Origin of the sequence: Gemmata sp. SH-PL17 (assembly GCF_001610855.1) — a bacterium.
Classification (GTDB): domain Bacteria; phylum Planctomycetota; class Planctomycetia; order Gemmatales; family Gemmataceae; genus Gemmata; species Gemmata massiliana.
Genome location: NZ_CP011271.1, coordinates 3855486 through 4086171, shown reverse-complemented (window position 1 = coordinate 4086171; position 230686 = coordinate 3855486). Strand labels below are relative to the sequence as shown.

Genomic DNA, 230686 nt, shown 5'->3' with positions numbered 1-230686 from the left:
CGCAGAAGTTGGTGCGAAATCTGTTCACTTCGGTGTAGTTTGGAATGAGGCGGTGAATTTACCCCGCCAGGAGGTTCCCATGTCCGAACCATTGTCCGCCGAACAGGAAACAAAAGCTCAAGAGTTGGCCGCACGCATCAAGGCCCGATCCGCCGACGCGATCCTGGAGATGGCACGTCGACTTGTTGCCACCACGGACGGCACACTGTTCGGCGACACCGAGTTCGCACTGCGCGATCGGGCACAGGGCATCGTCGCGGATGCCTACGCGGAACACCTCCCCCCAAAAGTGGCTACACCACCAGCGCCATCGACTGCCCCCACTGCGGCAGACGCGCCTCGTTCCACAGCTACCGCGAAAAGACGGTCGAGACCCTCGGCGGGCCGGTCACCTGCAACCGCGCCTACTACTACTGCGGGCTCTGCGCCACCGGTTCCTGCCCCTGGGACGAGCGCGTCGGATTGACCGCCCACCGGCTTTCACCGGCGGTTGAACGACTCGCAACCCTGTGCGGGGCGGTGGCCGACAGTTTCGAGAAGGGAACCGAGTTGTTGAGGGAGACGGCCGGCGTTGTGTTGGGCGAATCGACCGTGCAACGGACCACCGAGGCGACCGGCAACCGGATCGCGACGCACATGCAGAAGGGCCGCACCTTCGGCGGCAAAGTGGCGTGGGACTGGTTCCGGGACGCGTGCGGGCGCACCGTGGGCTACATCGGGATCGACGCCACCGGCGTGCGCCAACAAGGGCCACGCGGCGAAGCGGCGGATGGTCGGATGGCCTACGTGGGGATGGTGTTCAACCCGCTCCCGGATCGCGAGCGCGTGTTCGAGTGCCTGCCCAAGCCGGGCGTGGCGATGAGGGCTCGGTACATCAGCGGTTTGTACCCGCTGGCGGGAATGGGTCCGCTGATACGCCGCCAGGGTGCTCAAGTGGACTTGGACCGTGCGGAGGTGTGGGTGGCGCTGACCGACGGCGGCGCGGGCTTGGAGGACTTCGTGCGGCTCAACTTCCCGCGTGTGGAAGCAGTGATCTTGGACTTCTATCACGCGGCGGAATACCTGGCGCAGTTGGCGCGTGCGTTACACCCGACCGACGAAGGCGCGGCACTTGCGCAGACGAAGTCGTGGTCGCGCCTGTTACGAGACGAATGGGGCCATGTGATGATCGGGGTGCTGGAGGGTTGGGAATGGCCGAGCCGAAAAGGGTTGGCGACGGTGCGGAGTGAGGTGCCGGGTTACTTCCGCAATCAGGTGGATCGGATGGACTACCCGAGTTACGAAGCCGCCGGCTGGTACATCGGTTCGGGTGCCGTCGAGAGCGCGTGCAAGACGGTGGTGGGACAGCGAATGAAGGGATCGGGAATGCGGTGGAGCGAACCGGGCTCCCATGCGGTCTGCCATGTCCGCGCGTTGTATCGCAGCGAACGCGGCCAGCGGACCGACTTCTGGCGACGGTCCACGACCACATGAAACAAACATCCACCAACTAATGCGACGCTTACCCCGGTCTGGATTTTGACGCCCCAGGTCGGCTACTCATGGCCGCCATGAGTAGGAAACCGTATCCGACCGACCTGACCGACGAGCAGTGGGAGCGTCTGGCCCCCCTTCTGCCGCAACCGAAGTCCGGTACACCCGGGGGCGGTCGCCCGGCGACCGTCGATCGCCGCGAGATCGTCAACGCCATCTTCTACCACCTCCGGGCCGGCGGCGCGTGGCGGATGATCCCACACGATTTCCCGGCGTGGCAAACGGTCTACGGCCTGTTCCGGGACTGGCGCCGGGCCGGGGTTTGGGAGAAGGTCCACTCCACACTCCGCGAGGAGGTCCGCATCGAGGCCGGTGCTCCGCCGACTCCCGAAACGCTGCGAGTGGACAGCCAGACCGTCAAGACGACTCACCGGCGCCCCTTCGGGGTACGACGGGGGAAAAAGGTGAACGGGCGCAAGCGGTTCATCGGGTCGATTCGCTCGGGCTGGTCAGGGCCCCGTCGGTACTCACGGCCGACGTCCAGGATTGGGACGGCGGGCGGTGGCTGCTGGGCGCGGTGCGTCGCCTGTTACCACGGGTGCGTGAGGTCATCGCCGACAGTAGATTCTCCACGCGGTTCCGGGAAGTGGTCCGGAACGTGTGCTGCCCGCGAGAGAGCCTCGAGGGGCGAACGGACGCCGAACTCGGATCACCTCACGCAGACCGGTACGCGCGGGACGAGAACGGGCACATCGTGGGGGTGGTCGGGTTCGCGGTCGATGTGACCGAGCGGAGACAGGCCGAGGCGTCATTGGCCACCGTAATGCAGAGCGTCGCGGACGCGATCATCACCCTCGACGAACACGCACACATCAAATCGGCGAACCCGGCGGCGCGCATCTTCGGGCACCCCGGGACTGAACTGCTCGGCCGAACGATCGATGCACTACTCGTTGATCTTCCCACACTCGCCGACCGTTCTCCGGACGTGCCCGCTCTCCTCGGGGTCGGCCGGGAAGTGCTTGGGCGCCGGAAGAGCGGGACCGCGTTCCCCGCGGACCTGTCCGTGTCCGAGTTCCGCCTCGACGGCACGCGCTACTTCATGGTCGTCGTCCGGGACATTACCGCCCGCAAACAGTTAGAAGAGCAGTTCCGCCAGGCGCAAAAGATGGAAGCGTTCGGGCAACTCGCGGGCGGGATCGCACACGACTTCAACAACTTGCTCACCGTCATCAACGGGTACTCCGCCCTCTTACTCACTCAGGCGCCCGGGTCCGAAGACTGGCAGGAGGCACTCACTGAGATCCGTGAAGCCGGGACGCGCGCGGCCAGGTTGACCGCACAGCTCCTGGCGTTCAGCCGCAAGTCAATCATCGAGCCCAAGGTGCTGGACCTGAATCGCGTGATCGATGCCGTTGCGAAACTGCTGCGGCGGCTGCTCGGCGAGGACGTGACCCTGGTCATCAACCGCGCTCCCAACTTGGGGCACGTGAAGGCGGACCCGGGGCAAATCGAGCAGGTCATCATGAACCTCGCGGTCAACGCGCGACGCGATGCCGAGAGGGGGGCGGTTAACCATCGAGACGGCGAACGCGAACCGGGGACCGGAAGACGCCCGAGAGTATCCCGATTGTACCCCCGGTGACTACGTCCGACTGGCCGTGACCGACACAGGAACCGGCATGCCGGAGCAAGTTCGCGCCAAGATCTTCGAGCCCTTCTTCACCACAAAAGAACCCGGAAAGGGAACGGGACTGGGTCTGGCGACCGTATACGGCATCGTGACTCAGGCCGGGGGGCACATCGGCGTCCGGAGCACCCCGGGTCGGGGAACCACGTTCACGATACTCCTACCGGTCGTCCCGGACGCGATCACGGACGATGAATCGGCGCTCGCCGCGCCCACTGCGGGTGCGGAAACGGTCATGGTTGTGGAAGACGAGGAGGGGGTCCGCACGTTCACGCGGATCGTTCTGGAGGCCCAGGGGTACGAGGTGCTGGAAGCGGATTCCGGTCCCGCCGCGCTCCGAACCGCCGGCGCGCACCCGGGACCGATTCACCTTCTGATCGCCGACGTCGTTTTACCCGAGATGAGTGCTCCTGACGGTGCATCAGAAGTGGCCGGGTCTGAAGCAGGGGTTCTGGGTGCGTCGGTGGGGGATTCGCAAGGGCAAGGCGTATGAGGAGGTGGTCCACGGGATCACGAGCCTGCCGCCGGAGAAGGCCGACGCGAAACGATTGCTGGGGTTGGTCCGCGAGCACTGGCGGATCGAGAACCGTCTGCACTACGTGCGGGATGTGACGTTGGGTGAGGATGCGTGCCCGGTTCGTCGCGGTTCCGCACCGCAGGTGCTCGCCGCATTACGCAACGTGGGCGTTCATCTGCTCGCACAGGTCGATGCTGACAACCACGCGCGAGCCATACGGAGGCGGGCTGCCCGATTCCACGAAGCGATCGACCTCCTAACTTCACCAGTGTGAAACTTTCAAGAACCCTGGCGGGGAGAACGGCTCCCGGTCCGTAAAAAAGAACGGGAGAAAACGGTTCTCATACATGAACCCGCCGAGTGTGTCTCATCCTCCAACGTGAGGTAATCCCTTCCGTTTGAGGCCACCGCTGTGATCCGCATCCAGTTGCCCGCGACCGAGGCGGACCGCCTCGACACCTTGTTCCGCTCGACTGACGACCTCAAGTTTCGGGTGCGCCTCCAGATCGTGCTAATGGCCCACCGGGGCCGGGCGCGTCAGGACATCGCAACCGACCTCGGGGTCCACCGTAAGAGTGTGTTTTGAAACCTACGGGTTCGGGTGGAGCCTTCGGAGCATGCGGTGGATCATAGCGGCTTGGATCACCGCTTCGGTGGTTTCGGTGTGGTATTCGTAATCGACCATGAGGCGCCGATACCTCACGAACCACCCGAATGTTCGCTCCACGACCCACCGTCGGGTGTGGATCTTGAAACCGTCCTTGGCGTTCGCGGTGATCGTTACCGCCCACCGGCACACGTTCCGGACCACTTCCCGGAACCGCGTGGAGAATCTACTGTCGGCGATGACCTCACGCACCCGTGGTAACAGGCGACGCACCGCGCCCAGCAGCCACCGCCCGCCGTCCCAATCCTGGACGTCGGCCGTGAGTACCGACGGGGCCCTGACCAGCCCGAGCGAATCGACCCGATGAACCGCTTGCGCCCGTTCACCTTTTTCCCCCGTCGTACCCCGAAGGGGCGCCGGTGAGTCGTCTTGACGGTCTGGCTGTCCACTCGCAGCGTTTCGGGAGTCGGCGGAGCACCGGCCTCGATGCGGACCTCCTCGCGGAGTGTGGAGTGGACCTTCTCCCAAACCCCGGCCCGGCGCCAGTCCCGGAACAGGCCGTAGACCGTTTGCCACGCCGGGAAATCGTGTGGGATCATCCGCCACGCGCCGCCGGCCCGGAGGTGGTAGAAGATGGCGTTGACGATCTCGCGGCGATCGACGGTCGCCGGGCGACCGCCCCCGGGTGTACCGGACTTCGGTTGCGGCAGAAGGGGGGCCAGACGCTCCCACTGCTCGTCGGTCAGGTCGGTCGGATACGGTTTCCTACTCATGGCGGCCATGAGTAGCCGACCTGGGGCGTCAAAATCCAGACCGGTTTCAAAACGCACTCTCGGGGCCGACTTTGATCCCGTTTTCTTCCTGGATTTGCAACCACTCTCACTCTGTTCCCGTCCGAACGTGACCAATTGACAAACCGACGGCGGGTGAAATTCGTCCGCGTGAACCCCATGAGGAGCGTCGGTGTCGTACCGTCATGAGCACCGCACAATGGCGAACCGAACAGCAAACCGGTGCTCAAGATCCACGTTCGTCGGGATAATTGAGATCGTAATGAAGTAGCGGTTCCCGCTCCGACGCAACCCGATAAAATGCCGCAACGGGTCTGAAGCTCAACGGTCGAGCAGGGTGCTCATAACACCTTGGAAGTGGGTTCGACTCCCACCGGACCCACTGGTTCTTAAGTCCTTTGCTGAACGCCATTTACAGCGTACCTGTCCGACGTCGGACAGTGCGGCCCGCAACCCAGGTTCCTCCGTACCATACGGAGCTTCCCGGAAAGGTCGCACCGAATGCCACGTCAGCCCTCCGTTCCGAAACTCTGTCACCACAAAGCATCCGGCCGGGCCGTCGTTCGGCTCAACAGCGCGGACCACTACTTGGGGGTGTTCGGAACCCCCGAGGCGAAAGACGCCTACGATCGGCTCATTGCCGAGTGGCTCGCGAACGGGCGCAAACTCGCGCGCCCCGCGGCACCGCCGGCCCTGCCCACCGTCGATGAGGTGCTCCTCGCGTTCTGGCATCACGCCGAGCGCTACTACCGGCTCCCGAGCGGGGAACCGACCTCCGAGATCGTCGCCGTCCGCAAGTCGCTCAGACCGGTTCACGAACTGTTCGGTCGGGTTCCGGCCACCGAATTCGGTCCCAAGGCGCTGGCCGCCGTGCGCCAACAGATGATCCACGCGGACCTGTGCCGCAACGTCATCAACAAGCGCATCGACCGAGTGAAGCGCGCCTTCAAGTGGGCTACGGCCGAAGAGTTGGTCCCGGTGTCCGTGTACGAAGCGCTCCGCACGCTCGCGGGGCTGAAGCGCGACCGCACCGAGGCTCGCGAGAGCAAGCGCGTGCTGCCCGTTAATCCCGAGCACCTGAGCGCCACGCTCCCCCATTTGGACCGGCACGTGAGCGCGATGGCCACGCTCCAGCGCTTCACCGGCATGCGCCCGGGAGAGGTGTGCGCGCTGAAGTTGGCCGAGGTGGACCGGTCCGGGGCGGTGTGGGTCTGGAGACCGGACCAACATAAGACCGCGTGGCGCGACAAAGACAAGGTGATCCTGTTCGGGCCGAATGCCCAAGCGGTCGTTACCGCGTTCTTGCAGGGTGGAAATACGCTCGATCACGGGGAGTATCTCTTCAGCCCGCGCGCGGCACGGGAGGAGCGCTACGCGGCACTGCGAGCCGCGCGCAAGAGCAAAGTTCCGCCCTCTCAAGTCAACCGCCGGACCGCCCGACAGAAGCGCGCGCCCGGCCCGCGGTACTGGCAGACGGGATACGCCCACGCGATCCAGCGCGCCGCGGAACGGGCCGGGGTTCCGCACTGGCACCCGAACCAGATCCGCCACCTCTTCGGCACCGAGGTCCGGAAGGCTCACGGCCTCGAAGCCGCACAGGTGCTCCTGGGCCACGAGCGCGCCGACGTCACCCAGGTCTATGCCGAACGCGATTTGGCCCTCGCGATGCGGATAGCGGCTGAAATCGGGTAGTGCAGAGTTACACCGGAAACGAACCGTACCGGGCCGCACCCACCGGTGGGTGCGCTTATGGGCGGGGGCGCGATATAGCGCGAAACTGGCCCGTGTGCCTCTGATCGACCGACCCAGATAGCTCTCATGGGTGGGGTGGAGAATGGGGGCGAAATGCGTGGACCATCAGTCCCTAATGGCACCTTTGGACCCGCACTTTTGGCCCACGAACCGACACCACCACCTGACATTAATGCCCATAATTCACCTCGGTGCGGGCCATTTGGGACCGGTGGCACCTTTGCACCCGATGTCAGATGGGGAGCAGCGGGCACACTCCGCGCCGACACGTGCCATAACCGTCTCTGGCGCTCCCCCTGGATGTCATGCCACAGCGCCGCGAAGGGTTTCCAGAGGAACCCGGCCGACGCACGGAAAAGCCGCTGCCGGGCAAACGTTGCGGGTGGCAGCTCCGCCTTCCGGGACGCGCGCTTGGTGTGTTTGAAGATGTACCGAGCGGCACCGATCTGGTTCCGCACCGACTTCACGCTGACGAGCAGACCGACCCGCCGTTTCACATCCCGCACCACGCGCCGAGAGAGCCGACCGCGCGCCCGGACCAGCGCGTGGGCGTGTCGCCGACCGCTCTTCCACTCGTTCACCACCAGATATTCGAGCGCGGACGAGCGCTTGCGGAGCAGTGCGAAGAATCGCGTGATGGCTCTGGTGAAAGCCGCGTCGCCGACCAGTGCGAGACCGATCCGGAGCGCCAGGCAATCAGCGCCGGGCTCCGTAGCCGCGAGGCGTTCACGCTCCGACGCGCCCAGATCCTCTTGGCCAGTGCTGAGGGCCACCGACCGGCCCGGATCGCGGCGCACGTGGGCTGCGCCATCGGGACCGTCCACAACACCCTCCACGCCTTCGAGAAGGAGGGCGCGGGTTGCCTGAAGGAGAAGAAGCGCGGACCAAAGGATGCCCAACCCGTACTCGATGAGGCGAAGGCGGACCCGCTCAAGGGCATCCTGCACCAGTCCCCGCGACGCTTCGGCAAGGCTCAAAGCACCTGGACCCTGGATCTGTTGGCCGATGTCGCTTTCGAGCAAGAATTGACCCCGCGACGGCTGTCCCACGAAGCCGTTCGGCAGGCTGTCAAGCGCCTGGGCAGCGGGTGGAAACGCGCCAAAAAGTGGATCACCAGCCCCGACCCGGCGCACGCGCGAAAAAAAAAGCGCGGGACCGCCTGATCCGGTTGGCGGCGGCGCACCGGGAGTGGGTGCTGGGGTATCAGGACGAGTGCTGGTGGAGTCGGCTGGCGTTGCCGGCGATGCGCGCCTGGTCGGACGACGGCCGTTGCGGTTGGTCGAGCGCGAGGTGCCGAAGGGTGATACGGACCCCAAGGCGCGGTCGTGCTACGGGCGGTTGCGTGCGGACACGGGCCGGATGATGCTGCGGTTCGTGACCGGTCGCCCGGTTTCGCAAGTAACCGAGGACTACTTGGCGTGGGTGTGCAAGCGGTTGGGCGAGGAGGGGAAGAAGGCGCTGCTCTTGGTGTGGGACAACGCGGCGTGGCACGTCAGTAAGCGGGTGCGCGTCTGGATCAAGTCCCACAACAAGAAGGCGCGTGCGGAGGGCGGGGTTCGGATCGTGACGTGCTTCCTGCCGGTGAAGAGCCCGTGGCTCAACCCGATCGAGCCCAAGTGGGCGCACGGCAAGAAGGCTGTCGTCGAGCCGGGACCCCTACTCGCGGCCAACGAGGTCCGAACTCGTGTGTGCGACTACTACGGCTGCGAACACCTGGAACCCCTCGCACAACTATCCGCCTGAAACTGCACTAGTAGTTCAACTGTTTTGTGTTGCGGGGTGATCTCGGTACGATTTTGATGTGTGGACCCGAAGGAGTCCGCCATGAAGAAATACCGCGTCACCCTGACCGCCGAGGAACGTGAATCCCTGGGCACGTTGGTCGCCACGGGTAAGGCGGCTGCCAAGAAACTGATCCACGCCCGCATCCTCTTGAAGGCCGACCAGGCCGACAGCGGTCCAGCCTGGACCGACCAACAGATCGCCGAGGCGCTGGACGTCAGCGTTGCCACCATCGAGCGGGTTCGGCAGCGGTTCGTCGAGCAAGGGTTGGAACCGGCCCTGGTCCGCAAGAAGCCGGACAAGCCCAGCCGGGAGCGTAAACTCGACGGGGCCGGCGAGGCGCGCCTGATCGCCCTGGCGTGCTCGAAGGTTCCAACGGGGCGTGTGGCGTGGACCTTGGAGATGCTGGCCGACAAGCTGGTCGAATTGAAGGTCGTGGATTCGATCTGCCCGGAGACGGTGCGCCAAGCGTTGCAAAAAACGAGATCAAGCCGTGGCTGAAGGAGCAGTGGTGCATCCGCCGGAAGCCAGCGCGGGGTTCGTGTGCGCGATGGAGGACGTGTTGGAGGTGTACCACCGCCCCTTCGATCCGAAGCGCCCGCAGGTGTGCCCCGATGAGGCGAGCAAGCAGTTGGTGGGCGAGGTGGTGCAACCGATCCCGGCGGGACCTGGACAGCCCGAGCGGTTCGACTACGAGTACGTGCGTAACGGGACCGCGAACCTGTTCATGATCTCCGAGCCATTAGCGGGATGGCGGCACGTAATGGTGACGGAGCGTCGGACGGCGAAGGACTTCGCCGAGGTGCTGCGGTGGCTGGCCGAGGACGTGTACCCGGAGGCGGACGCGATCGTGCTGGTGATGGACAACCTGAGCACGCACAAGTTGGCGAGCCTGTACGAGGCGCTCCCTCCCGAACAAGCTCGTCGGATCGCGGAACGGTTCGAGGTCCACTACACCCCCAAGCACGGGAGCTGGTTGAACGTGGCCGAAATCGAGCTGAGTGTACTGGCCCGCCAGTGCTTGGACCGGCGGATCGAATCCATTGACGAGCTGCTGAAGGAACTGGAGCCGTGGTCAGTTGAGCGGAACGATCGGGCCATCGGAGTGAATTGGCGATTCACCACAGCCGACGCCCGTATCAAACTTCGGCGGCTCTACCCCGCAGTTCAAAATAGTTGAACTACTAGTGGGCAACCACTTGCAAAATGGCTGGTACTTGTTTAGCGCGTCATACTTTGTCGCAGCTCGATCACCGGACCATCAATCCGCTCGTCGCCAGTCCAGTGCCTCGCCCGGTTCAGCTTCTGGTGTGGCAGGGCGCGCCGGTTCAAGTGTGCCGTAGACCGGCTTACCGACGAGAAGCGAGTAGGCAGAGACGGCCGAGAAGTTTAGACACGCGACCCCTAACCCGAAGATCACAGCGGAAGGGAGCATGAGCAAGACGCACCCGACGCCGATGGCAGCCGCCAGATTTCCTTCTCCGCTCATCGTCCCCAACAGGCCGAGTAAGAACACGCCCGCCAATCCGACAGTAAACAGGCCGAACCCAATGATTCCCGTGGTCGTAGCTGCTCACACGACTTCCCTATTCGTGAGCCGCTTGCGAGTTTCCAACGCGTCGTTGTTGAGTGGATCATGCATTGGGTGAACGGTCCGCCGCGAGTAGCTCGATGTGGTAACGCCGCCGAACTCGGGATTCACCCGCGACGGCTGAACGCGGGCCGCAGGTTAACGCGCCCCGCGTTTCCCCGCAAGACATCGGTCCGCTGGCCGGCGGCGTTCATCCCCCGAACAGCAGCGGGCGTGGCAGGTGCCGGTTGCCGAACCATCGCAACGCCCGGCTGACGTGATCCACGACCGAGAGCGCCTGGCGGCCACACGTCTCGAGCACGGACATCAACACACCCTGGGCCCTCGCGCCCACGGCGGTTCGGTTCCCGCCCCACACCTTGCGGTTCACCACCGCCAGGCGGATCGCCTGCTCGGCCTTCCAGTTCGTCGGCTCGATGCGCGGGTCGAACACGAACGCGAACCACTGCTCGAAGTGATTCCGCAGGTGCTTCGCCAGGGTCGCATACTCCGGCACGGCCCGCGGTTGGCTCACGAGCGCCAGCAGGCGGTCATCGAACGACACGCGGTGGGCGTCGAGTTGGTTGTCGTTCCACGCCCCCGGCACGTACCCGTTGCGCCAGTGGATCGCCTCGGTGAGCAGCGCGATCACCTGCCGCGGGAACCGCACGGCTCCGCGCGTGGCACGCTCCAGCAACTCCCGTGCGCGGCGCAGTGCGTGGGCCACGCACTGCTGATGCGTCGCTTCCGTGAACCGCTCGTAGGAGGAGAACTCGTCGTGGCTCAGAACGCCCGACCCGTCCGCCCCGATCACCCGCTCCAGGATCACGGCACTGCGTTGTGAGTCAATGGCGTAGGCGGTGCCCCGATCACCGACCCACGCGTGGAGCCAGGCCGGGTGTCCTCCCACGTGCCACCCGGTCTCGTCGGCCGCGATCTGCTCGGATCGGCGTACCTCATCAAGCACCAGCCGGTAGTCCGGTTCGAGCCGCGTGGCGGCCCGCAGACCGATCTGAACGCTGGACCCGCGTGTCAACTCGATGCCGAACAGGGCATGGAAGATCGACGCGACCTTGCCGTGCGACAATCCCATCCGGCTGTGGAGGAGTGTGGCGGCGGCTTGTGCATCGGGGCCGATCTGGCTGGCGGCCGCGCCCAGAGCGTCGGAGGTCTGGAGCGGGTGCCGGCCCTGGGTCCGCTTGCCGCACGCTTGGCAGTGGCCGATGTGAACCCGGAACTTGCGGATGAGGGGCGCGCGGGGGATCTCGGTCTGGAACTGGTCGGCCGTGCCGGTCTCGACGAGATGGCCCCGGCAGTGCGGGCACGCGTCGGGCAGGTGCGCCTCGTGGCACTCGGCGATCTGTTCGGGTGGTGGCGGCGGGCGGTGTCCGTGCTTGCCGTGGGCGTCCCCCGACTTGCGTCCGGGCGTCTTCGGATCGGGTTTTGGTGGGCCTTTGCGGAACGGGGCGGCCTGGCGCTTGCCGGCGCGGACGGCGTCGTCGAGCTTACGGGTCAGTTCGGTGACCCGGGCTTCGAGTTCGGCGACACGTTGGAGGAGGTCCCGACATCCGGGACACGCCGGTTCGTCCATGACGCCATCGTAGCAACTTGGGCGGCCCGGGGAATCGCTGTGCCGGATGACACGCTATTCAATGACAATGGCTGATGGTTACTAATCAACTGGATTCCAGTAGTTTCAAGTTGCGGTGATTTATGAGTAGCGGGGCGCATGAGTTTTCCGGTCAATGGTGGTTACCACGCCTCCGTTGTCGGAGCCCCCATGCGCCCCAAGGCCCAGTTTATTCGACCCACACCGGGAACTGCCACCCGATCTCGGCGTCCGGTTCTGACCGATTGGCTCGGTCGTGCGGTCCAACTCCCCAAGCGGCGACGGACCTGCACACCCGAAGTGGTCTGGCGGGTGATCCTGTTTGCGGCCGCCTTCGCGCGCTCCTTGGGCGCCGCCTGTGCCGCGATTGTCGAGGCCCCGTCCGGGCAAGCGATCTGGAATTGCCTGTACCTTGCACGCCCTCGCGCGCCGGTTACTCCCCGCGCTCCATGCCCCGCTCGGGAACCGCGACCCGGTCGCGCGGGTGGCCATCGATTATCACCAGATCGCATACTTCGGGGAACCGAACCGGGACACCACCCGGTCCACGCCGACCGCCGGCACCCACACGTTTCACACCTACGCCACCGCCTGTATCGTCGACGGATCGAACCGGTACACACTCGGGCTAACCGCGGTCGGTCACAAGGAGCCGATGACCGCGGTTCTCGCCCGGTTGCTGGATCAGGTGACTGCGGCGGGAGTTACGATCCGCGTCGCACTGTTGGACGAGGCGTTCTTCTCGATCGCGGTGATGCAGTTGCTCCAGTCCCGGAACCTGCCGTTCGTGATCCCGGCCGTCATCCGGGGGCGCAAGCCCCGACCCGGGATGACGGCGGTCGGGTTGCGGGCGCTGCGTAAACGGGGTGCGGGTCGATACCCGTACACCCACGAGGACCGGGGGAAAGCCGTGCGGGTGACGGTGGTGATCGCGCACAAGAGTTACCACCACCGGAGGGCCGGACGGCGCCGCAGCAAGAAGATCCTGTACGCGACCTGGCGCGTGGGTGGCGGCCCGGTTGCGATCCGGGATCGGTACCGGAAGCGGTTCGGGATCGAGAGCAGTTACCGGCAGTTGGGCCAGGTGCGCCCGCGCACCTCGACGACCGATGGGGTGATCCGGTTGTTGTGGGTGGCCGTGGGACGGATCCTGCGCAACGCCTGGGTCCGGTTCGGAACGGACCCGACGCACATGTGGACGCTGGGGGCGGCGTGCCTGTTGTTGCTGCTCGAGATCTTGGAAACGCGAGCCATGAGCCCAAACGAGCTACCGACGGACCGAGGCGCGACGACACAAGCCCGAGCGCCAACTTGAAACTACTGGAGTCGGTATGAGATCGAAACACACCAGGCGAATCACTGTCGCGCGGTCGGCTTTGGGGTTCAGACCGAGTTGCTTCGCGTCGAGGGCGGCGAGAATGAACCGGTCTATGTTGGTATGCGCGACACCACGAACTTCGGGCACCTTCGACCGCGCGACGGATTTGAACGGGCGATACGCTTCGGGCTTGGGAACACCGTCGGCCACGCCGCACGCACAGACCAGTGCGGTCACAAAACTGAAGCCTACAATGGTTCTGAGCGCGAGGGGCATGCGAGTGAGCCTCGGCGCGATTCGGCGGGAGAGCCACACTGTAACCCGACGCATCCCCGCCGTAAAGCAGGCACTACAGAACCGCATTATTTCATGTGGGCGCACTTTCAGAGATGATGTAGAGAAGATTTCTTGGGCCGTGGACGTCCCTTTTGTTTTTGTTACTGAGGAGCCGCGCCGCTTCTGCGGACGTGCCGTCCGCGGCCCCAGGATTCGGTTCCGAACCTTTTCCCCGATTCGCACGTCTGTGGGGAATTATGAACACACCACTTCCCGCCGATCACGCTGACCGCATGGCCCGGGCGCGGCTCGCTCTCACGGGGTTGTCCTTGGGTGATGCCCTCGGCGAAACGTGCTTCCAGGGCCACAACTACGAAGCGATTCTCGAAGACCCGCGTGCGACCGCACGTGCCCCGTGGCCGTTCACCGACGATACCGCGATGGCAATCAGCATCTACGAAGTGTTGAACGAGCACGGGCGCATCGATCAGGACGCGCTCGCACAGCGCTTCGCGGCCCGGTATAAGGCGCAGCCGTGGCGCGGGTATGGCGGTGGAGCGCACCGGCTTTTGTCACAGGTCGGAAACGGTTTCCCGTGGCGCGCGGCGGCCGAGAACGTGTTCCCGGGCGGCTCCTTCGGGAACGGTAGCGCGATGCGAATTGCCCCGCTCGCCGCGTACTTCGCAGAAGACGACTATTCCGTGGTTGCGGAGCAGGCGCGGTTCTCGGCGGAAATCACGCACGCGCACCCCGAGGGCATTGCGGGGGCCGTGGCCACGGCCGTTGCGGGCGCGTGTGCGTGGAAGAACCGCTCTCAGCGTACCGAAGAAGCCACGCGACGCGAACTGTTCGAGGCGGCACTGGCGCACACGCCGGTGGGACAGGTCCGTGAAGGGATCGAACGCGCCCGGACGTTTTCCTTCGATCTCATGACCGAACCTGTTGTCCGATTGCTCGGGCGCGGGGCCGCTGTGGTTCCGTTTGATGTGTCCACCGAGCTGATTGTGCGGTTGCTCGGGAACGGCTCGCACATTTCGTGTCAGGACACGGTGCCGTTTTGCTTGTGGGTCGCGGCGACGCACTTGCACGACTACCAGACCGCCATCGTGCAGACTATCCGCGTGCGCGGGGACATCGACACCAACTGTGCGATCGTCGGCGGCATCGTGGCGCTTGCCGTGGGCGAGCGAGGCATCCCGGACGACTGGCTCGCTCAGCGCGAGGAACTGGTCGTGTGAGGCCAGCGTTCGCAACTTGAGAGTATATTTGAGCGGGTGTCACTTTCGCAGCTGTTCCGGTCGTAACGTCGTCATTAATATCCTATCCTGCCCAGTTTGTGTTGTTTGCCTTTGACGTGTTTTTGCTTCAACTCTACCATCGTGAACACGGAGCGCGTCTCCGCCGTCGCCGCTTATTCCGAATGTAGAGGTTGCAACTCATGTACAGCATCGTGATGTTCACCGCGATGTCGGCCGGGGCCGACGTCACGCCACCCGCAAAGCCTGCCGCTACCCCTATTGCCACTGGGTGCTGTGGCGCCGTGTCGGTTGGTTGCTACGGATCGTGTTACGGCTCTTCCTGTCACGGTTCGTGCCACGGTGGTTCGTTCGTGGGTGGACGTTCCAATGGGTTCCTCGGGCACCGCACTTCGTGCAACGGGTATTCGTGTTTCGGTTCGTGCTGCGGGTACTCGCAGTACACGTCGTGCTTCGGTTCGTGCCGCGGGTGCTCCGGTGCCTTCCTGTACGGGTCGACCTGGGGACCGCCGATCGGGATGCCGCCGTACACGCTCCACGGGTACAACTCCGGCGCCTCGCCGGTGTGGGGGCCGGGTTACCCGACCAACTTGACCGACCCGCACGCGGTCTACGGCACCATCACCAACCCCTCCCACCCAACCAACCCGAACCGTCCGCCAGTGATGACGATTCCGGTCGCCCCGGCGCCCAAGTCGACCTCGGACGGCCAGCCGATGGGCGCGAACCTGAAGTTCACCCTCCCCGCCGATGCTAAGCTCTTCGTGGACGGCAAGCCGGCGACCGGGGCCGGAACCGAGCGCCACTTCTACACCCCGCCGCTCGCGGTCGGGCAGAAGTTCTTCTACGAGGTGAAGGCCGAGCTCATGGTGGACGGTAAGATCGTGGTCGAAGAGAAGAAGATCATCGTTGAGGCCGGTGCGAACCTGACCGAAAGGTTCCCGAAGCTCGTCGCCGCGGTCGGCACTAACGGCACCGTCGCCGGTAAGTAGTCGGAGGTCAGAGGACAGAAAACGGAGCCGCGGATGTAATGCGGCTCAAAAGCAAAGTGGTTTAAGCCCCGGACGGGGCGGTAGAGATTAGCCAGGGGTGAAGCGGAGCGGAACCCCTGGCGGACTGCATCAGTCGTTCGCGATCACTTCACCGCCCGCGCGGGTGCTGAGTCCGGCCAGCGTGCGAATGGACATGCTGTCGCGCAGGAACCGGACGCTGCCGTCGGCCATTGCCGCGTTCGCGCCGCCCGTGTGGAAAGCGTAGACCTCGAACGAGTTGTTGCAGTTGATCGCGCACTCGCCGACCAGCGTGTTCCCGTCTGCTGACGTGCCCTCGACGCCGAACCCCTTCTGGTGGTCCGCCCACACGCCCCCGGTCACGCTCCCGGTGCTCGTGCCGTCGCCGCCGAACGGCGGTTCGCGGCCCGTCACGCGCTTGCCCTTCACCCAGTATTCGGGGCGGTTTGCATCTTCCGCGATGAGGATCGTGTTCGACAGCCCGTCGGTAATTTGCGAGACGGTCGAGCCCTGCGAACTCATCACGCCGCGCCAGACGGTGCTGTAGCTGGCCGGGTCCGGGTAGTTGAGGTACGTGAGCAGCGTTTGCGCCACGACCGCCACGTTCGTGTAGTCCCACGCGGCGCCCGAGAACGGCGACCCCGGTGTACCGGGCACTGCCGCCTGACCGATCCGCTGACCGTTCGCACTCGGGCACAGGAACGTCTTCACGCGACTGTTGCGGGCCACCTCGTTCGCGGGGTCGTACCAGTTCGCGGTCATCACATAGATGTTGCGGACGTTCTCTTGTTCGATGTCCGGGAGCACGAGCGCGGGCCACCCGTGGAACGGCGCGGCGAGCGTGTTGGACGGCGGGTACTTTCCGACGCGGACCTCGTAATTCGCACACGCGAGCGCGATCTGTTTCAAGTTGTTCTGGCAGCTCATGCGCGCGGCGGCCTCGCGCACTTTCTGCACTGCGGGAAGTAAGAGCCCGATGAGGATCGCAATAATTGCGATCACCACCAACAGCTCAATCAGGGTGAACCCGGCGCGCGGGGACCGGGCGCCGGGGGGGAGAGAATGCGGGTCGGGCATTGTGAGTCGAACCCTCACGTTAAAGTGTAACCGGGCGAGACCGGCGTTTTAGGGAGGTGCGGTGCAGCCGAACACCGGCGCACCCGAATTGTCCCGATTCACGTTCTGACGTATAACACGCTCAACCCTTTTGCGCAGGACGTGCGCGCAGATTACGCTCCGGTCCCAGAGAGGATAGCCGTGTCCACGAACCGCTACTTGTTTACCAGTGAATCCGTATCGATGGGGCACCCGGATAAGGTGGCCGATCAGATCAGCGACGCCGTTCTCGACTTCTGCCTCAAGGCGGATCCCGCGAGCCGCGTCGCGTGCGAGACGCTGGTAACGACCGACCTCGCGGTGGTGGCCGGCGAGATCACTACGAAGGCTCCGCTCACCCGCCAGGCGGTGGACGCGCTCGTGCGCGACGTCATCACCGAGATCGGCTACGTGGCGAAGGATCAGGCCGAGCGCGAGGAAATCGGGTTCACCGCGGACGCCTGCCAGATCGACTGCCGCATCCACGCGCAAAGCCCGCACATCAGCCAGGGTGTGGACGTGGGCGGCGCCGGGGACCAGGGCCTGATGTTCGGGTTCGCGTGCGACGAAACCCCGACGCTCATGCCGCTCCCGATCGACCTCGCGCACCGGCTCGTCGAGAAGCACGCGAACATGCGCCGGACCGGGCAACTCAAGTGGCTGCGCCCGGACGCCAAGAGCCAGGTCACGGTCGAGTACAACACCGACGGTACCCCGCACCGCATCCACACGGTCGTGCTCAGCACGCAGCACACCCGCGAGGTGATGGTGACCCAGGACGGGGCCGACTACTTCACCGACGACGCCCGGCAGATGATTATCGATCAACTCATTCGGCCCACGCTCGAAGCGGACCGGAAGGATCTCATCAAGGGCAAGCTGGTGATGATCCAGCCCAACAAGAAGGCGCCGAAGCTCGACGAGAACGACATCGCGTGCCACATCAACCCGACCGGGTGCTTCCTCCAGGGCGGGCCGCACGGGGACTGCGGGCTGACCGGGCGCAAAATCATCGTGGACACCTACGGCGGTCGGGGCCGGCACGGGGGCGGCGCGTTCAGCGGTAAGGATCCGACCAAGGTGGACCGGAGCGCGGCCTATGTGTGCCGGTACATCGCGAAGAACATCGTCAAGGCAGGGCTGGCCCGCGAGTGCGAGGTCCAACTCTCCTACGCGATCGGCTACCCGGACCCGCTGAACATCTGGGTGAACACCAACGGTACCGCGAAAGTTCCCGAAACGAAGCTGATCGAGCTGATCCGCACGCACTTCGAGCTGACGCCGAAGGGCATCATCGGGTCGCTGGACCTGCGCCGCCCGATCTACCGCGAATCGGCCCGCCACGGGCACTTCGGCCGCGAACTACCGCAGTTCTCGTGGGAGAAGACCGACAAGGCCGACGCGCTCCGGAAGGCCGCCGGAGTGTAACCTTTAGCATATTGCTTTGTGACCGCCTCACATTTACCCGGCGTTGTGGCTCAGACATGCGTGTCTGGGCCTTCTTTTTAACCCGAATGACCGGCACAGTTGCCCCGTAACGGCCAATAACAGGTTGCTCATATCGCGCGATACACTTCTTCCCCAGCGGGATCAAGCAGCCCATTTGTTGTCCCAGAAAGTCGCAAATCACAACCTCACGGCCGGTGCGGATTCAGCTACTTTCTCGGAAGGGTGACGCAGCGCCGTCGCGTTCAGCTTTTGATGAGTGACAGTCGTGGTACTCAAATTCCAACGAGTTGCGGTAACGAAGGGAAAAGGAACTCGCTGAAGAAGTTGTAACCACTTGTGAGGCGCGAGCGCCAAAAAGGACCGGCCACTGCGGTCACACTGTCGCCCATTCAGTGTGGCTGCTGCGGCCGGTCTGAAAGAACTATACGCCACGACCGGAGCCCCAAGCAAACGATCGGAGCCAAAAATGTCGACGTCGTCAGAGCTCATGTCGGGTATTCGGACTTATAACGACGTCGAGCGAATTGTCGTCGCACGTTTAGTAAATGCTGGCTCAGCAGCGAGTTGTGACCGTGTGCCGGAAAAATTGCGGTCGCGGCGCGCGTCCTGCTATAGCTCTTCGTGTCGCACGGACCGTTCGCCCAACCCGCCCTGATCGCCCAGCGGTCTCGACTGCGATTTACCCGGTACGCCCAACCGGGTTTCGTGAACGCTACTGCTTCTGTTCCGGACTCGCCCACCGGAACTGCACCCGGACCAGGGACGCGGCCCCTGGAGCCCACTTCCTGGTCCGGGTGGATTTTCAACCTCTCCTGAATCGACTGATTGTCGTTGGCCTCTAACTGGTGATTCCTGACCCTGTCACGAACCAACAACCTCGTCGGTCCCACTGGAACGACGAGCTAACATCTACCGAGATTGAGGCTCTGATGTCCACCGCTGCTAACGTCGAACTCGTGTCGGAAGTCGAAACCGCGCAATCGTCCCGCCCCAACTTGCGCGTGGACAAGATCCGCATCGCCGTGCTGCGGGTACTGGGCCGCCCGCCCGAGCTGATTCGCGTGTCAGTGCTGCCACTGTGGGGCGACAAGTTCCGGGTGAACGTGTGGGCCACCGGCAGCAACGGGGCCGGGATTCCCAATAGCTACTTTGTGACAGCCGGCGACGACGGGGGGATTCTGCACTCCGAGCCGCCCATTCAGAAGCAGTATTAAGCTCACGCGGACGAAAGATCGCGCACCAATGGTGTGAAGCCAACGGTCGCTCACTCCGCGTGTGGGTTTTCGGCCGAGAGCCCGGTGTCTCGCAGCTTGTAACGCAGCGTCGAGCGGTTTAGCCCGAGCCGCTCGGCCGCTTTGCCCAAATGCCCGTTGGTCGCGTGCAGCACCAGGTCAAATAAGATCCGCTCCACAGCCGTCACGACCCGAGCGTGCAAATCGTTCTCGCCTCGCGCAACGCGATCCTCGATCAGCTTCGACACGTCCACTTCACCGGAAGTCGTTGTGTCCGCGGGGCGCGCGGTCGATTGTCCGCGAAGGGTTGGAGGCAAGAATTCCGGTAAGAGAATCGCGCCAGTCGCTCGCAGCATCGTCTCCTTCAAAACGGCCTGAAGCTCGCGGATGTTCCCCGGCCAGCGGTGGGCACGCAAACAGTCTAAAGCGGCCGGGTCGAAACCCTGCACATTTAGTCCCAGTTCCTGGTTGAACAGAAACAGGAAGTGGTGCGCGAGTTCGGCAATGTCCTCGGGCCGGTCGCGCAGCGCGGGCAGCGCGATCGTAACTCCCTGGAGCCGGTAAAACAGGTCCGCCCGGAACAGCCCCGCGGCGATCCGCTTTTCCAGATTCTGGTTCGTGGCCGCGATCACGCGGACGTGCGTCCGGATACTCTCGCGCCCGCCGACCCGCTCGAACGTCTGGTCCTGCAACAACCGTAGCACTTTGGCCTGGGCCGCTAACGGCATGTCCCCGATCTCGTCGAGGAAAATGGTCCCGTCCTGGCACTGCTCGAACTTCCCGATGCGCGCGCGGTCCGCACCCGTAAACGCGCCGCGCTCGTGACCGAACAGTTCGCTCTCGATCAGCGACTCCGGCAGCGCGGCGCAGTTGATCGCCAGGAACGGCTTGTCCGCACGTTTGCTGTGGTGGTAGACCGCACGCGCAACCAACTCCTTGCCGGTTCCACTCTCGCCGAGGATCAGCACGTTCACGTCTTGCGGTGCGACGCGGCCGATCTGCTTACACACCTCCTGAATGATCGGGGCGCGGCCGACGAGTTGCTCGCGCGGTTCCAGCGCGGGCACCACCGGGGACACTTGCATCAGGTGCGCGGCCTCGAACGCGCGCCGCAGAATGTTCGCCACCCGGGTGAAATCGAGGGCTTAATCAGGTAGTCGAACGCCCCCTGCTTCATGGCCTCGATCGCCGTGGTCGTCGTGCCGTGAGCCGTGATGAAGACGACCGGCTGCTTCGGGGATATCGCGCGAATGGCCTCGAACGCCTGCAACCCGGTGCCGTCGGGCAGGAGCAGATCGAGCACCACCACCTCCGGGCGCTCGGACCGAAACGCGCGGACGCCCTCGGCCACCTTGCCCGCGGTGACGACCCGCGTCGTCTCGTCGCCGAAGAGCAGTGCGATCGAGTAACACACGCTCGGTTCGTCGTCCACTACGAGGAGCGTTGGCATCGTGGTCGTTCGGGGTGAGAAGTATTCGTTAGTGACACAAATTGTTCGCCAGAATCGACTTAATCCATTTTGCTAACTTTAGCTAACATTTCCGGCCTCATGGGGCACCGCGAGCCGTCGACAACTCATGTCCCACAAAAGAGTTACGCACTCCTTCCGCGTGATGAACCGCTCCCAAACAGCTAACATTCCGGCGTTTTGCAGGGCCTGAACCGATCGTTTCAGAACGCGCGAATAACGAACAGGCAAGCGGAAACCGAATCATAAACACCGACCTAATTCACACCGCGCTTTTCGTCCTTCCGCCGGGGAGGGTGATCGTGAAACAGGCCCCTCCGGCCGTGCGGTTCGCCGCGGTCAGCGTTCCGCCGTGGGCTTGAACGATCCGGCGCGAGACGCTCAATCCCAGTCCGGTTCCGGTCGGCTTGGTGCTGAAGAACGGGGTGAACAGCCGATCGGCAACGCGGTCGTCGATCCCCGGTCCCGTGTCCGCGACCGTCAGGCGCACGGCGCCGCCCGTTTCCCGCGCGAGTTGCACGTCAAGTCCACCGCCGCCGGGCATCGTGTCGAGTGCGTTGAAGATCAAGTTCACCAGCACGCCCTTGAACTGATCGGCGTCGAGTTCGGCCGCGACCGGACCGGGCGGGAGATCAAGTGTTAAGCACACGGTCTGTCGCGTGAGACGCTCGCGAACAAGATCGATGACCTGATGAACCACCCCGGCGATGTCCTGCGGTTCCGGCCCAATTTCCAGCGGCCGCGCGAAATCGAGGAGCGACTGAACCTTCCGTTCGAGCCGCCCGACTTCGTCGTGAATGACCTGGAGATCAGTCTCGGACAGTCCACGCGGGCACCGACCGCTGAGCGCGGCACCGACCAGGAGTTTGATGCTGGTGAGCGGGTTGCGGACCTCGTGTGCGACACTCGCGGCTAGTTGCCCCACCGCGGCCAGTTGCTCGACCCGAAGCGCTTCACACTCCTGGCGCTGGAGCTGGCTCACCACGTCGCGCACGCGCTCCAGAATCGTCCCCACCTGCTTTTCCATTCGCTGAAGATCACCGCCCTCGGCCGTTAACCGGAGCGATCCGACTTCTTGGTCCAAGTGCGCGTGAACGTCGCGGAGCCGAACGCTCAGTCGCGTAATGGACCGGCTCAACCCCCACGCCATACCGAACCCACCGACCAATCCCCCGACGGCCCCGAGCACACCAAGCAGGATCATCCACGTGCGGGCGCGCCGGCCCTGTTGAGCACTTTGATCGACCGTTTCCTGCATCGCCTTGTGGTTCAAATTGAGCAACTGTTCGCACGGAACGACAATGTAACGGATCGGGTGCGCATCGGACCAAACCAAGGCGTCTTCCTTGGTCGGACCAACCGGCGAGCGGGTCGTGGCTTCGAGTTCTTGGCGGTATCGCGTGTAGCCGGTTTCGATCTCGCCCAGAACCTCGCGTTCCTCGTCCGAACTCGCGCGATCTCGAATCTCTCCGAGGATGCGCTCGAACGCGGTCTGGTCTCGGGCGACCTTGGCCCAGCGCGTCGGCGTCATGTCCATGACGTACAGGAAGCTGTGGAACCGGATGTGGCGCAGCTCGGTCTCCAAGTCCTGGGCCGCCTCCAGGCTCCGGACGTGCTCGGAAACGATCTTGTCCTGGTCCGCTTGGAGGTGGTTGATCGAGCGAATGCCCAGCAAACTCGTGCCGAGCATCGCCAGCGCGACGAGCAGCGCGGGCGCGGTTACCTGAAAGAGAACCTGTCGGTTCAGCGTCACGGCCACGAACCTCCCCCGAACGCGACGTGTTATTCCCGGTGATCGCCCGGCGCATGCGCCCCAACTTTCACCGTACCCTGTTCACCGGAACTGTCCAAGTGGCCGACGGGCTCCAAATGCACCCCCGCTTCTGGCGGGCGACCGTTGACCGGCGCGGGAGACGGCGTGGTCCCGAACCACTGCAGGACCGAATAGAAGACCGGCGTGAGGAAGATCCCGAACAGTGTGACCCCGAGCATCCCCGCGAACACCGCGATCCCCAGCGAACTCCGCATCTCGGCCCCAGCGCCCTGTGCGTACACTAATGGCAGCACGCCGAAAATGAACGCGAAGCTGATCATCACGATCGGCCGCAAGCGCTGCTTACACGCTTCCAGCGTTGCGGCGCTCCGAGATTCCCCGGCGTCCTGGCGCTGCCGCGCGAACTCGACGATGAGGATCGCGTTCTTGCACGCCAGCCCCACCAGTACCACGAACCCGATCTGTGTAAAGACAGTTACTTCGATCCCGGCCATCTGAACCCCGATGATCGAACACAGCAGACACATCGGAACGACCAGAATCACCGCGAGCGGCAACTTCCAGCTCTCGTACTGCGCCGCGAGTACCAGGAACACGAACACGACAGCCAGCGCGAAGAACCACATCGCCGAGTTCCCGGCCTGGCTCTGAAGGTACGCCAACTCGGTCCACTCGGTCTTCATTCCCCGGGCGAGCTCCTCGGTCGCGATCCCGTGGATCAGCTCCATCACCTGACTGGACCCGGTCCCGTCCGCCGGGTTCCCGGTCACCGCGGCAGCCGAGTACATGTTGTACCGCACCACCACCGGCCCGCTCGCGTCTCGCACGGTCGTGACGGTCCAGAGCCGGACCGTCTGGTTCTGCGCGTTCCGCACCTGGTACTGCAAGATGTCCGAAGCGTCGCCGCGGAAGTTCGGGTCGGCCTGGATGTTCACCTCCCAGGTCCGGCCGAACTCGTTGAAGTTGTTCACGTAGTACGAACCCAAGTACACCTGGAGCGCGTTGAAGATGTCGCTCACCTGAACACCCAGTGAGCGGCACTTGTCGCGGTCGATCTCCAGGTACAGCCAGGGCGTGTCCGCGCCCGCGCTCGTGAACATCCCCGTTAATCCCGGCGTTTCGTTGCCCCGTTGGACCACGCTCCCCGCCACCCGGTCGAGTTGAGTGAGATCCGTGCTCCCGCGAACCTGGACCATGAGCGTGAACCCGCCCGTCGTCCCCAAACCATCGACCGGCGGCGCGCCGACCGCGGCCACGATCGCGTCGTCGACATCGCGCTTACACCGCTGCTGGATCGCCGAGGCGATCGCGTCCGCGGTCCGGTCGGTCCCCTTCCGCTGATCGAATCCGTCAAGCATCACGTACATCGAGCCGAGGTTCGGGGCGTTCGCGTTCAGGATCACCGATCGGCCCGAAATGCCGAGCGTGTGCTTCACGCCGGGCGTCTCGCGTGCAATCGCCTCGATCTCCGCCATCGCCGTTTCGGTCCGCTCCACGGACGCGGAATCCGGTAGCTGCACGTTGAGAATGAGATAGCCCTTGTCCTGTTGCGGGATGAACCCGGTGGGCGTGCTCACGAACTCGGTGTACGTCAGCACCAACAGCACGCCGTAAGCGAGCAGGATAATCACGCTAACACGCAGCACCCGGCTCACCACCGCGCCGTGGACATCGGTTACGCGGTCGAACACCCGATTGAACCAGCGAAAGAACGCCCCGAGCACCGCGTTCACCGGGCGGATGAATACCCAACCCAGGATCGCGCCGACGAGGATACCGGGCGGCGCGAAGCACGCGACCTTTAGCCCCAGCGCCGCCCACGACTCGCCGCCGTGTTCCGGTGCGGGGGGAAGTTGAACGAATCGACCGAAAAGGTCCGGCCCCAACTCGTGTGTCAGCACCCCGCCCAGAACCGCGAAGATCCACCACGGCAGCGCCTCGCGGTGGTGGCCGTGGCCGTGCTTCTTCGCATCCGCCTTGAAGATCAGCACGGCGCGCGACGAAGTCATGGTGAGCGCGTTCACCGCCGAGATGAGCGTGGACACGCGATCGTGACGGCGAACTGGCGGAAGAACGAGCCGGTGATTCCGCCCAGGAAACAGCACGGGATGAACACGGCGCTGAGCACCAGCGTGATCGCCAGCACCGGCCCCGTAATCTCTTCCATTGCTTTGATCGTCGCAGTACGGGCATCTAATCCCGTCGCCATCTGGCGCTCGATGTTCTCCAGAACAACGATGGCGTCGTCCACCACGATCCCGATCGCCAGCACCAACCCGAACAGTGTCATGATGTACAGTATTAATCCCATTTGTGACATGACCGCGAGCGTACCGATCAGCGAGACGGGTACGTCGATCATGGGCAGGATCATCGCCCGCCAGTCCTGCAAGAACACCAGCACGACGATCGCCACCAGCCCGATCGCCTCCAGCAGCGTGTGAATCACGTCGCGGACCGAGTCGCGGATGTACGGCGTGGTGTCGTAAGCGATCTGGTAATCCACGCCGTCCGGGAACCCGGCCTTCAGCTCCTGCATCCTCTCGCGCACGCGGTCGCCTACATCAAGCGCGTTGGTCCCCGGGAGCTGGTACAGCCCCAGGCCGACCGACGGGCGCCCGTCGAACGAGCAGATCGTGTTGTAGTTCTGTGCCCCCAGTTCGATCCGCGCGACATCTTGGAGGCGCACGAGGCCAGTTGCAGGTGACGGCCCGCCCGACTCCAGCGCGCCCCCACCGAGTGCGCCGCTCCCGACGGTCCCGCCGGCCGTTGGGCCGGTCGACGTGAGTGCCGCCGATGCGCCTGAACTGCTAGGAGTGGGCATCGACGCCGTGGTCGGGTTCCCGCTGCTCGCGGGATCACTGGTCGGGTCCGTGCCCGCATCGGCCGACGAATCGGACGGGGCGACTCCCGTAGCCGGCGCAACCGCAACGATGTCGTCGACGGTCGGCGGAGTAGTCGGGTCACTGGTGGCGTCGGCGGAGAGTAGCTTCACGACCCGGGGTTTCGGCTTCGCGGCGCGAGCCTGTTCGATGAGGCGCCCGCCGGCGGAGAGGATTTGGGGCGAACCGCTCGCCTTGACGATGATTCCGTCGAATTGTTCGGGGCCGGCGAGGCGCCCGAGCGTATCAAGCGGGAACTGGAAGGCCTGTCCCGTCGGAGCCGGAGGTTGGCCGATGCGCCCGGCCGGGGCGTCCACATTCTGGGTGCGGATCGCGGCGGCTTGGGGGGGGCTTTCGCTGGCACCCCACAAGAGCGCCGGCGAGAGCGCCGAGAACGAGCAAACCAAAGAGACGGAAGCGATGGCGTGTTCCGGGAGATCGCGCGGACATGGGGGTGTCCTTCGTCGGGAGCGTTCAACGACACGAGTGGCAGTCGCGTACCGTTGACCCGTTAAAGGCAACCACTGTGCCCGAATCGCGTCGGGCCGAGCACTATAACGCAAACATCAACTGCAAAAGGAATTGCGGTCGAATCAAAGAGGTGAGTACAGATGATGTGGTGCGCCGATTTCGCAATCGTAATCGGCGTATTTTCGTCTCTTGGGGTAAAATACGCCAGCGATTAATCCCTCGCTGGCGAGACTTCGCGAGCAGCGGTTATTCACTTTTCCGGGGCTTGCGCCCCGTCACCAGACCGTCCATCAACAACTGCCACACGTCGACGAACGCGGCGGCGAGTGCCGGGTCGGACCAATCGCCGGCGTGGGCCGGGTGATGGAACCGGGACGTGGCGAACAGCAGCGCGCGCCCCGCGGTAACGGGATCAACGGTGCGGAACGTGCCGTCACGCACGCCGGTGCGGATGATCGTTGCGGTCAGTTCAATCAACTCGTCGACATGGGCCGCGGCCACGGATTGGGCATCGGCTGCAAGTGCTCGGTACGCGGTGAACAGCTCCGGGTCTTCCGAGGATCGTCGGCGCTTCACTGCGATCAGCGCGCCGAACAGTTCCCGCAATCGCTCGGTGGCCGGCCCCGACTTCGTCGCGATCGCTCGGAGCGGAGGCATGATCGTCTCCATCCATCGGCCGACCACCAAGTCTCTCAGTTCCGCCTTGCTTGCCACGTGTCGGTAGACCGCCGCGTGGCTTACGCCCAGAGCCCGGGCCACGTCCACCACGGTCGCCTTCGCCGGTCCGTATTTGCGGATCGCGTCCTCAGCGGTGGCCCAAATCCGTTCGCGGGTGAGCGGGCCATCGGGCATGGGAACCTTTCGATCGAGGCACTCCGCCCGAATCGACGGGGCCAAGACCGTTTGGCTCATGAGGCGGTAGAGGTGGAGGCTGGTCGCAACTCGTTGCCCGACAGCATCCTCTGCTAAATCTCCACCTCTACCGCCTCATGAGCCACGAAGTTTATTGGAACCATCGAGTCGCTCAAACGGGCCGAGTTCGCCCGCGACCGGTCAGTGGGTACTCGATTACAACCAAAGCTCTTGCACAAGACGATGAAACGCGCGAAGCCGGTATGAAAATCGCGCGGAAACCTTCGTTTCGCGGGGGAGGATCTCCAGACACTGGCAGGTGTTTCACATCTGCACCCAGTCTTCACTGCCAATTCACTGTCATCGCGGTCTCCGGTCGAGAAAATCGCCGTGGCACCTTTTATTCGCGGTCCCGGAGCCAACTAGCATGTCAGGTCTCTCTCGTCGTGCGCTCCTCGGAGCGTCGCTGGCCGGCGCGTTCGCGCCGTCGATTCGCGCCGCCCAGCCGCAGTGGTCGGCGCTCGACGCGCCCCTCGTCGGCGGGCCGGACGATTTCGCGTTCCAGCCGACCACGCTGTTCCTAACGTGGCACCGCGACCCGACGACGACCATGACCGTGCAGTGGGTCGGCACGGTGGGCGAAACGGCCGACACCGCGGTCTACTACCGCCCCGCGAACCTGGGCGCGACCCCGTATCTCGCGATCGCGGCGGGCGCTGCTCGGATGAATTTGTGGAAGTCGCAAGCGACCGTCACGAAGCCGTACCCGAAGACCGACTTCAAGGTGTTCCGCACCGAACTGACCGGGCTGGTTCCGGGGACCGATTACGAGTTCCGCATCGGAAAATCGTCGCCGGTGTACCGGTTCCGGACGATGCCGGCGAAGGCGAGCGACGCGATCCACTTCGTTTCGGGCGGCGATTGCGGGGTGAACGCCCACGCGGTCGCGAACAACATCCAGGCCGCACGCCAGGATCCGATGTTCGCAGTGGTGGGCGGGGATCTGGGGTACGACAACGGCCGCTCGGTTGAGATCAGCCTCGCGTTCCTGCGGAACTACTCGAAGCACATGGTCGGGAAGAACGGGCGCATGATCCCAATGATCACGTGCATCGGGAACCACGAAGTGGACGGCGGGTTCGGGAAGACGCGCGAGAAGGCGCCGTTCTACTACGCCCTCTTTGATGGCTTGTTCCCGGATACGGGTTACAACACGCTCGACTTTGGTGACTACCTGAGTTTGGTGCTGCTCGATACCGGGCACACGTCGGCCATCGGCGGCGATCAGGCCGACTGGCTCGAAAAGACCCTCAAGGCCCGCAAGGACCACCCGAACACGATCGTGGTGAACCACGTCCCCGCGTACCCGTCGTTCCGCAAGGCCGAAGTCCCCGCGGACGGCAAAGAGGGGACCGGCACCGGCGTGGGCAACCGCAAGCACTGGGTTCCGCTGTTCGAGAAGTACCGCGTGCCGGTGGTTCTGGAGCACCACGACCACACGTTCAAACGCACCAAGCCACTGATCGGCGGTCTGGCGGACGACAACGGTGTGCTGTTCCTCGGCGACGGGTCGTGGGGCCGGCTCCGCGCCCCGCAAGCGCCGGACAAGCTCGCGTATCTGGCGGCGAGCAGCGGCGACTATCACCTCACGCTCCACCGCATCCAGGGCAAGGAGCGGTTCCACCTCGCGCTGGACGAGAACGGCCGCGTCATGGACGCGAGCCACACCGGTCAGCGGAAGACCGGCGCGGTAGCGGTGAGTGGGTAACGGGACCGCCCCGGTTATGTGGGACGCGCGAAGCTCTGATGAATGCCGAAACGCTGCGAGAAAAGCGGGCTGCTTGAAGCGGCATTGTGTGTGTTGACGCGCACTCATCGCGGGCGGATTCATGGCGGAAAAGTCCCGATCGACCGTGATTCGGCAACTGCGGTTCGTCGTGGCCTCCTGGAAAGAGGACACGCGGACCGACGTTGACCTGCTCCGCCGGTTTATTCAAGAGCGCGACGAGCAGGCGTTCACTACGCTCGTCGGGCGCCACAGCGAACTGGTGTGGGGCGTCTGTCTGCGGGTGCTCCGGAACCCGGCCGACGCGGAAGACGCACTTCAGGCAACGTTCCTCCGGCTCGCACGCGACGCCAAACGCATTATTAACAAAGAAGCTCTCGGCGGGTGGCTGTTTCGGGTCGCGCGCGATTGCTCGATCGATCTCCAGCGCGCGATCGCCCGCCAGCGGCGCATCGAAGAGCGCGTTGCTGAAGTCGCGCCGCACAACGACGGATCGGCCGCGAACGATCTCCGAGTGCTCCTCGATGACGAGCTTGCGCAACTGTCACAATCGGAACGTGCGGTACTCGTTCTCTGTTGCCTCGAAGGGCGCACCTACGCGGACGCAGCCCTCGAACTCGGGTGCTCGACAGCCGCGGTTCACCGGCGCTTCGTCCGCGCCCAAACGCGCCTGCGCCGGCGGTTCGCTCAGCACGGCAAAACCGCGACGAAAATCCTCGCGGCCGTTCTCACCGGGGCGGCACTCCCCGCGGCTTCCGCCGCACCGCCAGCTCTCCTCGCACGAACGGTAGAAACCGGACTCGCTGTCGCTCGCACGGGAGCGCTACCCGCAACTCGCGCGGGAGCGTTCGCGAACGCTGCACCTTCGGTTGTTGCAAACGGGACCAATCGCACGGGCTTCGCCGTCGCGTTGCTCGCGATCTCAGTTGTGCTCGTCGGGTGTGCCGTCGCGCTCATGATTCCGCCAGAACTGCCCCAGGCTCCAACACTCGAAACTGAGCCTCCTCCAATTGCAAGCTCCACCCGAGCGCAAACGACCGTAACGGGTGTGGTGCGCGGGCCAAAAGGCGAACTGGTGGCGGGAGCTTCGGTCGTGGCGCTGGCGCGTCGGCCGTTCGGCCCGGGCGAGCGCGGACTGCGCGACGAAGTCATTGCCACCACACAGACCGGTGCGGACGGGCGGTTCGCGCTGAACGTATTCGACGATTTCGATACGTGGTTCACCGGGCGTGTGGTGACCGTACAGGCATCGGGTCCGAATTTCGCCCCTGCAACGCTCCCGGTTCGGCTGCGTCCTTCGCCGGGCGAGGTCGAACTGACGTTAGCCGCGGCTTCCGATTTGAGGGGGAAGTTACTCGACGAAGCCGGGCGCGCGGCGGTCGGTGTGCGTGTCGAAGTAGTTCGTATCGGCGATGCGGTCGCGGAGCCCGTCGTGGGACGTGCAGAATCCGCATCCCCACCCGCGTGGCCAAAGGCTGTGGTAAGCGGCGCGGACGGCACGTTTGCGTTTCCTGCACTCGGGGGCGCGGAGAACGTGTGGGTGCGCGTTCTCGACCCGCGGTTCGCGCTCGACGTTTTCCGGATCGACGGCGTGAAACCGGGATCGCTCGGTGAGTTTCGACTCGATCGGGCGTGCTCGTTAACCGTTGAAGTCCGAGCGGGGGATACCGACGCCGTTCTTCCCGGCGCGCGCGTGACCGTCATCACGGACCCCGTTTCGGCCCACCCGCACTTCTGCGCCACCGATCACGGCATCCTCAGCCCGCGCTCCATTCCCGCCGACATCGACGCGGTAACAGATAATCGAGGGCGAGTGCGAGTGAACCTCACGCCGCGCGATCAGGTCGAAGTGCTCGTGCATCCGCTTGCCGAGAGCGGGCCTTACGTCGGTGTGCGCACGCGGGTCGAAATCGCGACCGCTTCCACGGATCAGCGCCTTGTTGTGCGTGTGCCACGCGGGCGCTGGGTGACCGGCACGGTCACGGACGAGAACGGGAAGCTGCTCGCGGGGGCCGCCGTTCACTGGGGGCACGAAGCTTCGACACTTCCCGAGTGGAAGGACGACGTGCTCGTGGGGCGCGACGCGATCACTCGCACGGGGCCGGATGGGGCGTTCGCACTCCCGGTACTTCCCGGCGCGTGCTCGGTTCGTGTTTACGGCCCGACGCCGGATTTCGAGACGGTTTCAGCGAAGCTCCCCGGCACGACTCACACCACGATCTTCGCGCACCACATTGCACGGATCGAAATGCCCGAGCCCGGTGCGGTGCAGCCCGTCAAAGCCACTCTCCGCTCGGCTCGATCCATCAACGGCACAGTGCTTCATCCCGTCGCGGATAGTGGAACCACCATTCTGCTCGCGTCGGGGCGCGTCTCACCCGTTCGCGGGTACGCAGCGCTGCCGGTATCCGTGCGCGGCGGCGCGTTCAGTGTGCCCGGCTGTCGTGAGGGCTACACGACGCGCGCTTACCTGCTCGATCCGGTCGCACGAACCGGTGCAGTTGCGGACGTAAGTCCCGGCACATCGGCATCGAACGTTCCTCTACGCGCGTGCGGCACGATTCGCCTGCGGGTTCTGGATTCCAAAGGCAAGCCCAAAGCGGGGCAGGACGTCGGGCTGTCGCTGCTCGTCGAGCGCGATCGCACGACCGACTCAAATGCGCGCGAGCGAGCCGCGGACGCGCAACCGGTCGAGTGGTTCGACGCGACAAATTACCCAACCCGCCCGAAGACGAACGCCGATGGTGTCGCCGAACTGTCCGCACTGATCCCCGGTTCGCGGTATGCCGTTACGGTCGGCTCCGGGGCGAACCGGGTTGCTCTCGGCAAGTTCGCGATCGAGCCCGGCAAGACGATCACGATTCCGGATGTGGTTCTGCCCGGCCCCTCGGAAGGAGGCACGCAATGAAAGTAACTTTCGCAGCGCTCGCGGGCGCCCTGCTCGTAGCGGTGGGGCTCACTGCCGATGTGCCTCCGGGCACCGGCGCGAAACGGACCGTGACGTTCCAGGACGGGGCGAACGGCTACGCCGGTACCGTGGACATCGAGATCTGGGCAGTGTCGCCGAACACGTGCCTCGAAGGGAACCCGAACGCGAGCAGCGACGCCGACAACGACGGCGGCGAGAGCCAAATTCTGATGCGATTCGAGAACATCATCGGCGACAAACCCGGACAGATCCCGCCAAAGTCCGCGATCCATTCGGCCAAGATGGTCGTGAGCGCGTTCGATCCGGGCGACACGGTTCACCTGCACCGGATGCTCGTGCCGTGGAAGCGCACTGCCACCTGGACGAGCTTGGTCGCGGGCGTGACCGCCGACGGGCTCGAAGCCTCGAAGCAGAAAGACAGTTTCACGTTCGGGAAGATCTCGGCCAGTTCGTCGGACATCCCCTTTGAAGTGACGGACACCGTGCAGGCGTGGGCCAACGGCACGCCCAACTACGGCTGGGTGTTCATCAACACCGGCGGCAACGGGTGGGACTTCTACACGTCCGAGTTCGAGGACGTGAAGCAGCGACCGAAGCTGGTCGTCGAGTTCACCCCGCCCAAGAAGTGACACACAACCCGCCCACGGCCCAACCCACCACGAGGACCATTATGAGCGCTCCACAACCCGGCACCTGGAACGCGGACCCGGCCCACTTCACCCGCCCCACGCGCCGCGACCTGATTCGCGTCGGCTGGCTCGGGGGCCTTGGGCTGTCGCTCGGCGGCTTCCTCAAAATGGAAGCCGCGGCCCGCGCCGCGGAGCCGGCGAACAAGACCGAGGCGAAGGCGAAGTCCGTCATTCACATCTACCTCCAGGGCGGTTTCGCCCACATGGACAGCTTCGACCCGAAGCCGGACGCGCCCGCGGAGTACCGCGGCATCCTCGACACGGTCGCGACGAGGCTCCCCGGCGTGCGGTTCAGCGAGCACATGGCGAAGACCGCGGCCGTCGCGGACAAACTCACGGTCGTGCGCAGCATGACCCACACGGAAGTGGACCACAGCCGCGGCGAGCACAGCATGTTCACCGGGTACCGGCCCAGCCCGGCGCTCACGTACCCGAGCATGGGCAGCGTGACCGCGCAGCAGCTCGGCGTGCGGAACGATATGCCGCCGTACATCGTGGTGCCCACCGCCGGCAGCCAGTACCTCAACAGCGGATACCTGAGCAACCAGTACGGCCCGTTCGCGCTGGGGACCGACCCCGGCCGGCCCGGGTTCGCGGTGCGCGACCTGGCGCTGCCGCGGGGCGTCGATGATGCACGATTCGCGGCGCGCAAGGAGTGGAAGGAACTCGTCGACGACCACTTTGCGAAGACCGAAAAGGACGACCAACTCGCCGCGATGGACAGCTTCTACCAGCGCGCCTACGGGATGCTCGGCTCGCCCACCGTGCGCGACGCCTTCAGCCTGAAGAACGAGACCGAAGAGACCAAGAAGCTCTACGGCATGGCCGGGCTGTCCGGGCCGCTCGCGTTCCGCAACGGCGGCGCGGCGCGGTTCCTGATCGCGCGCCGGTTAGTCGAGGCGGGGGCGCGGTTCGTTACCGTCACCTTCGGGTCGTGGGACACGCACGCATTCCACTACAACGGCATCCAAACGCAGATGCCGGTCCTCGACGTCGCGCTCGCGGGGCTGGTCACCGACCTGGACCAGCGCGGGTTGCTCGACAGCACGCTGATCGTGGTGAACAGCGAGTTCGGGCGCACTCCGAAGGTGAACGCGGGCGGCGGGCGCGATCACTGGCCGCGCGTGTTCAGCGTGGTGCTCGCGGGCGGCGGGATCAAGCGCGGCCAGGTCTACGGGTCCAGCGACGCGCTCGCGGCCGAACCGACCAAGAACGCGCTGGGGGTCGAGGACTACGCCCACACGCTGTACCACCTCCTCGGTATCGACGCGAAGAAGGATCTCATGTCCCCGGGCAACCGCCCGCAGCAGATCGTCATGAACGGCAAAGTGGTGAAGGGGCTACTGGCCTGAGAGCGGAAGACGTAACGGCCACAAAAAAGCACAAAGGGCACAAACGAGAACCACAAATGAATCGCACCTCGGTCCGCGTCCTCTTGTCTGTGTTTGCGCTGGTTGTGCCTTTTTATGGCTATTCCTTCTCTGCTCCCCCGACCCTCGAAGGGGTCGCACCCGGTGTCGGTCAGCGCGGGACCGAGTTCACGCTGACCATCGCCGGCGCGCGTCTGACCGATCCGCAAGAACTGATGATGTACGCCCCCGGTGTGGTCTGCACGAAGCTGACCGCGAAGGGCGAGAACGAAGTGACTGCGACACTGACGTCGGCGCCTGACTGCAAGCTCGGGGAATACCCATTTCGGTTGCGCACCAAGGGCGGCGCGTCCGAACTTCGCACGTTCCGTATTTCGCCGTTCCCCGTCGTGCTCGAAAAAGAGCCCAACGGCACGCGCGAACAGGCCCAATCGGTTCCGCTGAACGTGAGTGTCGCGGGCGTGGTCGAATCGGGCGGGTCCGATTACTTCGCGGTCGCGCTGAAGAAGGGGCAGCGGCTCGCGGCCGAGATCGAAGGCGTCCGGATGGGTGGCGAACTCAACGACACCGCCATCGCGGTATTCGGGCCGGACGGGAAGCAACTGGCCGCGGTCGACGACACCCCACTGTTCCGCCAAGACCCGTTCGTGACGATCCTCGCGCCGAGCGACGGCACCTATATGGTTCAGGTCCACGACACGAATTTCGGTGGCGGCGACGGACACCGGTACGTGTTGCACGTCGGCACATTTACGCGACCTGGTGCGGTCTTCCCCGCGGGCGGGCAGGCCGGAACCGAAGTCGCGGTAAAACTGTTCGGTGACGCCACGGGCGAGCGAACCGAGCGCGTCACGCTCCCGAAGACTGGGGCGCCGTTCGAGTTCTACCCGTCCGATCTCGGAGGCACGGCCCCGACCCCCAACCCGTTCCGCGTGTCGGCGTTCCCGAACGTGAACGAGGTCGAACCGAACAACGAACCGAAACAGGCGAACGTCGCGGCAGGATGGCCGGTCGCGTTCAACGGGATCATCGAAAAGCCCGGCGACGCGGACCACTTCCGGTTCCGCGCCAAGAAGGGCGACGTGATCGACGTGCAGGCGTTCGCGTTCCGCGTCGGTTCGCCGCTCGATACGGTCGTCGCGGTACTCGATGCTGGGGGAGAACTCCTCGGCTCCAACGACGACGACGAAACGCACGACAGCCGGCTCCAGGTCGCGATCCCCGCGGACGGCGAATATTTCGTCCGCGTCACCGACAAGCGGAACCAGGGCGGTTCGGCGTTCATCTACCGCATCGAACTCGACCGCCCTCAAACGGGCCTCGCGGTGTTTCTGCCCGAGCGCAATCGGAAGACTCAGAACCGGAACGTCATCACCGTGCCGCGTGGGAACCGCGTTACCGCGTATCTCGCGGTTCGGCGCGACGGATTTACCGGACCGGTCACGCTCGCCACAAGCGAACTGCCCGCGGGAGTGAAGGTCGAGCTGAGTCCAATTCTCGCGGAAGAGTATCTCCTGCCGGTTGTGTTCGAGGCCGCCACGGATGCTCCTCTTGGCGGGAATCTGATCGATCTGACCGGAACCGGTGGGGAGCCGAAATCGCCGATCATCGGCGGGTTCACACAGCAAGTCACGCTCGTTCGCGGGCCGGGCGATTCCGCGCTCCACTCGGTCGCGCTTGCGAAACTCGCGATCGTGGTTGTGGAGGAATCCCCGCTGTCCGTCAGCATCGTTCCGCCGGCCGCGCCGATCGCCGCCGACGGGACGCTCGATGTGACCGTGCGCATCACGCGCGCAAAAGACTTTACTGATCCGGTCGAAGTGATTTTCCCCTGCTTGCCTCCCGGCGTCGAGGTTCCGACCGCGGTTCTCATCCCTGCCAACAAAACGGAAGCCATTGTCACACTGGTCGCGAGCAAGGACGCCGAGCGGGGCGAGTGGAAGCTCATCGCCGAGGCGAACGTCGCCCGCCCGGGGCGCGCTGCACGTGATCCACTCGCGGCCACGATGGGAATGGGAGGCGCGGGTGCGGGGGGCGGTGGTCGCCGGTCGCGTCGGTCCCCTGAAGGGATGCCTCCAGTCGCGTCCGAGATCCACGCGGTGAAACTCGCCGAAGCCCCGCTAAAGGGCAAGTTCGACCTCGCCGCGGGGGAACAGGGCAAGTCGGTCAAGGTGGTCTGCAAGTTCGACGGCCCGCCGCTGAAGGGTAATTTCACGGCGAAACTCGACGGGCTTCCCCCGCGCGCAACTTCAAAGGAAATTCAGGTTCAGGCGAACGCGAAACAGGTCGAGTTCACCGTGGCCATCGACGCAACCACGCCCCCCGGCGCGCACGCATCACTCGTGTGCGAACTGACCGGCACTCTGGGTGGCCAGAAGATCGTCTACCGGCTCGGGCGCGACGGGACGCTGAAGGTGGACGTACCCGGCGCGGTGAAAACCGACGCGACCGGTAAACCGCTCAGTCCACTCGATGCTCTGCGGCTGGAGCAAAAGAAGAAGTAGCGCTCGCGGGGTTGCGGCACCAATCCGCGGTTCGACGTGACAAAAAACGGGCGAAGAAGTACACCCGAGGATCTTCCCAATGCGTTTTGCGCTGATCGCTGCTGTGTTGGTGGCCGTTGCCGCTCCCGCCCGCGCAGCGGAGCCGGTGCGGATCACCGTTGCGCCGGATCGGGTCGACCTGACTTCGGCACGCGACCGCCAGGGGGTGGTCGTGCAGGCGGAGTTCGCCGACGGCAGCACGAAGGACGTGACCGCCAGCGCCACCTTCGCGCTCGACAAGCCCGTCGCCACGATCACGAATGCCTTTCTCGCGCCAGCCACAGATGGGGCTGCAACGCTCAGCGTCGCCTTCGGCACATTCTCCGCGAAGGTGCCCGTAACCGTGACGAAGGCAAAAGAAGCAGAAGCCCTCCGCTTCCGCACGGACGTGATGCCGGTGCTCACGAAAGTGGGCTGCAACACGGGCAAGTGCCACGGCTCCGCGTCCGGGAAGGACGGGTTCCGGTTGGGGCTGTTCGGGTACGACCCCGAGGGCGACCACTTCCGCATCACCCGCGAGATGGGCGGGCGCCGGGTCAATCTGGCAACGCCGGACGACTGCCTGCTCATCAATAAGGCCATCGGCAAGGTTCCGCACACGGGCGGAAAGCGCATCGAGCCGGGGAGCGAAAACTACCTATTGCTGCTGCGCTGGCTCGAAGGCGGTGCCCCCAAAGACCCGAAGAGCACAGCCAAACCGGTGAGCATCGAGGTGTTCCCGAAGCAGGCGGTGTTCGCGACGAAGGGCGAGGCCCAGCGCCTCGTGGTTCGCGCCAAGTACGACGACGGCACCGACCGCGACGTGACTCGGTTCACCGTGTTCGTCGGTAATAACGACGCGGCCGCGACCGTTTCCGATGACGGGGTGATTACAGGGACCGGGCCGGGCGAAGCGTTCGTCCTCGCCCGGTTCGACCAGTTCACGGAAGGTAGCGCCGTCATCGTTCGGCCCGGTACAGAATTCACCGATCCGAAGACGCCGGTCTTCAACTACATCGACACGCACGTTTACGCGAAGCTCAACAAGTTGCACGTCGTCCCCTCGGAGGTGTGCAGCGACGAAGTGTTCCTGCGCCGCGTGTACATCGACTTGCTGGGCCTCCTCCCCACCCCCGCGGAGCGCGAGAAGTTCCTCGCCGATACCGACACCAAGAAGCGCGAGAAACTCGTCGACGCGCTCCTCAAACGCGACGAGTTCCGGGACATCTGGGTGATGAAGTGGGCCGAGATGCTGCAGATCCGCACGGTCAACGGCATCAGCCAAAAGGGGCTGCAACTTTACGACAAATGGCTCCGCGACAAGATCCGCGGCGGCGCGACCATCGACCGGGTCGTGCGCGAACTGCTCCCGGCCGTCGGCGGGACGTTCGAGAACCCGGCCGTCAACTACTTCCAAACGGAAACCACGCCGCAACTCTTGGCCGAGAACGTCTCACAGGTGTTCCTCGGCACGCGCATCCAGTGCGCCCAGTGCCACAATCACCCGTTCGACCGCTGGACGATGGACGATTACTACGGGTTCGCCGCGTTCTTCAGCCAGGTCGGATACAAGAACGCACAAGACCCGCGCGAACTCACGGTGTTCAACGCTGGCTCCGGCGAGATGCGGCACCCGCTCGGGGATCGGCTCGTGAAGCCGAAGTTCCTGGGCGGCGACGCACCCGAGCTGAAGCCGGGTCGGGACTACCGGGCGGCCCTCGCGGACTGGCTGACCAGCACCGACAACGCGGCGTTCGCCCGGAACATCAGTAACACCGTTTGGGCGCACTTCTTCGGAAAGGGCATCGTAGACGCGGTAGACGATGTCCGCGTGTCGAACCCCGCGAGCAACCCGGAACTCCTCGACGCGCTGGGGAAGAAAGCGGCCGAGTACAAGTTCGATGTCAAGAAGCTCGCACGCGACATCTGCCTCAGCCGCGCGTACCAGCTCTCCACCAAACGCAACCCGACGAACGAGTGGGACGAGCGGAACTTCGCCCGCCAGACCGTGCGCCGGATGCGCGCCGAAGTGCTCCTTGATTGCATCACGCAGGTAACCGAGACGGCGAACCGGTTCCCCAACCTGCCACTCGGTGGGCGGGCGGTTCACCTCCCAGACGGGCGCACCCCGAACTACTTCCTCACCACGTTCGGCCGGTCCACCCGTACCACCGCCTGCACGTGTGAAGTGAAGACCACGCCGACGCTCTCGCAAGCGCTCCACCTGCTCAACGGCGAAACCACCACGGGCAAGATCGGTGAGGGGAAGGTGGTGGAGGGGCTGCTCGCCAAGAAAGAACCGGCGGCGGTGGCCGAGGAACTGTACCTGCGGTGCCTGGGCCGCAAGCCCACCGCGAACGAAGTCGCCAAACTCGCGACCCGGCTCGAACAAGCGACCGACAAGAAAGAGGCGCTCGAAGACCTGTTCTGGGCGCTGCTGAACACCAACGAGTTCATTTTCAACCGCTGATGCAGTGGGACGAGCGATAAGGCCGGCCGGGTTTATTTCGCCAACCTTGAGGATCACCGCTGTGACGCTGCGACCGTGTGTGTTCTTGTTACTCGCGCTCGTGATTCACTTCTTGTCCCTCGCGGCGCTACCGGCTCGGGCGGACGAGAAGGTCGAGGACGCGAAAGTCACGTTCGACGGTCAGGTGCGCCCGATCCTCGCGAAGCGGTGCGGCAAGTGCCACAACGCGGAGCGCCCTCGGGGGGAACTCGACCTGTCCAGCTACGCGGCGGTGATGCTCGGCGGGGTATCGGGGCGGGCGGTTGTTGAGGGGAAGCCGGATTCCAGCCCGCTCTACACGATGACGGCGCACCTCGAAGACCCGAAGATGCCGCCGAACAGCCCCAAGATCCCTCAAACCGAAATCGACACGCTCCGCAAGTGGATCGAGGGCGGACTGGTCGAAAAGGTGGGCGGAGCGGCTTCTACGAAGGTCACGCCTACCCCCGCGCCCAAAAACCTGGATGGCCTCGGCAAAGTCGCGACGCTGGCACGGCTCACGCCGGTTACCGCGCTTGCGGTGAGCCCTAATGCCCTGATCGTTGCGGTTCCCGGGAAGAAGCAAGTCCTGCTTTACGAACTACCTAGTGGCAAATCGCTCGGCGCACTCGCGTTTCCGGAAGGCGAAGTTCACGTCCTTCGGTTCTCGCGCGACGGAAAGGTGCTGCTCGCCGCTGGCGGCGTCGGCGGGCAATCGGGTGCCGTTGTCGGGTACGACGTCGCTTCGTGGAAGCGTCAGTTCGCGGTTGCGGACGAGAACGAAGCGGTCCTCGCGGCCGACATCTCGGCGGACAAGTCCCGCGTTGTCTTCGGCGGACCGAGCCGACTCGTGAAGGTGGTTTCCGTACCCGACGGCAAGATCGTTCACACCTTCCGCAAGCCGACCGATTGGGTGCTGTCGGTCGGGTTCAGCCCGGAGGGGTTGCTCGTCGCGGCCGGCGACCGGTTCGGCGGACTGTACGTATGGGAAACGAAGTCCGGCAAGGAGTTCTACACGCTCCGCGGGCACACGAAGGGTGTGACGGGAATCGCCTGGCGCGCGGACTCGGACGCGCTCGCGACGAGTAGCGACGACCAGACCGTGCGCGTTTGGAACATGCACACCGGGACCGAGATCGCGAAGTGGGAGGCACACGAGGGCGGGGCATCAGACGTCGCGTTCCACACTTCCGGCGTGATCGTCACCGCAGGGCGCGACGGGCGCGTGAAGCTGTGGGACGAGAAGGGGAAGCGCGCGGCCGAGTTCGGTCCCGCGGACGACGCGGTACTGAAAGTCGCGTTCACCGCGGACGCGAAGACGGTCCTGTCCGGGGACTGGGCCGGCGCGGTTCGGACGTGGGCGGTCGCGGGCGGAACGAGCGTGAAACTCGCCCTGCCGGTCGAAACGAAACCCGCGGCGCTGGCAGCGATCCCGGTGCCGACACCGAACTTGCCCGTCGCGGCCGTTCGACCGACAACTCCGGGCGTCCCCTCGACGGTACCCGCGAATCTTCAGGCGGAACTGGCTCGCAAACGGACCGCGCTCAAGGCCGTGGAGGACGCGGCGGAGAAACTCAAGGACGAAGCCGCTCGTAGCCCGAAGAACCCGGCACTCGCAAAAGCCTACCTGCAACTCTGCGAGGCCGCACTCGCGATGAAGGCCGAAGTGGTCGAAGTGGAAACGGCAATTACGAAGGCGGAGGAGAAGAAGTGATGCTCCGCACTCCGATCTGCTGCTTCTTGCTCGGACTCATATTCGCGCCCTCACTCCGCGCCGCCGACTGGCCGGTGTGGCGCGGGCCGAAGGGCGACGGCATCGCGACCGATGCCGCGATCCCCACCAAGTGGAGCGCGACCGAGAACATCGTTTGGAAGGTGGACGTTCCCGGCACCGGGCACTCGTCGCCCGTTGTTTCCAACGGGCGCGTGTTCCTCACGTCGTTCGAGTCATCAACGACCGACCGCTTACTCCTGTGCTTCGACCGTAAAGACGGCAAGTTGCTCTGGAAGCAGAGCGTGCTGAGTGCCACGGCCGAGAAGATGCACAAGAACAACACGCCCGCCAGTTCCACGCCCGCGAGTGACGGCACCCACGTGTGGGTCACGTTTTTGGACGCTGGAAAGGTCGCGGTCGCGTGCTATTCGTTTGCCGGAAAACAGGTCTGGTTGAAGTCGTTCGACGGGTTCGATTCCGTTCACGGGTTTTGCGGAACGCCGGTGCTGTTCGGCGACCTCGTGATCGTTAATGGTGACTCGGACGGCGATGCGTTCGTAGCTGCGCTCGACAAAACGACCGGCGCAACGAAGTGGAAGATCAACCGCCCCAACCGCGTGCGGTCATTCAGCGTGCCGCTGTTCGTGGAAGTTCGCGGAAAGTTGCAACTGGTGTTGGCCGGGAGCAAGTCGGTCGCCGCGTTCGAGCCGACCACCGGTAAACAGCTCTGGATCGCGGACAGCACGACGGACAAGTTCGTCGCGACGGTCGCGTTCACCGAAGGGCTGGTCTTTGCGACCGGCACCAGCCCCAACAACACGCTCGTCGCTCTCGACCCGACAGGAACGGGCAACGTCACCAAATCACACACCAAGTGGTCCGACACGAAGGTCGCGTCCTACGTTCCGTCGCCGCTCGCGTTCGGGAAGCACCTGTTCGTGCTGTCGGATTCCGGGATCGCAACGCTGCTCGAAGCGAAAACGGGCAAGAAGTTCTGGTCCGAGCGCCTCGGCTCGCGCCTGCACCACGCCTCGCCGCTCCTCATCAACGACCTGATCTACTGCCTCGCGGACGACGGCACCACGTACATCCTGAAGCCCGACGAGGAGTACGAACTGGCCACGAAGAACGCGCTGGGCGAGGAGTGCCACGCGACGCCGGCCGTTTCGGACGGGCACCTGTTCGTCCGCTCGGCGACGAGCCTATGGTGCATCGGCTCGAAGGCCCGCGCCGGGCGCCCGTGACCCTCACGAAAGATTCTAATGAATGGATGATTTTTCTTCTCGTTGTCAACATCAGAGCTTCACGAATTGCGGGTAGCGTACCGTCGGCTACTTGTTCCCGCTGCTGGGTCATCATCCCTTGCTCGGAGCCTCATTCATGAACCGCCCGGACCGTTGGCGTGGGTTCACGCTGATCGAGTTGCTCGTCGTCATTGCGATTATTGCGATCCTGATCGGTCTCCTCCTACCCGCGGTGCAAAAGGTGCGCGAGGCCGCAGCCCGCATGAAGTGCAGCAACAACTTGAAACAGCTCGGCCTGGCGATGCACAACCTGGAAAGCACGACGGGCAGCTTCCCGCCGGGCTACGTGACGTTCTCCGAATCGTACACCTCGGCGCCGAACAACCAGAGCTCCGATGGTTCGGTGCGCGGGTCGTACCCGAACTTCCCGGCCTTCGTGGTCACCGGCTCGCAGGGCGGTGGGATCGTAACGAAGGCCGAAGTGTTCGGCCCGGCGTGGGTCATGCACGTCAATTCCTACATGGAACAGAACACCCTCGATCAGCGCGTTCAGCAGGGCGTGGCCGCCGACGACCTGAACGAATCGTGCCCGTGGGACAACTTGGACGGGCTCCCGCAACGGCGCCCCGACATCGACACACAGAGCTTCATCCGCAAATTCATGCAGTGCCCCAGCGCGGAACAGTCCGAAACACATTACAACGATTTGAGCCTTGAGAATCTGTACAAGGGCAATTACGTCGCGTGCTTCGGTGGCGGGTTCATGCGGGACGCCACACCGCGGGGGAATTCGCAGCTCGCGGGCGTGTTCAAAGCCGTGACGGACGTCAAGAAGTTCCCTTACGGAGATCGGTTCGCGGTCGGTAAGGGAACCCGGATCACCGGCATCGGTGACGGCACCTCGAACACCGTAATGCTGAGCGAACTGTTGGCCAATCACGTCCCGGACGGGCGGACGTCATCGAGCTCGAGCGCCATGAACCGGGACGTGCGCGGTGCGATGCTCTGCCCGATGATGGGTGGCAACTCGTTTAGTGGCGCGTTCCCGCCGAATTCGCGCGGCACGGACATCACCCAGGGCTGCCCACCATCGGGTGATCCGGCTGCTAAGCCGGCGGGCGATCCGATGTTTTGCACACTGGATCGCACCCTCGATCCTGCCACGGGTGGGCAGTGGACCGTGGCCGCGCGCAGCAAGCACACGGGAGGGGTCAACGCGGTATTGGCCGACGGGTCCGTTCGTTTCATCCGCGAGAGCATTAGCGCCCAACAGTGGTCGGCACTGTGTACCGCGAACGGCGGCGAGGTCGTGAACATCGATTAACCCATCCTGTGCGCGCCGGCGCTGGGCCGGCGCGCAGTTTTCGACACACTGGCGAGGGTTCCGATGCTCGGCGTGCGTGCCTCGTGTTGTGCTACCGCCCTTGCGCTCTTCGTGGTCGGGTGCGGCTCTTCTGGGGGCGGTACCGGGGCCGATATGGGCAGCGAAGAGGGGCGCCGAGTCGCGCTCCTCATCGAAGACATGAACGATGCAAAAGGGAACCAGAAACGAACGGTCGAAATGTTTGTAAAGGGTACGAAACCGCCCGACCCGAAGAAACTTGTTCCCTACGATTACGCGGTTCTTGGCAAACCGACTGTCGCGGGTGAAACCGCGACCTGCAAAGTTCGGATCGACAAGCCAACGGGAGAAAAGGTGGGCGAGGTCGAGTGGACGTTCGAGAAGGAAGGGGACAAGTGGAAGATCAAGACCGCACCGCTTCCGTGACTGCGGCGAACCGGGGGTGGATCGTCTCCCCGGTCTTCGATCTACTCTTCCTCGCGAACCTCGGCTGGCTGCTCCTCTTGCTCCCCGGGTTCGCGACCCGGACCGATACGGCCATCGATTTCTGGCAGGTTTATTTCCTCACGCTCCCCCACCGATGGATCACGCTCGTCCTCGTCCTCGCCGACGCGGACCGGCGCCGCGCCCAAACGCACAAACTCGTAGTCGTTGCAGCGCTGGCGGCCGTACTCGTAACGGGGGCGTTCTTCGGTACCGGGGCGTTCCTCTGCCTCGCGCTCGTCGATTACATCTGGAACTCCTGGCACTTCGCGAGCCAGCACGCGGGCGTGCTCCGCATGTACGCGCGCAAGGTCGGCGGTGGGTCCGCGTGGCTCGAGCGCTGGGGGCTGCGCGCCTTCGTGACTTACGGCGCGCTCCAGGCCGCGGGGTGGGCTACGGGCTGGATCGAGGCCGATACTTCGTACCTGCCGTGGTTAAAGGGAATCGACTGGGCCGTGCTCGTAGTGCCGGTCGCCCTCCTTCTCACCAATTCCATCGGAGCCACACGTGACCGGATCGGGAAGCTCGCGTACCTCGCGAGCGTGTGCGCTCTCTACACCGGGTTCGTACTCAGTCTGCACTTCAGTTGGTCCGGGTTCGTGGTGATCTTCGCCGCCGCCGGTTCCATGTTCCACGCGGTAGAGTACCTCGCGATCGTCACCCACTACGTGCGCCGGCGCGAGGCGGTCGGGAGCCCGGGCCGGTTCCGCACACTCGCCCGGTACTGGACGCTCTTTCTGGGCGTGTACGTTCTCGCGCTCGGCTCGGTCGGGGTATTAGCGTCGCGCCCGGATAGCGGACTGATCGTACTCTGGCAGGGTCTGAACCTGTGGGCCGCGTTCGTTCACTATGCGTTCGACGGGATGATCTGGAAACTGCGCCGGCCGGAAACGGCCGCGGCCCTGGGGGTCACGCAATCATGATGCCCTCGGGCTTGCGCTTCGCCGTTGGGTGCGTTCTCGCGGTAGTGGTCCCCACCTGCGTGCTGCACTTTGGGGCCGCAGACGAACGCCTCGCTGCCGGACTGACCGCCCCTCCGTTCGGGTGGGTGCGCGTGCTCGTGGCGCACCTCGTGACCGCGCTGCCGCCGGGGTTACTCGTTGCCGGGTGGCTGCGCTCGGTTCCTGCAGTGAACGGTGCTGCCCCGGTGCTGTGGGTGGGAACTGGTGTGGGAGTTGCTGCCCTCGGAACGCAGGTGTGCGCCGCGTTCGGTGAGGCCGTCATTGGCGGGGAGTTCGGGGCAGTCCCGCTCCTGGTGTTTCGCACTACGATCGCTTTCACGATGGTGTTGCCGTGGTGCGTTTGGGCTACGGACGCGCCCGATTCAAATGCCCGTCCGCTTGTGAATCCCGGCGTGCTGTTCGGGTTGGCCGCGGGTGGCGCGGTTCTTCCGTGTGGCCTGTTCGCCGAAGCGGTTATTGCAGCGCGGACTGAACAGGCCGGCGACTTGATCCAGCGCGAACGGGTCGCGCGCGCCGATGCCGTGTTGACGGGGCTGATCGAACTCGGGAGCGATCGGCCCATTGGCAAAAAGCTACCCGCCGCGATCCACAAGGATCTCGCCACCGTAATTCCGCGGCTCAAACGGTCCGGGGATCAACCGCGCTCGGCGAACGCAAAACCGAGCGACCAGTTCAACCGCGCTCTCCTGATGATTCAACTCGATCGACTCGACGAAGCCGCCGCACTGCTCGAAGCGCTCACCGCGAACGATACCGCGACATTACTCCTCGCAACCGTGTACCGCGATCAAGAGCGGTGGGCGGAGAGTGACGAACTGTATTCGCGCGTGCTGGAAAAAATGGCGCCGCGCACGGAAACGAACCCACCGGCGCACGAGGTGTGCTTTACAGCCCTCGAAGGGCTCACGTTTAACGCCCGGGCCGATCGGCGCCCCGCAGACGCGGAGCGCGTGCTGAAGCGCGGGTTGGACTTGCTACCGGACCGCGCCGCACACTTCCATTTCCAACTCGGGCGGCACTACCACGACGGCGGGCGCCCCGGTTTGGCGCTCGAACACCTCCGTGAAGCCACCCGGCTCGCCCCCACGCACTTCGGAGAGCCGACTACCAAACTGATTCGACAGATCGAGACATATACTCCCGCGTGCACGTTGTGGCGTGCGAAATGAGGCGCGCAGAGGGCGCCAGTGTCGCGAATCTCTTCAGTTGCTCCGTGATTCGCGCGGTTACCCCGCTCGGCGACACGGCTCCGGTACATCGCCGCGCCGAGAACCGGAGGAATTCCCGATCGTGCGTTCAAAGCACCGCGAATTCCCAACAAACTTCGACGTAACCTCTTTGTAAAAGTTGCGCAACTGTCCTTGTGTCTCTCGATCCGCTCGATTACCTTTCTCACAATTATCGCCCTAAACCCTTCCCCGGGGTTCGTTGTGGATCGTACTACCTCTCTTATCCACAGTGTTATGAGCGTTTTTGATCGCCCCAATTCGTCTATAAACCGGCCCGCGACTCTTAGTCGCAATTTCGACCGCCGTATCAATCAAAGCAATCCAAGCACTTAATACCACCCCCGAACAGACGGTACCCCCGTGTCTCCGCACCGGGGCACGAGTGGCACCGTCCGACCGTGCTGCGGTCTGAACCCGCTGCCAGGGCAGTGGGTCCGGGGTCGTCCGTTCATAACGGCGCCCCGGTCCCGTTGTCCACTTGTCAGGTTCGTTGGCGTCGGATCTCGTCACCCACATTGGAGCTCCCGCATGTTTTCGCTCAAGTCGTGGTTGCGCCGTTGGAAGCCGGTCAATCGCAAACCGTCTTCGCGCCGGAGCCCCCGTCGGGCGCCGCTCGGCGTCGCGCGCCTCGAAGACCGCCTCGTGCCGTCCGTCCTATTTTCCGAGGATTTTTCCGACAATAGTGCCGGTTGGACCCTGGGAACCGAATGGCAAATCGGTTCAGCCACGCTCTCCGCAGGTCAGTCGACGGGGAACCCCGACCCGGCTCTCGATCACACCCCGACGAGCGACAACGGCGTCGCGGGGGTAAAGATCGGTGGGAACGCGGCGACCACCATCCACGATTACTACTATCTGACCAGCCCGACGATCAACACGGCCAGCGCGACCGCTCCCGTCACGCTGGAGTTCTACCGCTGGCTCAACAGCGACTACGCGCCGTTCATGGCGAACCGGGTCGAAGTGTTCGACGGCGCGAACTGGCAGACGGTCTGGCAAACGGCCGGCTCGCCCGGCACCCAGGACAGTTCGTGGCAGCGCCAGCAGTTCGACGTCTCGGCCTACAAGAACGCGAACATGCAGGTGCGGTTCGGGTTCAGCGTCGGCAGCTCCGGCGCGTTCACAATGAGTTCGTGGAACATCGACGATGTGACGGTCACAGCCAGTGACCCGCCGCCGGTCGAAAACGGGCTGTCCGCTCAGATCTTCGGGGCTCCTGCAAATAGTGCCGAGGGCAGCGCGGTCACTGTGAGCGCCGCCGTGACCGACACGGTCGGTACCGGCCCTTACACCTATGCGTGGAGCGTGACGAAAAACGGAGCGTCCCACGCAACGGGAACCTCGACCGACCCCACTTTTACTTTCACCCCCGACGACAACGGAACCTACGTCATTGGGCTCACGGTGACCGCCCCCGACGGCCGAACGTCGGGAGCCACAACGGGTACCGGGCCGACCGACGTGCTGATTATCTACGACGTGCTCAATGCCCAAACCCAGTCACTGAAGAACTCCCTGGAAGCGGCCGGCTTCAACGTTGCGCTCAGCTCGACCGACGAAACCCTGTTCAACGGAACGAACCCGTCCCTGGCCCCGTTCGAGGCGGTCATCCACCTGAACGGCACCACGTGGTCGAGCCCCATGCCGGTGGCCGGGCAGAACGCCTTGGTCGGCTACGTTCAGAGCGGCGGAGCGTATCTGGGGAGCGAGTGGAGTTCGTACGAGACACAGTTCGGCTCGATGGGGCCGATGCGGGATTTGGTCCTGTTCGATTACCAGGGCGAGCGGTTCCTCACCACGCTGACGCTGACCGAGGTCGCCGCCCAATCCGCGCACCCGATTCTGGCGAACGTGCCGGCTTCGGTGTCGTTTAACGCGAGCGCGCTGATCGGCCCCGTTCACACGTTCGCAACCAACCCGACGACCGTGCTGATGACCGACCAGTTCGGCAACGCGGCGCTCGCGGTGCGCGAGTTCGGCACCGGTCGGGTAGTCGGGTTCCACAACGCCGGCAACTACTCGGGCGGGACCGCGCTATCGGACACGGAATTGCAGCAGCTTTACATCGACGGCGTAAAGTGGGCGAGCCGGCGCGGGGCCGGTGGACCGGGCGCATCAGCAACGATTCTTGTAACGAACGTTGCCCCCACTGCCACACTCTCGGGTGCCACTCCCGTACCCGAGGCGGTGCCGGTTACCGTCACGTTCACCGGCGCGACCGATGTGTCGACCGCGGACCAAGCCGCCGGGTTCCGCTACAGTTTCGCCACCAGCGCGGCGGGACTGGCGACCAGTTACGCCGGCGCCAGCCCGGTCGCGAGCGGGCAAGTCACGTTCCCGGACAACGGCCTTTACACTGTATTCGCCCGAATCTTCGACAAGGACGGCGGGTTCCGCGACTACACCACGAACGCGACGGTGACCAACTCCGCCCCGACCGCGACCATTTCGACCAGCGGATCGATTGGCGAAGGAAGTGCCGCGACAGTCAGCCTCACCAACTCGGTGGACTCGGCTACGGACCTGAGCGCGGGTCTGCGGTACAGTTTCTCGACGAGTGCGGCGAACCTCGCCACCAGCTACGCGACCGCGGGCGCGGCAAGTGCGCAGCAGTTCTCGTTCCCGGAGAACGGAACGTACACCGTGTTCGCCCGAGTGTTCGACAAAGACGGCGGGTTCAGCGACTACCAGACCACGGTCGCAGTGACCAACGTCGCCCCGACGGTTAGCATCACCGGGGCGCCGGCGAACAGCCCCGAAGGTACAGCAATTACACTCGGGAGCACGGTGAGCGATCCCGGCAGCGGGGACACGTTCACTTACGCCTGGAGCGTGACGAAAAACGGGGTACCCTACGCGACCGGAACCCCGACCAACGGCTCCACGTTCACCTTCACCCCCAACGACAACGGAACCTACGTCGTTTCCCTGACGGTGACCGACGACGACGGCGGGGTCGGGGTCGGAGGCACGGGTTCGTTCGGCGGGCCTGCGGCCGGAACGACCGACGTGCTCATCATCTACGACGCGGCCACGGCCCCCGGTACGATCGCGCTCCGGGACGCGCTCCAGGCCGCGGGGATGAACGTCTCGTTGAGCACGACGGACGAGACGCTGTTCAACGGGTCGAACCCGTTCCTCACGCCCTACGAGGCGGTCATTCACCTCAACGGGACCACGTGGCCGACCGATATGCCGGTCAGCGGGCAGACGGCGCTCGTGAACTACGTTCAGAACGGCGGCGGGTACATCGGCAACGAGTGGAACGCTTACGAGTTCTCGGTCGGGCGCATGCAGCAGATGCGCGACCTGATCCTCCTCAACGCGGTCAGTAACAGTTCCGGCAACCTCACCCTGACGGACGTACCGGGGCAGTCCGGGCACCCGATCCTGGCGAACGTCCCCTCGCCCGCGTTCTTCAGCGCGTCGTACAACGTCGGGCAGGTGCGCAGTTACGCGACCCAGCCGGCGGTCGCGCTCATGCGGGACCAGTTCGGTAACGACGCGGTCGCGGTGCGCGAGTTCGGCACCGGGCACGTGGTCGCATTCCACCACGCCGGCAACTATTTCTCGGGCACCCTGAACGACGCGGACGTGCTGCAACTCTACGTCGACGGCGTGAAGTGGGCGGCCCGCGCGAGCGGCGGGCAGGGCGCGACGATCACGGTCACGAACGTCGCACCGACGGCCACCGACGTGAGCGTCACACCGGTCGTGAACGAGGGCGGTACGGCCACCGTTACCGGGCGGATCACCGACCCGGGCGCGGCCGACACTCACACCGTCACGGTTTCTTGGGGCGACGGAACCTCTTCCACGGCAGTGGTGAACGCGCACCGGACCTTCATCGCGACCCACGTCTACACCGACGAAAACCCGACCGGCACGCCCGCGGACGTCTACCAGGTCGGGGTCTCGGTCCGAGACGACGACGGCGGGCTCAGTGGGGGCGGCGCTCAGGAACTCGTCACCAACGGCGGGTTCGAGTCGGGCTTCACGGGCTGGACCACGAACGTGCAGAGCGGAACCTGGTCGCTCAACTCCGGGAACACCGATCCGGACGGCCCGGGACTGCCCACCGCGCCGATTTCCGGGCAGTTCGACGCCCTCGCGTCGCAGTCCGGGCCGTCCCGGTTGATCCTGTCGGCCCCGATCGTGGTGCCCACCGGGATCACGTCCGCGGTCCTCAGTTGGTCGGACCGGATTCGGAACCACTACTCCCAGTACAGCGACCCGAACCAGGAGTGGCGGGTGCGCGTCCTCGACGCTGCGGGGAACGAACTGGCGACCGTGTTCTCGACCAACCCCGGCGACCCGGTCGAACAGCTCGGGCCGAACCGCCGCTCCTTCGACCTCACCGCACTCCTGGTCGGGCGCGCGGGGCAGACGATCCGGCTCAGCTTCGAGTTGGACGACAACCTATTCTACTTCAACGTCAACCTGGACGACGTGAGCCTGCTCACGACCACGGGGCCGGGCATCCCGATCACCGTGACCAACGTCGCCCCGACTTCCCCCGTACTCCAGGTCGGCCCCGCGGTCGGCGAGGACGGGACGGTCACGCTCACCGGCACGTTCACCGACGCCGGGTTGAACGACACCCACACGGTGACGGTGGATTGGGGCGACGGGTCGCAGACGGTCCTCGGCGGCGGGGCGACGGTTCCGGTGTCGCAGGCGGTCGAGTACAACGGCCACCGCTACTACGTCATCCGCCAGGCCGGGCTGTCCTGGTTCGAGGCCCAGGACCAGGCCCAGCGGCTCGGCGGGAACTTGGTCACCATCAACGACGCGGCCGAGAACACGTTCGTGTCGGAATTGCTCCGGTCGAATTTCGGTTACTACGCCCTGGCATGGATCGGCTTGAACGACGAAGCGAACGAGGGGCAGTTCGGGTGGGTTTCGGGCGACCCGATCACGTACACGAACTGGTTCGTGCAGGACGGCGAGCCGAACGACTACCCGCCGCAGGTGACGGAAGACTTCGCCGTCACCAACTACGCCTACGGGTACGGCCCGGGGTGGTGGAACGATCTCGCCGGCACGCGCGACAGCGCCGTTTACTGGGGCGCCTACGCGGTCGTCGAGGTGAACCCCACTCGGACCTTCACGCTGTCGCACCGCTACGCGGACGACACAGCGACCGACGCGTATACGATCGGGGTCACCGTTACCGACGATGACACGGGTGCTTCGAGTGCCACTACAACGGCCACGGTGACCAACGCGGTCCCGACCGACCTGACCGTTTCCGCCGATGCGGTGACGATTAACGAAGACGGCTCGGTCACTCTCACCGGGAGTTTCACCGACCGCGGTGCGCTCGACGCGCACACGGTCACGATCGACTGGAAAGACGGTACGACCTCACAGGTCGCGGTCCCGGGGTTCCCCGGTACGCCGTCCCCGGGTGTTAACCTCGCGGCCAGTGCGGAATTCGGGGGTCACACCTACCACTTCATCTCGACGCCGCTTTCATGGGCGGACGCTGAAGCAGAAGCCCGGCGCATGGGCGGCCACCTCGTCACCATCAACTCGGACGCAGAAAACCTGTTCCTCTTCCATTACGTCCGCCGTGCCGCGCTCCAGGGGGACGTGCAGACCTGGAGCGGGCTGTCCGACGGCGGCACCGATGGACCGCTTCAATGGGCCTCTGGTGAGTCCCCGAGCTACACGAACTGGGCCACCGGCCAACCGAGTGATCTCGTCGGCCCGACCGGGTACGCCTTCAACTACAACAACGTGGAGATCGGTGCCCGTTGGGGGGCGTTCTCGGCCGAAACGCCCCTCTTCGCCGTTATCGAGGTAGACGGGAAGCGCACCTTCACCGCCACGCACCGCTACCTGGATGACGCTCCGTCCGGAACCGCGAGCGACACTTACGCCATCGGCGTAACAGTCACGGACGACGACGCGGGAGCGACTTCCGCAACGGTCCCGGTCACGGTGAACAACATTGCCCCGATCATCGGTTCGCTCACGGGACCGGTAGCCGGTACGCAAACGACCGCGACACCGGGTGGAGCGCCGGTCGCGTTCAGCGGCGTGCGCGGACAACCGCTCGCGTTCTCGGTCGGGTTTAGTGATACTGGATCGATCGACACGCACGAAGTCCAGTGGAACTTCGGCGACGGTACGGTCAGCGGGTGGCTCCCTGCGTCTGGCAACACTGCGGGCGCCCCGGCACACGCATTCGCCGCGACCGGCACCTACACGGTCACCGTTACGGTCCGCGACGACGACGGGGGAACGGTTTCGTTCGCCCAACAGATCGTCATCAAGACGATCGAACTGCAAGCCGACCCGACCGACCCGTCCAAGACCGCTCTGGTCGTCGGTGGGACAACGGGCAACGACCAGATCCAGCTCAGCGGCAGCAGTTCCGTGACGGTGAACCTGAACGGCACCTATCTCGGCTCGTTCGCCCGCACCGGTCGGCTCGCCGCTTACGGCCAGGGCGGAAACGACCAGGTCCAGATCAGCGGGAATTTCGAGGACGTTCTGGTCGATGCAGGAGCGGGGACTGATCAGATCCAGTTGTCGGGCACGTTCCGCGACCTTTTCACGGACGGCGGGGCGGGCAACGACCAGACCCAGGTGTCGGGGAACTTCCGCGACGCGGTTCTGAGCGCGGGGAGCGGGAACGATACCGTTCAAGTGTCCGGGAACTTCAACACGGCCACGGTGCTGGCGGGCGACGGGGACGATAACGTGCAAATCTCCGGGACGTTCGCCCGGGTGCTGGTGACCGGGGGCGCGGGTAACGACGTGCTCCGGGTCTACGGGTCGGGGCCGTCGATCCTCGTCGGCGGCGACGGGAACGACGAACTGGTCGGGAGCACCGGGCGAAGCCTGCTGATCGGCGGACACGGGACGGACCGGATCACCGGCAGCAGCGGAGAAGACATCTTGATCGCGGGCTTCACCGCTTACGACGATGACTTCGGCGCCCTGACGGCCCTCCACGGCGTGTGGGTCGACCCGACCAAGACCTACGCCCAGCGGGTCGCCGCACTCCAGTCGGCGAGCACAATCTCCGGGGGCATCCGATTGGCCCCCGACACTGTGTTCGACGACGACTCCGCGGACCGGTTGACCGGTGCCGCAGGTCGGGACTGGTTCCTGTTCGATCCCACCCGCGACGACGCGACCGACGACGCGGCCAACGAGACGCTCGGGTTCCCCGACCCGTGATCGCGTCTGGCCACTGATACCGGATCTCATTGAAGGCTATCCCTCTCCAATTCTAGGGGAGGACAAGCGATGAAACGATTACCCGCGCTTGAGCACGTTCCGCCGGCCGAGATCGCACGGCGGTACCGCACCTGCCCGGACGGTGCCGAGAAGACGCGGTGGCGGATCATTCGGCGGGTCACCCACTCGGACCAGCCGATGTCCACCGGTCGGGCCGCGTCATCCGTCGGACTCACCGCGTCGTGGGGACGAACCCTGCTCAAGCGGTGGAACGCGCGCGGCCCCGAGGGGCTGACGGACGGGCGCAAGGACAATGGATCCGAACCGCTGCGGACCTCGGCCCAACAGGAGCACCTTTACACCGCGCTCCAGGCGGACCCGCCGGACGGGGTCTGTGGACCGGTCCCAAGGTGGCCCGTTACGTGCGCGACCGGTGGGGCGCCGAGGTGGTTACCTGGACCGGTTGGCAATGGCTCGTCGGGCTCGGGTTCGCGCGCGGGTGCCGCGCCCGCGTCACCCCTGCTGATATCGTGGGATCTCCCCCACGCGCCGCCCTTAGCACCGCACTGGACGAAAGGGATCACATTCTTAACGTGCCTTCCCGGTCAATTGAAATCAGAGACCGAGAATCGACCAGAAAGCAAAGCGCGCGGACCGGCTTCGGGTGGGCCAGCCAAGCGAGAACCCGGTCACCGGTCGCGGTCCAAACGGTCACTTGCCCGGCACGAGTACCGGTCGCAACAGTGCGCCCATCGGAAGCAAACGCGACCCCGACGACGTGCTCGTCCACCGGAACATTTAGGCTCCCGAGCACCACTTCGGCCGACGGATCGAAATCGCTCGCCCCAGTGGGCGCTCGGAACGGACCGAGGCTCGGTGGGCGACAGCGATCAGTACCGCGACGGCCAGAACCACGTAACCGGTTCGCGTAAGATAGTTTAACACGGTTGTCCTCGCTGGTCGAGCGGCGGGCGAGGCGCCAGAGTCGCTCTACCCTCTTACCGTCCGGACGGAACCGGGTCGTAGACAAACGGGGGCCAACTGGTGCTCAACGTGGGCGAACCGGATGGCAACCTCAGCTCAACTGAAAAGATCAGAAAATTGCAATAGTAACCAGGAATCAACACCAACTCACAACTGTTTGCTGGACATCACTTGGGACGATAATTCCCCCGCGGTACGCACATTCATTCGCCACAAATTCTTTTAAAATCGCTAGTTAAATTGTGGAAATCGATAACCCCGTGTTTCGGAATTATTGTCCCCGCGCATTGCAGTAGCGGCGTCCGTGTCCCAATACCACAGCTACCGACAAGTCGTCGAATTCGGTCCCATTTCGCTCCCGGATCAAGCGATCGCACCGATTTCCCCCGACCACGTCCGTTGATCCGGCAGTCCGGAAGAAAGTCGCGCGAGAATTTCCTATGCGCCGGGTTTCGGCGGGGCAATTACTCTGTGTCCGAGCGATCCCGGATGAGACCCATGCTATGTCAACACCCGAAACCGGCCGACTCATGCGCGAGGTCCGGAACCTGATCGGCGACGCCCGCGAGGACGTTCCCGATGGCGAACTCGTCGCGCGGTTCGTGGACCGGCGCGACGAGTCCGCGTTCGAGTGCCTCGTGCGCCGGTACAGTCGGCTCGTCTTCGGCGTCTGCCGGCGCGTTCTGGTCGATCCCAACGCAGCCGACGACGCATTCCAGGCCACGTTCCTGGTGCTCGTTCACCGGGCCGCGGCAATCAACCGGAACCGCCCCGTGTCGGACTGGCTCTACACGGTCGCGTTTCGGCTCGCGTGCCGCGCACGGGCGAACGCCGCCCGGCGCCAGCGGCTCGAAGCGGCCGGGGCACAGTGCCGGTCCGTGATCGCTCCCCCCAGCGTGCCCGAGGACGGGCACATTGTACTGCACGAGGAGCTGAACCGGCTCCCGGAACAGCACCGCGTGCCGCTCGTGCTGTCGTACCTGGAGGGCCGCACCTACGAGCAGGTGGCCCTGGCAATCGGGTGCCCGGTCGGGTCGGTCGGGTGGCGCCTCACGCGCGCCCGGGACGCGCTCCGCGTGCGCCTCACGAGCCGGGGCATTGTTTGCCCGGTCGCCGGGGTCGCCACTCTGATCGTGTCCGCTGGGACCGGCACAACAGCGCCGGCGCCCCTCTTCGATACCACGGTGCGCGCCGGGCTGTGGTTCGCGGGGCGCTCCGCCGATGGAACCACACACGCCGCGCCTTCGGCGCAGGTGCTCGAACTCGCGCGAGGAACAATCGGAACCATGACAACAAGTAAATGGGTCGCGGCCGCCGTCGTGCTGGCGGTCGGGTTGTGCGGCGGGACCGCGTGGCTGGCGCGTTCGGCCGCAATGAGTGCCCCACCGCCACCAGTTGCAGATCAGCCCGCGCCGACCGCCAAGCCCGCCAAGCCCAACGAAGTGCCCGACGGCGCGAGCGCCCGCATGGGCACGGCCCAGTTCCGGCACGGCGACGTGGTGTTCTTCATCGCGTACACGGCCGACGGCAAAGGGATCGTGACCGCGGGGCGCGACAACACCATTCGGTTGTGGGACCGCGCTACGGGGCAGGTCGTGCGCCAGTTCGAGCGCGCGGAGGGGAAAAAGGAACCGCTCGCGCAGAAACCTGCAATGCCCGCGATGTCGGGCAAAATGATGTCAACTACGCCCCCGGACGATTTCCCGGTCGCACTGGCGCCCGACGGGAAGATGCTCGTTGCAGCCAAAGACCGAACCATTACGGTCTGGGACACGGCGACCGGAAAGAAACTCCACGCCCTAACAGCGGCCGCCGAGGTGACGGAGTTGGAATTCGCGCCGGACGGCACGGCGCTCGTCTCCGCCGACGCGAACAACACGGTCGTACTCTGGAACCCGATCGAAGGCACAGCGCGGAAGACGTTCGAGCCGAAGGCTGATACGAAGGGGGCGACGAAGACCGGGGCCGCCGTCTCGCCCGCGGGAACGCACGTCGTTCAACAACTGATCGAACCCGAAACCGCGAACGGCTCGCTCCGTATTACCGAACTCGCGACCGGGACCGCGTTCCCGGACATCAAGCTCTCGGTGGGCGGCGCCCAGAACATCGCGTTCTCGCCGGACGGTAAGTACCTCGCTTGGGCCTCGTTTACCGACGGCATCACGGTCTGGGACGTCGGGGCGCACAAAGAGGTGAACCGCTTCAGCAGCGGAACGGCCATGAAACCGCGGTTCTTCGGGAAGTCGCTGCGCATCGCGGCCGACAGCAAAACGGTCGCGGTCACGCTCTCGAACGACGCGATCGAACTGTGGGACATCACCGAGGGCAAACTGAAGCAGACCATCGGCGGCTACACGGCCGAGCCGTCGGGCCGCGTCGCGGTGCGCATCGTGCGCGGCGGGGGGAGCCGAATGACCCACACGGACCTCGCGCTCGCCCCGGACGGAAAAACGATCGCGGTCAGCCTCGGTAGCGCGGCCGTGCGACAGTTCGACGTCGGAACGGGGAAAGAAATCGCGGCGACGCCCGGGCACCTCTCGGGAATCATGGCGGTCGGTTCGGACGGGAAAACGGTCGTCACCGTGAGCCGCGAATCGGTCCGCGTGTGGGATCGGGCCGGCGGCGCGGTCCGGCACTGGGCGCTGACGCCCCCCGCGACCTCGGTCGCCGTCTCACCCGACGCGAGAATCGTGGCCACCTCGTCCGGAAAAGGCGCTATTCGGATGTGGGACGCGGCGCGGGGCGAGCAGGTCCGCGAGATCGACACGAAGCGCGGGGACGTCGCGGGGATCGCGTTCTCGCCCGACGGCAAGTTACTCGCGACAAAGGCCGAACTGAATTCCGCGGTGAACCTCTGGGACGCGAACACCGGCGCCCACGTCCGCACGATCGGTCAGGACGGCGAGCCGGTGTTCAGCGGCGGGCGCGTCACCCTCGACATTTCCGGTATGCAGACCCCTGTAATACGCTTCTCACCGGACGGCCGCCTGATCGCGGCCGCGAGCGACAAGAAACAGCTCCGCGTGTGGGACGCGGCCACTGGAACGGCGGTGTGCGACATCGCGGCCCCTAAGTCGCTGGGCGTCGCGTTCGAGTTCTCCGCGAACGGGCACGTGCTCGCGCTCCTGACCCAAGACGGAACGGTGACGGGATACGAAATCGCCACCGGGGAGAAGCGGTTCGAGACGCGGGGCGCGGGCGACGGCTCCGCGGCGAACCACCCGCGCGACATCGCCGGGGGCACGGCCGCGATTAGCGCGCTGGGGCGCGGGTTCGCGAACGCCGGCGCGATCGGGTTCACCGCGGACGGGCGGTTCCTGTTCTCCGCCGCGGGCACCTCCGCGCTCCGCGCCTGGGACACGCTCACCGGCCAAGAAATCGGGCACCTGAAGGGCCACAGTGGGAGCGTGTCGCACCTGTGCGTTACGGGCGGGAACGTGCTCGTTACCGGGAGCGTGGACACGACCGCGCTGACGTGGGATCTGTCGAAACTCACCCGGGTCGAACTTACACGCGACACGCCCCTCCCCGCGGCCGACCTGGACCAACTTTGGGCCGATCTCGCGAAACCCGACCCGGCGGTCGCGCTCACGGCAGCGCGCAAGCTCCTGACCGACCGCAAACAGGCGGTGACCTACTTGAGCGAGCGGCTCCGCCCGGTGCCGGTGGTCGAGGACGCCCGGATCGCGGAACTGGTGACCGACCTCGGTGGCAACTTCAACGCCCGACGCAAGGCGACCGCCGAACTGGAGCGACTCGGCGCGGTCGCGGTCCCGCACTTGCGCAAGGCACTCGAAGGAGCCCCACCCCTGGATCTGAAACAGCGGGTAGAGGCCCTTCTGCAAAAGGCCACTGTGAGCAAACTTACCGAGGACCAGCTCCGGGAGCTGCGCACCGTCGAGTTACTCGATCAAGCCGCGACGCCCGAAGCGAAGCGCGTCCTGGAGGCGCTCGCGAAAGGTGCCAAAGGCGCCCGACTCACGCTCGAAGCGTCCGCGGCCCTCGCGCGACTGACCGCCACGAAGTAACGCCACATTGCTGTGTTGACCTGGTGCATTTGGTCTTTTGTTTGGTGGCACGAGCCTCTGGCCTGTGGAGGCACTCACACAGGCCAGAGGCCTGTGCCACGAACACAAGGCACAAGCTTTCAACGCAGCAACCCACATCCAATCGGTTCACCGTCGCGCCCCAAGTTGGGGCGCGACGCGACGAGAGCATTCCCATGCGATACGCACTGACCCTACTACTGCTCCCGTTCGGCTACTGCGCTCTCGGGGCCGACGCCGCGGCGCGGATCTCGGAGCGCATCGACGCCCGGATCGATGAGAAGCTAGCGAAGGCAAAGGTTGAACCCGCACCGACCGCGGGCGACGCGGAGTTCTTCCGCCGGCTCTGTCTCGACCTCAACGGGCGCGTCCCCCCGTTGTCGCTCGTGCGCGACTTCCTTGATGACGACCGCCCCAACAAGCGCCGGCTCTGGGCGCGGGAACTGATTGAGGGCGATTTCGGCGACCGCTACGCGGCGCACTTCGCGAACTACTGGCGCGCCGTGCTGCTCGCGCAATCGAACGCCCAGGTCGCGCGCCCCGGGCGGCTCGAAGATTACCTCCGCAAGCAGTTCCGGGCGAACGTCCCTTACGACAAGTTCGTCCGCGACCTGCTCACGAGTGCGGACGCGGCCGACTACTTCTCGGCCTACGAGAACAAGCCCGAGAACATCGCCGGGAGCACCTCGCGCGTGTTCCTGGGGGTGCGACTGGAGTGCGCCCAGTGCCACGCCGACCGCAGCGGCGGAACCTGGAGCCGCGAGCAGTTCTGGCAGTTCGCCGCGTTCTTCTCGCGCCCGCCGAGGGCGCGGGCGGATCAACCCGCACCCAAAGGCCCGCCGCAAATCAAACTGCCCGAGAAAGAAGAGTACATCGCCGCCGAGTTCCTCGACGGCCGGGTGCTGAACTGGACGGACGGCGCGGACCCGCGTGCGGTACTCGCGGAGTGGACCACGCGGGCGGACAACAAGTGGTTCGCACGGGCCGCGGTCAACCGCATGTGGGGCTACTTCTTCGGGACCGGGCTCATTGACCCGGTTGATGGTCTGGGCGTGGCCGACAATCTCCCGAGCCACCCCGAACTGCTGGACGAACTGAGCCGCGCGTTCGCCGAACACAAGTTCGATCTGAAATTCCTCGCCCGCGCCATCACCGGAACGAAGGCGTACCAGCGCACGAGCCGGCAGACGCACGCGGCTCAAGCCGACCCGCGGTTGTTCGCCCGGGTGCCGGTGCGCGGGCTGAGCGGGGAGCAGCTCTACGACAGTTTGACCGAAGCCACCGGGTACGCCCCGCCGACCGAGAACGCGAGCGACGCCCTGCTCGTCGCGACCACGCCGCGGGCCAAGTTCCTCGCGAAGTTCCAAACGCAGCCCGACCAGCCAATCGACGCGGCCACGTCCATTCAACAGGCGCTCTACCTGATGAACGGCGCGTACACCACCACGGCCACGAGCCTGGAGAAAAGCCCGACCCTCCGCGCGATCGCCACCGGTCCCGGGTCGGTCGCGGATCAGGTCGAACAGTTGTTCCTGGTGGCGCTGGCGCGCAAGCCCACTGCGACCGAACTGAAACGCATGGCCGAGTTCGTCGGCCCCGACCGACCGGCGAAGGACCGACAAACCGCGCTCGCGGACGTGTTCTGGGCGCTGCTCAACAGCACCGAGTTCGCGGTGAACCATTAGTCCGGTTTCGGGTCGCGAATTGAGGCCCGCAACTACCCAAGCAGCGCGCGACTACACGGGCTGCGCCTCCCGCTCCCTCGCGGTCGCGGCTCGTAAAGCCGTTACATGGAATCTGAATCGCTATCAACCCGGAGTTCCCATGCGATCCATCGACCGCCGCTACTTCCTTCGCGCCGGTGCGCTGAGCGCCGGGACCAGCATGTCCGGCTGGTTGGCGCCGCTCGCTACCGCCGCCGCGAAGGAACCGGCCCGCAAGCGCGCGTGCATTTTGCTGTGGATGAACGGCGGGCCGAGCACGATCGACCTCTGGGACTTGAAGCCGGGCCACGACAACGGCGGGCCGTTCAAGGAGATCGGCACCGCGGCGCCCGGTGTGAAGATCAGCGAGCACCTGCCGAAGATCGCGGCCCGCATGAAGCACGTCGCGCTCGTGCGCTCGATGACCAGTAAAGAAGGCGACCACGGGCTGGCCACGTACTTCGCGCACACCGGGTACTCGTCGCGCGGGCCGATCCGCTACCCGTCGCTCGGCTCGGTGGTGGCCAAGGAACTCGGGGCGGACGATGCGGCGCTACCGAACTTCGTGAGCGTCGCGCCGTTCCGGGCGTTCAGCCCGGCCGCCCACGAGCCGGGGTTCCTCGGCCCGCGGTACGCGCCGCTCGCGGTGGGCGAATCGCGCCCGCTCGCCCCGCAACCGGGCAGCGCGAACCAAGCAATGGGGGTCGAAGACCTCGCGCTGCCCGGCGGGATCGCCACAGACCGGTTCGACGCGCGCTGGAAATTAGCGGCCGAACTCCAGCACGAGTTCGCCGCGGAGCGCCCCGACCCCGCGGCCAAGAGCCACCACACGGCCTACGACCGCGCCGCGAAGCTCATGCGCTCGGCCGCGGCGAAAGCGCTCAAACTCGACGACGAACCGGCCAAGCTCCGCGACACTTACGGGCGCGACGTCTTCGGCCAGGGGTGCCTGCTTGCCCGGCGGCTCGTCGAGAGCGGCGTGCCGTTCGTGGAAGTGGCGCTCGGCGGCGCGGGCTGGGACACGCACACCGACAACTTCGAGCGCGTCAAACAACTGAGCCAAACGCTCGACGCCGGGTGGTCCGCACTACTGGACGACTTGAAGGACCGGGGGCTGCTCGGCACCACCACGATCGTCTGGATGGGCGAGTTCGGGCGCACGCCGAAGATCAACGGCAGTAAGGGGCGCGACCACTACCCCTATGCGTGGGCCGCGGCGCTGGCGGGTGGCGGGATTAGTGGTGGGCAGGCGCTCGGCAAAACGAGCACGGACGGCACCGCGGTCGAAGAGCGCCCGGTGACCGTTCCGAATTTCCTCGCGACCGTGTGCAAGGCTCTCGGCATCGATCCGCAAACGCAGAACGTATCGAACACCGGGCGCCCCATCCCGGTCGTCGACTCTGCCGCCAAACCGGTCGCAGAATTACTCGGTTCGTAGTTTCTGCGATCCCTGGAAGCGAGCGATTGGTGCGCGGACTGTGGGCCGCGACCCGTCTGTCGTGGTGCGGTTTCGAGGTCGCCCCCGGTCCCGTCTGCTGGCGCCCACGAACAAGTGCGGTTTCACACTCGGGATCCGCAAACAGTTCAGCACGCTCCCCTCGGCCGCGCCGAGCGCCCGAGCGAAAGTGCCTCGACCGCCGCCCGAGACCAATCGATCTCCCGCCCGATAAATTTGCCCAACGACAATTGGTGAAGTGCGTACCCGCCCCGGCTTTCTGCCAAGCTCGACACCGACAAGTCGTCCCGCAACCGCGACCCATCTCGGCGGAAAACTCTCACGGGCTTCCAATTCTGAGTACGAATAGGATGCCGTTCGCACCTCGCGGCCGCCGATCGGGTTGCGCCCGGGGTATCGGAAGCGCCGCTTGAGTGCCCGTAGCGTGGATCAAATCAGTTCCCGCGACTCGCTCGACGTCAGCGGCTCGGCTAACACATCACTTCGTGGTCAGTTCACTCATGTGGCTACCACCCCGGCCAATTACATCCGGTTCCGGATCAGCCCGGACGTCGCGATCGCGCTCTCCACAATGGTGAAGGCTCCGGGCGAAGCGTTCACCGGCACGCCCGCGGAATTGATCGCGGTCCACCACCCCGACAGCGCGGAGATGGACGCCTACGAGCGGTTGCTCGGCGATGCGATGCGAGGTAACGCGACCGAGTTCGCCCGCGAGGACTACGTAGAAGAGGCGTGGCGCATCGTCGACCCGGTACTCGGGTCCGTAGTCCCGGTCGTCGAGTACGAACCGCATTCGTGGGGACCGGTAGAGGCGAACCGGCTGATCGGGAGCGATGACCCGTGGCACGATTCCGCGGTTCACAAAGCAAATTCGTGACGCAAATTGAGGGCCACGGGCGCTTTTATGCTATTCTCGCTCGGGCGTGAAATGCTTAAGCCGATGATCGGGTATGCTGGTGCGGAGTTGGGAGTTGATGACTTCGTTGGAGCACTCCATTGCCACCGATCTCTGCACAACCGGCTCCCACCGGCACTCCGGCCACACCGGAACACAACGGGCACGGAAAGATTCTGTTTTCCGGCGATCCGAACGCTTCTTACGAACGACGACTCGTATTCGATCACGTCGTCGAGCCTAAAACTGCGACGATCCGCGAACAGTTTGAAGCGGTCGCACGAGCGGTCCGCGATCTCCTCACCCGGCAGTGGCTCAAGACCACCCAGGCCCACGATCGAGCGAACCCGAAGCGCGTGTATTACCTGTCGATGGAGTTCCTCATTGGTCGCTCGCTGACCAATAACATCACCAACCTGATGGCCGAACCGATCGTTCAGGAGGCGATGCAACGGGAAGGACTCGATCCAATCATGCTGGCCGAACAGGAACCAGACGCGGGGCTGGGCAACGGCGGGCTCGGTCGGCTGGCGGCGTGCTTCCTCGATTCGATGGCCACCATGCAACTCCCGGCCATCGGCTACGGGTTGCGCTACGAGTACGGCATCTTCCGCCAGGAGATCGAAAACGGTGCGCAGGTGGAGCGCCCGGACAACTGGCTCCGTCGGCCGGACCCGTGGGAAATTCCCCGCCCGTGCGAGACCGTTGAAGTGCGACTCAACTGTTCGGTCCGCATTCACAACGGCGCGCCGCACCTGGAGCCGAACACTCCCCGGGTGCTCGTCGGCGTCCCCTACGACCGCCCGATCGTCGGGTTCGGCGGGAAAACTGTCAACACGCTGCGATTGTGGGGCGCATCGGCCCCCGATTTCTTCAACCTCGGCGAGTTCAACCACGGTGACTTCTTCGGCGCGGTTCTCGACCGCGTGACGGCCGAGAGCCTGACCCGCGTGCTGTACCCGGACGATTCGACGGCCGCAGGGCGCCGACTGCGGTTCGTGCAGGAATACTTTTTGGTCGCCTGCTCCCTCGCGGACATCTTGCGTCGGTTCAAGTCCAGCAACAGCGACTGGCGCGCCCTGCCCGACAAGGTCGCGATCCAGTTGAACGACACGCACCCGGCCCTCGCGGTCACCGAACTGATGCGCGTGCTGCTCGACGACGCGCGCCTCGGGTGGGACGAGGCCTGGGATCTGACCGTCCGCACGCTCGCGTACACGAACCACACGCTGCTGCCCGAAGCACTGGAACGGTGGCCGGTGGAACTGTTCGAGCTGGTGCTCCCGCGCCACCTGGAGCTGATCTTCGAGATCAACCGACGATTCCTTGGTGCGGTACGGTCCAAGTTCCCCAATGACGAAGCACGCGCGGAGCGAGCGAGCCTCATCGAAGAGGGCACAGGCCGCAACGTGCGGATGGCGCACCTCGCGATCATCGGCACGCACAGCACCAACGGCGTCGCGGCCATTCACTCGGAACTGCTCCGCACCCGCACCGTGAAAGACCTCGCCGAAATGTTCCCCGAACGGTTCGGGAACAAGACCAACGGCATCACCCCGCGGCGCTGGCTGCACCTGTGCAACCCGGCGCTCGCCGCACTCGTCTCCGACGCGATCGGCGACGGCTGGATCACCGATCTGTCGAAGCTCCGTGCGCTCGCACCACTCGCCGAAGACCCGACCCTTCGCGCGAAGTTCCGCCGGGCCAAAGAAACCGCCAAGGAGCGGTTCACCTCCTGGCTGCAAACTACGACTGGGCAGGTCGTCAACCCGGTCTCGATCTTCGACTGCCAAATCAAGCGCATCCACGAGTACAAGCGCCAGTTACTTATGGTGCTGCACATCGTGGTGCTCTACAACCGGTTGCGAGCGGACCCGAGTCTCCCCATTCCACCGCGCACGTTTTTCTTCGCGGGCAAGGCGGCTCCGGCATACACGCTCGCGAAACTCATCATCCGCCTCATCAACAGTGTGGCCGCGGTGATCGATTCCGACCCGGCGGTGCGCGGAAAACTCGCGGTGGTGTTTCTACCCGAATACAATGTGTCCCTCGCCGAGCGGCTGATCCCGGCCGCGGACGTGTCCGAGCAGATCTCCACCGCGGGGTTCGAGGCGAGCGGCACGAGCAACATGAAGTTCATGATGAACGGGGCGCTCACGGTGGGCACACGCGACGGCGCCACGATCGAAATGGCCCAGGAAGCCGGCGAGGAGAACTTCTTCCTGTTCGGCCTCACCGCCGATCAAGTGGCAAGTAGTCGCGGGTGGTACGATCCGCACTGGCACTACGCCCACGAACTGGAAACCCGGACCGCTCTCGACTTGATCGCGCTGGGTCACTTCAGTAACGGTGCCCCGGGGGTGTTCGCCCCGATCCGTGACACGCTGCTCACGAAGGGCGACTACTACATGCACCTGGCGGACCTGGCCGATTACACGCGCACGCAGGAGCGCGTGAGCGCGCTGTTCACGGACCCGGACGCCTGGGCGAAGAAGGCGCTCCTGAACATTGCGCACTCGGGCCGGTTTTCCAGCGACCGAACGATCCACGAGTACGCGACCGAGATTTGGGGCGCTGGGCCGTGCCCGGTCGATTGAGTCAACCGAATTCGCGCGTCCGCGGCGCGACTACCAGAGAGTACCCGATGCCGATCTCTCCGCTCGCCGGGAAACCGGTCCCGAAAGAACTGCTCATCGACGTCGCCGCCCTGGAGCGGGCCTACTACTCCCACAAGCCCGACCCGGGTGACCCCAACCAGCGGGTCGCGTTCGGCACGAGCGGGCACCGCGGCACCCCGGGCAACAACACGTTCACCGAGGCCCACATTCTCGCGATCTCGCAAGCCATCTGCGACTACCGCACGGCTCACGGGATCACCGGCCCGCTGTTCATGGGCAAGGACACGCACGCGCTCTCCGCCGCGGCCCAGCGCACGGCCCTCGAAGTGCTCGCGGCCAACGGCGCCGAGACCGTGATCCAGAGGGACAACGGGGTGACGCCGACGCCGGTGATCTCGCGCGCGATCCTCGTACACAACCGCGGGCGCACAACGGGCCTCGCCGACGGGATCGTGATTACGCCGTCGCACAATCCGCCCGAGGACGGCGGGTTCAAATACAACCCGACCAACGGCGGCCCGGCCGACACGGACATCACGAAGTGGGTCCAGGACCGCGCGAACGAACTTTTGCGCGGGAACAACGCGGGCGTGAAGCGCGTCCCGCCGCTCTCGGCGCTCACCGCGGCGACCACGCGCCACGAGGACTTCGTCCGCCCGTATGTGGACGACCTCCGGAACGTGATCGACACGGACGCGATCCGCGGCGCGAAGCTGAAGCTCGGCGTGGACCCGCTCGGCGGCGCGGCCGGCGGGTACTGGGCCGTCATCAACGAGACCTACGGGCTGAACATCGAGGTCACGAACGCGGCGGTCGATCCGACGTTCTCGTTCATGACCGCGGACCACGACGGGAAGATCCGGATGGACTGCTCCAGTCCCTACGCGATGGCCCGGCTCGTCGCGCTCAAGGACCGGTTCCGCGTCGCGTTCGCAAACGACCCGGACTCTGACCGACACGGGATCGTCACCCCGTCCGCAGGGTTGATGAACCCGAACCATTACCTCGCGGTCGCGATCCGCTACCTGCTCACGCACCGCCCGGGCTGGCGCGCGGGCGCGGCCGTCGGGAAAACGCTCGTCAGTAGCGCGCTAATTGACCGCGTGGTCTATTCTCTCGGGCGAACGCTGCTGGAAGTACCGGTCGGGTTCAAGTGGTTCGCGCCGGGGCTGTTCGACGGGTCCGTCGGCTTCGGGGGTGAAGAGAGCGCCGGCGCCAGCTTCCTGCGGAAAGACGGCACCGTGTGGTCCACCGACAAGGACGGGCCAATTCTGTGCCTACTCGCGGCCGAGATTACGGCCGTGACCGGAAAAGACCCGGGCGAGCACTTCGCCGAGATTGCGTCCGAGTTCGGGATGCCGAGCTACACTCGCATCGACGCCCCCGCCACCCCGGAGCAGAAGGCAAAACTCTCAAAACTCGCGCCGGAAAACGTGACTGCATCGGAACTGGCCGGGGACTCGATCACCGCGAAACTGACCCGCGCCCCGGGGAACGATGCCCCGATTGGTGGACTGAAAGTAGTCTCCGCGGGCGGCTGGTTCGCCGCGCGGCCGTCGGGCACCGAGAACGTGTACAAGGTGTACGCCGAGAGCTTCCGCGGTGCTGAGCACCTCGATCGCATTGTCAGCGAAGCTCAACAGATCGTCACCGCAGCGCTCAAATAAGCGAACCCCGCCCGCAAGGGCGGCGGGTGCAGGTCATCGCCCCACCCGCCGCCCTTGCAGGCGGGGTAATCATTGCTTGATTCACCCCTGCCCTTGCGGACAGGGTTCACCAAATCCTCGCCCTTGTGGGCGGTGCTCGCCGAACTACGGTTACGGCTTGGGGCGCGCCTTCAGGTGGTCTTCCATCTTCAGGTGCGGGACACCCTCGGCCCACCAATCCGGAGCGGCTTTGCCCATCAGGTGATGGTCGAAGAACTCGCGCATGCGGATCGCGTAGTCCGTGCGGTTCTCCGGCTTCACCAGGCCGTGGTTTTCGCCCTTGTACTGCAGCATCACCACGGGCTTCTGCAACCGGCGCAGCGTGTTGTAGTATTCCACCCCCTGCGTGAAATCGACCGCGCCGTCCTTGTCGTTGTGCAACAGGAGGAGAGGGGTCTTCACGTTCTTCGCGTGGTACACGGGCGAGTTGCGAATGTACGCCTCTTGCAGATCCCAGTACCCGGCCGTGAACCGCCCCTGGCTGCTCTCGAAGATCGGCTGGTTCGCCATGCCGACGTTCCAGTACACGCTGCTGTACATGCTCACGAGGTCGGTGAGCGCGGCCCCCGCAATCGCGCACTTGAAGCGGTTCGTCTGCGTCACCATGAACGCGGTCTGGTACCCGCCCCACGAGTGCCCGTGCAGCGCGATCTTGTCCCCGTCCACAACACCCGACGCGACGGCCGCGTCCAGCGCGGGCAGAATGCACTCGGCCGCGGACATCCCCGGATCGTTCAGCCGGTAGGTGATGTCCGGCATCAGCACCGCGTAGCCAGCCGAGGTGTAGATCGAACCGATCGCTCCGGCGCTCGGCGGCTGGTAGCGGTGGATGTTCTGTGACAGTTTCTCGTAGATGTACACGATGGTCGGGTACTTCTTGCCCGGTTCGTAATCGGCCGGCAGTAACAGCGCGCCCTGGAGCTTCTTCCCGCCCACGCCCTTGTACTCGATCAGTTTCGCCCCCGCGGACCACTTGTAGTCCTTCTGTTGCGGGTTGGCGTCCGTGACCTTCTTCGCGTTCTTGAACGTCGCGTCCGCGATGTAGAAATCGGGGTAGTCCACGCTCGTCTGCCGGGAGAACACGAACGTGTCCGCCTTGCGCGCCTTGGCCTGCACCCCGTAAGCACAGTCGCCCCACAGCAGCACGTTCGCGCCGGGCTTCGACGGATCGATGCGGGCGAACCCGTCCTTCTTCGTCCACTCGCCGTACATCGCCGTGTACACGGGGCGCGTGAGGTCGACCCCGGGCTTGGGTTCGGCCTCGAACTGGTTCAGCCCGCGGTAGCGGATGCCGTCCTTCTTGCCGTTCTCGGTCAGGCTCGTGCCGCCTGAGCCGTCAACGCTCACGCGCCAGATGTCCCACCCGTCGGAGAGCAGCACGAACTTCCCGTCGCGGCTCCAGCCGAACGCGGGCGTGGCCGGCTTGTCGAAGTTGTGGTCGTCGTCCGCGTCGACGAACGACGAACCGACCTTCTCTGTCACGTTCGTGCTCTTCCCCGCGGTCATGTCGTAGACGTGGTAGTGCCCGTCCTTGTAGTAGAGGAAGTGCGTGCCGGTCGGGGCCGTGTTGACGTTCGCCCCGCCGAAGAACAAGCTCGCGAGCTTCTCCACCACCTTCGTCTTCGTCCCGGTCTTCGGGTCGATCACGTACACATCGGTGTAGAGTTTGCCGTTCAGGTAGCTCATGTACTCGTAGGGCTTCGAGTCGCGCCCGATGCCGTACTTCTGCTTCGCGACCAACCCCGCTTGCTTCAGTTCGTCGGTGGCGAGGCGAACGAACTTCTTGTCCTTCGTCCAGTAGACCGCGCTGTAGTTTACCACGCGGTCGGTACCGGCCTGTTTCTCCTGCATCGGCTGGAGCCGGTCGTCCTTCCAGTGCCACACCACGAGGTCCGGCTTCGCGCCGTCGCCCGCACCGCCCGTGGTCGGGCCGGCCTTTTTGCCCTTCTTGCCGTCGTCCTTCGGATCGACCTTCACCTCGGTCTTCATCTCTTTCGGCGCCGGGGCGACTTCGCCCTTCTTTTTGCGCGCGGTGATGTTGAAGCTGAACCCGTCGAGCGCATCGGTCCACGAGGCCGATCCGGTGATCCCCATGTCTTTCGGGAAGTCCTTGTCGTCCTTCGGATCGTAAGTCGTCTTCGTGGGCTTCGCGCCGAGTTCGGTAAAGCCGAGGATGCTGATCCACTTCGCCTCGTACCCCGGGTCGTCGACGGCCTTCGTAACGGTGAACGCGGTGGTGTCCTCGTTCCACGACAGCCCGCGGTACACCGCCTTACCCGATTCGATCAGATGCACCGCGCCGGTCTTCATGTCGCGCAGGTGAACGCCGTTCCCGAGTTGCCCCGTCGCGTCGATCACGGTGATTAACCACGCGCCCGCCTTATCGAACTCAAAATCAGAGACGTTGCCCAATACGAGATCGATTCCCGTCGCCAGTTCTCGCAGAACGAGGTCCGAACCCGAGTGTGCGGGCGCAGCTCCCGGACCGGGCGGAGCGGCGGGCGGGTCCGTGACCTTGCGGAACACGATGTGCGTCGCGGCCTCGCCGTTGAAGCGAACCGACGCGGCCCCTTCGATCTCGGTCTTCTCGCCGTTGGCCAAGTTGACCAGGACGACTTTCGCCTTCGGGCGCGTGGCGCCGGGCGCGGCACCCTTCGGGGTGACCGGAGTGTAGGTGAACGCGAACCACTTGCTATCGAGGGAGAACAGCAGCGCGCCGAACCCCTGACCGCCGGGGAATTTCGTCTCCTTGCCGTCCGCGGTGTTGCGCAGGATCAGGTCGGCTTCGCCCTCGTTCGCGCCAACGCGGTGGGCGAACCACTTGCCGTCCGGCGACAGCGCGACCCCGCGAACGGAGCGCCAGGTTTCCGCTTCGGCCAGCGTGAGGGGCTTTTTCCCGGCGCCCGTGGGCGCGGATTTCGCCTTGAGGTCGTCGAGCCTCTTCTTGAGTTCGGCGATCTGCTTTTCGATTTCCGCGGCTTGTTGCTCGCGGGTTTTCGGTGGGTCTTCGGCGCGGATGACGGCAACGAATCCGCCGACGAGCACGAGCGCCGCGAGCCCGCGGCGGAGCAGGAACATAGAGCGGAACAAGGCCGGTCTCCGAGCGGGTGGGTGCCGGCCCGACCCGCGAGCGGGAAGGTCTGCGCCGGTTCGTGGCGCGAGTTGGGAATCGTCCGTTCCATCGAAATGCGACCGGCGCGGCACCGGTGGCCGAGGGTTATTTTGCCCAGCTTACCAATTCGCCCCCGGCGTGTCGATAAGACTGGCGTGATTGTGCGCTTTGAACGAGGTGTCGCTTGTGGATTGTGCCCAACGGCTGCCGATACGTGTTGTCTTGTTCGATGGGCGAGCGGGAAGTGCTGCTGACATTTCTGGACGGTTCACGAAATATTAGGGTGGCGATGGCAAGCGGGGGTCCGTTACAACCGGGATCGACATCCAACGCGGGAGCAGTCGTGGCCGAAAAAGACGAGTTCGCACCGCTCCGATTCCTGGACGGTGACGGGAGCTACAGCTTGATGCTCACGGAATTCAGCCCGTGGGCCGCTACGTTTGAGGAACTGGAATGGGACGGCGGCGGGTACAGTTGGCACGGCGTGGCCGATGCACTCGTCCGGCTCAAGGCCCCGAAACTGAAGAAGAAGATCAAATACGACCCGGAAGGCAGCATGTTCGTCGCGTTCGGGCCGGACCGCGACGCGCTGGTGCAACTCGCCCGGTTAATGCTCGAAGCAATGGCCGATCCCGCCGTATTGAGAGAGGCGATCGAGAAAGCAAACCCGAGACTGATGGATTAGCAAGCCGGGGCCGCTCCCGCCACTTCCCACAACGCCCGCAATTCCGCTCCGGTTAAGAGAAGGAACTGCGGGCGCAACGAATCGGCCGCATTACGTGCTGCGGAAAATCAGCTCGTCACAGCGCCTTCGCTCGCGGACTTCACGAGCCGGGCGTACTTCGCGAGTACCCCGCGCTCGACGCGGAGGGCCGGAGCTTTCCACTTGCCTTTCCGCGCCTCGAGTTCCGCGTCCGGGACGTTCAGCGTGAGGAGCTTCGCGTCCCCGTCGATGGTGATCGAGTCGCCGTTCTGCACGAGCGCGATCGGTCCGCCCACCCACGCTTCTGGCGCCACGTGCCCCACAACGAGGCCGTGCGTACCACCACTGAACCGGCCGTCGGTGATAAGGCCCACGCTCTCACCCAGGCCCTGCCCCATCAGCGCACCGGTAATGCTCAGCATTTCGCGCATCCCGGGACCGCCCACCGGCCCCTCGCCGCGAATCACGACCACGTCACCGGCCACGATCTTCCGCGCCTGGATCGCCTCGAAGCACGCCTCTTCGCCGTCGAAAACCTTCGCGGGGCCGGTGATCGAGCGCTGCTTCAGCCCGGCGACCTTCGCGACCGCGCCCTCGGGGGCGAGGTTCCCCTTCAGGATGACGTGGATGCCGTGGCTGAAGAGCGGATCCTCGAACGGGCGCACCACCTTTTGCGGTTTCGCGTACACGCTCGGCACGTCCGCGAGGTTCTCCGCGAGCGTCTTGCCCGTCACCGTGATGCAGTCGCCGTGCAGGTAGCCCTTTTCGAGCAGCGCCTTGAGCACCGGCGGGGTTCCGCCGACCCGGTAGAGGTCGAACATCACGTACTTCCCGCCCGGTTTCAGGTCCGCCAGGTGCGGAACCTTCGCCGCGAGCCGGTCGAAGTCTTCGAGGGTCCAGGGCACGCCGGCCTCGCGCGCGATCGCCATCAGGTGCAGCACCGCGTTCGTGCTGCCGCCGAGCGCGAGTGCGAACGTGTAGGCGTTCTCCAGGCTCTTGCGCGTGATGATGTCACGGGGGCGAATGTTCTTCTCGATGCACTTCATCACGGCCTTGCCCGCGAGGAACGCCTCGCGCTCCTTCGCCGCGCCCACGGCCGGGTTGCTCGCGCCGTAGGGGAGCGACAGGCCCAGTGCCTCAATCGCGCTGGACATCGTGTTGGCGGTGTACATGCCGCCGCAGGAGCCGTGCCCGGGGCAGCTCGAGCACTCCACCTTGTGGAGCGTCTTCTCGTCGATCGTGCCGGCCTGGTACTTCCCGACCGCCTCGAAGATGGACACGATGTCCACGTCCTCGCCGGTCGGCCCGACACCGGGCATGATGCTCCCGCCGTAGACGAACACGCTCGGGATGTTGAGCCGAGCCATCGCCATCACGCACCCGGGCATGTTCTTGTCGCACCCGCCGAACGCGATCAGCCCGTCGTGGTTCATCGCGCCCGCGACGGTTTCGATCGAGTCGGCGATCACCTCGCGCGACACGAGCGAGTACCGCATCCCCTTGTGCCCCATGCTGATCCCGTCGGAGACGGTGGGGGCACCAAACGTCTGCGGCACGCCGCCGGCGGCGCGCACGCCCTCGCGCCCCTTCTCCGCGAGCCGGTCCAGGTGCGCGTTGCAGGGCGTGATGTCGCTGAACAGCGACGCGACCCCCACGACCGGCTTGTCGAAGTCCTCGTCGGTGAACCCGACCGCGCGGAGCATGGCCCGGTTCGGCGCGCGGCCGGAGCCGCCGGTGGTGGTGAGACTGGTGCGTGTCGATCCGTCGGACATGGAGAGCCCCTCTCGTACCCGTTCGCGTCAAACGAACGGAAATCCACAGTGCAACCCGATTCTCTCTGTTATCCGGATTGGGCTCGCGCCGGCCATGAGAGCGCGGGCGACTTTTCCGGGAAGCGCGAACGGGTCGAATTGTATCGGGAAAAGCGGCCCGAACGTTTGCAGCGGTTCTGCGCGTGAACTAGGTATTTGGTGTTCTCGCTCACCTAAATCACGAACGAACGGCGAACGGCAGGGCGAGGTGCCCGACCCTTCAATCCAGGAGTGTTTGATGCGCAGTCTGACCAAGAGTTTGGTGTCGTTCCTGAAGGCGGAAGACGGACCGACGGCTGTTGAGTACGCGGTAATGTTGGCCCTGATCGTCGTGGTGTGCATCGCCGCCATCACCACCCTCGGCTCCAACGCCAACAGCACCTTCTCATTCGTCGGCTCGTCCATCAAGCCGCCGTCCGGTGGCGGCACCGCCAGCTGAGTTCGCGCTACTGCAATTAAAACGACCCTGCCATTTTTGGCGGGGTTGTTTCTTTTGGTACCAACAGTTCGCCCCGCCGCGTGCCCGCGCCGCGGTGTCGACCTTCCGGACGCGATCACCCGGCGCGACCGGAGAAATCGACAGAAAACTCCCACACGTCAGATTCGCGGTTCTAAGTCTGTGTGTCGACGCGAACGGCACGCCCCCGACCACCGGGGGGGGCCGGCGTGACTCGCCCGGTTCACTTTCCTTCACGTAGTTCGGGGCCAGCGCACGGCTGCCGAACCCCACACGGAGTCCCTGCTATGCGTACTGTCGCCAAGAAGCTCGTCGCGTTCGTGAAGGCCGAAGACGGCCCGACGGCCGTCGAGTACGCGGTGATGTTGGCCCTGATCGTCGTGGTGTGCATCGCCGCCATCACCACCCTCGGCTCCAATGCCAACAGCACCTTCTCATTCGTCGGCTCGTCCGTCGCGCCGACGGCCTCGAGCTGAGTCGCGGAACCCGCGCTACAAATACGGCCGGCCCCTCTTGTCGTAAGGGGATCGGCCGTATTTTTTTGTTCTGTGTTACTTCGCCAGTTCGATCTCGATGAGCTTGTCGAGTTCCTCGTCGGTCAGTTCCTTCTCCTCGCTCGTCCACACGCGCTTCCCGTCCCTCCCGAACAGTGCCTTAAACGGGATGCCGCCGTCCAGCCCGAAGCGCTTCGTGACCTTGTCCTCGTCGTCCCGGAACCCGAGCAGCACGAAATTCGGGAACGCGGCCTCCTTGTCTTTCAGGAACTTGAGTACCGCGTCCTTGTCGTACTTGTCTTCCTTTCCCTTCGGGTCCAGGCTCACACTCACACACACCAGCCCCTTGCCGGAGTACTTCTTGTGCGTCGCCACGAAGTGCGGGAAACCCTTCACGCACGGCCCGCACCACGTCGCCCAAAAATCCACCAGAACGACCTTTTTCTTCTGGTCGGCGATGGCCTTGTCGAGTGCGTCGAACTTCACCTCGGCCATTGCGACGGCCTTCGGTTCGTCGGCCGCGCGTCCGAAGGCCGCGACGAGTCCGCCGGTCGCCAGTACCCCCGCGAGAATCAAAAAGCGCTGCACGAGTAACTCCTGTTGAATAAGGGATCGATCAGTGGCACCCGTTACTTGGCCAGTTCGGTCCGGATCAGTTTGTCGAGTTCCGCCTCGGTCAAGTGTTTTTCCCCTTTGGTCCACACCCGGGTTCCGTCCTTCCCGAATAGTGCCTGGAACGGAATACTGTCGCCCAGGCCGAACAGCCGTTGATACATTTCGTCGTCTTGTTTAGCGGCAATGAAGTTCGGAAACGTCGCGCTCTTCTCTTCAAGGAACTTCAGCACTTGGGTTTTGTCATAGCCCCCCTTGGGCCTCCACGCGACGTCCATACTTACGCTCACACAAACCAAACCCTGATCCGCGTACTTCCGGTGAAGGGTGACGAACTCGGGGAACGTTTTCACGCACGGGGGGCACCACGTCGCCCAAAAGTCCATCAGGACGACTTTCCCTTTCTGTTGTTTCAAAACTCCGTAAAGCCCGTCGTGGTCCGTTTCGGTCACGGCCACGGGGATCGCCGCGGTGGGTTCGGGCAGCGGGGCGGTGGGCCGGCACCCCGCGGCAATTACCAGTGCCAACAGAACCACGACACCGAGCGTTCGCATGGTCGGGTACTCCGGAAAGAACGATAAGGAATAATAGCGCGACCGGCGCCGCGGGCGCGGACTATTCAGCGCCGGTCGGTAGTGCTAGGATATGAGGGACCGACCGGGCGGCCGAACGACCCCGGCGCCCCGCCTTCCCCGTGAGCACTGCAGAATGCCGACGCCGACCGCGATCATCCGCAACTTCTGCATCATCGCACACATCGACCACGGCAAGAGCACGCTGGCCGACCAGTTCCTGCTTAAAACCGGTACGATCTCCGAGCGCGACATCAAGGCCCAGACGCTCGACAGTATGGACCTTGAGCGCGAGCGCGGGATCACGATCCGGATGCACCCGGTCACGGTCTACTACACGCTGAACGGCACGCGCTACGAACTGAACCTGATCGACACCCCCGGCCACGTCGACTTCAATTATGAAGTGAGCCGCAGCCTCGCCGCGTGCGAGGGCGCCATCCTGCTCGTCGATGCGTTCCAGGGCGTCCAGGCACAAACGGTCGCGAACGCCTTCCTCGCGATGGACGGCGGGCTGAAGATCCTCCCCACGCTGAACAAAATCGACCTGCCGCACGCGCGCCCGGACTTCGTTATCGGCGAAATGGAACAGGCGCTGATGGTGGACCCGGACGAGGTGCTCCGTGTGAGCGGAAAGGCCGGGATCGGCATTGAGGACATGCTCGCGGCGATCGTCGAGCGCGTCCCGCCACCCCCAGGCGACCCAACCGCCCCCACCAAGGCGCTCATTTACAACAGCCACTTCGATACCTACAAGGGCGTCGTCGTCTACATTCGGATGATCGACGGCGTCATCAAGCCCGGTCAGCGCATCAAACTGATGCGCACGGGCCGCGAGTACGTCATCACCGAAATGGGACAGTTCCGGCCCGAGATGCAGAAGTGCGACGAACTCTCGGCGGGCCAGGTCGGGTTCTTCACAGCCAACATTAAGAACATCGAGAACGTGAACATCGGCGACACGGTGACGGACGCCGCGACCCCGACGGCCGAGCCGCTCCCGGGGTACAAAGAGCCGAAGCCGATGGTCTACTCCGGGCTGTTCCCGGTCAACAACAACGAGTTCGAGGACTTGCGCGAGGCGCTCGGCAAGCTGAAGCTCAACGACAGCTCGTTCACGTTCCAGCCAGAAGTGTCCGACGGGTTGGGGTTCGGGTTCCGCTGCGGGTTCCTCGGGATGCTCCACCGCGAAATCATCCAGCAGCGGCTCGAACAGGACAGCAACCTGAACCTGGTACAGACCGCCCCGAACGTGAGCTTCGAGATCAAGAAGCGCGACGGTGAGGTCGTCACGGTCCACGGACCGCAGGAAGTGCCCGACGCGGGATTGATCGACGAGTTCCGCGAACCCATCGTCCGCATCAGCTTCCTGATCCCGGCGGGCAACATCGGCGCACTGATGGGCATGTGTACCGAGCGCCGCGGGACGTTCGTGCGGACCGAGTACCTGAGCCAGCAGCGCGTCATTCTCGTGTACGAAATGCCGCTCGCGGAAGTCATTTACGACCTGTACGACAAGCTGAAATCCGTGACCCACGGGTACGGCACAATGGACTACGAGATCCTGGGGTTCAAGCCCGCGGACCTCGTGAAAATGGACATCCTCGTTCACGGGCAGAAGGTGGACGCGCTCTCGGTCATCGTCCACCGGACGAGCGCCGAGCGCCGCGGGCGCCTGATCCTGAAGAAACTGCGCGAGGAAATCGACCGGCACCTGTTTGAGGTCGCGCTCCAAGCCGCGATCGGCGCGCGGGTGGTCGCGCGGGAAAACATCGCTGCAATGCGCAAGAACGTGACCGCGAAGTGCTACGGCGGCGACATCACGCGGAAGCGCAAGCTCTGGGCGAAACAAGCCGAGGGCAAGAAGCGTATGAAGCAGATCGGGCAAGTGGAGGTGCCGCAGGAAGCGTTCCTCGCGGTTCTCGAATCGGACGAATAACCTCTCTCGGTATCCGAAGAACCCCAGAAGCCCGCGCCGCGGGCGCGTTCTGGGGTTTCCAAACACGACCCTCGGATCACGTAACAAACAACAAGTTCCTTCGGTGTGCGGCTACTGCCGAAACGTGACATGGACCACACCGATCCCCCACCCCCTGTCGCAATGGATCTGCCGCCGGAAGAGCCGGCATTTTCAGAAGATGCGACGGTCCCGGTGCGCCCTCTCGTTCCCACCCCAAATACCCCCAAAACACCGGTTCCCGTCCCCGCCAGACGTCCTCACGCACGAAACACAAGCCCGTTCCGCGCTCTGATCGTGGTGGCGTCGGGGTTCATTGGCCTGTTTCTCGTCCTTCGGACGATCGCGGTCGAACCGTTCGGCGTGCCAACGGGCAGCATGGCCCCGGCACTCAGCGGGCACCACCGCGACGGGCCGTGCCCGCGGTGCGGGTACACGGTCCGCGTCGGGCGCCCCGGTTCGGGCAGCGCCAGCGAGCACTTCCGGAAGGTCACGTGCCCGAACTGCGACCGCGACATGTCACTTGTGGACGCGCGAGACCTCAGCGGCGACCGGCTCCTCGTGGACAAGAACATCTACGATCTGCGGTCCCCGCGGCGCTGGGAAATGGTCGTGTTCCGGTGCCCGAACCCGAACCCCACGGAGTTCGGGAAGCCGTATGTCAAGCGGCTCATCGGGCTGCCCGGCGAAACGATCCTCATTCGGGACGGCGACGTGTACGTGAAGCGCCCGGGCGACACGTCCGCCATCGGCGAAATCGCACGCAAGGGATTGGCCGAAGTGCGCGAAACGCTCACGCCGGTCTTCGACATGAATTTCGCGCCGAACCCCGGCGGTTGGAGCAACCGCTGGCTCGTCAGCCCCGGCGACCCGCGGTTGCCGTTGACTGCGGCCCCGAACTCCACCGGCCCACCCGTTATCGAGAACGGTGCTCTGGTACTGGATGCGTCCGACGCGCCACAATCGACGCTCACCGCGTGGTACCGGCACTGGCACCTGGACGACCACCGGGAGAACCCGGTCCGCGTGTGGAGCGCCTATGACGGTTCCCCGCGGCGCCCGAACGACCTCCCGGCGGCACACGATTTTTACCTGACGTGTGAAGTGGAGATCACCGCGACGTCCGGCACCGCGGGCGAGGCCAGCTTCGAGTGCCGATTAGTCGATGGCGCCGACGCGATCACGGCCGACATCGCAGTGGGATCAAAAGCGACGGGGCGCGCGCAACTCATCCACGAGTACCACGGCGGGTTGGGGATCAAGAGCGGCGTCGCCCTCGAACCGAAGCGCAAGTACCGTCTGGAGTTCGCTTTCGTGGACCGTCGGGCCAGTCTCGCCCTCGACGGGCACGAGATCGTACCGCACGCGGACCTGGAGCCGGCGCAAAAGCGCGGGGACGTGTCCCGCCCGGTGCGGTTCAGCGCCCGCGGCTGCCGCGCAGTGATCCGCGACATCCGCCTGTACCGCGACATCTACTACATGTCGGACTACGGCGAGCACGGCACTCGGCACCCCGCGGTGCTCGGGTCGCACGAATACTACGTGCTCGGCGACAACAGCGGGAACTCCGAGGACAGCCGGAAATGGCCGACACCGGGCGTGCCGGAAAGCGCGTTCATCGGTAAACCATTCCTCATTCACCAACCGCTCCGGCTCGGCCGGGTGTCGGTCGGCGGGCGCGAGCGCGTGTTCCAAACGCTCGACTGGTCCCGCTTGCGGTGGCTGCACTAACGCGGTCCGAGCGCCGGTCAGTGCGAACCGGCCGATAAGTTGGACCTCGCCATTGAACTCGAACCGGTGAGATCGCGGCTGGTCCCGCCGGCCGGTCGCCACAGAATTTCGACTCGGCACGGGCGAACACTCTGTATCGCCGTTACGCCCGGACGCTGTCCGAAATGAGGCCCGAATGTCCACCGCTTCCGCCCAGACGACCGACGACAAGAAGAAGCACCAGCCCCGCGACCCGGCCCGTGAGGTCATCGAGACGGTCGTGTTCGTCGTGGTTCTGGTTCTCTTGCTGAAACTGTTCGTCACGGAAGCGTTCGTCATCCCCACCGGGTCGATGGCGGAAACGCTCTACGGTTACCAGAAGATCATTGCCTGTCCGAAGTGCGGTCACTCGTTCCCGATCAACTCGCACGACGAGGTGGAAGGGGTCGCTCCGCCGAACAACCCCAATGGCAGAAAAGAGATCGTTCCGCTCACCAAGTACATTTGCCCGAACTGCCGGCACTACGGACTGATTAGCGACCTCAACCCGCGCCCGGCGAACAACAGTGGCGACCGCGTGCTCGTACTCAAGCCGCTGTACCACATTCGCGACCCCCGGCGCGGCGATGTGGTCGTGTTCAAGTACCCGCAGGCCCCGCAAACCCAACAAACCGCCCAGAACTACATCAAGCGGGCGATGGGTTTCGGCGGTGAGACACTCGCCGTTCACCGCGGCGACCTGTTCGTGACGTCCTCACTGACGTACCCGGCCGATGATCCCGCCTTCGCCCGACCGGAAGACCCGCTCGAGTTGTGGAAACCCGAATACCGTTACCGGAACAGCACGAAGGCGGTTACTCTGTTCGCTGCGTCGCGCGCGGCCGGGTTCACGGGCACCGTTCCCGGCGGGTTTCAGATCGTGCGGAAGGGCGAAGAGCAAATGCTTGCCGACCTCCGAATCGTTTGGGACAACGACAAGCAACCGACCGATTTGGCCGGACAGTTGAAATCCCGATGGCAAGCCGCCCCGAGGGCGCCGCCCAGTGGCGCGCGGACGACCCGCGCTCGCCTCGCGCGTTCGGTCACACGGGGGACTCGTTCGACTGGATTCGGTACCAGCACCTTTCGATGCAGTGGAAAATAGCACCCGCCAACAAGGTCGACGACACTCCTGCAACCGACTTCGAGGCACTGAAAGCCCAGAAGCCGAGCTACATCGATAACTTCCTCGGCTACAACGTCGGGCGCTCGACCGGCGCGCACGAGCAATCATGGGTCGGCGATCTGTGTCTGGAATGCGAGGCCGAAATCACGGCCGGTGCAGAAGTTGCAATCGATCTCTCGAAAGGCGCGGACCGGTTCCGGGCGACGTTCGGTAACGGCAAAGTGACTCTCACGCGGTCGGGGCCAAAAGCGGGCGAGATGGGGAGCAAGCCGTGTAAAGTGACGGCCGGCACCTACAAACTCCGGTTCGCGAACGTGGACGCACGGTTGTGGGTGTGGGTGGACGGGAAGCGGATCGACTTCGGTGCCGAAGCCGACTACGAACCGACCCAACTGAAAGAATCGGAGTACGAGCACGACGACCAACAAAAGCAGGGTTGGGTCCGGGCCAACGACATTGAGGCGCCGGCCAAAATTGGCGCGAAGGGCCAAGTGACCGCGATCCGTCACCTCAAGCTCCAGCGCGACATCTACTACACGTGGTCCCCGCCCGGCACCCAATCGCTCCCCAGCGACTTCAACGAAGCGGACATCTTCTACGTGCAGCCCGGGCACTATTTCTGCATGGGCGACAACAGCGCTCATAGCTCCGACAGCCGTGAGTGGGGCGTGGTGCCGGACCGCTTGATGCTCGGTAAAGCCGTTTTCGTGTTCTTCCCGGTGGCCCTAGACTGGAAACTCGGGTGGCCCCCGGTCCGCTTCAACCCGGAGAAGAACCGCGTCGGGTTCATCAAGTGACCCCGTGGGCGCGGCTTAAAGCAACATAAGGGCTCGGATCGCTCCGGACGGTTGCCCCGGAGCGGCTGGAGGGAGCACGATGCTAACCGGTGAGATCCAGATCCGCGTGCGGTACGCCGAGACGGACCGAATGGGCCTGCTCCACCACGCGAACTACCTGGTGTACTTCGAGCAGGCCCGAACGGAGTTGCTCCGCGGGCGCCACGCATCGTATAAGGAACTGGAAGACCAGGGGTACTTCCTGGTCGTCGCGAAGGCCGAGGTGAAATTCAAGAACCCCGCGCACTACGACGACGTGCTGACGATCCGCACCACCGTGACCCGGACCTCCGCCGTCCGGTTGGAGCACAAGTACGAAGTGTTTCGTGACGGGGTGCTCATTACCGAGGGCGCGACGACGCTCGCGTGCGTGGGGCGCGACGGAAAGCTGCGCGAGATGCCGCAGTGGTTGTCGGAAACGAAATAGGCGGGCGCCGTCGGTGGAACCGACGCGCGAAGTAACGACTCGCTCACGGACCGGCCCACACCGGCCGGTCGCCAACGCAGGGAGGTTCCGTGCGCCGGTTCTGGATTCATCAGGTGCTCCCGGCGGTGTTCGCCGCCATCCCGGTGCTGGCCGCGGCGCTCGTCTTCGTCGCGGTCCCAGCAGACGCGCGCCGCGACTACCTCGCCCGCGTCGAAACGTCTCCGATCGATTGGATCATCCTCGGCATCGGCTTCACGCTGTTCACGGCGCAGACCGTCCTCGCGTGGCGCGCGATGCGCTGGCAGTCCGCGGACTTCGACCTCAAGGCCGACCGCTGGCTCAGCCACTTGTGCCAGGCCGCGGAATGGTTCCCGCTCCTGGGCCTCATCGGGACGGTCGCGGCGATCCTGCAAACGTTCAGCTCGATCACCCCGGGCGCCAACCCGACCCCGCAAGACATCATCCGCAAGTACGCCCCCGCGATCACCGCGACCGGCGGCGGGCTGTATATGGCGTTCATCAACATTCTGCCGGTGTGGGTGGTCGCCATCGGGCGCGACCTGATCCGCTCGCTGGCGGGCATCGCGCCGCCCCCCGAGCCGCCCAGCGCGCCGGGGGCCAAGCTGTGATTACCCCGCCGCGCCGGGCCGTGACCCGGTTCTTCATTCCCCTCATCGACGTCCTCATTCTGCTGTTCTGCATCTTCCTGCTGATGCCCTTCGTCAGCGGCGGGTCCGCGCCCGAGCAGACGGACACGAAGCCGGCTCCGCCGAAAGACCCGCTGCCCGACAACGTGCAGGAACTACAGCGCCAACTCGCCGAGGCCCGGGATCGCCTCTCGCGCACGGAAAAGCTCGCACAGGCGCGCGTAACCGACCGACTCGTGGTACGGGTGCTCCACACCGATCGCAAAGACGGCACGCTTTACTACTTCGATCCGGACCGGCAAGAAATTCGCACCGAGGCCGATGCCCAGCGGTTCGTGATCCACCAGAAGACACTCGCGAGCAAGGCCGGCGGGGTGAAGGATCTCTACTTCCTGATCCTCTACCCGGAAAACTCGCTGGGGTTCCCGACGAAGACACAGGAAGACCAGATCCACCACTGGTTCCGCGACATCCCGCACGAGTTCCAGTAGCCCGCACGACGAGGCGCAGCCGCCATGTGTGAAACCCTCATTGCCGACGGACTCACGTCCGGGCTGAGCGAGAAACTCGCCGGGTACGTTATCAAGTGTCTGGCCGTGGGGGGCGGGTTCCTCGTCGGGTACTTCGCCGGCAGCGTGCTCGCGTGGGCGCTCGACCGCTGGGTCTTCGCGCACAAGGCCCCCGTCCAACTCAAGAAATTGTGCTCGATGCTCTGCGGCCTCGTGCTGGCTATCGTCGTCGCGCTGATCGTGTTCGGTGAGGGCGGCGGGGGGCTGTTCGGCGGGGGCGGAGCACCGGGCGACGGAAAAGGGACACCCGCCACAGAGAACAAGGACAAGCAACAGCCGGCCCCGTCCGTGCCCCCGCAGGAAGACCCGAAACTCGTACTACCGAAGATCGAACCCAAGCCACCGGACCCGAAGCCGACCCCGGGCGACGTTCGTGTCGCGATCCTCAGCGGGTCGGACGTCCGCGACGGCAAGTTCTACGTGCTCGACAACGAAACGACCGCAAAGACCTTCGACGAACTGAAAAAGGCGATCACCGACCGCCGCACGAGCACCAAGACCGAACTGACGCTGGTGTTCCGCTTCGCGAAAGACCCACTGTCCGACAGCCACCCAGAAATGAAGCGACTCAGTGCGTGGGTGAAAGAGGCCAAGCTACTCAGTCGCTTCGAGTAACGAGACCGAACCCGCCCGAATTACGACGATCTGCGTTTATGGAGACGCCCGACCCACCACCGTTCGATGTCCCCCGCGTGTTGCTGTTCGGGCACCGCGGATCGGGTAAGTCCGCGCTCATTGGCGCGCTGTTGCAGGCGGGCGAAACGCAGGGCGAGACGCTTCGGGGCGAGGTGGTCAGTTCGTCGGTGGATCTCCCGCGCATTCGCGAGGCGGCGTACAGCGGGAAGCTCGAATCCGCGAACACCGAGCTTTCGAGTTTCACGATCCGCTTGCGCCCCTGGCGCGTCGGCAAGCAACCGCTGATGGACCCGCTCACGGTCGTGCTCGACGACTGCGACGGGAAAGCGGCCGAAGCACTAATGGAGCACCCCGCCCCGATCACGCAGCGTGCTCCCGGTAGCGCGCTCGCGCGGGCCGTGGTCGAAACCGACGCCATCGTACTGCTCGTCGATGCTTCCAGCACGCGCGAAGAACTGACCGAAGCGTTCGACGAATTCGATGCGTTCCTCTCAACCGTCGAGAGCGCGAAGACCGATAGCCGCTCCGTCGGCGGGTTCCCGATCTTCCTCGTTCTGACGCAGTGCGACCGGCTCGCGCAGCCCCGTGACACGCAGAAAATCTGGGAAGCGCGCGTTAAAGACCGCGTCGATTACGCCTGGAAAGCGTTCGAGGAGTACCTGAAGGACGCGGACCCGGAAGAGGGGCGCGAGTCGCCGTTTTTGGCGTTCGGTAGCGTGGATCTCGAAGTGTCTGCGGTCGCCATTCGTCGACCGCCGCTCGCCGAGCACCCCGCCCCGGGCGACCAACCGTATCAGGTCGCCGAACTGTTCCGCGATTGCTTTTCTGGGGCGAAAGCGCACCACGATCGCGTGCGGCGCTCGGAAAAGCAGTTGCGCTGGACGGTGCGCGGCGCGCTGACCGGGTTGACGTTCTTGCTCCTCACGCTCGGTACGATCGCGCTGTTCCCGCCGGAAACGACCGGTCCCGATCTCGCGGCCAAAATCGACGACTACGAGCGCCAGGAGCGCCCCGCCGCGGAGCGCCTCGCGGACGAACACATCGAGCGCAACAAAACGGCCCTAAATCGGTTCGCAGGGGACAGTGCGTTCGCGCGCCTCTCCGAAGACCGCCGAACGTTCGTCACGAGCCGACTGAAAGAGATCGACGACTACCGTGCGTATCGCGCGAAGCTCGCGGGCGCGATCGCTCCGGCCGGAGCGCGCAGCCTACCGGAACTCAAGAAGATCAAGGAATCACTGCGCACCGAACTCGCCCTTCCTGCGGAATATTCTTGGGGCGAAACCGCCGCCGCGCAACTCCGGGACAAGTGGCTCGCGGACTGCACCGCACTTGAGGTCGCGCAGGCCGCGTTCGTGGATCGGTACCGCGCCCTCGATCGTGACGGTACCGCACTCATGCTGAAGCGGACGTTCGACGAAAACTGGTTGAAGGACATCGACGTGCTGTTCGCGACCGCAGAGAAGCCACCCTTCCCTCTGAATGATCCGATCCCGAACTCGCCCACCGTGCGCCAACCGCGCGGCGAAGCGATCACGTACAGCGTGCCCTACGAATTCGACGAGGCGTACAAGGCGCGCCGGTACTGGGAGCAAACGCACGACCAGATCATCCACTTACGCGACCTCGCCGACGCACTCGGATTGATCTCCGCCCCGAACCGGCCAGAAGCCGTGCTCGTGCTCCCGGAACCGAATGGTACCGACTCCGCCGCACTCGCAACCACGCGCTGGCAAGCGCTCGCGCGGATTTACACACGGCAATCTAAAGAATTCTCCGAGTGGGAAGCTCAACGCTTCCCGGACCCGGTGCGAGGGGAACTGCTCACGCGCCTCCGGAAATCGTTTGATGCGGGTGTCAAACACGTTCAAAAACTGTTCACGGTGAGGGACACCATCGAAGACTGGAAGGCGCTCGGTGCCTCCCTTGCGGAACCGAAATTCGGTGATTGGGGCAAACTCTTACACCTACTGGCGCGCCTCCAAGACCCGGCCACCCCCGACCCGGTTGTGGAACTGACCGACTTCCTCCGTGGGCTCGATAAGAAGGTATTCGATCTCGATTTACAAGGATTCCAGCTCACGATCCCGCTCGACTTGACGATCGACCGCGTGGAACCGAGCGGGCCGTTCACGGTGACCGTCACACACGCGAATCAGACGTCCGACATCGCGAAATTCACGGTCGGTAAAGGTGTGATGCGCGGAACCACGACCGTGTATCAGTTATTACCGGACGGTCCCACGAAGCTCGCGTACCGAGCCGGCGACGGTCTGCGTGCGGAACTGCCGATTCGGGCCGGCACCCGCGATCTAAAGCTGCTCTGGGAAGCCGGCGCGACAAACACGTTCCAGTTCGACCGCCTCATACGCGAACCGCGTCTGACGAAAGCCACTTCGGGCACAGAATCGGCAACCGGCGTGCAACTCATGCTCAATGCGGGCAGTTTACCAAAGCTCCCAGTGCTGTTTCCGTTGAAGTAGAGTTCATCACGCGCGGGTAACTCCACCTGTCAGCGCCCGCCGAATTGGGTAAACTTCTCGTACAAGACTCTTCCACAACCACACGAACTTCGGCGCACACGCCATGCACATACAGGACATTTTCGCCCAGCACCGGACCACGTTCAGTTTCGAGTTCTTCCCTCCGAAGACCGATGAGGCGAGCGAGGATCTGTTCCGCACCATCGCGGCGCTGCAATCGCTCCAGCCGTCGTTCGTGTCGGTGACCTACGGAGCCGGCGGATCGACGCGAGACCGCACGCACGACCTTGTGGTGCGCATCGAGCGCGACACCAACCTCACCGCGGTGTCGCACCTCACCTGCGTGTGCCACTCGCTGCCGGAAATGACCGCCATCCTCGATCGCTACGCGGCCAGTGGCATCGAGAACGTGCTCGCGCTGAGCGGCGACCCGCCCAAGAATCTCGCGAACTACGATCGCGCGAAGGATGCGTTCCACTACGCAGAAGAGCTGGTGAAGTTCCTCCGCACTCGGCCCGGGGCGAACGGGCGCGGGTTCGGGATCGGCGTCGCCGGGTTCCCCGAGGGGCACCCCGGGTGCCCGAACCGGCTCCAGGAACTGGACAACCTCAAGCGCAAAGTGGACGCGGGCGCGGACTACATCTGCACCCAACTGTTCTTCGAGAACCGCGACTTCTACGACTTCCGCGAGCGCTGCGACCTGGCCGGGATCAAGGTTCCGATCGTCGCAGGCATCATGCCGATCACGTCGAAATCGGGCATGATCCGGATGGCCGAACTCGCGGCCGGTGCGCACTTCCCCGCCAAACTCATTCGCGCGGTCGGCCGGTGCGCGGACGACGACGCGGTGGCCCGCGTGGGGATCAGTTGGGCGACCGAACAGTGCGCCGACTTGTTGCACAACAACGTGCGCGGCATCCACTTCTACACGCTCAACAAGTCCGACGCGACGCGCCAGATTTATCAGAACCTCGGGGTCGAAAGCTCGGCCGCGTTGCGCGCCGGGTGATCCTCGTTCGGGCGGGCCTGAACTTCACTTAGGCCCGCCGCGCTCCTGCACATCCACCACACGCGGGTACCAAATTCACCATGATTCGCGCTGCCATACTCGTCGCGTTGCTGTTTTTGGCCCCACTCACGGCCCACGCACAACCTCAAGCGGAAACCGTTACGTCCGAGGGTGGCGTGGTGGTGTGCGTCTCGCCGCCCGCGGCCGATGTGGGACTGAAAGTGCTGAAGTCCGGCGGCAACGCCGTAGACGCGGCGGTAGCAACCGCGTTCGCGATGGCCGTCACGTGGCCCGAGGCCGGGAACATCGGCGGCGGCGGGTTCATGATGATCGCACCGCCCGGTAAAGACCCGACGTGCATCGAGTACCGCGAAACGTCTCCGGTTGCCGCGAAGCGCGACCTGTTCGCGGACGGCAAAGTGACGTGGTTAAACCACAAGGCCGCGGGCGTGCCCGGAACGGTGCGAGGATTGGCGTTGGCTCACAAGAAGTACGGCAAACTCGAATGGAAAGCGCTCGTGCTGCCGGCAGCGGAACTGGCCGAGAACGGCTTCACCGTGAACGCGGCCCTCGCGGGCGGGCTGAACCGCGTGCTCGCGGACTCGAAGACAACGAACGCGGAATTCAAGCGCGTGTACGGAAAGCCCAGCGGCGAGAAGTGGCGCGGGGGCGATACGCTCGTGCTGAAAGACCTCGGCCGCACCCTGCGCGTGATTGCCGAGAAAGGCGCAGATGGGTTCTACACCGGCGAACTCGCGGACCTACTCGAAAAAGAGATGAAAGCCGAAGGCGGGCTGATTACGAAGGCGGACCTGGAAGCCTATAAAGCGAACGCGCGCAAGCCGATCCACACCACGTTCCGCGGGTTCGATGTGTATGGCCCACCCCCTCCAAGTTCCGGTGGCGTGGCCATCGCTGAGATGCTCGACATCCTCGAAAACTTCGACCTCAAGAAGCAGGGGCGCTGGGCACCCGAAACATCGCACCTCATGATCGAAGCGATGAAGCGCGCCTACGTGGACCGGGCACGGTACCTCGGCGACCCGGACTTCACCAAGATCCCGGCCGAACTCACGACCAAAGATTACGCGAAGAAACTCGCGGCGACGATCGACCTCAAGAAAGCGACTCCGAGCGCGGAACTCGCACCGGAAATCCCGCTCGACAAGCAGAGCGACAGCACCACACACTTTTCGGTCGTCGACAAAGACGGGCTGGCGGTGAGCAACACGTACACGCTCGAAAATAGCTACGGCAACCGCGTCGTGGTTCGCGGCGCGGGCTACATCCTCAACAACGAGATGACCGACTTCAACACACGACCGGGGTTCACGAGCACGAAGGGCGACATCGGCACCAAGCCGAACCAGATCGCGCCGGGCAAGCGCATGCTGTCGTCCATGACGCCGGTGATCGTGTTCAAGGACGGTAAACCGGCCCTCGTCACAGGCAGCCCCGGCGGGCGCACGATCATCAACACCGTGCTGTGCATCGTGCTGAACGTGACCGAGTTCGAGATGTCTGTCGGTGACGCCGTGAGCGCCCCGCGCCTACACCACCAGTGGTTCCCGGACGCCGCACGGTTTGAGGGCGTGAAGGCGCACCCGAACTTGGCGGCAAAACTCAAGGCCCTCGGGCACACCGTCACCGAAGCGCGACAGGGCGACGGGCACTCGATCTGGATCGACCCCAAGACGGGTGTGCGGACCGGAGCGGCCGATAAGCGCTTGGACGGCAAAGCCGTCGGAGAGTAGTTCGATCCCCAGCCCTCACATCCACCGCCCACAAGGGCGGTGGGTGATGTGAGATCTCAACAGCACCAAAATTGGCCCCTCCGGTGCAATAGCGCTCGCGGACTCGAAGTATCTCAAGCGCCTCAAAACACTCATTGTGGACGAGAAGACCGTGGGCAAGAAGGGAAAACGAGCACTCTTCGGTCGGTTCGGTGAGGGCGTTTTCAATCGGTTCGGCGAGGGCGTTATCAGTTGAAGATAGCCCCTGTTGCTATAACACCTTCGGCCCGATTCGCTCGCTCCACCCGTTCTCCAGGGCTCGCTGCTATGGCGGTTCCGTCCGATCTGATCGTGTCCGTGTCCGGAATTCGTGGGATCGTTGGCGCCGGGCTGACGGCCGAGGCCACGGCGCGGTTCGCTGCCGCGTATGGCTCCACGGTCGCCGGAAAGCGCGTGATCCTGTCGCGCGACGGCCGGCCCAGCGGCGAGATGCTGCGCCACGCGGTCATGGCGGGGCTGCTCGGGGCCGGGTGTACCGTAGAAGACATCGGGATCGCGCCGACCCCGACGTGCGGGTTCGCGGTGCGCCAGTCGAACGCGGCCGGCGCGATCCAGATCACCGCGAGCCACAACCCCGCCCCCTGGAACGGGCTGAAGATGTTCGGCTCGGACGGGGCCGTGCTCCCGGCCGAAACGGGGCTAATCATCCGCGCCCTGTACGAAACCGGGGACTTCGCGCGGTCCGCGTGGGACGGCATCGGGAGCGTCAGCGTTCCGCCGGACGTGAGCGCCGATCACGCCCGCGCGGTGCTGGACACGATCAGCGTCGCGGCGGTCGCGGGCCAGCGGTTCCGCGTGTTCCTCGACGCGAACGCGGGCGCGGGCGGGCCGCTCGGGACGCGCCTGCTGGCCGACCTCGGGTGCGACGTGATCCAGTACGGCTGCGAACCGACCGGGCTGTTCACCCACGAACCCGAGCCGATCCCGGCCAACCTCACTGAAGTGGCCCCCTGGGTGCAACAGCACGAGTGCGCCCTGGGCTTCGTGCTCGATCCGGATTCGGACCGGCTCGCGCTCATCGACGAAACCGGGACGTGCGTGAGCGAGGAAGCCACGCTCGCGCTCGCGGTGAAGTACCGGTTGCGCCAGCAGCGCGGCCCGGTGGTCGTGAATATGTCTACATCGCGCATGAACGAGGACGTCGCGACCGCGGCCGGGTGCCCGTTCTACCGCTCCGCGGTGGGCGAGGCGAACGTGGTCGGCCTCATGCGCGACACGAACGCGGTCATCGGCGGCGAGGGCAACGGGGGCGTCATCGACCCGCGCATCGGCTGGGTGCGCGACCCGTTCATCGGGATGGCATCCATTCTGAGCCTGATGGCCGAAGAAAAGAAGCCGTTCTCGCAGCTCGTAGCCGAACTTCCGAAGTACGCGATGCTCAAGACGAAGTTCACCGTTTCGCGCGAGCGCCTGCCCGGTGCGCTGGCCGCGCTGGAAGCGCGCTGGCCGGACGCGGAGATCAACCGCATCGACGGGTTGCGGCTCGACGGAGCAGATTGGTGGCTGCACGTTCGCGGGAGCAACACCGAGCCGGTGGTCCGCGTGATCGCCGAAGCACCCACCGCCGAGCGCGCGGAACAACTCTGCCGCGAAGCCGGGGCGGTCGTTACGGGCGGGTAGTTACAGAAGTGCGTGCCGCCCGGCGATTGAGCGTCACGCGGATTACGGGCGCACGTCGAAGCACAGCACCTTCTGCTCGTCCCGAACGTACAGCAGACCGTTCACGAGCGTGGGTGTGGCCCAATTGTTGTTCCCGCTCAGTACCTTCGGGATCTTCGCGACCAGGTTGAACTCTTTCGGGTTCGCCTCGACCAGACACAAATCCCCGCGCTCTGTTTGGAGAATCAGGTGATTGCCGGCGAGGATCACGCTCGCTTGTCCGCTCTCGGTCCACTCCCAATCCGGCACCGTTTTGCCGGTCATGAACTCGATGCACGTGAGTCCGCGTGCGCCGCGCGTGCCGTCCACGCCGAACAGGTGCTTGTCCTTGAACACGCCGGTCGCGTGGTGGCTCTGGAACGCGCGCCCGCGGTTCTCGTACACCTTCACCAGCTTCACGTCGGCGCCCTGCTTCTCGGCCCGCAACAGCGCGCAGCCCATCCCGTAAGCCGACGAGACGAACACGTACTCGTCGTCCACAACGACGGGCGTGGCGATGTTCCCGGTGTACTGCGTGGCCCACTTGAAGCTGTCGGTCACCGCGCCGTCGGCGGCGCGCACGGCCAGGAGCGCGTCGCCCAGGAACGCGAACACGGTCGCCTGCCCGCCGATGGTGGCCGCGATGGGCGAGCTGTAGCCCGGCGGGTTGGAACCGGCCTTCCACTTCACCGCGCCCGAGGTTCTGTCGAACGCAACAACGGCCGCGTCCTTGCCGCCCGGCATCACGATCACCAGATCGCCGAGCACGAGCGGCGAACACGCCACGCCCCACTGCGGCGTCGGCGCCTGGAACTCGGGGAGCAGGTCGTGCTCCCACTTCAGCTTCGCCGCGTTGTTTTCGACGTCGAGTACGAGCAACTTGCCCGACCCGCCGACCGCGTACACCGTGTTCCCGATCACGGTCGGCGTGGCACGCGGGCCAATCGCGTAGGTGCTGTCATTGCCAGCTTGTCCGGCTTCGTAAGCGTAATCCCAGACCGGTTTGCCGGTTTCCGCGTCGAGGCACACGACGCGCTCGGTCGCGCCCTGCCGGTCCTGAACGTAGAGCTTCCCGCCGACGACCGCACACGACCCGTACCCGCCCCCGATTTGTTGGCGCCACAACTCCACCGGCTTCTTTTTGTCCCAGTCGGTCCGGAACGACCCAACCGGCGCGACGCCCGAGCGCGACGCCCCGCGCCACTGCGGAGAGCCGGTTGCGGCGTCTGCGGGCTGGTGGTTGCGTTGCGGCGCGTTCATGCCGCGTTCGAGTTCGACGGGATCGACTGTGCTGCGTGCGAGCAGGGAGCGCACCCACGGGCTCTGGTACGCGATGAACCCGCCGAGTCCCAGGATCATGCTGATTCCGACGACGAGAACGACAGCGCGGGCCTTCATTGGCGGTCCCCGATGCGGGCGAGGTGAAGTGTACGCGGGCGAGTTCCGCGGCGCCGAAAACTAGAACGGAATCCGCCCGCGCGCCCGCGGAAAATCTCACCCTTTGGCGACGGCTTGAAGGCTCTCCGCACCGGCCTGAATCGTCGTCGCGATGTGTTCGTCCGTCATCGCGCCGCACGTGAACGCGGCCTCGAACTGGCTGCACGGCAGGTACACGCCGCGGTCCATCATCTCCCAGAAAAACCGGCCGAACCGCTTCGTGTCGCTCGTCTTCGCGGTGTCGAGGTCGCTCACAGGCGTGTTGGTGAAGAACAGCGTCCACATGCTCCCGACGCGGTTGAACTGCACCGGTACGTTCGCGCTCGCGGCGGCCTTCAATAGCCCCTCGCCGATACGCTTACTCTGCTCTTCGAGCCGCGCGTAGGGCGGATTCACTTTCAGTTCGTTTAGCGTCGCGATCCCGGCGGCCATCGCGACCGGGTTGCCCGAGAGCGTACCGGCCTGGAACACGGGACCAGCGGGCATGATCTTCTTCATGATGTCCGCGCGCCCGCCGTAGGCCCCGACGGGGTACCCGCCGCCGATGATCTTGCCGAAGCACGAGAGGTCCGGCTTGTCGCCGAGTAGCTCCTGCGCGCCGCCGTACCCGAGCCGGAACCCGGTCATCACTTCGTCGTAAACGAGCAGCGCGCCGTGCTTCTGTGTGCGTTGTCGGAGTTCGCGGCGGAACTCTGCAGTCGGCGGGACGAGCCCCATGTTGCCGACGATCGGCTCGAGGATCACCCCCGCGATCTTATCCCCCTTCGCGGCGAACACCTCGGCGAGCGCGGTGGTGTCGTTGAATTTCAGGACGATTGTGTCCTGCGTGCAGCCGACGGGTACGCCGGGACTATTCGGGACGCCGAGCGTGAGCGCGCTGGACCCGGCGGAGACCAGGAGCGAATCAACGTGCCCGTGGTAGCACCCGGCGAACTTGATGACGAGGTCGCGCCCGGTGAACCCGCGCGCGAGGCGGATCGCGCTCATCGTCGCTTCGGTGCCGCTGGACACGAACCGCACCATCTCGACCGACGGCACCGCGTCGATGACCATTTCGGCGAGCCGCGTTTCGAGTTCACATGGCGCGCCGTAGCTGGAACCGTTCTTCACCGCGGCAATCGTTGCTTCGACGACGGCCGGGTGACAGTGCCCCAAAATCATCGGCCCCCACGAACCGATGAAGTCGAGGTACCGGTTGCCGTCGAGGTCGAAGAGGAACGGTCCGTCCGCGCGCGCGATGAACAACGGGTTCCCGCCGACCCCGCCGAACGCACGGGCCGGGCTGTTCACGCCCCCGGGAATCACCGCCTTGGCACGATCGAATGCGGCGGCACTTGCAGGGCGGACGGTGGAGAGATCGAGCATTTCGATTCGTTCTCGCTATCGGTAATCAACTTACTCAGAAATTGGACCAGCCACGGTTCGGGCCGCCGGCTAACATTTGCTAACCTTTTGGCCCGGGCCACTAGAGGTTCCCAGCCCACATTGGCGAACCACTCCACCCGCTCGTTAACACTCGCGGTTCGCCAAGAACACTCTGGGTGAACCGCGAGTGTTAACGAGCGGGTAATGTTTCCCGCACCTGCTCGCTTCCACCCTTACGGCCCTGATGCGCCCTCTACGAACGGGCCAATTCACCAAGTCATTATACCCGGCACACAGTGGACAAATATACAAAATCCACAATTTGCCCGACCACGCATGAGCCGGGTACTGAGGGGCATTATCTACCGCAGGACTACGACTTCTTGGGGACCGATTCCGCGATCTTGGCGGCGCGAGTCACGGCCGCGCGCACCTTGTCGTCGGTTTCGTCGTCGTACAACTCGGCGACCTCGCGGCACCGGGTTCGCACGGTGCGTTCGGTGACCATTTGCTCCGGACTTTCCGGACCGTCCTTGATCTGCTTCACGAGGCGGTCCATCTCATTCAGCAAGTTGGTGAGGTGCTGGAGGCGCACGGCGATCGGGTCGCTCGCGCCCTTGGACGTATTGCTCCTCATACTGGTACCAACCAGGAACCATGCGTGCTTGTCGCTGTCCTTTTCGGTCAGCGCGATGAGCGTCTCGCACGTGCGATAAGCCTTTTCCGGGTCGCTGAACTCTTTGAGGCGCAACACGCGGAGCGCGATCGCTTCCGGGTTCCCGGAGTCGAACTTCATCGGTTGCTCGTAGAGCCGACTTTCCTTGATCTTCTGTTGCAGCTTCCCGAACTCCGCGCGGGCGGTCTTGATGTCCAGGAGCCGCTTCTCCGCGACCCACCCCCATCGCGCCTTCGGGAGCACTTCGTCGTTTACCGTATACGGCAAGTTCCCCTCCTCCGGGAACCGGCCCTTCACCTTCGTCCAGAACGCTTCGGCGAGCCCGAGGTCGCCGCCCTTCTCGGCGTCGATGGCCTGCATCGCGTTGTCGAAGGCGTCCTGGTCGTCGCCGTCGGCGGGTTTGCGCAGTGCCGACTTCTCGTTCCGGTTCCCCAACTGTTTCTCGCGGTCACTGACCGTTGCGGCCTTGAAGATTGCCGCGGCCCGGTCCACGAGTTCGCCGCCCTTGGAACCGTGCGCTTCCAGGAAGCGTTTCGCGGCGTCGACCTTCGCCCCGGCCGAGTCCGCCTTCTCGATCGCGGCGAACATCTTTTCCGGTCCCGCCGGCTTCAGCGCGAAGTACACCCCCGTCCCGATCGCGGCGAGGACCGCAATGATCGCGAGTGCATGAACCCACGTCTGCTCGTGAAGAGGAACCGCGACCTTCTTCTTGGTTTTCTTCTTCTTGCCGCGCAGCGCGCGGGCGGCCTCCTTGTCGGTCGCGTCCATCTTCTCGCCGGACTGGTTCATCGGCTTCGCGGTGCGCACCTGGGCGACCGCGAGCCCGGCGCTCTTGCGCGCGAAGGCGTCCTCCTCGATCTCGCCCAGAATCCGTGCCACCCATGCCGCGTCCACCGGCCGGTCGTCCTTGTCCTTTTCGAGCAACTGAAGGATGAGCGACTCGAACTTCGGCGGCAGCTCGTTCACCATCTTGCCGATGCGCGGGGCGCTCTCGTTGACGTGCTTGAGGAACATTTCGACGGTGGTTTCCGCGGCGAACGGTTTCCGCCCGGTGAGCAGCTCGAAGAACACGATTCCGAGCGAATAGAGGTCCGATTTGTTGCTCAGGTTGCGGTCGCCCTTGCACTGTTCGGGCGACATGTACGCGGCGGTACCAATGGTGCTGTTCGCCCCGGTGAGGGCGGTGACGTCCGTGTCCTTCGCGATCCCGAAGTCGGTGAGCTTCATCGCGCCGTCGCGCGTAATCATCAGGTTGGACGGCTTCAGGTCGCGGTGGATGATGCCCTTGTCGTGCGCGTACTGGAGCGCTTCGGCCAACTGTTTGCCGTAAGAAACGACCTCTTCCCACCCGAGCTTTCCGCGGCGCGCGAGAATCCGGTCGAGGGCCTCGCCGTCGATGAACTCCATCGCGATGTACGGGTTCGCCTTGTTGATCTTCCCGTGCGCGATCAGCCGGACGATGTGCGGGTGCCGGAGCTGTTTGAGGATGTTTGCTTCGCGCTCGAAGCGCGCCATCGCCCCTTCGTTCCCGAGCAGCCCGAGTGCCACGACCTTCAGCGCGACCGGAACGACCTTCTCGGCGCTGCGGTGGAACTTGGCCCGGTACACGGTGCCCATCGCGCCGCTGCCCAGTTCCTTCTCAATTTCAAACGGGCCGATCTGCTGGCCGATCAGCATGGCGCTACCTCGGGACGCAAACTGGGAACGGTAACATTCTACCGATAGCGACGAGCAGTTGCGCCCTGATTTATAGTCCCGAAGAGCGTTCCCCTCCAAGAGTTAATGTTCCGGCCGAAAGTGTCGGTTAGTTCGACGCGCCGGTGTAGGATCGATGAAGCGCATCGCGGATGAGATCCGAGCGACTTAAAGTTCTTCCCGCTCTGCCTCTTCTAACGGTTCGAGTGTACTGTCGTGCTCAAAGTACACGTACTTTCCTGACTCCAAATCTTCCGCTAAGTTGCCCAGAAATGTTGCCCAATTCGGTGCGACAACTTGCGTCGGTCCAACCTCGTGGCTGTGATACAGAACCTGCCCGTAGCGCCCCCCAGCCGGTGGATCAAGATCGAGCGTCAGGTGGTTACCCGAATTATCGGTTACGTACACCCGCAATTGGTTCCAGAACACGGGTTTGATCGGCCCCTCGATGCGCCGCGGCTCCCAGTTCTCACCGACCGCGTACTCTCCCTTTGCCCGCCAATCTGAGTACACCTTCCACTGTTCGAGCATTCTGGCCAGGGGCATCAGCTCACCGTGATACGGTGGAATCCACCAGCCCCCGTCATGCACTCGAACCGATTCTTTGAAGTGGTCAGGTAGCTTCGCTCCGACCGCCGCTCAAATTCGGTGATCGCCTCTTCTGGTGCTCCTGGAGAAGGCGAGAAATCCAAGTCGGGCGCGTGTTCTGCAGTCCAAACTGAGATCCGCTTCCACGATTCCGCAACGGTTTTGCTCGGCGCTGGCCTAGCCGTTAATGCACCAAACTTCTCGCGGTGCTGCCGAAGAGCAGTGGCTCTCGCACGAATGTCCTCTGCGCGCGTCTTTGCTTTCAAAAAGGTGTGCGGAAGCACATCGCTCACCCGATCGCAACTGAGGACGCCACGGGTATTGGGAGCCTCGTCACGAGAATCGAACCTGCGACCGTAAACCCACCACCACGGTAACTCGACCCCACTTTCCACGAGTTCCGTCACACTCCGATCCATTGCCGCATCAGTCAAGGAGAGAATGATCCCGTCGTAATCGGCAGGAATCAGTTCTTTCGCAGCCGAACTGTACCGAACGTACACCGTATACGTTCGCTCGTTCCAGCCCCATTTGGGGCGTGCGTCCGAGACTCCACCAATTACGAGCGTGTCCTCGAACTCGGCGACAGCAGGCGCAAATACCCATCGCTGCCCCGTCTGATAGCGAGCTGCCGGTTCCATCGGTGTACCTTAGTCGGGCTTCGTCATGACGGTCACGTCAGCCTGTCCGCACGGCACGCGACTCGTTCGACTCACGGCAACATTTCCGCGGAATGTGGGCTATCGTGCGATAGGCGAGCGCACTGTCCCAGCACGAATTCGCCGGAAAACCAAGCATATTCGTGCTGAGACAGTGCGTCATTCGACAGAATTACGTGTGAACGGAGTCGAGCGCGACGAGCGCGGGCGGACCGAAGACGATGACGGGGAGCCACGCGGCCAGCGCCGCGGGTAGCACGTCCTGGTCTCCCAGATACTTACACGCGATCGTGGACAGGAACACCGTGGCGGAGATCGCGAGGCACAGGCCCGAGCTGATGATGACGTGCCGGTTCGGGTTCCACAGGATCACCGCCATCCCAAACACCACCATCAGCATCCCGACGAACGGGCGCGTCATGCGGGTGTGGAACAGCACGGCCATTTTCCCCCGGCGCCGCGGTTCCGGATCGATGAGCATCGAGCGCAGTTCCGTGGTGGATGCGTAGACGAACCACGCCCCCCCGCGGCACACCGCGTCGTAGTCCGCGTCCTGAATTTTGACGAAGAACCGGCTGGTGCCCAGCACCGTGAGGTTGGTCGGCAGATCGCCCTCGAACGACTCGGGCGTGGTCTGCGTCAGGAGCCACCCCCCGGTGAGCGGGTCGTCCCCGTTCTTGGGGATGAAGTGCGCTTTCTCGGCGAACAGGTGCAGCATCCCGCTGGGCGAGGTCTCCGGGAATGTGACGCACATCCGGTCCACTTTCAGCTCTTTGCGGTACCCGGCGAACCCCTCGAAGTGGATGCCGCTGGCGTCGTAGGCGCCCATCAGCGCCTGGGCCTTCGCCTGGTTCGGGTCGTCGCGCTGCATCGTCAACTGGTCAGCCACTTCGGGGATCACGAACTGTTGGTTCAGCGGCCCGAGGGCGAGCGTAACAGCCGCACCGAGCAGCACCGGCCGCACGGCCCGGCGCGTCGGCACGCCCGCGGACAGGAGCGGCAGCAGTTCGTTGTTCCGCTGCATCCAGGCCACCGTGAACGTGGCCCCGATGAGCGTGATGAAGTTGCCCAGCAGGTCAAAGAATTCCGGTACGCGGTTCCCGTAGTACGTCGTGATGTGCCGGACGGACGCCGCGAACCCGCCCGGCTTGTTCACGAATGCGTCGAGGTGCGTGAACAGGTCGATCACGATGAACAGCGAGATCAAGCTGACCAGCACAATCAGGTAGGACCGAACGAACGTAATCAGGAACATGCGGTCGATAGCGGTCATCACGGGCGCGGCCCTCCGGCGCCCAGCGCCCCCTCAATCACCTGACACGCGGCTCCGGCCGTCAGGCGCTCGTTCCTCGATCGCGGTTTGTAGTTCTGGATGAACTGGATCACGAACTCGTCGCCCTCACTCGCCGCGACGAACCCGTACCCGTTCGCGCGCAACTCGCGCAGGGCTTCGCCCGTCGACCACCCGTGGTACTCCATCCGGTAGATCGCGGTGAGCCGACCGGTGCGGTGCAATCCGGCCTTACAGTGCAACAGAATGGGGTAGTTCTTCTCGTCGTCGAGCAGCGCGATCCACTCCTTCACGGCCGGCGGTTCCATTTCGAGCGTTTTGCCGGGCGGGAGAATGTCGGGCGTGATGAGTTTGTACCCCACGCCGAGTTCCTTACACAGCTCGCTCTCGCGCACCTTTCCCTTGCCGAGCCAGTTGTCCGGCAGCAGCGGGTCGGGTTCCTCGTGCTGGAGGTTCACCACGGTCTTGATTCCGTGGCGCTCGATGTACTCCCGGAATCCACTGGCGGTCATCTGTCCGGACCGGTAGAGTTTGCCCGGTTCGACCTCGCGGAACCGCTTCGCGTGGATGTAATGGGCGCGGTACAGCGCGACCGGCGGGCCGAGAACGACCACCACCACGACCGCACCGAGAACCCACTGCAATACGATCCGCATCCCGTGGCCTGCTGTAGCGGGAACCGTGGTCCCGCCGGTGCGGGAGCGTGTCGAAAACGAGTGCGACACTAATACACAACCGCGCGGGCGTGTCAACCGCGACCGCGAGACGTATCTTGACCCAACCCCACCCCACGAGGAACCCCAAATGCTCCTCTCCACTGCGTTCGCCATACTCCTCGGCACGCAAGTTCTTCCGCCCGGATTCGTCAGCACGCCCGGCCCCAACTTACAACCCGCCCAGCCCGCGAAGCCGCCCCAATCGTTCGGCCTCAAAGACGGCGACCGGATCGTGTGGCTCGGTAACACGCTCGTCGAGCGCGAGCAGCGCTACGGTTACTGGGAAACGGCGCTCATCGCCGCGAACGCGGACAAGAACATCACCGTTCGCAACCTCGGTTGGAGCGGCGACACCGTGTTCGGCGACGCCCGCGCCGGCTTCGACAATGCCGCGAAGGGCTACGAGCGCATGGTGTCGCTCACACTGGAACTCAAGCCGACCGTGATCTTCGTGAACTTCGGCTCGAACGAAGCATTCGAGGGCAAAGAAGGGTTACCGAAGTTCGAGAAGGGACTGGAAAAGTTGCTCGACTCACTCAAACCCGCCAACGCGCGCGTGTTTCTGTTCACACCAATTCCCGTCGAAAAGTCCACGAGTCTCCCGGACCCGAAGGCACTCAACGATAAACTCGCGCTCTACAGCGGGGCGATCAAAGCGATAGCGGAAAAGCGCGGGATCTCGTTCGTAGATCTGTTCCGCGATTTTCAGAACATCCGTTCTGCGGGTCCGTTCACGGATAACGGCATCCACCTGACCGAAGCCGGATACAAGCAATTTACTCCGTTCTTCACGAACAGTTTGGCGCAACCGGGAACGGTTGTGAGCGAAGAAAAGCTCGAACCGCTCCGCCAGGCGATCATTGCGAAGAACGAGCAGTTCTTCAACAAGTGGCGCCCGCAGAACGAGACGTACCTGTTCGGGTTCCGCAAACACGAACAGGGGAAGAACGCGAAGGAAATCGTCGAGTTCGACCCGTTCATCGCGAAGGCCGAAGAGGAGATCGCGAATATCCGGAAGTCGCTGAGCAAGTGACCGCCCGGTGAACCCGGCCCGCAAGGGCCGCGGGTACTTCACCCACTACGGTGGGTACTTCGCCCACCACAACGGCCAACCACCCGACACGCATTCGCCCACGTCCCGAGCACACGCAACCCGCGGCCCTTGCGGGCCGGGTTCGCCCGACACAACCACCCTCTCACTCATGCGCCAATACACATTCTCGCTACTACTTCTGCTCTCGCCCTCACTGGCGTTCGCACAAAACGACGCGAAGGTGCCCGACCCGGACCCGGAACTGGAGCGCAAGACGTTCACCGTCGCGCCCGGGTTCGAGGTGAGCCTGTTCGCGGCGGACCCGCTGCTGGCGAAGCCGATCCAGATGAACTTCGACCCGCAGGGGCGGCTGTGGATCGCGTCGAGCGAGATCTACCCGCAGATCAAGCCGGGTGAGAAGGCGAACGACAAGATCATCGTCCTTGAAGACACGAACGGCGACGGGAAGGCCGACAAGACCACCGTGTTCGCGGACGGGTTGCTCATCCCGACCGGGCTCGAACCCGGTGACGGCGGCGTGTACGTCGCGAACAGCACCGAACTCGTTCACCTGAGCGCGAGCAAGCCCGGCGGCAAGGCCGACAAGCGGAAGGTGCTGCTCAGCGGGTTCGGCACCGAAGACACGCACCACATCATCCACACGTTCCGCTGGGGACCGGATTGCCGGCTGTACTTCAACCAGTCGATTTACATTCACAGCCACGTCGAAACGCCGAGCGGCGTGAAGCGCCTGAACGCGGGCGGCATCTGGCGGTACAACCCGGACAAGACGGAACTCGACGTCTTCGCCCGCGGCTGGGTGAACACGTGGGGCCACGCCTTCGACAAGTACGGGCAGTCTCTCGCAACGGACGGCGCCGGCGGTGAGGGAATCAACCACGCGATCCCGGGCGGCTACTACCTCACGTCCGTCGGCCCGCACGCGCAACGGCTGCTGCACGGGATGAACCCCGGCTCGCCGAAGTATTGCGGCCTCGAAGTGATCTCGGGCCGACACTTCCCGGACGACTGGCAGGGCGACGTCGTCACCAACGACTTCCGCGGGCACCGCGTGTGCCGGTTCAAACTGCAAGACGACGGCAGCACGTTCGCGGCGCGCGAAATGACGGAAGTCATCAAGAGCAACCACCCCGCGTTCCGCCCGATCGACGTGAAGATGGGGCCGGACGGCGCGCTGTACATCGCGGACTGGTACAACCCGATTATCCAGCACGGCGAAGTGGACTTCCGCGACCCGCGCCGCGACCACACCCACGGCCGCATCTGGCGCGTGACCGCGAAGGGCCGCGACCTCGTGAAGAAGCCGAAGCTCGTGGACGCGACCGTGCCCGAACTGCTGGAACAACTGAAAGCGCCCGAACAGTGGACGCGCCAACAAGCGAAGCGCGTGCTCAAGGAACACGGTGCCGAGAAGGTGCTGCCGGAGCTGGAAAAATGGGCCAAAAAGCACGCCGAAACTAATTCGCCCGACTACCGCCTGCTACTCGAAGCGCTCCGGCTCTACGAAGCTTTTGGAGCAGTTGCCACGTTGCCACCCGACGCACGGGAGGCGACTCACGCCACGTTCGATTTACTGACGGGACTACAGCACTGCCCTCAGCCAGAGGTTGCGGCCCTCGCGACCCGAATACTGGCCGAATCTGGCGTTCGCGATGACCGGAAGGTGTCAATGATCGCGGCCAGTTGCGCGCACTCTCACCCGCGGGTTCGTATGGAAGCGGTTCGCGCGCTGGCCGGTATCCGACACCCCGCGTCTGCGGCCCTCGCTCTAACGGTCCTTGATAAGCCGATGGACCGTATCCTCGATTACTCGCTGTGGTTGACCGTGCGCGAACTCGAACCGTACTGGCTGCCCGAGTTCAAGAGCGGCAAACTCACCTTCGGCGGTGACGCGAAGAAGCTCGCGTTCGCTCTCAACGCGATCGGCAACAAGGACACCGTGAAACCGGTGCTCGCGCTCATCGATTCGGGCAAAGTGCCGAAGGAGAACGTTCACGGACTGTACCTGCTGCTCGCGCAGATCGGCGGGTCGGAAGAATTGGGCAAAGTGTTCGCCCACGCGGACCGTGATACCGGCGTGAGCGCGGACCAGCGGAACGCCCTCTTCCTCGCACTGGAAGACGCGGTCCGCACACGAAAGGTCGCCGCACCAAAAAACGCCGACCAGCTCCACGCGGTCATTGACGAGATCAACACCCAACCGGACAGCAAAACGCGGCCCGCGTCGCGCTCGGCCCTGCGGCTCGCGGGGTTATGGAAGGTCGGCGGACTGCGCCCGGCCCTGGAGGGCATTGCGAAGTCCGAAAAAGCCGTCGATCCGGTCGACCGTGCAGCAGCACTGGAAGGGCTTGCCCTGTTCGGTGACGCGAGTGCAAAAACGTTCATCACGAAGCTCAGTGGCGCGGAGCAAAAGCCGGACGTGCGCCGACTCGCACTCGTGGCCCTCGCCGCGCTTGACACACCCGTAGCCGCAACCGAGACCGCGAAGTTCCTCCCGGACGCCAAGCCGGACGAAGCGCTGATCGACCTGTTCGCGGCGTTCGTCAACCGGAGGGGTGGTGCGACCGTTCTGGCCAAGGCGCTCGCGGACAAGAAGCTCCCGGCGGACGTCGCGAAGATCGGTCTGAAGGCGGTTCGCGCCGCGGGCCAACCGGCCGACGACCTGACCGCAGCGCTCACGAAGGCCGGCGACCTCACGGCCGCTCGCAAACCGCCGACCGAGGCAGAGGTGAAAGCGCTCGCCGCGGACGCGCTCAAAACGGGCGACGCGGCACGCGGAGAAGCGGTGTACCGCCGCAAGGAACTCCAGTGCCTCGCGTGCCACGCCTACGGCGGCGCCGGCGGGCAAGTCGGCCCGGACCTCACCAGCATCGGGGCCAGTGCCCAAGCCGACTACGTCGTCGATTCGCTCCTGTTACCGCACAAGGCGATCAAAGAGGGTTTCGACGTAACGCGGATCGTCACGACCGAGGACCAGGTCGTTCAGGGGATCAAGGTGCGAGAAGGGAACGGGGTGCTCGTGCTCCGCACGGCCGAGGATAAGGAGATCACGATCCCGGTGAAGGACATCGCCGAGCGCACGAAGTCCACCAAGTCCCTCATGCCCGAAGGGTTGACGGACCAGCTCACCAAGCAGGACTTCACGGACCTCGTGCGGTACATCTCGGAACTCGGCAAGGTCGGCGGGGCTTACGCCCCGAGCAAGGCCCGCGTCGTCCGGCGCTGGCAGGTGATCGAGCCGACGAATGCGAATCTGAACGCCTTCCGGCGCGCCCGCGTGTCGGCCGCCGCGGAAGCGGAAAACTCGTTCTCGTGGGCGCCCGCGTACTCGAAGGTATCGGGCGATCTGCCGCTCGCGGAGCAACCGAAGTTCACCGTGTGGAACGATACCGCTCCGCAAACGGTGCTGCGTTTCCAACTCGACGTTACTACCGCCGGGGCCGCGAAACTGAAGTTCAATTCAGTCGCGGGCTTGACGGTGTACGTGGGCAACACGCCGATCGAGCCGAAGCCGGAAACGGTTCTCGATCTCAAGACCGGCGTGCAAACGGTAACGATCCTCATCGACCGCTCGAAGCGCGCGACCGAAGACGTTCGGATTGAGTTGGACGACGTGGAGAAGTCGCCCGCGCGCGTCGCGGTCGTGGGTGGAAAGTGAAGTTTCGTGGAGCGCGGGTCACCACCCGCTGAATGCGTGCTCCGGGTAACTAAAATCGCCCGGAGCTATTTCGGTTTGCGTATGGCGAGCCGCAACCACAAGGGAGCAGGAAGCACAATGCTACCGGTGCCATTCCCACACAGGGAGCCACGGCTCCGCTCCCTTGCGGTCGCGGCTCGTTTGCCCATTACGACGAACTCGAAACGAGACCAAAGGCCCTGACTCGCGGGTGAGGCCCGCGTTCCACTGAAGGCGACATGCACGTACCCCTCTTCGCCGTTCACTTGTCGGACGGCGCGCTCGCGACCGCGTGGTTGGCGTCCGGATTCGTTGGCCTGGCGCTGATGCTCGCGTTCGCGATGTGGAAGGTGCGCGAAGAAGAGATCCCGCGTATCGGCGTGTTCACGGCCGCGTTCTTCGTCGCGTCCAGCGTCCACATCAAACTCGGTGTGCTTCCCACGAGTGTTCACCTCATCCTGAACGGTCTTGTGGGGGTCGTGCTCGGGCGCCGGGCACCGATCGCGATCGCGATCGGCCTCGCACTCCAGTACCTGTTGCTCCAACACGGCGGGTACTCCACCCTCGGCATCAACGCCTGCATCGTGGGCATTCCGGCACTCGCCGCGGGCGCGCTGTACCCCGTGCTCCGCAAGTTGCGCGTGCCCGCGTTCGTTCGCGGCGTGCTCCTCGGAGGGGGAGCCGTAGCCGGCGCGGTGATTCTGAACTTCCTCGTGTTACTTTTTGGCGGAAAGGATAATTGGGAGCGACTCGCGCAGTTGGTTCTGCTCGCGCACGTTCCCGTTGTACTCGTCGAAGGGGCGATGCTCGGCGTTCTGGTCAGCTACTTGGAGAAAGTGAAACCCGAAATGCTCGGCTCGCGGCGCGAGCTTCCGAAGTTGGACGCCCCCAATCCGAGCCGATAACAGGCGAAGAACTCGGGCACGTTGCGGGCGCCCGGCCCCCAAACCGCTGGCGGAGCACAGGCGCCGAATTACTCTGCTCCCGAGCGGACCGCCGTCCATATCTAGCGCCCGCGAACTTGTCCAGAATAGCCAAATAGTCGACTGATTGCAATAGAATTACGTTGTCGCGGTCGCTGGGGGGTGTTACAACGCGAATGTCGCCCGCCACCTCGAACGGAACCCGCTATGGCTCGCCCGACTCGGTATCTGATCCTCCCGGCTCAAGGTTTGCAAGCGTCCGCTGGCACCGCAAGTGCAGCCGCCACCTCGACCCTGGTGAACCTGGCACACACCACCGGTGTCGCGTCCATGCGCACGCGCCTTCAGGGCGTCGTCAAAGCGGCCGCCAAGACGGGCGCGAAGCTCAAAGCGGCCGCCTTTAACGTCGTCGCGTCGCTCAACGAGGACGGGGTCAAGCTGGTCGAGTCCTCACCGGAAATGATCGCCGCCCTGCGGTTCGCCCAGCCCGGGCTGCGGGCCGTGCCCGAGGTGTTCTATCGCCCGGCGGTCGCGACCGTCCGCCTCCGCCACCGGGTAACGAAGCCGGCCGCGGCGGCACCGGCCGCGGCGAAAAAGTTGGTCGTTACCGTTGTGAACGCGGCGACCGGGGCGCCGGTCGCCGGCGTCACCGTCGTCGGGTTCACCAACTTTGCCGACAGCACCGGCACCTCGGGGGTCACGTCCGGGACCGGGAAAGTCACCCTCACCGTGACCGGCAGTTCCTCCTACGAACGGGTGTACGCTCAACACGATCACCCCGGCCTCTGGAGCTTCCTCAAGAAGACGGTACCCACCAGCGGCGCTCTGGCGATCAGTCTGGAGCCACTGGACCTGGCCGCCGGCGACTCGCTCCGACACTTTCACACCGTCGGCGCGGACCTCAGCGTCGGAGCGGGGGTCAAGGTCGGCGTAATCGACTCGGGTGTCGACGGCAGCCACCCGGACCTGTCGGTGGCCGGCGGGCTCGGGTGCGTCCCCGGGTCGCCGGAAAACCAGTTCGGACCTAGCGGGTCGCACGGCACGCACGTTGCTGGTATCATTGCGGGACGGGGGGGACTGCCGACCGGGATGCGTGGCATTGCTCCGGGGGCTGGAATCTTCTCGTACCGTGTGTTCGACGATACGGCAAACTCCGGATCGAGCTTCGGTCTGGTGAAGGCGATTCGCCAGGGCATCGCGGACGGGTGCGACCTGCTGAACATGAGCCTCAGTTTCAACCACGATGAAAATACTGGCTTGCCACTCGTAGACGACGCCGTCAAAGACGCGATCACTGAAGCGCACGCGGCCGGAGTTGTGGTGATTGCGGCCGCGGGCAACGACGGCCGTAAACCGGTCAGTTACCCGGCGCTGGACGATCTGGCAATCGCTGTGTCCGCGGTCGGGCGCAAGGGGACGTTCCCCACCAAGTCGAGTGAGTCCGGGGACGTGGCCGCTCCGTTCGGGACGGACCCGAAGAACTTCCTGGCCGCCTTCTCGAACGTCGGGACGGCGCTTGATGTGGCCGGCGCGGGAGTCGCGGTGGTGTCAACGGTGCCCGGCGGGCACGCCCCGATGAGCGGTACCTCGATGGCCTGCCCGGCCGTGACCGGCGTCCTCGCCCGCTTGTTGGCCAGCACACCGGCGGTCTTGAATTTGACCCGCGACGCGAACCGAGCGGACGCCATCAAAGCGCTCCTATTTGCCCACGCCCAGTCGCTCGGGCTGGGGGTCACGAACGAGGGGAAAGGGCTCCCCCAATAACTGATCGAGAGAGAGTGATGCCCCGCTACACGTTACACCAGCCGAAAACGGCCGCGGCGGACGGGAGCGCTCCCGCCGACCTCCGGTCGGATCAGCGCGTGTCGATCATCGCCGAGATGCCCCGCCTTCTGCTGATCGAGTGCCCGGAAGCGGTCGCCGAGGAGTGGCTGGCCCGGATGCCCGGTTGGAAGATGCAACCGGAGCACCGGGTCACGGTACCCGATCCGCGCCCGAAGCCGAGCTGACGGGCGCGGGCCGTTCCCTGTAGGGAGATCAGTCGTCGCCCCACAGGGTGGTGAACATCTTGGCCTCGAGAGCGTCCTCGGTCGCGTCGTCGAGATCGGGGAAGAAATCCAGTCCGGTCACCGCTTCGATGTCGTCGATCGTCCGCAGGAACACCTTCAGGTTCGTGCCCGTGGCGTCCTGCCGGACCACGTACCCGCGGGCCGTCAGTGTTCCGTCGGGCTTCTTCCAGGCAATCACTTTGAACACCGCCTCCGGCGCCCCGACCCGGTCCGGCCCGATCACCTGTTCGGCCTCGCCGCCACGGAACACCGGACCGGAAATCAGCCACACCGTCTTGATCGCCGTGTTCGGCCGGGCGACGATCTCGCGGTGCTCGTCCTCCAAGCGGCCCCAAACGGTGTGCCCCTTCTGCAGTTGCGGGACGATGTTCGACATAAGGCACCCCTGCTTCGTCCCCAGGAACGGGTCACCGGGCGCGCCGAACCCGGACAGGTCCTCGTGCCGGGCCATGTGCCCGCGCTGGTACTTGGTGTGCGCGTGGTCGTAGTCCTTCCCCGTCTGGGCGTACCCGGGCAACTCGGGATCGGCCTGGAACGTGCGCGGGTGATTGGGCCGAGACTCGGACACGTCGTACTCGGCCCGGGTCCACCGCATGGCCACCCACGCCGGGGTCTTGTGCTTGTCGTAGTGACCGACGGTGAACGCGTGCCGTTTCAGAACCGTCACCCCCTCGACCGGGTTACCGGGGGTCGGGCTGAACGCGAACCGCTCCGGCTTCGTGACCCGCGGTTGACCGAAGATGAAGTGCTCCTCGCTCGCCGGTGTTTTGGGGGTCGGGGACTTGGGGGCCGGCGCTTTGGGGGCGGCTTGACCGGCCCGCGCGCCCGGCGCGGCCGCGGGCGCTGTGGGGCGCAAAAACGAGACGGATCTCTCGGGAATAGCGGTCGGACCGGGGCGCCCCGGCTCGCGGACCATTACCCACCCGGCGGTGGTGCGGTCTTCCAGAACACCCGCGACGGTACCCGACGGGGTTGTCACTTCGACCTTGGTCCCGGCCGGGAACGGGGTGCCGGTTTCGGCCGCGCCGACGGCCGCGGCGACCGCCACGACCAGCGCGAGAGAGAGGCGGAATCGGAACAGGAGCATGGGCAGTCTCCGGGAGTGGGGAGATGGCTGGGCAGAGTGGTCTTCGAGGGCAAATCGATCAATCATCTCTCAGACACTCTGAGGCTAATTCTCCCCAGTCGTTAAGCCCGTGTCCACAATAATCATCCGTACTGTGGCGCTCCGGCTCACCCATACGAACTTAACACAATCCACGTTGCTTCTTCGCGGATTTGCTCCGATCACATCCCGACCCGCGCGGGCCCGATCGGAGCGCGGCGCCGCTCAAGCTTGTGCAGCCCTTATCGCGCGGGCGCCGGTACCACGGAACCCGGCGCTCACGTCTTCGTGCTACAGATCGGCGCGTCCCGTGAGCGGACACGGTTCCGACCGAAAAGACCGTGAGCGGACCGGATAGATGTGTTCTGGTCCGGCGAAGGCTATTACAGATAAACGATCGACTATCCAACCGGCCACCAATTTGGTGGCCGGCCTTTGGGAACGAAATCCGCCCGTGGGCGCCCCCGATCACTTGAACTCGACGTGGAACGGCATGAGCATTTGGACCGGGGCCTTGTGAGCGCTAAGTACGGGGGCCATCAGTTCCACCGCCTTGGCCCCGCCGGGGACGTTCTTCAGGTCCGCCAGCGCTCGGCTGAACGGCAGGTCGAGGTCGCCGTCCATCAGCTTGTCGAGGAACGACGAACCCTTGGGCAGCATGAGCAGCTCCAGATCCTTCGACGGATCGATGCCCGCTTCCTTCTTGGCGAAGGCAATGGCGTCGTCGAGCGTGCCGAGTTCGTCCACCAGGCCGTTCGCCTTCGCCTGCCGGCCCGTCCACACCCGCCCACCGGCCAGCTCCAACAGTTTCGCCTTGGTCATCTGTTTCTGCCCCGCGGCCACGCGCCCGGCCACCGCTTTGTCCGTGAACTGGTCGTACACCTCCTCGATGATCTCGGTCATCGCCTTCCGCTCGCTCTCGCTCCACTTGAACGTCGCGGAGTTGACCCCCGTGTTCTTCCCCCGGCTGATGACGTGCGTGGTGACCCCGACCCGCTCCTCCAACTTGCCGGTGACGATCTTCATCCCGAACACGCCGATGCTGCCGGTGAGGGTACCCGGTTCGGCGAAGATCCGCCGGGCGTTCATGCACACGTAGTACCCGCCGCTGGCGGCCACGTCGCCCATGCTCGCCACCACCGGCTTCTTGCACACCGCCAGCGCGCGCCAGATCACGTCCGAGGCCAGCGCCGAGCCGCCGGGGGAATCGACCCGGAGGACGATGGCCTTCACGGTCGGATTCTTCTCGGCGTCGCGGATCGCCTCGACGATGGTGTCCGAACCGACCGACTGCCCCCCGAGCAGGCTGAACCCGCCCTTTCCGGACGCGATCGCCCCAATGACGTGGATGACCGCGACCTTGGGCTCCTTGGTCTCCGATTTCTTCTTGGGCGACATGAGGTCCATGAGCGCGCCCAGCCCGCCGGCGCTGTCCGCCTTCTTCGGCTTGCCGTACCCGCGAACGATTTTCACCTCGTCCCGGCCGAGGGTCTTGGCGAACCCGGACTCGAACTGGTCCTCGTACTGCAGCGCGTCCACGAGACCGAGCTTGAGCGCTTTGCGGGCGGTGAACGGCCCCTCGTCGATGAGGGCCTCGGCGCTAGCGGGCGTGAGCTTCAGGTTCGGGCGTCCGGTGACCAGCGCGGCGACGAGTTCCTTGTCGAAGTTGTCGTTCATCATGCTGGTGATTTGCTCGCGGTTCTCGGGACTCATGTCCGCCCGCAGGAACGGCTCGACGGCCGACTTGTACCCGCCCATCTTGAGTACGTCCACGTCCAGTGTGGCGAGCTTGAGTGCGTCCTTGTAGTAGCTCACCTCGGCCCGCAAGCCGACCATGTTGAGCCCGCCAGATTCGGGAACGCTGATCGTGTCGCACGCGAGAGCGACGAGGTACGCTTTGGTGTCGAACTCCTCGGCGTAAGCGAACACCTTCTTGCCGGCGGCGCGGAAGTCGGCGATCGCCCGGCGCAGTTCGTTCACCTTGCCGAACCCGACGTGCAGTTCGTCGAGGCGGAGGTACAAAGCCGCCACAGTCTTATCCTTGGCCGCGGCCTTGATACGGTCGATCTTCTGGCGCAGGGTTTCGCTCCCGCCGCCGAACGGCCCGTCGGCCGGCGCGCCTTCGTCCATGCCGCCGCCGAGAACAATGTGGGCAACGCCCGCGGCCGGGGCTTCTTTCTTCGGCTCCTGCGCGACCGCGACGGTCGATTGAAACAGTAAAACAAGGGCGAACAACAGGCGGGGCATCGGGCGCCTCCAAGGGTGTTGTGTCGGACGTGGGCAGATCGAAGAACGGTCACCGAGTAAACGGGCTGTCACCACAGTTCCGACAGGTGACACCTGACTCGAGCCGGTGGTGAATTGCCGCGTTCGTGATCCGTTCTCTCGCATTGCCACCCCGCAAAATGTGCAGAGTTTCAGAGACTTCTCGCTGAACACAACACAGCCTAACGTAAAAACTCGACCGGGTGCAACTTCAGTGCGCTGGCCGGACGGACGGGATAAGGAGCACCGGAGACGAGAGCGGCGTGTGCGATCCGCGATTCGGCACGGCGCGGAAAGGGCCACGACTACTGCCCGGATTACGTCCCGCGAACACCACCGTTACCGACACTTGGCAGAGCGCCGCTGCGTCGAGCGGATCCCCGATCTCCGGTTGATTCCGAGGCAAATGAGCGCTTGTGACGCGGAGCGGAGCGGGTATACTTTGTTCCACATGCCCGCTCTCCCTCCCGGCGCTCAACGATGCGAACCGCTGCCGCACTGTTGATCCTCGTTGCGCTCGCGCCGTGTCAGGCGGACGAGCCGCAAAACCACTGGGCCTGGAAGAAACCCGAGCGCCCGAAAGTACCCGTTGTCGAAGGGCAACAATTCGCAAACCCCATCGACGCTTTCGTTCGGGGGAAGTTGACCGCGGCGAAACTGTCGCCCGCGCCGCCCGCGACGCGCGAGCAACTCATTCGTCGCGTCACGTTCGATCTCCACGGCCTCCCGCCGACGCCCGAAGAAATTGATGCGTTCGTGAGCGACAAGGCGCCCGATGCGTGGGCCAAAATCGTGGACCGCTTGCTCGCGAGCCACAGGTACGGCGAGCGCTGGGGGCGGCACTGGCTCGACCTGGCCCGCTTCGCGGACACTAACGGCTACGAGTTCGACGAGCCGCGCCCGGATGCGTGGCGCTACCGCGACTACGTCATCAAGTCGTTCAACTACGACAAGCCCTTCGATCGGTTCGTCACCGAGCAACTCGCGGGGGATGAGGTCTTCCCCAACAACCCTGAAGCACTCGTCGCGACCGGCTTCAACTTGCTCGGCCCGGACATGACCGATTCCGCGGACCAGGCCCAACGGCGCTTGAACACGCTCACGGATATGACCGACACCGCGGCCCTGGCGTTCCTGGGGCTCACGGTTACCTGTGCGCGGTGCCACGATCACAAGTTTGAACCGATCTCGCAAAAGGATTACTTCCGCCTGCAAGCGTTTTTCACACCCGCGAACTTCCGCAAAGACGTCCCCGTCGCCACGCCCGCGGAAGTCACCGCCCGCGCCAGCGCGGTCCGCTCATACGAGCAATCCACGAAGGGGTTGCGCGAGCAGCTCGCGGCCGTCGAGGAACCGCACCGCAAGAAGATGTTCGAGGACCGGCTCGCGAAACTCTCCCCCGATGCCCGGACCGCCCACCGCACGGCACCTGCCAGTCGCACGGGCGGGCAGATCGAACGCGTAGCCGAAACGGAAGCGAAAGTTCGCGTTACGGACGCCGAAGTCACAAAGGCGCTGACGCCCGCCGAGAAAGCACTAACCGAGGAACTAAAAGCCAAGCTGAAAGCGTTCGACAGCAAGAAGCCGCCCGCGCCGCCGGTCGCGATGGGATTAACGGACAAGCCGGGGGCGCCGCCCAAAACGTTCCTGCTCGAACGCGGCGAACTCGACAAGAAGGGCGTCGAGGTCGAGCCCGGCTTCCCCGCGGTCCTGTTGCCCGAGAACAAAGAAGCCCCCGCCCCAGTCAAGGCGCTCGCGAACAGCACCGGGCGCAGGCTCGCGCTCGCAAACTGGGTCGCGAGCACCGACAACCCGCTGACGGCCCGCGTCATCGTGAATCGCCTCTGGCAGCACCACTTCGGCAGAGGCATCGTCGGCACTGCGAGCGACTTCGGATTTCGCGGACAAAAGCCGACGCACCCGGAATTACTCGACTGGCTCGCGTGCGAACTGATGCACCCCACGGACAAGGGAAGTGACAGTTCGCAGCCCTGGTCGCTCAAGCGTATTCATCGCCTGATGCTCCTGTCGGAGACGTATCAGCAATCCACTCAGGCGACCAAAGACGGGGCGGCCGTCGATCCCGACAACAGGCTCCTCGCGCACGCGAACCGGCTGCGGCTCGAAGGCGAAGCGGTTCGGGATTCGCTCCTCGCAGTCGGCGGGCGCCTCAACCCGAAGGTGGGCGGTCCCGGCGTCGTGTTGCCGGAAGCGTCGCGTGCCGCGGGCGGGTCGCGGGTGGTCGCGGTCACGGCCGACCCCGTGGAGCACACCCGCCGGAGCGTGTACCTCCTCTCGCGGCGCAACCTCAAACTCGCGTTCCTCGAAGCGTTTGACCTGCCCGATAGCAACCTGAGCTGCCCGAAACGCGAGCGCAGCACCACCGCGACGCAAGCTCTGGCGCTGCTGAACGCCGAGGAAACGATGGTCGCGGCAAAGGCGCTCGCCGACCGGCTCACGCGCGAAGCAAAGACCGAAGACGCCCGCATCGCGCTCGCGTACCGGCTCGCGCTCGGCCGCGCGCCGTCCGCGAAAGAAATGGACCGCGCGAGGGCGTTCCTGAAGGAATCGCCGCTCCACGAGTTGTGCCGCGCGCTGTTTAACGTGAACGAATTCGTCTATTTGGATTGAGGCTGCCGTGCCCCCACTCGCTTATTACCCCGATCGCCGGGCCTTCCTTCGTAACGCGGGCTGCGGGTTCGGTACACTCGCGCTCGCGGCGATGCTCGGCGAGGACGGACTGCTCGCGGACGACAAACCGGTCGACCCGCTCGCACCGAAGAAACCACACTTCGAGCCGAGCGCGAAGCGGGTCATCTTCCTGTTCATGTCGGGCGGGCCGTCGCACGTGGACACGTTCGACCCGAAGCCCGAACTCACGCGACTCCACGGCCAAAAGCTCCCCGAATCGTTCGGCCCGGTGAAGACGCGGCGCGGCGTGGACAAGAACAAACTGCTCGCCTCCGCCCGCACGTTCAAGAAGCACGGCAAGAGCGGCATCGAGGTGTCCGACTGGTTCCCGCATGTCGCGGAGCGCGTCGACGACATCTGTTTGCTCCGCGGGTGCCACGGCGACAGCGTCACGCACCCCGAGTCGGTGTACCTCATGAACACCGGCTCGATCCTGATGGGGCGGCCCAGCCTCGGCGCGTGGGTCAGCTACGGGCTCGGCACCGAGAACCGGAACATGCCCGCGTTCGTGGTGATGCCCGACCCGGGCGGGTGGCCGAAGGGCGGCGCGCCCGCGTGGGGCAACGGCTACATCCCGGCCGCGTATCAGGGTACGGTCGTGAAGGGTAGCCGGGCGCCGATCGAACACCTCGCCACTCCGCCCGGCGTGAGCGCCGCACAGCAGCGCCGGACGCTCGACTTCATCGCCGAAAGTAACCGGGACTTCGGCGCGACCCGCTCCGCGGACTCGGAACTGTCGGCGCGCATCGCGGCCTACGAACTCGCGTACCGGATGCAGGCCCACGCGCCGGACGTGGTCGATCTCACAAAGGAAACCGAGGAGACGAAGGCGCTCTACGGTCTCGACCGCAAGGAGACGGCCGAGTTCGGCACGCGGTGCCTGCTCGCGCGCCGGATGGTGGAGCGCGGCGTGCGGTTCGTGCAGCTTTATAGCGGCGACACGAACGGCTGGGACGCGCACTCCGATCTGGAGAAGAACCACGGCGCGCTCTGCCTTCAGAGCGACAAGCCGATCGCGGCTTGTTGACGGACCTGAAGCGCCGCGGGCTACTGAAAAACACGCTCGTGGTGTGGGGCGGGGAGTTCGGGCGCACCCCGATGACCGAGGGGACGAACGGGCGCGACCACAACCCGCACGGGTTCTCCATGTGGCTCGCCGGTGGCGGCATCAAGGGCGGGCAGGCACTCGGCGCCACGGACGCGATCGGCCTGCGCGCTGCCGAGGACAAAACGCACGTCCACGACGTTCACGCCACGATCTTGCACCTGCTCGGGTTCAACCACCTGAAGCTCACGTTCCGGCACAACGGCCGCAACGAGCGCCTCACCGACAACGCCGGCGAAGTGATCGATAAGGCCATCGCGTAAATGGCTGACGACCGAAATGCGAATGGCACCAGTTACGTGAACTGTGTACTCAATTTCCTCTCAGCGATGTACACCTACTCCAGCCAGAAGCCGCTCCCAAAGCGGCCTAACGCCCGCGAGCCCGTGACGTGGCGGAAGCGGTCCCGCCACAGGTTTCAAGTTGCATGTAAAAGTTAAAAATTCGCACCGTAAAATAATTCATTTGGTTCGTTTTGGAGTGTCGGTAAACTCTGAGCGTTACCGCAGGACTCGCAACAAGCCCGAACGCGCCCATGCCCACTCTCACATCCATACCGGACTATTTGTACTTTTACGAAACGGTTGAGCTACACATGTCGGACGATTGCCCGACTGCGATGCGTCTTCGAGTTTGAACCGCTTGCACAGTGGGCGCTGGTGCGATGCTACACGTGTCCGCGGTGCGGGCGCTGGCTGCACATTTCTTCCGATGGCTTGCCGAATTGAGTAGTCAACAGTCTGCACAATTCCGGAGCGGGCTCGCCACTGCGGGCCAGGTTGTAAAAACGTCCCGCGCCCGTTCCTCGGAGCGAGCAAGCGGCGTTTGGAGCGGTACGCCCCTCATTTGGGTTCACAACCGAAAGACCGCGACCACCGGCAACCAGAAGTAGACGCTCGGCTTTTCCCCAACACTTCACGAGCCAATTCCTTAGCTCTCGACCGACCTTACGGAAGGTAATCTGCGGTGAATTGGTGCCCGAGCTAGAAAGTGATAGTGCGTGGTGCGAACTGTGATTACGGTGACCGGTTGTGAACGGGGCTGAAAAGGGATACGAAAGTTTGAGCGATCTCGAGAACACCGTTAACGACAGTTGGCGGAAATCCTAACTACATCAGGACCTCTTGATAATCGACCAAGCACGGCTCTGCGCACCACGTTCCGAGGTAGCAGCCCCTTCTTGCTCGCGAACCGCGACGTAAGCCCGTCCGGTGACCCCATAGTGGCAGTGCCGGGACGTGAACACGGGCCATTTTGATAGCTCATACGCGAGTACAGCAGGACCACAGCAGCCGTTACGATCCGACCTCCGATCAGAACCGCCGAAACACTTGAACTAGCTGAGTGCGAAGGGGGGGACTCGAACCCCCACGGCCTTGCGACCGACAGAACCTAAATCTGTTGCGTCTACCAATTCCGCCACCCTCGCAACAACCAAGGGACGCGCCGCACGGTTGTTAGGTTCACATTAGTAACCCGAGCGGCTCGGTTCTACTTCCCCAACGGTTTCGAGCGCGGTTTATACTCCCGGAGATAACCCGCGATGTGCTGGTGCATGTCTTCTGGGGCGAAGCCGTAGAGCTGCATCTCGGACATTGCCCGCTCCGGTGACCACTTGTGGTACTCCATCCGGAAAATGGCGCACATCGTTCCGGTGCGGTGAATCCCTGCGAAACAGTGGACGAGAATGGGGTGGTTCTCCTTCTTGTCCACGACCGCCAGGAACTCCTGAACGGCTTGTTCCGCTGGGATCTCTCCGTCTTCGTCCGCGCCCCAAACGCGCGGCACGATGCGGACATGGTTCAGCCCGCGGGCCGCGCACACGTCCTCTTCCCAGGCGTCCGGCGATTTGGCCCCCGGTTGGCGCGCGACTCGTAACGTGACAACCGTCTTGATGTTGTAATCGCTCAGGACGCGATCCATGCCCTTCGGGGTGAGCTGACCGCTGCGGTACAGAACACCGTCCTCGACCACGCGGAAGTTCCGCATGTGCGTGTTCTGATGGGCCGAGTAAACCAAAGGGGCCGCAACGACCACGGCTAGGGCTGTGGCCGCGAGGATGAACTGCCAGCGTGAGGGCATTTTTTAGAGGCTCCCAATCGGATCGAGATCGGGAACCTACCATGCGGAACGGGTTCGCGGAAGGCGGATCAGACCGCGAGCGGGTTCGGCTGATCCTGGACCGGCCGCACGCGCCGCCAAGCCGCCCCAGCCAGTCGCGTCAGAACGCTCCCGGGGGCGATCGGCGGCGGCTCCGCGGCCGACAAATTCGGCCGAAGCACGATAAGCAGCAAAAGCGGCAAGTACCACAAAACGTACAGCCCGCCGCGGTCCGCGTGCCAGAACTGGATGCCAACCAGAATCGCCGCGGACTGTGCGATCAGGTGCGACAAGTTCTTGCGCGTCGGCCAAATGGTCGCGCTCACCAAGAACCCGATAAACAGCACGAAGAGCGGGAGCCGGTACGCCCAGTGCGTGCCGGACCAGATGCTCTCGGTGGTCGGCGGCGCCCACGGCTTCCAGTGCGTCAGGTTAAGTGCTGAGACGATCCCTTGCCCGGTCGGGCCGTCGATCATCAGCACGAGGGCCGTCACACCGATGCTGCTCGCGCTTGCCACGAGGAACGCTAGCCCGAACCGCGCCGCTCCACGACGACTGAAGAACCCGAACCACAGCGGGAACAAGAGCGCGGGGAACACGGCACTCCCGGCCGCCAGACCGAGTAACCAGCCCGCGAGCATCGGGCGCCGGTAGCAGAAGATCGCCCATACCAGGAACGCCGTCGGCCAGACGTGGTAAAACTGCCCGATGTGGTACGCGGTGTACGGCACCAGCGTGTACAGCGCCGCGGCCGCGACCCCAGTTGTAATGTCCCCGAAGTGGCGCCACCCGATCATGAGGAGGCCAATGAGCACCGCCGCGTGACAGATCATCGCCAGCCCGCGTTCGGCCCAGAACTGCACGGTCGCAGCCGGGGCGTGGTGCCCGTTCGTGCTTTGCGCCTGCTGAACGACGGCCGTGGCCGTCTCTTGCACCTGCTCGATGGTGACGGGGCGCGTCCCCACTCGTTCCTGGTTCGCCTGATCGGGCGTCCGCCGCACCGCCACGGCAGTCAGACCTACAAATAGCGCTAACGCGAGCCACGCCATCCCCGGTGTGTTCAAATTCACGGTCACCGGGGGCCGGCGCACAAGGGCCGTATCGACGATCGCGCGCACGAACCAGTACAGCGACCCCACGAGCAGCCACGCATACCCGAGTGTTCGCTCGCGTACCGCGCGCCGCGTGAGTTCTTCGCTTCCCAGGCTCCGTGAAGCCGCGTCGAACTTACTGGCTTCCTGCAAAATCAGGAACCCGGGCACGAGTAGAAACAACATCAGGAGGTCGAGGTTCCGAATCGAGAGCAGGCGCGTGAACTGAAAGAACAGCGCAACCGTAAGGAACAGCGAGAAATAGAACCACGTGGCCGCGGTCGGCAGGTTGAAATCGAGAAAGATGGATTGTTCCACAGCAGTGCCCCGACAGAAGCAAATCCGGTTGCGAGTCGCGATCCGGGCAGCGCTCCGAATAGTTTGTAGATATGCGCGTCCGGAACCACCGTCAAGAATATCGGACCAACTTGACTAGATCATTCAGTCAACGCAGTCCGCATTCTCGCTACAAGTGGCACTCCCGGATGCACGCGGCCCCTAGAATGCTTTTTTTCGCGCCGAGTCCAACACTTCGGAAGGTCCGTCGATGCGAATTCTGCTCACCAACGACGATGGCATTTACGCCCCCGGCTTGCGCGCGTTGCGCGCCGAATTGCTCAAGCTGGGTACGGTCACGGTCGTCGCGCCCGCCACGGAACAAAGTGCCGCGGGGCACTCGGTTACGCTCCTCACGCCGCTCCTCGTGAACGAGGTGTACGAGGACGACGCGACGACGTTCGTGGGGTGGGCCGTCGAGGGGCGCCCGGCCGACTGCGTGAAGCTCGCACTACTGGAACTGCTCCCGGAGCCGCCGGACGTCATCATCAGCGGCATGAACGCGGGCAGCAACGCGGGCATCAACGTGCTCTACTCGGGCACGGTCGCCGCCGCGATCGAGGGCGCGTTCTACCACCACACCGCGATCGCCGTTTCGCTCGAATACGACAAGAAAATTTACGACTTCCCCACCGCGGCGAAGTATGCGAGGCAGGTGATCGAGCAGATCCTCGCCCGTAATCCCACGAAAGGCAGCTTGTTCAACGTGAATCTGCCGGTGCTGGAGCACGGGCCGATCCGCGGGATCCGGGTGATGCCGCAAAACGTGTCGCCGTACACCGAGAGGTTCGACCGGCGCGTGAACCCGCGCGGGCGCACGTACTTCTGGACCAACCCCGAGTTCACGTGCCCGGACCCGCACCCCGACACGGACGTGACCGCGCTCAGCGAGAGCTACATCACCGTGACGCCGCTCCAGTTCGATCTCACCGACCACGCGAAAATGGAGCAGTTGAAGAAGTGGGAATGGAAGGTGGAGTGAACACCCCCTGAGCACCCCTGAAAGGTCACAACCCAACGGCTGTACCTCCTTGCGCATTCCCCGAGGAGGCGTTCACATGCTCTCCGCCCTCGCCGACGTACTCGAATCGCTCCCCGCGCTGCTCGACGACCCGACCGCGTGGGACTCGCTCATCGTGAACCGGCGGAAGCCCACAACGTATCGCGTGTTCCGTTACCTTCCCGACGGGCTCCGGATCAGCTTGCACAAGTTCGATCCCTGCGCGACGCACGAGGCGTACCCGCACCCCCACCCGTGGCCGGGCGCGTTCGCGCTCCTCGAAGGATCGTACCGAATGTGGGTCGGGTTCACGCCCGATCTGGAGTCGCTAGAGCCGATCACCGTGACCGAAACCGTGCTCACCGCGGGTAGCCGGTACGAGATCATTGAACCGCGAACGTGGCATTCTATCACGCCGTTGGAAGAGTGCTGGACGGTGATGGTGAACGGGTTGCCGTGGAAGGAACGTATGCACGGTGAAGCGCGAAAAGCCCCCAGAGCCTTGTAAACGTAGTGTTTACAGCGCCAGAGGGGTCGATGCAAACGAATACTATTGAAGCAGGAAAACACGGTCAAAACGGGAGTCGGGTTGGGTTAACGGGAATTAACGGGAGGGGTTCAGGTGTTCGGATCCGAACACCTGAGGTGGGACATTTGTCCCAGGTGATGCAAATGCCTCACCTGCCGTGAGTGCGAGACCGGGCTCAGGTGTAACATTTGTTACACCTGGTAAGTGCTTACCACCTGGTGCATTTGCACCACCTGAAGCATCAACCAGAAGTTGATGGTTGCGAGATGTAGCGAACAATGAAACGCTGGAAATCAAAGGGTTTGAGCCCGTTTTCTACCACGCGAAAAAGCATTTCCAAGCAGCCGCTCTCGTCAGACCGTTAGTGCAACTTGGTAGGAACCGCGAAACGCTTGAAATCCTAGGAATTCGCCCCCAAAGCTATCATCTTTTGGGGGCAGTTGGTAGGAGCCGCTCACAAGTCGTCTTCGCTGTCCGGGAACAGGTTATTCACCAGCGCGTGGCGCACCTCGTCGAGGCACTGCAGCGCGCATGAGGCCGCTTCCTCGCTCACGATGCCGTCCGCGTAGGCGGTGCGGATCACGTCCCCGATGCGAAGCACCTCGTCCAATGTCTCGGCCCAGCGCACCAGGCGGTCGCGGCGCGATGGGTGGCGCTTGCAGGGACTCGGCTTGGTCTTAGGCATCGCGGAGGGCCTCCGTGACGAAATCAGGCGGGTAAGGCGTGGGGACGAGGAACAGCGCTTCTTCAAGGTTGGACAGCGCGCTTTCGAGCTCAACGCGAACCTGTTTGGTGCGATCCACCAGCGCGCAGTTGAAGGCGCCCTGGTGGAAGGCGTTAATGACGTCGCTGATCTCGCAGTGAGTGCGGAGCAGCCATCGCACGAGGGCTTGTTGATCGCGCTGCTGGCGGTGAAACGGATCCAGCTTCGGGCGCGAAACCTTGCGGGGAGAGGCCTTGGGACAGTCAGCCATGACAGAGCCCAGAAGGAGGAAAGGTGTATGAGGGTCGGCGGGAATTCCCGCCGACCGAAGATCTAATGAGTTCTGGAACGCCGAATGACGGTCTAATGGGTGGCGAATCGACGGGAATTCGCGTCGGTTCGACGTTGGTTCAATCGACCGGAATTCCGAGGGAATCAGATCTGGTTGTTCTGCACGAGCGCGAACAGGCTCTGGAGATGCTTACAGGAGCCGTAACGAGCCCAGCCCTTGCACTCACACCGACCAACATCATCGCTCCCGATGAAGCAGGCGTAGCGGTCCTCGGTGACGTCGGTGCCCGGGGTCTTCTTGAACAGCATGAATCCGCGGCCGTGATCCGCGGGGAATTCTTCTACGTCATAGACGGCGTAGCTGCGGCTGCCGGAAATCATGAGTGTGCCGGTCTTCATGCCGAAATCGGCGATCGCCGGCATGAACATCAGGCAGCCGTGCTTTTCGCTCTTGGTCGGTTCCAGCAATTCGGTAAAAGTGGTCATTGCTCAAGCTCCTTGGTTCAGAAGGGGTTTGGGAAGCGGCCCGGAGGTGATTGCCGTCACCACCGGGTCGCGTCATTTCCGCTACTCAGCGGTCTCCGCGTTCATCGCGTCCTGGCACTCGTCGCAGATGAAGTTCTCGAAGTCGAACTCCACCACGCACACGCACTCGCACTTCGGGCACATCAGAATCACACCCTTGTTCTCGTTGCTCGTGCAAGTCATTGCGGTTCTCCGTGTCTGCGGTTTGTGTCGGGCCACACACGTATAATAACACCGCGTCTCTTTTCGTCAACACGAAAATATCGAAATGCGACAACTGCTATTTTGACGTAGACGATACCGCGAATAGACTACATGTGTCTGGTTCCGTGCATCGCGGAGATTACGATGGTCCGCATGGCTGAAGAGAAACCGAAGAAGTCCACCCGCGGCCGTCCTCCCAAGCACCCAGGTGATGCAGACGGGGGCGGGCGAACGGGCGTTCCCGTCAACATCCGGATGGATCCGACCTTGCGTGATCTGGTGCCCAAGTTCATTGACGCATTCCGTCAGAAGAACTTGGTTCGCCTCGACCTGACCAGCACTGTGGAACTGGCGCTGACGGAGTTGTTCATCAAGTGGGGTTTGCTACCGGACCCCAACGAGAGCAAGTAGCCGCAACTACGTCCTGGCGAACGGCCCCAGCGCGCCCTTATGATGCCTGCAGGTGATCCTGCGGGCTTTCTGTGTTTGGGGGCGTTATGCGGTTCCTGGCTCTCCTGGCGCTGGTGGCGGTGATTGGGTGCAACAACGGAGTCACCACCGAGAAGTTGGCAACTGCTCCGGCTCGCGCTGAAGGGCCGGTGACGGAAGGGCAAAAGGGGCTCGCACCCGCACCTCACGAACCCGGCGTAGGGGGCAAACTCACTCTGAAGCAGGCTCGCGAGAAACTGATTGCTCGCGAAGCGGGTGTGATCTCGAAAACGCCCGCCTATTCAGGCATGAAGCGAGACGCGGTGAAGAAACTGTTCGGCGCTCCGGACCGCACTTTTGAAGTGAGTGGCACAGTCAACGAAGTGTGGGTGTACACCAACCGCGACATCATCTGGGATGCGGCCGCGGAGAAGTTCTACCCGACGGTGGAACTCGTGTTCAACACCGGCGAGACGAGCACAGTTCTCGCGGTGCGTGCTCGCTAATATCCGCCTTCAATTGAGCCGGATGTACCCAATGCTCGTGCCGCCGTACCCCGCGGCCTGCGCCGCGCAAAAGTCCAGTGTTCCCGCGGTCGTGTTGATGAGGAGTTGGAGCCTGAGCACGGCGCTCGCGGCGCCACTGTAGTACGTGCCCATGTAGGTCGTGTGCGTGTAGTAAACCCCGGTCTGCTGGATCATGTGCATGAGCGAAACGGTTCCGCCGATGTCGGACCCGGTGCCCGCCCCGGTGCCAATGCGCGCCGACAGGTCCATCTGCGAGAACGTGAGCGCACTCGCGCGGGCCTGGCACGTGAGCCGGCCGTAAACGAAGTACAGCCCCGTCGCCGGGAGCGTGATCGACACCCCCGGGATGTCCTGGCCGCCGACGTTGAGCGTGAGGTTGGCCGAGACGGGCAGTCTCGCGTCCGCGGCGGTCGGTACGAACGGGGTTCCGCCGCCCGGCTCGTACTGGAACTCCCATCGCATTCCTCCCCCAACGTATCCGCGCCTCCGTAACCACACCTTCGTACCGGTCGGTACCGCGGTCCCGTTGATCTCCACGGCCGGGTTCAGCGACGTGGTGCCCTTGCGCACCGATGCGGGTGCGGCGTCGGCACCGGTCGTGTAGTCCGTGGTGCGCTCTTCCCACGAGTACAGCCCGCCGCTGACGCCCGTGATCTCGGCGCGGATCAGTTCCGGTTCCATTAGATCGGTCCCGCGGGCTGTTGAAGCAGTGGATCCGTGAAGAACAGTTCGTGGGGGAACGACTCGTAGCACGGGGCCTTATCCGCGTCGGTTGGCCCTTGCCCGACCACATACGCGAACTTCCGTGTCGCGTAGTTCGGCTGCAGGTTGTGCCCGGCCGCGATCCAGTTCTTGTTCGTAAGCAGCGCGTTCGACGAATTGGGCACGTCCGTCGCTTCGCGCCCGGTGTGGATCCAGCGCAGCTTGAAGTTGGCCATCAGGCTCTGGTCCAGCCCGACCGCGAGCGCGCCGAGCAGCTTCTGGATCTTCGGGGACGCGGGCATGTAGGGGCCGGGTATCGGGCTCGCGCCGAGGAACAGCAGGCTCCCGGCCTTGCAGAGCCGTCCCCCGATGGTGATGTCGTTCTGGTTCACGGTGCCCACGAACCGGTTCAGGTAGCTCTTGTACGTCGTCCCGCCGATGGTAAAGTCCATCGCGTACCTTGCAGGTACCTGGTACCACGACGTTTCGAGCATACCGTTTTGCAGGCTCATGTAGGGCGAGCCGTTAAAGTTGAAGCCGTTCGGTGTTCCACCGCTTTCGGTGCGGAACGTCATCGCGCCGGCCGGTTCGGTTGCCGACACGGTGTCCGGGAGCGGGGTGTAGGTCGTGTTCGTGAACCGGCGCCATTCGTCCGCGTACACGAAGCTCACGCTGCTCCCATCCGGCTTGAAGTACGTGCCGTTGTACGTGCCGATCTTCTCGTTCGGGAGCAGGAAGTACGGGCGCTTCGTGAACTTCACCTTGTACAGGTACTTCGTGTAGTGCGGGAACTGGCTCGTGATGGGAACGAGCCCGAACACGTTCAGCGCGGTGCCGTTGACGTGTTGGCCGATCCCGCACATGTCGCTCACGGCCGCGACGCTCATCTCGGGCCGGAACGGGTGGACCGGCGGGAGCGCGCGAACGACCTTACCCGCGTGCGCCACGCCACTGTTCACTAGGTCCGGTTCCAGATTCGATACGCCGCCCAGGAGCGTATCGAAGGCCTGCGCCACCGCGGACACCGCAGGCGGTGTGGCGTCGTCCGCTCCTTCGAGCAGGTACGCGCCGTCCGACTGGCCCTCCTCCTGGCTGATGCTGGTGTGCATCCCGCCCTGGTCCCGGTCGGTGACTTCTACGAACTTCAGTGCTGCCATTAGTAACCGCCCAGTTGGTCGTGTGTGAACCGGTTGAACCGCGCCCGGCCCTCGCGGTAGGCGTCCCCGACCGCGCTCTTGGCCGTGTCCCAGAGTCCGGCCGACTCGGACCGGACGAAGCCGAGCGCCTGCCCCGCGGGGCTGTTCGCGAACCCTTCCCGCGCGGTTCCGTACACGCCCTCGCGCGCGCCCTCGGCGATGATCTTTACGAGGCCCTTCCACGGATCTTTGCTGGTCTCGTTCACGTTCCGCAGGATCTCTTCGAGAAGCTCGGTTTCGCTCTGCTTGACGTCCCCGCCCCCGTTGGCGGCCACGAACGCGCGCTCGGACATCTTCCGGGCGATGTCCTCGATCGAGCTGACTGCGGCATCGGTGGGGGCCGCCAATAGGCCCCGGGGCGGGTTCTTGCGGGCCTCGATCGCACCGGCCAGTGAGTCCCGGAATCGCTTCACCGCGTCGGCCCCGCCGAACATGCTCAGGATTCGGGTCGCGGCTACGGAGAGCGCCACGACGAGGCGGCGCAGGTTCTCCGCGTAGTTCTTCGAGAGGTCGATCCAGAGCTTGATGGCCCCGCCGAACTGGACCACGACGTCCACCACGGCCGCGATCACATCGAGGAGCGCGCCCCACGACTGCATGTTCGATTCGATGGTTCCGACGAGCGGCTGGAGCACCTTCGCGAACCCTTCCATGAGGCGGGCCAGGATTCGCACCGCGCCGAGGAGCGCGCCGCCCACAGCGGCCGCGATGTCCTCGACCATTGGGCGCAGGGCCTGGATGGACGGGAGCAGGATGCCCGCCCAGTCGCGCACCGCCTTCGTCGCGTACTTGATGATGGGGACGAGCGCGTACCCGATGGTGGCGCGCAGGTTGTTCACCTCGCGCTCGTACTGCTCGACGAGGTACGGGTTGAGCGCTCGGACGAACGCGGCGGACGTCTTCACGATCGCCAGGAGCGCGAGCGGCAGGGCGGTAAACGCCCCGACCACGGTTGAAACGACTGTGCTGATGGCCCCGATCGTCTTCTGTACGCCCTTAATCGCCATCCCGATTTGACCGAAGATCCCCGGACGGCGCCGGCGCGGTGGGGGCGGGCCACCCGGACCGCTCGCCTTCATGTCCTTGAGTTGCCCGGAGATGCGGCCGACGAGCGGGGTGAGGGTGCGGAGGATGCCGATCTGCTGCCCCATGAGCCGGTTCAGGTTCAGGAGCAGGTCATTGTTACTGTGGGCCATTGTTCAGCGCCTCCAGTCGCCGCTTGAGTTCATCGAGCTGGTCCGCACTCACCCCCAGTGCCGGCGCGAGCGTGAGCAACTGCTGGAGACGCGCCCGCGGGTCGGCGGGAATTCCCGGTGACCCCACCGGAACCTGAATGGCCCCGTCCTTGTCGCGCGCGTGGAAGTAGATCTCCTTCACCTGACGAGGGCTCAGGTTGTAGATCTCACCGAGCGGAACCTTGAACTCGCTCACGAGGATCGCGAACTGAGCGGTGAGAACCCCGGGGGTTAGCGCCGGCCGCGGTTGCGGCGCGCCAGGTCCGGCCCCGGGGCCTTCCGTTTTGGGCCGATGGCCTCCTTCGGGAGCGAGTCTTCCATTACCTCGGTGAGGATGGTCCGCATCTCCTCCGGCTTGTGGGCGAGTAGCTCGAAGATCTCCGCCGGTTCTGCGCTCATCATGCAGGAGAGCAGCAGCGCGGTTCCCGGCGTGGTTTCCAGGAACCCCATCGTGTGCTCGGACTCGAACGCGAAGTGCCCGGTCTCGCGCTGCTTGCGGATTTCGTCGGCGCGCTTCAGGTACTCGTCGGCCGGGTACACGTCGCGCAGTTCCAGGAGGGCCGCCTTCGCGCGCTCGTACAACTTCGTCTCGACGGCGAGCATGGTGCCGTGGGTGAGCACGGGCGCGACGGTGTACGTCTTCCCGTTGTGCTCGATGGTTTTGGGCGGCCCCTTGATGCCCAGGGCCGCGCTACGCTCGCTCATAAAACACCGCTGTAGATTGTAAAATGCTGGTCCAATCGACCGGAATTCCGGTCGATCACGAGTACGCGATGGTGAACACCCCGTCGCTCTCGAACGTGCAACTGACCTGCCCGGGATCGCCCCCGGCGCTGATCTCCGTGCTGAACTCGACGCTGGCCAACCTCGCATTCAGCACCAGTTCCACACCCACGGCGAAACCGAGGTGCAGTTCCACGAGCGCGTTCACGACGAGTGGCATGTTGCCCGCGTTGTACGGCCCCTCGACGACCGGGGTGGCCGACACCCCGCCGGCCGTGGTGCGCTGGAAGTTGTGGCCGAAGGCGAAGAACTTCTTCACCCCGCCCTCGACCGGCAGGCGCCACTTGCCGAAGCTGTACGACACGGCGCCCAGCTTCACGTAGCTGTCGTTTCCGCTGATGAAGTTGTCGGGCATGGGTGCCTCACAGTGTTGAGCCGACGATGACCACCGTCACGGTGATGGACGTCGCGCCGGTGTTAGCGAAGGTCAGTGTCTTGTGCGTCGCGTCCACGGTGACGCCGGTACCGGTCGCGCTGCCGGCCAGTGTGAACGACTCGCCCGAGCGCACCACGAGCCCGTCCGTCGAGCCCGCGAACCACACGAGCCCGTTGCTCGCGCCCGGGGTGAGCTTCAGCACGCCCGTGGTGCCCGCGACCTTTAGCACGATCGCCAGCACCTTCGTAAAGGCGACCGCTTCGCCCGCGAGGTTCGCGACGCTCTTCAGGTCGATCGTCGTGGAGCCGGCCGCCGCGATGGTGAGCACCGCGGCGTAAGCATCGTCCCAAACGCTGGTGTCCAGGTCCGGGAGCGAGAACGTGACCTGGTTGTCCCCCTGCGTCAGGTCCGCCCAACTGGGCACAGGGACCGTGAACGTGAAGGTGTTGTTCACCTGCAGGTCGAAGGACGAGAGCGGCATGGGGGCCTCTTACAGGTCGAGTAGCACGCGGATCTCAACGTTCGTCGCCACCGTGGTCGTCAGGAACGCCGCGGTGATGGCGCCCGCGGTCCCGGTGAACGGGTACGGGGTTCCGCCGCCCTTCACCCAGACGAACGGCACGGCCGCGGTGAGCGCGATGGTGTCGGTCGGGCTGCCGCTGCTGTTCATCTTGAGCGTGCAGTCCTGGTCGGTCTTGATGAAGATGGACAGCAGCTTGGCCTGCGCCCACTGCAGGTCCACCGCCTGGTTCGTGACGACGCCGAGCGCGAGCGACGAGTTCTGCTCGACGCTGCCGGTCTTCGTGCTCTGGGTCGCGATCTGGTTCGAGCCCGCGCCCCAGACCTGTTGAATCGTGTGCGAGATGCTCATCAACCGCTCCTGTTCTCGAAGGTCCAAACGGTGAGCTGGATCTGGTCGTAGTCATACCCCTGGGAGAGCAAGGACCGGTCGAGGAACGGGGCCTCGACGATCTCCAGGCGCTTCACCTCGGGCACGCCCGCCAGCGGCTTCGGGGCCATGAACACGGCCCGGGTCGCCTCGCGCCAGACCGTGTGGTCGGCGAGGTGCGTGAGCTGGTCCCCGTTGGGCGTGATGAGCGTGATCTCCACGCTGTACTCGACCCGGAACACGTGCCCGAACGCGATGCGCCGCGTGGCGTCCACGTTCTCCGAGCCGGACACGGTGACCTGGTAGTCGGCGTCAACGCGCTCCTCTTTCTTCGGGAGCTTGCGCTTCACCACGGGCATGAGCGCGGGGCCGACCGTCGTTCCGTCCAACTGCACCTTCGAGACGACCGCCGATAGGATGCGATCGAGCACGCTGGTTGCGCCCGGGTCCGGGGTGCCGAACGTGCCGGTCATGCCGCCGTTCGCGTACACCACGCCGAGCAACACGTCCTCTTCGAGTGGGTAGTCACACGAGCCGCCGGACGGCAGGAACAACCCGTGGCTCGCTACGCTCCGTGGTGTGGCCATTACGCGAGCGTCCTGTTCCCCGCCGCGTCGACGGTTTGGGTTTTCCCGTTGGACAGGGTGAGGGTGTTCCCGGACGCGGTGAGCGAGTCGTAGACCGCGGCGAGCACCTTCACCAACTCCGAGGCCTGGGCAGCCGTCTTCGCCGGGTCATAGTCACTCGTGAGGGTCACCGAGAACGCGAACGCGCTCAACGTTCGTGTTGTGGCCGACCACACTGCGGTCGCAGTGGCCGCAGCGGTAGCCGACACGAGCGCGTTTCCGCTCGTCGCGCTGATGTCCACCGGGTTCGTGACCGTTGTGACCGTTCCGCTGTCCACAATCACGTGCTGATTCGCGGCCAGGCTGTAGCCGGTCTTGTCGTTGTTCGTGGCAACCGTAACCCCAGCGGTTACACTTGCGACCGCTCCGCCGGCGTAGGTACTCAGGGCCGTCGTTCCGAACAGCGTGTCGAACACGTTCGCCGCGAGGACCACGCACTCCACGCGCACCGCGAGCGCACCGGACACGTTGATGAAAATCACGAACGGCCCGATTGTCGCGGTGTCGGTCGCGTCGAGGACGCAGTAGTACACGCCGCCCGCGATATGTGTAGCCCCGCCGCTGTTCTTGTTGGCCAGCGTGGTCGCACCGTTCGCCCACAGCTTGATGTCCGTGTTCGCGATCGTGAGCCCGGTCTGGGGCGTCACGCCGTCGGTCGAGGACACGAAGTACCCGAGCGGAACCTCTTGTGATGCGGTGCTCTGGCGCAGGTAGATCGGCATCAGCTCATCTCCTGCTGTTTGCGGTGGTGAACGATCAACGGGACGATCGAAACCGAGGATGCCGCCTTGAGGGTCGCGAACTGAACTACCCAGTCTCGCGACGTCGTCCAACTGAACGGGCAGTCGTAGTTCCCGGTGGCTGCCACGATGCGGTACTCACCGAGAGACGCCCGGTTCCCTCCGCTCGCGATGATCGTCGTGTACCCGCTCCCGGGGCTGCTCCCGGCGGACGCCCCGCTCAGCGCGTAGTGCGCGATTAACAGTTCGTCGGCCTGGGTCGTCGTTACCGTCCCCGTGATGTTGCCACTGGTCCCGGTGGCACTCGACTGCGCTGTCGTCGACTGGTCCAGGGGGCTGACGGTATCCACCCCGGAGAATTCTGAAACCCAACAGTTGATCGCGTCCGTACTCGAACTCAGTGTGAGCGTGACGCTTGTGGCCCCGCCCGTGTTCACCACGCCCAGCCACAGGTAGGCGCGGATGTTCGGCGCGCCGGAGTGGTTCGTGGGGCCTACGAGCGTTGAGAACGTCACCCCCGTGGCGGACGGTGTGAGCGTGAGCCCCTCGTTCGCGATCCGACCGGACACAATAATCACGTTGCCCGCGGTCAGTGCGGCCACGGTGACCACCAGGGACGCACCGGACCCGGTCGAGTTGCTCGCGTTTTGGACGTTCGCGATCCCCATTACGAGCTCGCAATGAACCGGGTCTGCACGGCCGTCTCGATTGCCCCTTGCAGTTGCGTGTCGGTGATGTCCGACCCGCCCGCGAGGAAGTTCGTGTCGTCGAGCACGTGGTAGCTCACCTGCGAGCCGACGGACGCCGTTGCGCGGATCGCCTCGCGCGCCCACGCCAGTTGGTTCACGGTGGACCCGCCGTTCCCGAGCAGGTAGAGCGCGTACTTCGCGACGGCGGCCTCGCACCGGGCCTGCATCGCGCTGCTGCGCATCACCGCGAGCCGGTCGTTCAGGTTTAGCGCCATTGGTTTCTCCTCACCCATCGCGGCCAACAGCAGGAGCACGGCTACCCCTGGAACTTGGAACACACGAGCCGGTACCGCTGCGGACCGCTGGCGTCACGGTCCCGGATGCCCACGATCTGTACCGTCCACTTCTCGCCCGCGTAGGTCACCCGGTCCTTGACCGCGGGGACGGTGCCGTTCAACTTTGCCGTCCACAGGTGGAAGACCGTCGCGTCCTTCTGCAAAAGCCCCTTACTTATGAACGCGCTGAGGGCGTCGAGGTCTTCCTTGGTCACGTCGTTGCGCTGGGCGTATTCGACGCTGGTCGGCGCGCTGTACGTGTTCTCGGTGAGGCGCGCCTCGTAGGTCACGGTGATCGGGTCGTCGATCAGAGCCCAGTCCCCGGACAGGTCCAGCGCCATCACAGCACCATCTTCGTGGACACGATGTAGGGTGCCTGAGCGTTCACGGTCTTCTGCAGGGCGTCGATGAGCTTTTGCAGGCCCTCGCGCCACTGGTTCCGGTCAACCCGCTTCCCGTCCAGTTCGTAGGACGGTTGCGGGTTCACCGAGTCCGCGGCGAGCGCGGCCGCGTACCCGGCGATGGTGGCGTTCAGGTTGTCGGCGACGGAAGGCATCACGAGACCTCGTCCGAAGTGCCACGCTGTCCACGAGTTAATTCATTAACCCCAGGGGTGCCGGGATCGATCACCTTTACTCTTTGGTGCCGCGGTACATGAACCGCGGCTCTTTCGTGAACGGAACTCCGTGTTCGCGGGCTACCCAGATGCCGACGATTTCCCGGCGCGCGTCCTCGCTCGAAAGCGGGGCGCTGTTGACCTGGAACGGGATGATCTGGCGGTACCGGAACGCGCGCTTCGGGTCGCCCATGTACCAGCGGGCCGGCGCGTTCGTGGTGGACACCCCGGCCGCGATGAGGCGGTTGTACCAGATGCGGCTCAGGATCACCGGGTTGATCGGCCGGATCAGGCTGCGCTGGGTCTGGGTCAGCGTGCTGCCCGCGTCGGTGGCGCGCCGGATGAACTCCGGGTACAGCACCGATTCCAGGTTCATCTGGCGCTGCGGCATCACGAGCAGTTGCGGGGCCGGTACGGTGATCTCGAACCCGGTCCCGGGGTCCGTGTTGCCTTCGAGGATCTGGAACCCGGTGTCGATGCTCGCGTAGTTCGTCAGCTCGTTGGTGGACGAGTTGACGTAGTTGTTCGGGATCTCACCCGCGGCCGCCAGGTACGTGTTGGCGGCGTTCCCGTCGCGGCTGTACGTGTTCGTCACGCCCAGCACGCAGTCGGCCTGCCGGACCTCTTTGTTGCGCGCGACCGCGGTTCCGGCGTTCTTGCAGGCCGATTCCAGCATGTCGGTGCGGTCGTAGATGAACGTCTTCTCGTTGATCTGGATGACGTTCCCGTAGCGCTGGTTGTCCGGCACCTCGACGTAGGTTTCCTTCAGGCCCACCGTCGGGAATGGCTCCCCGTCCAGTAGGTCACCGGACACGTTCCCGTCGTTCATGACGCCGATCATCTTCCCGCCGTTGACGCGCTCCTGCTTCACTTCCATGAGCGAGTCGCCGATGAACTCGGGCGCCGTGTACGCCTCCATCGTGAGCGCATCGACCAGGCCCGCGACGGTATCGGTGAACGCACTGATCTTCGCGAAGTGCGATGGCAGCACGACCGCGCCTTCGGCCTCGGAGAACGAGCCGTACTGTTCCCGGAGCGCGAACGCCCGGCGGATGTCCGATCCCCCGACCTCGCGCCCGAGGAACGCGATCGCGATTTCGCGCGCGTCCAGTTGCAGCGGGTCGATGAGGCGTTCGGCGCGGTTGAGGAACGGCGAACCGTTGTCGTCCTCGGTGATGCCGAACATCTCGCGCAACTGCCCGCGGTATCCCGCCAGGCCGCGCCCTTCGTTCATGTTCTGCTCAAGGATCTGCTTGAGCTTGTGGGCCAGGTGAGCCATCGCGGAAGTACCTCGGAGCGGTGTGTTGGTTGAACAAGTGTCGAAACTGGAATTCCAGTCTCGGTAGTTGTGCGGTTACGCCATCGTCTGCGGGCCGGCGTGCGTGGTCGTAAGGGTGCCGGCCAGCTCGAAGAACAACTCGGTGGCGCCCACTTCGGCGCGCCGGCTGAGCCGCCCGATCGCGAGGTTCGCGGTGGCGACGATCTCAACGATCTGGTCCGCCAGTCCGTCGGCCCCGCCCGCGCCAGTCCCAGCCATGCCGACGTAGGCACCCGGATCGGACGCGGAACCGAGCGCGGCGCACGGGTACTTGAACTCCCCGCGGCTCGCGATAAGCACGTCGCGCGTGTCACCCGCGAGCTTGGCGTCCATCGCCACGCCCAGGAACACGTCGTGCCCGGCCTCCTGGTTCTGCGCCTTGGTGCCCGCGTCGGCGAGCGCGCTGGCGGGGCTCGCCTTGTTGGAGGCGAGGATGAGGAAGTCGCCGGCGTAGATTGCACTGGCGACGGTACCGGAGACGCGCTTCGGTTGCGGCATGCCGCTGATGAGGCGTCCGGCGTTGCTGTACTTCGCGTCTGCCACGGTTCGTCTCCAGGAGCGTGAACGGGGTTATGTGGTCAGTTACCAACGAGATGTTAATAACTGGTTCGGTGTTACTTCCGCAGCCACTTCTTGAGCGCGGCCTTGTCCTTCGGTGGCGCGTCCAGTTGCGTCTGCGTCGTGTCGGTCTGCTCCTGGAGCGTGGTCGCCTGCGATTGCGCGCTGGTGACGTACTTCTTCGGCTTCTGTTGAAGGGACGCGACGGTCTTGGTGAGGTTCGACACCTGTTCGGTGAGCGCCTTGATCGGGTCGGTTTCGGTCTGCTCCTTCACCGGCGTGGCGGGTACAACGGGTGCAGCTGCCGCAGCGCCACTCAGCGTTTGCAACTTCGCCTTCTTGCCCGCGGTGTCCAGTGCCTCGTCGTTGAGCACGGCCAGTACCGACTGCTCGAACTCGTCGGTCACCTGGGTGACGTCCGTTTGTTCGCGCAGCGAGGTCGCGGTCGCGGGATCGGACACGAGGTCCACCGAGTCCACCTTGTCAATTTTGGTCACGACTTTGACGCCCTCTTTTAGGTGCCAGTGGCCGTCCGCGACGTGCGACAGGCCGAAAAAGTTGAGGCCGCGCTCCATGTCTTCCTTGAGCATGGCGGTGATCTGTGCCTGCGATTCCAGGTACACCAGGTCCCCGCGCAGCTCCTTCTTGCCGGGCTCGAACCGGACGTTCTTGAGCCGGCCGAAGCGCTCGGTTGCGGGCCGGTGCTTGACCTTCTCGCCGGCGTGCGAGATGTAGACCGCCTTGCCCTCGTAGAGCGAGACGGCGCCCTTCATCGCGTCCTCGGTGTAGAACCGCTTGTTGCGGCTCTTCTGCCCGAGGATCTTCACGTTCGGCAGTACACCGTTGGCCGGGGCCTGTTTGTCTTCCCACAGCGTGGTTTCAACGAGCTGGCCCATTACGCGGCGCTCCCTTGTTCGCGCTTCATCTGGCCGCCCGCGGTCTGCGGTTGCTTGGCGGCCAGGTCCGCGGCGTGTTCGGCGGCCTGCTCCTCGGGCGACGGTCCGGCCGCGGCGAAGTTGGCTTGCTCTTTTTCCCAATCCAGGCCTTCTTCCGCGCTGATCGTCTGCGGGCTCTTGATCTTCGCCTTCCGCAGGATCTCGTTGCGCTGTGCCTCGTCGAGCTTCTGGCGCACGACGGGAACCGTGTAATTCACGTGCAGGTCGATCTGGTCGAGCACGTCCACCGGTACGTTGTCCCGCTCCTGCTCCGCGGCGATCTCGATCACCGCCGTGAGCACGTCGTCCACGTACTCGGCCAGCACCGACTGTTCGCCCTCGACGAGCTTGATAAACGGGCTTTCGGCGGTCAGGCTGGAGGCGTAAGACGACGCGGTCGAGTCCCCGGAGATGAGCCAGTACGGCGCTTCGAGCGCGGCCGCGGTTGCTTCGAGGGAGAGTTTGACGCTGATCGCCGCTGCATCGGCGTTGGGCGACGGGGGCGGTGGTTGGTACTCGAGGCCTTCGGGGATGTCTTGAACGGTGCCGGGTTCGATCTGCTGGTATACGACGTCCCGCGTGCCGTTCTGGGTCGAAACCGTGACGGTACCTGAAGCGCTTTCCGCCTGAAGCCCGCGGACCGTGCCGACCGGGGCCTGCGCGAATTGGCGAACGTAAGCGATGCTCGCCCGGACCTTCTCGCCCTCGCGCGAAGCGTGGCGCAACTTGTCGCCGCCTTGGAGCTCGTCCATGCACGAGGTGAGCGCCGGCAGCCCGCGCTTCTGGTTCAGGTTCGTTCCGCGCTTCAGGTGGAAGACGAACTGTGCGGGGATGCGGCGCTCGGTGTTCGTCGCGTAGTCCCGCACGTTGTACGCCACGGGCACGCCGGGCCGGTCCGGGTTCGTCAGGATGCCCCAGGACCAAGGCCCCTCGAACGACTGGCCCTCGGGCGGAACAATCGAGTCCGGCTCGATGAACTTGAGCGCGGTGATGCCGTCGTCCATAGGCGTGAGCTGGATGAAGCACTCGCCGTCGGTCAGGTACCGACGGTAGATCTCGCGCTCCACGATCTTCCAGCGGCACGCCTTCTTGAACTCGTCGAGCAGCGCGCGGATGGCCTTTGCCAGTTGCTCCGGGGGCTCTTTCTCCGGCTCAGTGCTCTGAACGTCCTGCGCGCTGCCGCACCCGATGACGTAGCGGCCCATGCCGTTGATGCCACCGGAAGCGTTCGGGTTCCGTTCGTAGAGGAATCGCGAGACGTGCCGGACGCGGTTCAGTTCCTGCAGCGTGCGAACGGTCTGCAGTTTGTCCGGGAACAGCTCCGGACCCCAGACCGGGGTGAGTGGGCGGCCGTTCCACGTGTTGAGTTCGTAATCCGAGACGGGCGTGCCGTAGATGTCCGACTGGGACGCCTCTTTCAGCGTCCCGCGGAACCAGTTGACCGGGTTGAGCTTGGCCCAGAACGACATGGGACACGTGCCCTGTTGCGCGCGGTAATACTGGATGCTACGCCGTTGCGCGTCGGAGCGCAAGTGCGGGCGGCTACGTCCGGAGTACCTTGGTTTCGCCGGGCCGCTTTGTGCCGGTGAGGAGGAGATTGAGGGCTTGGGTAGCCATGCTGACCGCGTCGGGGCCGTCGTCGTGCGCGCCGTTGGGGATCTCCTTCATCTGCTGAAGGGTCAACTTGTTCGACACGGTCTGCCCGACGAAGTGCAGGCGCTTCTGCGCGAGGAGCGGCCCCAGGTCCACCTGAATGCGCGCGTGCTTACTCTGGTCCGAGGGTGTCATGTGCAGGTCGATCGGCACATCCAGGCCCGCGGCGCTGAGCCGCTCCTGGATCGCGAGCCCGACGGCCTCCTGGAACTGGTTCGACTCGATGATGAACCGCCGGTACGGGCGCCCCTCGCGCTTAGCGGCGCCCACAATCGCCACCGCTCGGGCGTACAGTGCGGGGAGCGGCTCGCGCGCGAGGTGCATCGTGGCGAAAAGGTGCCGGTCGGAAAACAGCGATAGGTCACAGAACGCGCCATAGTCGCCGGCCTTGCCCGTCTTACTCTTGCTCGGGTCAAGGCTCAACACACGGAATTGCTCGACGTTCCGCGACGTGAACGGTAGCTCCTCGGCCCACATCCACGGGCCGAAATACTCGTCGGGGAAGGCGCGCAAGGAGCCGTCGCCCGTCGGCGAGCAGTTGTACAGCGCGTCCCAGATGTGCGACTGGCCGCGCAGCTCGAACGCGCGCTTCTTCGCCTCGTACCAGTCCTGACTGTACTTCGAGAGGAACAGCCCCTCGCCCTCGGCGCGCCCGAGCGCGTCGTCGGCCTCCGCGATCGCCGGGAACCGCAGCCGCACCCACTGGTCCGCTTCGTTCGCCAGGAGCCGGCCGAACAGGTCGTCCGGGTGCCAGGGCGTACCGATCAGCACCACGAACCCGTCGGGCGTGAGGCGCGTTTCGGCCGCGGCGCTGTACGTGTCCCAAACTTTATCTCTTATTCGTATGCTTCCACTATCTTCGCTGCCCTTGAATGGATCGTCGATGAGAATACCGGTCGCGGCGCGCCCGGTCACAGTGCCCTGGATACTAGCGCTGTACATGTGCCCGTCGGACGTGGTGCGCCAGTTGTTCTTCGCGTTCGAGTCGCGGCGCACCTGGAGCCGCCCGGACGGGTCGATGTGGTCGCGGAACTCGTTGACATAGTCCCGCGCCACGCTCCCGTGGCCGGACGCGAGTTCGCTGCCGTAAGAGAGCAGCATGAGCTTCGCGCTCGGGTCCTGCGCGAAGACGATCGGGGGGAACAGCCGGGACGCGATGAGGCTCTTAGCGTGTTGCGGCGGGGTCTGGATCATCAAACGGCGACACGGCTGCCCGTTCGGAAGCGTCAGTTGCTTCGCCAGGAGCTTCAACAGGTTCCCCTGGAGCGCGTGGTGGAACTTCGCCCACTTGTAGTGCGGGTGCGTCAGCCGCGCCAGAGCCAAGGGCGTGAGACACTTCATCGCAAATCTCGTCGAGCGCGAGTGCGGCCGCCAGAACCTTCGGGTCCGAGAGCGCGGGCGGCGGGGACGTGGCGGAGGAACTGGTGACGGACACTTCGCGCGGGAGCAGGCGGCCGAGCAGTCGCGCGAACTCCACCGGGTTCGTCTGGCCGAGCTTCACGAGCCAGCGGACGCCACCGAGCTTGCCGAATGCGGCGAGCACGGCCTCGCGGACGGTCCCGGTGAACTTGTTCGGGGTGCCCTTCTTGCGGCCCTTACCGGCGTTGGGCGGTTTGGGTTTGGTCACAGCAGATCTCACCAGTGTGCTGATTATGCGGCCAACTTGGTGCGGGGCCGGCCGCCCGCGTGACTCGGCTGCGGGATGATACCGAGGCCCTTGAGGTGCGCAATCGTGTCGCTCACGTCGCGGCCGGGGACACCAGAGCGGTAATGGGCCTGGAACGCGCGGTAGGCATGCGACGCGGCGCTAATGGCGTCGTCGTTGGACCCGTACTTTGACTCCGCAAAAGTACCAAGGTTAACGAAACCCACGGGCCTACCGAGCCAGTAGCGCGCCTGGTAGACCCCGCGCTTGACGTAGCGGACACCGGTCGGGTAGTCGCGGCGCCATTTGCGCTTGGTCGGAACGGGGGTAACGGCCTGATCGTCCGCCAGGGACCACGTGCTGTAGTCGTAAGGACTCGGGATGGTGGCCGAGAGCGGCGTCGGCTCGCTGTCACTTTCTTGGCGCGAGTAACTCAGGTGAACGACCGGAACGCGCTGGTATCGATCAGCCCGCAGAGTACCGGCGAATCCGTTGGAGAATGTTTTCTCGCGCTGTTCTAGTGCGTATCGCAACATGCCGGTGTAGGTGTACGTCAGAAACGGCACGCCGCGCGAAGGGTCATAGTTCCGGGCGTAAACGCAAAGCTCGAGAAAGAGGTCGGAGCAGACGTCGGCACGGAGGTGCTTGCAGTTCCGGCACACGCTCCGCGCGATCTGTCGGGCCATCGGCAAGAACTGCTCGACCAGCGCGCGCTGCTCGTCGGTGAGTCGCTTCATCGTGGTCTCAAAAGCGAGGGGCGTAAAGTCACGATAGCGCTCCGGAAGGAGGAGCGCAACAGGGGAGGGACTGGGGTACTGAACCAGGGGGTACCCCACCCCTGGCACCACACCACCACTACACTACATATATTATTATATTATATATATTATATAAGCAAGTTGATAGGCGGAGGAGGGACTAGTGGAGTGGTGGGGTACCGGCTGGGGTATGGGGTGTGGTGTGTCGAGTACCCCAGTCCCTATTCGTCGCCCCGGAAGTCGGGTAATTCCGGTCGCGGCTTCCAGGTATGGCAGGGACCGGGACCGGACCACCAAGCGCCGGGTGTGTACACGGAATTACTGTGAGAAATGACCCCTTCCTCCTTGAGCCGGGCCTTGGCGAATTTGAGGTTGTCGAATGTGTAGCCCTCGGCGCGCCCGGCCTCGGCGATCTCACTGGAGGGGTAAGCGTACTTCTGCAGGAAGTTCCGGAGCCACTCTTTGCACCGGTCGAGCTTGGTTTGGCCATTATCCGATCCGGTGCCCGACTCCTTGCGGGTTGGGGGCTTCATCGCCTGATTGGGATCGACGGTGCGAGGTGGGTCGAATTTGACGCGGCGCAATTGAGAGCGAAGTGTCTGCCGATCGGTGGCATTAAGATGGTGGCACTCGGGAGCTGCAAAAAAAGCATCCATTTCAGCATCGGTGAGCGGAACGAGGGAAAAGGGGATCGTGGAACGGTCGAACCCGGGCAGGTTCTCTTTGACGGGCATGAAGAGCCTCCTACTAGAATCTTCGGGATCTTCAGAGACGGCATACGCTGCACGAACCGTGTCACGGTAAGCGGCACTCCCCGCGAAGCGGTCAACGGCGTCGCCAGTGGACTTATTGAGGTGCGCGATCATCACGATCGTGACGCCTTTGGATTCTGCCAACTCACTCAAGGGATCAAGTACTAATCGCAACTCACTCGCACGATGGTCATCGACCTTGGCGCGGCCCACATAGGACGCGATCGGATCGAAGATAACGAGCTTAATGTCGGGGGACTGTTCGAGTCGTTCGCGGAGAACTCGGATGTGATCCGGGGTGAGCATGAACTCGGATTTGCAAGGGCCGCGCTCGACACCGTCGACAAAGGCAACGCGAAGCAAATCGGCTTGGGCCGCAAGAAGCCCCGGAAGCGCGGTATCGTCGGCACCGTCTTCCGAGGCGAAGAAGAGCACCTTCGCGCGAACGGGATCAGGATAGGAGAGACCGAGCGCACAGCGGCCCGCGGAGATGTCGGCCGCGATCGCGCGCCAGAGCGTGCTCTTTCCGCTACCGCCGCGCGCGCCACAGAGAATGAGCTTGCCAAGGGGAATACGGCCCGGGACAAGGTACTGCATGGTCTGTATCCTCCTGCCAGCAAAAGGAATGACATTAAGAGCAAGCTTGGGCACGGCCGCAGGTTCGTCGGGGCGATGAAGTTTCACCTCGGGCCTCGGCTGCGCGAGTCTTGCTGACACCTCGTCGCGAATATTCATGATGAGCGGGTCTTCGTTATGGCCCCGACGTGCGAAGCCAGTTGAAGGAGGGCGTCTTCGAGTTCCTTGATGCGGATCTCTTGTGATGCGAGTTGATCGCGAAACGCGGGGTACAAATACAGTTCGAGCGCCGCCGGAGACCACATCTTTGCGAAACGGAGGTCCATCAGGAGCGCGTTCGCGCGGTGATGCTGGAACGACACGATGTCGGCCTGGCACTTGTCCCGCCGAAGTTCGGCCCTAGCGCGCTCGGTTGCGGTGCCGTTGATGAGCGCAACGTGGTGGTCGCGGTTCGCGTCGTCGAACGCGAGGAGCAACTTCGCGTAGGTCGAGAACGGCTCGCCAAGGGCCTCGATCCCATCGACATCGCCACACGGTGGAGGCGACGAAGGGGCGGAATCCGTTGCGACTTGAGCGAGCCGTACCACGATTGAACTCTGCCTGGGGTGTGAGTCAGGATGAAACGAGCGAATCAGTTCGCGCCGAGGAGAGCGCCCAATTCAGCGCTAGCGGCTGCCTGGGCGCGAGTGCGCTGCGCGGGAGTCTCGCGATTGCGGATCTGACCCGAGACCGGAGGAGTCTCGTTCTGCGCCGCGATAAAGCGGATGACGGCCTGTTTGGAGGTGACGATCGAACCGGCCAGCCGGATGTGCTCGAGGTGAAGGCGGGTACCGTCGGGTAAGACGATCCCGTCAAGGCAGTGGCGGCGAACGGTCGCGTAATTGGTTTTGCGGCCGTAAAGTTTGGCCGCGTCCTTCATGCTGATAAGCCCCTCGTCGGTGAGAGCCTCGACGAGTTCAGCAAGTGGCTTGATAAGTTGTTGCCGGTGAAGTGTAGTAGCATCGACTTTCAATCCATCCATGTCGGCAATAATCAACTCGGCCTTGGCGGACATAAAGAGCCTCCTGTGTTGAGACACATCATTTATGCACGCTTATCGGCGCTGGGCAAGTACCGTGGAAGTGCTGCGAAGTGCTAGTAAGCACTGTTAGTCACGAGGAGCAGCAAATGTGAAGAGATGGCCGAGATATGACACGGTGCGACAGGATACACATCATCGCGACACAATGGAGCGTAATAGAGGCGTCAAGAAACGCAAAGGCGGCATGATGTTAATTCAAGTGCCTATCCAGTAGCTATTCAGTCGGTGAGAGCGCCCCAACACGGGCGCCCTCTATGGTCCGCCTACGGCCTCACAACCGGAGTATTCGGACCAAGATTTTTTTGGAATGTTTGGCGACCGCGAGTGGTCAACCCACTTCGCGGGCCACCTGTAGCGCTCGTGCCAGATCGCGCTCTGCGTAAACCTGAGTCACGTCCGCGCGCGAGTGCCCGAGCAGAACCTGTGCGGCCTCGAGCCCGTGGTCCCGGCGCACCTCGGTCGCGAACAAGTGCCGGATCATATTGGGCGCGAAGCGCGGAACCCCGGCCCGATCGCACGCGCGGCGGACGTTGTTCGCGAGAACGGTCGTCGTGTAGTAGGCGCGCGGGGCCTGAACCTTGCGATTCTTGACGCGCGGTTGGGACCGCCAGACCTTCTTCCGCGCCGCGGTGCGCGCGGCCTGGCGCTCGGTTTCGGCGACGGCGGGGTTGAACAAGGGCAGGTTCACGGACCAGGAGTGGACCCGAAGGAACTCCTCCAACACGGCGCGAGCCCGCGGGCCAATGACGATCACCCGCTCACGATCGCGGTGGCGTGTCTTGTGCTGGCTGGGTCGGAAGAGCCACACGCCCTGCTCTTCTACGATCTGGTCCATTGAGAGCATGCACGCTTCGCCGGGCCTGCACCCCGTGTAAAGCTGGAACTGGACCAGCGCGCGAACGTGGTCGTTCATGAACGGCAGCGCGGCTTCGACGTGCGCGAGTCGGGCCGGCTTAACCGGCGGGCTCTCTTTGGCCTTCGTGCGGCCGCGCTGCAGGCCCTGAAGGGCGCGCAGGGCCTGATAGGTGGTGACGGGCACCAGTTCCTTGGACACGCCCCATTTGAAGACTCGCCGGATGCGCTCGACGCGGCGGTTGACGAGGGCGCGGGCCCAACCCGCTTCGACCATCTTGTGGCGCACCGCTTCGAGTGCGAGCGGGCCAAACTCGACCGCGGGTTTGGCCCCGTACAGTTCGTGGGCGAAGCGGATCGCGTACTTGAACTCGCGGACCTCGCCCGTGACGGTGCCGTCGGCGCGCCGGTAGTGGAGCTGGGCGTGCTTGAAGAACGCGAGACAGAGTTCGTCGAGCGTAACGAGCTTGGGCGCGCGGTGCGGGGCCGATGCGGCGAGTGCGGAACCGGTCGCGAGTTCGGCCAGGATCCGCGCGAACTCGCTGCGGCTTTCCGGCGAGCCGTATTTGCCGAGACTGACCCACTTGCCGTTGACCCAGCAGCGGGCCAGGCCTGTGGTTCCGTGGAGTTTGTAGGTGGGGATCTGGTTCTTGGGTCGGGCCAAGAGAGCGCTCCTACGAGGTTTACGGGAGGAGTCCCGTTAACTCGACTCTGGAGGTTGCTCCCCGGAACGCCCGGAGGTTAGCCGAAACGCTTCAACCGCGAGGGTTTATACCACACGGGCGCGCGGGGCGCAAGTGAAGTAGTGACCGTGGAAGGAACGGGCACACGTCCGCGCGCCGACCACAACCGGTAAGGACTTGGACAAGATGCCGCCGGATGAATTGGCGGCACACCTGGCAAAATTTCGGAGCCTGCTCGCGAAGTAGCAGTGCCTGCGACCTGATTTACTTCTTCCCGGGAGTGCCGCCCGGAATTGCGGGCGGCAATCGCTTCACGTCCCTGGCGTAGAGCGCCTTCATCTCATCGAGTGCGCCCTTGTGCTTCGCGTCTGTAGCGAGGTTGTGTTCTTCGAGCGGGTCGTTCTTCAGGTCGAAGAGTTCCGTGTACTCCGGCTCGTCCGGGTAAACGACGTACTTCCAGCGCTCGGTGCGAACGCCCTCCGTCCGCGGGATCGTGTTGTTCGGGTCTTTCGAGTGGAAGTAGTGGTGCTCGTAGAAGAAGTGCGTGCGCCATTCCGGTTTCTCGTCCGCAACGAGCGGTTTCAGACTCGTGCCGTCCATCTCCTTGGGAACCGCAACGCCCGCGTAGCTCAGAATCGTGGGCGCGATGTCGATGTTCAGCACCATCTCGTCGCGCATCGCGCCGCGGGGAGTTTTCGGTAAGCGCGGATCGGACACGATGAGCGGGACGCGGATCGACTCCTCGTACATCAGCCACTTGTGATTGAACCCGCGCTCGCCGAGAAAGAAGCCGTTGTCCGAGGTGTAAATCAGGACGGTGTTGTCCGCTCGCTTCTTGTCCGCGAGCGTGCTCGTAACGACACCCACCGAGCGGTCCACGCCCGCGATGCACCGCCAGTACTGTTTCACGAACTCTTGGTATTTATCGGGTGTGGGAAAGTCTCGCACGGCGCGCACGCGGTTCAGGCTCGTTTTGAGGAACCCGGGGAGTTGCTCGTAGAACTTCGCGTCCGCGGTCTTCGGCGGAGTGATTTTCACGTCCTTGAACAGCTCCGCGTCGCGCGGATCAGGTTCGTAAGGCTCGTGCGGCGACTTGTACAGCAAGATGAGACAGAACGGCGTATCGGCCGGCGTGTCCGCGATGAACTTCGCTGCTTGATTTGCGAGGTACGCGGAGTTGTGGACCTTCTCGCCGTCCACCGTGTGGAAGAACTCGCCTTGCCCGCCCCACGCATCCCAGAAATCGAAGTGCTCCTTCGGGGGCGGGCCGCCGATGCCCCACTTCCCAACAATGCCCACCCGATACCCCGCTTGCTTCAACAAAGTCGGGAATGTCGTCGCGAACACGTCCTTGTTGAACGCGGTGTTGAAGTCTGGCACCTTGTGGTTGCGCGCGAGCCGCCCGCTAATGATGCTCGCGCGGCTGATGCAACAAATGGACGTGGTGACGAACCCGTTCGTGAACCGCGTACCGTTCGCCGCAATCCGGTCGATGTTGGGCGTCTTGAGAACCTGGTGGCCGTAGCAACTGAGGGCGTCGGCGCGCTGGTCGTCCGTTACGAACAACACGAAACTTGGTTTGTCCGCAGCAAACACCGGCGATGCCAGGAGCACGACCGCGAGCGTGACGAAGTACCGCATCGTTACTCTCACATGAACTGCCGTAATTCAGGACCGACTCGGCGTCACGCGAATGCGCCCCGCGCCCGGTCCCGTAATCTTCCCCACCACCGCACTCACGAGCGTTCCGGCCTCGGTCAGCGCCCGCGTGACGTCGTCCACAATGACTTCCGGTACCGCGGCGAGCAGCCCGCCCGACGTTTGCGCGTCGCACAGCAAGAGCTGTTGTTCCGGCGAGACACCGGGAGCGAACTCGACCCAATCCGCGAGGAACTTGGCGTTCGCGCGGGTTCCGCCCGGCGCGATGCCGACACTCACGTATTCGCGCGCGGCGTCGAGCACCGGCACGCGAGCGGCCCAGACCTCGGCGGTCACTGCACTCGCGGCCGTTACGTTCCGCAGGTGGCCGAGCAGCCCGAAACCGGTCACATCAGTGAGCGCGTGAACCTCGAACCGCGTCAGCACCTCGGCCGCAGCACGGTTCAACGTCGTCATCACGCGAATCGCTTCGGTGATGGCGGATTTCGCGTCCTGGTCGTTCTTGGCCGCGGTCGAAATGATGCCGAGGCCGAGCGGCTTGGTGAGAACGAGCACGTCACCGGGTTTGGCGCCCGCGTTACTCAACACGCGGTTCGGGTGAACCGTGCCGACGACCGCCAGTCCGAAAATCGGCTCTTCACTTTTGATCGTGTGCCCGCCGACGATGGCGATACCGGCCTCGGCCGCGATCTCGGCCGCGCCCGCCAGTATCTCCCCGAGCACCGCGGCCGGCAGCGCGTCTGGAAACCCGACGATACTGAGCGCCGAGAGCGGCTTCCCGCCCATCGCGTACACGTCGGACAGCGCGTTCGCGGCGGCGACCCGACCGAAATCGCGCGGACCGTCCACAATGGGCGTAAAAAAATCGGTGGTGAGCACTAACGCGAGATCGTCCGACATCTTGTAGATGGCCGCGTCATCGGCGGTAGAACTGCCAACGAGCACGTTCGGATCGGTGATCGGCGGGAGCAGTCCCAGAAGCGGGAGCAAGAACCCCGGCGGGTGCTTGGCCGCGCACCCGGCCCGCTTTGCCAATTTCGTCAACCGGATCGGTTCAGAAGTGCTCACACTCAACTCCGTGGTGACGAACTCAAGGCTCGCTCGGTTCGGGCGTCACAGATCGCGTACACGGACCAACCCGGGGCCGTGCGTGTCCGGTGCAGTCGTGAACTCACCGCGCTCCAGTTCGTGGGAGAACTGCGTGAGCCACTCCGTCAGACTCTCCGCCACGACAAAGCGTTCTGCTTCGTCGTGGTACCAGTAAATGACCTGACCGACGTGGCCCCGCTTCAACGGTATCAGGTCCAGACAGTGCAAGTCGCCCGCGGAGTCCCGTGTAAGGGGAATCCACTTCGCGTTCCACCAGTCCTTACGAATCGGGCCGCGCGGCCTGCCTTTGACTTCAGCGAACTCGCCGCGCAAGTCGTGTAACGTGTTCCAGTAATCGGTCACGTCGGCCAGGCTGTGCCAACGGTGGCCGTAAAGGAATGAGGGGGCGCACTTGAGATCGGGCCAGTAGCTCACCGGCGTGGGGATGACGCGCTGCCCGTCGTGAATGCGGTAGCACGCCTTCACGTCGTCCGGTAGCACGACACCCATTTCGGTTTCGGCCCGCTGGAATTGCTCGTCGGTCGCGGGTGGACCGAGGCTCGCCAGCACGACGGGTGCGTGCGCGGCGAGCCACTGGTGAATGCGGTCCCAAGCCGATTCGAGATCGCCCATAGCGCAATCTCCGTGCAGAACGAGCGGCGCGAAGTACCGCGCCGCTCGGTAGGAAGTTATCAATCCAACGGGCGCGGGTACCGCCCGCCGCGGTCGTCACGGCCACCGCGCCCACGGTCGTCGCGCGGCGGGACGCGGCCGGCGGTCAGCTTCGGCAGCGGTGCGGGCGGCAGGAGCCGCACCTCGTTCCCGTTGTGGTCGAAGCACCGTACCGACATCAGGTCCGGGGACACCCCGGGCTGCCCGGTGATCTGCACTTCGAGTTTCCCGCGCTCTTCCAAAGCCGCGATCTCCTTGCGGCGCTTGTTCAGCAAGTAGTTCGCGGCATCGACGTGGACGCCGACCTGCACCACCTGGACCGCCGGGGCGCGGTGCGCGGCGAGGTGCAGCAGGCGCATCACCTCGATCGCGAGGCTCTCGCTCGTCTTCACGAACCCGTTCGAGCGGCAGTGCGGGCAGTCCGAGAAGATGCTCCGCTTCAGGCTCGGGCGGATGCGCTGCCGGGTCATCTCGATGAGGCCGAACTGCGAGATGCGCAGGATTTTGGTTCTAGCGCGGTCGCGCCGGAGCGCTTCGCGGAAGGCGTCTTCCACCTTGCGCCGGTGCGACTCGCTCCGCATGTCGATGAAGTCGTTCACGATCACGCCGCCGAGGTCGCGCAGGCGCAGTTGCCGCGCGATCTCCTTCGCCGCGTGCAGGTTCATCTGGAACGCGGTCTCCTCGGCGTTGTTGTCCGCGCGGAAGTTCCCGCTGTTCACGTCGATCGCGACGAGCGCCTCGGTCTGTTCGATGACCAGCGACCCGCCGAGCGGCATCTCGATCCGCTTCTGGTGGATCTTCGCGATCTCGTCCTCGATCGCGTACCGGTGGAACAGCGGTTCCGTGTGGTCAAAGTGTTTGATGCGGTTCGCGAACTTGGGCATCACGATTTGTAGGAACTCACTCGCGTGCCCGTATGCGGTCGCCTCGTCCACCCAGATCGTATCGATGTCGCTGGTAAAGATGTCGCGTATGGTCCGCGTAATCATGTCCGATTCGCGGTAGATCTCGACCGGCCCCGCGACGCGCTTGAGGCGCTTCACCACCACCTGCCACAGCCGCAGCAGGTACGCGAGGTCGTTCTGCAGTTCCTTCGCGTCGCGGTCGACGGCCGCGGTGCGGACGATGAACCCGACGCCCTTGGGCGGCGCGAGCGTGGTCATGATCTCGCGGAGTCGGCGCCGCGCGTCGTGGTCCTCGATCTTGCGCGACACGCCGACGCGGTTCAGGCTCGGCATCAGCACGAGGTAGCGCCCGGCGATGCTGACGTAGGTGCTCAGCGTCGGCCCCTTCGTGCCGACCGCTTCCTTGATGACCTGAACGATGACTTCTTGGCCGCGCTTGAAGATTTCCTGGATCGGCGGCTTCGGCAGGCCGCGATCGCGCCCGCCCTTCGGTCCACCCGGACCGCCCTTGAACCCGCCCGCGCCGCGCGGGCCGCGATCGGGTCCGCGGTCCCGGTCGCCGCGCGGACCGCCCCGCCCGCGATCATCGCGCCCGCCGCGAGAACCCCCGCGCCCGCGGTCCCGATCCCCGCGCCCGCCGCGCCCGCGATCGTTATCGCGGCGCGGACCGGAATCGAAATCGTCGTTGAACCCGCGCCCGGTGACTTCGGCTTCCGCCGGTTCTTCGGCTTCGTGCGCGAAGTCACGGGCCTCTTGCTCGGCGGCCTCGGCCGGCTCCACGTCGTCACTGAACCGCTCGACCGGTTCTGCGTCTTCGGCGACTTCGCCGCCCTCATCGGACCGGGACGCATTGGCAAAGCGGTCGTTGGGCGCGTCCGGGTCGAAGTCGGCTGTTCCGCCGTCATCGAAGAACGGCTTGATCTCACCTTCGTCGTCACCGGCCGCGGTCCGGCGCTCGGCCCCGCCCATGTACTTCGGCTTGTCGTCCGATACGTCGCCGTCGGCCTCGCCCTCGCCCTCTTTCTTTTTCGGGCGCCGGGTGCGCGGCTTCGGCTTGCTCTCGCTCGTGTCCTCCGCCGCGTCTTCTGCCTTCTTCCGGCGCGTCCGCGGCTTCTTCGCTTCCGGCTCAGCGACCTCGATCGGCGCCACGGCGTCACCGCCCTCGATCGCGTCAATGGCCTCGGCTACCTCAGAAGAAACAGTCGTCGCTTCCGGCCCTTCGGGGGCCACGGATTCGACCGGGCGCCGGGGTTCCGCCCTCCGCGTCGGAGGAAGTTCCACATCCGTGATCCCGGCGCCGAATTCGTCGTCTTCGGCCGGTGCTTGAACAACCGGTTTGGGCGCTTCGACGCGCGGCGGTTCCGCGCGCTTCGGTTGCGGCGCGGGAGCTTTTGCCACAGGTGCGGGAACGTCTTCCAACCCGGACGCGAACCCGTCGTCATCGTCGTCCGAAACGAACGCCTCTGCGGGTACCTCGACCGTTTCGACTTCAACCGCTTCGACCTCGACTTCCACCGCGTCCGTCTCGACCGCCTCTAGTTCAGCGACCTCGCCCTCGTCGCCCTCCTCGGACACGACCTCGGCCACCGGCACTTCGTCTTCGATCCCGGAGGCAAAGTCCGGTTCCTCAATGAACTCGTCGCTCCTTGCCGCGCTCGGCGCGGGTTCCAACCACGACGTCATCTCGCGCGGCGGCTTCGCCCCGCGATCGCGGCCCCCACGCCCCCCCGGTCGCGGCCCCCACGCCCCCGCCGCTGCTGCTCCCGCCACCGTACTCGCGGTCCAGTTCGGCCTCGTACTCGGCGAGATCGGCCTTCGAGAGCAGGTGCTTGTAGTACGCGGGGTCCACGTCGGAGACGTGCAGGAACCCGTTGCGCCCGATACCGAAGTCCACGAACGCGGCCTGGATGCTCGGTTCGATGTTGACGATGCGGCCCTTGTAGATGTTCCCGACGTAGCTCTCCTGACTCGCCCGTTCGACGTAGAGTTCTTCGAGAACCCCGTCCTCCACGATGGCGATCCGGCACTCCTCCTGCTGGAGGACGTTAATCAACATTTCTTTTTTCATTACGGGATCTCGTGTCTCGTTGTGTTCCGTTATTCGACGACCGGGCCGTTGGGCGACGCGCCCCACCCGGCTTCGAGAGGTTGTTGGTTCGCTTCTTCGTCCAGCCGCGCGGCGAGCGCGGCCGCTTCCGCACCGGTCAGCGGGACGCTGTCGGCGGGACCGTCCGGTGGCTCGTCCGTGCCGGTACCGAACGCCCCGGTCGGACCGGTCTGGAGAGGACCGTCCGCCGAGTTGTGGGCAGAATCAATCGTCGCTACTTCGTCGCGAATCTCGACGACGGTCCGCTCGAGGACCGCGCCGTTGTCGATCAGGTCTTCGATGTGCAGGAGCCTCAGCAACTCGTCCGCACGGGCCGAACCGGTCTGCGTGACCCACAGATCGAGGTGGAGAACCGGGTGAGAATCCACCCGCGCGTTAACACTCGCGGTTCGCCCAATGGCATCCGACACCAGCTCCCCCTTCCCTTCAGGGAGGGGGTTGCAGGGGGAACCCACGGGGGGCCCCCCTCACAAGAGGCGAGGGGGGCCAGGGGGGTAGGTCGTTTTTCGACGCTCACGTTCCGGAAATACGGCCGAATGTTCAGGCGTTTGGGGCTCGGGCGCAGGCGCTCGACCCACACCTTCGGTTCGGCCATGAGCTTGGCAACCGCGGCTTCGACGTCGGCCACGCGGTCAGCGGGGAGCGGCAGTTCGTATACCACGCGCCGGACGCGGGCGGTCGCCTTCATCGGCACCGGAGCAACGCGGGTAAAAACGAGACCGGTGGGGGCTTGTGCGTTGAGTGCGGAAAAAAGCTGATCGGAATCGCGCGGTTCGGTGAGTTCGAGTTCCACAACCTCGTCGCAGCCGACCACCCCGAGCGGGAGCGAAAGGGCGAACACGAGGCGCGGGGTGGGGTGGAAGCCGGCCGTAGACTTGAACGGCACGGCGGCCCGACGGAGCATCCGCTCGGAGCACCGCATCAGGTCGTGGTGACTCACCAGCCGGAGCGTGCCCGACTTGGTGAACCGGAAACGGAATTTGTCGCCGAGCATTGAAACCGGCTTCGCCGGACGTTCCGGATCTCAAGTAACCGAACTACCGAACGGAAGAACCGGAACCTGGTGGCCCGGCTTCAGCTCGGTACTCGGAACGTGAAATCGGAACGCGGCCGAAACCCCTCCCAGCTCCCCTTCGGCGAGTACACGAGCCGGGACCGGACGAAGTGCGGTGGGCCGCGAAAAGCAAAACGGACCGGCGCAAAATGAAAGGCGGAGCCGACACGCGCCCCGCCCCTAACATTGTGCGATGGTCCGTGTTCACGTTTCGCTTTCTGACTTCGTCTCGCCCCTGCTCGCGGGAGTGATGGAACGGACCGGTCACGGCGGTTTGAGTGCCCCGCAGTTCGACCGAAAACCCCGCCCTCAATCAACCCCCTCCGAGGGGAGAATTTTGCGTAAGTAATCGCGTAAGTAGCTGCTCACCTGGCTGGCAGTTTCCATACTCAGGGCGCGGTCCGCGACGTCTTTGGCCTCAGCGACCCTCAGTTCGCGGATCACCCGTTTGATTTCGGGGATCTTGCGAGGCGTCGCGCTCAGTTGTCGCAAACCCAGGCCAACCAGGAGGGGGACGTAGAGCGGTTCCCCGCTCATTTCCCCGCACACGTTCACCTCGAACGGGCGCTTGCTCTGTTCCTTTTGGGCCGCCTGCACCACTATCCGGATCAGCCGCAGAACGGCCGGGTCCGTCGGGTTGTACAAGTTGGCCACGTGTTCGTTGTTTCGGTCCGCCGCGAGCGTGTATTGGACCAGGTCGTTCGTTCCGATGGAGAAGAAATCGACCTCGCGGGCGAGCACGTCCGCCAACAGTGCGGCGGACGGCACCTCGATCATTGTACCGACCGGCACATCAGATTTGAAGGGGATTCCGGCGTCCTCTAAATCCTCTTTTACGTCGTTGAGCAGCGCCTTGCACTGGCGCAACTCGTCGATGGTACTGATCATCGGGAACATGACGCGCACGTCGCCGTGAAGGGCCGCGCGCAGGATGGCCCGGAGTTGGGTCTTGAACAGGTCGCGGTCGTACAGGCACAGTCGGACGCTGCGCAGCCCGAGGAACGGGTTCTTCTCCCCCGCGACGGCCCCGGACACGCTCGAAAACTTGTCGGCCCCGAGGTCGAGCGTGCGGATCACGACCGGGCGGTTCGGCCCGAGCGTGTTCACGACCGACGTGTACGCGGCGAAGTGCTCCTCTTCCGTCGGGTGCGACGACTTGTTGAGGTACAGGAACTCCGTCCGGTACAGCCCGACCCCCTCCGCACCGCGGTCGAGGCAGTGCGCGGCCTCCGGTGCCAGTTCGATGTTCCCGAGGAGGCGGATCGCGACCGGCACGTCGTCGCGGGTGACGGACGGCTTGTCGCGCAGGTGCTCGTACCGGTCCGGGCGGGAGAGCAGGCGGGCGCGCTTCAGTTCGTACCGGGCGAGCGTGTCCTCGTCCGGGTCGATGATGAGCACGCCCTCGCCGCCGTCCACGATCACGGTGTCGCGCCCGGACACGTCCGTGAGGAACCGGCCGATGCCCACGACGGCGGGGATCTCGAGCGCCCCGGCGAGGATCGCGGTGTGGCTGGTGTTCCCGCCGCTCTCGGTCGCGAACGCGCGCACGGTGCGCGGCCCGAAGTCGGCGGTGTCCGAGGGCATCAGGTCGTTGGCCAGCACCACGACCGGTTCGGTCAGGTTGCCGAACGGGTCGGTCGGGTGCCCCAAGAGGGCCGCGAGCACCTGGCGCTCGAGGTCGATGAACTCGGTCGCACGGCGCCGCGCCTCCGCCGCGCCGTGGTCCCCGAGGCGCCGCCCGTAGTCCTCCAGCCGGCGCACGAAGTCGCGGATGACGCGGCTGACGGCGTACTCCGCCGAGTAGCTCTCCGAGCGGATGCGGGCCTCGATCTGCGTCCGGACGACGCGGTCCTCGAGCATCGACTGCTGGGCGGCGTAGATGTTGCCCAGGGCCGGGCCGAGCCGCGCGGTCATGCGCTCGCGGTCGTCCCGGGCCACGGCCGCGGTTTCTTCCAGGGCGCGCCCCAGGCGCGCGATCTCCCCCTCGACCTGGTCCGGGGGCACGGTCCGGTGCGGGATGAGGACGCCCTCGGTATCCAGCACGAGGGCCGGACCGATGGCGACGCCGGGGGAGACTCCGATGCCGTACCTGTATTCCATTCGCCGGAACGTCCGGTTGCCCATTTTTGAGGGGGCGGCGCGCGGGTCGGGCGGACCCGCGCGCCGTGTTCGGTCCGACCCGCCGTCAGATCGTGTAATCCTCGCCGCCGGGCGAGGCCAACACTTCCACGAGCGGGTCCACGGCTTTCAAAGAGTCCGGCCCGTCGACCTCGAGGACCACTTCGGCGTCCTGCATCGCGACGAGCATGATCAGATCCCAGAGGCTCTTCCCGTCGGCCCGGGCGTCACCGTTCCACACGGTCACGGTACAAGCGTACTGGCGCGCGGTCCGCGAGAACCGGTCCGCGACCCGGTGGTGCAGGCCGAGCGGGTTCACGATGCGCACGACCCGGCGGACCGGACCGGAACCCGTGGACATCGTATTCTCCGAACCGATCGAGAGGTCGGTGTCCGGGGGCGGCGCGGGCGCACAGGCGCCCGGCGGGAGCGCCTCCCGCGGCCCTGGCCCGTTTCCACCCGCCCGACCGGTCATTAGTGCCCCTCGCTCGATTCGCAAAATCACTCCCACCGACACCGCCGCGGTTACCACCCGGGCGCCGCGGACTCCAGCAGCGCCCAGATCTCTTCTCGGGTCTGACACGCCCGCAGTTGCCGGACGAAGTCGTCGTTTCGCATGGTGCGCACGACCGCTTCGAGCGCCCGGAGGTGGTCCCCGGGGCGGTCCTGCGGCGACACGAGCAGAATGAACACGTACACCGGCTCGCCGTCGAGACTGTCGAACGGCAGCCCGTCGCGCGAGAGGGCGAGCGTGCCAATGAGCCGGTCCGCGGCCGGGTGGCGGGAGTGGGGGATGGCAATGTGCCGGCCGATGCCGGTGGTGCCGAGGTCCTCGCGCCGGAGCACCGCGCGCACGATTTCGTCCACGTCGGTCGCGCGGAAGTGCCCGGCCGCGTGCAGCGCGCCGACCATCTCCCGGATGACCGTTTCCTTCACCGCCCGCACGGTAGCCGCGTCGCGCGCATCGCCCTGGGGCGCCGGGGCCGAAGGGCCGGGCGCCGCCAGGGACGGGATGATCGCGTCGCGGACGATAAAGTTGCACAGGCGCATGTAGACCTCTCTCCCTCGTGTCCCTCACCGTGGGCGCTGGGGCGCAACCGCCCCGCGCCGCACCGCCCGCTCCGTTACTGCCCGCCGCGCAAGTTGTTCCCGCCGTGGTCCGGGTCACGGCGGTGGTCCTGGATCTTCTCTTTGTAGTGCGTGATCTGCTGCTTAATGTGGGCCACGGCCTTGTTGAACGCGGTGAACACGTCACCGTCTTCGTCGGTCGCCACGAACTCGTGCTTGTGCTCGGCGGTCGCCAGGATCTCGACCTTCAATTTGCCACTGGGAGTTTTGTGCAGATCGACCGTGACCTCGATCATCGTCAGCCGGTTGAAAAAGTGGAGCAGTTTCTCCCCCTTTTCTTTGAGCTGACTTTGGATGTCGTCTCCCAAGTGCCCGTGGCGGGCGGAAACTTTAACCTGCACGGAATACCTCACTCTCAGCGGGGCCGCACGACGGGCGTTGCCGGCGGTACTGGAAACCTAAAGAGGGATTCAACCCCTCGAACGTCCGACCGGAAAAATTGTATCCCACTCGCGGAGAAAGTGGCAAAATTCGCGGTTCAAGTTCGGAATCGGGACCGCGTTTGGCGCGGAACGGGTGATTTTTGCGCTGACACCATAGCCCGGAACTACTCTTTTCCGATCCGCACGCGCACACGCTGCCCTACCAGCAATCCCTCGGTGGGGCCGTCGAGCACGACCAGACACTCGACCGTCCGCACGTCGTTCACCTCACCCGGCTCGAACAGCGAGCTGCGTTTGCGCGCGACGAACGCCCCGACCCGCTGAACGCGCCCGGTCCACGCCGACGAATCGGCTCGCGTGTCGTCGGTCACGGTCGCGCGCATGTTTGGTTTCACCCGCCCGAGGAACTCTTGTTCGAGTTCCGCCCGGACCACCAGCGCGCCGTCGGGCCGGAACACCAGCGCTGGCTGTAACCCGCCGGGCACCGCGGACTCACCCGCCGACACGTTCACGCGGAGCACCGAACCGTTCACCGGCGCGACGAGCACGCAATCGCGGACCGCTTTTTCGGCTTGTTTGAGTGCGATTTGCGCGAGCGTTTTCTTCGCCTCGGCCGCGCGCACGCGCAAGTTCGGGTTGAGCGCCGTCAGTTCCGCGAGGCGGTCACTTTCGATCGTTTCAAGGCGCTCGAATTGGCGCACCTCGGCCTCGGCCGCAGTCAGTTCGCCCTCGGTCACGGTACCGAACGTCTTCGCGGTCCGGCGCTCGGCGAGCAACTTGCGGGCGGTGGCGGTGCGGTCTTGTGCTGCGGCGATCGCGGTCTTCTGAGCGGCGATCCGCGTCGGGTGTAGTTTCGCCTCGGTTGCGCTGGATTCGATATCAATCTCGGCGGCACTAAGAGCCGCTTTTGCTTCGTCCACACGCAGTTGCAGCGATTCATCGTCGAGTCGCAGAAGGGGCTTCCCGGCCGGGACCGTTTGTCCCTCGGTTACCAGCACCGCAACCACTTTCCCGGGCGCTGCGGGATCAAGCCCCGCAGCCGGAAGCAGTCCGTCCACGCGCCCGGAACACACGACGTCGAGTTCCGCGAGTGCCGGAAGCGGCGCATTGGCGTCCCCTTTGGGGCGCGCCACCCACCACACGATCGCGGCGATCGGCACAAGCAAGAACAGCGCCGCGAAAATCGCCCCGCGCGCCGAAAATCGCTGTTCGGACATGGGTTACCCTCGCCACCGACCGCCGGTGGATTCGATTGTAACCAGCGAGAAGCCGCTTCGCCCACACGCAACCGGACCAAGTTCACACAGAACGAAGCGTCAGCGCCCACCAATTGGAAGTGTCAGCAGCGGGGCGCTTCCGCCCTTGTCGGTCGAGAGTTGGAGCCGCGCCAGTTCGACGAGCAGCGCGAACGTGGCCTTCGTATCGCGGTCGCGCTCGTCGATGTAGAACCAGTACCCCTTGTGCCGAACGGCCACGTGTGCCGACGCGGGTGGCCTCTTCCCCTCCGCCCAACACACTTTGAACAGTCCGCCGAGCACCTGTTGCCAGTCAAACTGCCGACCGTCCAGCCCGGTAGTGACCGGCGCGACTCCGCTCGCGAGGTGCGCGGTCGGCACTTCAACTCCGTTCGCGACGAAGAACAGTACCTGCAACAGCGAGCGCGTTTCCAGGTCGAGTTTGTCCAAACCCTCCTTCGGCGCGTCCTTCAGATACGGATCGAGTTTCGCCGTGGTGAACTCGAACGAGGTCCGTGCCGGGTTCAGTTTGAACACCCGGCACAGTGTCAGGAAGTCCGGGTCGCCTTTTACCGATTCATCGAACCGCAGAATCGGTTGCTGCTTCTTGCGAACCACGCGCCAGTTCCCGTTCTTGTCCTTGCGATACTCGAACCCGGCCTGGGCCGCACGAACCTGGGCACTCGCGGTGACCTTCTCCGGCGGCAGTTCGTCGCTCACCGGATCGTCCTGTTCGTCGATGAAAATGGTCGCCAACTTGCGATCGGTGAGCCGTTGGAGGGCCTCGACGCCCGCGAGGAAATCCGCGAATTCGGGCGGAGTTTTGGGTGTCGGCCCGCTTGCGGTTTCGGCGTTCGACACCCAGTTCATGTTCTCCAACCAGAGGCGGAAAACGGTGGACGTGGGCCACGTCGTTTTGCTCAGCGAGGCCGTCGATTCCAGCGACAGCGGGGTGAACAACCGACGGGTGAATTCCTGATCGTCCTGCGACGTGTACGTGAGCGTCGGGCGGCTCGCGCTGCTCCAGCCGACTTGCGGTAACACGGTGCTGCGGTACCCACCGAACGCTTGCCCGGCCGCCGCTGCCGTGAAGAACGGCGTCAGTCCGACGTTGCGAGTGAACTCGTACTGGTCCGCGAGCGAACTCACGGCCAGGCTGCTCGGCGTATCGGTGTACCGGAGGCGAACGATGTTGAGGAGGAGTTGCTCCTCGCCGCTTACCTTCACCGCCTCGTTGTACCGGATGCGATCGGAGGGCAGCGCACGCGGACCGATCGAGCACCCGCCACAAGCGAGAGCGAACACGCACAGCGCCGTTATCCGCCACCCCGCGCCGGTCATGCTCGCTCCTCATCATCGCGCTTCACAAAGAGTTATCGGTTATCGCGATCGTGCGGATGAGGCAAACAAGGCAGCTTGCGTTCGGCGAACGCACCCGCGTTATCGCTCCCGGAGCGGGCCGCTATGTTAAGGAGGAACCAATCGTTTCCCCGGGCGCCGCACCATGACTGAACCGAACCGAACCGAGCGCGAGTTCGGGGTGCCCTTCCCCGGCATCATCCTTGACCAAGAAAAGTGGACACAAACGGCGCTGAAGGCCGTGCCGGACGGTCACCTGAACTGGCCCGAACTGTTCGGCCGGGACGCGCCCGTGGTGCTCGACCTCGGGTGCGGAAACGGCCGGTATCTCATCGGATCTGCGCTCGCGCGCCCCGACCACGACCACCTCGGAACGGACATTCTCCCGGTCGTGATCCGCTACGCGCGCAAGCGCGGCAACCAGCGCGGGCTGGCGAATCTGAAGTTCGCGGTGCTGGGCGGCTGGGAGCTTCTCGAAAAGCACGTTGCGCCGCACTCAGTGGCGGAAATCCACTGTTACCACCCGCAACCTTACTATGATCCCGCGCAGGTCTACCGCCGACTCATCACGCCGGCGTTCCTTGCGCTCGTCCACCGCGCGCTTCGACCCGGCGGGCGGTTCGTCATTCAGACCGATAACCCCGGCTACTGGAAGTACATCCGGGCCGTCGTACCAGTGTTCTTCGACTTCCACGAATTGAGCGGGAAGTGGCCGGATTCCCCGCGAGGTCGCACGCGGCGCGAGATCATCGCCACGCAAAAGAAGCTGCCGGTGTTTCGCGCGGAAGCGGAGGCGAAACCGGATCTGAGCGAGTCCGACGCGCTCAGTTTGGCCGAATCGCTTCCGCCGCCGACGTTCGACGCCGACCGCCGACTGCGTGAGTTGGACAAACTCGCGTAGGTCGAAAAATACGAAACACGAAGCTCGAAAATCGAACAAAGTGCGAGCGGATTGGAACCTCTTAAATTGGGGCGAGCGCTCTTCGGATTTCGAGTTTCGTATTTCGTGCTTATGTTGCGGGGCGCTCGATGCTGAACCTGACCGACATTCCGCGGCTGGCACGAAGCGCGGGCCGGCTCGCCGAGATCACCCGCGTGCTCGCGAAGTACGGGCTAGCGGACGCGCTCGCGCGCCTCGACAACCGCTTCGTGCGCCGGTGGACCCGGCACACCGGACTGGGGCGAATCTCGTCCCAGTCGCGCGAGGTCCGCATCCGACTCGTGCTCACCGAACTCGGCACCACGTTCATCAAGTTCGGGCAGGTACTCAGCACGCGCCGCGACCTCATCGGTTCGGCCCTGAGCGACGAACTGGCGCAACTGCAATCGCACGTTCCCGGTGACCCGTTCGAGGTCACGCGCGCCACGATCGAGACCGAACTCGGCAAGCCGCTCGAAGAACTCTTCAAGACGTTCGACCCGGAACCGCTTGCGTCCGCGAGTATCGGGCAGGTCCACAAAGCGACGCTGCACAACGGTCGCAAAGTGGCAGTGAAGGTCCAACACCCGGACATTCACCGCCGGGTCGCCGACGACCTCGCCATTCTCGCCGAACTCGCGGCCCTCGCGGAGCAGTATCTGTCAGAGTTCCGCGTGTACCGACCGGTCGCGGTGGTCGCGGAGTTCGAGCGCGTGCTCCTGCGCGAACTCGACTTCCGGCGCGAGTTGCGGCACCTGCAACTCTTTCGGGCGGCGTTCGCGAACGATACCGGGGTGCGGTTCCCCGAGCCGTACCCGGACCACTCGCGGGCGCGCGTTCTGACGATGGAACTCTTCGAGGGCACCCCCTTCAGCAACCCGGACGCGGTCCGGGCCGCGGGCGGGAACTTCGCGGACCTCGCGCGCCGCGGGGCGCGGGCGTTCCTCGATATGATCTTCCGAGACGGGCTGTTCCACGCGGACCCGCACCCTGGCAATGTTTTCTTCCTTCCTCCTACAGAATCCTGTCCGGACGGGGCCATCGGGCTACTCGATGTGGGGATGGTCGGCCGCATCGACGACCGGCTGCGCGAGCGAATCGACCGCGGTGTGAGCGCGGTGCTGGTGAAGGACTCCGCGACGATCACCGAACTCATCGTGCAGGTCGGCGACGTGCCGTCACAGTTCGACCCGGCCGCGCTCGAATGCGAGGTCGCGGAACAACTCGCGTTCTACCACGGGATGCCGCTCGAACAGTTCCAGCTCGGCACCGCACTCAACGAACTGACCGACGCGATCCGCCGCTACCACGTGATGCTCCCGGCACCGATCGCGCTGTTACTCCGAGTGCTGGTAATGCTGGAAGGCACAGGCAGATTGCTCGCGCCGGACTTCAACTTGGTGGAACTGCTGGAACCGTACAAGAAATCGAGTGTGTTAAAAAAACTCTCGCCCAAAGGCGCGCTGCGGCGGCTCATCGGTACGGCGAGTGACTGGGACGAGTTGGTTCGCGCGTTCCCGCGCCAGATGCGCAACCTGATGCGGATGCTCTCTCGCCGAGAGATCGGCGTGGAACTGAGCCACCGGCACTTGGAACCGTCGGTGAACCGGCTCGCGTTCGGATTGATGATGAGTTCGCTCTTTGTCGGGTCGGCGATGATGTGGGCGGCGAAGGCGGAACCCCTGGTGTACGGCATCTCGTTGTTCGGCGCGCTGGGGTGCTTCACGAGTACGGTGCTGGGCTACCGCCTCTTCCGGGCGATCCAGCACTCCGGTCGGCTCGAAGAACGCGACGGGGAACAGTAGCCCTCGCCGGCACGCGACAAATTCGCGCCCACTTGCGGGCAAATTTTGCGCACTGCCAAGTCTCTATACTCCCTCCATTCACGGCGCAAGCAGGCCGAAAGCTAGCCGACCGATAGGACGGTCTCCGGTCCATTTTTTGCGTTTAAAACCGACAACCAACGAGTTCGCTCCGCTCGGACGCCCTCCCTCGTCCCGCACGCAGCTCTCGACTGATCCGTCTTTGTCACCTTCCACACCCGGAGTGCCGTATGAACCGGCGAACCCGCCGCGCGTTCACGCTGATCGAGTTGCTCGTGGTAATCGCGATTATTGCGATCTTGATCGGGTTGCTGCTTCCCGCCGTGCAAAAAGTGCGCGAGGCCGCGGCCCGTATGAAGTGCACCAACAACCTCAAACAACTCGGGCTGGCGCAGCACAACCACGAGTCGTCGTTCGGGTACTACTCCGGTTCACTGGACAAGAACCCGCCGGCCGAACGGTCGTGGAGCATTCCGCTGCTGCCGTATGTGGAACAGCAAGCACTGTTCAACCTGTACGACCAGACCCGCCCCTGGTTCGATCCGCCTGCGACGAGCAAGAACCAAGAGGTCATCTCCGCGCAGTTGTCCGTGATGATGTGCCCGTCGTCTCCCGTCTCCAATCGGCTCCAGACCGGTGTGACTGATAAGGGCAAGGCGTTCACCTGCTGGGCCGGGGACTACGCCTCCTGCCGGCAAGTGAAAGCGGACATCGCCGCCGCGGGCATCGTCTCGCTGGCCGGCGACGGGTTGCTCGGCAAGGACGTGAACCGCAAGCCACTCGAGGTCACCGACGGGCTGTCGAACACGATCATGTTCGGAGAACGGGCCGGCGGACCGCAGCCGTATGTGAACGGGAAGCCGAACACCGCGGTCACACCCGGCAGCGGGTACGGGTGGGGCGCGCGGGCCAACTACATCCAATTGTCGGGGTACCTGAGCGACGGGGTGACCGCACCCGGCCCGCGCGTTATGAACGCGAACAACGACGAGTTCTACAGCTTCCACAGCGGCGGCGGGAATTTCTGCTTCGGTGACGGGTCGGTCCGGTTCATCCGCGAAAGCGTTCCCGCTCCGGTTTTCGCGGCGCTCCTGACCGCGATGGCCGGCGAGGTGATTTCATCGAACGATTATTGACCGTTCCCGTAGCAATTTGAGTCCAAGAGGGTTCACGCATGCGATTCCGTTTCGAGCGCGCAGTCGCGCTCGTGTTCCTGGCCCTCGCACCATCGGCGTGCGAGAAGAAAGACGCGCGCGTCCCGGTTTACCCGGTGAGCGGGAAGGTGCTCGTGGGGGGGTAAGCCGGTCGCGGGCGTCATGATCGTGCTGCACGCGACCGACGGCAGCCAACCGGCCCCGGCCAAGCCGAACGCGAAAACTACCGCGGACGGAACGTTCCGCCTGTCGAGCTACGACCCACAGGACGGCGCGCCCGCGGGCACCTACGCGGTCACGCTGTTCTGGTTCAAAAACAATCCAGACGACGACGGCTCGGCAGACCGGTTTAAGGGCAAGTACGCGAACCCGGACAAACCGGTCCGTACCGTAACGATCACTGCCGGTCCCAACGAGTTGCCGGTCTTCGAGCTGGCGCGCCCCGATGGAGCGACGGGATAATTCGGACCAATTGCACTATCATTATCCGATCGACGCGGTCGCGAACCGGTAGGCAGGGTTCAGAGGGAATTCGTGGGGCAAAATTGTGCGAATACCTTCGTCGGAACTCAGTCAAACCACCTGCTTCCAACCGATTATTTGCCACAACAGCTTTCAATTAATCAACATCGGCGACAAACGAATCACATGCGACAGCGACCCGAACCCGTTCGGAGATTTATTCTGTCACTAAAAAAGATAGTCACATCCAATTTGACACCAATCGGTTCGCGCCACAGAATCCTTACAATCACTTCAGCTCTCCAACAGCCGGACAGTCGTTCTTGTTACGCACCGGGGGATGTCGGCGATGGAAAACTCACAGATCGTGCTCGTTGTCGACGACACTCCCGGTTCGGTGGAGCGCGTGGCCGGTCTGCTCGAATCCGCCGGGTTCCGGGCTCACACGGCCCAGTCCGCGGGTGCCGCTTTGGACGCGGCGCACGCGACCGAGCCGGACATCGTGGTCCTGGAACCGCTCATGGAAGACGGCTGGGAAGTGACCGCGTGGTTGCGCCGCAGGGACGGGCGCGGACCGGCTCTGGTCGCCCTCACGCGCGGTCCCTGGGACGTGAGCGATAGCCGGGCGGCCGGGTTCGATTACCTCGTTATGAAGGCGGACGACCCGCAAACGCTGCTCGCCGCCGTCGCGCTCTGCGCGTCGCCCTTCGATTCCAACGACGGAGACGGGTTCTCGTCCTGAAGCCGGGGTTCCTCCGAGCTTATTACCGTCGGTCGTAAAGTTCATGTGCCAATGCACGGTCCAAACGGACCCGTGCCGTACAAAGCATTCTCAAAATAAGCCGTTTGTTTTCCCATTATCCGACACTACATTACCTATCTGCCCATGAACACGCACCTCAAACCGGGGTCCGCCCCGATTTCGCCCGTACCCATGAACCACACCGCGAAGCCACCGCCCCAAGAGGGGCCGGCGCGCCCGGCCGAACCGGGGCACTTCACCGCGGACCTCGTTCCCCACCTGGTTTGGGTCGCCCGCCCGAACGGGGGGCTGGAGTACCTGAACCAACGGTTCCGGGAGTTCGTGGGACGCGCGATCGAGAGTTTGCACGGTTGGGGCTGGCGCGAGATCGTTCACCCGGACGACCTCCCCGAAGTGCTCAAGCAGTGGGGGCGGTCCCTCGCGATCGGTAGCGAGGGACACGCCAAGGTCCGGCTCCGGCGCCACGACGGGGTGTACCGGTGGCACGGGGTCCGTGCGCAGTCGGCCCTTACCCCGGACGGGGCAGTCGCCCAGTGGTTCGGCACCTGCACCGACATTCACGAACACGCGCGGGCCGAAGAAGAGCGCCGGCACCGCGAAAACCGGCTCTCGGCACAGCAGGCCGCGCTGCTTGCGCTGGGGCGCGACGTTCTGCGGTCCGGCGACCCGGCCGACGCGGTGCGCAGAATGACTGAAGCCACCGCCCGCGCCCTCGGCGTCGGCCGGGTGAGCGTCTGGCGCCACACCACGAGCCGCCGGGCGATCCACTGTTTCGATCTCTACGAAGCGCACGCGGACCGACACACTGCGGGGGCCGCGCTCTCGGCCGATGACTACCCGAAATACTTCCGGGCACTCGAAGAAAGCGACGTCGTCGCGGCCGACGACGCACCCGCCGACGCGCGCACCCACGAGTTCGCGTCCAACTATCTCGTGCCCCTCGGGATCGGCGCGATGCTGGACGTTCCCCTGCGCCCGTTCGGGCGATTGGAGGGCGTGTTGTGCTGCGAACACCTCGGCTCGCCCCGAACGTGGGACCGGGACGAGCAGGTGTTCGCGATGGCCGTCGGGAACCTGATCGCGCTCGCACAGGAGCGCTGGGAGCGGGAGCGCGCCGAGGACGAGGTGCGCGCGGCCCACGCCACATACGAAACCGCCATTAAAGCGACCGGCCACGTGCTCTACGACTGGGACGTGGAACGCGGCCGGATCGAGTGGGGCGGGAGTTTCGAGCGGACCCTGGGGTACCGCGAGGAGGAAATGCCCACCGAACTGAGCGCGTGGGTCGCGCTGGTTCACCCGGACGACCGGACCGCGCTCGACCGCGAGATCCGGCGCGTGACCGAAACCGGGACGCCGTTCCAATTGGAGTACCGGGTGCGACACCGGGACGGAACGTACATCGTCATGGACGACACCGGGCACTTCGTTCCCGCCCCCAACGGGCGCGCGAAGCGAATGGTCGGGTTCGTGAGTGACATTACGAATCGCAAGCGCCTGGAAGAACAGGTCCAACAGTCGCGGAAGATGGAAGCGGTCGGTCGACTCGCGGGCGGGGTCGCGCACGACTTCAACAATCTGCTCACCGTCATCAACGGGTACACGGAACTGGCGATCGGGGCGCTCCCCGAGGGTGCCCCCGTTCGGTCGATGGTGGACGAGGTGCGTAGGGCCGGGGACCGGGCCGCGGACCTGACCCGGCAGTTGCTCGCGTTCGGGCGCCAGCAAGTGCTCCAGCCAAAAATATTCGACCTGAACGAAGTCGTGGGCGATCTCGCGGGCATGTTCCGGCGCGTGATCGGGGAAGACATTCAACTGGGCGTCCAGACCGGGGCCGGCCCGCTGCGCGTGAAGGCGGACCCGGGGCAGGTCGAGCAGGTGCTCATGAACCTGGTCGTTAACGCCCGCGACGCGATGCCCACGGGCGGGAACCTGACCATCGAAACCAGCACCGTGATGCTATCCGCGAAACTGGCTCAGGACGGGTCCGAGGTCATCCCGGGACGGTACGTGGTGCTGGCCGTATCGGACACCGGATGCGGGATGCCGGACGAGGTACGCGCGCACGTGTTCGAGCCGTTCTTCACCACGAAAGAAATCGGAAAGGGCACGGGCCTGGGCCTGGCGACCGTGTACGGGATCGTGAAGCAGTCCGAAGGACACATCGAACTGGAGACCACCGTTGGGCAGGGAACCACGTTCCGCGTCTACTTGCCGGGAGTGCCCCAAACCCCGGACGCCCGTGAGCCGGAGGCCGCTCCCGACGAACTACCCAGCGGCACGGAAACAGTGCTCGTGGTCGAGGACGAACCGGGCGTGCGTGCCGTGGCCCAAATGATCCTCCAGTACCTCGGGTACACTGTCCTGGTAGCGGCAAACAGCACAGAGGCGACGGCCCTCGCACGAAGCGGTCCACCGATCGACTTGTTACTCACAGACGTGGTGATGCCGAGAGTGGGCGGACGGGTAGTGGCCGAGCAGCTCCAGCGCGACACGCCGAACCTAAAAGTCGTGTACATGTCGGGGTACACGGACGACGCAGTGGTGCGTCACGGCGTCGAGCAGGAGCGCACCGACTTTCTCCAAAAGCCGTTCACGCCCGCGACCCTGGCACACAAGGTACGCTCCGTTCTGGACCGGAGTGCGTAAACACTCGTGCGTGGCGCCGGAACGGGGGACCGCGTTATACGTATCGGACCCGACACCACGGCGGTGTTCTACCGCCGGGCGTTCGGGTTCGGGACGCGCCTCGAATCCGAACGCCTTGTCGCACTGGACGCGGCCGGGAAGAACGTCTTGCTCCTGTTCCGTACTGGCGCGACGGGTGATCCGTAAGCGTTCGGCGAAGCTTTCGATTACCCGCAACTCTGGGTGCCCAAGGTCGGTGTTCGGCGTAGCAGCCTGTTGAAAAACGCGCAACTATTTGGTGCTGGTGCGCGTCGAAGGAGTATCACGGTTTGAGGTCGTCGTCATGGCATTAGCAGTACAGCGCGGATTTTCCGGCGTTCCGTAAGCTGTTCATCGGGGAGGACTACCGATGACCGAGCAGGAAATCGTGGGCCTTGGTCCGGCGTTCGCGGCGCACCTTCGACGGTTCCGAGGGAGCTTCGTCCAGGACCGGACGGCCAAGCACTTCGATACCTATTGCCGTGGCTTACTGTCCGATCTGCCCCGCAAGAGTATCGAGCCGATCGCCATCGAAGCGGGGACCGCGGTGCGCACCCTTCAGGAGTTCCTGGTTACCGCCCGCTGGGATCAAGCTGCGGCCCGCGACACCTTGCAGAAGCACCTCGGTGCGGTCGTTGCGGACCTCCCGAGCGACCCGCTCGGAACGGTCGGGGTGATCGACGAGACCCGTTGCCGCAAGTGGGGGGACCACACACCGGGGGTGCAGCGCCAGTACCTGGGGTGCGTGGGCAAGGTCGACAACGGCATCGCGACGGTCCACATCGCGGTGACGAAGGGCACTTTCCGGGCCCTGTTGAACGCCGACCTGTTCCTCCCCAAGTCGTGGGCCGCGGACCGGGGCCGGTGTGAAAAGGCGGGCATCCCCGAGGATGTCAAGCACCAGACCAAGTGGCGGTTGGCGGTGGACCAGTGGCTCCGCGCGAGGGGCAACGGGTTGTCGTTCGACTGGCTCACGTTCGACGAGGGGTACGGGGCCGCGGTCCCGTTCCTCCGGTTCCTGAACCTGGTGAACCAGCGGTTCGTGGCCGAGGTGCCGGTCAACTTCTCGGTTCGCGAAGCGGCCAGCGGTCCGGCCCTGCGGGCGGACGCCCGGTTGACCGAGGCGCTCGCCCGGAACGGCAAGCGGCATCGCGTCGCCCACCGGACGGTGAGGGGCTCGTTCTGGCGCGCGGCGACCGCAACGGCGTGGGTGGCGGACCGGGAGCACACGTTGGTCGCGGCCGTGAACGAGTCCACCGCCGAGGTCAAGTACTTCCTGACCAACGCGACGGCGGCCCCGCTGGCCCGGGTGCTGGCCGTGGGGTTCCGGCGCTGGACCGTGGAACACGCCTTCCGCCTGGGCAAGCAAGAAGCCGGATTGATGGACTACGAGGGGCGGAACTACACCGGGCTCCTTCGGCACCTGACCCTGGCCCTGATCGTCCTGGGGTTCGTCGCGACCCACACGGAGCGGCGGCGGGGGCCCCCCAAGGTGACGGCCGAGCCGGTGTGCCGGGCGCTGAACCAGCGGTGCGCGGTCGTGTTCCGCCGGCGACGGGGCGTGCCCGACGCGCGGCACGCCAGCAAGGTCATCGGCTACCACCAGAAGCGCAATTCCCAGGCCGCCAAGTCGCACAAGAAGCAGCGGCATAGGCGCTCGATATAGGAGCACACTCGTGGGGCTGGTCGCCGACCTTGTTGTGAAGTTCGCACCGCGATTCCGCCCAGCGACCGATGTGGCCGGGGCGGAGGCGTGGCAGGCCATTCTCGGCGAGTACTGCGCCGCCGTGAAGCAACTCGACGGCGCCGAGGAGGAGATTGCAGGGGGCCTGCGGGGGCTGCTGACCGACCGCGACGGGATCAGGGTCATTCTCTGGGTGCACGCCGCTATCACGCGGCCAACCCGCGGGTTGGTTGAGCCCTGTGCGAAGTGCTGTGCGGCCGGGACGCATACCTGCAACACGAGTGGGTTGCCGAGGTACTCGGCGAGATGGGCGACCCGCGAGCGATCCCCGCCCTCCGGGCGGCATGCTCGTTCGAGGTGGCCGGGGACGCGTTCCGGTCGCTCCCGAAGCGGTGCCTGGAAGCGCTCATCGCCATCAGCACTCCGGAGGCAGTCGCTGCCGCGCGTGAGCAACTCGCGTCGCCGTGGCCCGAGGTCCGTGAGTGGGCGGCTGAGGTGTTAGTCGAAAGTGATGCCCCCGATCAGGTGTAGGATAAACCCGCGCTGTACTGCTAATCTTGTTGAACCGTAACGTTTGCTAATAATTGGCCCGCTGCGGCTCGTGCGGACTCCCCGCGGCCCTTGTATCCGGCCAGCGCGTAAGCCTCGATCGCGGTGCGCCCCGCGAGGTACAACTCCACGAACTTCAACTGCTTCGGGTTCAGGGCCTTGGGCATATCTCACCAGCTTGCGGAATGAACGGGCTTATCACTGGACGTTCAGGAATGGGAGGCCGCTTCCGCGGCTCCAACGGCTCGCACTACTGTGCTCGGGGGCTCCAATTTTCCCGCAGCTTCCAGTCGCTTACGAACCAACCGAACGAGTTCCGAACTCGCACCAATTCGCGCGCCGATTGCAAGGTTGCTGACGGTCGGGTCGCGGAGGAGTTCTTGTTCCGCGCGAGCACGCTTGTCGGTCGCGTCGGATTCTTCCGAGCCCTCCAACGTCACCTCGGGTGTTGGAGGGGTGGGCGCAGAACCCGACGTGGTTTGCGGGGCGTTGGAAGCGACTTGGAGGGACTCCGACGCCTTTTGGAGCCGGGCCACTTCGCCTTCGAGCCAGGTCGCGTACTTCCACCATGCTTCTTCGGCTCATGAGGCATCAGGGGTGAATGGGGCTATTTTTCGATAGCGGGAGTAGTTACCCTTCGGGGTTGGCCTCGGTCCTTAATTGGAGCGCCCACGGATGGATTTCCCGATCCTCGGGCTAATGAGCGACGACGCCTGCGACCAGTTCCTGGTGGACACGCTCCACCCCGACGGGCTCGGTTGCCCGGGGTGCCGACGGGATGATGCGCGGTCCGTTCACGATCGCCATCGCCCACCCGTGTTCGACTACCGGTGCCGTCATTGCGGGGCCGTGTTCAATGCGTACACGGGCACCCCACTGCAGAAGACGCACCGCTCCCCGACCCAACTGGTCCTGATCCTGCGCGGTATCTGCCAGGGCACCCCGACCGCGCAACTGGCTCGCGAACTCGGATGTGATCGCAAGCACCTGCTCACACTCCGGCACCGACTTCAGGGCTTGGCTTTGCAAGCCGCGGAGCACATGGGTCCGGTGCCCGGTTCGACAACCGAGGCCGATGAAATGTTCCAGAACGCGGGGGAAAAAAGGCATTCGGCACCCGGACCCCGATGACCCGCCTCGGCGCCGGGCCAACAAGCAACGGGGCCACGGGAACTTCGACAACGATCGCCCGCCGGTGGTCGGAGTCGTCGGCCGGGGAAGTGGCGCGGTTGCCCTCGCGGTCGTGGGTCGAACGGATCAGGAGACGCTTACCTCATTCGTCGGCTCGTCGACCGTCGCGGAGGCGATGGTGTACACCGACGAATGGAAGGGGTACGCCCGGTTGGCGCAGAACAATCGCGGTCATGCGACGGTGAACCACACGCCCGGTCAGCGGGAGTGGGCGCGAGATGACGACGGGGACGGGATCCGCGAAGTGCATGACAACACCCTGGAAGGATTGTGGGCCGCGTTGCGCACGTTCCTGCGCCCGTTCCGAGGGGTCAGCAAGCACTACCTCGGCCAGTACGTCGCCGTCTTTCAGTGGGCCTACAACCTCAAAGACGCGATACCCGACACGCTGAGAATTATGCTCCGACTCACCCCTGACGCCTCATGAGCCGCTTCTTCTTCGGTACCTGGGACCAGAAGTTCGCCGCGGCGCCCGTCGGGGTACACCTTCGTGGGACGCGTCTCATCCGGTACACCGACGCGCGCGACGTATTCGACGCGCGATACGCCACGGCGGAACAGGGTGATCCGGGGCCGGCGGTGGGGGCGGTGGCGGGAGCCGGAGCGTGGAATCGGTGAAGCGCATGGTGAACGATCTCGACGGAAGAAGGTGAGAACCGCGGGCACAACGAGATGCCCGCGGGAGAGCTAACGGCGGCTCACCGCGGAGTGAGGACGGTCATGCTCAGGGACGGGGCCGCATTCGCCGCAGGCGAAGTCGCCCGGAGCGCAGCCAAGAATGCCTGTGCCGCTGCGTCGTCGCGGAACGCGAGCACCACATCGCGCCGGTTACCGTGCCCGTTGGGATCGGAGGCGGAGAACCGCAGGTCTACGGTCTCGGCTGTATTCGCGGCACGAACGAGGGCCGCATTCGTTTCGATCGTTTTCGCGAAACCAATCACTAGAGTCGCTGCACAATAGTGGCCGGGTGCGTAGGTTTGGTGTATGAGCCACACGAGTCGGTTGAGGCGAATGCCGGACACGTTCCGTCAACTGACCGGGATTACCCCCGATGCGTTCGACCAACTGTTGGCCGAACTCGAACCGCGTTACCCGCAGGCCGACGCCAAGCGGAAGAAGCGGCCCTCTCGTCAGCGGAAGCCGGGTGCGGGGCGCAAGTTCGCGCGCCCGTTGAGCGACCGATTGCTGATGCTGTTGATGTACTACCGGACCTACACCACCCACGCCTTCCTCGGGTTCTTGTTCGGCATCGACGACCGTTCCGTGTGCCGCAACATCAACCCGCTCCAACCGCTGTTGGCCGGGATCTTCCGGATCCCGGAACGCCGCATCGAACGGGAGCCCGACGAGATCCGCGAGCTTTTCTTCGACGCCACCGAGCGGGCCATTCCCCGGCCCACTCGGCGGCAGAAGCGGTTCGACTCGGGGAAGAACAAGCGGCACACGCTCAAGCACCAAGTGGTGGTCGTGCGCAAGCGCAAGAGCTCCGGGCGGGGCGGCCAACGGCGCCGGGTGCGGATCGCCGCCGTGTCGAAGGCGTTCCCGGGCAAGACGCATGACAAGAAGGTGTACGACGCGACCGCCGTGGTGCGCCCGGACGGGGTGCGGCGCACGGGCGACACGGCGTACCTGGGAACCGGGCTGTGTACCCCGCGCCGGCGACCGCCGAAGGGTCCGCTGACGGCCCGGCAGAAGGCCGGGAACCGGCGCGTGTCGCGCCGTCGGATCGTGGTCGAGCACGGGATCGGGAAGATGAAGGTGTGGCGCATCGCGGCCGAGCGGTACCGGAACCCGCGCCGCCGGCACACCCTCATCATCAAGAACGTCGCCGGACTCCACAACCTCATGTACGCATGAGGTCGAACACCCGGGGCAGCGCATCGACTTGAACCGATCAGCCGCTATTGTGCAGCGACTCTAATGATTCGGGGGTCATGAGATCGTCCTGTAAAAGAGTGAAGCCACGAACAAGATCACTGCTACCCGCACCAGAAATTCGCCCGAGTTTGGCACAGGATTTCGAGTCCTACCTGTTGGGCACTGTGGCCCTGTCTGCGAAATTGGCACCACCGGGGAATCAGCTCAGTGCATTCGGGCCGCAGAACGGGTTGTGTCGAGTGAGCAAACTGAGCGAAGTTTTCTGCCACCTGTTAGCTCGACTGGTGCCGATTCTGAGTGCGCTCAAGCGGCCGGGGCGAGCGCCGTGAGTAGCAATTCCCGCACGCGGTCGGGGAGTTTATTGAGAGTGGTGCCGTCTCCGGCCTGTGGCAAAAGGGCCTGGTCCCAAAGCCACCGGCGCACGGCGGCGAGCGCGTCCGAGAACGTGGTGACGGTTTTGCCCGGCCATTCCACGCTCCCGGTTCGTTTCGCCTCGGGCCGTGCGTGGAACAGGATCGCTGTCACGGTGTACAACCCGAACAGGCACGGGGCCGCACGCACAACCGTCTTCTCGCGCCACCCGCGGGTCGTCTCCAGGCCCAATTCCGCGCGCCTCTCCTGGAACGTGGTCTCGATGTTCCAGCGACCGCAGTAGTGACCGATCGCGGCCGCCGGCCCCAGGTCCAGGTCGGTGGTGAAGAAGTACTCGTCCCGGTGCGTGCCGGTGGTGTCCCGCACGAACACCCCGCGCACCGGCACCAGCCCGCGACCGGCCTTGTACCAGTGACCGGTGCCGCCGAGGGCTTGGACCGTCCGCGTCCCGCCCCCGTACCACCCGACCTCCAGCCGGGTGAGGGTCGTGGCTGCAGCGACCGCTTGGCGCGGCTTGGGGCACCGGTCGCCCTTGACTCGGGGCCGTCCCTTGCCGGTGTACGGCGAGGGCGGGTCGAACAGGTTCGCGTCCGGGTGTAGCTTGCTGACCAACGTGAGTCGGCCCCGGTGCCGATGACAGAACCGGGCCACGTCGTGGGTTCCGTACCCCGAATCCCCGGCGAACACGAAGGTCCGGTCCGGGAACCGGATCAGCAGGAGCCGCAACAGGCTGCACATGATTCGGGCCGGGGTACGGTGCGGTCGGTTCCGCTTCCGGTCGTCATCCGCGGACCGGTACAGGTCGATGAGTACCGGTAGCGCCCACGGGCGGGTGGCGAACGGGAATTTCACCAGCACGGCCAGCACCACCCACTTGTGCCCGTACCGGAACGCGGTGTACGAGTGGGTCGAGCGCACCGGGTCCCGGTGCCGGGCCTTGCCGTACACGTGCGCCCCCTTGTGCCCGTCAACCGTGTCGTCCCCGACCAACCGCACCGGACCGTCCGGAACGATGTGATCCAGCACGAACCGCATCAACGCGCACCCGAGCGCGAGCCCGGACCAGGGCGCGCGGGAGAGCACCCGGCGGTAGTCGGTGGGGTGCCCCGGGGCCAGGTGCCGGAGCGTGCGGAGCAGGTTCGCCACGGTGCGCCGACCGGTGCTCACAAGCGCACCGACCAACAGAACCGAGAACCGCTGGTACGTGGGGCTCGTGAAGTGCAGCGCGAGCACCTGCACCAGCGCGTGCGCCTCGGGTGGTAGAATCATGGCGGCCGTCCGTGGGCGAGGGCCACGGGAGCTTCAGCAACCCCATGATATTACGGCGGCGTGAAAGATGCTCAATTATGGCTGTTGACTCGGCTCTCACCCGCCGGGCCGTGGATCTGAGAGATCGGAGGTCGTTATGGCTTTGACCTTACCCGATGGCGTGCTTGACGCCCTGCGGTTACGCGCGTTGCGTGCGTGCGAGCGGGGATTCACGCACGCCGATGTCGCGGACATCCTGGGCGTCGCCACCGAAACCGTGTGTCGCTGGTGGGTGGCTTACTCGACGGGCGGCCCGGAAGCTATTCCCCATGAGCGCACCGGGCGCCCACCCGGTTCCGGAGCGGCCTTGTCCGACGAGCACGCGACGCGCATCCAACGACTCATCGACACTACCACTCCCGAGGATCAGGGGCTCACCTTCCCGTTGTGGAGCCGGCGCGCGATTGGTGAGTTGATCCGCACGGATTGCGACGTGTTGCTGGCGGTGCGGACCGTTGGCGAGTACCTGCGGCGCTGGGGATACACGGCCAAGAAGCCCGCGCGGCACGCCGAGAAGCAAGATCCGGAGGAGGTGCGGTTGTGGCTGGAGTACACGTACCCGGCCCTCAAGGCCCGTGCCCGCAAGGAGCGCGCGGAGGTCCACCAGGGCCATTCCTTGTTTCACCTTGTGGGTTTGGGTTGGTGTAGGTAATTGGGGCACCTCGTTCCCGACGGTTCCCGAGATAGCCCATGCCGGCTTGCACACTCCACGAAGCCTTCGCCGCCCTGCCCGAGCCACGCGGCACCCACGGACTCATCCACCCGTTACCCGCGGTCACGGGGTTGGTGGTTCTGGCCATGCTCATGGGGCGCAAGAGCCTTCAGGGGATCGCACGATTCGGACGGCAACACGGAGCACCACTCGCCCACGCACTGGGCTTCCGGCGGGGGAAGACACCCGCCGCGTCCACCCTCTCCCGGACGCTACGCCGCTTCGACGCACCACAACTCGAAGCCACCATCTCCCAATGGATTCGAGATCGCATCGCGCCGCGCGCGTTCGAGCAGATCTCCATCGACGGCAAAACCCTGCGGGGCAGCCGAGATGGTGACGTGCCCGGCCAACACCTCGTTGCCGCTTACGCTCCGGCTGTTGAAGCCGTACTCGCCCAGGTTCGCGTGGGCTCCAAAACCAATGAACACAAGGCGGCTTTGGGGCTGTTGGGGATCCTGCCGCTCCAGGGCCGGGTCGTGGTCGGAGATGCGATGTTCTGCCAGCGCGACGTGGCGGAACAGGTGATCGACAGGGGCGGCGAGTACCTCCTCGTCGTGAAGGACAACCAACCCGGATTGGAGGCCGATATCGAGGGCGGGTTCGCCTTTGAAACCGCCGCCCGAGGGATCGCGGCGGCCACTTCCCCCTGAAGACGTGCTTCTCGGCACCGGCGGACCGAGTCGTCACGACATCGGAGAAAGGGCACGGCCGGATCGAGAAGCGGACGTTGGAGTCGACACCGATCTTGACGGCAGGTCAGAAGTGGAAGGGGCTGAAGCAAGGTCTGCGAATCACGCGCGAGCGGACCGTGAAAGGGAATAGGACGGTGGAGGTGGTGTACGGGATCACAAGCCTATCGATGGAGCGAGCAAACGCGGCGACACTTCGGGCCATTCTCCGTGACCACTGGCAGATCGAAAACGGCTTGCATTACGTTCGGGATGTGACACTGGGCGAGGACGCGTGTCGTGTGCGGAAAGGCACCGCACCGCCGGTCCTGGCCGCGGTGCGCAATGTCGTGATCCACCTGCTGGCCGATGTCGATGCGAAGAGCCGGCCAGAAGCTCTCGAACTCCTCCAACTCGACCCCGCGCGCGCGAGGAACCTTATCGGCATTCCCCAGACTGAATAAAGGAATGGCCCTGGGAGGTCCACTGGTGCGACGAGACTGGGGTCGTGGCCGACCACTGTTCGGGGTATGGGTATGCCAAAAGGGGCGAACGCGCGACGATGGATGTGCCCGATCCGCACATCGGCATCAACATGGTGTCGTCGATCACCAACGAAGGGGCGCTCCGGTTCATGACGTACCCGGGGACCATGACGGGCGAACGATTCGTTGTGTTCTTGGGGCGCCTGCTGCGGACCACGACGGGCAAGATCGTCCTGATCGTGGACCGGTTGAAAGCCCATCAGAGTGGCGTAGTGAAGGAATGGGTGGCGGCGCACGCGGACCGGTTGGAGGTGTTCGAGTTGCCCCGCCGGGCACCGGAACGGAACCCGGACGAGTACCTCAACAACGACGTGAAGAGGGCCGTGACGGAGGACGGGCTGCCGGGCTCCAAGCCGGCGTTGCGTGAGAGACTCCAACACGTCATGCGGACGCTCGGCCACTTGCCCAAACACGTCGTCAGTTACTTCCTCCAACCCTGTGTTCTCTATGCCGCCGCGACGGCTACTTGATTAATGAGTATCTTTCATGCCGCCGTAATACCTCACCACGGACGGCCCTGAGAATCGGCACCAGTCGAGCTCAGGTACGCTGTAAAAACGGATCGAGGCCCTGAGTTGGGTCCATAGACATGTCGCATCCTTGAAGAAGGGCCGGGCGGCCTAGCAACGAGCGGGGCGGGATGCTGGCCCGTTTCGTCGCCCGGCCTTCAGCGGGGGTAATTACTCCCCACTGCCCGGTCGCATGAATGAGTGTAACGTGCAACACCTGGAACGTGAATATCAGCCCATCTCGCTCGCGACCTTGAGCGCGAGCGACAGGTTCTTTTCGGCGTAGATCTCCGTGGTGCTCATGCGCTCGTGGCCGAGCACGGCCTGGGCGCTCTCCAGGTCGTAACGGTGCCGGACCGCGGTCCCGTGCGAGTGCCGGAGCTGGTTCGGCGCCCATTCAGGGATGTGGAACTCCAATTCGACCGCGGCCTCGATGCGTGCCCAGTTCGCTCGCGCCACCGCCCGACGGATCGCGTACCCGTAGCTCTTGTTCGTGTACCGCGCGGCCGGTTTCCGCTCGCCCTCGCGGACGCGCTTGGTCGCGTTCCGCTTCATGTGGCTCGCGTACTTCGGTGTCTTCCGGTTCGCGACGCGCTCGGCGTGGAACCGCTCGACCGACGCGACCGGCGAGAAGTAGAAGTCGGACGGGTTCTTCGGGGCGAACGCGCGGAGCACGGCCTGGGCGCGCGGCCCGATCGCGATGACGCGCTGGCGCCCCTGATAGCTCATCTTGGAGTACGGCGGTCGATACACCCACACCGCGGCGCTGGTGTCGATGTCGCACGGCCGGATCGAGCACACCTCACCGGGGCGCATCCCGGTGAGCCACTGCACCTGGATCATCGCCGCGACGTGCGGGCGCAGGAACGGTAGGGTGGCGACGACGTGCTCCCACTCGACGGGTTGAATCGGTTCCATTTCTGGTGACTCGCTGCGGCCGCGTTGTAAACCACCCACGGTGCCGAGGGCGTGATGTGTGGAGACGGGAACGAGTTGCTCGGAAGCGGCCCACTTGAACGCGCGCCGGACGCGCCCGATGCGCCGGTTCACGAGCGTGCGCGCCCACCGCTTTTTCACCATCTCGGCGCGAACGGCTTTCAGCGCGGTCGGGCCGAAATCTTTCGCGAGGGTGTGGCCGTATAGGGCCTGCAGGATCCGGAACGCCTGCCGGTATTCGGAAATTTCTTGGGTGGGGGTACCGTCGGGACGGCGGTAGTGCTGTTCGGCGTGGCGCCAGAAAGCGAGAAGAATTTGGTCAACGGTCGGTTCAAGGGGACGGGAGACCAGTCCGGCCACAACCGCACCGGAAGCAACTTCCGAAACGACGCGACCGTATTCGGCGCGACTCTCGGGGGAGTTGTAGAGACCGAGGTACACGTCACGACGCTCGCCGGTGGCGGTTCGGATCGTGACGACGGCTTGTCCGGATGGTTTGTGGAGCCGATAGGACGGGATGGGAACGGAGCGGGGCATGCGAAAACCCTATTGCGGTAGACTACCGCAGTTGCAGGCTTTCGGACCGCGCTCCGGAACTGCCCAGAGGTAAGCACTAAACGCTTCGGCTAAAGGACTTACTTCGAGTGGGCAGTCCCGGGGTTGAACCGGGGACCTAGCGATTTTCAGTCGCTCGCTCTACCAACTGAGCTAACTGCCCGAACTGTTTAAAAGCACGTTGCTTTTTGTAGGAATGGTGTGCAGAGACGTCAACTAGGGGCCACTACTTATACCGAATCTCGTTGGTGCTATTGTAGTGGACCCCATTGTCGAGACCAAAACCCGGCGATTCTGAGCTCGACTGGTGCCGATTCTGAGTGCGCTCAAGCGGCCGGGGCGAGTGCGGTGAGCAACAGTTCCCGCACACGTGCGGGGAGTTTATCGAGGTGCGTGTCATCTCCGGCCTGTGGTACAAGGGCTTCGTCCCAGAGCCACCGCCGCACCGCGGCGAGCGCGTCCGAGAACGTGGTGACGGTTTTCCCGGTCCACGTCACCGCGCCGGTCCGCAGAAGCCGGTCCGACGGGCCAAGCAACGGAACCCGGCCGCCATCACCTCGTGGCTCGCCGACGAGTACCCGGCCGCACAAAAAAGTCGCGGCGGACCGCGCCCATCTGGTCCTGATCGACGAGACCGGGTTGTTCCTCAACCCGACCGTCCGACGCTCGTGGTCGTTGATCGGACGCACCCCGGTGATCGGCGGGGACGGTGGGCACCGCAAAAAGATGTCGGTGATCGGCGCGGTCACCGTCTCGCCGCGCGCGCACCGGCTCGGGTTCTACTTCGCCACCGCCGTTGATGGGTACTTCTGTGCCGAGAAAGTAGTTGCCTTCCTCCGGGATCTGCTCGAGCACCTACCGGGGAAGGTGCTCGTGATCTGGGACGGCGGGGGCAACCACAAGGGGCCGGTGATCCGCGCGTTCCTCGCGCGGAACCGGCGGGTGACCCTGGTGCGGCATCCCTTTCAACACAGGCGTGTGATCCGTAATAGCCTACGGGGGTAGATGTTGCGTGGGCATGATGAGGAGCACGGATGTTGCTGGATGCGGTCCTTGAGCGATTCATCGCCCACAGCCCGATGGCGGTTGCGATCCGGGGTGCGTTTGAGTACGCGCTCGATCCCGGGCACCTGGATGACCTGTTCGTGCGCATCGCCGGGGATCGGGACGACCGCGAGCTCCTGTTCTCCACATGCGTCGATCTGATGGCCACGGTCGTGTGCCGGGTGAAGCCCTCGGCCCACGCCGCGTACCAAGCGGACGACCACCTGCCGGTGTCCGTTTCGGCCGTGTACGCCCGCCTGGCCCGGGTTCCGACCGCCGCCGGACGGGAACGGGTGCAACACACGGCCGAGCGGTTGGGGCCGGTCATCCGGGCGATGGGCGGAGCGGAAGTGGAACCGCTTCCCGGGTATCGAGTAAAGGTGCTCGATGGGAATCACCTGAGCAAGACCCAGCGGCGCCTCAAGCCGTTGCGGGACGTGATCGCCGGGCCGTTGCCGGGGCAGGCCCTGGTGGTCCTTGACCCGGCTCTCGGGTTGGCCATCGACGTGATCCCGTGTGAGGACGCCCACGCCCAGGAGCGGTCCCTGCTCGACCCGATCCTGGCGACGGTGGATGAGAACGACGTGTGGGTCGCGGATCGGAACTTTTGCACCACCGGGTTCCTGTTCGGGATCGCCCGACGGAACGGCTCGTTCGTGATCCGGCGGCACGCCGCGACCCTGAGTTGGGACCGGGAATCGGACTGGGTCGAGGTGGGTCGGACCGACACCGGAGCGCTCGCCGAGCAGACGATTTGGCTGACCGAGCCGAGCGGGGCCGAGTTGGCGGTGCGCCGGGTGCGGCTCACGTTGGACCACCCGACCCGTGATGGGGACGAGGTCATCGAGGTGCTGACGAACCTGCCGGCCCGGGCGGCGACCGGGGCACGAGTGGTCGAGCTGTACCGGGGGCGTTGGTCGGTCGAGGGGCTGTTCCTGCGGTTGACAACGGTGCTCCGGTGCGAGGTGAACGCGCTCGGTTATCCGCCGGCCGCATTGTTCGGGTTCTGCGTGGCGTTGGCCGCGGGGAACGTGTACGCGGGTGTGAAAGGAGCGTTGCGGGCGGCCCACGGCGCGGGGCGCGCGGACGGGGTCTCGGATTACCACTTGGCGTTGGAGGTATCGGGCGCGTGCCCGGGGTTGTGGATCGCGGTCCCGGCCGAAGCGTGGGTCGAGATCGGCGTATGGTCGGTCGGCCGGATGGCCGAATGGCTGGTGGGGTTGGCTCGAGGTGCGAACCTGGGGCGATATCGGAAAGCCACGCGGGGACCGAAGAAACCGCGCCCACCCCGCACCCGGTTCCCCGACGCCAAACACGTCGCCACATCACGACTACTCAACGATGAACAGACGTGATGCATTGAAAGGGATGCCCTGGTGCGGCTACCCGCGTACGCCCCGGACCTGAACCCGGTCGAGGTCGTGTGGTCCTGGCTCAAGTGGGGTCGGCTGGTCAACTTCGTCCCCGACCACCTGACCGAGTTGGACGACTGGGCGGTCGAATACCTGGTCCAGTTGAAGTTCGACCCGAAGTTGTTGAGGGCGTTATGGGAGCGGTCTGACCTGCCGTTCCCGACACCTAGAATCAAACAACCCTGACTACCTGCGATTCAGTAGCGTTGTCGTGAACCGGCCCGGCTTCAATTCGGCCCCAGAAGCATCTGGGGAGAGACCGAGGGCGGGACAAAGGTCAACGTGTGCGAGCGCCGGTGGACTTCAATTCGGCCCCAGATGTATCTGGGGAGAGACACGGCGTTTGCGGGCACAACGGTGATTAGTGGGAGACTTCAATTCGGCCCCAGATGTATCTGGGGAGAGACGCGCGCCGAGCGTCGTCACGTCGGCCCCGCCCGTGCGGCTTCAATTCGGCCCCAGATGTATCTGGGGAGAGACCGGTCCTTGATGTATGTCATTGGGACGTGTCTCATTGCTTCAATTCGGCCCCAGATGTATCTGGGGAGAGACTTGCCATAGCCCGATGATGCGCGCCGCCGGGGGAAGCTTCAATTCGGCCCCAGATGTATCTGGGGAGAGACGGCGGTAACTCAAACACAAGGGAAAGTAATGCCCGCGACGCTTCAATTCGGCCCCAGATGTATCTGGGGAGAGACCAGTTACGGGAGCGACCACCCGGAAGCCCCCCGACTGGCTTCAATTCGGCCCCAGATGTATCTGGGGAGAGACACGGTGGCGGACCGGTGCCAGCGGCGCGGCCGGAAGCGCTTCAATTCGGCCCCAGATGTATCTGGGGAGAGACGTGCAGATTACTCAGTTCAAACGCTTTGCTCTTACGATTGCTTCAATTCGGCCCCAGATGTATCTGGGGAGAGACCGCGCTGTCGTTCGCGGACCGGTCGCACCTCGTGAAGCTTCAATTCGGCCCCAGATGTATCTGGGGAGAGACCAGGCCCGCGGTGTTGAGAGGCCGGTTGTACGCCTTGCTTCAATTCGGCCCCAGATGTATCTGGGGAGAGACGGCCCGACTGCCGGCGGCTGGGGCACACGCGAGTTAACCCGCTTCAATTCGGCCCCAGATGTATCTGGGGAGAGACAAGGGCTGGCTCGCCTGATTCAGATTCAGGACGAAGTGCTTCAATTCGGCCCCAGATGTATCTGGGGAGAGACTCCCGACGTGGAAGCGGATGTGCGTGTGCATCCTGAAGCTTCAATTCGGCCCCAGATGTATCTGGGGAGAGACCACGAGCCCAGAGGTTGCGCGAACGGGAACCGGACCAGCTTCAATTCGGCCCCAGATGTATCTGGGGAGAGACCACAACCCGCACACCCGAGACAGTGCGCCCAGGAAGCTTCAATTCGGCCCCAGATGTATCTGGGGAGAGACCCGGGGCCTCGGTCCTCGACACCGCGTTCGAGCTCGGCTTCAATTCGGCCCCAGATGTATCTGGGGAGAGACACTCCGGTGTGCTGCCCGATCACGAGGTGCCGCGAGGTCGTGCTTCAATTCGGCCCCAGATGTATCTGGGGAGAGACACGACGATCATTCCCGCTGACGGTTGCCCCATTTGCTGGCTTCAATTCGGCCCCAGATGTATCTGGGGAGAGACTCCTCCGTCGACGTGATGTTCTTCGACGGAACTGCCACGCTTCAATTCGGCCCCAGATGTATCTGGGGAGAGACTCCGAGTGACCCTTACGGAGAAACCTTGTGCGCTACGCTTCAATTCGGCCCCAGATGTATCTGGGGAGAGACGAACTGGTCGGCCGTGTGCCGGATCTCCGATGCGATGCTTCAATTCGGCCCCAGATGTATCTGGGGAGAGACCGAATTCGGGGCGGATTACAAGTTCCCGTTTTTCGTGCTTCAATTCGGCCCCAGATGTATCTGGGGAGAGACGGTCGTCTCGACGGCGATCGAGGGCTGGCGGGACCAGCTTCAATTCGGCCCCAGATGTATCTGGGGAGAGACTACCGACGTCAATCCCGTCGATCACCGCGGGGGCCAGCTTCAATTCGGCCCCAGATGTATCTGGGGAGAGACGACCGTGCTCGCCAGCGACAAGGACGACGTTGAGGCGCTTCAATTCGGCCCCAGATGTATCTGGGGAGAGACTCAAGCAGCAACGGCAGCAGAAGCAAGGAAAGCGAGCTTCAATTCGGCCCCAGATGTATCTGGGGAGAGACGGCGCTCGCACAGGTCTCCGAGTGGTCCCCCGACCTGCTTCAATTCGGCCCCAGATGTATCTGGGGAGAGACGGTATGGGGGCGCGCCACCCGGACGCGCAAAAGGCACTTGCGCTTCAATTCGGCCCCAGATGTATCTGGGGAGAGACATGGCGAGCACGATCCGGCACAACCGCGCCCGCGGCATTAGGCTTCAATTCGGCCCCAGATGTATCTGGGGAGAGACTACTGTCTGTTTTGGCCCCGCCGAAGCCCATCAAGTGGCTTCAATTCGGCCCCAGATGTATCTGGGGAGAGACGAATCGGTCAAGCGCCGGTTCCGTCTTCGTCAGTCCCCAGCGCTTCAATTCGGCCCCAGATGTATCTGGGGAGAGACTTCTTTTTGGCCACCTTGCGTCTCCTATCGCTTAGAGCTTCAATTCGGCCCCAGATGTATCTGGGGAGAGACGCGAGCGCGGCCGCAGTTTGGGGCGCATCCAGGCGCGGCTTCAATTCGGCCCCAGATGTATCTGGGGAGAGACCTTGTGGACCTTGATTGGCCGCACCTCACCGAGCAGGTGCTTCAATTCGGCCCCAGATGTATCTGGGGAGAGACGAGTCGACGTGGCGATCACGAACTGCGCCCCCTAACGAGGCTTCAATTCGGCCCCAGATGTATCTGGGGAGAGACTGCCGGTGGTGGCGAGAACACGCGCTGGCCCCTTTCGGCTTCAATTCGGCCCCAGATGTATCTGGGGAGAGACGGTCGCACTGGCCGGGTACGAGGAGCAGGTGCCCGTGCTTCAATTCGGCCCCAGATGTATCTGGGGAGAGACTGGACAAACTGGGAGTGGCAGCGGAGCGGGCTTCGGCTTCAATTCGGCCCCAGATGTATCTGGGGAGAGACTCGGCCCCTCGGTCCTGCGGCGCGAGGACGTTGCTTCAATTCGGCCCCAGATGTATCTGGGGAGAGACGTACTCGACTTCGTGCTGTTCCAGCGCGCCGACGCGGCTTCAATTCGGCCCCAGATGTATCTGGGGAGAGACGGAACGACGTCGTGCTCCTGGTCACCCCGGACAACCCGCTTCAATTCGGCCCCAGATGTATCTGGGGAGAGACGCAACTCGCCCAGCTGGAGCGCGACCAGGCCGCCAAGGCTTCAATTCGGCCCCAGATGTATCTGGGGAGAGACTGGTCGCAACCCGTACAAGCCGGAGATGGTTGCAACGCTTCAATTCGGCCCCAGATGTGTCTGGGGAGAGACCAGTTCGCGCGAGGAACAGGCGTTCCGCGACGAACTGCTGCTTCAATTCGGCCCCAGATGTATCTGGGGAGAGACCAGGTATTCCCGTCGCGTCTTCAGGTCGCGTATAGCCTCGGCGCTTCAATTCGGCCCCAGATGTATCTGGGGAGAGACCGTCGCGCCGGGCGCCGCGGCCCCGTTCACGTCCCCGCTTCAATTCGGCCCCAGATGTATCTGGGGAGAGACCACTGAAGTTAGGGAGGAGAGCTTACGGGTGCGAGTTGCTTCAATTCGGCCCCAGATGTATCTGGGGAGAGACCTCAAGCAGTCGCTCGGCTGCGCAATCTCGGGTACATGCTTCAATTCGGCCCCAGATGTATCTGGGGAGAGACCGCCCTGCTGTTGCACCTCAGACTCGGAGCCGAGGCTTCAATTCGGCCCCAGATGTATCTGGGGAGAGACCTGGAGGTAAGCGCGGACGTTCAGCGGCAGAGGATCAAGCTTCAATTCGGCCCCAGATGTATCTGGGGAGAGACCCAGCGGTCGTTCTCGTTCCAGCGCACCGTGGTCCGGGCTTCAATTCGGCCCCAGATGTATCTGGGGAGAGACCTGGGTGTGCTGGATTCGCGCACCGGAGACGACCACGCTTCAATTCGGCCCCAGATGTATCTGGGGAGAGACATGCCTGGACTTCGGGCCGGTCCGGACGCAGGCGGTGGCTTCAATTCGGCCCCAGATGTATCTGGGGAGAGACGACCTGACCGTTATGAACGTGATGGGCGGGGAGCTGCTTCAATTCGGCCCCAGATGTATCTGGGGAGAGACATGGACCAGAGGGTTGTCACCGGGTTCCAGTACGAGCTTCAATTCGGCCCCAGATGTATCTGGGGAGAGACCTGTCTAGAGATGGCCGAACCCGAACCCGCCAGAGGGCTTCAATTCGGCCCCAGATGTATCTGGGGAGAGACGGTCCGCGCCCTGACACGTCGGGAAGCCACCGCCAGCAGCTTCAATTCGGCCCCAGATGTATCTGGGGAGAGACGACCACGCGCTTGCCACTTTCGGAACCACAGTCGGAGCTTCAATTCGGCCCCAGATGTATCTGGGGAGAGACGATGATCGACTGCCCCGCGATCAGCTCGGCCAGCAGGCTTCAATTCGGCCCCAGATGTATCTGGGGAGAGACTTACATCTCACAGCAGAGAACGACGTGATAATGAAGCTTCAATTCGGCCCCAGATGTATCTGGGGAGAGACAAGACAAGGTTCTGTACGACGAAGCGGCTGGTGATTGGCTTCAATTCGGCCCCAGATGTATCTGGGGAGAGACGGAAGGCAACAAGAAGTCCGCGGAAGCGCAACAAGCCGCTTCAATTCGGCCCCAGATGTATCTGGGGAGAGACCTGTCCCTGTGTATGTGCTTAGCTCTACGGTAGGAAGCTTCAATTCGGCCCCAGATGTATCTGGGGAGAGACCGAACTAATTGAAGAGAGTTGTAAGGAATGGCTCAAGCTTCAATTCGGCCCCAGATGTATCTGGGGAGAGACGCATGCCGAGCAGATGTCGATTATGAGGAATGGCTGGCTTCAATTCGGCCCCAGATGTATCTGGGGAGAGACCCCCCACTATCAACCACTTCCCATCCTATATAGTCGCTTCAATTCGGCCCCAGATGTATCTGGGGAGAGACGCCCATCCGTCTTGAATGAGGGTGATGGTGGAGGAACCGCTTCAATTCGGCCCCAGATGTATCTGGGGAGAGACAGACGAATGTTTCACCTGATGGGCTTCGGCGGGGCCAGCTTCAATTCGGCCCCAGATGTATCTGGGGAGAGACAGCGCAAGAAGGAGATAGAGAAACAGCAGAAGGAGTTGGAGCTTCAATTCGGCCCCAGATGTATCTGGGGAGAGACGTAGCATTGACAAAGAGCTAGACGACCGTGGGTACGGCTTCAATTCGGCCCCAGATGTATCTGGGGAGAGACGAGTGCGGCCCGGCATGTCGATGTCATCACGGGCCATCGCTTCAATTCGGCCCAGATGTATCTGGGGAGAGACGCAACCTGGGAGACTGGGGACAGTTCGACCAGATTGCGGCTTCAATTCGGCCCCAGATGTATCTGGGGAGAGACTACGTTCCAGCCGACCATAGGCAGCGCCCCGTGCTCGCTTCAATTCGGCCCCAGATGTATCTGGGGAGAGACGCGGCCCGGCATGTCGATGTCATCACGGGCCATCGCGCTTCAATTCGGCCCCAGATGTATCTGGGGAGAGACCTAGTCTGGGCATGATGCCCTTCCGAGCGAGAAGGGGGCTTCAATTCGGCCCCAGATGTATCTGGGGAGAGACCTATCCTCGATGTGAGAAAGGTTAGAGGAGGTTCAGCAGCTTCAATTCGGCCCCAGATGTATCTGGGGAGAGACTCAAAGAAGACTTGTAAGAACGAAGCGGCACCAAACAGGCTTCAATTCGGCCCCAGATGTATCTGGGGAGAGACGCAACACGTTATGGGCACTCGCCGAAGACCAAAACGAGCTTCAATTCGGCCCCAGATGTATCTGGGGAGAGACGCGATCGGGTCACGCTCGAAGAACTCGCCGAAAAGCTTCAATTCGGCCCCAGATGTATCTGGGGAGAGACCCTGAAAGACGTGGACTGAAAAGAACTGGCCGGAAGGCTTCAATTCGGCCCCAGATGTATCTGGGGAGAGACTTGAGGGGCGTGCCGAGATTCTCGAAAGTCGCGCCGCTTCAATTCGGCCCCAGATGTATCTGGGGAGAGACCAAGCCGGCCGAACTGGAACAGACCTACAAGACCATGCTTCAATTCGGCCCCAGATGTATCTGGGGAGAGACCCCGAGCAGCTCCTTCGACTGGTCCTCGGTCGGCGCGCTTCAATTCGGCCCCAGATGTATCTGGGGAGAGACGCACCGTCTTCGTCGCGGTGTACCCGTCCGAGATCAGCTTCAATTCGGCCCCAGATGTATCTGGGGAGAGACCCGGCCCCGGCCGTCGTCCGAGGAGAAGATCCCGACGCTTCAATTCGGCCCCAGATGTATCTGGGGAGAGACCTGGATGCCGCCGTACGGGACGTGGTGGGACTGCCGGGTCGCTTCAATTCGGCCCCAGATGTATCTGGGGAGAGACGAAGACCCACGTTTACCACTTCACGCACCGCGACATGGCTTCAATTCGGCCCCAGATGTATCTGGGGAGAGACGTGAGGACGGCGAGGTAACGGAGAGCGAGAACCGCGACGGGGCTTCAATTCGGCCCCAGATGTATCTGGGGAGAGACGCCGCCAACCTTAACGCCCTGCCCTTCTTTGGCGGGGCTTCAATTCGGCCCCAGATGTATCTGGGGAGAGACTCAATGTAAATAGGAACCGTCAAACATGGTAGGACCGCTTCAATTCGGCCCCAGATGTATCTGGGGAGAGACTACCTTTATTCTCTTTATCCGCTTGTGGGGAAGGTTAAGCTTCAATTCGGCCCCAGATGTATCTGGGGAGAGACAACGAACCGACGGCACCCACGCCGATGCCCGCGAGGCTTCAATTCGGCCCCAGATGTATCTGGGGAGAGACTTTTACTTTTACTCTGTTAGTCAGTTCCCCCCAAAGCTTCAATTCGGCCCCAGATGTATCTGGGGAGAGACGTTGCTGATGTTTTTCGAAAAGAAGAAAAAATTAAAGTAGATGCTTCAATTCGGCCCCAGATGTATCTGGGGAGAGACTTGGATCAAGAGTTAGAATTCATCCAGTTCCATTTAGCTTCAATTCGGCCCCAGATGTATCTGGGGAGAGACAAACTAAACGGGAGCCGATCCTCACTCGGTGCACCGGCTTCAATTCGGCCCCAGATGTATCTGGGGAGAGACTCGATTCAGATGTTATGTCCACTACAACCCGATCTGGCTTCAATTCGGCCCCAGATGTATCTGGGGAGAGACCCCGCGTCGCGAGCCGGATCTTGTGCGGCACCGTGTACGCTTCAATTCGGCCCCAGATGTATCTGGGGAGAGACACCGCGCCTAGCCCCGTTTGGGGAACGCTGAGTAGAGCTTCAATTCGGCCCCAGATGTATCTGGGGAGAGACGTGATTGCAGCACCAGGGCCGAGAGTTGAACTCGGGCTTCAATTCGGCCCCAGATGTATCTGGGGAGAGACACGAGGGTAATGAGTGCGGCGAGCAGCCTTTCCCGGTGCTTCAATTCGGCCCCAGATGTATCTGGGGAGAGACCTCGTTCACCTCGCGACCGGTTCCAAGGTCGAAGCTGCTTCAATTCGGCCCCAGATGTATCTGGGGAGAGACTTGTCTTCTCGCCGCTCCCAAAATACCGTTCGCACCTGCTTCAATTCGGCCCCAGATGTATCTGGGGAGAGACGCGGGTCCGAGGCGCTCGCGGACCACATCGAGTACCCAGCTTCAATTCGGCCCCAGATGTATCTGGGGAGAGACCATCTTTTGCAATATAGACCCTAGCAGGTCTAGGAGAGCTTCAATTCGGCCCCAGATGTATCTGGGGAGAGACCAAAAATTTGAACAGAGACTACATCAATGCTGCTTATGCTTCAATTCGGCCCCAGATGTATCTGGGGAGAGACTCGGTGCCGTTCACCGGGTTCATCAAACACGCGAAGCTTCAATTCGGCCCCAGATGTATCTGGGGAGAGACACGTTCAGTTTGTGGGGTCTTGCAGACGGATAGACGTGCTTCAATTCGGCCCCAGATGTATCTGGGGAGAGACTGCGACCATGCGCGGGCACGTTAACGTGGACGCCACGGAGCTTCAATTCGGCCCCAGATGTATCTGGGGAGAGACCTGGATACTGGGGTGCGAATCGAGCGTTGATACCGCTTCAATTCGGCCCCAGATGTATCTGGGGAGAGACGCGGAGAAACTCGCCGCGCTCGACCGGAAGAAGGCGGCTTCAATTCGGCCCCAGATGTATCTGGGGAGAGACTTCAGTCCGCGGCAACAGTTAGAAATGCACATGCTCGCTTCAATTCGGCCCCAGATGTATCTGGGGAGAGACCCGCTCGGGAAGATGAGCGATTTGTCCGTGGCGTCCGCGCTTCAATTCGGCCCCAGATGTATCTGGGGAGAGACCGCAACTGAATGCCACTCTGGATGTCGGTACCACTGCTTCAATTCGGCCCCAGATGTATCTGGGGAGAGACCATTCAGCGCATCATGCTCGCGCTGCGGGTGGCGGCGCTTCAATTCGGCCCCAGATGTATCTGGGGAGAGACGAGACATCCACACGCACAAATCGCCCAGATGGTTGCGGCTTCAATTCGGCCCCAGATGTATCTGGGGAGAGACGGTCTTCGTCGGAACCCTTGTTGCCGCAACGAAATGGAGCTTCCCCTGCGAGCGGTGGCGGTTTGGGGAGGCGGCGAGTCGTTGCGTGGCCAAGGGGGTAGTTCCAAGTCGTGTTGAGATTGGGAGTTGCGGCTCGCGAGCGGCGACGAGCCGCAACTTCAATGGTATGTTCTGCGTTGTCAAAGACCTACGGCGCAAAGCCGGCACGCGGCCGGATTCATCACCGGTGCCCTCGGGGCATACCAAACGTCGGAACGCCTCCACAGTCACGGACTCGGGTTGCTGTTTCGACGGTCTGAGGATGGAGGCGGTGGTGTCTGATGTCAAGCGGGAACTCCGTAACGCCGGGTCCAAATTTTGCAGTTTTTGTAGCATTTTCAGCCAAATCCCACCGTGAAAACTCCCATTCCGCGGTACCGACCCGCCCCAATTGCTAACGGACCGCTCACAGGATGCGAAAATCGCACGCGGACGTGGTAACGCGGATAGCGCGGCGTGTTGACGGAGTAGCGCCGAGCCAGGTCGACGCCGGCGTGAAACCCGACGTCGCGCCATTCGAGTTCCGCTTCACCGCGATCCAGTTTCTCCGCACTGAGCAGCTCCGGACCGATCCCCGCGTGGGCGAACGCCTTCAACAGCAGGTCGCACGTCCGACGGTTGAGGGCCGCCAGTTGGCGCTGTTTTTCGTCCCCGGTCAGCGCCCGCGCCGGGTCGCGTTCACTCAGACGGCGGCGGATACCATCCGGATCATCGAACCCCGGCAGCACGACCGGGGTAACGGTGGACCACACGTGCGCGGAGCGAACATACGGATCGACCACCTTGTCCGCCCGCGAACCCACCACGAGCATTGCGACCGGTCCCGCCCCTTCATTCTGGGGAACGAGTTCGCGCCCGTTGAGCAGTTGTCGGAGGCGATCCAGGTTCTCCCCCGGCGGCCCGACGATCAGAACCCGACGGATGCTCTCGACCTTCAGCGGCGTGATGCTCGGCAGCGGAAGGTACATGAGGCGGTTATCGGTGGTGGCCTGTCCGCCCTTCTGGTCCCCGTGACCGAGTACGAACGACGCGATCCGGTCCTCGCTCCACTGTTGTTCGCGGGCCGCGGTCGCGGTGGCGTGTCGGACCAATCCGGCCACGACAATTGCGCCGCACGGGTCGTTTGCTCCCCCGGTGCGGGCAAAGTTCGGTGTTCGCACCGGGTCGAACGGTCGAAATCGGCTCTTGCCTGGGGGCAGATCGGCGAGTTTCGCGACCGTTTTGTGCAACTCGAACACAACGAATGGGCGCGAAGCAGGTTCGGTGCCGCGTCGGTAGCCGACCGTATCGAACGCGGTCAGCGGCGGAACCGGTTTGAAGCCGTCGGCCGAAAGGCGGTTCCGGAAATGCTGGTGGCGAGTCACGAGCGCGTCAAACGTATCTTCCGTGGGAATCCGCAGCCGCTCTCCCCCGGCTGATACTGGATTCCACCGCTCGCCACTCAGCGATTGAGCAGCCTCGTCACTAATTAACTGACCGTGACCAACGGCCATATCCACACCCCAACCGAGCGCTACAATGCTTCGTGCAGCGGCAAACAGTACCTCTTTGTGCCTATCGCACTCGGCCTGATCCGCCTCAGCGATCTCCCAAAGATACTGCACGGCCGGGAACTCATCGTCGCCAACAATGTGTGTCGCCCGAACAGTTTTGAGGGTTTTCAGTTGGGCTGGTTGCACATCGGGCTCCACATTTCTCGCCCACGCACGACCAACAACATCCATGTCATTATTGGGCACTGCAAGGCGATGCGGGATACCGGTCGCGCAAACCGGCGCCACTACAAGTGGCGGGCGCAACCCACCTAACCACCCGAACGCGGGAACTGCATAGTCGCGAAATAGGCTCGGATCACCGAACCGAGCCGCACTTGCTGCCACGAGCGCCTGAAACACCCGGAGGGGTGAAGGGGGCCATTCCGGTTCCCCACCGTCGCCACGCCCCCGAAACGTCGGATCAGCGAAGCGAATCGTGACGCACAGATAATTGGGCATGTTAGCCTCCGGTTATTTTCTCTTGGGCTTCTTGGTCGACGCTTCACTTTCAGTCGGTGGCTCCCCTGTAATATCTTGCTTCGCCATGCTCTTATTGAATTCGACTGTCAGACCATCTGCGACCTTGAACGCTTTCGCAGCAGCCTGCGCGTATGTGATCGCGTCCGGATGTCGCAGATCGAACTTCTCGCGCCTGCCATCCGCATGAACGAGCGTGAACTCGCGCGGGCTGTCGGTGTCCGGAACAAGATTGCATCCTTGTCGCAGGTAAGAAGACTGCGGCGCGGTTAGAGCAACAAGAGCGAGGCCAAGGATATACCGGCGCAGGTCACGGGTACGATCCATCGCCATCACGCTCCCTGCTTCTCGCACCGCGAGCAATCGTAGCGCAGCGATACTCAGCGTCGCATCACGCCGAACTTTCTCGGCAATCACGCCGCCGTGCGACCCGGACGCGGGGACGTGGACGAACCCGCGCTCAGCGTAAGCGTCGGACGTCTTTTTGTCGGCCGGTTCGTCCAGAAGTTCCCGCTCCACGTATTCGGTTGCTGGAACGAATTGTGCCGAACGCAGTAGCCTCTTGACATTGAACGCGCGGATCGTGGACGCAACGAGGCGCGGGAGTTTGGCTTGCGTGTCCCGCGAGTCCCAAACGCCAAAAACCAGGGACGTTGGTGCAATCTGAGCGAGTGGTTCAGCGTCACCGTTCTGCACGGCTTTAAACGCCGCTTGGAGTTGGTTCTTCAGTGTGGAGCATCGAACAATTGCGTCACCGGCGCGGTGCCCGGCTTCAAGCAAACTAATCGCTTTACTGCCGGCCATAATAACGATCTGTGGAACCAATCCGGCATATTCCGGCTTAGCAAATATCGGTTCGATTCGGTTCGCTTGCGAGCCAACGCTATCGACGAGACAGATGTTCGTCCCATCCGAAAACGTGTCGATGTTGTACCCGCCGGCGAACTTAGTTTTGTCCTCGGCCGCCGCAAATGTGGCCGGGAACAATACTCCGTCCTTACCTTCTACCGGCACTAACGGTTCGCGAATAACGAGAGCGGCCGGACCAGAATCGTCCAGCCAGGAATCGAATTTCGTCAGCGCGTTACTCATCAGAGTCTCCAGAAAGAATGGTGGAATACCCAAGAGCGGCGTATTGCCCGCGGGTGACAACCCGCCCGCGGTACACAGCAGAAGGATCGAAACGTATCGCCGTACACGCGGCAGCGCGGGCCACAAGCGGGGGTAACGAAATGCCCCAGGTAGAGTAGATGAACGAATCACGATTCGCGCCCATTTCTGGCCGAAAGCGTTGTAACCCGATCGCTGCGAGCAACTCGACCGCTGGCGACGATTCAACCGCAATTCCTTGCTCGTTTGGTGAGAACCCTACATCGAGTGCGTTCCACGCCGGACCGGGATCGAACCCAAATCGCCCCGTAAGGAACTGGCGCTGCTCGAACAACGCAGTCCGCTTCATTTGGTCGAGTTGTGGTAGAAGTTCCGCAAGTGCAGCACGAACAGGTGTCCAGATTCGGAGCGGCGTCTGTTGCCCCGACCAAAAATTCCACGGCGGATTAGCGCCCGTACTTACCTCACCCTTTTCCACTCGAATCGTCATCCAGGCATCGAGTGTTAATGCTCCCGAATGTCCGCTGAAGACTAATTGCAAAGGCGCAAGCAGCGTCTTCACTTCCAGTCCATTTGCCAATCGCGTGATTTGCTCAGGTGCCGCCCCGACAAGCGCTGAGAGTAGCGCCTCCAGTGTTCCCGTGCATGCCACATGAAACTGTCCGTTCGCGAACCACCCCTCAGCGCCGGGCCAGAGGCGATCAGCGAGTTCGAGTATGCCACAACACGCAAAGAATTGGCCGGGGTTACGCGGGTCCACATTCACACTAATTGTTGGGGTCGCAGGCGCGCGCGCCTGCGACCACGCAACGTCCGTTGGCACCGAACGCGGCCACGTCCCTGGTTCACGGTCGCCAATCGGGGTATCCTCAATCCGTTGAGAATCCAGAACGTCCGCAGCTCGAAGAAGCGATTCGAGGTATGCCAGCCCCCACCGTCCGTACTCACGCTGCAAGAGGGCGAACCGTTGCGGCGTCTCTGCAACGATCGACTGTGCCGCTGTATCTGGGCGTTCGGGGTCCGTTGCTTCCTTTAATGGGAAATGCGGGCGCCCGCGGCCGTGGTGCGTGGCGACCAAGTGCAGGAGTAACTCCTGACAAGTCGGCGTCTGCGTTAGGAATGTCGAGCTGTGTAATGGATCAAATTTGATGTCAATCAACGATGCGAGTTCGTGTCGGAAGCCGTTCAGATTCTCTGGCGGCCGACCGTGAAGCGTCTTTGCCACTGGCGCGGCGTCACGTGTATTTCCGGCCCCGCGCTGCCAAACTCCGCGATCCTTTCCCAAGTCGTGCCACCCTGCCGAAAGGCGTGCCGCGTTAGCAACATCCGGCACCAGCCCCAACTGCAAACTGATCGCCTCTGCAATCCCTTTGACACCTGCCAAATGGCCGTCTAACGAAGGCCATGCCTTCTCGTTCCGCTCTAGCACTACAGCGCGGGTTCGCGGCCGGTGAATAAGATGGGCCATCGGAGGGCATCCGATGACGGACCAGGAAATCGCAAGGTTAGGGCCGGCGTTCGCCCACTATCTGGGTCGGTATCGCGGCTGCTTCTTACAGAAGCGGACGGCCGACCACTTCGACAACTACGGTCGTGGTTTGCTCTCGGAGCTGCCGCGCAAGAGCGTCGAGCCGATCGCCCTGGCCTGTGGAACGGCGGTCCGCACCCTCCAGGAGTTCCTCACGACCGCCGACTGGCAACACGAGTCGGCGCGTGAGCAACTCCAACGGCGATGCGCCGAGGTGCTCGACGGGTTGCCCGGCGATGACCTGGGCACGGTCGGGGTGATCGACGAGACCAGTGCCGTGAAGAAGGGGGACCGGACGCCGGGCGTGCAACGACAGTACCTGGGGTGCGTCGGGAAGATCGACAACGGCATCGTGACCGTGCACGTGGGCGTCGCCAAGGGCACGTTCCAGGCCCTGTTGGACGCGGACCTGTACCTGCCCGAGTCGTGGAACGCGGATCGCCCGCGGTGCCAGGCGGCGGGCATCCCCGACGAGGTCCGCTATCGCCCCAAGTGGCGGATCGCCTACGAGCAGTTGGTGCGCCTGGATGCCCACGGGGTGCGGTTCGACTGGCTCGTGTTCGATGAAGGGTACGGGTCGAAGGTGCCGTTCTTGCGCGCCCTCGACGCCGTGGGCCAGCCGTTCGTGGGCGAAGTGCCCGTGAGCTTCTCGGTGACAACGGCCGCGCGCGACGAGCCGCGGCGCGCGGATTCGGTGCTGCGTGCCGACGACGCCCGGCGGGGCCGACGATTCCGGGTGTCGCGCAAGACCGTTGGCGACACCCGGTGGCGTGCGACGAGCCGGTTGATCGAGGTGCGTGGGTGCCGCTGGATGCTGGTGGTGGCGCAGAACGAATCGACGGCCGAGGTCAAGTACTTCGTCACCAACGCGACCGACGAACCGCTGGCGCGTGTGCTGCGGGTGGCGTTCCGGCGCGCGACGATCGAGCACCAGTTCCGGGTGGCCAAGAGCGAAGCGGGGATGACGCACTACGAGGGCCGGCAGTACGTCGGGTTGGTGCGGCATCTGATCTTGGGCCTGGTGGTGCTCGGGTTCGTGTCGATCCACACGGACCGGCTGCGGGGGGAAAAAACCGCAGGTGACGATGGAGCAGGTGTGCCGGGCGCTGAACGCCCGATGTGCGGTGACGTTCCGTCGGAGGCGCGGGACGCCGGAACTACTGCACGTCGGAGAGGTCATCCGCTACCACCAACGGCGGAACGAGCAGGCCACGAGAGCGCACAAAAAATGGCGACATAGATGCATCATCTAAACCCGCGCTGTAGTGCTAGTTTCTTGCCCGACTCGGGTTTGAGAACCAAGTATTCCAACAAACCGTCGAGGTCATCCTCGGATGTTCTCAAATCGAGACGATACGCAACCCGCATCGGTGGCAAGCCGACTTCACGACATCTGGTGCGTATTGTCCGGGCCTCCTCCCAACGGGTCACGTTCTCGGGAAGGCGTACAAATTCGGTACCGAGCTCACGAACTGGCGCCACAAGTTCGTAGACCAACTCACCTTCACGGAGAGTGACCTTGAGTCGCACGAGCGGAACACCGGACGCTAATTGAACGCTCCCTGCGACGTCGTACTTGCGTTCCGAATCGCGATCCGCCTTGCTATCAAGAGTGCCCGTACTGGTGAGGCCACCAGCCGTAGGTGGCAGGACGACAGTGCAACCAATCAAATTCTGAATGTACTTCTTTTTGTTGTCTCTTTTCGCCAGCTCGCCGAGTTCCAGTACACGAACCTCGTCGTCCGGATCGATGACCCACACCGATAAATCCGCGCGCGCCCCGCTAAGGGCCGACAGTTCATCCTGAACGCGCCACGTCGAGTCGCGAAGCATCTCGTGCGGCTTGAGAGGGAACGTGTCGAGTAATTCAGCAATTTGCAATTCATTCACTCCCGTGCCCGAAAATAGGTTCACTTCCTCGCGCCACGCAACGTGCGTTTCCCGATTCTTTTCGTCCTCAACGCCGTGGAGGTACTCGGCCACTGGCGGGCGACCGGGAAGTTCGTGAACGGTAGTCAGTGCCCACGCATCGAACAGGATGTCCGACGTGGGCAACATGAGCGGTTGTGGTGCGAATCCACCGAGCCGCGGATCGGCTCCTTGATTTGCGTTGACGTAATCGCGCAGTGCCTGGATTCGGTCCGATGAAGGAGGTTGAGCGCCGGAGCCTTCTTTGATCGCGAGTTCCCGGAGAGCCGTTAAAGCTGACGGGCTGGCATCGCCATTGAGCAGTTCGAGTAACCCCAGTGTCAACTTCAGCGGCGAAGCGAACTTATCCTCACCGGCGAACGTCTTGGGGTGGATGACGTGAATCTCTGTGTCCGTGCGGTCACCGAAACGATTCACGCGACCAAATCGCTGGGTCATGCTCTCAAATGTTGAGAGATCGCACACGAGGTGGTCCGCCGAAATGTTCACACCTACCTCGCCCGCACTCGTGCAAACGAGGTACACCGTGCCTTCAGCCGGTTTTACTCCTTCGGGCCGGTTCGAGTTCGGAAGGAATCGCGCAAAAACCTCGTCTCTTGGTAAAGTGTCCCGCTCGTACCCGCGCAGTGTTCCCGTCAATTGCTGGGGATGTTGTTTTTCCTTGTTCAGCCTCGCGACAATCTTCTCCACGTCTTCGACCTTGCGGACGAAGACCAGAATCGCACGGCCGGAATCCTTGTACTTCAGCGCGAGGTCCGCGATCTCGTCTGCGAGCTTCTTTTCGTCTTTGTTCTCGTGTAGGTGAAGCGCCTTCTTTGCACCGATGCGCTTCTGCACCGTGCCGTTCTTGTAGTCCGGGTCAGTAAGGCCGAATGGCTCGGCGCCACCCGCACGAGAGGTTGCGGTCAGTTCCATGACTTTGAGCGGACGGAAGTCCGGCGTGCGGCCCTCGTGCTGCTCCTTCTTGATCGCTATTAGCAGTTCTTGAAACGCCGGTTCGAGATGGGCCTCGTCGTGGACGATGAGCGAGTCTTGCCCCAGGAACCCGGCGTGGAGCGGGCGCGTCCTGAACCCGCACCCGTAGCCGCTGAACAGCAGCCGCGAGCCGATCATGTCCACGGTGCCGCAAATCACCGCCGGGCGCGACGGGTCCGCGCTCCACTCGCGGTTGTCGGCGAACTGCCCGCGGAGCGTGCTAATCGCGAGCGGCCGATCGTTCTCGGGGTCCGGCTTGTCCGGGCGCACGGCACACAGTTCCCAGAGCGCATCCTGAATTTGAGGAGCTTCCGGCAAGCGTTTGCGGATCTTCACCACTTCGTCTGTCGTCTGATCGACCACCGTGCGCCGGTTCACCACGTACACCAAGCGACGCGGCATTTTGGTGGGGTGCGTTGCCAGCGCGATCAGCCAGACGGCGATCACCGACGTTTTGCCCAGCCCCGTCGGGAGGTTGCACGACTCGGGGATGTTGTCCTTACGGTCCGCGGTGAACCGCTCGTATAACGCGCGCTGCCACGGGAACGGAGCGTTGCCGGTCAGCGCTTCAAATGCGGCGTCGAAGTTGATGTCTGCCATCGGGCGAACTCCTCAGAGGATCATCACCACGTCGTTTTTGTCGTATGCGTCGGTGGGCCGGCCGATCGCCTCCATGCGCTGGAGGCTCGTCTCGGTGAGCGGCAGGAACAGCACTTGGTCTTCGTTCAAGTCGATAATGTCGTATAAGCGCGAGCGCAAGCGTACAAAATCGGTCGCACTCACGCGAACCAGAAAAACGGATAACTGCTTGCGGTACCCGAAGTCCTCGCACGTCCGGGCCACCCGGCGGAGGCGCTTCGGGTTCGAGATGTCGTAACACACGAGATAGCTGTCCATCGCGCCCCGCGGTAAGGGTGAAAATCGCGTTCGCCGTGCTACAACCTCATTGATCGGACACTTGTATTCTTGAAAACTCGCACCCGCGATTCCCGACGTCGCGCCAGCGGTCAGTAACAATTGCTAACCTTTTCGGCCCGACAGCGGCGTCGCGTTCACAGAAACGGCGAAACGCCTGACATTTCCAGCACTTCGGAACCGCTCCGCCGATCCTACGAAACTCTTTTCTGCTAACATTGGCTAACATTTTCCGTCGCATGCGCTCGTTTTTCGCTCGCCCGGAAGCCTCCCAATCGGTACAAGCCGATCGATAGGTGCGACTCCAACTAGCTATTATATCAGATTGTGAACTTGAGTTCACAATAAACGCCCTTACCGAACGACGAACCCGGTGTACGTCGGGGTGCTGCCGCGCACGAACGACGCGAGCATCCGGGCCTGCACTTCCAGCATCCGCGCGTAGGACATCTTGTAGTTGTAAAGCGGGTGCATAATGATCGTCGATTTGCGCTGCTCGTAGGCCGCGAAGAACGCCTTCCGGCCGCTCTCGGTCAGGTTGCAAGCGTCCCGCCACGTGATGAAATCGTCGGGCGTCAGCGTTTCGTTATTAATCAGCGTGAGAACGACCGAATCGGCGATGACGGGTCGGAACTCTTCCATGAGGTCCAGTGCGAGCGACGGTTTCCCGTGCCGGCCCTGGTGGAAGAAGCCCTTGTACGGGTCGAAGCCCACCGTGCAGGCCGCCGCGAAACAGTCCTTTGCGAGCATCGCGTAGGCGAACGACAGCAGCGCGTTCACCGGGTCGCGCGGCGGGCGCCGGTTCCGCGACGTGAAGTCGAACCGCTTGCCCGTCGGCGGTTGCTTCAGGAAGCGCCCGAACTCGCCGAAGTACAGCGCGGCCCCCTGCCCCTCGATCCCGAGCACGGAGTCCACCGAGGTCTGGTCGTCAATCACCCCGAGTAGCCCGTAGATGCCGCGTGCGGCCGGTTCGTGACTGCCGCGAGCTTCTTCCTCGCCGCGCAAACTGCGCATCAGAAGGGCGCGCTGGTTCGCGAGCTTGGCCCGCACCACGGCCTTCGACAGTTCCAGGCACGCGGCCGGGTCACTGAACTTACGGAACTGGGACTCGCGGAGTGACACGTTTTTCGCGGGCGCGGGCGAAAACGTGCCGATGAACCGCCCGTGCCCGGTCACGTAGGACACCGGGATGTCGTTGGTCGCGAGCGTTTCGAGCGCCTGCGTGCTGACTTGCACGTTCCCACACACAACGACCTGCCGAACTGCGTGCATCGGCACGCGACTCATTTCCTTGCCGTCCTTCTTGATGACGAGGTGCTCGCTGCGCTTGCCGACCGAGCTGCCCGGCTCTTGCAGGTAGAGCACCGCACCGTCGTCGGATTGCGGGATGACGCGCTTGAGTTCCGGCGGCGCCTCTTCGGTTTTCACGGGCGCCGGGTGCCCGATCTGGTACAGCGTTTCTTCCGGCAAGCACACCGGCGCGAGCGAGCAGCCGAAACACCGGTGACGCAGTTCGCTCGGGAGCGGATCGGGCGGGGCGTCGAGAGCCGCCAGTTCGCGGCACCGCGTGACGGCGTCGCGGGTCTTTTGACGCAGCTCGGGCGTCAGTTCCAGCGGCACGCGCTCGCGGCTTCCGACGTGGAACTGGTACCCGCGCGGCACCGGTTTGCCGAACGCTTCTTCCATGAGCATCGCTTGGGCGCAAATCTGGACGGCGTCGTTGTCCCAGACGGTCGGCTGGCCGTCGCCGTCGTGCGGGGCCGGTCCGTGCTTGGTTTCCACCGGGTACTGCTCGCCGTTCTTCTCTTCGATCACGTCCAGAATGCCGGAAATCCCGAGCGCCTCGCTCGAAAGCGCGATCCCGCGACTGGTGGCCGTCCCGCGGTCGGTGCGGGTCTTGTTCTTGAGGTCGGGCGCGTCCACACGGCGGTGGTCGTGCAGCCCGCCCTCGACGTGCTCGTTCGTGGGCATGACGGCGTCCACGTACTGCAGGTAGTACAGCCGGGGGCAGTACGTCACCTGGTTCAGTGCGCGCACCGGGATCGGGTCCGTGGTCGCGGACATGGGCGTGTGCTCCGTTCGGTGTGGGGGGCGTCAGGCAGAGGGGGCGTCGCGTCGCGGGAGCTTGCTCCGCTTGCGGAGGTTGTGGAGCGTGCGGAGGATGTCGAACTCGGTGCGGTCCGCGGCACTCGCCCGGACCCGACCGAGGAACTCCCCGCGGAACTGCGGGTCTTCGAGAATGCGGTCCACCGAACACTCGTCCGGTCGGGCCTTCAGCATCTCGGCGTAAGCGGCAACCAGTACCGGTTCCATGACGCGCCTCCTGTGTGGTTCTGCAGACTTGTTCCGAAGGGGTTGGGGAAGTTCGACAGAAATTCGCGGATAGATTGTTTTGGTCCGCGCCGGTAGCATCAACTAGCCTGCATGAAACGCGCCACTACCGAGGACACATGGCTACCGCTCAAATCGTTTCCGACCCGAACATCTTGTTCGGCAAACCTGTGATTGCGGGAACGCGCATCAGCGTCGAGCTGGTTCTTGAAGAACTCGGCGGCGGGTTATCGGTCGATGATCTGCTCCGGGAATACCCACACATCACGCGCGAACAGATCCTTGCGGCCGTGCGTTTCGCGGCCGAGGCCATCCGCAACGACGCGGTGTACCCGTTCGGGAAAGTTCCGGCATGAACCTCGTTGCCGACGAGAGTTTGCTGGGTGCGATAATCGACCGCCTTCGCGCGGACGGACACACCGTTCGCGCGATCCGCGACACGAATGGAGGCGCACCCGATACCGACGTGCTCACCATTGCCGTGAACGAGCACGCGGTTCTTCTCACCCAAGACAAAGATTTCGGCGAACTCGTTTTCCGCAACCGCCTGACGCATACCGGGATCGTATTGATCCGTCTCACAGGTATGTCCGCCGACGACCGAGCACAACTGGTCAGCGAAGTGATCCGGGACCACGCGAACGAACTCCCCACCGCTTTCACAGTTGTGAGCAATAACGGTGTTCGGATTCGCCCCGTCACCCCTCCCTGATGCTTCAATCCGTCATCCGCAGCTTCGCCTGACTCGGGTCGATGCTCACCAGGAGCGGGCGCGCGAAGTGCGGGAAGCTGACGACGGCCTGCCCCGGCGCGAGGTTCGGGAGCCGGTCCCATAACCCTTCGTCCACGCCGCCCACGGTGCGCTTCAGGAGTGTCACCACCTGTGGGTCTTGCAGCTTGTGCAGGATGAACGAGTTGCACAGCCCGAGGACTTGCTTCGGGAGGTGACTCGGTAGCTGCGTTACGAAGCACAGCCCGAGCCAGCGCTTGCGCCCGCGCTTCGCGATCTTCGCCACCTGCTCGAACAGCACCGGCGTGCGCCCGATGCGTTCCTCACTCAAGAACTCGTGTGCCTCCTCTACCACGATCAGCACCGGCGTGGGGGATTTCTTCTGCTGCTCGGCCGCCTCGCACGCGGTGTCTTGCGCGTCCTGAATCCCGCGCAGGATGTCCGCGATCACGAGGTTGTTCAGTTCGCTGAACCCGGTGTCGGAGAGATCGATGACCGACAGCGCGCCGGGGCGGAGCATTTCGCTGTGGGTCATCGGGCGCTTGCTGTTCGGCTGCTCGTCGAAGAACACGTTCAGCCGGTTCAGGCGCGAGAGCCGGCCCTGGACCGCGTGCCACGAAACCGTGTTGCCCGGCGGGTTCGCCGCGTTCATCCGCTTGTTCAGGGCTTGCACGGCGCCCGGCGCCTTGAGTTCGCGGCACCACGGATCGAAAGTCGGCGCGTCGTCCGCGTCGTCTTCGCTCCCTTTCCGAGTGCGCTTTTTGTCGCCCTTCGGTTCCGCACGCAGAGCACAAGCCCGAACGATGTCGATGAGGAGAGGAATCGTGACCCGCGGATAGCCCCGCTCGAACTCATCGATATCCAATGCCAGTTGTTCCTGTTCGGGATGGCCCTCTTGCGGGAAGATTTTCAGTTCGCGGAGCAGCGGTTTTGCGATGTCATACGCCTTCAAGAATCGCTCTTGTTGTGCGTCGGAGAGGTCCAAGATTTCCATCACCGCGTAGGGCGAGAGCCGGGCGAACTGGAGCGAAAACGGGCGCAGCTTGGGGTGCGCCGGGTTCGCGGCGCCGCGGTTCACGAGGTGGTACACGGTCATGTCTTTCACCGGCACGCCTTCCGGGGTCAGGTTTCGGGCGCGCAACCCTTCTTGCATGCCCTTGTGGTCGCTCGGCTCGTGCATCACCGTGTACTCACCCTCTACGTCCAACAGAATCACCGCCATGCCCGCAGCGCGAGCGCGATTAACCAGACCCGACACCGTGGTCGATTTCCCGCCACCAGTCGTGCCGAGAATAGCCGTGTGACGCGGAAACACGCTCTTGGCCTTCGCCGGCGCCCCGACTTCCACTTGCTCGTGCCCCACCGCGAGGCCGAGGCGCACGTCGCCGCCGCACTTCAGCACCTTCGCGGCTTCGTCGTCCTTGAGCACGAAGACCGGGCTGTTCGGCAGCGGCCGCAGGCGCGGGGGCGTGAGTTCACCGCCCTTCAATTCCTCACCGAGAATCGTCACTTGCACGCGCCCGTGGAACGGCGGAAGGTAGTCGCCGCGGTGTGTCGCGACGGCCTTGAGGATGTCCGAATCAGCACGCAATCCGTCGGGTTCCGCGAACGGCCCGGCCGTCACCACGCCGAGGTATTTGCGCTTATCGTTGCGGCTCTCGATGCGAACGAGTGATTGCGACGGCGCACGCTGAAGGTGCTCGCGCCCGAGGAGCACGGTGACGGTGAGATCGTCGCTGCCGGGCAGGTCGAACATCGTCACGCCGACCGAATCCGCGTCGTCCGGGTTCGCGAGTTTCGGCCCGCCGGCTCGCGCGATGTCGTCGGCGAGTTGTTGTTGACGCGCGAGCGCGCAATCATCTTCGTGAGGTTCACCGCGAGCACCGCGAGCGATGCCATCTGCGAGTTGCTGTTGGCGCGCAAGGGCACCATTGGACTCGGACATAATGAGCCTCCTGTTGTTGAGTTCCTGGCGATAAACGGCCCCGGCCTTGCGGCCGAATTCACCTTAATCCGGACGGTTCTGGCGCTCGCTGCCGTAGCGCAATCCCGCCCCGGCGCGGGCGTAAGCGGCCGTGGCGATGTCGCGCAGGCTCCCGCCACCGTACACCGATTGACAGGTGCGATCGGCCAAATCAATGAGAGCCGGGAACCCGCGGTCGGCCATCAGCACGCTGTCGGCGATTGCGATCTTCGCCGCGGTGTGGACGTGTTCGCGGTGGGCATAAAACATGTGCGGCGGTGCGAGCGGCGAGGCGCGGAAAACGCCCACGAGTACCTGCGGCGCGACTTCGTCCAAGAACCGTGACACCCACAGTTCGGGCATCATCGGTTTGCCGCCCCAGGTGTCGTCAACGGTCACGCGCCCAGAGAACTGGAGCCCACCGACGAACCGCTCGATCCGCTGCGCGAGCGTACCGACGATGGCGTACTCGCACGGGTGAAGGGCTTGGCCGATGGTGAGGTACAGGCGGTCGCTCGGTTCGCTGGCGATAAACACGAACCGCTTGTGGTCCTCAATGAGCCTGCGGAGCAACCGTATCGAACGGATCATGACGTCCGGGTTCCCGGCCCCGCTGAGCAACTGGTACGGGGCCGGGCTGCCGTGGCCCATCTTCCACAGCGCCGTAGAGTGTTCGACCAACACGGCGATCTCGGCGTAGCTCATCACCGCACGTTTCGCCAGTTCCGACAATCCGTCGCGGCGGTCGGGTTGGTTCAGCCCGCCTCGTGTGGCGCGAGCCTCCAAAAGTGCGACCGTTTCGGTCACCGGATCGCCCCGCCCCTCGTGCAAATCGCGCCGATACAACCGCTGGCTCCAGCTCCCTCGATTACCCGCATACGACACGAGGCACACGCCGATCTGATAAATGGTCAGCGCGAGCGAGTCATGAACGTCAACGGTGCCGTCACAGCAATCGGTCCCGCCGTTGAACAACAGCCCCCGGTGGACGTCTCGAATTTCATCCACCGAAACGGGGTACTTCCCGGCCCCTGGAGGCGCACCGGCGAAGGTATGGAGCTTATCCACGACAAGGCTGCGCACGCGCGCTTCCAACGCCGTTTCCGCCTTCACTGCGTTGGCGATCAGGCTCGAAACCCTCGCGTATTCGCGACTCATGTCCTCGCCGGCGTGCCACGTCGCCAAATTCAATACGTCGTCGAGTGGCTCCCCGAAACAGCGCTGAAACGCATCGCTCGTCGCACCGCTGGGGCGCGAAACCGGTAGTTCGGGGGTGGGGGCAACGTCGGACATAGGCGACCTCCGACCAACCGTTCCGCGAGTCGGCGGAAAGTTCGACGAGATTTCCCAATTTTTCGCTGATAACAAGATAATCTTTTGCGAGATATGCTCAGTACCGCAAGAGAATTGCGTATTTTTCCGCTGGAACAGTGGGTAAGCCGAATACCGAAATGAGTCTCGATACCAGCGCGGCGCGCGAAGGAGCGGCTTCGGGATCGACCGCGTCGAAGGGGGCGAGTAGCTCGAACGCGAGCCGGTCAGCGCCTTCTTCGGCCTCCCAGGTCGCCTCATCAACCACGCGGCCCCAGCGGTCGCGCTCAAGGAAGTGCGTGTGGCTGCCGATCGTGACTCCGCGCAACGCCCCCGCAAGGCGCTCCATCGGTGTTGCGGGGCGGTTCCCGTCGAGCACGTCAAGAATGCCCGTGCCGAAGCGCGCAACGGCCCTTCGGCGTGCCTCGCGGCAGTCACGGAGGAAGTGGGCGAGTTCGTGTGCGAAAGTGAACCGCAGTTCGTCTGCGGGTAGGGTTGGATCGACCAGAATCACGCCGACCCCACGGCGCGCACCAAAGCACCCGTAAAATTGGCGGTCTTCGGCCAGGGGCGCGCACGGGACGTTGTGCCGCGCGAATTCTTGAGCGACGGTCGCGGCAGAAAGGTTTAGGATCTCTTTGACGTGAAGGTCCGGAAAGTTCCACGTGGCGTCACGCAGATCGCGCGGGAAGCCGGGTTCGTGGCCGACTTCGGCCCAGAACCGCGCGGCGAGTTCGAGCACCCAAACTTCCGGGCGCGCGATCACGGGACGTCACTCCGGTCGCGTGCGGCGAGAACGGCGCCGGCGGGTTCTAGGCTGGTCGCGTCGCGCACGATCGCGGCCGGAACGAGTTTCGTGGCATCCGCGAGCGCACGCACGTTAAGACCGAACTTGGTCGCCACGCAGGTCACGTCTTCGCCAAACACAGCGCTCGATTCAGTTCGCGGCGCGCGGCACATCCGGACGTGCGCGAGCGTGGCCACATCGCACCCGAGCTGGGCCGCCAGTGCCGCGTCATCCAGTGATTCGCGCGCGGCAAATTCCGCGAGCCGGAATCCCAGGAAAAATGGTCTGGCCGAGGCACGTTCCGCGAGCAACTCAAACGGTGTCGGGTTCATGACCGTCCCCCAACTGCGCGCCGCAAGCGCACTTTTACGGTGTCTTTGATCCGCTTAACGACCGCGGCCACATCGGAACGTGTTGTGTCTAACCCGAGTGCCCGCGCGTAAACATCCGTGTGGCGCTCGCCCGCGAGAATTAGTGTGTAAGCCACGTGCTCGCGCGGCCCGAACGACGCGACCTCATCAACGACCCGCGGGTCGTCCAAACTCGGGGCCTCGACCGGCTCCACACAATTGTTCCCACTCGCCGTCGGCTCGTCGACAAATCCGAGCGAAATTTCTCGGCCCCGCCGTCGCACGTCTTGGGCACACAGGTTGCGCAAATCGCCTCGCACAGACATGCAGAGATAGCGGGTAAATGACAGGAGTTCGGGATTGTACTGTTGTGGGCGCTCGATCACGTTCATGATCGTTTCGGACACGGCACTATCACGCAACTCCTCCGCGACATGGGCAGACGCAGAGGCCAGATAATCGCGGAGAGGCTGATAGTACACGCCCGCAAAGACGTCCGGTGCGGTCGAAATACCGCGCATCAGTTCCGCGTGAAGGTGCCGACCGTCGTCTTCGCTCGGCCATTGTGGGATGGGGGGCATACGGGCCTCCTTTCCCAAACACCGTAAACAGCAATGTCCGCCAATGGCGATGTCAGTTGTGGGGGTGTAGGACCGCAGGGTATAGGACCGCATTTGCAGAGCGTCGGAGAGCGGCACGAGCTGTTTGGCACAACTCGTGAACTGAGCTACTAGAGTCGCTGCACAATAGCGGCTGATCGGTTCAAGTCGATGCGCTGCCCCGGGTGTTCGACCTCATGCGTACATGAGGTTGTGGAGTCCGGCGACGTTCTTGATGATGAGGGTGTGCCGGCGGCGCGGGTTCCGGTACCGCTCGGCCGCGATGCGCCACACCTTCATCTTCCCGATCCCGTGCTCGACCACGATCCGACGGCGCGACACGCGCCGGTTCCCGGCCTTCTGCCGGGCCGTCAGCGGACCCTTCGGCGGTCGCCGGCGCGGGGTACACAGCCCGGTTCCCAGGTACGCCGTGTCGCCCGTGCGCCGCACCCCGTCCGGGCACACCACGGCGGTCGCGTCGTACACCTTCTTGTCATGCGTCTTGCCCGGGAACGCCTTCGACACGGCGGCGATCCGCACCCGGCGCCGTTGGCCGCCCCGCCCGGAGCTCTTGCGCTTGCGCACGACCACCACTTGGTGCTTGAGCGTGTGCCGCTTGTTCTTCCCCGAGTCGAACCGCTTCTGCCGCCGAGTGGGCCGGGGAATGGCCCGCTCGGTGGCGTCGAAGAAAAGCTCGCGGATCTCGTCGGGCTCCCGTTCGATGCGGCGTTCCGGGATCCGGAAGATCCCGGCCAACAGCGGTTGGAGCGGGTTGATGTTGCGGCACACGGAACGGTCGTCGATGCCGAACAAGAACCCGAGGAAGGCGTGGGTGGTGTAGGTCCGGTAGTACATCAACGGCATCAGCAATCGGTCGCTCAACGGGCGCGCGAACTTGCGCCCCGCACCCGGCTTCCGCTGACGAGAGGGCCGCTTCTTCCGCTTGGCGTCGGCCTGCGGGTAACGCGGTTCGAGTTCGGCCAACAGTTGGTCGAACGCATCGGGGGTAATCCCGGTCAGTTGACGGAACGTGTCCGGCATTCGCCTCAACCGACTCGTGTGGCTCATACACCAAACCTACGCACCCGGCCACTATTGTGCAGCGACTCTACTGTATCACGAACCGATTCCTTCGCTTGGCTAGATATGACGGACCGCGAATTCGCACTCGATGTCGTTCGTAAACTCCAGAACGCTGGCTTCACGGCACTTTGGGCCGGTGGGTGCGTGCGCGACGAACTGCTCGGACTCACCCCCGATGACTACGACGTCGCTACGTCCGCGCGCCCGGAGCAGTTGCGCCCGCTGTTCCGTCGGCGGAACGAGATCGGTGCCCACTTCGGCGTCGTGCAAGTCATCGGACCGAAGAGCGACGACGGCGAATGGCTCACGATCGAAGTTGCGAGCTTCCGCGCCGACGGGGTTTACATCGACGGTCGGCGCCCCGAAACGGTTACATTCTCGTCGCCCGAAGAAGACGCCCAGCGCCGCGACTTCACCATCAACGGCATGTTCTTCGACCCGGTGAAGGCGGAACTCATCGACTTCGTCGGTGGGCGCGCGGATCTCGAAGCGAAAACTCTACGCGCCATCGGCGATCCGGTTGCGCGGTTCACCGAGGACAAGTTGCGCATCCTGCGAGCGGTGCGCATGGCGACCCGCTTTGCACTAGCCGTAGACCCCGCCACGCACGACGCGGCCCGCGCAATGGCCGCACAGATCCAAGTCGTTTCCGCGGAGCGCATTGCAGAAGAGTTGCGGAAACTGCTCGTTCATCCGAACCGCGCACACGGGCTGGGGTTGCTCCACGAATTGGGACTAGCTGCCGCGATTCTGCCCGAGGTTGCCGCGCCGAACGTGTGGGCGGATACGGTTCGGGTGGTGGAGGGATTGGGGGAAAAAGGCACACCTACCCCCCTGTCCCCCCTCCCTGAAGGGAAAGGGGAGGAAAGACGACCTAACCCCCTAACCCCCTTCGCTTCTTCGAGCGCCGGTCCTGTCAGCGGAGCTTCTCGCGGACCGGCGACGAAGGAAAGGGGAACAGAGCCATCGTTGGTTTTAAGCCCCTCTCCCCTTGGGGGAGGGGTTGGGGAGGGGTTCTTCTCCCCATTCCCGCTCGTATTTGCGGCCGTGTTACACACCACGGGTAAGGCGACCGCGGAGCGCATCGCGGAGCGCCTGAAGCTGTCGAACATCGAAACGGTGCGGCTCAGTTGGCTCGTTGAGAAGCAGGACTACTTGCTTGACGCGCCCACAATGCGCGCGAGCAAACTGAAACCGATCCTCGTTCACCCCGGCATTGAAGAACTGCTCGCGCTCCATCGAGCGATCGCACTGGCGCGCGGGAGCAGTATCGAACACGTCGAATTCTGTGAGCGTGTGTTGAGGAACACGCCCCCAGAAGAATTGAACCCGCCCCCCGTTCTGACGGGCGAGGATCTTATCGCAAAGGGGCTGAAGCCCGGCCCCGCCTTCAAGCGGCTGCTCGATGCCGTGCGGGAGGCGCAACTTGAGGGGCGCGTGGCGACAAAAGATCAGGCACATGATCTTGTGAAGCAATTACTTGCGGAGTCGGTATCTTCGTCTGGAACACCGCCGGTGTGACGGTAGGAGTTGCGCCGCGAATCACTTCCTGCCACCAGAATGCGAACAGCTTGCGGGCCGTTCGCGGGACTTCGCGCAGCGACACCTTACTCTCGCCCCCGGCACGCGGACGGTGCGTTACCGGGATTTCAGTGACCGGAAGGTTCTGCTGACGAGCGCGGGTCATCATTTCGGTGTTCACGAAGAACCCGCGTGACTCGGGCAGCAATCCCGCGAGTGCGCTGCGGTGGAACACTTTCAGGGCGCAGTCCACGTCACGAACCCGCGTGCCGAGTAGGGCGCGGGCCATTACGTTGTACCCCCACGACAGGAACCGCCGGCGCCACGGGTCTTTTCGGTCCGCCCGGTAACCCACCACAACCGGCGTATCTGCTGCTAAGTCTGCGAGTTGCGCCAGTTCGGTGAGGTCGAACTGACAGTCCGCATCGGTAAATGCGACCAGATCGAACCGCGCGGCCTCAAAGCCCGTTCGCAATGCGGCTCCGTAACCGCGGTTCCCTTCGTGACGCAGCAGTCGCGTGTGTGGGGCACTGGGAAGAGTTGCGCTCACCTCGGCTGCGGTAGTGTCTCCGCTACCGTCATCGACGACTAATACTTCAAACGACCCAAAGTATGTGGTGAGCGATGCTTCCGCTTCGGTGATGGCGCGGGCGATCACAGCGGCCTCGTTAAAGGCGGGGATCACGAGACTCAATCCTGTGCGATTCGCCGCGTCCATGCGGATGCTCCCCAAAATGGCCTGGCTGACGGGCATTTAGCAACTCCGCGAAGGTGCGTAAAGTGCGGTCGCTGGTGAAATAGCACTTGCCAGATACAGTTCCGTGGGTAGAAATGGAATAGTGGGAGTGCTGATTCCCGAATTGAGTTATCCACGAAGCGAGGGCGAGCCGTGACACTGATGAGTCGCAAGGCCGATTACGCCCTCCTGATATTGTCCTTTCTGTACCAGCGAAAAGAGGGCGGGACGGCCCGCGCTATTGCGGAACAGTTCGGTCTCAGTCGTCCGTTCGTCGCGAACATCCTCAAAGAACTGTGTCAGAACGGGTTCGTCGCCAGTCACCGCGGGGTGAAAGGCGGGTACGCACTCGCTCGCGACGCAGCCACCACCAGTCTTGCGGAACTACTCGAAACCGTGGAAGACGGTTTCCAACTCACGGTATGTAACCACACCGCGGACGCGGGCGCTGATGCCTGCTCGCACGCTTCGTCGTGCACGGTTAAAGGGCCGATGGCGGAAGTCCACCAGAGGTTAATGGGCGTGCTGCGAGGGGTCATGCTCACGGAGCTGTTCGACCCGAAAGCAAAGCCCTCTGCGCTCCACTCTTTGCCCCTCTTGGCGACAACAGGGTGCTGTTCGGCCGGCGCGGTCGAACCGTCCCCGGCGTAAACCGCTCGGGATTTTTCTCGTGGTGCGGCCCCTGGTTCGCACCACTACCGGCGGGCGAGCGATCCGCTGGTACGGTTGCTCAACGGCACCAGGACTCGGACACGACAATGACGAAGATGCCGGTTTACATGGACAACAACGCGACCACCCGCACGGACCCGCGCGTGGTGGAAGCGATGCTGCCCTATTTCACCGAAAAGTACGGGAACGCGGCCAGTCGCAACCACCCGTTCGGCTGGGAGGCCGAAGAAGCCGTCGAAACGGCACGCGGTCAGATCGCGAGCATCATCGGCGCGAGCGCGAAGGAAGTCATTTTCACGAGCGGCGCGACCGAGAGCAACAACCTTGCGATCAAGGGCGTTGCCGCGATGTACAAGAAGAAGGGCAACCACGTCATCACGCAGGCGACCGAGCATAAGGCCACGCTCGATACCTGCAAGCGCCTCGAGCGCGACGGGTTCCGGGTCACGTACCTGCCGGTCGATAAGTACGGCCAAGTCCACGCCGAACAGATCCGCGAAGCGATCACCGACAAGACGGTCCTCGTGTCGATCATGGCCGCGAACAACGAGATCGGCAGCCTCCAGCCGATCCGCGCCATCGGCCGCCTCTGCAAAGAAAAGGGCGTCCTCTTCCACACCGACGCGGTGCAAGCGGTCGGGAAGATCCCGCTCGACGTCGAAGACATGGGCATCGACCTGTTGAGCCTGACGGCCCACAAAATCTACGGGCCGAAGGGCATCGGTGCCTTGTACGTCCGCAAGAAAGACCCGCGGGTGCGCCTGGAACCACAAATCGACGGTGGCGGGCACGAGCGCGGAATGCGCTCCGGCACGCTCCCGGTTCCGCTGATTGTCGGCCTCGGCGTCGCGTGCGCGATTGCGAAGGCCGAAATGCCCGAAGAAACGCAACGGACGTTCGCTCTCCGCGAGCGTCTCCGCGCGGGCATCATGGATAAGCTCCCCGAGAGCTACCTGAACGGGCACCCCACCGAGCGCCTCCCCGGTAACGCGAACATCAGCTTCGCCTATGTCGAGGGCGAGGGGCTGATGATGGGCATCAAGGACGTGGCCGTGTCGAGCGGGTCCGCCTGCACGAGCGCGAGCCTCGAACCGAGTTACGTGCTCCGGGCGCTGGGCGTGGGAGACGAACTCGCGCACTCCAGCATCCGCTTCGGGCTGGGCCGCTTCAACACTGAAGCGGAGGTGGACTTTGTTGTCGATCTGGTCGTCCGCGAGGTGAACCGCCTCCGCGCGATGTCCCCGCTGTACGAGATGGTGCAAGCGGGCATCGACCTGAAAACTATCGAGTGGGCCGGGCACTAATTTTGAACCTCCGCGGTCGTAGGCCGCATCAAACTTTGCAGGAGAGCGACATGCCGTACAGCGAAAAGGTACTCGACCACTACAACAACCCGCGGAACGTCGGGAGCTTCGACATCGCGGACCCGAACGTGGGCACCGGGCTGGTCGGCGCCCCGGAGTGCGGCGACGTGATGCGGCTCCAGATCAAGGTGAACGCGGAAACGGGCGTTATTGAAGACGCGAAGTTCAAGACGTTCGGGTGCGGGTCCGCGATCGCGTCGAGCAGCCTCGCGACCGAGTGGCTCAAGGGGAAGACGGTGGACGAGGCGCTCGCGATCAAGAACACCGAGATCGTGGAAGAACTCGCGCTCCCGCCGGTCAAGGTCCACTGCTCGGTTCTGGCCGAGGACGCGATCAAGGCGGCGCTGAAGAACTACCACGAGAAGAACGGCGCGCCCACCGAGAAAAGCGAGCAACCGGAACCGGCCGGAGTGTAACTCGTCACCCCTACCGCGGTATAATCCCCCAACGAATTTAGTCCCGATCCCCGGACCAAACGAAAGGTGATTCCGATGTCCACCGCTGTTGCGAACGAACCCCAAGGGCTGGGCCTCAAGGACGCGGCCCCGGTCGCGCCGCCCGTCACCGTGACGGAAAAGGCCGCACTGGAAGTCAAGCGCCACATCGCCGACATGATCGAGCGCAAGGAAATCGAGCCGGGCGGCAAGCTGTACCTCCGCGTCCGCGTGCAGGGCGGCGGGTGCAGCGGGTTCCAGAACAAGCTCGACCTCGACGCCAAGTTCGACGAGAAGTCGGACCACAAGTTCGAGTTCCACGGCATCGAAGTGGTCGTGGATAAGCGCTCGCTCCTGTACCTCAACGGGGCCACCGTGGACTTCCACGACGACCTGAACAAGCGCGGCTTCACGATCTCGAACCCGCAAGCCAAGAGCACCTGTGGCTGCGGTAGCTCGTACAGCATGTAGTTCGCCAAATCCGGCCGAGAGACGTGCGGCCCTGGAACCAGAAAGCTATGACCGACCACTTTGACCGCCTCGGCCTCCCGAGGCGGTTTACTGTTGACGTGGGCGAGTTGGAACGGTTGTACCTCGCGCGGTCGCGCGCGGTCCACCCCGACTTCCACCTCGCGGGTTCGTCGGCGGACCTAAACGCGAGTCTGGAACTGTCAGCGGCGGTCAACGAGGCATACAACACACTCCGCGACCCGTTTGCCCGTGCCGAGCACCTGCTCGCGCTTGAGGGCGGTCCGAGTGCGGCGGAACACAAGCAGGTGCCGCCCGCGTTCCTCGCAGAAATGCTCGATGCTCGCGAGGAGATCGAAACGGCCCGCGGGAAATCGGCTGAAACCGAGCGCCTCGAACGGAGCTTTGGCGCCCGGTTCGACGGGCTGATGGGTGAAGTCGCGACGCTGTTCGATCAGCTCGCCGCAACCCCACCCGAGAGTGACCAGCGCGCGAACCTCCGGATTCGGGTTCGAGGTCTATTGAACGCGGCGAAGTACGTGCGCGGGCTGCTCCGCGACCTCAACGACTGAACGGGAGCCACTATGTACGACCCGGCCAACTTGAAGAAGCTCAAGACGATGAAGGAACTGGCCCCGGAGGGCATGGCGGCGTTCGACGCGCTGAACGCCGCGGTGTTCAAGGACGGCGCGCTGTCGGTAAAAGTCAAAGAACTGATCGCGGTAGCGGTGGCCGTTACGACACAATGCCCTTATTGCATTGATGTCCACGTTAAGAAGGCGAAGGCGGCTGGCGCGACGGAAGCCGAGCTGACCGAAGCGACACTGGTGGCCGCGGCCCTTCGCGCGGGCGGAGCCGTGACCCACGGCACCCATGCCATCGGTTAACGGATTCGGGCGTGTAACTCAGCGGTTAGAGTGCCTCCCTTACAAGGAGGAAGTCGGGGGTTCGAGTCCCTCCACGCCCACTCGCAACACACATTTCCCGCATCGAGTTCTCCATGAAGAACGCCTGTCCTAAGTGCGGAACCGCGTACAACGTGAGCGCCTCGGTCATCGGCCGCAAGTTCACGTGCAAGAACTGCGGCACCCCGGTCGTTGTCACCGATGAAGGTCTCGATTACCAGAACGCACCCGCGAAAGCCCCCCCGCCCTCCGCACCAGCGCCCGTCGCTGCAAGCGGCGGGGCGTTCGATTTTGACGCCGCGGAAGAAGACGAGCGGAAGTCGTCTCGGGGCGCCAAAGCCCCTCGGCCTTCCAAGGAGCGCTTTCGGGACGACGAGGACGACGCTCGTGACGTCAAGAAGAAGCGGAAGTACGAGGACGATGAAGAGGACGACCTCCCGGTCCGCAAGCCGCGACGGACCGGAGGTGGAAAGAGTGTTCTGAAGGACTTCCTGTTCTTCAAGGAGTTCGTCGCTCCTCTATTCGTCAAGCTGACATTTTTTCTCATTGCTCTGATTCTTGTTGGTATTGGTTTAGTTGCCTCCCTGTACGGGTTGGTCACGGGCAAGATAGAACTTATTTTTGGCGGGATCTTGTACCTCTTGATCGCTGTCCCGTTTTATCTCCTGCTGACGAGAATTTACTGCGAAATCATCCTCCTCGGTTTCGCAATGTACGACCGACTGGGTGAGATCAAAACACTTTTGGAGAAGAGCCACCCACCGACCCCCTGAGGTCACTCGGGAGTTGTTTGGCACGGGCACTGATTGCTCCGAAAGGCGGAGGCCGCGAGCCGGTACCCTTGATCGCCCTTTCAGTAAATCCGTTTCCGCGGGTGGAGATCGAGTTTCCACGCACTCGCACCCGCAGACACTTCGAGAGCCAACCGGCGACCGCCGCGACACCATGATGAACCCGTCCGTTGTCGGTATCGATCTGGGAACCACCTTCAGTCTCGCCGCGTATGTCGAAAACGGGCGCCCGGTCGTTGTGCGCGACGCGGCGGGCGCCGCGCTCGTGCCGAGTTGTATTTCCTTCCACGACGACGGGTCCGTACTGGTCGGGAGCGCCGCAAAGGAACGGGCACTGTCCGACCCGGAACACACGATCTTCAGCGTGAAGCGCCTCATGGGGCGCACGCTCGCGGACCTGAAGAAAGAACTGGAACTCATCCCGCACCAGATCGTCGAGCGCGAAACGGCGGACGGCCGAAAGGTGCTCCACGTCGACATCGGCGGGCGCGAGTACACACCGGAAGAACTTTCCGCACTCATCCTGAAGGAGGTGCGCAAGCGCGCCGGGAACCCGACGAAAGCGGTTATCACGGTCCCCGCGTACTTCGACGACTCTCAGCGCCAGGCCACTCGTGACGCCGGCCGTATCGCGGGACTCGATGTGCTGCGCATCGTGAACGAACCGACCGCCGCGGCGCTCGCTTACGGCCTCGATCGCCGCGGGGCCGGTACGATCGCGGTGTACGACCTGGGTGGCGGAACGTTCGATTGTTCCGTGCTGTCGCTCGCCGAGGGCGTGTTCAAGGTGCTCGCGACCAACGGCGACACCTACCTCGGCGGCGACGACTTCGACCGGTTGCTGATGCAGGTCGCGGCCGAAGAGATGGGGCTCGATCTCCAGGGGGCGGAAAAAGACCCGGAACTGCTCCAACACCTTCGCGACTCGGCCGAAAAAACGAAGATCGCCCTCAGCGCGAGCGACACGGGCGAACTCGTGGTCGATTTGCGTGCGTCCAAAAACGCTAGCCGGGCGTCACTCGCTCCGTTCCGCCGAACTGTTACCCGGACCGAGTTCGAGGAACTGATTCGGCCACTCATCGATCGCAGTTTGGACCGCTGCAAGGCCGCACTACGTGACGCGCACCTCACACCGGCCCAAGTCGACGAAGTGGTTCTCGTCGGCGGGTCGACGCGAATCCCGTTCGTGCGCAAGCGGGTCGGTGAGTTCTTCGGCAAAACGCCGCACACGGGGCTGAACCCGGACGAGGTCGTTGCGCTGGGCGCTGCGGTGCAAGCTGACATCCTCACGAGCGGGCGCCGGGACATGCTCCTGCTCGACGTGGTACCGCTCTCGCTCGGGATCGAGACGCTGGGCGGCGTGGTGGACAAACTGATTCACCGCAACGCCACCGTACCCGCCCGCGCGACCACACGGTACACGACCGGCGCCGACAACCAGACCGCGATCCTCGTCAACATCTACCAGGGCGAGCGCGAACTCACCAAGGATTGCCGGTTCCTCGGCACGTTCAAGCTGTCGGGCATCCCGCCGATGCCGGCGCAGTTCGCGCAGGTCGATGTCACGTTCATCGTGGACCACAACGGCATCCTCACCGTTTCCGCCAAGGAACAGCGCAGCGGCACGCAGGCACAAGTGACCGTGCAAGCGGCCCACGGCCTCACAACCGAAGAGGTCGATCGGCTCGTCAGTGAGAGCATCGAGAACGCACAAGACGACTTCACCACGCGCCGGCTCATCGAGCTGCGGAACAAAGCCGAAAACGACTTGCGTCACACCCAGAAGGCGCTCGCGCAGGCCGCTGAAAGACTCGCACCGGATCAGCGCGCCGCGATCGCTTCGGCGAGCGAAACTTTGCGATCGGCAATCGCCGGGTCCGAGCTGAACGTGCTACAGCGCTCCATTGACGAATTCGGAGCGGCCACGAATCCCCTCGCAACGCTGGTGATGAACGAGGTACTTCGGCAATCGCTCGGCGGCACCGACGCGAGCGACCTGAACCCGGACAAGCTGTAAGGCGGTTGGAGAATCCCATGACGTGGACCGACGCGCGCGAAATCGGCGAAGCGCTGTTCGACCAGTTCGATACGATCAACCCGCTCTCGGTGCGGTTCACGGACCTGCACAAGCACGTGATGAACCTCGAAGGGTTCACCGGTAAGCCGAACGAGTCGAACGAAAAACTCCTCGAAGCCATCCAAATGGCGTGGTACGAGGAGTGGAAGGACGAGTACGGCGACGAGTAGCGGTTACGCTGTGGGCTTCGGCTCGACCGGGACGCGGTTGTAGAGCGTCGTGAGGTCGGCCATCCGCTGAATCACGTCCCCCCGGAACTGGTCGAGTCGGAACCGCCAGCGCCAGTTCCCGGTCGCGACGCCCGGTTTGTTCATCCGCGCGTCGCTCCCCAAACTCAACACGTCCTGGAGCGGCGCGATTGCGACCGTCGCGACCGACGCCCACGCTTCACGAAGCAGGTCCCACGACACGTCTCCGACGCCCTTTCCAAGTGTCAGCGCGAGGTAGTGCCGATCGCGGTCGTTGAGGGTCGCGTACCAGCCCTGAACGGTGTCGTTGTCGTGTGTGCCGGTGTAGCACACGCAGTTGGGCACGTAGTTGTGGGGCCAGTGCAAGTTGGGCGGCCCTTCGAGTGCGAACTGGATCACGCGCATCCCCGGCAGCGCGAGCGCGTCGCGCAGTTCGACCACATCGGGCGTAATCACACCCAAGTCCTCGGCAATCAGGGGCAGCCCGCCGAGCGCGATCCGGAGTCGCTCGAACAGCTTCATTCCGGGGCCGTCCACCCACTTCCCGACGCGCGCGGTCAGTTCTTCCGCCGGAATGTGCCACGCCTGCCGGAACCCGCGGAAGTGATCGAGCCGGATCAGATCGACCTGCTTCAACTGCCGCAGTACGCGGGCGCACCACCACGAGTAGCCGGTGGCTTCCATGCGGTCCCAGTCGTAGATCGGGTTCCCCCAGTGCTGCCCGTCCTCGCTGAAGTAGTCCGGTGGCACGCCCGCAACGACGGTCGGCTTCCGGTCCGGGTCCAGGAGGAACTCGTCGGGGTGTGCCCACACGTCGGCCGAATCGAGTGCGACGAAGATGGGCGCGTCGCCGATGATCTTCACCTTCCGGTCGGCCGCGAACTTTTTCAGCGCGGTCCACTGGCGATCGAACAGGAACTGCCCGAACTTGTGCATCAGCACTTCGCTCGAGATCTGTTTCTCCAGTTCCCCCAGCGCGACGGGGTTCCGGCGCAGCAGGTCCGGTGGCCACGCGAGCAGCCCGGTGTTCCCGAGAGCCTCGCGAATCGCGACGAACAGTGCGAACCCATCGAGCCACCCGGCCTCGGCCGTGCAGTAGTTCTCGAAGTCGTGCTTGAGGTGCGCGGCCCGGCCCCCGCGGAACGAGTCCCACGCGGTCCGGAGCATTTTCGTTTTGAACGGCGTGACCCGATCGAACTGAATCTCCCCGTCGGCGAAGTGCTCGTTCGCCCACAGATCGGTGCTAACGAGGCCGTCTTGCTGCAACAGCTCGGGACTGAGCAGGTTGACGCTGCCCGCGAACGCGGAGAGCGACTGATAGGGCGAGTCGCCCGCTCCGGTGGGACCGAGTGGGAGGATCTGCCACCACGACTGTTTCATCGCGGCGAGTGTCTCCACCCACCGGTAGGCGATCGGGCCGAGGTCGCCGATCCCGAACGGACCGGGCAGGCTCGTGGGGTGGAGCAGGATACCGGACGATCGCGGGAGTGACGGCGTGGCCATACGGACCCTCGGCGCGGAAATGTCTCCATTTGGGGTATCAGATGAGAAGAGAAGAGAGAAGAGCCGCCACGGATGAACACAGAAGAACACGGATCAAACACAGAAACGTGAGTTCGGTTCGCTCGGGACTGCGATCTACGCGCCCGACACGTTTGATCGCGTTAGGATGAAGCGAGAGCTTCAATCAAAGGCGGCACGCGGACCGCGAAGAGGAGACGGGCAATGGCGAAGGTCGTGTACTACTCGGGCCACGTTCAGGGCGTCGGGTTCCGTGCGACGACCGCGTGGATAGCACGCACGCACCCACAAATCCGCGGATGGGTACGGAACCTCTCGGACGGCCGCGTCGAGTTGCTCGCGGACGGGGAGAGTAGCGCAATCGAAACGTTTCTGGCCGACGTCCGCGAGCGCATGGCCGATCACATCACTGCGGAAGAAACGTTCGAGCGCGAACCGGATCAAGCACTCACTGGGTTCCGCATCGCCCACTGAATTTGCCGTGCCAGCCTGCCCAAAAAACGACCACGCCCGGCACTCAATTTGTGCCGGGCGCGATTACGTTCCGCGGTGCTCAACTGAACCGGTAGGTGCCGGGCATCGGGACCAGCGGCGTCGCGATCGGTCCCCACGCATATTCCTTCGGCGAGAGGTTCTGCTTCGCGTTGAGCGCGTCGGCCCAGGTGATCTTCTTGCCGGTGTAGGCCGCTTCGCGGGCCATGATCGCCATCAGCGTGCTGTGCGCGGCGCTCTCGCCGTCGTTGATGTGCTTACCGGAACGAATGCCGGCGAACAGTTCGTCGTGCTCGACCTGGTACATGCTCCGCACCTTCGACGCGCTCCCGAACGCCCACCCCTTGCCCTCGGTCGGGGTGACCGTGTGGTCCATCAGTTGCGCGGAACCCTTCGTGCCCATGACGTGGTCGTTGACGTCCCCGTCGCACCCGTCGGTCTGGCGGCAGAACGAGAACAGTTTCGCGCCGTTCTCGTACTCCAGGGTCGCGCCGAAGTGGTCGTAGACGTACCCGAACTTCGGGTCGCGGCGCACCTGGCGCCCGCCCACTGCGGTCGCGGATACGGGCAGTTTCCCGAACACCCAGTGCGCCTTGTCGAAGTTGTGGCAGTGCTGCTCGACGATGAAGTCGCCGCTGAGCCACGTGAAGTAGTACCAGTTCCGCATCTGGAACTCCATCGGGGACCACTTCGGGTCGTTCCCGCGGTGCCAGATGGACCCGGTGAGGTACGTGACGTGCATCGCCGCGACGTCACCGATCATCCCGCTGTGGATGCGCTTCACGGTCTCGCGCTTGGCGAGGTCGTACCGGTAACAGAACCCGGAGCACAGGCTGAGGTTCTTTTCCTTCGCGAGTTTCGATGTGGCGATCACCGAGCGCACGCCGGCCGCGTCCACGGCCACCGGCTTCTCACAGAACACGTGCTTCCCGGCCTTGATCGCCGCTTCGAGGTGCAGCGGGCGGAAGCCCGGCGGGGTGGTGAGCAGCACCACGTCCACGTCGCTCTCGATCACCTTCTTGTAGCCGTCGAACCCATCGAACCGGCGCTCCTTCGGCACGTCCACCTTACCGGCGATGCTCTTGATGCCGCTCAGATTGGTGAGGCTGTCCTCCAACCGGTCCATGAAGGCATCGGCCATCGCGACCAGTTTGACCTTGGGGTCGGACTGGAGTGCCTCGCGCGCGGCGCCGGTCCCGCGGTTACCGCACCCGATGAGGCCGACCTTGAGCGTCCCGTCCCCGGCCGCGAACGCGCCGGGCAGGAGGCTCGCTGTGGCCGCGGTCGCGGCCGAAGTCTGAATGAAGGCGCGGCGCGTCGTGTCTGACATCGTGAGTTCTCACTGGGAACGGGAGAGGATCGGCAGGAATGTTTATTGTGCGCGAAGACCAGGGCTGAGGCTACAGTTTTGCCCGGCAATTGAGATGGGCGAGAGCTTCTTTTTGGGGGGGGGCGCCGAGTTCGCACCGGGGCGCCAAAAGACGGAAGACGTTTTTGACAGGATCAACGGGATTTACAAGATTGAAAACCCGGTCGATCCCGTTGATCCTGTCAAATCTCTTTTCTCACTCGCTCAGGCGATCAATGCCTTGATGACGTTCGCTTTCTCGACGCCGACGAGCTTCTGGTCGAGCCCTTGGTACCGGTAGCTAAACTTGTCGTGGTCGATCCCGAGCAGGCGCAGGATGGTCGCGTGCAGGTCGCGGACGTGGACCGGGTTCTTCACGATGTTGTAGCTAAAGTCGTCCGTTTCGCCGTAGATGGTGCCCCCCTTCGACCCGCCGCCGGCCATCCACATCGTGAAGCAGCGCGGGTGGTGGTCGCGCCCGTAGTTCGTCTTCGAGAGCCCACCCTGACTGTAGATCGTCCGGCCGAACTCACCGCCCCAAATCACGAGCGTACTGTCGAACAGTCCCTGGCGCTTGAGATCCTGGATCAGCCCCCAGCACGGCTGGTCCACGTCCTTGCACTGGTCCGGCATGCGCCCGCCGAGGTTGCCGTGGTGGTCCCAGTTGTTGTGGTACACCTGCACGAACCGCACCCCGCGCTCGACCAGCCGGCGCGCGGTGAGCGCGGTGTGCGCGAAGCTCCCGGACTTCTTCACGTCCGGGCCGTACAGGTCGAGGACGTTCTGCGGCTCCTTCGAGAGGTCCGCGAGGTCCGGCACGCTGGACTGCATCCGGTACGCCATCTCGTACTGCGCGATGCGGGTCTTCGTCTCCGGGTCGTTGAGTAGTCCGTGGTTCAGTTCGTTCAGCTTATTCAGCCCGTCGAGCGTGGCGCGCCGGACTTCTGGGGACACGCCCGGCGGGTTGTTGATGAAGAGGATCGGGTCGTTCGCGGCGCGGAAGCTCACCGCCGCGTGCTCGCCCGGCAGGTAGCCCGACTGCCACAATCGGGCGGAGATGGCCTGCACCTGCTCCTGGTTACTCGGCTTGGCGACCATCACCACGAACGTCGGCAGGTTCTGGTTGAGCGACCCCAGACCGTAACTGGCCCACGCACCGAGGCACGGGCGCCCGGTGACCATGTTCCCGGTCTGCATGTGCGTGATGGCGGGTTCGTGGTTGATGGCCTCCGTGTGCATCGACCGGATGAACACGAGGTCGTCGGCCATTTTCGAGGTGTGCGGGAGCACCTCACTAATCCACATCCCGCACTTGCCCTGCTGGGTGAACTTGTACTTACTCGGCGCGATCGGGAACCGCGCCTGGCCGCTGGTCATCGTGGTGAGCCGCTGACCCTTGCGGACGCTCTCGGGCAGGTCTTTGTCGTAAAAGTCCTGCATCTTCGGCTTGTAGTCATAGAGGTCCAGTTGCGAGGGGCCGCCGACCATGTGGAAGTAAATGACGTTCTTGCACTTCGTGGGGAAGTGCGTTTGCGGCAGCGCCGCCCCGACGCCGGTTTCGGTGTTAGCGCCGCCCTTCGGCATCGGCGCGCGTTCGGCGGCGCGCCCGGTGAGGCTCGCCAGTGCCATCGCGCCGAGCGAAACGCCCGTGGAGGCGAAGAAGTGGCGCCGAGTGAGTTCGAGGGCGCGGGGATTATCGAAAAGGGTCATTGTGGGTCTCGTGTATTGGTTGTGTTCGTGTAAGAGCTACGCGGTGCCTAGCCGAGTGGAACGTTTCTCCACCCGGCTAGGCAAAACCCACTACTTGTTCAGCACCTCGTCCAAGTTCATCAACTGGTTCGCGAGCATGGTCCACGCGGCCAGTTCGCTCGGGTCGAGTTTCGCATCGGCCTTCGATTCACCGAACGCGATCAGTTTCTTTGCTTCGTCCGGCTTTGCCTTGTAGTGCGAGCGCAGGTTGGTGAGCACGTCCGTCACGATTGCGAGTTCCTCGGCCCGGAACGAGCGCGCCAACAGCAGTTGCGCGATGAAGTCGATCCGCTTCTCGTCGCCTGTAGCGGAACCGATGGTTTTTTCCGCGAGCACGCGGGCCGCCTCCACGAACTGCACGTCGTTGAGCGTGAGCAGCGCGGCGAGCGGCGTGTTCGTGCGGTCGCGGCGCACGCTGCACGTCTCGCGGTTGGGCGCGTTCAGCACTTCCATCGCGGCCGGCGGTGCGGAGCGCTTCCAGAACGTGTACATGCTCCGGCGGTACAGGTTCTCGCCCGTATCGCGGCGGTAGTCTCGGGTGTTCGAGCCGATCATCGCGACCGCTTCCCACACGCCCTCGGGTTGGTACGGCTTCACGCTCGCGCCGCCCAATTTGCGGACGAGCAGCCCGCTCGCGGCGAGCGCCTGGTCGCGAATCATTTCGGCGTCCATCCGGAACCGCGGCCCGCGCGACATCAGCCGATTGTCGCGGTCCTTATCGAGCTTCTCCGGGGTCGCGATCGCGGCCTGCCGGTACGTCGCGGAGGTCACGAGCAGCTTGAAGAACTGCTTCACGTCCCACGAGCTTTGGAACTCCAGTGCCATCCAGTCGAGCAGTTCCGGGTGACTCGGCAGTTCGCCCGCGATACCGAAGTCACCGCTCGTGCGGACCAAGCCGGTACCGTAGAGTTCCTGCCAGAACCGGTTCACCGTGACGCGGGTCGTCAACGGGTGGTCTTTCGAGACGAGCCACTTCGCGAGCCCGAGCCGGTTGCGCGGCAATTCGGTCGACATCGGCGGCATGGCCTTCGGTGTGTCCGCTTTGACCGCGTCGCGGCGCTTATCGTAGTCGCCACGGAACAACACGAACGCGCCCGGCTGCGCGTCCGTGCGCTCGTTCATCACGTGTGCGATCGTCCCGCGCGCCTTGATCGCCGCGTCTTCGGCCCGGAGTTTCGCGCTCTCGGCTTCCAGGTCGCGTGTCGGCTTATCGAACGTCGCCAGCCACCAGTTGAACGCGACGTCGGTTTCGGCTGGCGTGCGCTTGTCGGCTGCCTTGGCGAGTGCATCGGCCGCAGCGCCGTAACGAGCGAGCTGATCGATCTCGCTCTTCGTCAGTTGGCGGTCGTACAGGCGGACGTCTTCGATGCTCGCACCGAGCAACCGCCCCTCGCCGGTGAACCGCTGGCCGACGGTGAACGGCACCTCGGTCAGCGTCGTGGATTTCAGCGAGTTGTAAGGCACGGCCACCGATTGGGGGCGCCCGTTCACGTAGATCGTGATCCCTTCCGGCGAAGGAGTGCCGGTGTAAACCAGCGCGACGTGGACCCACTGGTTCATCGGCGCCGGCGTGTTACTCACGACCTTCAGCGCGTTCTCCGGGAACTCGTTGATGATGTGCGCGCCGATCCGGTCGCCCTCGACCCACAAGTCCCAGCCTCGGTGTTTCTTCGCCGAGTCCATCCGGGCGATGACCGCCCCGTTTGCCCCGCGCGTGAGTTTCACCCACGCGGACGCGGTGAACGCTTCCTTTTGGCCGTCAAAGTTCCCCGCCTCGGGGATCGACACCGGTACGCCAGACCCGGCGGGCTTCACCTGAAGGGCTTTCCCGCCCCGCGGCCCCGCGGCCCAGGTGAATGCGTCGCCGAAGTTCGTGGAGCGAACTTGGCCGTCCACCGCGAACCGCGTTTCGGTTCCCGTGCCGTCGGTCAGCGGGGCATGTAGTCGCAGCCCCTTGATCGGGTTCTCGCGCAGAACGGTCGCCGCGGTCGCCGTGGTCAGCCACTTGTCGAAGTCCGGACGAGCGGCCGCGCGTCGGGCCGCGATCTTCTGGGTCACCGAAGCGAGCTCTTTGACGACCGCATCGAACCGGGCGCGGTCCTCGGACTTCGGCACCGGGATGATCGGCGGCGTGTTGTGGACGTTGCCGTCCATCACGTTCTGCGTGGTGTTGTTGAAGAACGCGGACAGTGCGTAGAAGTCTTTCTGCGAAACCGGGTCGTACTTGTGGTCGTGGCACACCGCGCACCCGGTGGTGAGCCCCATCCACACCTGCGAGGTCGTTTCCGTCCGGTCGCGTGCGTACAGAACGACGTACTCCTCGGGGATCACGCCACCTTCGTTCGTCGTGATGTTGCAGCGATTGAAGCCGGTCGCCACTCGCTGGTCGAGGCTCGGATTAGGAAGTAAGTCGCCCGCGAGTTGGTCGATCGTGAACTGGTCGAACTTCTGGTTCGCGTTGAACGCCTGGATGACCCAGTCGCGGTAGGCCCAGACCTCGCGGAAGTTGTCGAAGTGAATGCCGTGGGTGTCGGCGTAGCGGGCGTAGTCGAGCCAGTACCGGCCGCGGTGCTCGCCCCAGTGCGGCGACGCCATGAGCTTGTCGACGAACTTCTCGTAGTAGTTCGCGTCCTTGTCGTTCACGAACGTTTCGACGTCGGCCGGCACCGCCGGTAATCCGGTGAGGTCGAGTGCCAGTCTGCGAGCGAGCGTCCGGCGGTCGGCTTCCGGAGCAGGCTTCAACCCCGCGGCTTCGAGCTTCGCCAGCACGAACGCATCGATCGGGTTCCGCACCCACTTCTTGTCCTTCACCGCGGGTACTTCGGGCCGCGTCGGGGTGATGAACGACCAGTGGGGCTGATACTCCGCGCCCGCCGCGATCCACTTCTTGAGCAACTCCCGCTGTTCCGGTTTCAGCACTTTGTTCGATTTCGCCGGCGGCATCAGCCCCTCGTCGCCGTCCGCGTGGATGCGGGCAATTAGGTCGCTCTTGTCCGGCTTGCCCGGAACGATCGCCCCGCCCTCGATCGCGGCCTCGCGCAGATCGAGTCGGAGACCGGCCTTACGTGCGGCGCTGTCCGGCCCGTGACACGCGAAGCAGTTCTCCGCGAGAATCGGCCGGATGTCGCGGTTGTACTCGATACCGCTGCTGTTCGCCTTCGCCTTTTGTGCGGCATTGAGCGCCGGGCTTTCGGGCGGGGCCGCGGTTGCGGCCGGGCGAAACGGCGTGAAAACCACCGCACCGAGTGCGACGCACACGAGCGGTGGAAGGGGAAAGCGGGAACGAAGCATGGAAACGGCCTCGGTCGGGTCGATTAATTTGCGGGAGAGAACTTACATTCGATTGTGACCGCGTTCGTGGGAGTCACGAAGTCGGCGGCCGAAGGCGCGTGCGTTGGAGGGCTAGCGATCAATCGGTATGATACACGGGCCGCGGTCGAAACGCGAGTGTTTACGGCCCCAAATCGCCGCATTGTGTAAAATATCCGCATGTCTATTCGTGTCTCGAATCTGCGCCTGCCGGTCGAAGAACCGGAGTCCGCCCTCCCCGCACACCTGGCTCGCGCACTGGGGGTGAACGCGCCCGACCTCGGGCGCTGGAAAATCGTCCGCAAAGCCCTCGATCTCCGAGACAAGCGGCAGCTCCGCTTCGTTTACAACTTCGAGGTCGATCTTCAGGCCGACGAACAAACCGTCGTCGCACGCGCTCCGAGCGTTGCCCAGGTCGAACTCCACCAAGAACCGGCGTTTTCGATGCCGGAACCGGGAGCAGCACCGCTCCCGCACCGGCCGGTCGTGGTCGGGTCCGGTCCCGGCGGATTGGTGTGTGCGTACTTTCTCGCGCAGCTCGGTTACCGCCCGATCGTGCTCGAGCGCGGCACAAAAGTCAACGACCGCATTCGCGATGTGAAGGCTTTCGACGAGGGCGGGACGTTCCATCCCGAAAGCAATTACCTCTTCGGTGAGGGCGGTGCGGGGACGTTCTCCGATGGCAAACTGACGTGCCGGGGAACGGGACCGGACGTGCTCCGAGTGCTGGAATTGTTCGCGGAGTGCAAGGGCCAACAGCCCGGAAAGCCGAGCATTCTCTACTACCACCGCCCGCACCTGGGGAGCAACCGGCTCCCGGCCGTGGTGAAGGCGATCCGCCAGCGGATCGAAGACCTCGGCGGCGAGGTGCGGTTCCTCACGCGCGTCGAAGACCTGCACTTCGACGCGGCCGGTCTGAAGGGCGTGAGTACGTCATCCGGGTTCATCCCGGCTTCCGTTGTGGCACTCGCAGTGGGGCACAGCGCACGCGACACGTACCGGATGCTCGCGCAGCGCGGCGTTCCGATGGCGCCGAAGCCGTTCCAGTTCGGGGTGCGCATCGAGCACAGGCAAGACGTGGTCAACGCGGTACAGTTCGGCCCGCGTCACGAGCGGTACGAAGATTTACTCGGGAACGCGGACTATTCGCTCGTCGCGAGCGGCACGCACGACCTGTTCACGTTCTGCATGTGTGCCGGCGGGTACATCATCCCCAGCGTGTCGCAGGACGGCTATTTCGCGACCAACGGGATGAGCCTCTCGAAGCGCGATTCCGTACACGCGAACAGCGGACTGGTCGTGACGGTACCCGTCGAAGCATTTGAAGGAACGGACGTACTCGCCGGGATGCGCCTGCAAGAGAAGTACGAGGCGAAGGCGTTCGAGATTGGCGGGGGTCGCGACTACAAGGCTCCCGTTCAGCGTGCGCGGGACTTCGTTCGCGGAACGTCATCGCCGTCCGCACCGAAATCTAGTTACCCGCGTGGTGTGATTGGGACTGATCTTCGTGCGGTGCTTCCACCCGTTGTGGCCGAAGCCGTCGCACACGGTCTACCTCAGATGGACCGCCGCTGGCACGGCCGGTTCCTCGCGGACGCGGTTCTTGCTGGGCCAGAGTCTCGCGGGAGTTCGCCGGTGCGCATCGATCGCACTAGTGACACGCGAGAATCACCCGGCATTCCCGGGCTGTACCCGGTGGGCGAGGGAGCAGGTTATGCTGGGGGCATAATTTCTGCGGCAGTAGACGGGCTTCGCACAGCTCGCGCCATAGTCGCAAAATATGCGCGAATTGGGTGAGAAGAATACTACTATTTTTGCACGTGCTCTTCCCTTGAGAGAGGAAATCCGCTCTACTAGCACGACGAGCAACCGGTCATTCATATCGCTGCCACACCCGGTGCTCTTCTCCGGAGACTTTTCATGTCTTTCGCTCAGCGTCGGCGCGGATTTACGCTCATTGAGTTGCTAGTGGTGATCGCGATCATCGCGATCCTGATTGGGCTGTTGTTACCCGCAGTTCAGAAGGTGCGAGAAGCGGCCGCTCGCATGAGTTGCTCCAACAACCTGAAACAACTCGGGCTGGCCCTCCACAACTACCACGACCGAAACAACGGATTCCCTGCGGCTTACACTTATCCCCCCACTGCTACGGAGCCGTATTTGCACGGCTGGGGCGTGCGTATCCTCCCGGACATCGAACAGACCGCACTGTTTTCCCAGTACAACATGAACGCGCACTTCTTTCAGGCGCCCAACGCGGCTCTGATCCAGAACCAACTCAAAACGTTCCAGTGCCCCTCGACACCGAACCCGAACCGGATCAACGCGACTCCGGCCGGAGTTGTGTCGGGTTTGCCGGGATATTCGGCAGCTTGCTCGGACTACGCTCCCACGAGCGGCATTCTTGGCAGCGTATGGGACATTATCATCGGGCCGCCGTCCGGCGGCGATCGGCACGGGGTGATCCGCGCGAACATGAAACAACCGATCCTATCGGTGAGCGACGGGTCGTCGAACACGATCATGCTGATCGAGAGCGCGGGACGAAACGCCCTGTACCGGAACGGTCAGTTGGTAACCGGCGCCAACCTCGGGGGCGGTTGGGGCGACCCACTAAACGGAGAAAACTGGTTCGGCGGTAGCCTGGCCGACGGAACCGCGGCCGGGCCGTGCCTCATCGGTTGCACGAACGAGTACGGGAAGGGGGCGTACAGCTTCCACACAAACGGCGTGAACTGTGCCTTCGCCGATGGCTCGGTTCGGTTCCTCTCCAAGAGCACCGATTCCAAAACCGTCGCTTACATGGTTACCGCAGCCAAGGGTGAAATCGTCCCCGCGAACTGACTTTCAACAGGGTCGAGTGCCTGGATCTGATATTGAGTAATACGACGCGCGGTCGGGAAACAGGTCTGTTTCTCAACCGCGCGTCAGTCAATTTTCGCCCGCATAATGACTTCGAGTTAAGCGAGCGCCTCCCAAACACAATTTGGACGTACCCCCGCCCCGGAACCGAAACCATGCCCCTCACCCGCTCCATAAAATACGCCCACCGGAAACTGTGGGCGTACCTCGTCCTCGTGCCATTCGTGTTTCTCCTCGCGTCGTGCAGCGACGGTCGTAAGAAGTGCTACCCGATTTCAGGGAAGATTCTCGTGGACGGGAAACCGGCCGCGGACTGTTTCATTTACCTGTACCCGGCGAACCCGGCCGACGGTGAGGGGAAGGACCGCACCATTCCCCTCGCCGTCGCCGACGAAAACGGCGCGTTCGCGTTATCCACTTACGGTACCGGTGACGGCGCCCCGGCCGGGGATTACATCGTGACGTTCACGTGGCGCGAGCGCTCCGGCCTTTTGAAGAACCAGTACGAAGGGAAGGACCGCCTCAACGGGAAGTACGCCACTGTGGAGAAGTCCCCGGTGCGCCTGACCGTCGAGAAGAAGCCGACCGAACTTCCCCCGTTCGAGCTGACCACAAAGTAGCTGGCTCCCGGTAACTCGCGCGAAGCTTCCGTGAACAAGTGAATCCCCCTCTTGCGGTCCACCACGCCGGTTACATATCCTAGCCGCGCTTGGTGTACTGCTCGTAGCCTCGCTTGACTCGGAGCTGCCAATGAAACAGTTCTTCCTCGGACTCGTCACCTGCGCCGCGATCGGTGGGGTGATCGCGCTATCCCGGTCCGGCGCCGCCCCGGACCGGGAGCGCGACGGCGACCCCAGTGTGCTGAAAATCGAAGCCGGGGAAAAGAACCCCTGGACCTCCCTGAAGCTGAACAACGACCCGAACCAGTTCACGTTCGCGGTGGTGTCCGACCGCACCGGCGGGCACCGCGACAAGGTGTTCTCGCGCGCCGTACAGCAGGTCAACTGGCTCCAACCGCAGTTCGTGATGTCGGTCGGTGACCTCATCGAGGGGTACACGACCAAGGAAGAGACGATCAAGAGCGAGTGGGACGAGTTCGACGGGTACGTGAAGCGGTTCGAGATGCCGTTCTTCTACGTCCCCGGGAACCACGACCTCACCAACAAGACCCAGGTCGCCAAGTGGGGCGAGCGCTACGGCAAGCGCTACTACCACTTCACGTACCGCGGCGCCCTGTTCCTCTGCCTGTGCTCGGAGAACCCGCCGGATATGGGGACCATCGACAAGGAGCAACAGGAGTGGGTCGCGAAGACCCTGGACGCGAACAAGGACGTGAAGTGGACGTTCGTGTTCATGCACAAGCCGCTGTGGATTGCGAAGGATCTGGAGAAGAACGGGTGGGGCGCGGTCGAAAAGGCGCTCGCGGGCCGGAAGCACAACGTGTTCGTCGGGCACGTTCACCGCTACCAGGTCTTCGAGCGCAACGACACGCAGTATTACCAACTCGCGACCACCGGGGGCGGCAGCCGGATGCGCGGCCCGCAGTACGGCGAGTTCGACCAGGTGATGCTCGTCACCATGAAGAAGGACGCCCCGGTGCTGGTGAACGTGGACCTCGGCGGCGTCCTGCCGACGAACCTGAAGCTGCCCGACAGCGACGAAAAGGCCCGGCCGTCGAAAAAGAAGGACACGTTCCCGGTCACCGGGAAGCTGAAGCTCGACGGGAAGCCGCTCGCGGGCGCGACGATCACGTTCCACACGTACAACAAGGAAACCGAGAAGTACACCCAGGTCTGCGACGGGCTGACCGACGAGACGGGCAAGTTCACGGTCACGACGTACACGAAGTTCGACGGCGCCCCCGCGGGCGAGTTCGTGGTCACCGTGGTGAGGACCGCGAAGGGCGGGTACTACGACGGCGAGATCCCGGAAAAGAGCCAGCTCGCCGAGCGGTACGCGACCCCGGGTAAGTCGCCGATCAAGGTCACGATCAAGGAAGGGACCAACGACCTGAACCTCGAACTGGACGACAAATAACGTCCCGTCGTTTGTCACCTCGAACCGGAGCCGCGGCTCTCCACCGGAGTTGGGAAGAACCCAGCTTCAACGGGAGCCGTGGCTCTTGTGCGTTGTGCCCACACGCTTCTGCTCGAACTTACTGATCCACCGCTCGGCGATTTCGTGGAGTGGCACAGGTTGAGGCCGTGCAACTTCTCACGCTCGCGTCAGCCGACGGCCGCCAGGTGTCTTCGAGCACCGCGAGGCGCTTGGTCATCGCTGACGGGTCGCGCCGCCCGAACCGGCGCGCCACATCTTCGGGCCAGTGGTCCAGCGCAAGAGCAGACAGGATTATCGAGATGAACGGGATACAGGCGCGCCCCGGCACCGACTCTCTGAAGTGCGAATGTACCGGTTTGCTTCCCCGATTCCCCTCGGCGCGCTAGAATAACAGCTATGTCTGCACCGCTACCGCTTCTTGCCTCCGGTGCGCCCGAGAGCGCGGCCCCGTTACCACCCAAGCCCGGCATCCTCGATGTGCCGGTCGATACTCTGCGTGCGTGGCTCCAGGAACGCGGGCAACCGCCCATGCGCGTGGGCCAAATCCGGCGCCAAGTCCTCGCGGGTCGGGCGACGACGTTTGAAGCTATGTCCGATCTGCCCAAACAGTTGCGGGCGGAACTGGCCGAATCCTTCAGACTGTTCTCGATGCGCGTCGAGCGCCACCTCGTCGCCCGGGACGACACGCACAAGCTCGTGCTGCGGCTCGCCGACGACCGGATGATCGAGGCAGTGCTGATTCAGGACGACGGGCGCGCGACCGCGTGTATCAGCACCCAGGTCGGTTGCGGGATGGGCTGTGTGTTCTGTGCCAGTGGATTAAACGGCGTTGTGCGGAACTTAACGACCGGTGAGTTACTCGAACAGTTGGTGGTGCTCCGCAACCTGACGGACCCCGAGACCACGAACCCGGAACGGGCGCCGCGGTTAACGAACGTCGTCGTGATGGGGATGGGCGAGCCGCTCGCGAACCTGGAGAACTTGCTCGACGCGCTCGGGACCGCCGGGGACAAGAACGGGCTGTGTATTGGTGCGCGGCACGTCACGATCTCGACCGTCGGGCTGCCGGCCAAGATCCGGAAGCTCGCCGAGAGCGGCAAGCAGTACAGTCTCGCGGTGTCGCTGCACGCCCCGAACGACGAACTCCGCACGCGGATCGTGCCGACCAACGACAAAACGGGGATGGACGCGATCCTCGCCGCGGCCGACGAGTTCTATGAGAAAACCGGCCGCCAGGTGACTTACGAATACGTTGTTCTCGGTGGGCTGAACGACCAGGCCCCGCACGCGCGGCAACTCGCGGGGCTGCTCGCGCGGCGCAAGGCGCACGTGAACCTGATCCCGTGGAACGACGTGGAGGGGCTGCCGTACCGCCGCCCGCAGGACGCGGACCTCCAGTACCTGATCGATACGCTCCGCAAGGCGGGCATCAGCGTGAAGGTCCGGAAGCGCAAGGGGGCCGAGATCGACGCCGCGTGCGGGCAGTTGCGCCGGAAAGTCGAGAGCGGCCAGCCGGCGTGAGTGGGCCGGCGATTATCGGAAACGAACTGGCCGCTTGGCCCAACAGTCAAGGACCGCCCGGGTCGGCACCGACCGGGCGCGGGGGCGTGGATGGCGATCGGTCACACCAGCGCGCAGATGGCGCTCCGCGACCCGGACATCCGGCTCATGCTCCGGGTCCGGGACGACGACACGGCCGCGTTCGGTGAGCTGGTGGAGCGGTTCCAGCACCGCCTCGTCGCCGTCATGCACCATCTCGTCGGCAGCGCGGAAGAGGCCGAAGACCTCGCGCAAGAAGTCTTTCTCCGGGTCTACCGCACGCGCAAGAAGTACACCCCCAAAGCCAAGTTCTCCACCTGGTTGTTCACCATTGCCAACAACCTGGCACTAAACGCCCTCCGCGATCGGAAGCGCCGACCCGTTATGCCGTTGGAAGTGCGGGACTCGGGACCACTCGGTCCGCGCCCCACCGAGGCCCTCGCCCCCACGCGCGCCGAGCCGCCCACCCACAACCTGCAACAACAGGAACTCGCCGAGGTGATCCGGACCGCGCTCGACGGCCTCAACGAGCGCCAGCGGATGGCGATCGTCCTCAACAAGTTCGAGGACATGAACTACTCCGACATCGCGGACGTGATGGCGCTAACCACCAAAGCGGTGAAATCGTTATTAAGTCGCGCCCGGAGCAAGCTGCGCGAGGCACTTCAGGGTTACATTTACATGGACGGAGAAGTGCCGCCGCCCGAAGATGCCGAGGTGGAGGGGGATCGCGTGACCGAGGACGCGGACCCGTAAGCGACCGCCATTTGCGGGGCGATCATGGCTTCCGAGAACCCAAACATTGACGACGGCCCCGCGCCCGACCCGTTCGAGGCCGAGTTGGTCGCGTATTTGGACGGGGAACTGGACGAACCTGCTGCGCGCAAAGTCGCGGCCCGGCTCGCTGCTGATCCGGAGGCGCGTGCGCGCGCGGCCGCGCTGAAAAAGTCCTTTGATCTGCTCGACTACCTGCCCAAACCCGAACCGTCGGCGAACTTCACCACACGCACACTCGAACTGATCCCGGCCGCCAAATCGCGCGGGACGCAACCGGCTAGTCCCACACCCTCGCGGGGGACTCGTTCAAAGGCGGGATCTGCCTCAAACGTGTCCACGTCGATGCCGATCGTGCTCCCCGAGGACGACGTACCGGGTCTCATTCGGCGCCCGCGCCCTCTGTTACGGGCCGCGGGGATTGCGGCAGCGATCACGGTGTTCGCGGTGTTGGGGTACTTTGCGACCGCAGCGGCACGGCCCTTTTTGTCCGCTTCGCACAACAAGGACGAAGACGCGAGGAACGATCCCGATTCTCGGGTCATCGAGAACCTCCCGCTGTTCGCAGTAGCCGACGACATCGCGTTCGTTCAGGAACTCGCGAAGCCGGAGCTGTTCGGCGACGACCCGGCGGTCGCCTACGATGTGAGCCTCAAGATCCCGCACGGCGACACGGCCGACAAGCCGACCGGCAAGCAGTTCGAGGCACTCGCGCGGTCGTTCCGCACACTGCCGCCGACCCGCCAGGCCGAGATCGTGAAACTCGATCAGGAACTTTACGCGAAGGAGCCGAGAGAACGCGACCGCCTGTTCCGTGCGCTGGAAGCGTTCGCGGTGTGGCTCGACCGCCTTCCCGACGCGGACCGGCGCGGGGTACTGGGAGCTGCCACGCCCCACTTGCGGCGCGAGGTGGTCCGCGACCTGCGCGAGCAACAGTGGCTGGACGCGCTCCCGACGGCGCTGCGCAAGAAGGTGGACTCGCTCACCAACGCGAACGAGAAGGCTGAACTTATCAAGCAGTGGAAGGACGACGAGGCCGTGCGCCGCGAGCGGCTCGCGTTCGTTCGCCAGCACGCAGAGGCGTTCGCCGCGAACAAATCGCCGTGGCCGTTCGACACCGAAGCCGGGCGCAAAGAGGTGACGGAGTTCGCACAATCGGTTCTCCGCGTGGACGATGTGAAACGGTGTCGGTTGTCCCTCGAACAACTGATTGAGTACCGGCGCACGCTCGAACTCGCCCGGCGCGACGGGACGTGGGCCTGGTACGGGTTGACCGTCTATGAACTCAGCCGGCTCCACCCGTACTTGCCCGAACCGGCCGAAGCGAAACTGATGATTACCGAACCGAACGATTTACCCGAGTTGTATGCACGCGCGGCGACGAAGAAGGGCGGCGCGAGTCGGCTCAAACCGAACACGTTCGGGAAGTGGCCAGAGTTCCCGCTGGAAGTGCTGAAAGAGGTACCGTTGGGCAAGTTCGTCCCGCCCAACATGCCGCAACTCGGTCCGGCCCGGCTCGGTGATTTCAAGGAGCCGGTGCGAACCTTCGTCACCAAAGAGCTGTTCCCAAAACTGACCGGCGAAGAACAGCGGTCGCTGCGATTTGTCGAAGGCAAGTGGCCCGATTACTCGCGCGAACTCGTCCGCTACGCGACCAAGTACGATCTCTCGATGCCCGGCGTCATGCTCCCGGGTTCCCCAAAGAAATGGGACGCAACTTACGGCGCGCCCGCGATCGCGCGCCCCTCTCACTGATGAGGGCGCGTGCCGTGAGTGACTCGTGGGTGTTCTGGGCACTGCTGTCTGCCGCGTTCGCGGCCGTAACTGCCGTTCTCGCGAAAGCGGGGGCAAGCAACATCGACCCCGACCTCGCTACGCTCATTCGCACTGTAGTGGTGCTCGTGTGCTTACTCGGCCTCGTTACGGTCGGCGGGAAATGGAACACGTCCGAACCGCTCTCGTCGCGCGCGGTGCTCCTGCTCGTACTATCCGGACTCGCAACGGGCGCGTCGTGGGTGTGCTATTTCCGCGCACTCAAGGTTGGTGAGGTGTCGAAGGTCGCACCCGTGGACAAGTTGAGCGTGGTATTGGTCGCGGTGTTCGCAGTGGTGTTTTTACGCGAGCGATTGAGCCTTCGTGAATGGACCGGCATCGGGTTGGTGGCTTCGGGTGTGATCGTGCTTGCTCTGAAGCGTTAGGGGCGTTCGCGGGGAATATCCGATTTGGGAACTCTCCAATCGCGCGAATGTGAAAAGTCGGGTAGACAACGAACCGGCACAACCCCTACACTTCCTCCCTTAAGCGGACTCGCCCGCCTGCCGCACGGATGCGCACGGGACTAATGAACCTCGTTCACCTTACCGCCAGCACGTTTTTCGGAGGCCCGGAGCGGCAGATGCTCGGGCTCGCGCTCGCGCTCCCCGAATTCGTGCGCACCACGTTCAGCACGTTCTCCGAGGGCGGGCGCGGCGGCGCGTTCCTCGAATTCGTGCGCGCACAGGGCTTCGCGACCGCGCCGCTCAAAAACGATTTCCCAAAAGTGTTCGCGGCCGTTCGCGAAGTGTCCGATCTGCTCCGCGCGACCACGTGCGACGTGCTCATTTGCCACGGTTACAAGGCCCACGTGCTCGGTCGGCTCGCCGCGCGCCGCGTCGGAATCCCCGCGGTCGCGGTGTCGCGCGGGTGGACCGGCGAAACGGGTAAGGTGCGCGCCTACGAGTGGATCGACCGCCGGCACATGCAGTTCATGGACCACGTCGTGTGCGTGTCGGAAGGGCAGGCCGAGAAGGTGCGGCGCTGGTGCCGTATACCCGCGAACCGGCTGACCGTGATTCGCAACAGTGCGCGGCTCGGCGCGTTCGAGCGCACGGACCCGACCGCGCGCGCCCGTTTGAGCGCGTTCTTCGGGTGCGACACGAGCGTTTCGCAGATTATTGTCGGGGCCGGGCGGTTCAGCCCGGAAAAGGGCTTCGGTGTACTGATCGAAGCCGCGCGTTCTATCGTCACCGCGAACCCCTCGGCCGGCGTCGTGCTGTTCGGTGAGGGACAGTTGCGCGGGGAACTGGAGCGCCGGATCGCGGAACTCGGGCTCACCGGCCGTGTCGTGCTCCCGGGCTTTCGCACCGACCTCGATTCACTCATCGGCAGTGCCGACGTGGTTGTGCTCCCCTCGTACACAGAAGGGCTGCCCAACGTCGCGCTCGAAGCGAGTGCCGCGGGCGTGCCAGTGGTCGCGACCGCCGTCGGCGGTACGCCCGAGGCCATTGCCGACAACGTGAACGGCTTCCTCGTTCCACCGGGCTCCCCGGCCGACATTGCGAACAAAGTTGGTGAGTTGCTCCGCGACGCCCCCCTCCGCACCCGGTTCGGTGCGGCCGGGCGCGACCGGATGCGCGAATTGTTCACCTTCCAGGCTCAAGCGACAGCGTATCTCCGATTACTCAACACCTTGCGTCCCACACCTGCTGAAGCCGTCGCTTGAGGAAAGAAGGACAGGATGTCCGCACTACTCGCACCGCGCCCCATGATCCACGCACCGGCCCGGGTCGCCACAGCCGACCCCGTTCGTGTTTGCTTCATGATCGATCGCCTGAGTCGCGCCGGAACGGAGACCCAGCTCCTCGCACTCATCCGCGAACTCGACCGCACGCGCGTTCAGCCGATCCTCGTGCTGCTCGACGGCGAGGACGACCTGTCGCGTAACCTCGAACCGACCAATTGTCCTGTCATTCGGCTCGGAGTTCAAAAACTCTTCAGCGGGCGCGCGGTGACCGCGGCGAACCGGTTGCGTGCCTTTTGGCGCGAGCACCGGCCGGAAGTGCTCCAAACGTACTTCCTCGACGCCGCGTACCTCGGGGCGCCGTTGGCCAAAATGTGCGGCATCCGCAACGTGCTCCGCGTGCGCAACAACCTCGGCTACTGGCTCACGCGCAAGCACCGCGTCATGAACCGGATGCTGCGGCCGTTCGTGGACCTGACGCTCACGAACACGGACGTGGGGAAGGAAGCGCTCGTCGAGGGCGACGGCGTCCCGCGTGCCCGCGTGGTCGTGCTGGCCAATGGTGTCGATACGGCCCGCTTCAAGCGGTTCCTGCTCCCGGACACCTCGAAGCGCCTCGTGCGCATCGGGTGCGTCGCGAACCTGCGCCCGGTGAAGAACATCGACGGGCTGATGCGAACGGCGCGTGCGGCGTTGGAACGGTTCCCGCAACTGGTGTTCGAGGTGGCCGGTGACGGCGAACAGCGCGCGAAACTGACGGCCCTGCACGCGGAACTCGGTTTAGGTGAGCGCTTCGTTCTGCGCGGGTCGGTTTCGGACGTGCCGGGGTTCCTGCGCGGCGTGGACATCGCGGTTCTCCCGTCGCACTCCGAAGGTATGTCGAACGCACTGCTCGAATACATGGCCGCGGGACGCGCGGTAATCGCAACGGACGTGGGGGCGAACGCCCGGGTACTCGACGGCGGTCGGTGCGGTCTGGTCGTTCCCGCGGGCGACTCAAATGCAATGGTGAACGCGATCGGAGATTTGCTCGCGAACCCGCTCCGGGCCGCGGGGTACGGGGCTGCGGCACGTCGGCGCGTGGGGACCGAGTACAGCCGTGAGGCCATGACGAAGCGGTTCGAGACGTTCTACAGCGACCTCGCCGGTCGTTAATCTGACGAGAATATGAACGGCGCCGGGGATTCCCGGCGCCGTTTTCTTTTGTAGAGGCTCATCACAGGCTTGCGGATCGCGATTTCTTTCTGACCGCCATTTTCGCAACGCTTGTCCAGATGCAACGGCACATTCCGTTTGAGTTTTCCACAGGGTTTGCTACATTTTTAATCAGAGACTCTGTCCCGCCTGTATTACCTTCCAGCTATTAACTCGCTCCTCCCGCACGCACTTTGCGGAGACCTCGATGGTGTTGCGACCCGTCCTTTTCGCGCTCGTCGGTATGACTGCCACGGCGAGTACCGCCGTTTGGGCGCTCGCGCTCAATGAGAAGCCGAAGGACGTAACGGCTCGCGCGCCGGTCACCGATTTCACCGAATCACCGGTGCGCGCCGAGCCGGCGCCCGCGGAAGATCCGGTGTTCAAGGCAAAGGTGCTGCCGTTCATCCAGAAATACTGCCTGGATTGCCACAAGGGTGAGAAGGCCAAGGGTGGGTTGTCGCTGGAGAGTTACACGAGCGAGGCTCAGGCACGCAAGGATCGCAAGAACTGGAGCGCGATGCAGCACGTGATCGCGTCCGGCGAAATGCCCCCGGCCGCGTCCAAGAAGCCCCAACCGACGAAGGACGAGAAAGAGTTCATCCTCAACTGGATCGAGAACTCGCTCACCAAGGTTGACTGCTCCCCCTCCACGCCTAAAGACCCGGGCCGCGTGACGATCCGGCGCCTCAACCGTGCCGAGTATAACAACACCATCCGTGACCTTTGCGGTGTGGACTTTAAGCCCGCTGAAGAGTTCCCTTCGGACGACGTCGGTTACGGCTTCGACAACATCGGCGACGTGCTTTCGTTCCAGCCGATTCTGCTCGAGAAGTACCTCGCGGCCGCGGACAAGATCGTTACCGCAGCGATGAACATCCCCGAACCCGCCAAAAGTAGCAAGCAGGGCTTCGGAGCACAAAACATCCTCGTGATTCCGCGGAGTGCCAAGGCACGCGACCCGAT

At 64.1% G+C, this 230686-nt stretch carries 193 protein-coding genes, 4 tRNA genes, 5 pseudogenes and 2 CRISPR repeat arrays (1 of these 204 running past the window's edge); of the genes and pseudogenes, 108 read left to right on the top strand and 94 right to left on the bottom strand.

What is annotated here, in order from left to right:
• Nucleotides 1-79 precede the first annotated feature (79 nt).
• The 6 genes and pseudogenes from VT84_RS17050 (at nucleotide 80) to VT84_RS38610 (ending at nucleotide 4266) form a co-directional block, all read left to right on the top strand.
• Nucleotides 80-1473, top strand: a pseudogene (locus VT84_RS17050) (ISKra4 family transposase).
• 77 nt (nucleotides 1474-1550) lie between these two features.
• Nucleotides 1551-2258, top strand: coding sequence for an IS5 family transposase (locus VT84_RS17045; protein ID WP_162271734.1), 708 nt, complete (start codon nucleotides 1551-1553; stop codon nucleotides 2256-2258).
• Nucleotides 2259-2284: 26 nt separating this feature from the next.
• Nucleotides 2285-3118, top strand: coding sequence for a two-component system sensor histidine kinase NtrB (locus VT84_RS17040; RefSeq protein WP_157469556.1), 834 nt, complete (start codon nucleotides 2285-2287; stop codon nucleotides 3116-3118).
• Between the two features lie 37 nt (nucleotides 3119-3155).
• The gene (locus VT84_RS17035; RefSeq protein WP_410000385.1) at nucleotides 3156-3656 is read left to right on the top strand and encodes an ATP-binding protein; all 501 of its coding nucleotides are present in this window, start codon (nucleotides 3156-3158) and stop codon (nucleotides 3654-3656) included.
• Entirely contained in the window at nucleotides 3619-3954 is a 336-nt protein-coding gene (locus VT84_RS17030) for a hypothetical protein (protein ID WP_082840375.1), read from the top strand. The genes VT84_RS17035 and VT84_RS17030 overlap by 38 nt, the downstream gene beginning before the upstream one ends.
• A 138-nt stretch (nucleotides 3955-4092) precedes the next feature.
• Nucleotides 4093-4266, top strand: coding sequence for a helix-turn-helix domain-containing protein (locus VT84_RS38610; RefSeq protein WP_157469554.1), 174 nt, complete (start codon nucleotides 4093-4095; stop codon nucleotides 4264-4266).
• Between the two features lie 3 nt (nucleotides 4267-4269).
• Here the strand turns inward: VT84_RS38610 and VT84_RS39630 are convergent, their stop codons facing one another.
• Together VT84_RS39630 and VT84_RS17020 are read right to left on the bottom strand one after the other, a co-directional pair.
• The gene (locus tag VT84_RS39630; RefSeq protein WP_162271733.1) at nucleotides 4270-4479 is read right to left on the bottom strand and encodes a transposase; all 210 of its coding nucleotides are present in this window, start codon (nucleotides 4477-4479) and stop codon (nucleotides 4270-4272) included.
• Nucleotides 4461-5060, bottom strand: coding sequence for an IS5 family transposase (locus tag VT84_RS17020; RefSeq protein ID WP_162271732.1), 600 nt, complete (start codon nucleotides 5058-5060; stop codon nucleotides 4461-4463). The genes VT84_RS39630 and VT84_RS17020 overlap by 19 nt, the downstream gene beginning before the upstream one ends.
• Nucleotides 5061-5388: 328 nt before the next feature.
• Here VT84_RS17020 and VT84_RS17015 point away from each other — a divergent pair.
• From VT84_RS17015 to VT84_RS38600, 5 genes and pseudogenes are all read left to right on the top strand, one after another.
• Nucleotides 5389-5460, top strand: a tRNA-Ile gene (locus tag VT84_RS17015).
• Between the two features lie 119 nt (nucleotides 5461-5579).
• Nucleotides 5580-6770 carry a tyrosine-type recombinase/integrase gene (locus VT84_RS17010; protein WP_082840373.1) on the top strand — a complete coding sequence of 397 codons (1191 nt, stop codon included), beginning with the start codon at nucleotides 5580-5582 and terminating at the stop codon, nucleotides 6768-6770.
• 476 nt (nucleotides 6771-7246) lie between these two features.
• Nucleotides 7247-7993 carry a helix-turn-helix domain-containing protein gene (locus VT84_RS17005; protein WP_204249778.1) on the top strand — a complete coding sequence of 249 codons (747 nt, stop codon included), beginning with the start codon at nucleotides 7247-7249 and terminating at the stop codon, nucleotides 7991-7993.
• Between the two features lie 55 nt (nucleotides 7994-8048).
• Entirely contained in the window at nucleotides 8049-8573 is a 525-nt protein-coding gene (locus VT84_RS17000; RefSeq protein ID WP_204249777.1) for a transposase, read from the top strand.
• Nucleotides 8574-8654: 81 nt separating this feature from the next.
• A pseudogene (locus tag VT84_RS38600) lies at nucleotides 8655-9792 on the top strand (IS630 family transposase).
• Nucleotides 9793-9873: 81 nt separating this feature from the next.
• Here VT84_RS38600 and VT84_RS16985 read toward each other — a convergent pair.
• The gene (locus VT84_RS16985) at nucleotides 9874-10128 is read right to left on the bottom strand and encodes a hypothetical protein (protein ID WP_052561858.1); all 255 of its coding nucleotides are present in this window, start codon (nucleotides 10126-10128) and stop codon (nucleotides 9874-9876) included.
• 265 nt (nucleotides 10129-10393) lie between these two features.
• The gene (tnpC, locus tag VT84_RS16980) at nucleotides 10394-11773 is read right to left on the bottom strand and encodes an IS66 family transposase (protein WP_082840371.1); all 1380 of its coding nucleotides are present in this window, start codon (nucleotides 11771-11773) and stop codon (nucleotides 10394-10396) included.
• A gap of 430 nt (nucleotides 11774-12203) precedes the next feature.
• Here tnpC and VT84_RS16975 point away from each other — a divergent pair, with 430 nt between their 5' ends.
• The 3 genes from VT84_RS16975 (at nucleotide 12204) to VT84_RS16965 (ending at nucleotide 15633) form a co-directional block, all read left to right on the top strand.
• Nucleotides 12204-13106, top strand: a complete 903-nt coding sequence (locus VT84_RS16975; protein ID WP_239465869.1) for a transposase — start codon at nucleotides 12204-12206, stop codon at nucleotides 13104-13106.
• Nucleotides 13107-13642: 536 nt separating this feature from the next.
• Nucleotides 13643-14623, top strand: a complete 981-nt coding sequence (locus VT84_RS16970; RefSeq protein WP_052561852.1) for an ADP-ribosylglycohydrolase family protein — start codon at nucleotides 13643-13645, stop codon at nucleotides 14621-14623.
• A 200-nt stretch (nucleotides 14624-14823) separates the two neighbouring features.
• Complete coding sequence (locus VT84_RS16965; protein WP_157469553.1) at nucleotides 14824-15633, top strand: TIGR03000 domain-containing protein; 810 nt, start codon at nucleotides 14824-14826, stop codon at nucleotides 15631-15633.
• 129 nt (nucleotides 15634-15762) lie between these two features.
• Here VT84_RS16965 and VT84_RS16960 read toward each other — a convergent pair whose 3' ends face one another.
• The gene (locus VT84_RS16960; protein ID WP_082840369.1) at nucleotides 15763-16728 is read right to left on the bottom strand and encodes a DUF1559 domain-containing protein; all 966 of its coding nucleotides are present in this window, start codon (nucleotides 16726-16728) and stop codon (nucleotides 15763-15765) included.
• Between the two features lie 174 nt (nucleotides 16729-16902).
• Between VT84_RS16960 and VT84_RS16955 the strand changes: the two genes are divergently transcribed.
• Together VT84_RS16955 and VT84_RS16950 are read left to right on the top strand one after the other, a co-directional pair.
• Complete coding sequence (locus VT84_RS16955; protein WP_410000397.1) at nucleotides 16903-18174, top strand: methionine adenosyltransferase; 1272 nt, start codon at nucleotides 16903-16905, stop codon at nucleotides 18172-18174.
• A 950-nt stretch (nucleotides 18175-19124) separates the two neighbouring features.
• Entirely contained in the window at nucleotides 19125-19409 is a 285-nt protein-coding gene (locus VT84_RS16950) for a hypothetical protein (RefSeq protein WP_082840367.1), read from the top strand.
• A gap of 50 nt (nucleotides 19410-19459) precedes the next feature.
• Here VT84_RS16950 and VT84_RS16945 read toward each other — a convergent pair whose 3' ends face one another.
• From VT84_RS16945 to VT84_RS16925, 6 genes are all read right to left on the bottom strand, one after another.
• Nucleotides 19460-20554: a sigma-54 interaction domain-containing protein gene (locus VT84_RS16945; protein ID WP_315850303.1), complete on the bottom strand. Its 1095-nt coding sequence runs from the start codon at nucleotides 20552-20554 to the stop codon at nucleotides 19460-19462.
• Nucleotides 20512-20877, bottom strand: a complete 366-nt coding sequence (locus VT84_RS42005; protein ID WP_315850302.1) for a response regulator — start codon at nucleotides 20875-20877, stop codon at nucleotides 20512-20514. The genes VT84_RS16945 and VT84_RS42005 overlap by 43 nt, the downstream gene beginning before the upstream one ends.
• A gap of 280 nt (nucleotides 20878-21157) precedes the next feature.
• On the bottom strand, nucleotides 21158-22648 hold the full coding sequence (locus tag VT84_RS16940) for an ATP-binding protein (RefSeq protein WP_157469551.1): 1491 nt from the start codon (nucleotides 22646-22648) through the stop codon (nucleotides 21158-21160).
• Nucleotides 22649-22677: 29 nt separating this feature from the next.
• Complete coding sequence (locus VT84_RS16935; protein WP_204249776.1) at nucleotides 22678-24714, bottom strand: efflux RND transporter permease subunit; 2037 nt, start codon at nucleotides 24712-24714, stop codon at nucleotides 22678-22680.
• Nucleotides 24690-25958: an efflux RND transporter permease subunit gene (locus tag VT84_RS39625; protein WP_082840365.1), complete on the bottom strand. Its 1269-nt coding sequence runs from the start codon at nucleotides 25956-25958 to the stop codon at nucleotides 24690-24692. Before VT84_RS39625 ends, VT84_RS16935 begins: the two co-directional genes overlap by 25 nt.
• A gap of 310 nt (nucleotides 25959-26268) precedes the next feature.
• Entirely contained in the window at nucleotides 26269-26874 is a 606-nt protein-coding gene (locus tag VT84_RS16925) for a TetR family transcriptional regulator (RefSeq protein ID WP_052561913.1), read from the bottom strand.
• A 427-nt stretch (nucleotides 26875-27301) separates the two neighbouring features.
• On the opposite strand from VT84_RS16925, the gene VT84_RS16920 reads away from it, so the two are divergent.
• From VT84_RS16920 to VT84_RS16860, 13 genes are all read left to right on the top strand, one after another.
• Nucleotides 27302-28642: a purple acid phosphatase family protein gene (locus VT84_RS16920; protein WP_082840364.1), complete on the top strand. Its 1341-nt coding sequence runs from the start codon at nucleotides 27302-27304 to the stop codon at nucleotides 28640-28642.
• Nucleotides 28643-28763: 121 nt separating this feature from the next.
• Nucleotides 28764-31568, top strand: a complete 2805-nt coding sequence (locus tag VT84_RS16915; protein ID WP_082840363.1) for a sigma-70 family RNA polymerase sigma factor — start codon at nucleotides 28764-28766, stop codon at nucleotides 31566-31568.
• Nucleotides 31565-32218 (top strand): DNRLRE domain-containing protein, encoded by a 654-nt coding sequence (locus VT84_RS16910; RefSeq protein WP_082840362.1) that lies wholly within the window; start codon nucleotides 31565-31567, stop codon nucleotides 32216-32218. The genes VT84_RS16915 and VT84_RS16910 overlap by 4 nt, the downstream gene beginning before the upstream one ends.
• 41 nt (nucleotides 32219-32259) lie before the next feature.
• Nucleotides 32260-33630 carry a DUF1501 domain-containing protein gene (locus tag VT84_RS16905; RefSeq protein WP_082840361.1) on the top strand — a complete coding sequence of 457 codons (1371 nt, stop codon included), beginning with the start codon at nucleotides 32260-32262 and terminating at the stop codon, nucleotides 33628-33630.
• Nucleotides 33631-33686: 56 nt separating this feature from the next.
• Nucleotides 33687-36152, top strand: coding sequence for a PPC domain-containing protein (locus VT84_RS16900; RefSeq protein WP_082840360.1), 2466 nt, complete (start codon nucleotides 33687-33689; stop codon nucleotides 36150-36152).
• Nucleotides 36153-36231: 79 nt separating this feature from the next.
• Entirely contained in the window at nucleotides 36232-38640 is a 2409-nt protein-coding gene (locus VT84_RS16895; RefSeq protein ID WP_082840359.1) for a DUF1549 and DUF1553 domain-containing protein, read from the top strand.
• A 61-nt stretch (nucleotides 38641-38701) separates the two neighbouring features.
• On the top strand, nucleotides 38702-40372 hold the full coding sequence (locus VT84_RS16890) for a c-type cytochrome domain-containing protein (RefSeq protein ID WP_162271731.1): 1671 nt from the start codon (nucleotides 38702-38704) through the stop codon (nucleotides 40370-40372).
• Entirely contained in the window at nucleotides 40372-41616 is a 1245-nt protein-coding gene (locus VT84_RS16885; RefSeq protein WP_082840357.1) for a PQQ-binding-like beta-propeller repeat protein, read from the top strand. The genes VT84_RS16890 and VT84_RS16885 overlap by 1 nt, the downstream gene beginning before the upstream one ends.
• 136 nt (nucleotides 41617-41752) lie before the next feature.
• Complete coding sequence (locus VT84_RS16880) at nucleotides 41753-42940, top strand: DUF1559 domain-containing protein (protein WP_082840356.1); 1188 nt, start codon at nucleotides 41753-41755, stop codon at nucleotides 42938-42940.
• 63 nt (nucleotides 42941-43003) lie between these two features.
• The gene (locus VT84_RS16875; protein ID WP_157469550.1) at nucleotides 43004-43384 is read left to right on the top strand and encodes a hypothetical protein; all 381 of its coding nucleotides are present in this window, start codon (nucleotides 43004-43006) and stop codon (nucleotides 43382-43384) included.
• Nucleotides 43354-44364, top strand: a complete 1011-nt coding sequence (locus VT84_RS16870; protein WP_082840354.1) for a hypothetical protein — start codon at nucleotides 43354-43356, stop codon at nucleotides 44362-44364. The genes VT84_RS16875 and VT84_RS16870 overlap by 31 nt, the downstream gene beginning before the upstream one ends.
• Nucleotides 44361-45572, top strand: a complete 1212-nt coding sequence (locus VT84_RS16865; RefSeq protein ID WP_157469549.1) for a tetratricopeptide repeat protein — start codon at nucleotides 44361-44363, stop codon at nucleotides 45570-45572. The genes VT84_RS16870 and VT84_RS16865 overlap by 4 nt, the downstream gene beginning before the upstream one ends.
• 588 nt (nucleotides 45573-46160) lie before the next feature.
• Nucleotides 46161-52826: a PKD domain-containing protein gene (locus VT84_RS16860; RefSeq protein WP_082840352.1), complete on the top strand. Its 6666-nt coding sequence runs from the start codon at nucleotides 46161-46163 to the stop codon at nucleotides 52824-52826.
• 580 nt (nucleotides 52827-53406) lie between these two features.
• Here the strand turns inward: VT84_RS16860 and VT84_RS42290 are convergent.
• On the bottom strand, nucleotides 53407-53616 hold the full coding sequence (locus VT84_RS42290) for a hypothetical protein (RefSeq protein ID WP_410000384.1): 210 nt from the start codon (nucleotides 53614-53616) through the stop codon (nucleotides 53407-53409).
• 697 nt (nucleotides 53617-54313) lie between these two features.
• On the opposite strand from VT84_RS42290, the gene VT84_RS16855 reads away from it, so the two are divergent.
• The 6 genes from VT84_RS16855 to pgm all read left to right on the top strand — a co-directional run bounded on the left by VT84_RS16855 (nucleotide 54314) and on the right by pgm (nucleotide 66195).
• Entirely contained in the window at nucleotides 54314-57838 is a 3525-nt protein-coding gene (locus tag VT84_RS16855) for a sigma-70 family RNA polymerase sigma factor (RefSeq protein WP_162271730.1), read from the top strand.
• Nucleotides 57839-58032: 194 nt separating this feature from the next.
• Nucleotides 58033-59541, top strand: coding sequence for a DUF1553 domain-containing protein (locus VT84_RS16850; RefSeq protein ID WP_082840350.1), 1509 nt, complete (start codon nucleotides 58033-58035; stop codon nucleotides 59539-59541).
• Between the two features lie 139 nt (nucleotides 59542-59680).
• Nucleotides 59681-60997: a DUF1501 domain-containing protein gene (locus tag VT84_RS16845; protein WP_204249775.1), complete on the top strand. Its 1317-nt coding sequence runs from the start codon at nucleotides 59681-59683 to the stop codon at nucleotides 60995-60997.
• Between the two features lie 427 nt (nucleotides 60998-61424).
• A complete protein-coding gene (locus tag VT84_RS16840) occupies nucleotides 61425-61892 on the top strand; it encodes a hypothetical protein (RefSeq protein WP_204249774.1) in 468 nt (155 codons plus the stop codon).
• A 119-nt stretch (nucleotides 61893-62011) separates the two neighbouring features.
• Complete coding sequence (locus VT84_RS16835) at nucleotides 62012-64507, top strand: glycogen/starch/alpha-glucan phosphorylase (RefSeq protein ID WP_082840348.1); 2496 nt, start codon at nucleotides 62012-62014, stop codon at nucleotides 64505-64507.
• A 47-nt stretch (nucleotides 64508-64554) separates the two neighbouring features.
• Nucleotides 64555-66195, top strand: coding sequence for a phosphoglucomutase (alpha-D-glucose-1,6-bisphosphate-dependent) (gene pgm, locus VT84_RS16830; protein ID WP_082840347.1), 1641 nt, complete (start codon nucleotides 64555-64557; stop codon nucleotides 66193-66195).
• Between the two features lie 150 nt (nucleotides 66196-66345).
• Here the strand turns inward: pgm and VT84_RS16825 are convergent, their stop codons facing one another.
• Nucleotides 66346-69324, bottom strand: a complete 2979-nt coding sequence (locus VT84_RS16825; protein WP_239465868.1) for a prolyl oligopeptidase family serine peptidase — start codon at nucleotides 69322-69324, stop codon at nucleotides 66346-66348.
• A gap of 365 nt (nucleotides 69325-69689) precedes the next feature.
• Between VT84_RS16825 and VT84_RS16820 the strand changes: the two genes are divergently transcribed.
• Nucleotides 69690-70031 (top strand): Imm51 family immunity protein, encoded by a 342-nt coding sequence (locus VT84_RS16820; RefSeq protein ID WP_052561788.1) that lies wholly within the window; start codon nucleotides 69690-69692, stop codon nucleotides 70029-70031.
• Between the two features lie 107 nt (nucleotides 70032-70138).
• Here VT84_RS16820 and ilvD read toward each other — a convergent pair whose 3' ends face one another.
• On the bottom strand, nucleotides 70139-71821 hold the full coding sequence (gene ilvD, locus VT84_RS16815; RefSeq protein ID WP_052561786.1) for a dihydroxy-acid dehydratase: 1683 nt from the start codon (nucleotides 71819-71821) through the stop codon (nucleotides 70139-70141).
• Between the two features lie 277 nt (nucleotides 71822-72098).
• On the opposite strand from ilvD, the gene VT84_RS16810 reads away from it, so the two are divergent.
• Both VT84_RS16810 and VT84_RS16805 read left to right on the top strand, forming a co-directional pair.
• Nucleotides 72099-72299 (top strand): Flp family type IVb pilin, encoded by a 201-nt coding sequence (locus VT84_RS16810; protein ID WP_052561784.1) that lies wholly within the window; start codon nucleotides 72099-72101, stop codon nucleotides 72297-72299.
• Nucleotides 72300-72604: 305 nt separating this feature from the next.
• Nucleotides 72605-72793 carry a Flp family type IVb pilin gene (locus tag VT84_RS16805; RefSeq protein WP_052561781.1) on the top strand — a complete coding sequence of 63 codons (189 nt, stop codon included), beginning with the start codon at nucleotides 72605-72607 and terminating at the stop codon, nucleotides 72791-72793.
• Between the two features lie 75 nt (nucleotides 72794-72868).
• Here the strand turns inward: VT84_RS16805 and VT84_RS16800 are convergent, their stop codons facing one another.
• Entirely contained in the window at nucleotides 72869-73399 is a 531-nt protein-coding gene (locus VT84_RS16800; protein WP_052561779.1) for a TlpA family protein disulfide reductase, read from the bottom strand.
• A 41-nt stretch (nucleotides 73400-73440) separates the two neighbouring features.
• Nucleotides 73441-73977, bottom strand: a complete 537-nt coding sequence (locus tag VT84_RS16795; RefSeq protein ID WP_082840345.1) for a TlpA family protein disulfide reductase — start codon at nucleotides 73975-73977, stop codon at nucleotides 73441-73443.
• 154 nt (nucleotides 73978-74131) lie between these two features.
• Here VT84_RS16795 and lepA point away from each other — a divergent pair, with 154 nt between their 5' ends.
• From lepA to glmM, 12 genes are all read left to right on the top strand, one after another.
• Nucleotides 74132-75934, top strand: a complete 1803-nt coding sequence (gene lepA, locus VT84_RS16790; protein WP_052561775.1) for a translation elongation factor 4 — start codon at nucleotides 74132-74134, stop codon at nucleotides 75932-75934.
• Nucleotides 75935-76249: 315 nt separating this feature from the next.
• Nucleotides 76250-77683 (top strand): S26 family signal peptidase, encoded by a 1434-nt coding sequence (locus VT84_RS16785; protein WP_204249773.1) that lies wholly within the window; start codon nucleotides 76250-76252, stop codon nucleotides 77681-77683.
• Nucleotides 77684-77858: 175 nt separating this feature from the next.
• Complete coding sequence (locus VT84_RS16780) at nucleotides 77859-78806, top strand: S26 family signal peptidase (RefSeq protein ID WP_052561768.1); 948 nt, start codon at nucleotides 77859-77861, stop codon at nucleotides 78804-78806.
• Nucleotides 78791-79624 (top strand): S26 family signal peptidase, encoded by an 834-nt coding sequence (locus VT84_RS16775; RefSeq protein WP_052561766.1) that lies wholly within the window; start codon nucleotides 78791-78793, stop codon nucleotides 79622-79624. Before VT84_RS16780 ends, VT84_RS16775 begins: the two co-directional genes overlap by 16 nt.
• 79 nt (nucleotides 79625-79703) lie before the next feature.
• Complete coding sequence (locus VT84_RS16770; protein WP_052561764.1) at nucleotides 79704-80090, top strand: acyl-CoA thioesterase; 387 nt, start codon at nucleotides 79704-79706, stop codon at nucleotides 80088-80090.
• Nucleotides 80091-80179: 89 nt separating this feature from the next.
• On the top strand, nucleotides 80180-80719 hold the full coding sequence (locus VT84_RS16765) for a MotA/TolQ/ExbB proton channel family protein (RefSeq protein ID WP_052561763.1): 540 nt from the start codon (nucleotides 80180-80182) through the stop codon (nucleotides 80717-80719).
• Nucleotides 80716-81228, top strand: coding sequence for a hypothetical protein (locus VT84_RS16760; RefSeq protein WP_052561761.1), 513 nt, complete (start codon nucleotides 80716-80718; stop codon nucleotides 81226-81228). The genes VT84_RS16765 and VT84_RS16760 overlap by 4 nt, the downstream gene beginning before the upstream one ends.
• A 24-nt stretch (nucleotides 81229-81252) precedes the next feature.
• Nucleotides 81253-81921, top strand: a complete 669-nt coding sequence (locus VT84_RS16755) for a hypothetical protein (protein WP_082840344.1) — start codon at nucleotides 81253-81255, stop codon at nucleotides 81919-81921.
• 38 nt (nucleotides 81922-81959) lie between these two features.
• Nucleotides 81960-84425: a hypothetical protein gene (locus VT84_RS16750; protein ID WP_082840343.1), complete on the top strand. Its 2466-nt coding sequence runs from the start codon at nucleotides 81960-81962 to the stop codon at nucleotides 84423-84425.
• A gap of 103 nt (nucleotides 84426-84528) precedes the next feature.
• The gene (gene metF / locus VT84_RS16745) at nucleotides 84529-85434 is read left to right on the top strand and encodes a methylenetetrahydrofolate reductase [NAD(P)H] (protein ID WP_082840342.1); all 906 of its coding nucleotides are present in this window, start codon (nucleotides 84529-84531) and stop codon (nucleotides 85432-85434) included.
• 80 nt (nucleotides 85435-85514) lie between these two features.
• Nucleotides 85515-87188: a gamma-glutamyltransferase gene (gene ggt, locus VT84_RS16740; protein WP_082840341.1), complete on the top strand. Its 1674-nt coding sequence runs from the start codon at nucleotides 85515-85517 to the stop codon at nucleotides 87186-87188.
• Between the two features lie 306 nt (nucleotides 87189-87494).
• Nucleotides 87495-88847, top strand: coding sequence for a phosphoglucosamine mutase (gene glmM / locus VT84_RS16735; RefSeq protein WP_082840340.1), 1353 nt, complete (start codon nucleotides 87495-87497; stop codon nucleotides 88845-88847).
• Nucleotides 88848-88889: 42 nt separating this feature from the next.
• On the opposite strand, the gene VT84_RS16730 is transcribed toward glmM, so the two are convergent.
• The 7 genes from VT84_RS16730 to VT84_RS16705 all read right to left on the bottom strand — a co-directional run bounded on the left by VT84_RS16730 (nucleotide 88890) and on the right by VT84_RS16705 (nucleotide 97232).
• Nucleotides 88890-90263, bottom strand: coding sequence for a PQQ-binding-like beta-propeller repeat protein (locus VT84_RS16730; protein ID WP_082840339.1), 1374 nt, complete (start codon nucleotides 90261-90263; stop codon nucleotides 88890-88892).
• A gap of 96 nt (nucleotides 90264-90359) precedes the next feature.
• Nucleotides 90360-91667: a glutamate-1-semialdehyde 2,1-aminomutase gene (gene hemL, locus VT84_RS16725; RefSeq protein WP_082840338.1), complete on the bottom strand. Its 1308-nt coding sequence runs from the start codon at nucleotides 91665-91667 to the stop codon at nucleotides 90360-90362.
• 373 nt (nucleotides 91668-92040) lie between these two features.
• On the bottom strand, nucleotides 92041-94020 hold the full coding sequence (locus VT84_RS16720; RefSeq protein ID WP_082840337.1) for a serine/threonine protein kinase: 1980 nt from the start codon (nucleotides 94018-94020) through the stop codon (nucleotides 92041-92043).
• 186 nt (nucleotides 94021-94206) lie between these two features.
• Nucleotides 94207-94629, bottom strand: a complete 423-nt coding sequence (locus VT84_RS16715) for an SMI1/KNR4 family protein (protein WP_082840336.1) — start codon at nucleotides 94627-94629, stop codon at nucleotides 94207-94209.
• Nucleotides 94584-95267 carry a hypothetical protein gene (locus VT84_RS39620; RefSeq protein WP_162271538.1) on the bottom strand — a complete coding sequence of 228 codons (684 nt, stop codon included), beginning with the start codon at nucleotides 95265-95267 and terminating at the stop codon, nucleotides 94584-94586. Before VT84_RS39620 ends, VT84_RS16715 begins: the two co-directional genes overlap by 46 nt.
• Nucleotides 95268-95457: 190 nt before the next feature.
• On the bottom strand, nucleotides 95458-96558 hold the full coding sequence (locus VT84_RS16710; RefSeq protein WP_052561744.1) for an LptF/LptG family permease: 1101 nt from the start codon (nucleotides 96556-96558) through the stop codon (nucleotides 95458-95460).
• Complete coding sequence (locus tag VT84_RS16705; RefSeq protein ID WP_162271729.1) at nucleotides 96558-97232, bottom strand: fused DSP-PTPase phosphatase/NAD kinase-like protein; 675 nt, start codon at nucleotides 97230-97232, stop codon at nucleotides 96558-96560. The genes VT84_RS16710 and VT84_RS16705 overlap by 1 nt, the downstream gene beginning before the upstream one ends.
• 148 nt (nucleotides 97233-97380) lie before the next feature.
• On the opposite strand from VT84_RS16705, the gene VT84_RS16700 reads away from it, so the two are divergent.
• From VT84_RS16700 to VT84_RS16680, 5 genes are all read left to right on the top strand, one after another.
• Complete coding sequence (locus VT84_RS16700) at nucleotides 97381-98325, top strand: SGNH/GDSL hydrolase family protein (RefSeq protein WP_082840334.1); 945 nt, start codon at nucleotides 97381-97383, stop codon at nucleotides 98323-98325.
• Between the two features lie 169 nt (nucleotides 98326-98494).
• Nucleotides 98495-102004, top strand: a complete 3510-nt coding sequence (locus tag VT84_RS16695) for a PVC-type heme-binding CxxCH protein (protein WP_082843323.1) — start codon at nucleotides 98495-98497, stop codon at nucleotides 102002-102004.
• 257 nt (nucleotides 102005-102261) lie between these two features.
• Nucleotides 102262-102927 carry a CbiM family transporter gene (locus VT84_RS16690; RefSeq protein WP_052561737.1) on the top strand — a complete coding sequence of 222 codons (666 nt, stop codon included), beginning with the start codon at nucleotides 102262-102264 and terminating at the stop codon, nucleotides 102925-102927.
• Between the two features lie 225 nt (nucleotides 102928-103152).
• Nucleotides 103153-104709 carry a S8 family serine peptidase gene (locus VT84_RS16685; RefSeq protein WP_082840333.1) on the top strand — a complete coding sequence of 519 codons (1557 nt, stop codon included), beginning with the start codon at nucleotides 103153-103155 and terminating at the stop codon, nucleotides 104707-104709.
• A 17-nt stretch (nucleotides 104710-104726) separates the two neighbouring features.
• The gene (locus VT84_RS16680) at nucleotides 104727-104954 is read left to right on the top strand and encodes a hypothetical protein (RefSeq protein ID WP_052561733.1); all 228 of its coding nucleotides are present in this window, start codon (nucleotides 104727-104729) and stop codon (nucleotides 104952-104954) included.
• Nucleotides 104955-104982: 28 nt separating this feature from the next.
• Here the strand turns inward: VT84_RS16680 and VT84_RS16675 are convergent, their stop codons facing one another.
• On the bottom strand, nucleotides 104983-106101 hold the full coding sequence (locus VT84_RS16675) for a DNA/RNA non-specific endonuclease (RefSeq protein ID WP_052561731.1): 1119 nt from the start codon (nucleotides 106099-106101) through the stop codon (nucleotides 104983-104985).
• Nucleotides 106102-106587: 486 nt separating this feature from the next.
• Nucleotides 106588-108366, bottom strand: coding sequence for a signal peptide peptidase SppA (gene sppA / locus VT84_RS16670; protein WP_052561729.1), 1779 nt, complete (start codon nucleotides 108364-108366; stop codon nucleotides 106588-106590).
• Between the two features lie 498 nt (nucleotides 108367-108864).
• On the opposite strand from sppA, the gene VT84_RS16665 reads away from it, so the two are divergent.
• Complete coding sequence (locus tag VT84_RS16665) at nucleotides 108865-111015, top strand: DUF1549 and DUF1553 domain-containing protein (RefSeq protein ID WP_082840330.1); 2151 nt, start codon at nucleotides 108865-108867, stop codon at nucleotides 111013-111015.
• A pseudogene (locus VT84_RS16660) lies at nucleotides 111005-112443 on the top strand (DUF1501 domain-containing protein). Before VT84_RS16665 ends, VT84_RS16660 begins: the two are co-directional and overlap by 11 nt.
• Before the next feature lie 1082 nt (nucleotides 112444-113525).
• On the opposite strand, the gene VT84_RS16655 reads toward VT84_RS16660, so the two are convergent.
• From VT84_RS16655 to VT84_RS16645, 3 genes are all read right to left on the bottom strand, one after another.
• Nucleotides 113526-113609 (bottom strand) — tRNA-Leu (locus VT84_RS16655).
• A gap of 62 nt (nucleotides 113610-113671) precedes the next feature.
• Nucleotides 113672-114262, bottom strand: coding sequence for a dual specificity protein phosphatase family protein (locus VT84_RS16650; RefSeq protein WP_082840329.1), 591 nt, complete (start codon nucleotides 114260-114262; stop codon nucleotides 113672-113674).
• A gap of 68 nt (nucleotides 114263-114330) precedes the next feature.
• Nucleotides 114331-115689 (bottom strand): hypothetical protein, encoded by a 1359-nt coding sequence (locus VT84_RS16645; RefSeq protein WP_052561720.1) that lies wholly within the window; start codon nucleotides 115687-115689, stop codon nucleotides 114331-114333.
• Nucleotides 115690-115918: 229 nt separating this feature from the next.
• On the opposite strand from VT84_RS16645, the gene surE reads away from it, so the two are divergent.
• Both surE and VT84_RS16635 read left to right on the top strand, forming a co-directional pair.
• A complete protein-coding gene (gene surE, locus VT84_RS16640; RefSeq protein ID WP_082840328.1) occupies nucleotides 115919-116689 on the top strand; it encodes a 5'/3'-nucleotidase SurE in 771 nt (256 codons plus the stop codon).
• Nucleotides 116690-116765: 76 nt separating this feature from the next.
• Complete coding sequence (locus VT84_RS16635; RefSeq protein ID WP_082840327.1) at nucleotides 116766-117215, top strand: hypothetical protein; 450 nt, start codon at nucleotides 116766-116768, stop codon at nucleotides 117213-117215.
• Nucleotides 117216-117690: 475 nt separating this feature from the next.
• On the opposite strand, the gene VT84_RS16630 is transcribed toward VT84_RS16635, so the two are convergent.
• The 4 genes from VT84_RS16630 to VT84_RS38595 all read right to left on the bottom strand — a co-directional run bounded on the left by VT84_RS16630 (nucleotide 117691) and on the right by VT84_RS38595 (nucleotide 118938).
• Nucleotides 117691-117921, bottom strand: coding sequence for a hypothetical protein (locus VT84_RS16630; protein ID WP_082840326.1), 231 nt, complete (start codon nucleotides 117919-117921; stop codon nucleotides 117691-117693).
• Entirely contained in the window at nucleotides 117914-118210 is a 297-nt protein-coding gene (locus tag VT84_RS16625) for a hypothetical protein (RefSeq protein ID WP_082840325.1), read from the bottom strand. The genes VT84_RS16630 and VT84_RS16625 overlap by 8 nt, the downstream gene beginning before the upstream one ends.
• 164 nt (nucleotides 118211-118374) lie before the next feature.
• Nucleotides 118375-118716, bottom strand: coding sequence for a hypothetical protein (locus VT84_RS16620; protein WP_082840324.1), 342 nt, complete (start codon nucleotides 118714-118716; stop codon nucleotides 118375-118377).
• A gap of 81 nt (nucleotides 118717-118797) precedes the next feature.
• Complete coding sequence (locus VT84_RS38595; protein ID WP_157469547.1) at nucleotides 118798-118938, bottom strand: hypothetical protein; 141 nt, start codon at nucleotides 118936-118938, stop codon at nucleotides 118798-118800.
• 165 nt (nucleotides 118939-119103) lie between these two features.
• On the opposite strand from VT84_RS38595, the gene VT84_RS16615 reads away from it, so the two are divergent.
• Together VT84_RS16615 and VT84_RS16610 are read left to right on the top strand one after the other, a co-directional pair.
• A complete protein-coding gene (locus VT84_RS16615) occupies nucleotides 119104-119370 on the top strand; it encodes a hypothetical protein (RefSeq protein WP_157469546.1) in 267 nt (88 codons plus the stop codon).
• Nucleotides 119371-119456: 86 nt separating this feature from the next.
• Nucleotides 119457-119894 (top strand): hypothetical protein, encoded by a 438-nt coding sequence (locus tag VT84_RS16610; RefSeq protein WP_082840322.1) that lies wholly within the window; start codon nucleotides 119457-119459, stop codon nucleotides 119892-119894.
• Nucleotides 119895-119903: 9 nt separating this feature from the next.
• On the opposite strand, the gene VT84_RS16605 is transcribed toward VT84_RS16610, so the two are convergent.
• The 38 genes and pseudogenes from VT84_RS16605 to VT84_RS16420 all read right to left on the bottom strand — a co-directional run bounded on the left by VT84_RS16605 (nucleotide 119904) and on the right by VT84_RS16420 (nucleotide 152604).
• Nucleotides 119904-120596: a hypothetical protein gene (locus VT84_RS16605; RefSeq protein WP_082840321.1), complete on the bottom strand. Its 693-nt coding sequence runs from the start codon at nucleotides 120594-120596 to the stop codon at nucleotides 119904-119906.
• Entirely contained in the window at nucleotides 120596-121774 is a 1179-nt protein-coding gene (locus VT84_RS16600; RefSeq protein WP_082840320.1) for a hypothetical protein, read from the bottom strand. Before VT84_RS16600 ends, VT84_RS16605 begins: the two co-directional genes overlap by 1 nt.
• Nucleotides 121774-123009: a hypothetical protein gene (locus tag VT84_RS16595; protein ID WP_082840319.1), complete on the bottom strand. Its 1236-nt coding sequence runs from the start codon at nucleotides 123007-123009 to the stop codon at nucleotides 121774-121776. The genes VT84_RS16600 and VT84_RS16595 overlap by 1 nt, the downstream gene beginning before the upstream one ends.
• Complete coding sequence (locus tag VT84_RS16590) at nucleotides 122996-123244, bottom strand: hypothetical protein (RefSeq protein ID WP_082840318.1); 249 nt, start codon at nucleotides 123242-123244, stop codon at nucleotides 122996-122998. The genes VT84_RS16595 and VT84_RS16590 overlap by 14 nt, the downstream gene beginning before the upstream one ends.
• Nucleotides 123245-123279: 35 nt before the next feature.
• Nucleotides 123280-123753: a hypothetical protein gene (locus VT84_RS16585; RefSeq protein ID WP_082840317.1), complete on the bottom strand. Its 474-nt coding sequence runs from the start codon at nucleotides 123751-123753 to the stop codon at nucleotides 123280-123282.
• A gap of 55 nt (nucleotides 123754-123808) precedes the next feature.
• Nucleotides 123809-124186, bottom strand: a complete 378-nt coding sequence (locus VT84_RS16580) for a hypothetical protein (protein ID WP_082840316.1) — start codon at nucleotides 124184-124186, stop codon at nucleotides 123809-123811.
• A 7-nt stretch (nucleotides 124187-124193) separates the two neighbouring features.
• On the bottom strand, nucleotides 124194-124688 hold the full coding sequence (locus VT84_RS16575) for a hypothetical protein (protein WP_082840315.1): 495 nt from the start codon (nucleotides 124686-124688) through the stop codon (nucleotides 124194-124196).
• 9 nt (nucleotides 124689-124697) lie between these two features.
• Nucleotides 124698-125078 (bottom strand): hypothetical protein, encoded by a 381-nt coding sequence (locus VT84_RS16570; protein ID WP_082840314.1) that lies wholly within the window; start codon nucleotides 125076-125078, stop codon nucleotides 124698-124700.
• On the bottom strand, nucleotides 125078-125683 hold the full coding sequence (locus VT84_RS16565) for a hypothetical protein (RefSeq protein WP_082840313.1): 606 nt from the start codon (nucleotides 125681-125683) through the stop codon (nucleotides 125078-125080). Before VT84_RS16565 ends, VT84_RS16570 begins: the two co-directional genes overlap by 1 nt.
• A complete protein-coding gene (locus VT84_RS16560) occupies nucleotides 125683-126444 on the bottom strand; it encodes a hypothetical protein (RefSeq protein ID WP_082840312.1) in 762 nt (253 codons plus the stop codon). Before VT84_RS16560 ends, VT84_RS16565 begins: the two co-directional genes overlap by 1 nt.
• On the bottom strand, nucleotides 126444-127130 hold the full coding sequence (locus VT84_RS16555) for a hypothetical protein (RefSeq protein WP_082840311.1): 687 nt from the start codon (nucleotides 127128-127130) through the stop codon (nucleotides 126444-126446). Before VT84_RS16555 ends, VT84_RS16560 begins: the two co-directional genes overlap by 1 nt.
• Nucleotides 127130-127465 (bottom strand): hypothetical protein, encoded by a 336-nt coding sequence (locus VT84_RS16550; protein ID WP_082840310.1) that lies wholly within the window; start codon nucleotides 127463-127465, stop codon nucleotides 127130-127132. Before VT84_RS16550 ends, VT84_RS16555 begins: the two co-directional genes overlap by 1 nt.
• A 2-nt stretch (nucleotides 127466-127467) precedes the next feature.
• Nucleotides 127468-127830 (bottom strand): hypothetical protein, encoded by a 363-nt coding sequence (locus VT84_RS16545; RefSeq protein WP_157469545.1) that lies wholly within the window; start codon nucleotides 127828-127830, stop codon nucleotides 127468-127470.
• The gene (locus VT84_RS16540; protein WP_082840308.1) at nucleotides 127827-128042 is read right to left on the bottom strand and encodes a hypothetical protein; all 216 of its coding nucleotides are present in this window, start codon (nucleotides 128040-128042) and stop codon (nucleotides 127827-127829) included. The genes VT84_RS16545 and VT84_RS16540 overlap by 4 nt, the downstream gene beginning before the upstream one ends.
• Nucleotides 128043-128118: 76 nt before the next feature.
• Nucleotides 128119-129381: a hypothetical protein gene (locus VT84_RS16535; RefSeq protein WP_082840307.1), complete on the bottom strand. Its 1263-nt coding sequence runs from the start codon at nucleotides 129379-129381 to the stop codon at nucleotides 128119-128121.
• 75 nt (nucleotides 129382-129456) lie between these two features.
• Nucleotides 129457-129963 (bottom strand): hypothetical protein, encoded by a 507-nt coding sequence (locus VT84_RS16530; RefSeq protein ID WP_082840306.1) that lies wholly within the window; start codon nucleotides 129961-129963, stop codon nucleotides 129457-129459.
• Nucleotides 129964-130034: 71 nt separating this feature from the next.
• Entirely contained in the window at nucleotides 130035-130874 is an 840-nt protein-coding gene (locus VT84_RS16525; protein WP_082840305.1) for a hypothetical protein, read from the bottom strand.
• Nucleotides 130874-132382: a phage portal protein gene (locus VT84_RS16520; RefSeq protein WP_082840304.1), complete on the bottom strand. Its 1509-nt coding sequence runs from the start codon at nucleotides 132380-132382 to the stop codon at nucleotides 130874-130876. Before VT84_RS16520 ends, VT84_RS16525 begins: the two co-directional genes overlap by 1 nt.
• 73 nt (nucleotides 132383-132455) lie before the next feature.
• Nucleotides 132456-133760, bottom strand: a complete 1305-nt coding sequence (locus VT84_RS16515; RefSeq protein ID WP_082840303.1) for a terminase large subunit domain-containing protein — start codon at nucleotides 133758-133760, stop codon at nucleotides 132456-132458.
• Entirely contained in the window at nucleotides 133732-134193 is a 462-nt protein-coding gene (locus VT84_RS40885; protein ID WP_082840302.1) for a hypothetical protein, read from the bottom strand. Before VT84_RS40885 ends, VT84_RS16515 begins: the two co-directional genes overlap by 29 nt.
• Nucleotides 134194-134216: 23 nt before the next feature.
• A complete protein-coding gene (locus VT84_RS16505) occupies nucleotides 134217-134948 on the bottom strand; it encodes a sigma factor (protein ID WP_082840301.1) in 732 nt (243 codons plus the stop codon).
• A gap of 242 nt (nucleotides 134949-135190) precedes the next feature.
• Entirely contained in the window at nucleotides 135191-136456 is a 1266-nt protein-coding gene (locus VT84_RS16500; RefSeq protein WP_082840300.1) for an AAA family ATPase, read from the bottom strand.
• Complete coding sequence (locus tag VT84_RS16495; RefSeq protein ID WP_082840299.1) at nucleotides 136453-136884, bottom strand: hypothetical protein; 432 nt, start codon at nucleotides 136882-136884, stop codon at nucleotides 136453-136455. The genes VT84_RS16500 and VT84_RS16495 overlap by 4 nt, the downstream gene beginning before the upstream one ends.
• A gap of 44 nt (nucleotides 136885-136928) precedes the next feature.
• Entirely contained in the window at nucleotides 136929-137351 is a 423-nt protein-coding gene (locus VT84_RS16490) for a hypothetical protein (RefSeq protein WP_082840298.1), read from the bottom strand.
• A gap of 355 nt (nucleotides 137352-137706) precedes the next feature.
• Complete coding sequence (locus VT84_RS16485; RefSeq protein WP_082840297.1) at nucleotides 137707-138894, bottom strand: tyrosine-type recombinase/integrase; 1188 nt, start codon at nucleotides 138892-138894, stop codon at nucleotides 137707-137709.
• Between the two features lie 283 nt (nucleotides 138895-139177).
• On the bottom strand, nucleotides 139178-140554 hold the full coding sequence (locus VT84_RS16480) for a sulfatase (protein WP_082840296.1): 1377 nt from the start codon (nucleotides 140552-140554) through the stop codon (nucleotides 139178-139180).
• Nucleotides 140555-140581: 27 nt separating this feature from the next.
• Complete coding sequence (gene selD, locus VT84_RS16475) at nucleotides 140582-141640, bottom strand: selenide, water dikinase SelD (RefSeq protein WP_052561713.1); 1059 nt, start codon at nucleotides 141638-141640, stop codon at nucleotides 140582-140584.
• A 45-nt stretch (nucleotides 141641-141685) separates the two neighbouring features.
• Nucleotides 141686-142294, bottom strand: coding sequence for an SMI1/KNR4 family protein (locus VT84_RS16470; protein ID WP_082840295.1), 609 nt, complete (start codon nucleotides 142292-142294; stop codon nucleotides 141686-141688).
• 59 nt (nucleotides 142295-142353) lie between these two features.
• On the bottom strand, nucleotides 142354-144921 hold the full coding sequence (locus VT84_RS16465) for an Rne/Rng family ribonuclease (protein ID WP_204249772.1): 2568 nt from the start codon (nucleotides 144919-144921) through the stop codon (nucleotides 142354-142356).
• Between the two features lie 156 nt (nucleotides 144922-145077).
• Nucleotides 145078-145306: pseudogene (locus VT84_RS42285) on the bottom strand (S1 RNA-binding domain-containing protein); the annotation flags it as partial.
• A gap of 29 nt (nucleotides 145307-145335) precedes the next feature.
• On the bottom strand, nucleotides 145336-145644 hold the full coding sequence (locus VT84_RS16455) for a hypothetical protein (RefSeq protein ID WP_052561706.1): 309 nt from the start codon (nucleotides 145642-145644) through the stop codon (nucleotides 145336-145338).
• Complete coding sequence (locus VT84_RS16450; RefSeq protein ID WP_082840293.1) at nucleotides 145638-146339, bottom strand: TIGR03936 family radical SAM-associated protein; 702 nt, start codon at nucleotides 146337-146339, stop codon at nucleotides 145638-145640. Before VT84_RS16450 ends, VT84_RS16455 begins: the two co-directional genes overlap by 7 nt.
• Nucleotides 146340-146708: 369 nt before the next feature.
• Complete coding sequence (gene ptsP / locus VT84_RS16445) at nucleotides 146709-148499, bottom strand: phosphoenolpyruvate--protein phosphotransferase (protein ID WP_052561702.1); 1791 nt, start codon at nucleotides 148497-148499, stop codon at nucleotides 146709-146711.
• A gap of 85 nt (nucleotides 148500-148584) precedes the next feature.
• On the bottom strand, nucleotides 148585-148878 hold the full coding sequence (locus VT84_RS16440) for an HPr family phosphocarrier protein (RefSeq protein WP_162271728.1): 294 nt from the start codon (nucleotides 148876-148878) through the stop codon (nucleotides 148585-148587).
• Between the two features lie 164 nt (nucleotides 148879-149042).
• Nucleotides 149043-149567, bottom strand: a complete 525-nt coding sequence (locus VT84_RS16435) for a PTS sugar transporter subunit IIA (RefSeq protein WP_052561698.1) — start codon at nucleotides 149565-149567, stop codon at nucleotides 149043-149045.
• Between the two features lie 74 nt (nucleotides 149568-149641).
• Nucleotides 149642-149986, bottom strand: a complete 345-nt coding sequence (hpf, locus tag VT84_RS16430) for a ribosome hibernation-promoting factor, HPF/YfiA family (protein ID WP_052561696.1) — start codon at nucleotides 149984-149986, stop codon at nucleotides 149642-149644.
• Nucleotides 149987-150192: 206 nt separating this feature from the next.
• On the bottom strand, nucleotides 150193-151245 hold the full coding sequence (locus tag VT84_RS16425; RefSeq protein ID WP_082840291.1) for an HlyD family secretion protein: 1053 nt from the start codon (nucleotides 151243-151245) through the stop codon (nucleotides 150193-150195).
• 99 nt (nucleotides 151246-151344) lie between these two features.
• Nucleotides 151345-152604: a hypothetical protein gene (locus tag VT84_RS16420; RefSeq protein WP_082840290.1), complete on the bottom strand. Its 1260-nt coding sequence runs from the start codon at nucleotides 152602-152604 to the stop codon at nucleotides 151345-151347.
• Between the two features lie 163 nt (nucleotides 152605-152767).
• Between VT84_RS16420 and VT84_RS16415 the strand changes: the two genes are divergently transcribed.
• The 10 genes from VT84_RS16415 (at nucleotide 152768) to VT84_RS16375 (ending at nucleotide 162625) form a co-directional block, all read left to right on the top strand.
• Nucleotides 152768-153523, top strand: coding sequence for a tRNA (guanine(46)-N(7))-methyltransferase TrmB (locus VT84_RS16415; RefSeq protein WP_082840289.1), 756 nt, complete (start codon nucleotides 152768-152770; stop codon nucleotides 153521-153523).
• Nucleotides 153524-153651: 128 nt separating this feature from the next.
• Nucleotides 153652-155346: an ABC1 kinase family protein gene (locus VT84_RS16410; protein WP_082840288.1), complete on the top strand. Its 1695-nt coding sequence runs from the start codon at nucleotides 153652-153654 to the stop codon at nucleotides 155344-155346.
• A gap of 248 nt (nucleotides 155347-155594) precedes the next feature.
• Nucleotides 155595-156500, top strand: coding sequence for a DUF1559 domain-containing protein (locus VT84_RS16405; protein WP_082840287.1), 906 nt, complete (start codon nucleotides 155595-155597; stop codon nucleotides 156498-156500).
• A 38-nt stretch (nucleotides 156501-156538) separates the two neighbouring features.
• Nucleotides 156539-156664: a hypothetical protein gene (locus VT84_RS41700; RefSeq protein WP_255359551.1), complete on the top strand. Its 126-nt coding sequence runs from the start codon at nucleotides 156539-156541 to the stop codon at nucleotides 156662-156664.
• A 16-nt stretch (nucleotides 156665-156680) separates the two neighbouring features.
• A complete protein-coding gene (locus VT84_RS16400; protein WP_052561684.1) occupies nucleotides 156681-156980 on the top strand; it encodes a hypothetical protein in 300 nt (99 codons plus the stop codon).
• A gap of 349 nt (nucleotides 156981-157329) precedes the next feature.
• Nucleotides 157330-157722: a response regulator gene (locus VT84_RS16395; RefSeq protein ID WP_162271727.1), complete on the top strand. Its 393-nt coding sequence runs from the start codon at nucleotides 157330-157332 to the stop codon at nucleotides 157720-157722.
• Between the two features lie 192 nt (nucleotides 157723-157914).
• A complete protein-coding gene (locus VT84_RS16390; protein WP_204249771.1) occupies nucleotides 157915-160392 on the top strand; it encodes a PAS domain-containing protein in 2478 nt (825 codons plus the stop codon).
• Nucleotides 160393-160398: 6 nt separating this feature from the next.
• Nucleotides 160399-160578, top strand: coding sequence for a hypothetical protein (locus tag VT84_RS16385; RefSeq protein WP_052561678.1), 180 nt, complete (start codon nucleotides 160399-160401; stop codon nucleotides 160576-160578).
• Between the two features lie 202 nt (nucleotides 160579-160780).
• Complete coding sequence (locus VT84_RS16380; RefSeq protein WP_082840285.1) at nucleotides 160781-162076, top strand: IS701 family transposase; 1296 nt, start codon at nucleotides 160781-160783, stop codon at nucleotides 162074-162076.
• A 264-nt stretch (nucleotides 162077-162340) separates the two neighbouring features.
• Nucleotides 162341-162625, top strand: a complete 285-nt coding sequence (locus VT84_RS16375; RefSeq protein ID WP_082840284.1) for a HEAT repeat domain-containing protein — start codon at nucleotides 162341-162343, stop codon at nucleotides 162623-162625.
• 20 nt (nucleotides 162626-162645) lie between these two features.
• Here the strand turns inward: VT84_RS16375 and VT84_RS16370 are convergent, their stop codons facing one another.
• Entirely contained in the window at nucleotides 162646-162810 is a 165-nt protein-coding gene (locus VT84_RS16370) for a terminase small subunit (protein WP_082840283.1), read from the bottom strand.
• 508 nt (nucleotides 162811-163318) lie between these two features.
• On the opposite strand from VT84_RS16370, the gene VT84_RS38585 reads away from it, so the two are divergent.
• The 3 genes from VT84_RS38585 to VT84_RS16350 are packed head-to-tail and all read left to right on the top strand — an operon-like array spanning nucleotide 163319 to nucleotide 164452.
• A complete protein-coding gene (locus VT84_RS38585) occupies nucleotides 163319-163774 on the top strand; it encodes a transposase (RefSeq protein ID WP_157469542.1) in 456 nt (151 codons plus the stop codon).
• Entirely contained in the window at nucleotides 163719-164261 is a 543-nt protein-coding gene (locus tag VT84_RS16355) for an IS1595 family transposase (protein ID WP_082840281.1), read from the top strand. Before VT84_RS38585 ends, VT84_RS16355 begins: the two co-directional genes overlap by 56 nt.
• Complete coding sequence (locus VT84_RS16350; RefSeq protein WP_082840280.1) at nucleotides 164258-164452, top strand: hypothetical protein; 195 nt, start codon at nucleotides 164258-164260, stop codon at nucleotides 164450-164452. Before VT84_RS16355 ends, VT84_RS16350 begins: the two co-directional genes overlap by 4 nt.
• Nucleotides 164453-164532: 80 nt before the next feature.
• On the opposite strand, the gene VT84_RS16345 is transcribed toward VT84_RS16350, so the two are convergent.
• Entirely contained in the window at nucleotides 164533-164775 is a 243-nt protein-coding gene (locus tag VT84_RS16345) for a hypothetical protein (protein ID WP_157469541.1), read from the bottom strand.
• Nucleotides 164776-164845: 70 nt separating this feature from the next.
• Here VT84_RS16345 and VT84_RS16340 point away from each other — a divergent pair, with 70 nt between their 5' ends.
• Nucleotides 164846-165691 (top strand): transposase family protein, encoded by an 846-nt coding sequence (locus tag VT84_RS16340; protein ID WP_239465867.1) that lies wholly within the window; start codon nucleotides 164846-164848, stop codon nucleotides 165689-165691.
• A gap of 324 nt (nucleotides 165692-166015) precedes the next feature.
• Here VT84_RS16340 and VT84_RS16335 read toward each other — a convergent pair whose 3' ends face one another.
• The gene (locus VT84_RS16335) at nucleotides 166016-167353 is read right to left on the bottom strand and encodes a transposase (RefSeq protein ID WP_082838128.1); all 1338 of its coding nucleotides are present in this window, start codon (nucleotides 167351-167353) and stop codon (nucleotides 166016-166018) included.
• 136 nt (nucleotides 167354-167489) lie between these two features.
• On the opposite strand from VT84_RS16335, the gene VT84_RS16330 reads away from it, so the two are divergent.
• The 4 genes from VT84_RS16330 to VT84_RS16315 all read left to right on the top strand — a co-directional run bounded on the left by VT84_RS16330 (nucleotide 167490) and on the right by VT84_RS16315 (nucleotide 169790).
• Nucleotides 167490-168044 carry a winged helix-turn-helix domain-containing protein gene (locus tag VT84_RS16330; RefSeq protein WP_082840278.1) on the top strand — a complete coding sequence of 185 codons (555 nt, stop codon included), beginning with the start codon at nucleotides 167490-167492 and terminating at the stop codon, nucleotides 168042-168044.
• A gap of 38 nt (nucleotides 168045-168082) precedes the next feature.
• A complete protein-coding gene (locus VT84_RS16325) occupies nucleotides 168083-168757 on the top strand; it encodes an ISAs1 family transposase (protein ID WP_052554838.1) in 675 nt (224 codons plus the stop codon).
• Nucleotides 168758-168834: 77 nt separating this feature from the next.
• Entirely contained in the window at nucleotides 168835-169239 is a 405-nt protein-coding gene (locus VT84_RS16320; protein ID WP_082840277.1) for an ISAs1 family transposase, read from the top strand.
• Nucleotides 169236-169790 carry a transposase gene (locus VT84_RS16315; RefSeq protein ID WP_082840276.1) on the top strand — a complete coding sequence of 185 codons (555 nt, stop codon included), beginning with the start codon at nucleotides 169236-169238 and terminating at the stop codon, nucleotides 169788-169790. Before VT84_RS16320 ends, VT84_RS16315 begins: the two co-directional genes overlap by 4 nt.
• A gap of 270 nt (nucleotides 169791-170060) precedes the next feature.
• Here VT84_RS16315 and VT84_RS16310 read toward each other — a convergent pair whose 3' ends face one another.
• The 3 genes from VT84_RS16310 to VT84_RS38580 all read right to left on the bottom strand — a co-directional run bounded on the left by VT84_RS16310 (nucleotide 170061) and on the right by VT84_RS38580 (nucleotide 171817).
• Nucleotides 170061-171302, bottom strand: coding sequence for a tyrosine-type recombinase/integrase (locus VT84_RS16310; protein ID WP_082840275.1), 1242 nt, complete (start codon nucleotides 171300-171302; stop codon nucleotides 170061-170063).
• Nucleotides 171303-171410: 108 nt separating this feature from the next.
• Nucleotides 171411-171483, bottom strand: a tRNA-Phe gene (locus VT84_RS16305).
• A 163-nt stretch (nucleotides 171484-171646) separates the two neighbouring features.
• Entirely contained in the window at nucleotides 171647-171817 is a 171-nt protein-coding gene (locus VT84_RS38580) for a hypothetical protein (RefSeq protein WP_204249769.1), read from the bottom strand.
• Here VT84_RS38580 and VT84_RS16300 point away from each other — a divergent pair.
• From VT84_RS16300 to VT84_RS42280, 3 genes are read left to right on the top strand one after another with little or no spacing between them, the layout of a single operon-like run.
• A complete protein-coding gene (locus VT84_RS16300; protein WP_204249768.1) occupies nucleotides 171792-172325 on the top strand; it encodes a transposase in 534 nt (177 codons plus the stop codon). The genes VT84_RS38580 and VT84_RS16300 overlap by 26 nt on opposite strands.
• Before the next feature lie 29 nt (nucleotides 172326-172354).
• Nucleotides 172355-173719: a transposase gene (locus tag VT84_RS16295; protein ID WP_082839639.1), complete on the top strand. Its 1365-nt coding sequence runs from the start codon at nucleotides 172355-172357 to the stop codon at nucleotides 173717-173719.
• Between the two features lie 21 nt (nucleotides 173720-173740).
• Nucleotides 173741-173962 carry a hypothetical protein gene (locus VT84_RS42280; RefSeq protein ID WP_082840273.1) on the top strand — a complete coding sequence of 74 codons (222 nt, stop codon included), beginning with the start codon at nucleotides 173741-173743 and terminating at the stop codon, nucleotides 173960-173962.
• A 38-nt stretch (nucleotides 173963-174000) separates the two neighbouring features.
• A CRISPR array of direct repeats spans nucleotides 174001-179213; the repeat unit is 36 nt; unit sequence GCTTCAATTCGGCCCCAGATGTATCTGGGGAGAGAC.
• 110 nt (nucleotides 179214-179323) lie between these two features.
• Nucleotides 179324-182557: a CRISPR direct-repeat array (repeat unit 36 nt; unit sequence GCTTCAATTCGGCCCCAGATGTATCTGGGGAGAGAC).
• Nucleotides 182558-182934: 377 nt separating this feature from the next.
• Here VT84_RS42280 and csb2 read toward each other — a convergent pair.
• From csb2 to VT84_RS38575, 3 genes are read right to left on the bottom strand one after another with little or no spacing between them, the layout of a single operon-like run.
• Nucleotides 182935-184590 carry a type I-U CRISPR-associated protein Csb2 gene (csb2, locus tag VT84_RS16285; protein ID WP_082840272.1) on the bottom strand — a complete coding sequence of 552 codons (1656 nt, stop codon included), beginning with the start codon at nucleotides 184588-184590 and terminating at the stop codon, nucleotides 182935-182937.
• Between the two features lie 12 nt (nucleotides 184591-184602).
• Nucleotides 184603-185760 carry a type I-U CRISPR-associated RAMP protein Csb1/Cas7u gene (gene cas7u, locus VT84_RS16280; RefSeq protein ID WP_239465866.1) on the bottom strand — a complete coding sequence of 386 codons (1158 nt, stop codon included), beginning with the start codon at nucleotides 185758-185760 and terminating at the stop codon, nucleotides 184603-184605.
• Nucleotides 185693-186280 (bottom strand): hypothetical protein, encoded by a 588-nt coding sequence (locus VT84_RS38575; protein WP_162271723.1) that lies wholly within the window; start codon nucleotides 186278-186280, stop codon nucleotides 185693-185695. Before VT84_RS38575 ends, cas7u begins: the two co-directional genes overlap by 68 nt.
• Nucleotides 186281-187199: 919 nt before the next feature.
• Here VT84_RS38575 and VT84_RS16275 point away from each other — a divergent pair.
• Nucleotides 187200-188486, top strand: a complete 1287-nt coding sequence (locus VT84_RS16275) for an IS701 family transposase (protein WP_082838323.1) — start codon at nucleotides 187200-187202, stop codon at nucleotides 188484-188486.
• Between the two features lie 5 nt (nucleotides 188487-188491).
• Here VT84_RS16275 and cas3u read toward each other — a convergent pair whose 3' ends face one another.
• From cas3u to VT84_RS16255, 4 genes are all read right to left on the bottom strand, one after another.
• Nucleotides 188492-190750, bottom strand: a complete 2259-nt coding sequence (gene cas3u / locus VT84_RS16270) for a type I-U CRISPR-associated helicase/endonuclease Cas3 (protein ID WP_082840270.1) — start codon at nucleotides 190748-190750, stop codon at nucleotides 188492-188494.
• A gap of 12 nt (nucleotides 190751-190762) precedes the next feature.
• A complete protein-coding gene (cas2, locus tag VT84_RS16265) occupies nucleotides 190763-191047 on the bottom strand; it encodes a CRISPR-associated endonuclease Cas2 (RefSeq protein ID WP_052555344.1) in 285 nt (94 codons plus the stop codon).
• 372 nt (nucleotides 191048-191419) lie between these two features.
• The gene (locus tag VT84_RS16260) at nucleotides 191420-193129 is read right to left on the bottom strand and encodes a CRISPR-associated endonuclease Cas4/Cas1 (RefSeq protein ID WP_082840269.1); all 1710 of its coding nucleotides are present in this window, start codon (nucleotides 193127-193129) and stop codon (nucleotides 191420-191422) included.
• 30 nt (nucleotides 193130-193159) lie between these two features.
• The gene (locus VT84_RS16255) at nucleotides 193160-193378 is read right to left on the bottom strand and encodes a hypothetical protein (protein ID WP_082840268.1); all 219 of its coding nucleotides are present in this window, start codon (nucleotides 193376-193378) and stop codon (nucleotides 193160-193162) included.
• 137 nt (nucleotides 193379-193515) lie between these two features.
• Between VT84_RS16255 and VT84_RS16250 the strand changes: the two genes are divergently transcribed.
• Both VT84_RS16250 and VT84_RS16245 read left to right on the top strand, forming a co-directional pair.
• Nucleotides 193516-193752, top strand: coding sequence for a DUF433 domain-containing protein (locus VT84_RS16250; RefSeq protein ID WP_082840267.1), 237 nt, complete (start codon nucleotides 193516-193518; stop codon nucleotides 193750-193752).
• The gene (locus tag VT84_RS16245) at nucleotides 193749-194108 is read left to right on the top strand and encodes a DUF5615 family PIN-like protein (protein WP_082840266.1); all 360 of its coding nucleotides are present in this window, start codon (nucleotides 193749-193751) and stop codon (nucleotides 194106-194108) included. The genes VT84_RS16250 and VT84_RS16245 overlap by 4 nt, the downstream gene beginning before the upstream one ends.
• Before the next feature lie 4 nt (nucleotides 194109-194112).
• Here the strand turns inward: VT84_RS16245 and VT84_RS16240 are convergent, their stop codons facing one another.
• The 6 genes from VT84_RS16240 to VT84_RS16215 form a co-directional block, all read right to left on the bottom strand.
• Nucleotides 194113-196071: an ATP-binding protein gene (locus tag VT84_RS16240; protein ID WP_082840265.1), complete on the bottom strand. Its 1959-nt coding sequence runs from the start codon at nucleotides 196069-196071 to the stop codon at nucleotides 194113-194115.
• A gap of 63 nt (nucleotides 196072-196134) precedes the next feature.
• Nucleotides 196135-197382 (bottom strand): hypothetical protein, encoded by a 1248-nt coding sequence (locus VT84_RS16235; protein WP_052555338.1) that lies wholly within the window; start codon nucleotides 197380-197382, stop codon nucleotides 196135-196137.
• Nucleotides 197383-197479: 97 nt separating this feature from the next.
• Nucleotides 197480-198166, bottom strand: coding sequence for an ImmA/IrrE family metallo-endopeptidase (locus VT84_RS16230; protein ID WP_052555337.1), 687 nt, complete (start codon nucleotides 198164-198166; stop codon nucleotides 197480-197482).
• The gene (locus VT84_RS16225; protein WP_052555336.1) at nucleotides 198163-198519 is read right to left on the bottom strand and encodes a hypothetical protein; all 357 of its coding nucleotides are present in this window, start codon (nucleotides 198517-198519) and stop codon (nucleotides 198163-198165) included. The genes VT84_RS16230 and VT84_RS16225 overlap by 4 nt, the downstream gene beginning before the upstream one ends.
• A complete protein-coding gene (locus VT84_RS16220; protein WP_052555334.1) occupies nucleotides 198516-199118 on the bottom strand; it encodes a hypothetical protein in 603 nt (200 codons plus the stop codon). Before VT84_RS16220 ends, VT84_RS16225 begins: the two co-directional genes overlap by 4 nt.
• A 213-nt stretch (nucleotides 199119-199331) precedes the next feature.
• Entirely contained in the window at nucleotides 199332-200177 is an 846-nt protein-coding gene (locus VT84_RS16215) for a transposase family protein (protein WP_239465854.1), read from the bottom strand.
• Nucleotides 200178-200282: 105 nt separating this feature from the next.
• On the opposite strand from VT84_RS16215, the gene VT84_RS40875 reads away from it, so the two are divergent.
• The gene (locus tag VT84_RS40875) at nucleotides 200283-201740 is read left to right on the top strand and encodes a CCA tRNA nucleotidyltransferase (protein ID WP_052555330.1); all 1458 of its coding nucleotides are present in this window, start codon (nucleotides 200283-200285) and stop codon (nucleotides 201738-201740) included.
• 214 nt (nucleotides 201741-201954) lie between these two features.
• Here VT84_RS40875 and VT84_RS40870 read toward each other — a convergent pair.
• Nucleotides 201955-202458 (bottom strand): annotated as a pseudogene (locus tag VT84_RS40870) (glycosyltransferase family 2 protein); the annotation flags it as partial.
• A gap of 180 nt (nucleotides 202459-202638) precedes the next feature.
• Between VT84_RS40870 and VT84_RS16200 the strand changes: the two are divergent.
• From VT84_RS16200 to iscX, 10 genes are all read left to right on the top strand, one after another.
• Nucleotides 202639-203127, top strand: a complete 489-nt coding sequence (locus VT84_RS16200; protein ID WP_239465919.1) for an RrF2 family transcriptional regulator — start codon at nucleotides 202639-202641, stop codon at nucleotides 203125-203127.
• Nucleotides 203128-203234: 107 nt separating this feature from the next.
• On the top strand, nucleotides 203235-204452 hold the full coding sequence (locus VT84_RS16195) for an IscS subfamily cysteine desulfurase (protein ID WP_052555323.1): 1218 nt from the start codon (nucleotides 203235-203237) through the stop codon (nucleotides 204450-204452).
• Between the two features lie 50 nt (nucleotides 204453-204502).
• A complete protein-coding gene (iscU, locus tag VT84_RS16190) occupies nucleotides 204503-204928 on the top strand; it encodes a Fe-S cluster assembly scaffold IscU (protein ID WP_052555321.1) in 426 nt (141 codons plus the stop codon).
• Between the two features lie 75 nt (nucleotides 204929-205003).
• On the top strand, nucleotides 205004-205417 hold the full coding sequence (locus tag VT84_RS16185) for a HesB/IscA family protein (protein WP_082840264.1): 414 nt from the start codon (nucleotides 205004-205006) through the stop codon (nucleotides 205415-205417).
• 47 nt (nucleotides 205418-205464) lie between these two features.
• Nucleotides 205465-205986, top strand: a complete 522-nt coding sequence (hscB, locus tag VT84_RS16180) for a Fe-S protein assembly co-chaperone HscB (RefSeq protein ID WP_082840263.1) — start codon at nucleotides 205465-205467, stop codon at nucleotides 205984-205986.
• Nucleotides 205987-205998: 12 nt separating this feature from the next.
• A complete protein-coding gene (locus tag VT84_RS16175) occupies nucleotides 205999-206301 on the top strand; it encodes a carboxymuconolactone decarboxylase family protein (RefSeq protein WP_052555315.1) in 303 nt (100 codons plus the stop codon).
• A 7-nt stretch (nucleotides 206302-206308) separates the two neighbouring features.
• Nucleotides 206309-206381 (top strand) — tRNA-Val (locus tag VT84_RS16170).
• Between the two features lie 33 nt (nucleotides 206382-206414).
• Entirely contained in the window at nucleotides 206415-207092 is a 678-nt protein-coding gene (locus VT84_RS16165; protein WP_052555313.1) for a DUF4282 domain-containing protein, read from the top strand.
• A 172-nt stretch (nucleotides 207093-207264) separates the two neighbouring features.
• Entirely contained in the window at nucleotides 207265-209127 is a 1863-nt protein-coding gene (gene dnaK, locus VT84_RS16160; RefSeq protein WP_239465865.1) for a molecular chaperone DnaK, read from the top strand.
• 17 nt (nucleotides 209128-209144) lie between these two features.
• Nucleotides 209145-209357: a Fe-S cluster assembly protein IscX gene (gene iscX, locus VT84_RS16155; RefSeq protein WP_052555307.1), complete on the top strand. Its 213-nt coding sequence runs from the start codon at nucleotides 209145-209147 to the stop codon at nucleotides 209355-209357.
• A 3-nt stretch (nucleotides 209358-209360) separates the two neighbouring features.
• Here the strand turns inward: iscX and malQ are convergent, their stop codons facing one another.
• Nucleotides 209361-210878 (bottom strand): 4-alpha-glucanotransferase, encoded by a 1518-nt coding sequence (gene malQ, locus VT84_RS16150; protein WP_082840262.1) that lies wholly within the window; start codon nucleotides 210876-210878, stop codon nucleotides 209361-209363.
• A 222-nt stretch (nucleotides 210879-211100) separates the two neighbouring features.
• On the opposite strand from malQ, the gene VT84_RS16145 reads away from it, so the two are divergent.
• Nucleotides 211101-211370, top strand: coding sequence for an acylphosphatase (locus VT84_RS16145; RefSeq protein ID WP_082840261.1), 270 nt, complete (start codon nucleotides 211101-211103; stop codon nucleotides 211368-211370).
• Between the two features lie 79 nt (nucleotides 211371-211449).
• Here the strand turns inward: VT84_RS16145 and VT84_RS16140 are convergent, their stop codons facing one another.
• The 3 genes from VT84_RS16140 to VT84_RS16130 form a co-directional block, all read right to left on the bottom strand.
• Entirely contained in the window at nucleotides 211450-212718 is a 1269-nt protein-coding gene (locus VT84_RS16140; RefSeq protein WP_082840260.1) for a Gfo/Idh/MocA family protein, read from the bottom strand.
• A gap of 243 nt (nucleotides 212719-212961) precedes the next feature.
• The gene (locus VT84_RS16135; RefSeq protein ID WP_082840259.1) at nucleotides 212962-214446 is read right to left on the bottom strand and encodes a DUF1501 domain-containing protein; all 1485 of its coding nucleotides are present in this window, start codon (nucleotides 214444-214446) and stop codon (nucleotides 212962-212964) included.
• A gap of 90 nt (nucleotides 214447-214536) precedes the next feature.
• The gene (locus tag VT84_RS16130) at nucleotides 214537-217776 is read right to left on the bottom strand and encodes a DUF1553 domain-containing protein (protein WP_082840258.1); all 3240 of its coding nucleotides are present in this window, start codon (nucleotides 217774-217776) and stop codon (nucleotides 214537-214539) included.
• A 198-nt stretch (nucleotides 217777-217974) separates the two neighbouring features.
• On the opposite strand from VT84_RS16130, the gene VT84_RS16125 reads away from it, so the two are divergent.
• The 11 genes from VT84_RS16125 to VT84_RS16075 form a co-directional block, all read left to right on the top strand.
• The gene (locus VT84_RS16125) at nucleotides 217975-219591 is read left to right on the top strand and encodes an NAD(P)/FAD-dependent oxidoreductase (protein WP_082840257.1); all 1617 of its coding nucleotides are present in this window, start codon (nucleotides 217975-217977) and stop codon (nucleotides 219589-219591) included.
• Between the two features lie 123 nt (nucleotides 219592-219714).
• Entirely contained in the window at nucleotides 219715-220638 is a 924-nt protein-coding gene (locus VT84_RS16120) for a DUF1559 domain-containing protein (protein WP_082840256.1), read from the top strand.
• Nucleotides 220639-220811: 173 nt separating this feature from the next.
• Nucleotides 220812-221276 (top strand): hypothetical protein, encoded by a 465-nt coding sequence (locus VT84_RS16115; RefSeq protein ID WP_082840255.1) that lies wholly within the window; start codon nucleotides 220812-220814, stop codon nucleotides 221274-221276.
• Nucleotides 221277-221406: 130 nt separating this feature from the next.
• Entirely contained in the window at nucleotides 221407-222693 is a 1287-nt protein-coding gene (locus VT84_RS16110; RefSeq protein ID WP_082840254.1) for a metallophosphoesterase, read from the top strand.
• A 417-nt stretch (nucleotides 222694-223110) separates the two neighbouring features.
• Nucleotides 223111-224235 carry a 23S rRNA (adenine(2503)-C(2))-methyltransferase RlmN gene (gene rlmN, locus VT84_RS16105; RefSeq protein WP_082840253.1) on the top strand — a complete coding sequence of 375 codons (1125 nt, stop codon included), beginning with the start codon at nucleotides 223111-223113 and terminating at the stop codon, nucleotides 224233-224235.
• 90 nt (nucleotides 224236-224325) lie between these two features.
• Nucleotides 224326-225009 carry an RNA polymerase sigma factor gene (locus tag VT84_RS16100; RefSeq protein ID WP_052555663.1) on the top strand — a complete coding sequence of 228 codons (684 nt, stop codon included), beginning with the start codon at nucleotides 224326-224328 and terminating at the stop codon, nucleotides 225007-225009.
• A 24-nt stretch (nucleotides 225010-225033) separates the two neighbouring features.
• Nucleotides 225034-226782, top strand: a complete 1749-nt coding sequence (locus tag VT84_RS16095; RefSeq protein WP_082840252.1) for a hypothetical protein — start codon at nucleotides 225034-225036, stop codon at nucleotides 226780-226782.
• Nucleotides 226782-227225 (top strand): EamA family transporter, encoded by a 444-nt coding sequence (locus VT84_RS16090; RefSeq protein ID WP_052555288.1) that lies wholly within the window; start codon nucleotides 226782-226784, stop codon nucleotides 227223-227225. Before VT84_RS16095 ends, VT84_RS16090 begins: the two co-directional genes overlap by 1 nt.
• Before the next feature lie 143 nt (nucleotides 227226-227368).
• Nucleotides 227369-228508: a glycosyltransferase gene (locus tag VT84_RS16085; protein ID WP_082840251.1), complete on the top strand. Its 1140-nt coding sequence runs from the start codon at nucleotides 227369-227371 to the stop codon at nucleotides 228506-228508.
• Nucleotides 228509-228523: 15 nt separating this feature from the next.
• Complete coding sequence (locus VT84_RS16080) at nucleotides 228524-229681, top strand: glycosyltransferase (protein WP_052555285.1); 1158 nt, start codon at nucleotides 228524-228526, stop codon at nucleotides 229679-229681.
• Nucleotides 229682-229928: 247 nt separating this feature from the next.
• Nucleotides 229929-230686, top strand: the start of a protein-coding gene (locus VT84_RS16075; RefSeq protein ID WP_082840250.1) for a DUF1592 domain-containing protein. 1645 nt of this gene lie beyond the right edge of the window; 758 of the gene's 2403 nt are visible here — the first part of the coding sequence; the start codon lies at nucleotides 229929-229931; its stop codon lies off the right edge, out of view.

Excerpts from the sequence above, each read along its gene's own strand:
- VT84_RS16600 (WP_082840320.1), bottom strand. The coding sequence starts at position 121,774 with ATGGCAGCACTGAAGTTCGTAGAAGTCACCGACCGGGACCAGGGCGGG.
- VT84_RS16420 (WP_082840290.1), bottom strand. The coding sequence starts at position 152,604 with ATGACCGGCGCGGGGTGGCGGATAACGGCGCTGTGCGTGTTCGCTCTC.
- VT84_RS16690 (WP_052561737.1), top strand. The coding sequence starts at position 102,262 with ATGCACGTACCCCTCTTCGCCGTTCACTTGTCGGACGGCGCGCTCGCG.
- VT84_RS16775 (WP_052561766.1), top strand. The coding sequence starts at position 78,791 with ATGCAGTGGAAAATAGCACCCGCCAACAAGGTCGACGACACTCCTGCA.
- VT84_RS16100 (WP_052555663.1), top strand. The coding sequence starts at position 224,326 with ATGGCGATCGGTCACACCAGCGCGCAGATGGCGCTCCGCGACCCGGAC.
- malQ (WP_082840262.1), bottom strand. The coding sequence starts at position 210,878 with ATGGCCACGCCGTCACTCCCGCGATCGTCCGGTATCCTGCTCCACCCC.
- VT84_RS16140 (WP_082840260.1), bottom strand. The coding sequence starts at position 212,718 with ATGTCAGACACGACGCGCCGCGCCTTCATTCAGACTTCGGCCGCGACC.
- VT84_RS16755 (WP_082840344.1), top strand. The coding sequence starts at position 81,253 with ATGTGTGAAACCCTCATTGCCGACGGACTCACGTCCGGGCTGAGCGAG.
- glmM (WP_082840340.1), top strand. The coding sequence starts at position 87,495 with ATGGCGGTTCCGTCCGATCTGATCGTGTCCGTGTCCGGAATTCGTGGG.
- VT84_RS16900 (WP_082840360.1), top strand. The coding sequence starts at position 33,687 with ATGAATCGCACCTCGGTCCGCGTCCTCTTGTCTGTGTTTGCGCTGGTT.
- VT84_RS16650 (WP_082840329.1), bottom strand. The coding sequence starts at position 114,262 with ATGCCCTCACGCTGGCAGTTCATCCTCGCGGCCACAGCCCTAGCCGTG.
- VT84_RS16480 (WP_082840296.1), bottom strand. The coding sequence starts at position 140,554 with ATGCGGTACTTCGTCACGCTCGCGGTCGTGCTCCTGGCATCGCCGGTG.
- VT84_RS16395 (WP_162271727.1), top strand. The coding sequence starts at position 157,330 with ATGGAAAACTCACAGATCGTGCTCGTTGTCGACGACACTCCCGGTTCG.
- VT84_RS42005 (WP_315850302.1), bottom strand. The coding sequence starts at position 20,877 with ATGCCAACGCTCCTCGTAGTGGACGACGAACCGAGCGTGTGTTACTCG.
- VT84_RS16780 (WP_052561768.1), top strand. The coding sequence starts at position 77,859 with ATGTCCACCGCTTCCGCCCAGACGACCGACGACAAGAAGAAGCACCAG.
- VT84_RS16165 (WP_052555313.1), top strand. The coding sequence starts at position 206,415 with ATGAAGAACGCCTGTCCTAAGTGCGGAACCGCGTACAACGTGAGCGCC.
- VT84_RS16090 (WP_052555288.1), top strand. The coding sequence starts at position 226,782 with ATGAGGGCGCGTGCCGTGAGTGACTCGTGGGTGTTCTGGGCACTGCTG.
- VT84_RS16710 (WP_052561744.1), bottom strand. The coding sequence starts at position 96,558 with ATGACCGCTATCGACCGCATGTTCCTGATTACGTTCGTTCGGTCCTAC.
- VT84_RS16685 (WP_082840333.1), top strand. The coding sequence starts at position 103,153 with ATGGCTCGCCCGACTCGGTATCTGATCCTCCCGGCTCAAGGTTTGCAA.
- VT84_RS16880 (WP_082840356.1), top strand. The coding sequence starts at position 41,753 with ATGAACCGCCCGGACCGTTGGCGTGGGTTCACGCTGATCGAGTTGCTC.
- VT84_RS16925 (WP_052561913.1), bottom strand. The coding sequence starts at position 26,874 with ATGCCCGATGGCCCGCTCACCCGCGAACGGATTTGGGCCACCGCTGAG.
- VT84_RS17035 (WP_410000385.1), top strand. The coding sequence starts at position 3,156 with ATGCCGGAGCAAGTTCGCGCCAAGATCTTCGAGCCCTTCTTCACCACA.
- VT84_RS17020 (WP_162271732.1), bottom strand. The coding sequence starts at position 5,060 with ATGAGTAGGAAACCGTATCCGACCGACCTGACCGACGAGCAGTGGGAG.
- VT84_RS16960 (WP_082840369.1), bottom strand. The coding sequence starts at position 16,728 with ATGCCCGACCCGCATTCTCTCCCCCCCGGCGCCCGGTCCCCGCGCGCC.
- VT84_RS16750 (WP_082840343.1), top strand. The coding sequence starts at position 81,960 with ATGGAGACGCCCGACCCACCACCGTTCGATGTCCCCCGCGTGTTGCTG.
- VT84_RS16405 (WP_082840287.1), top strand. The coding sequence starts at position 155,595 with ATGAACCGGCGAACCCGCCGCGCGTTCACGCTGATCGAGTTGCTCGTG.
- VT84_RS16450 (WP_082840293.1), bottom strand. The coding sequence starts at position 146,339 with ATGCTCGGCGACAAATTCCGTTTCCGGTTCACCAAGTCGGGCACGCTC.
- VT84_RS16965 (WP_157469553.1), top strand. The coding sequence starts at position 14,824 with ATGTACAGCATCGTGATGTTCACCGCGATGTCGGCCGGGGCCGACGTC.
- rlmN (WP_082840253.1), top strand. The coding sequence starts at position 223,111 with ATGTCTGCACCGCTACCGCTTCTTGCCTCCGGTGCGCCCGAGAGCGCG.
- VT84_RS16115 (WP_082840255.1), top strand. The coding sequence starts at position 220,812 with ATGCCCCTCACCCGCTCCATAAAATACGCCCACCGGAAACTGTGGGCG.
- VT84_RS16885 (WP_082840357.1), top strand. The coding sequence starts at position 40,372 with ATGCTCCGCACTCCGATCTGCTGCTTCTTGCTCGGACTCATATTCGCG.
- VT84_RS16135 (WP_082840259.1), bottom strand. The coding sequence starts at position 214,446 with ATGACCCTTTTCGATAATCCCCGCGCCCTCGAACTCACTCGGCGCCAC.
- iscX (WP_052555307.1), top strand. The coding sequence starts at position 209,145 with ATGACGTGGACCGACGCGCGCGAAATCGGCGAAGCGCTGTTCGACCAG.
- VT84_RS16770 (WP_052561764.1), top strand. The coding sequence starts at position 79,704 with ATGCTAACCGGTGAGATCCAGATCCGCGTGCGGTACGCCGAGACGGAC.
- VT84_RS16805 (WP_052561781.1), top strand. The coding sequence starts at position 72,605 with ATGCGTACTGTCGCCAAGAAGCTCGTCGCGTTCGTGAAGGCCGAAGAC.
- VT84_RS39620 (WP_162271538.1), bottom strand. The coding sequence starts at position 95,267 with ATGGAACCGGCAGCTCGCTATCAGACGGGGCAGCGATGGGTATTTGCG.
- hscB (WP_082840263.1), top strand. The coding sequence starts at position 205,465 with ATGACCGACCACTTTGACCGCCTCGGCCTCCCGAGGCGGTTTACTGTT.
- VT84_RS16895 (WP_082840359.1), top strand. The coding sequence starts at position 36,232 with ATGCGTTTTGCGCTGATCGCTGCTGTGTTGGTGGCCGTTGCCGCTCCC.
- VT84_RS16215 (WP_239465854.1), bottom strand. The coding sequence starts at position 200,177 with ATGCCGGACACGTTCCGTCAACTGACCGGGATTACCCCCGATGCGTTC.
- VT84_RS16950 (WP_082840367.1), top strand. The coding sequence starts at position 19,125 with ATGTCCACCGCTGCTAACGTCGAACTCGTGTCGGAAGTCGAAACCGCG.
- VT84_RS16695 (WP_082843323.1), top strand. The coding sequence starts at position 98,495 with ATGCGCCAATACACATTCTCGCTACTACTTCTGCTCTCGCCCTCACTG.
- tnpC (WP_082840371.1), bottom strand. The coding sequence starts at position 11,773 with ATGGACGAACCGGCGTGTCCCGGATGTCGGGACCTCCTCCAACGTGTC.
- VT84_RS16615 (WP_157469546.1), top strand. The coding sequence starts at position 119,104 with ATGGTCCGCATGGCTGAAGAGAAACCGAAGAAGTCCACCCGCGGCCGT.
- VT84_RS16435 (WP_052561698.1), bottom strand. The coding sequence starts at position 149,567 with ATGCGCCTGTGCAACTTTATCGTCCGCGACGCGATCATCCCGTCCCTG.
- VT84_RS16095 (WP_082840252.1), top strand. The coding sequence starts at position 225,034 with ATGGCTTCCGAGAACCCAAACATTGACGACGGCCCCGCGCCCGACCCG.
- VT84_RS16255 (WP_082840268.1), bottom strand. The coding sequence starts at position 193,378 with ATGGAACCGGTACTGGTTGCCGCTTACGCCGAGATGCTGAAGGCCCGA.
- VT84_RS16630 (WP_082840326.1), bottom strand. The coding sequence starts at position 117,921 with ATGCCTAAGACCAAGCCGAGTCCCTGCAAGCGCCACCCATCGCGCCGC.
- VT84_RS16110 (WP_082840254.1), top strand. The coding sequence starts at position 221,407 with ATGAAACAGTTCTTCCTCGGACTCGTCACCTGCGCCGCGATCGGTGGG.
- hemL (WP_082840338.1), bottom strand. The coding sequence starts at position 91,667 with ATGCTCGATCTCTCCACCGTCCGCCCTGCAAGTGCCGCCGCATTCGAT.
- VT84_RS16635 (WP_082840327.1), top strand. The coding sequence starts at position 116,766 with ATGCTCTCCGCCCTCGCCGACGTACTCGAATCGCTCCCCGCGCTGCTC.
- ggt (WP_082840341.1), top strand. The coding sequence starts at position 85,515 with ATGATTCGCGCTGCCATACTCGTCGCGTTGCTGTTTTTGGCCCCACTC.
- VT84_RS16225 (WP_052555336.1), bottom strand. The coding sequence starts at position 198,519 with ATGAACCCGACACCGTTTGAGTTGCTCGCGGAACGTGCCTCGGCCAGA.
- VT84_RS16865 (WP_157469549.1), top strand. The coding sequence starts at position 44,361 with ATGATGCCCTCGGGCTTGCGCTTCGCCGTTGGGTGCGTTCTCGCGGTA.
- VT84_RS16575 (WP_082840315.1), bottom strand. The coding sequence starts at position 124,688 with ATGCCGCTCTCGTCCTTCGACCTGCAGGTGAACAACACCTTCACGTTC.
- VT84_RS16500 (WP_082840300.1), bottom strand. The coding sequence starts at position 136,456 with ATGAATATTCGCGACGAGGTGTCAGCAAGACTCGCGCAGCCGAGGCCC.
- VT84_RS16620 (WP_082840324.1), bottom strand. The coding sequence starts at position 118,716 with ATGACCACTTTTACCGAATTGCTGGAACCGACCAAGAGCGAAAAGCAC.
- VT84_RS17045 (WP_162271734.1), top strand. The coding sequence starts at position 1,551 with ATGAGTAGGAAACCGTATCCGACCGACCTGACCGACGAGCAGTGGGAG.
- VT84_RS16145 (WP_082840261.1), top strand. The coding sequence starts at position 211,101 with ATGGCGAAGGTCGTGTACTACTCGGGCCACGTTCAGGGCGTCGGGTTC.
- VT84_RS16970 (WP_052561852.1), top strand. The coding sequence starts at position 13,643 with ATGAACACACCACTTCCCGCCGATCACGCTGACCGCATGGCCCGGGCG.
- VT84_RS16875 (WP_157469550.1), top strand. The coding sequence starts at position 43,004 with ATGCTCGGCGTGCGTGCCTCGTGTTGTGCTACCGCCCTTGCGCTCTTC.
- VT84_RS16335 (WP_082838128.1), bottom strand. The coding sequence starts at position 167,353 with ATGATTCTACCACCCGAGGCGCACGCGCTGGTGCAGGTGCTCGCGCTG.
- VT84_RS16570 (WP_082840314.1), bottom strand. The coding sequence starts at position 125,078 with ATGAGCATCTCGCACACGATTCAACAGGTCTGGGGCGCGGGCTCGAAC.
- VT84_RS16120 (WP_082840256.1), top strand. The coding sequence starts at position 219,715 with ATGTCTTTCGCTCAGCGTCGGCGCGGATTTACGCTCATTGAGTTGCTA.
- VT84_RS16910 (WP_082840362.1), top strand. The coding sequence starts at position 31,565 with ATGAAAGTAACTTTCGCAGCGCTCGCGGGCGCCCTGCTCGTAGCGGTG.
- VT84_RS16505 (WP_082840301.1), bottom strand. The coding sequence starts at position 134,948 with ATGAAGCGACTCACCGACGAGCAGCGCGCGCTGGTCGAGCAGTTCTTG.
- VT84_RS16515 (WP_082840303.1), bottom strand. The coding sequence starts at position 133,760 with ATGATCCAGACCCCGCCGCAACACGCTAAGAGCCTCATCGCGTCCCGG.
- VT84_RS16730 (WP_082840339.1), bottom strand. The coding sequence starts at position 90,263 with ATGAAGGCCCGCGCTGTCGTTCTCGTCGTCGGAATCAGCATGATCCTG.
- VT84_RS16240 (WP_082840265.1), bottom strand. The coding sequence starts at position 196,071 with ATGTCCGAGTCCAATGGTGCCCTTGCGCGCCAACAGCAACTCGCAGAT.
- VT84_RS16860 (WP_082840352.1), top strand. The coding sequence starts at position 46,161 with ATGTTTTCGCTCAAGTCGTGGTTGCGCCGTTGGAAGCCGGTCAATCGC.
- VT84_RS16595 (WP_082840319.1), bottom strand. The coding sequence starts at position 123,009 with ATGGCCCACAGTAACAATGACCTGCTCCTGAACCTGAACCGGCTCATG.
- VT84_RS16610 (WP_082840322.1), top strand. The coding sequence starts at position 119,457 with ATGCGGTTCCTGGCTCTCCTGGCGCTGGTGGCGGTGATTGGGTGCAAC.
- VT84_RS41700 (WP_255359551.1), top strand. The coding sequence starts at position 156,539 with ATGCGATTCCGTTTCGAGCGCGCAGTCGCGCTCGTGTTCCTGGCCCTC.
- VT84_RS16810 (WP_052561784.1), top strand. The coding sequence starts at position 72,099 with ATGCGCAGTCTGACCAAGAGTTTGGTGTCGTTCCTGAAGGCGGAAGAC.
- VT84_RS16675 (WP_052561731.1), bottom strand. The coding sequence starts at position 106,101 with ATGCTCCTGTTCCGATTCCGCCTCTCTCTCGCGCTGGTCGTGGCGGTC.
- VT84_RS16410 (WP_082840288.1), top strand. The coding sequence starts at position 153,652 with ATGCTGAACCTGACCGACATTCCGCGGCTGGCACGAAGCGCGGGCCGG.
- VT84_RS16490 (WP_082840298.1), bottom strand. The coding sequence starts at position 137,351 with ATGTCCGCCAAGGCCGAGTTGATTATTGCCGACATGGATGGATTGAAA.
- VT84_RS16705 (WP_162271729.1), bottom strand. The coding sequence starts at position 97,232 with ATGCGGATCGTATTGCAGTGGGTTCTCGGTGCGGTCGTGGTGGTGGTC.
- VT84_RS16125 (WP_082840257.1), top strand. The coding sequence starts at position 217,975 with ATGTCTATTCGTGTCTCGAATCTGCGCCTGCCGGTCGAAGAACCGGAG.
- VT84_RS38585 (WP_157469542.1), top strand. The coding sequence starts at position 163,319 with ATGGATTTCCCGATCCTCGGGCTAATGAGCGACGACGCCTGCGACCAG.
- VT84_RS16440 (WP_162271728.1), bottom strand. The coding sequence starts at position 148,878 with ATGTCCACGGGTTCCGGTCCGGTCCGCCGGGTCGTGCGCATCGTGAAC.
- csb2 (WP_082840272.1), bottom strand. The coding sequence starts at position 184,590 with ATGCCCAATTATCTGTGCGTCACGATTCGCTTCGCTGATCCGACGTTT.
- VT84_RS16605 (WP_082840321.1), bottom strand. The coding sequence starts at position 120,596 with ATGGAACCGGAACTGATCCGCGCCGAGATCACGGGCGTCAGCGGCGGG.
- metF (WP_082840342.1), top strand. The coding sequence starts at position 84,529 with ATGCACATACAGGACATTTTCGCCCAGCACCGGACCACGTTCAGTTTC.
- dnaK (WP_239465865.1), top strand. The coding sequence starts at position 207,265 with ATGATGAACCCGTCCGTTGTCGGTATCGATCTGGGAACCACCTTCAGT.
- VT84_RS16915 (WP_082840363.1), top strand. The coding sequence starts at position 28,764 with ATGGCGGAAAAGTCCCGATCGACCGTGATTCGGCAACTGCGGTTCGTC.
- VT84_RS16540 (WP_082840308.1), bottom strand. The coding sequence starts at position 128,042 with ATGCCTTCCGTCGCCGACAACCTGAACGCCACCATCGCCGGGTACGCG.
- pgm (WP_082840347.1), top strand. The coding sequence starts at position 64,555 with ATGCCGATCTCTCCGCTCGCCGGGAAACCGGTCCCGAAAGAACTGCTC.
- VT84_RS16565 (WP_082840313.1), bottom strand. The coding sequence starts at position 125,683 with ATGGCCACACCACGGAGCGTAGCGAGCCACGGGTTGTTCCTGCCGTCC.
- VT84_RS16200 (WP_239465919.1), top strand. The coding sequence starts at position 202,639 with ATGAGTCGCAAGGCCGATTACGCCCTCCTGATATTGTCCTTTCTGTAC.
- VT84_RS16370 (WP_082840283.1), bottom strand. The coding sequence starts at position 162,810 with ATGCCCAAGGCCCTGAACCCGAAGCAGTTGAAGTTCGTGGAGTTGTAC.
- VT84_RS16325 (WP_052554838.1), top strand. The coding sequence starts at position 168,083 with ATGCCGGCTTGCACACTCCACGAAGCCTTCGCCGCCCTGCCCGAGCCA.
- VT84_RS16680 (WP_052561733.1), top strand. The coding sequence starts at position 104,727 with ATGCCCCGCTACACGTTACACCAGCCGAAAACGGCCGCGGCGGACGGG.
- VT84_RS16580 (WP_082840316.1), bottom strand. The coding sequence starts at position 124,186 with ATGCCCGACAACTTCATCAGCGGAAACGACAGCTACGTGAAGCTGGGC.
- VT84_RS16795 (WP_082840345.1), bottom strand. The coding sequence starts at position 73,977 with ATGCGAACGCTCGGTGTCGTGGTTCTGTTGGCACTGGTAATTGCCGCG.
- sppA (WP_052561729.1), bottom strand. The coding sequence starts at position 108,366 with ATGCCCCGCCTGTTGTTCGCCCTTGTTTTACTGTTTCAATCGACCGTC.
- VT84_RS16175 (WP_052555315.1), top strand. The coding sequence starts at position 205,999 with ATGTACGACCCGGCCAACTTGAAGAAGCTCAAGACGATGAAGGAACTG.
- VT84_RS16905 (WP_082840361.1), top strand. The coding sequence starts at position 32,260 with ATGAGCGCTCCACAACCCGGCACCTGGAACGCGGACCCGGCCCACTTC.
- VT84_RS16355 (WP_082840281.1), top strand. The coding sequence starts at position 163,719 with ATGAAATGTTCCAGAACGCGGGGGAAAAAAGGCATTCGGCACCCGGAC.
- VT84_RS16275 (WP_082838323.1), top strand. The coding sequence starts at position 187,200 with ATGACGGACCAGGAAATCGCAAGGTTAGGGCCGGCGTTCGCCCACTAT.
- VT84_RS16850 (WP_082840350.1), top strand. The coding sequence starts at position 58,033 with ATGCGATACGCACTGACCCTACTACTGCTCCCGTTCGGCTACTGCGCT.
- lepA (WP_052561775.1), top strand. The coding sequence starts at position 74,132 with ATGCCGACGCCGACCGCGATCATCCGCAACTTCTGCATCATCGCACAC.
- VT84_RS16585 (WP_082840317.1), bottom strand. The coding sequence starts at position 123,753 with ATGAGCGAGCGTAGCGCGGCCCTGGGCATCAAGGGGCCGCCCAAAACC.
- VT84_RS16720 (WP_082840337.1), bottom strand. The coding sequence starts at position 94,020 with ATGCTGATCGGCCAGCAGATCGGCCCGTTTGAAATTGAGAAGGAACTG.
- VT84_RS16330 (WP_082840278.1), top strand. The coding sequence starts at position 167,490 with ATGGCTTTGACCTTACCCGATGGCGTGCTTGACGCCCTGCGGTTACGC.
- VT84_RS16665 (WP_082840330.1), top strand. The coding sequence starts at position 108,865 with ATGCGAACCGCTGCCGCACTGTTGATCCTCGTTGCGCTCGCGCCGTGT.
- VT84_RS16400 (WP_052561684.1), top strand. The coding sequence starts at position 156,681 with ATGATCGTGCTGCACGCGACCGACGGCAGCCAACCGGCCCCGGCCAAG.
- VT84_RS16465 (WP_204249772.1), bottom strand. The coding sequence starts at position 144,921 with ATGACGTCGTGGTTGGAACCCGCGCCGAGCGCGGCAAGGAGCGACGAG.
- VT84_RS16235 (WP_052555338.1), bottom strand. The coding sequence starts at position 197,382 with ATGTCCGACGTTGCCCCCACCCCCGAACTACCGGTTTCGCGCCCCAGC.
- VT84_RS16425 (WP_082840291.1), bottom strand. The coding sequence starts at position 151,245 with ATGTCCGAACAGCGATTTTCGGCGCGCGGGGCGATTTTCGCGGCGCTG.
- VT84_RS16350 (WP_082840280.1), top strand. The coding sequence starts at position 164,258 with ATGAGCCGCTTCTTCTTCGGTACCTGGGACCAGAAGTTCGCCGCGGCG.
- VT84_RS16195 (WP_052555323.1), top strand. The coding sequence starts at position 203,235 with ATGACGAAGATGCCGGTTTACATGGACAACAACGCGACCACCCGCACG.
- VT84_RS16700 (WP_082840334.1), top strand. The coding sequence starts at position 97,381 with ATGCTCCTCTCCACTGCGTTCGCCATACTCCTCGGCACGCAAGTTCTT.
- VT84_RS16535 (WP_082840307.1), bottom strand. The coding sequence starts at position 129,381 with ATGGCTCACCTGGCCCACAAGCTCAAGCAGATCCTTGAGCAGAACATG.
- VT84_RS16470 (WP_082840295.1), bottom strand. The coding sequence starts at position 142,294 with ATGGGCGATCTCGAATCGGCTTGGGACCGCATTCACCAGTGGCTCGCC.
- VT84_RS16295 (WP_082839639.1), top strand. The coding sequence starts at position 172,355 with ATGTTGCTGGATGCGGTCCTTGAGCGATTCATCGCCCACAGCCCGATG.
- surE (WP_082840328.1), top strand. The coding sequence starts at position 115,919 with ATGCGAATTCTGCTCACCAACGACGATGGCATTTACGCCCCCGGCTTG.
- VT84_RS16625 (WP_082840325.1), bottom strand. The coding sequence starts at position 118,210 with ATGGCTGACTGTCCCAAGGCCTCTCCCCGCAAGGTTTCGCGCCCGAAG.
- VT84_RS16310 (WP_082840275.1), bottom strand. The coding sequence starts at position 171,302 with ATGCCCCGCTCCGTTCCCATCCCGTCCTATCGGCTCCACAAACCATCC.
- VT84_RS38595 (WP_157469547.1), bottom strand. The coding sequence starts at position 118,938 with ATGACTTGCACGAGCAACGAGAACAAGGGTGTGATTCTGATGTGCCCG.
- VT84_RS17010 (WP_082840373.1), top strand. The coding sequence starts at position 5,580 with ATGCCACGTCAGCCCTCCGTTCCGAAACTCTGTCACCACAAAGCATCC.
- VT84_RS16260 (WP_082840269.1), bottom strand. The coding sequence starts at position 193,129 with ATGTCCGCGACCACGGACCCGATCCCGGTGCGCGCACTGAACCAGGTG.
- VT84_RS16220 (WP_052555334.1), bottom strand. The coding sequence starts at position 199,118 with ATGCCCCCCATCCCACAATGGCCGAGCGAAGACGACGGTCGGCACCTT.
- iscU (WP_052555321.1), top strand. The coding sequence starts at position 204,503 with ATGCCGTACAGCGAAAAGGTACTCGACCACTACAACAACCCGCGGAAC.
- VT84_RS16555 (WP_082840311.1), bottom strand. The coding sequence starts at position 127,130 with ATGGGGATCGCGAACGTCCAAAACGCGAGCAACTCGACCGGGTCCGGT.
- cas3u (WP_082840270.1), bottom strand. The coding sequence starts at position 190,750 with ATGGCAGACATCAACTTCGACGCCGCATTTGAAGCGCTGACCGGCAAC.
- VT84_RS16245 (WP_082840266.1), top strand. The coding sequence starts at position 193,749 with ATGAACCTCGTTGCCGACGAGAGTTTGCTGGGTGCGATAATCGACCGC.
- VT84_RS16920 (WP_082840364.1), top strand. The coding sequence starts at position 27,302 with ATGTCAGGTCTCTCTCGTCGTGCGCTCCTCGGAGCGTCGCTGGCCGGC.
- VT84_RS16080 (WP_052555285.1), top strand. The coding sequence starts at position 228,524 with ATGTCCGCACTACTCGCACCGCGCCCCATGATCCACGCACCGGCCCGG.
- VT84_RS16085 (WP_082840251.1), top strand. The coding sequence starts at position 227,369 with ATGAACCTCGTTCACCTTACCGCCAGCACGTTTTTCGGAGGCCCGGAG.
- VT84_RS16185 (WP_082840264.1), top strand. The coding sequence starts at position 205,004 with ATGTCCACCGCTGTTGCGAACGAACCCCAAGGGCTGGGCCTCAAGGAC.
- VT84_RS16415 (WP_082840289.1), top strand. The coding sequence starts at position 152,768 with ATGACTGAACCGAACCGAACCGAGCGCGAGTTCGGGGTGCCCTTCCCC.
- VT84_RS16525 (WP_082840305.1), bottom strand. The coding sequence starts at position 130,874 with ATGGGCCAGCTCGTTGAAACCACGCTGTGGGAAGACAAACAGGCCCCG.
- cas2 (WP_052555344.1), bottom strand. The coding sequence starts at position 191,047 with ATGGACAGCTATCTCGTGTGTTACGACATCTCGAACCCGAAGCGCCTC.
- VT84_RS16250 (WP_082840267.1), top strand. The coding sequence starts at position 193,516 with ATGGCTACCGCTCAAATCGTTTCCGACCCGAACATCTTGTTCGGCAAA.
- VT84_RS16380 (WP_082840285.1), top strand. The coding sequence starts at position 160,781 with ATGACCGAGCAGGAAATCGTGGGCCTTGGTCCGGCGTTCGCGGCGCAC.
- VT84_RS16560 (WP_082840312.1), bottom strand. The coding sequence starts at position 126,444 with ATGCCGATCTACCTGCGCCAGAGCACCGCATCACAAGAGGTTCCGCTC.
- ptsP (WP_052561702.1), bottom strand. The coding sequence starts at position 148,499 with ATGGAATACAGGTACGGCATCGGAGTCTCCCCCGGCGTCGCCATCGGT.
- ilvD (WP_052561786.1), bottom strand. The coding sequence starts at position 71,821 with ATGTCCGACGGATCGACACGCACCAGTCTCACCACCACCGGCGGCTCC.
- VT84_RS16855 (WP_162271730.1), top strand. The coding sequence starts at position 54,314 with ATGTCAACACCCGAAACCGGCCGACTCATGCGCGAGGTCCGGAACCTG.
- VT84_RS16520 (WP_082840304.1), bottom strand. The coding sequence starts at position 132,382 with ATGTCGTTCTGGGCCAAGCTCAACCCGGTCAACTGGTTCCGCGGGACG.
- VT84_RS16390 (WP_204249771.1), top strand. The coding sequence starts at position 157,915 with ATGAACCACACCGCGAAGCCACCGCCCCAAGAGGGGCCGGCGCGCCCG.
- VT84_RS40875 (WP_052555330.1), top strand. The coding sequence starts at position 200,283 with ATGACGGACCGCGAATTCGCACTCGATGTCGTTCGTAAACTCCAGAAC.
- VT84_RS16845 (WP_204249775.1), top strand. The coding sequence starts at position 59,681 with ATGCGATCCATCGACCGCCGCTACTTCCTTCGCGCCGGTGCGCTGAGC.
- VT84_RS16130 (WP_082840258.1), bottom strand. The coding sequence starts at position 217,776 with ATGCTTCGTTCCCGCTTTCCCCTTCCACCGCTCGTGTGCGTCGCACTC.
- VT84_RS16340 (WP_239465867.1), top strand. The coding sequence starts at position 164,846 with ATGCCGGACACGTTCCGTCAACTGACCGGGATTACCCCCGATGCGTTC.